The 225,135-nt window shown below is 69.3% G+C and carries 198 protein-coding genes (2 of these 198 only partly in view); 107 read left to right on the top strand and 91 right to left on the bottom strand.

From position 1 onward, the window contains the following. Positions 1 to 1,191, top strand: partial view of a class II fumarate hydratase gene (fumC, locus tag AC1RSK_RS04235; RefSeq protein ID WP_492905823.1) — the 3' portion only. Its footprint begins 198 nt before the window's first position; 1,191 of the gene's 1,389 nt are visible here — the last part of the coding sequence; the start codon falls outside the window, past its left edge; the stop codon is at positions 1,189 to 1,191. 202 nt (positions 1,192 to 1,393) lie between these two features. On the opposite strand, the gene AC1RSK_RS04230 is transcribed toward fumC, so the two are convergent. Further along, on the bottom strand, positions 1,394 to 1,792 hold the full coding sequence (locus tag AC1RSK_RS04230; protein WP_492905821.1) for a YccF domain-containing protein: 399 nt from the start codon (positions 1,790 to 1,792) through the stop codon (positions 1,394 to 1,396). Positions 1,793 to 1,828: 36 nt separating this feature from the next. Here AC1RSK_RS04230 and AC1RSK_RS04225 point away from each other — a divergent pair, with 36 nt between their 5' ends. After that, on the top strand, positions 1,829 to 2,254 hold the full coding sequence (locus tag AC1RSK_RS04225) for a GNAT family N-acetyltransferase (protein WP_492905820.1): 426 nt from the start codon (positions 1,829 to 1,831) through the stop codon (positions 2,252 to 2,254). 14 nt (positions 2,255 to 2,268) lie between these two features. Here AC1RSK_RS04225 and AC1RSK_RS04220 read toward each other — a convergent pair whose 3' ends face one another. From AC1RSK_RS04220 to AC1RSK_RS04210, 3 genes are read right to left on the bottom strand one after another with little or no spacing between them, the layout of a single operon-like run. Next, positions 2,269 to 3,207 (bottom strand): glycosyltransferase family 9 protein, encoded by a 939-nt coding sequence (locus tag AC1RSK_RS04220; protein ID WP_492905819.1) that lies wholly within the window; start codon positions 3,205 to 3,207, stop codon positions 2,269 to 2,271. Then, positions 3,204 to 4,349 (bottom strand): sensor histidine kinase, encoded by a 1,146-nt coding sequence (locus AC1RSK_RS04215; protein WP_492905817.1) that lies wholly within the window; start codon positions 4,347 to 4,349, stop codon positions 3,204 to 3,206. Before AC1RSK_RS04215 ends, AC1RSK_RS04220 begins: the two co-directional genes overlap by 4 nt. Positions 4,350 to 4,352: 3 nt before the next feature. Next, positions 4,353 to 5,288 (bottom strand): polyprenyl synthetase family protein, encoded by a 936-nt coding sequence (locus tag AC1RSK_RS04210; protein ID WP_492906457.1) that lies wholly within the window; start codon positions 5,286 to 5,288, stop codon positions 4,353 to 4,355. A gap of 171 nt (positions 5,289 to 5,459) precedes the next feature. Between AC1RSK_RS04210 and AC1RSK_RS04205 the strand changes: the two genes are divergently transcribed. Further along, complete coding sequence (locus tag AC1RSK_RS04205; protein ID WP_492905816.1) at positions 5,460 to 6,194, top strand: methyltransferase domain-containing protein; 735 nt, start codon at positions 5,460 to 5,462, stop codon at positions 6,192 to 6,194. Positions 6,195 to 6,239: 45 nt separating this feature from the next. Here the strand turns inward: AC1RSK_RS04205 and AC1RSK_RS04200 are convergent, their stop codons facing one another. The 6 genes from AC1RSK_RS04200 to AC1RSK_RS04175 all read right to left on the bottom strand — a co-directional run bounded on the left by AC1RSK_RS04200 (position 6,240) and on the right by AC1RSK_RS04175 (position 10,779). Continuing rightward, the gene (locus tag AC1RSK_RS04200; protein WP_492905814.1) at positions 6,240 to 6,803 is read right to left on the bottom strand and encodes a nucleoside 2-deoxyribosyltransferase; all 564 of its coding nucleotides are present in this window, start codon (positions 6,801 to 6,803) and stop codon (positions 6,240 to 6,242) included. An 8-nt stretch (positions 6,804 to 6,811) separates the two neighbouring features. Further along, the gene (locus tag AC1RSK_RS04195) at positions 6,812 to 7,327 is read right to left on the bottom strand and encodes a hypothetical protein (RefSeq protein WP_492905812.1); all 516 of its coding nucleotides are present in this window, start codon (positions 7,325 to 7,327) and stop codon (positions 6,812 to 6,814) included. A gap of 43 nt (positions 7,328 to 7,370) precedes the next feature. Further along, positions 7,371 to 7,781 carry a hypothetical protein gene (locus AC1RSK_RS04190; RefSeq protein ID WP_492905810.1) on the bottom strand — a complete coding sequence of 137 codons (411 nt, stop codon included), beginning with the start codon at positions 7,779 to 7,781 and terminating at the stop codon, positions 7,371 to 7,373. Between the two features lie 58 nt (positions 7,782 to 7,839). Beyond that, entirely contained in the window at positions 7,840 to 8,859 is a 1,020-nt protein-coding gene (gene ilvC, locus AC1RSK_RS04185; RefSeq protein ID WP_492905809.1) for a ketol-acid reductoisomerase, read from the bottom strand. A gap of 141 nt (positions 8,860 to 9,000) precedes the next feature. Then, complete coding sequence (locus AC1RSK_RS04180; protein ID WP_492905807.1) at positions 9,001 to 9,636, bottom strand: hypothetical protein; 636 nt, start codon at positions 9,634 to 9,636, stop codon at positions 9,001 to 9,003. 69 nt (positions 9,637 to 9,705) lie between these two features. Further along, on the bottom strand, positions 9,706 to 10,779 hold the full coding sequence (locus tag AC1RSK_RS04175) for an RcnB family protein (protein WP_492905806.1): 1,074 nt from the start codon (positions 10,777 to 10,779) through the stop codon (positions 9,706 to 9,708). A 121-nt stretch (positions 10,780 to 10,900) separates the two neighbouring features. On the opposite strand from AC1RSK_RS04175, the gene AC1RSK_RS04170 reads away from it, so the two are divergent. Then, positions 10,901 to 11,455, top strand: coding sequence for a DUF924 family protein (locus AC1RSK_RS04170; RefSeq protein ID WP_492905804.1), 555 nt, complete (start codon positions 10,901 to 10,903; stop codon positions 11,453 to 11,455). 313 nt (positions 11,456 to 11,768) lie between these two features. On the opposite strand, the gene AC1RSK_RS04165 is transcribed toward AC1RSK_RS04170, so the two are convergent. Then, positions 11,769 to 12,677, bottom strand: a complete 909-nt coding sequence (locus tag AC1RSK_RS04165) for a hypothetical protein (protein WP_492905802.1) — start codon at positions 12,675 to 12,677, stop codon at positions 11,769 to 11,771. A 140-nt stretch (positions 12,678 to 12,817) separates the two neighbouring features. Between AC1RSK_RS04165 and AC1RSK_RS04160 the strand changes: the two genes are divergently transcribed. The 10 genes from AC1RSK_RS04160 (at position 12,818) to AC1RSK_RS04115 (ending at position 23,459) form a co-directional block, all read left to right on the top strand. Continuing rightward, positions 12,818 to 15,244 (top strand): hypothetical protein, encoded by a 2,427-nt coding sequence (locus tag AC1RSK_RS04160; RefSeq protein WP_492905801.1) that lies wholly within the window; start codon positions 12,818 to 12,820, stop codon positions 15,242 to 15,244. A 119-nt stretch (positions 15,245 to 15,363) separates the two neighbouring features. Beyond that, positions 15,364 to 17,820, top strand: a complete 2,457-nt coding sequence (locus AC1RSK_RS04155; protein ID WP_492905799.1) for a calcium-binding protein — start codon at positions 15,364 to 15,366, stop codon at positions 17,818 to 17,820. 103 nt (positions 17,821 to 17,923) lie between these two features. Beyond that, positions 17,924 to 18,775: a thymidylate synthase gene (locus AC1RSK_RS04150; RefSeq protein ID WP_492905798.1), complete on the top strand. Its 852-nt coding sequence runs from the start codon at positions 17,924 to 17,926 to the stop codon at positions 18,773 to 18,775. A 219-nt stretch (positions 18,776 to 18,994) separates the two neighbouring features. After that, positions 18,995 to 19,465 carry a hypothetical protein gene (locus AC1RSK_RS04145; protein ID WP_492905796.1) on the top strand — a complete coding sequence of 157 codons (471 nt, stop codon included), beginning with the start codon at positions 18,995 to 18,997 and terminating at the stop codon, positions 19,463 to 19,465. Positions 19,466 to 19,722: 257 nt separating this feature from the next. Next, positions 19,723 to 20,241, top strand: a complete 519-nt coding sequence (locus AC1RSK_RS04140) for a hypothetical protein (protein WP_492905794.1) — start codon at positions 19,723 to 19,725, stop codon at positions 20,239 to 20,241. A gap of 56 nt (positions 20,242 to 20,297) precedes the next feature. Then, the gene (locus tag AC1RSK_RS04135; RefSeq protein ID WP_492905792.1) at positions 20,298 to 20,795 is read left to right on the top strand and encodes a hypothetical protein; all 498 of its coding nucleotides are present in this window, start codon (positions 20,298 to 20,300) and stop codon (positions 20,793 to 20,795) included. Positions 20,796 to 20,837: 42 nt separating this feature from the next. Then, a complete protein-coding gene (locus AC1RSK_RS04130) occupies positions 20,838 to 21,548 on the top strand; it encodes a ribonuclease T2 family protein (RefSeq protein WP_492905790.1) in 711 nt (236 codons plus the stop codon). A 39-nt stretch (positions 21,549 to 21,587) separates the two neighbouring features. Next, the gene (locus AC1RSK_RS04125; RefSeq protein WP_492905789.1) at positions 21,588 to 22,103 is read left to right on the top strand and encodes a dihydrofolate reductase; all 516 of its coding nucleotides are present in this window, start codon (positions 21,588 to 21,590) and stop codon (positions 22,101 to 22,103) included. Beyond that, entirely contained in the window at positions 22,100 to 22,480 is a 381-nt protein-coding gene (locus AC1RSK_RS04120; protein WP_492905787.1) for a hypothetical protein, read from the top strand. Before AC1RSK_RS04125 ends, AC1RSK_RS04120 begins: the two co-directional genes overlap by 4 nt. Before the next feature lie 67 nt (positions 22,481 to 22,547). Further along, positions 22,548 to 23,459 (top strand): SMP-30/gluconolactonase/LRE family protein, encoded by a 912-nt coding sequence (locus AC1RSK_RS04115; RefSeq protein ID WP_492905786.1) that lies wholly within the window; start codon positions 22,548 to 22,550, stop codon positions 23,457 to 23,459. A gap of 141 nt (positions 23,460 to 23,600) precedes the next feature. On the opposite strand, the gene AC1RSK_RS04110 is transcribed toward AC1RSK_RS04115, so the two are convergent. Next, positions 23,601 to 24,701, bottom strand: a complete 1,101-nt coding sequence (locus tag AC1RSK_RS04110; RefSeq protein ID WP_492905784.1) for an NADH:flavin oxidoreductase — start codon at positions 24,699 to 24,701, stop codon at positions 23,601 to 23,603. A 156-nt stretch (positions 24,702 to 24,857) separates the two neighbouring features. Here AC1RSK_RS04110 and AC1RSK_RS04105 point away from each other — a divergent pair, with 156 nt between their 5' ends. Next, positions 24,858 to 26,702: an alpha/beta fold hydrolase gene (locus tag AC1RSK_RS04105; protein ID WP_492905783.1), complete on the top strand. Its 1,845-nt coding sequence runs from the start codon at positions 24,858 to 24,860 to the stop codon at positions 26,700 to 26,702. A 52-nt stretch (positions 26,703 to 26,754) separates the two neighbouring features. Here AC1RSK_RS04105 and AC1RSK_RS04100 read toward each other — a convergent pair whose 3' ends face one another. The 5 genes from AC1RSK_RS04100 to hutI form a co-directional block, all read right to left on the bottom strand. Next, positions 26,755 to 27,546 (bottom strand): SDR family NAD(P)-dependent oxidoreductase, encoded by a 792-nt coding sequence (locus AC1RSK_RS04100; RefSeq protein WP_492905781.1) that lies wholly within the window; start codon positions 27,544 to 27,546, stop codon positions 26,755 to 26,757. A 202-nt stretch (positions 27,547 to 27,748) separates the two neighbouring features. Further along, a complete protein-coding gene (gene hutU / locus AC1RSK_RS04095; protein ID WP_492905780.1) occupies positions 27,749 to 29,410 on the bottom strand; it encodes a urocanate hydratase in 1,662 nt (553 codons plus the stop codon). Further along, on the bottom strand, positions 29,407 to 30,222 hold the full coding sequence (hutG, locus tag AC1RSK_RS04090) for an N-formylglutamate deformylase (protein ID WP_492905778.1): 816 nt from the start codon (positions 30,220 to 30,222) through the stop codon (positions 29,407 to 29,409). The genes hutU and hutG overlap by 4 nt, the downstream gene beginning before the upstream one ends. A gap of 211 nt (positions 30,223 to 30,433) precedes the next feature. Continuing rightward, positions 30,434 to 31,954, bottom strand: coding sequence for a histidine ammonia-lyase (hutH, locus tag AC1RSK_RS04085; RefSeq protein WP_492906456.1), 1,521 nt, complete (start codon positions 31,952 to 31,954; stop codon positions 30,434 to 30,436). Between the two features lie 2 nt (positions 31,955 to 31,956). After that, complete coding sequence (hutI, locus tag AC1RSK_RS04080; RefSeq protein ID WP_492905776.1) at positions 31,957 to 33,159, bottom strand: imidazolonepropionase; 1,203 nt, start codon at positions 33,157 to 33,159, stop codon at positions 31,957 to 31,959. Between the two features lie 66 nt (positions 33,160 to 33,225). Here hutI and AC1RSK_RS04075 point away from each other — a divergent pair, with 66 nt between their 5' ends. The 4 genes from AC1RSK_RS04075 (at position 33,226) to AC1RSK_RS04060 (ending at position 38,063) form a co-directional block, all read left to right on the top strand. Then, a complete protein-coding gene (locus tag AC1RSK_RS04075) occupies positions 33,226 to 34,569 on the top strand; it encodes a formimidoylglutamate deiminase (protein WP_492905774.1) in 1,344 nt (447 codons plus the stop codon). Next, on the top strand, positions 34,566 to 35,291 hold the full coding sequence (hutC, locus tag AC1RSK_RS04070; RefSeq protein ID WP_492905772.1) for a histidine utilization transcriptional repressor HutC: 726 nt from the start codon (positions 34,566 to 34,568) through the stop codon (positions 35,289 to 35,291). The genes AC1RSK_RS04075 and hutC overlap by 4 nt, the downstream gene beginning before the upstream one ends. A gap of 107 nt (positions 35,292 to 35,398) precedes the next feature. After that, the gene (locus AC1RSK_RS04065) at positions 35,399 to 36,667 is read left to right on the top strand and encodes a PQQ-dependent sugar dehydrogenase (protein WP_492906454.1); all 1,269 of its coding nucleotides are present in this window, start codon (positions 35,399 to 35,401) and stop codon (positions 36,665 to 36,667) included. A gap of 37 nt (positions 36,668 to 36,704) precedes the next feature. Then, on the top strand, positions 36,705 to 38,063 hold the full coding sequence (locus AC1RSK_RS04060) for a PQQ-dependent sugar dehydrogenase (protein ID WP_492905771.1): 1,359 nt from the start codon (positions 36,705 to 36,707) through the stop codon (positions 38,061 to 38,063). Positions 38,064 to 38,253: 190 nt separating this feature from the next. On the opposite strand, the gene AC1RSK_RS04055 is transcribed toward AC1RSK_RS04060, so the two are convergent. The 8 genes from AC1RSK_RS04055 to AC1RSK_RS04020 all read right to left on the bottom strand — a co-directional run bounded on the left by AC1RSK_RS04055 (position 38,254) and on the right by AC1RSK_RS04020 (position 44,387). Further along, a complete protein-coding gene (locus AC1RSK_RS04055; RefSeq protein WP_492905769.1) occupies positions 38,254 to 39,426 on the bottom strand; it encodes an acetyl-CoA C-acetyltransferase in 1,173 nt (390 codons plus the stop codon). A gap of 72 nt (positions 39,427 to 39,498) precedes the next feature. Further along, positions 39,499 to 39,984, bottom strand: coding sequence for a hypothetical protein (locus AC1RSK_RS04050; RefSeq protein WP_492905767.1), 486 nt, complete (start codon positions 39,982 to 39,984; stop codon positions 39,499 to 39,501). Between the two features lie 2 nt (positions 39,985 to 39,986). Then, complete coding sequence (locus AC1RSK_RS04045; protein WP_492905765.1) at positions 39,987 to 40,505, bottom strand: flavin reductase family protein; 519 nt, start codon at positions 40,503 to 40,505, stop codon at positions 39,987 to 39,989. 53 nt (positions 40,506 to 40,558) lie between these two features. After that, entirely contained in the window at positions 40,559 to 41,467 is a 909-nt protein-coding gene (locus AC1RSK_RS04040; RefSeq protein ID WP_492905763.1) for a glycosyltransferase, read from the bottom strand. A gap of 47 nt (positions 41,468 to 41,514) precedes the next feature. Continuing rightward, positions 41,515 to 42,318, bottom strand: a complete 804-nt coding sequence (locus tag AC1RSK_RS04035) for an SDR family NAD(P)-dependent oxidoreductase (protein ID WP_492905762.1) — start codon at positions 42,316 to 42,318, stop codon at positions 41,515 to 41,517. Positions 42,319 to 42,332: 14 nt separating this feature from the next. After that, entirely contained in the window at positions 42,333 to 42,761 is a 429-nt protein-coding gene (locus AC1RSK_RS04030) for a tautomerase family protein (protein ID WP_492905760.1), read from the bottom strand. A gap of 127 nt (positions 42,762 to 42,888) precedes the next feature. After that, positions 42,889 to 43,386: a GAF domain-containing protein gene (locus AC1RSK_RS04025; RefSeq protein WP_492905758.1), complete on the bottom strand. Its 498-nt coding sequence runs from the start codon at positions 43,384 to 43,386 to the stop codon at positions 42,889 to 42,891. A gap of 32 nt (positions 43,387 to 43,418) precedes the next feature. Next, complete coding sequence (locus AC1RSK_RS04020; protein ID WP_492905756.1) at positions 43,419 to 44,387, bottom strand: response regulator; 969 nt, start codon at positions 44,385 to 44,387, stop codon at positions 43,419 to 43,421. 218 nt (positions 44,388 to 44,605) lie between these two features. Between AC1RSK_RS04020 and AC1RSK_RS04015 the strand changes: the two genes are divergently transcribed. The 4 genes from AC1RSK_RS04015 to AC1RSK_RS04000 all read left to right on the top strand — a co-directional run bounded on the left by AC1RSK_RS04015 (position 44,606) and on the right by AC1RSK_RS04000 (position 47,586). Further along, positions 44,606 to 45,259 (top strand): PepSY-associated TM helix domain-containing protein, encoded by a 654-nt coding sequence (locus AC1RSK_RS04015; RefSeq protein ID WP_492905755.1) that lies wholly within the window; start codon positions 44,606 to 44,608, stop codon positions 45,257 to 45,259. Between the two features lie 10 nt (positions 45,260 to 45,269). Further along, a complete protein-coding gene (locus tag AC1RSK_RS04010; RefSeq protein WP_492905753.1) occupies positions 45,270 to 45,776 on the top strand; it encodes a DUF2271 domain-containing protein in 507 nt (168 codons plus the stop codon). A 14-nt stretch (positions 45,777 to 45,790) separates the two neighbouring features. Further along, positions 45,791 to 46,597 carry a DUF4198 domain-containing protein gene (locus AC1RSK_RS04005; protein ID WP_492905751.1) on the top strand — a complete coding sequence of 269 codons (807 nt, stop codon included), beginning with the start codon at positions 45,791 to 45,793 and terminating at the stop codon, positions 46,595 to 46,597. Positions 46,598 to 46,686: 89 nt separating this feature from the next. Next, positions 46,687 to 47,586 carry an FAD:protein FMN transferase gene (locus AC1RSK_RS04000; protein ID WP_492905749.1) on the top strand — a complete coding sequence of 300 codons (900 nt, stop codon included), beginning with the start codon at positions 46,687 to 46,689 and terminating at the stop codon, positions 47,584 to 47,586. A 74-nt stretch (positions 47,587 to 47,660) separates the two neighbouring features. Here AC1RSK_RS04000 and kynA read toward each other — a convergent pair whose 3' ends face one another. Next, positions 47,661 to 48,452 (bottom strand): tryptophan 2,3-dioxygenase, encoded by a 792-nt coding sequence (gene kynA, locus AC1RSK_RS03995; RefSeq protein ID WP_492906452.1) that lies wholly within the window; start codon positions 48,450 to 48,452, stop codon positions 47,661 to 47,663. Positions 48,453 to 48,575: 123 nt separating this feature from the next. On the opposite strand from kynA, the gene AC1RSK_RS03990 reads away from it, so the two are divergent. The 3 genes from AC1RSK_RS03990 to AC1RSK_RS03980 are packed head-to-tail and all read left to right on the top strand — an operon-like array spanning position 48,576 to position 51,386. Continuing rightward, on the top strand, positions 48,576 to 49,328 hold the full coding sequence (locus AC1RSK_RS03990; protein ID WP_492905747.1) for an enoyl-CoA hydratase/isomerase family protein: 753 nt from the start codon (positions 48,576 to 48,578) through the stop codon (positions 49,326 to 49,328). After that, entirely contained in the window at positions 49,328 to 50,341 is a 1,014-nt protein-coding gene (locus tag AC1RSK_RS03985; RefSeq protein WP_492905745.1) for a serine hydrolase domain-containing protein, read from the top strand. Before AC1RSK_RS03990 ends, AC1RSK_RS03985 begins: the two co-directional genes overlap by 1 nt. A gap of 43 nt (positions 50,342 to 50,384) precedes the next feature. Beyond that, positions 50,385 to 51,386 carry a glutathione S-transferase N-terminal domain-containing protein gene (locus AC1RSK_RS03980; RefSeq protein ID WP_492905743.1) on the top strand — a complete coding sequence of 334 codons (1,002 nt, stop codon included), beginning with the start codon at positions 50,385 to 50,387 and terminating at the stop codon, positions 51,384 to 51,386. A gap of 163 nt (positions 51,387 to 51,549) precedes the next feature. Here the strand turns inward: AC1RSK_RS03980 and AC1RSK_RS03975 are convergent, their stop codons facing one another. Beyond that, on the bottom strand, positions 51,550 to 52,698 hold the full coding sequence (locus AC1RSK_RS03975; protein ID WP_492905741.1) for an alpha/beta hydrolase family protein: 1,149 nt from the start codon (positions 52,696 to 52,698) through the stop codon (positions 51,550 to 51,552). Positions 52,699 to 52,829: 131 nt separating this feature from the next. Here AC1RSK_RS03975 and AC1RSK_RS03970 point away from each other — a divergent pair, with 131 nt between their 5' ends. After that, positions 52,830 to 53,510, top strand: a complete 681-nt coding sequence (locus AC1RSK_RS03970; protein WP_492905739.1) for a VOC family protein — start codon at positions 52,830 to 52,832, stop codon at positions 53,508 to 53,510. 179 nt (positions 53,511 to 53,689) lie between these two features. Beyond that, positions 53,690 to 54,103 (top strand): EVE domain-containing protein, encoded by a 414-nt coding sequence (locus AC1RSK_RS03965; protein WP_492905738.1) that lies wholly within the window; start codon positions 53,690 to 53,692, stop codon positions 54,101 to 54,103. A gap of 154 nt (positions 54,104 to 54,257) precedes the next feature. Here the strand turns inward: AC1RSK_RS03965 and AC1RSK_RS03960 are convergent, their stop codons facing one another. The 3 genes from AC1RSK_RS03960 to AC1RSK_RS03950 form a co-directional block, all read right to left on the bottom strand. Further along, complete coding sequence (locus AC1RSK_RS03960) at positions 54,258 to 55,628, bottom strand: spinster family MFS transporter (RefSeq protein WP_492905736.1); 1,371 nt, start codon at positions 55,626 to 55,628, stop codon at positions 54,258 to 54,260. A gap of 572 nt (positions 55,629 to 56,200) precedes the next feature. Next, a complete protein-coding gene (locus tag AC1RSK_RS03955) occupies positions 56,201 to 58,399 on the bottom strand; it encodes a TonB-dependent receptor (protein ID WP_492905734.1) in 2,199 nt (732 codons plus the stop codon). A gap of 201 nt (positions 58,400 to 58,600) precedes the next feature. Continuing rightward, positions 58,601 to 59,056 carry a MarR family winged helix-turn-helix transcriptional regulator gene (locus AC1RSK_RS03950; protein WP_492905732.1) on the bottom strand — a complete coding sequence of 152 codons (456 nt, stop codon included), beginning with the start codon at positions 59,054 to 59,056 and terminating at the stop codon, positions 58,601 to 58,603. A 192-nt stretch (positions 59,057 to 59,248) separates the two neighbouring features. Between AC1RSK_RS03950 and AC1RSK_RS03945 the strand changes: the two genes are divergently transcribed. Genes AC1RSK_RS03945 through AC1RSK_RS03935 form a run of 3 tightly spaced genes read left to right on the top strand, consistent with a single transcriptional unit; the run spans position 59,249 to position 61,528 of the window. Further along, complete coding sequence (locus AC1RSK_RS03945) at positions 59,249 to 59,770, top strand: VOC family protein (RefSeq protein ID WP_492905731.1); 522 nt, start codon at positions 59,249 to 59,251, stop codon at positions 59,768 to 59,770. Positions 59,771 to 59,773: 3 nt separating this feature from the next. Continuing rightward, positions 59,774 to 60,412: a carboxymuconolactone decarboxylase family protein gene (locus AC1RSK_RS03940; protein ID WP_492905729.1), complete on the top strand. Its 639-nt coding sequence runs from the start codon at positions 59,774 to 59,776 to the stop codon at positions 60,410 to 60,412. Between the two features lie 3 nt (positions 60,413 to 60,415). After that, positions 60,416 to 61,528: an oxidoreductase gene (locus AC1RSK_RS03935; RefSeq protein WP_492905727.1), complete on the top strand. Its 1,113-nt coding sequence runs from the start codon at positions 60,416 to 60,418 to the stop codon at positions 61,526 to 61,528. Here AC1RSK_RS03935 and AC1RSK_RS03930 read toward each other — a convergent pair. The 3 genes from AC1RSK_RS03930 to AC1RSK_RS03920 all read right to left on the bottom strand — a co-directional run bounded on the left by AC1RSK_RS03930 (position 61,525) and on the right by AC1RSK_RS03920 (position 65,596). Beyond that, positions 61,525 to 63,063, bottom strand: coding sequence for an acyl-CoA synthetase (locus AC1RSK_RS03930; RefSeq protein WP_492905725.1), 1,539 nt, complete (start codon positions 63,061 to 63,063; stop codon positions 61,525 to 61,527). The two genes, AC1RSK_RS03935 and AC1RSK_RS03930, sit on opposite strands and share 4 nt — an antisense overlap. An 11-nt stretch (positions 63,064 to 63,074) precedes the next feature. After that, entirely contained in the window at positions 63,075 to 64,262 is a 1,188-nt protein-coding gene (locus AC1RSK_RS03925; protein ID WP_492905723.1) for a CaiB/BaiF CoA transferase family protein, read from the bottom strand. 68 nt (positions 64,263 to 64,330) lie between these two features. Further along, entirely contained in the window at positions 64,331 to 65,596 is a 1,266-nt protein-coding gene (locus tag AC1RSK_RS03920) for an adenosylmethionine--8-amino-7-oxononanoate transaminase (protein ID WP_492905721.1), read from the bottom strand. Between the two features lie 73 nt (positions 65,597 to 65,669). On the opposite strand from AC1RSK_RS03920, the gene AC1RSK_RS03915 reads away from it, so the two are divergent. Next, the gene (locus AC1RSK_RS03915; RefSeq protein ID WP_492905719.1) at positions 65,670 to 66,830 is read left to right on the top strand and encodes an aminotransferase class I/II-fold pyridoxal phosphate-dependent enzyme; all 1,161 of its coding nucleotides are present in this window, start codon (positions 65,670 to 65,672) and stop codon (positions 66,828 to 66,830) included. Further along, positions 66,827 to 67,498, top strand: a complete 672-nt coding sequence (gene bioD, locus AC1RSK_RS03910) for a dethiobiotin synthase (RefSeq protein WP_492905718.1) — start codon at positions 66,827 to 66,829, stop codon at positions 67,496 to 67,498. Before AC1RSK_RS03915 ends, bioD begins: the two co-directional genes overlap by 4 nt. Before the next feature lie 7 nt (positions 67,499 to 67,505). Here bioD and AC1RSK_RS03905 read toward each other — a convergent pair whose 3' ends face one another. Then, the gene (locus tag AC1RSK_RS03905; RefSeq protein ID WP_492905716.1) at positions 67,506 to 67,913 is read right to left on the bottom strand and encodes a YbaN family protein; all 408 of its coding nucleotides are present in this window, start codon (positions 67,911 to 67,913) and stop codon (positions 67,506 to 67,508) included. Positions 67,914 to 68,129: 216 nt separating this feature from the next. Between AC1RSK_RS03905 and AC1RSK_RS03900 the strand changes: the two genes are divergently transcribed. The 7 genes from AC1RSK_RS03900 (at position 68,130) to AC1RSK_RS03870 (ending at position 76,935) form a co-directional block, all read left to right on the top strand. After that, positions 68,130 to 70,382 carry a TonB-dependent receptor gene (locus tag AC1RSK_RS03900; RefSeq protein ID WP_492905715.1) on the top strand — a complete coding sequence of 751 codons (2,253 nt, stop codon included), beginning with the start codon at positions 68,130 to 68,132 and terminating at the stop codon, positions 70,380 to 70,382. A 65-nt stretch (positions 70,383 to 70,447) separates the two neighbouring features. Then, positions 70,448 to 71,332 carry a hypothetical protein gene (locus AC1RSK_RS03895; RefSeq protein WP_492905713.1) on the top strand — a complete coding sequence of 295 codons (885 nt, stop codon included), beginning with the start codon at positions 70,448 to 70,450 and terminating at the stop codon, positions 71,330 to 71,332. Then, entirely contained in the window at positions 71,329 to 72,906 is a 1,578-nt protein-coding gene (locus AC1RSK_RS03890; RefSeq protein ID WP_492905712.1) for a carboxylesterase/lipase family protein, read from the top strand. Before AC1RSK_RS03895 ends, AC1RSK_RS03890 begins: the two co-directional genes overlap by 4 nt. 71 nt (positions 72,907 to 72,977) lie before the next feature. Further along, entirely contained in the window at positions 72,978 to 73,793 is an 816-nt protein-coding gene (locus AC1RSK_RS03885; protein WP_492905711.1) for an FCD domain-containing protein, read from the top strand. A 111-nt stretch (positions 73,794 to 73,904) separates the two neighbouring features. Further along, complete coding sequence (locus tag AC1RSK_RS03880) at positions 73,905 to 75,299, top strand: MFS transporter (protein WP_492905709.1); 1,395 nt, start codon at positions 73,905 to 73,907, stop codon at positions 75,297 to 75,299. Between the two features lie 8 nt (positions 75,300 to 75,307). Then, positions 75,308 to 76,258 (top strand): aldo/keto reductase, encoded by a 951-nt coding sequence (locus AC1RSK_RS03875; RefSeq protein ID WP_492905707.1) that lies wholly within the window; start codon positions 75,308 to 75,310, stop codon positions 76,256 to 76,258. Next, positions 76,255 to 76,935 (top strand): polysaccharide deacetylase family protein, encoded by a 681-nt coding sequence (locus AC1RSK_RS03870; protein WP_492905706.1) that lies wholly within the window; start codon positions 76,255 to 76,257, stop codon positions 76,933 to 76,935. Before AC1RSK_RS03875 ends, AC1RSK_RS03870 begins: the two co-directional genes overlap by 4 nt. Here the strand turns inward: AC1RSK_RS03870 and AC1RSK_RS03865 are convergent. The 5 genes from AC1RSK_RS03865 to AC1RSK_RS03845 all read right to left on the bottom strand — a co-directional run bounded on the left by AC1RSK_RS03865 (position 76,932) and on the right by AC1RSK_RS03845 (position 82,550). Further along, entirely contained in the window at positions 76,932 to 77,894 is a 963-nt protein-coding gene (locus AC1RSK_RS03865; RefSeq protein ID WP_492905704.1) for a Gfo/Idh/MocA family protein, read from the bottom strand. The genes AC1RSK_RS03870 and AC1RSK_RS03865 overlap by 4 nt on opposite strands. After that, positions 77,891 to 79,861 (bottom strand): glycoside hydrolase family 5 protein, encoded by a 1,971-nt coding sequence (locus AC1RSK_RS03860; RefSeq protein WP_492905703.1) that lies wholly within the window; start codon positions 79,859 to 79,861, stop codon positions 77,891 to 77,893. The genes AC1RSK_RS03865 and AC1RSK_RS03860 overlap by 4 nt, the downstream gene beginning before the upstream one ends. A gap of 31 nt (positions 79,862 to 79,892) precedes the next feature. Continuing rightward, positions 79,893 to 80,762: a phytanoyl-CoA dioxygenase family protein gene (locus AC1RSK_RS03855; protein WP_492905701.1), complete on the bottom strand. Its 870-nt coding sequence runs from the start codon at positions 80,760 to 80,762 to the stop codon at positions 79,893 to 79,895. 83 nt (positions 80,763 to 80,845) lie between these two features. Beyond that, positions 80,846 to 81,679, bottom strand: a complete 834-nt coding sequence (locus AC1RSK_RS03850; protein ID WP_492905699.1) for a phytanoyl-CoA dioxygenase family protein — start codon at positions 81,677 to 81,679, stop codon at positions 80,846 to 80,848. Positions 81,680 to 81,752: 73 nt separating this feature from the next. After that, positions 81,753 to 82,550, bottom strand: coding sequence for a phytanoyl-CoA dioxygenase family protein (locus AC1RSK_RS03845; RefSeq protein ID WP_492905698.1), 798 nt, complete (start codon positions 82,548 to 82,550; stop codon positions 81,753 to 81,755). Between the two features lie 499 nt (positions 82,551 to 83,049). On the opposite strand from AC1RSK_RS03845, the gene AC1RSK_RS03840 reads away from it, so the two are divergent. From AC1RSK_RS03840 to AC1RSK_RS03830, 3 genes are all read left to right on the top strand, one after another. Further along, positions 83,050 to 84,591 carry an acyl-CoA synthetase gene (locus AC1RSK_RS03840; protein ID WP_492905696.1) on the top strand — a complete coding sequence of 514 codons (1,542 nt, stop codon included), beginning with the start codon at positions 83,050 to 83,052 and terminating at the stop codon, positions 84,589 to 84,591. A gap of 1 nt (position 84,592) precedes the next feature. After that, a complete protein-coding gene (locus AC1RSK_RS03835; RefSeq protein WP_492905695.1) occupies positions 84,593 to 86,110 on the top strand; it encodes an AMP-binding protein in 1,518 nt (505 codons plus the stop codon). 88 nt (positions 86,111 to 86,198) lie between these two features. Next, positions 86,199 to 87,761, top strand: a complete 1,563-nt coding sequence (locus AC1RSK_RS03830) for an acyl-CoA carboxylase subunit beta (protein ID WP_492905693.1) — start codon at positions 86,199 to 86,201, stop codon at positions 87,759 to 87,761. A 351-nt stretch (positions 87,762 to 88,112) separates the two neighbouring features. On the opposite strand, the gene AC1RSK_RS03825 is transcribed toward AC1RSK_RS03830, so the two are convergent. Both AC1RSK_RS03825 and AC1RSK_RS03820 read right to left on the bottom strand, forming a co-directional pair. Then, positions 88,113 to 88,943 carry a rhamnogalacturonan acetylesterase gene (locus AC1RSK_RS03825; RefSeq protein ID WP_492905691.1) on the bottom strand — a complete coding sequence of 277 codons (831 nt, stop codon included), beginning with the start codon at positions 88,941 to 88,943 and terminating at the stop codon, positions 88,113 to 88,115. Position 88,944: 1 nt separating this feature from the next. Next, a complete protein-coding gene (locus AC1RSK_RS03820; protein WP_492905689.1) occupies positions 88,945 to 92,352 on the bottom strand; it encodes a TonB-dependent receptor in 3,408 nt (1,135 codons plus the stop codon). 322 nt (positions 92,353 to 92,674) lie between these two features. Between AC1RSK_RS03820 and AC1RSK_RS03815 the strand changes: the two genes are divergently transcribed. After that, complete coding sequence (locus tag AC1RSK_RS03815) at positions 92,675 to 94,213, top strand: family 43 glycosylhydrolase (RefSeq protein WP_492906451.1); 1,539 nt, start codon at positions 92,675 to 92,677, stop codon at positions 94,211 to 94,213. A 140-nt stretch (positions 94,214 to 94,353) separates the two neighbouring features. Here AC1RSK_RS03815 and AC1RSK_RS03810 read toward each other — a convergent pair whose 3' ends face one another. From AC1RSK_RS03810 to AC1RSK_RS03775, 8 genes are all read right to left on the bottom strand, one after another. After that, positions 94,354 to 95,094, bottom strand: coding sequence for a FadR/GntR family transcriptional regulator (locus AC1RSK_RS03810; protein WP_492905688.1), 741 nt, complete (start codon positions 95,092 to 95,094; stop codon positions 94,354 to 94,356). A gap of 125 nt (positions 95,095 to 95,219) precedes the next feature. Beyond that, the gene (locus AC1RSK_RS03805; RefSeq protein WP_492905687.1) at positions 95,220 to 96,656 is read right to left on the bottom strand and encodes an NAD-dependent succinate-semialdehyde dehydrogenase; all 1,437 of its coding nucleotides are present in this window, start codon (positions 96,654 to 96,656) and stop codon (positions 95,220 to 95,222) included. Between the two features lie 10 nt (positions 96,657 to 96,666). Next, on the bottom strand, positions 96,667 to 98,280 hold the full coding sequence (locus tag AC1RSK_RS03800; protein WP_492905685.1) for a GMC family oxidoreductase: 1,614 nt from the start codon (positions 98,278 to 98,280) through the stop codon (positions 96,667 to 96,669). Continuing rightward, positions 98,280 to 99,386, bottom strand: a complete 1,107-nt coding sequence (locus AC1RSK_RS03795) for an NAD(P)/FAD-dependent oxidoreductase (RefSeq protein ID WP_492905684.1) — start codon at positions 99,384 to 99,386, stop codon at positions 98,280 to 98,282. Before AC1RSK_RS03795 ends, AC1RSK_RS03800 begins: the two co-directional genes overlap by 1 nt. Positions 99,387 to 99,396: 10 nt before the next feature. Beyond that, positions 99,397 to 100,524: an acyl-CoA dehydrogenase family protein gene (locus AC1RSK_RS03790; RefSeq protein WP_492905682.1), complete on the bottom strand. Its 1,128-nt coding sequence runs from the start codon at positions 100,522 to 100,524 to the stop codon at positions 99,397 to 99,399. Between the two features lie 10 nt (positions 100,525 to 100,534). Continuing rightward, on the bottom strand, positions 100,535 to 101,698 hold the full coding sequence (locus AC1RSK_RS03785; protein ID WP_492905681.1) for an acyl-CoA dehydrogenase family protein: 1,164 nt from the start codon (positions 101,696 to 101,698) through the stop codon (positions 100,535 to 100,537). A gap of 4 nt (positions 101,699 to 101,702) precedes the next feature. Next, on the bottom strand, positions 101,703 to 102,113 hold the full coding sequence (locus AC1RSK_RS03780; RefSeq protein WP_492905679.1) for a MaoC/PaaZ C-terminal domain-containing protein: 411 nt from the start codon (positions 102,111 to 102,113) through the stop codon (positions 101,703 to 101,705). An 8-nt stretch (positions 102,114 to 102,121) separates the two neighbouring features. After that, positions 102,122 to 102,565, bottom strand: a complete 444-nt coding sequence (locus tag AC1RSK_RS03775; protein WP_492905677.1) for a MaoC family dehydratase N-terminal domain-containing protein — start codon at positions 102,563 to 102,565, stop codon at positions 102,122 to 102,124. A 202-nt stretch (positions 102,566 to 102,767) separates the two neighbouring features. Here AC1RSK_RS03775 and AC1RSK_RS03770 point away from each other — a divergent pair, with 202 nt between their 5' ends. Further along, positions 102,768 to 103,496, top strand: coding sequence for an IclR family transcriptional regulator (locus tag AC1RSK_RS03770; protein WP_492905676.1), 729 nt, complete (start codon positions 102,768 to 102,770; stop codon positions 103,494 to 103,496). Positions 103,497 to 103,509: 13 nt separating this feature from the next. Here AC1RSK_RS03770 and AC1RSK_RS03765 read toward each other — a convergent pair whose 3' ends face one another. Further along, on the bottom strand, positions 103,510 to 104,091 hold the full coding sequence (locus AC1RSK_RS03765) for a TetR/AcrR family transcriptional regulator (RefSeq protein WP_492905674.1): 582 nt from the start codon (positions 104,089 to 104,091) through the stop codon (positions 103,510 to 103,512). Between the two features lie 161 nt (positions 104,092 to 104,252). Between AC1RSK_RS03765 and AC1RSK_RS03760 the strand changes: the two genes are divergently transcribed. Further along, positions 104,253 to 105,281 carry a hypothetical protein gene (locus AC1RSK_RS03760; protein ID WP_492905672.1) on the top strand — a complete coding sequence of 343 codons (1,029 nt, stop codon included), beginning with the start codon at positions 104,253 to 104,255 and terminating at the stop codon, positions 105,279 to 105,281. Between the two features lie 80 nt (positions 105,282 to 105,361). Here the strand turns inward: AC1RSK_RS03760 and AC1RSK_RS03755 are convergent, their stop codons facing one another. From AC1RSK_RS03755 to AC1RSK_RS03735, 5 genes are all read right to left on the bottom strand, one after another. Continuing rightward, a complete protein-coding gene (locus AC1RSK_RS03755; protein ID WP_492905671.1) occupies positions 105,362 to 106,594 on the bottom strand; it encodes an amidohydrolase family protein in 1,233 nt (410 codons plus the stop codon). Positions 106,595 to 106,684: 90 nt separating this feature from the next. Then, positions 106,685 to 107,128 carry an acyl-CoA thioesterase gene (locus AC1RSK_RS03750; protein WP_492905669.1) on the bottom strand — a complete coding sequence of 148 codons (444 nt, stop codon included), beginning with the start codon at positions 107,126 to 107,128 and terminating at the stop codon, positions 106,685 to 106,687. A gap of 2 nt (positions 107,129 to 107,130) precedes the next feature. Continuing rightward, positions 107,131 to 108,267, bottom strand: coding sequence for a thiolase C-terminal domain-containing protein (locus AC1RSK_RS03745; protein WP_492905667.1), 1,137 nt, complete (start codon positions 108,265 to 108,267; stop codon positions 107,131 to 107,133). 10 nt (positions 108,268 to 108,277) lie between these two features. Continuing rightward, a complete protein-coding gene (locus AC1RSK_RS03740) occupies positions 108,278 to 108,703 on the bottom strand; it encodes a Zn-ribbon domain-containing OB-fold protein (RefSeq protein ID WP_492905665.1) in 426 nt (141 codons plus the stop codon). Between the two features lie 5 nt (positions 108,704 to 108,708). After that, the gene (locus tag AC1RSK_RS03735) at positions 108,709 to 109,515 is read right to left on the bottom strand and encodes a crotonase/enoyl-CoA hydratase family protein (protein WP_492905663.1); all 807 of its coding nucleotides are present in this window, start codon (positions 109,513 to 109,515) and stop codon (positions 108,709 to 108,711) included. Positions 109,516 to 109,692: 177 nt separating this feature from the next. Between AC1RSK_RS03735 and AC1RSK_RS03730 the strand changes: the two genes are divergently transcribed. The 4 genes from AC1RSK_RS03730 to AC1RSK_RS03715 all read left to right on the top strand — a co-directional run bounded on the left by AC1RSK_RS03730 (position 109,693) and on the right by AC1RSK_RS03715 (position 113,491). After that, positions 109,693 to 110,958 (top strand): CaiB/BaiF CoA transferase family protein, encoded by a 1,266-nt coding sequence (locus AC1RSK_RS03730; RefSeq protein ID WP_492905662.1) that lies wholly within the window; start codon positions 109,693 to 109,695, stop codon positions 110,956 to 110,958. Between the two features lie 47 nt (positions 110,959 to 111,005). Continuing rightward, entirely contained in the window at positions 111,006 to 111,794 is a 789-nt protein-coding gene (locus tag AC1RSK_RS03725) for an enoyl-CoA hydratase (RefSeq protein ID WP_492905660.1), read from the top strand. Between the two features lie 25 nt (positions 111,795 to 111,819). Beyond that, complete coding sequence (locus AC1RSK_RS03720; protein WP_492905658.1) at positions 111,820 to 112,512, top strand: SDR family NAD(P)-dependent oxidoreductase; 693 nt, start codon at positions 111,820 to 111,822, stop codon at positions 112,510 to 112,512. Between the two features lie 67 nt (positions 112,513 to 112,579). Continuing rightward, a complete protein-coding gene (locus AC1RSK_RS03715) occupies positions 112,580 to 113,491 on the top strand; it encodes a crotonase/enoyl-CoA hydratase family protein (RefSeq protein ID WP_492905656.1) in 912 nt (303 codons plus the stop codon). Between the two features lie 241 nt (positions 113,492 to 113,732). Here the strand turns inward: AC1RSK_RS03715 and AC1RSK_RS03710 are convergent, their stop codons facing one another. After that, complete coding sequence (locus tag AC1RSK_RS03710; protein WP_492905655.1) at positions 113,733 to 115,256, bottom strand: AMP-binding protein; 1,524 nt, start codon at positions 115,254 to 115,256, stop codon at positions 113,733 to 113,735. A 197-nt stretch (positions 115,257 to 115,453) separates the two neighbouring features. Here AC1RSK_RS03710 and AC1RSK_RS03705 point away from each other — a divergent pair, with 197 nt between their 5' ends. Next, positions 115,454 to 116,197, top strand: a complete 744-nt coding sequence (locus AC1RSK_RS03705) for a GntR family transcriptional regulator (RefSeq protein ID WP_492905653.1) — start codon at positions 115,454 to 115,456, stop codon at positions 116,195 to 116,197. A 166-nt stretch (positions 116,198 to 116,363) separates the two neighbouring features. Next, positions 116,364 to 117,170: an IclR family transcriptional regulator gene (locus AC1RSK_RS03700; RefSeq protein ID WP_492905651.1), complete on the top strand. Its 807-nt coding sequence runs from the start codon at positions 116,364 to 116,366 to the stop codon at positions 117,168 to 117,170. A 399-nt stretch (positions 117,171 to 117,569) separates the two neighbouring features. Here the strand turns inward: AC1RSK_RS03700 and AC1RSK_RS03695 are convergent, their stop codons facing one another. The 3 genes from AC1RSK_RS03695 to AC1RSK_RS03685 are packed head-to-tail and all read right to left on the bottom strand — an operon-like array spanning position 117,570 to position 119,868. Then, complete coding sequence (locus AC1RSK_RS03695) at positions 117,570 to 118,724, bottom strand: acetyl-CoA acetyltransferase (RefSeq protein ID WP_492905649.1); 1,155 nt, start codon at positions 118,722 to 118,724, stop codon at positions 117,570 to 117,572. Next, on the bottom strand, positions 118,721 to 119,095 hold the full coding sequence (locus AC1RSK_RS03690) for a Zn-ribbon domain-containing OB-fold protein (RefSeq protein ID WP_492905647.1): 375 nt from the start codon (positions 119,093 to 119,095) through the stop codon (positions 118,721 to 118,723). The genes AC1RSK_RS03695 and AC1RSK_RS03690 overlap by 4 nt, the downstream gene beginning before the upstream one ends. A 2-nt stretch (positions 119,096 to 119,097) precedes the next feature. Next, complete coding sequence (locus AC1RSK_RS03685) at positions 119,098 to 119,868, bottom strand: enoyl-CoA hydratase/isomerase family protein (protein WP_492905645.1); 771 nt, start codon at positions 119,866 to 119,868, stop codon at positions 119,098 to 119,100. 150 nt (positions 119,869 to 120,018) lie between these two features. Between AC1RSK_RS03685 and AC1RSK_RS03680 the strand changes: the two genes are divergently transcribed. From AC1RSK_RS03680 to AC1RSK_RS03645, 8 genes are all read left to right on the top strand, one after another. Continuing rightward, positions 120,019 to 121,161 carry an acyl-CoA dehydrogenase family protein gene (locus AC1RSK_RS03680; RefSeq protein WP_492905643.1) on the top strand — a complete coding sequence of 381 codons (1,143 nt, stop codon included), beginning with the start codon at positions 120,019 to 120,021 and terminating at the stop codon, positions 121,159 to 121,161. After that, the gene (locus AC1RSK_RS03675) at positions 121,158 to 122,150 is read left to right on the top strand and encodes an acyl-CoA dehydrogenase family protein (protein ID WP_492905642.1); all 993 of its coding nucleotides are present in this window, start codon (positions 121,158 to 121,160) and stop codon (positions 122,148 to 122,150) included. Before AC1RSK_RS03680 ends, AC1RSK_RS03675 begins: the two co-directional genes overlap by 4 nt. Before the next feature lie 13 nt (positions 122,151 to 122,163). Continuing rightward, positions 122,164 to 123,345 carry an acetyl-CoA C-acyltransferase gene (locus AC1RSK_RS03670; RefSeq protein WP_492905640.1) on the top strand — a complete coding sequence of 394 codons (1,182 nt, stop codon included), beginning with the start codon at positions 122,164 to 122,166 and terminating at the stop codon, positions 123,343 to 123,345. Between the two features lie 78 nt (positions 123,346 to 123,423). After that, the gene (locus AC1RSK_RS03665) at positions 123,424 to 124,239 is read left to right on the top strand and encodes an enoyl-CoA hydratase/isomerase family protein (protein WP_492905638.1); all 816 of its coding nucleotides are present in this window, start codon (positions 123,424 to 123,426) and stop codon (positions 124,237 to 124,239) included. Between the two features lies 1 nt (position 124,240). Continuing rightward, entirely contained in the window at positions 124,241 to 125,344 is a 1,104-nt protein-coding gene (locus AC1RSK_RS03660; RefSeq protein ID WP_492905636.1) for an acyl-CoA dehydrogenase family protein, read from the top strand. Next, the gene (locus tag AC1RSK_RS03655) at positions 125,341 to 126,573 is read left to right on the top strand and encodes an acyl-CoA dehydrogenase family protein (RefSeq protein WP_492905634.1); all 1,233 of its coding nucleotides are present in this window, start codon (positions 125,341 to 125,343) and stop codon (positions 126,571 to 126,573) included. The genes AC1RSK_RS03660 and AC1RSK_RS03655 overlap by 4 nt, the downstream gene beginning before the upstream one ends. 344 nt (positions 126,574 to 126,917) lie before the next feature. Further along, positions 126,918 to 127,733 (top strand): enoyl-CoA hydratase-related protein, encoded by an 816-nt coding sequence (locus tag AC1RSK_RS03650; RefSeq protein ID WP_492905632.1) that lies wholly within the window; start codon positions 126,918 to 126,920, stop codon positions 127,731 to 127,733. Positions 127,734 to 127,764: 31 nt separating this feature from the next. Next, a complete protein-coding gene (locus AC1RSK_RS03645; protein ID WP_492905630.1) occupies positions 127,765 to 128,703 on the top strand; it encodes an SDR family NAD(P)-dependent oxidoreductase in 939 nt (312 codons plus the stop codon). Between the two features lie 206 nt (positions 128,704 to 128,909). On the opposite strand, the gene AC1RSK_RS03640 is transcribed toward AC1RSK_RS03645, so the two are convergent. Then, entirely contained in the window at positions 128,910 to 130,169 is a 1,260-nt protein-coding gene (locus AC1RSK_RS03640; RefSeq protein ID WP_492905628.1) for a hypothetical protein, read from the bottom strand. Positions 130,170 to 130,226: 57 nt separating this feature from the next. Next, positions 130,227 to 132,335, bottom strand: a complete 2,109-nt coding sequence (locus AC1RSK_RS03635) for a 3-hydroxyacyl-CoA dehydrogenase NAD-binding domain-containing protein (RefSeq protein ID WP_492905626.1) — start codon at positions 132,333 to 132,335, stop codon at positions 130,227 to 130,229. Between the two features lie 504 nt (positions 132,336 to 132,839). On the opposite strand from AC1RSK_RS03635, the gene AC1RSK_RS03630 reads away from it, so the two are divergent. The 5 genes from AC1RSK_RS03630 to AC1RSK_RS03610 are packed head-to-tail and all read left to right on the top strand — an operon-like array spanning position 132,840 to position 138,727. Beyond that, complete coding sequence (locus tag AC1RSK_RS03630) at positions 132,840 to 134,045, top strand: acyl-CoA dehydrogenase family protein (protein ID WP_492905624.1); 1,206 nt, start codon at positions 132,840 to 132,842, stop codon at positions 134,043 to 134,045. Further along, the gene (locus AC1RSK_RS03625) at positions 134,042 to 135,169 is read left to right on the top strand and encodes an acyl-CoA dehydrogenase family protein (protein WP_492905623.1); all 1,128 of its coding nucleotides are present in this window, start codon (positions 134,042 to 134,044) and stop codon (positions 135,167 to 135,169) included. Before AC1RSK_RS03630 ends, AC1RSK_RS03625 begins: the two co-directional genes overlap by 4 nt. A 3-nt stretch (positions 135,170 to 135,172) precedes the next feature. Further along, entirely contained in the window at positions 135,173 to 136,714 is a 1,542-nt protein-coding gene (locus tag AC1RSK_RS03620) for a class I adenylate-forming enzyme family protein (protein WP_492905621.1), read from the top strand. Beyond that, entirely contained in the window at positions 136,711 to 137,853 is a 1,143-nt protein-coding gene (locus tag AC1RSK_RS03615; RefSeq protein ID WP_492905619.1) for an epoxide hydrolase family protein, read from the top strand. Before AC1RSK_RS03620 ends, AC1RSK_RS03615 begins: the two co-directional genes overlap by 4 nt. Positions 137,854 to 137,899: 46 nt before the next feature. Further along, positions 137,900 to 138,727, top strand: coding sequence for a metal-dependent hydrolase (locus AC1RSK_RS03610; protein WP_492905617.1), 828 nt, complete (start codon positions 137,900 to 137,902; stop codon positions 138,725 to 138,727). 369 nt (positions 138,728 to 139,096) lie between these two features. On the opposite strand, the gene AC1RSK_RS03605 is transcribed toward AC1RSK_RS03610, so the two are convergent. The 4 genes from AC1RSK_RS03605 to AC1RSK_RS03590 form a co-directional block, all read right to left on the bottom strand. Beyond that, the gene (locus tag AC1RSK_RS03605) at positions 139,097 to 139,873 is read right to left on the bottom strand and encodes an SDR family NAD(P)-dependent oxidoreductase (RefSeq protein WP_492905615.1); all 777 of its coding nucleotides are present in this window, start codon (positions 139,871 to 139,873) and stop codon (positions 139,097 to 139,099) included. Positions 139,874 to 139,901: 28 nt separating this feature from the next. Beyond that, positions 139,902 to 140,696: an SDR family NAD(P)-dependent oxidoreductase gene (locus AC1RSK_RS03600; RefSeq protein ID WP_492905613.1), complete on the bottom strand. Its 795-nt coding sequence runs from the start codon at positions 140,694 to 140,696 to the stop codon at positions 139,902 to 139,904. A 103-nt stretch (positions 140,697 to 140,799) separates the two neighbouring features. After that, complete coding sequence (locus AC1RSK_RS03595) at positions 140,800 to 141,963, bottom strand: thiolase family protein (protein WP_492905611.1); 1,164 nt, start codon at positions 141,961 to 141,963, stop codon at positions 140,800 to 140,802. After that, positions 141,960 to 143,048 (bottom strand): amidohydrolase family protein, encoded by a 1,089-nt coding sequence (locus tag AC1RSK_RS03590; RefSeq protein ID WP_492905610.1) that lies wholly within the window; start codon positions 143,046 to 143,048, stop codon positions 141,960 to 141,962. Before AC1RSK_RS03590 ends, AC1RSK_RS03595 begins: the two co-directional genes overlap by 4 nt. Positions 143,049 to 143,158: 110 nt before the next feature. Between AC1RSK_RS03590 and AC1RSK_RS03585 the strand changes: the two genes are divergently transcribed. The 5 genes from AC1RSK_RS03585 to AC1RSK_RS03565 all read left to right on the top strand — a co-directional run bounded on the left by AC1RSK_RS03585 (position 143,159) and on the right by AC1RSK_RS03565 (position 146,702). Further along, positions 143,159 to 143,947 (top strand): FadR/GntR family transcriptional regulator, encoded by a 789-nt coding sequence (locus tag AC1RSK_RS03585; RefSeq protein WP_492905608.1) that lies wholly within the window; start codon positions 143,159 to 143,161, stop codon positions 143,945 to 143,947. Continuing rightward, positions 143,947 to 144,408, top strand: coding sequence for a PaaI family thioesterase (locus AC1RSK_RS03580; protein WP_492905606.1), 462 nt, complete (start codon positions 143,947 to 143,949; stop codon positions 144,406 to 144,408). The genes AC1RSK_RS03585 and AC1RSK_RS03580 overlap by 1 nt, the downstream gene beginning before the upstream one ends. Before the next feature lie 300 nt (positions 144,409 to 144,708). Next, positions 144,709 to 145,467, top strand: a complete 759-nt coding sequence (locus AC1RSK_RS03575) for an SDR family oxidoreductase (RefSeq protein WP_492905604.1) — start codon at positions 144,709 to 144,711, stop codon at positions 145,465 to 145,467. Further along, entirely contained in the window at positions 145,464 to 146,258 is a 795-nt protein-coding gene (locus tag AC1RSK_RS03570; RefSeq protein WP_492905602.1) for an SDR family NAD(P)-dependent oxidoreductase, read from the top strand. Before AC1RSK_RS03575 ends, AC1RSK_RS03570 begins: the two co-directional genes overlap by 4 nt. Before the next feature lie 12 nt (positions 146,259 to 146,270). Next, on the top strand, positions 146,271 to 146,702 hold the full coding sequence (locus AC1RSK_RS03565) for a VOC family protein (RefSeq protein WP_492905600.1): 432 nt from the start codon (positions 146,271 to 146,273) through the stop codon (positions 146,700 to 146,702). Here the strand turns inward: AC1RSK_RS03565 and AC1RSK_RS03560 are convergent. Genes AC1RSK_RS03560 through AC1RSK_RS03540 form a run of 5 tightly spaced genes read right to left on the bottom strand, consistent with a single transcriptional unit; the run spans position 146,695 to position 151,124 of the window. Further along, a complete protein-coding gene (locus AC1RSK_RS03560) occupies positions 146,695 to 147,615 on the bottom strand; it encodes an SDR family NAD(P)-dependent oxidoreductase (RefSeq protein WP_492905598.1) in 921 nt (306 codons plus the stop codon). The two genes, AC1RSK_RS03565 and AC1RSK_RS03560, sit on opposite strands and share 8 nt — an antisense overlap. Then, positions 147,612 to 148,394: an SDR family NAD(P)-dependent oxidoreductase gene (locus AC1RSK_RS03555; RefSeq protein WP_492905597.1), complete on the bottom strand. Its 783-nt coding sequence runs from the start codon at positions 148,392 to 148,394 to the stop codon at positions 147,612 to 147,614. Before AC1RSK_RS03555 ends, AC1RSK_RS03560 begins: the two co-directional genes overlap by 4 nt. Beyond that, on the bottom strand, positions 148,391 to 149,191 hold the full coding sequence (locus AC1RSK_RS03550; protein ID WP_492905595.1) for an SDR family NAD(P)-dependent oxidoreductase: 801 nt from the start codon (positions 149,189 to 149,191) through the stop codon (positions 148,391 to 148,393). The genes AC1RSK_RS03555 and AC1RSK_RS03550 overlap by 4 nt, the downstream gene beginning before the upstream one ends. Next, positions 149,191 to 149,763: a nuclear transport factor 2 family protein gene (locus AC1RSK_RS03545; protein WP_492905593.1), complete on the bottom strand. Its 573-nt coding sequence runs from the start codon at positions 149,761 to 149,763 to the stop codon at positions 149,191 to 149,193. The genes AC1RSK_RS03550 and AC1RSK_RS03545 overlap by 1 nt, the downstream gene beginning before the upstream one ends. 11 nt (positions 149,764 to 149,774) lie before the next feature. Then, positions 149,775 to 151,124 (bottom strand): phenylacetate--CoA ligase family protein, encoded by a 1,350-nt coding sequence (locus AC1RSK_RS03540; RefSeq protein ID WP_492905592.1) that lies wholly within the window; start codon positions 151,122 to 151,124, stop codon positions 149,775 to 149,777. Positions 151,125 to 151,367: 243 nt separating this feature from the next. Between AC1RSK_RS03540 and cysQ the strand changes: the two genes are divergently transcribed. The 5 genes from cysQ (at position 151,368) to AC1RSK_RS03515 (ending at position 157,826) form a co-directional block, all read left to right on the top strand. After that, positions 151,368 to 152,174, top strand: coding sequence for a 3'(2'),5'-bisphosphate nucleotidase CysQ (gene cysQ / locus AC1RSK_RS03535; RefSeq protein WP_492905590.1), 807 nt, complete (start codon positions 151,368 to 151,370; stop codon positions 152,172 to 152,174). A gap of 11 nt (positions 152,175 to 152,185) precedes the next feature. Then, positions 152,186 to 153,127, top strand: coding sequence for a sulfate adenylyltransferase subunit CysD (gene cysD / locus AC1RSK_RS03530; RefSeq protein WP_492905588.1), 942 nt, complete (start codon positions 152,186 to 152,188; stop codon positions 153,125 to 153,127). 136 nt (positions 153,128 to 153,263) lie between these two features. After that, positions 153,264 to 155,168 carry a sulfate adenylyltransferase subunit CysN gene (cysN, locus tag AC1RSK_RS03525; protein WP_492905587.1) on the top strand — a complete coding sequence of 635 codons (1,905 nt, stop codon included), beginning with the start codon at positions 153,264 to 153,266 and terminating at the stop codon, positions 155,166 to 155,168. A 1-nt stretch (position 155,169) separates the two neighbouring features. After that, a complete protein-coding gene (locus AC1RSK_RS03520) occupies positions 155,170 to 156,462 on the top strand; it encodes a sulfotransferase family protein (protein ID WP_492905585.1) in 1,293 nt (430 codons plus the stop codon). Then, positions 156,459 to 157,826 carry a DUF1254 domain-containing protein gene (locus AC1RSK_RS03515; protein ID WP_492905583.1) on the top strand — a complete coding sequence of 456 codons (1,368 nt, stop codon included), beginning with the start codon at positions 156,459 to 156,461 and terminating at the stop codon, positions 157,824 to 157,826. Before AC1RSK_RS03520 ends, AC1RSK_RS03515 begins: the two co-directional genes overlap by 4 nt. Here AC1RSK_RS03515 and AC1RSK_RS03510 read toward each other — a convergent pair. Together AC1RSK_RS03510 and AC1RSK_RS03505 are read right to left on the bottom strand one after the other, a co-directional pair. Further along, the gene (locus AC1RSK_RS03510) at positions 157,823 to 158,668 is read right to left on the bottom strand and encodes an SDR family NAD(P)-dependent oxidoreductase (RefSeq protein ID WP_492905581.1); all 846 of its coding nucleotides are present in this window, start codon (positions 158,666 to 158,668) and stop codon (positions 157,823 to 157,825) included. The two genes, AC1RSK_RS03515 and AC1RSK_RS03510, sit on opposite strands and share 4 nt — an antisense overlap. Before the next feature lie 10 nt (positions 158,669 to 158,678). Continuing rightward, positions 158,679 to 159,839, bottom strand: a complete 1,161-nt coding sequence (locus AC1RSK_RS03505) for a sulfotransferase family protein (protein ID WP_492905580.1) — start codon at positions 159,837 to 159,839, stop codon at positions 158,679 to 158,681. A 222-nt stretch (positions 159,840 to 160,061) separates the two neighbouring features. Here AC1RSK_RS03505 and AC1RSK_RS03500 point away from each other — a divergent pair, with 222 nt between their 5' ends. From AC1RSK_RS03500 to AC1RSK_RS03485, 4 genes are all read left to right on the top strand, one after another. Then, complete coding sequence (locus AC1RSK_RS03500; RefSeq protein WP_492905578.1) at positions 160,062 to 161,162, top strand: acyl-CoA dehydrogenase family protein; 1,101 nt, start codon at positions 160,062 to 160,064, stop codon at positions 161,160 to 161,162. Then, positions 161,162 to 162,385 (top strand): acyl-CoA dehydrogenase family protein, encoded by a 1,224-nt coding sequence (locus AC1RSK_RS03495; protein WP_492905577.1) that lies wholly within the window; start codon positions 161,162 to 161,164, stop codon positions 162,383 to 162,385. The genes AC1RSK_RS03500 and AC1RSK_RS03495 overlap by 1 nt, the downstream gene beginning before the upstream one ends. A 20-nt stretch (positions 162,386 to 162,405) precedes the next feature. After that, positions 162,406 to 163,635, top strand: coding sequence for a cytochrome P450 (locus AC1RSK_RS03490; protein ID WP_492905575.1), 1,230 nt, complete (start codon positions 162,406 to 162,408; stop codon positions 163,633 to 163,635). A gap of 126 nt (positions 163,636 to 163,761) precedes the next feature. Continuing rightward, positions 163,762 to 164,877, top strand: a complete 1,116-nt coding sequence (locus AC1RSK_RS03485) for a Fic family protein (RefSeq protein WP_492905573.1) — start codon at positions 163,762 to 163,764, stop codon at positions 164,875 to 164,877. A 3-nt stretch (positions 164,878 to 164,880) separates the two neighbouring features. Here the strand turns inward: AC1RSK_RS03485 and AC1RSK_RS03480 are convergent, their stop codons facing one another. Both AC1RSK_RS03480 and AC1RSK_RS03475 read right to left on the bottom strand, forming a co-directional pair. Then, positions 164,881 to 165,288, bottom strand: a complete 408-nt coding sequence (locus AC1RSK_RS03480; RefSeq protein WP_492905572.1) for a Zn-ribbon domain-containing OB-fold protein — start codon at positions 165,286 to 165,288, stop codon at positions 164,881 to 164,883. Continuing rightward, positions 165,288 to 166,844: an AMP-binding protein gene (locus AC1RSK_RS03475; protein ID WP_492905571.1), complete on the bottom strand. Its 1,557-nt coding sequence runs from the start codon at positions 166,842 to 166,844 to the stop codon at positions 165,288 to 165,290. The genes AC1RSK_RS03480 and AC1RSK_RS03475 overlap by 1 nt, the downstream gene beginning before the upstream one ends. A gap of 244 nt (positions 166,845 to 167,088) precedes the next feature. On the opposite strand from AC1RSK_RS03475, the gene AC1RSK_RS03470 reads away from it, so the two are divergent. Genes AC1RSK_RS03470 through AC1RSK_RS03445 form a run of 6 tightly spaced genes read left to right on the top strand, consistent with a single transcriptional unit; the run spans position 167,089 to position 173,100 of the window. Further along, positions 167,089 to 168,396 (top strand): phenylacetate--CoA ligase family protein, encoded by a 1,308-nt coding sequence (locus AC1RSK_RS03470; RefSeq protein ID WP_492905569.1) that lies wholly within the window; start codon positions 167,089 to 167,091, stop codon positions 168,394 to 168,396. Between the two features lie 4 nt (positions 168,397 to 168,400). Then, entirely contained in the window at positions 168,401 to 169,165 is a 765-nt protein-coding gene (locus tag AC1RSK_RS03465) for a hypothetical protein (protein WP_492905567.1), read from the top strand. After that, positions 169,162 to 170,220: a phosphotransferase family protein gene (locus tag AC1RSK_RS03460; RefSeq protein ID WP_492905565.1), complete on the top strand. Its 1,059-nt coding sequence runs from the start codon at positions 169,162 to 169,164 to the stop codon at positions 170,218 to 170,220. Before AC1RSK_RS03465 ends, AC1RSK_RS03460 begins: the two co-directional genes overlap by 4 nt. A gap of 21 nt (positions 170,221 to 170,241) precedes the next feature. Next, positions 170,242 to 171,552 carry an acyl-CoA dehydrogenase family protein gene (locus AC1RSK_RS03455; protein ID WP_492905563.1) on the top strand — a complete coding sequence of 437 codons (1,311 nt, stop codon included), beginning with the start codon at positions 170,242 to 170,244 and terminating at the stop codon, positions 171,550 to 171,552. A 4-nt stretch (positions 171,553 to 171,556) separates the two neighbouring features. Continuing rightward, complete coding sequence (locus tag AC1RSK_RS03450; protein ID WP_492905561.1) at positions 171,557 to 172,330, top strand: SDR family NAD(P)-dependent oxidoreductase; 774 nt, start codon at positions 171,557 to 171,559, stop codon at positions 172,328 to 172,330. Next, entirely contained in the window at positions 172,327 to 173,100 is a 774-nt protein-coding gene (locus tag AC1RSK_RS03445; protein WP_492905559.1) for an SDR family NAD(P)-dependent oxidoreductase, read from the top strand. The genes AC1RSK_RS03450 and AC1RSK_RS03445 overlap by 4 nt, the downstream gene beginning before the upstream one ends. On the opposite strand, the gene AC1RSK_RS03440 is transcribed toward AC1RSK_RS03445, so the two are convergent. Next, positions 173,093 to 173,917, bottom strand: a complete 825-nt coding sequence (locus AC1RSK_RS03440) for an SDR family NAD(P)-dependent oxidoreductase (RefSeq protein WP_492905557.1) — start codon at positions 173,915 to 173,917, stop codon at positions 173,093 to 173,095. The genes AC1RSK_RS03445 and AC1RSK_RS03440 overlap by 8 nt on opposite strands. 147 nt (positions 173,918 to 174,064) lie before the next feature. Continuing rightward, positions 174,065 to 176,404, bottom strand: a complete 2,340-nt coding sequence (locus AC1RSK_RS03435) for a TonB-dependent receptor (RefSeq protein WP_492905555.1) — start codon at positions 176,402 to 176,404, stop codon at positions 174,065 to 174,067. Between the two features lie 328 nt (positions 176,405 to 176,732). On the opposite strand from AC1RSK_RS03435, the gene AC1RSK_RS03430 reads away from it, so the two are divergent. The 3 genes from AC1RSK_RS03430 to AC1RSK_RS03420 all read left to right on the top strand — a co-directional run bounded on the left by AC1RSK_RS03430 (position 176,733) and on the right by AC1RSK_RS03420 (position 180,900). After that, a complete protein-coding gene (locus tag AC1RSK_RS03430; RefSeq protein WP_492905553.1) occupies positions 176,733 to 178,037 on the top strand; it encodes an MFS transporter in 1,305 nt (434 codons plus the stop codon). Beyond that, a complete protein-coding gene (locus AC1RSK_RS03425; RefSeq protein WP_492905551.1) occupies positions 178,034 to 178,534 on the top strand; it encodes a PaaI family thioesterase in 501 nt (166 codons plus the stop codon). Before AC1RSK_RS03430 ends, AC1RSK_RS03425 begins: the two co-directional genes overlap by 4 nt. Before the next feature lie 89 nt (positions 178,535 to 178,623). Then, complete coding sequence (locus AC1RSK_RS03420; protein ID WP_492905549.1) at positions 178,624 to 180,900, top strand: arylsulfatase; 2,277 nt, start codon at positions 178,624 to 178,626, stop codon at positions 180,898 to 180,900. Here AC1RSK_RS03420 and AC1RSK_RS03415 read toward each other — a convergent pair. After that, complete coding sequence (locus tag AC1RSK_RS03415; RefSeq protein ID WP_492905547.1) at positions 180,887 to 181,819, bottom strand: TauD/TfdA dioxygenase family protein; 933 nt, start codon at positions 181,817 to 181,819, stop codon at positions 180,887 to 180,889. The genes AC1RSK_RS03420 and AC1RSK_RS03415 overlap by 14 nt on opposite strands. 274 nt (positions 181,820 to 182,093) lie before the next feature. Beyond that, a complete protein-coding gene (locus AC1RSK_RS03410; protein ID WP_492905545.1) occupies positions 182,094 to 183,479 on the bottom strand; it encodes an acyl-CoA reductase in 1,386 nt (461 codons plus the stop codon). Positions 183,480 to 183,631: 152 nt separating this feature from the next. Here AC1RSK_RS03410 and AC1RSK_RS03405 point away from each other — a divergent pair, with 152 nt between their 5' ends. The 3 genes from AC1RSK_RS03405 to AC1RSK_RS03395 all read left to right on the top strand — a co-directional run bounded on the left by AC1RSK_RS03405 (position 183,632) and on the right by AC1RSK_RS03395 (position 187,410). Beyond that, a complete protein-coding gene (locus AC1RSK_RS03405) occupies positions 183,632 to 184,660 on the top strand; it encodes a GlxA family transcriptional regulator (protein WP_492905544.1) in 1,029 nt (342 codons plus the stop codon). 81 nt (positions 184,661 to 184,741) lie between these two features. After that, positions 184,742 to 185,923, top strand: coding sequence for an NADH:flavin oxidoreductase (locus AC1RSK_RS03400; RefSeq protein ID WP_492905543.1), 1,182 nt, complete (start codon positions 184,742 to 184,744; stop codon positions 185,921 to 185,923). 137 nt (positions 185,924 to 186,060) lie between these two features. Then, positions 186,061 to 187,410, top strand: coding sequence for a hypothetical protein (locus AC1RSK_RS03395; RefSeq protein WP_492905542.1), 1,350 nt, complete (start codon positions 186,061 to 186,063; stop codon positions 187,408 to 187,410). Here the strand turns inward: AC1RSK_RS03395 and AC1RSK_RS03390 are convergent. Together AC1RSK_RS03390 and AC1RSK_RS03385 are read right to left on the bottom strand one after the other, a co-directional pair. Then, positions 187,407 to 188,753 carry a glycoside hydrolase family 27 protein gene (locus AC1RSK_RS03390; RefSeq protein ID WP_492905540.1) on the bottom strand — a complete coding sequence of 449 codons (1,347 nt, stop codon included), beginning with the start codon at positions 188,751 to 188,753 and terminating at the stop codon, positions 187,407 to 187,409. The two genes, AC1RSK_RS03395 and AC1RSK_RS03390, sit on opposite strands and share 4 nt — an antisense overlap. 2 nt (positions 188,754 to 188,755) lie before the next feature. Next, complete coding sequence (locus AC1RSK_RS03385; RefSeq protein WP_492905538.1) at positions 188,756 to 190,093, bottom strand: sugar MFS transporter; 1,338 nt, start codon at positions 190,091 to 190,093, stop codon at positions 188,756 to 188,758. 118 nt (positions 190,094 to 190,211) lie between these two features. Here AC1RSK_RS03385 and AC1RSK_RS03380 point away from each other — a divergent pair, with 118 nt between their 5' ends. After that, the gene (locus tag AC1RSK_RS03380; RefSeq protein WP_492905536.1) at positions 190,212 to 191,360 is read left to right on the top strand and encodes an aldose epimerase family protein; all 1,149 of its coding nucleotides are present in this window, start codon (positions 190,212 to 190,214) and stop codon (positions 191,358 to 191,360) included. On the opposite strand, the gene AC1RSK_RS03375 is transcribed toward AC1RSK_RS03380, so the two are convergent. Continuing rightward, positions 191,357 to 192,145, bottom strand: a complete 789-nt coding sequence (locus tag AC1RSK_RS03375) for a FadR/GntR family transcriptional regulator (protein ID WP_492905534.1) — start codon at positions 192,143 to 192,145, stop codon at positions 191,357 to 191,359. The two genes, AC1RSK_RS03380 and AC1RSK_RS03375, sit on opposite strands and share 4 nt — an antisense overlap. A 54-nt stretch (positions 192,146 to 192,199) precedes the next feature. Next, positions 192,200 to 193,192, bottom strand: coding sequence for an AraD1 family protein (araD1, locus tag AC1RSK_RS03370; RefSeq protein ID WP_492905532.1), 993 nt, complete (start codon positions 193,190 to 193,192; stop codon positions 192,200 to 192,202). A gap of 330 nt (positions 193,193 to 193,522) precedes the next feature. Here araD1 and AC1RSK_RS03365 point away from each other — a divergent pair, with 330 nt between their 5' ends. Both AC1RSK_RS03365 and AC1RSK_RS03360 read left to right on the top strand, forming a co-directional pair. Beyond that, a complete protein-coding gene (locus AC1RSK_RS03365; RefSeq protein WP_492905531.1) occupies positions 193,523 to 195,103 on the top strand; it encodes a GH39 family glycosyl hydrolase in 1,581 nt (526 codons plus the stop codon). Then, positions 195,100 to 196,719, top strand: coding sequence for a family 43 glycosylhydrolase (locus AC1RSK_RS03360; protein ID WP_492905529.1), 1,620 nt, complete (start codon positions 195,100 to 195,102; stop codon positions 196,717 to 196,719). The genes AC1RSK_RS03365 and AC1RSK_RS03360 overlap by 4 nt, the downstream gene beginning before the upstream one ends. 143 nt (positions 196,720 to 196,862) lie before the next feature. Here the strand turns inward: AC1RSK_RS03360 and AC1RSK_RS03355 are convergent, their stop codons facing one another. Genes AC1RSK_RS03355 through AC1RSK_RS03340 form a run of 4 tightly spaced genes read right to left on the bottom strand, consistent with a single transcriptional unit; the run spans position 196,863 to position 207,178 of the window. Next, on the bottom strand, positions 196,863 to 197,474 hold the full coding sequence (locus AC1RSK_RS03355; protein ID WP_492905527.1) for a hypothetical protein: 612 nt from the start codon (positions 197,472 to 197,474) through the stop codon (positions 196,863 to 196,865). Further along, positions 197,471 to 199,540: an RHS repeat-associated core domain-containing protein gene (locus AC1RSK_RS03350; protein WP_492905525.1), complete on the bottom strand. Its 2,070-nt coding sequence runs from the start codon at positions 199,538 to 199,540 to the stop codon at positions 197,471 to 197,473. Before AC1RSK_RS03350 ends, AC1RSK_RS03355 begins: the two co-directional genes overlap by 4 nt. Before the next feature lie 12 nt (positions 199,541 to 199,552). Next, positions 199,553 to 200,035, bottom strand: coding sequence for a hypothetical protein (locus tag AC1RSK_RS03345; protein WP_492905523.1), 483 nt, complete (start codon positions 200,033 to 200,035; stop codon positions 199,553 to 199,555). A 36-nt stretch (positions 200,036 to 200,071) separates the two neighbouring features. Further along, positions 200,072 to 207,178 carry an RHS repeat-associated core domain-containing protein gene (locus AC1RSK_RS03340; protein WP_492905522.1) on the bottom strand — a complete coding sequence of 2,369 codons (7,107 nt, stop codon included), beginning with the start codon at positions 207,176 to 207,178 and terminating at the stop codon, positions 200,072 to 200,074. Positions 207,179 to 207,405: 227 nt separating this feature from the next. On the opposite strand from AC1RSK_RS03340, the gene AC1RSK_RS03335 reads away from it, so the two are divergent. From AC1RSK_RS03335 to AC1RSK_RS03285, 11 genes are all read left to right on the top strand, one after another. Further along, the gene (locus AC1RSK_RS03335) at positions 207,406 to 207,780 is read left to right on the top strand and encodes a hypothetical protein (RefSeq protein WP_492905520.1); all 375 of its coding nucleotides are present in this window, start codon (positions 207,406 to 207,408) and stop codon (positions 207,778 to 207,780) included. Then, a complete protein-coding gene (locus AC1RSK_RS03330; protein WP_492905518.1) occupies positions 207,777 to 208,352 on the top strand; it encodes a prepilin-type N-terminal cleavage/methylation domain-containing protein in 576 nt (191 codons plus the stop codon). Before AC1RSK_RS03335 ends, AC1RSK_RS03330 begins: the two co-directional genes overlap by 4 nt. Then, entirely contained in the window at positions 208,349 to 209,107 is a 759-nt protein-coding gene (locus AC1RSK_RS03325; protein ID WP_492905517.1) for a hypothetical protein, read from the top strand. Before AC1RSK_RS03330 ends, AC1RSK_RS03325 begins: the two co-directional genes overlap by 4 nt. 38 nt (positions 209,108 to 209,145) lie before the next feature. Further along, positions 209,146 to 209,634 carry a hypothetical protein gene (locus AC1RSK_RS03320; protein ID WP_492905515.1) on the top strand — a complete coding sequence of 163 codons (489 nt, stop codon included), beginning with the start codon at positions 209,146 to 209,148 and terminating at the stop codon, positions 209,632 to 209,634. 630 nt (positions 209,635 to 210,264) lie between these two features. Then, positions 210,265 to 210,867, top strand: coding sequence for an RHS repeat domain-containing protein (locus tag AC1RSK_RS03315; RefSeq protein ID WP_492905513.1), 603 nt, complete (start codon positions 210,265 to 210,267; stop codon positions 210,865 to 210,867). A 106-nt stretch (positions 210,868 to 210,973) separates the two neighbouring features. Then, positions 210,974 to 212,767, top strand: coding sequence for a type II secretion system secretin GspD (gene gspD / locus AC1RSK_RS03310; protein WP_492905511.1), 1,794 nt, complete (start codon positions 210,974 to 210,976; stop codon positions 212,765 to 212,767). Next, on the top strand, positions 212,745 to 213,446 hold the full coding sequence (locus AC1RSK_RS03305; protein ID WP_492905509.1) for a hypothetical protein: 702 nt from the start codon (positions 212,745 to 212,747) through the stop codon (positions 213,444 to 213,446). The genes gspD and AC1RSK_RS03305 overlap by 23 nt, the downstream gene beginning before the upstream one ends. After that, positions 213,443 to 215,128, top strand: coding sequence for a GspE/PulE family protein (locus AC1RSK_RS03300; protein WP_492905508.1), 1,686 nt, complete (start codon positions 213,443 to 213,445; stop codon positions 215,126 to 215,128). The genes AC1RSK_RS03305 and AC1RSK_RS03300 overlap by 4 nt, the downstream gene beginning before the upstream one ends. Beyond that, positions 215,128 to 216,324 carry a type II secretion system F family protein gene (locus tag AC1RSK_RS03295; RefSeq protein ID WP_492905506.1) on the top strand — a complete coding sequence of 399 codons (1,197 nt, stop codon included), beginning with the start codon at positions 215,128 to 215,130 and terminating at the stop codon, positions 216,322 to 216,324. Before AC1RSK_RS03300 ends, AC1RSK_RS03295 begins: the two co-directional genes overlap by 1 nt. 46 nt (positions 216,325 to 216,370) lie before the next feature. Further along, on the top strand, positions 216,371 to 218,506 hold the full coding sequence (locus tag AC1RSK_RS03290) for a sodium-translocating pyrophosphatase (RefSeq protein ID WP_492905504.1): 2,136 nt from the start codon (positions 216,371 to 216,373) through the stop codon (positions 218,504 to 218,506). Positions 218,507 to 218,662: 156 nt separating this feature from the next. Then, positions 218,663 to 219,154, top strand: a complete 492-nt coding sequence (locus tag AC1RSK_RS03285; RefSeq protein ID WP_492905503.1) for a winged helix-turn-helix transcriptional regulator — start codon at positions 218,663 to 218,665, stop codon at positions 219,152 to 219,154. A gap of 24 nt (positions 219,155 to 219,178) precedes the next feature. Here the strand turns inward: AC1RSK_RS03285 and AC1RSK_RS03280 are convergent, their stop codons facing one another. Beyond that, the gene (locus tag AC1RSK_RS03280; RefSeq protein ID WP_492905501.1) at positions 219,179 to 221,002 is read right to left on the bottom strand and encodes a feruloyl-CoA synthase; all 1,824 of its coding nucleotides are present in this window, start codon (positions 221,000 to 221,002) and stop codon (positions 219,179 to 219,181) included. A 296-nt stretch (positions 221,003 to 221,298) separates the two neighbouring features. Between AC1RSK_RS03280 and AC1RSK_RS03275 the strand changes: the two genes are divergently transcribed. Both AC1RSK_RS03275 and AC1RSK_RS03270 read left to right on the top strand, forming a co-directional pair. Beyond that, a complete protein-coding gene (locus tag AC1RSK_RS03275) occupies positions 221,299 to 221,757 on the top strand; it encodes a MaoC family dehydratase (RefSeq protein WP_492905499.1) in 459 nt (152 codons plus the stop codon). A 28-nt stretch (positions 221,758 to 221,785) separates the two neighbouring features. Continuing rightward, the gene (locus tag AC1RSK_RS03270; RefSeq protein ID WP_492905497.1) at positions 221,786 to 222,766 is read left to right on the top strand and encodes an NAD(P)H-dependent flavin oxidoreductase; all 981 of its coding nucleotides are present in this window, start codon (positions 221,786 to 221,788) and stop codon (positions 222,764 to 222,766) included. Between the two features lie 83 nt (positions 222,767 to 222,849). Here the strand turns inward: AC1RSK_RS03270 and AC1RSK_RS03265 are convergent, their stop codons facing one another. The 4 genes from AC1RSK_RS03265 to AC1RSK_RS03250 all read right to left on the bottom strand — a co-directional run. After that, a complete protein-coding gene (locus AC1RSK_RS03265; RefSeq protein WP_492905495.1) occupies positions 222,850 to 223,146 on the bottom strand; it encodes a putative quinol monooxygenase in 297 nt (98 codons plus the stop codon). A 67-nt stretch (positions 223,147 to 223,213) separates the two neighbouring features. Next, positions 223,214 to 224,008: an enoyl-CoA hydratase/isomerase family protein gene (locus tag AC1RSK_RS03260; protein WP_492905493.1), complete on the bottom strand. Its 795-nt coding sequence runs from the start codon at positions 224,006 to 224,008 to the stop codon at positions 223,214 to 223,216. A 43-nt stretch (positions 224,009 to 224,051) separates the two neighbouring features. Further along, positions 224,052 to 224,819, bottom strand: coding sequence for an SDR family oxidoreductase (locus AC1RSK_RS03255; protein WP_492905491.1), 768 nt, complete (start codon positions 224,817 to 224,819; stop codon positions 224,052 to 224,054). A gap of 46 nt (positions 224,820 to 224,865) precedes the next feature. Continuing rightward, positions 224,866 to 225,135, bottom strand: partial view of an acyl-CoA dehydrogenase C-terminal domain-containing protein gene (locus AC1RSK_RS03250; RefSeq protein WP_492905490.1) — the 3' portion only. 1,566 nt of this gene lie beyond the right edge of the window; 270 of the gene's 1,836 nt are visible here — the last part of the coding sequence; its start codon lies beyond the right edge, outside the window — the gene reads right to left on this strand; it ends in the stop codon at positions 224,866 to 224,868.

Raw genomic sequence — 225,135 nt, 5'->3', positions numbered from 1 at the left:
GACCTGGAGAAGGTCATCGTCGCCGCCGCCACCGAGGTGATCGAGGGCAAGCTCAACGACCACTTCCCGCTGGTCGTCTGGCAGACCGGGTCGGGCACCCAGTCGAACATGAACGCCAACGAGGTGATCTCCAACCGCGCCATCGAGATGCTGGGCGGCGAGATGGGCTCCAAGAAGCCGGTCCACCCCAACGATCACGTCAACATGAGCCAGTCGTCGAACGACACCTACCCGACGGCCATGCACATCGCCGCCGCCGAACAGGTGGTCCACGACCTGATCCCGGCCCTCAAGCATCTGCACACCGCCCTCGACGCCAAGGCCAAGGCCTGGGCCCACATCATCAAGATCGGCCGCACCCACACCCAGGACGCCACCCCCCTGACCCTCGGCCAGGAGTTCGGCGGCTATGCCCAGCAGGTGGCCAACGGCATCGAGCGCATCGAGCTGACCCTGCCCAAGCTGATGGAACTGGCCCAGGGCGGCACGGCCGTCGGCACCGGCCTGAACGCCCCTATCGGGTTCGCCGAAAAGGTCGCCGAGCGGATCGCCGCCATCACCGGCCTCAACTTCACCACCGCCCCCAACAAGTTCGAGGCCCTGGCCGCCCACGACGCCATGGTCTTCACCCACGGCGCCATCAACACCGTCGCCGCCAGCCTGTTCAAGATCGCCAACGACATCCGCTTCCTGGGCAGCGGCCCCCGCGCCGGCCTTGGCGAACTGAACCTGCCCGAGAACGAACCCGGCAGCTCGATCATGCCCGGCAAGGTCAACCCGACCCAGTGCGAGGCCCTGACCATGGTCTGCGCCCAGGTGTTCGGCAACCAGGCGACCATGACCTTCGCCGGGGCCAGCGGCCACTTCGAGCTCAACGTCTTCAACCCGGTGATGGCCTACAACTTCCTGCAGTCGGTGCGCCTGGTCGCCGACGCCGCCATCAGCTTCACCGACAACTGCGTGGTCGGCATCGAGCCCCGCGAGGACAACATCAAGGCCGGCCTGGAGCGCAGCCTGATGCTGGTCACCGCCCTGAACGGCAAGCTGGGCTACGACATCTGCGCCAAGATCGCCAAGACCGCCCACAAGAACGGCACCACCCTGCGCGAGGAAGCTGTCGGCGGCGGCTATCTGACGGACGCGGAGTTCGACGAGTACATGCGGCCGGAACTGATGATCGGGCCGAACTGAAACCTCCCTCCCCGAATGGGGAGGGCAGGCCCCCCGGGTCCGACCGAAGGTCGGCCCGAGGACAGGCTACGGCCGGGTGGGGCAGTGGGTCACCGCTGCCCGCCAGCCAGGCTTCTCGGCGCTTGATCGCGAAGGACGCGTACCGACTTCCCCACCCGACGCGCGTAACCGCGCGTCTACCCTCCCCATTCGGGGAGGGAGGTCAGGGCTTTTCCACCACCGTCTTGCCGATGGGGGCCAGCGCCAGCACCGCCAGCTGCAGGTCCTTCAGGGCGAACGGAATGCCGATGATGCTGATGAACTCGGCGATGGCGATCAGCAGGTGGCTGAGCGCGATGTACCAGCCAGCGAAGATGAACCAGATGACGTTAAGCACCACACCCAGGCCGCCGGTGCCGATGTCGCTCATCCCCAGGCTCTCGCGGCTGACCACCTCCTTGCCGAACGGCCAGAAGGAGAAGCCGGCGATGCGCCAGGCGGCGGCGGTGTAAGGCAGGCCGACAATGGTGATGGCCAGGATCGCCCCGCCGAGCAGCCAGAGCAGGCCCGACAGCCAGCCGCCGAAGATGAACCACAGGATGTTGAGGATCAGGCGGATCATGGCAGGGTTCCTCAAAGGTCCGGAGACCTTGATGTGATGCAGATCGTACGGGTTGTCGAGGCGTTGCCCGAGGGTTTCGAGGCGCTGCGCTCGGCCGCCCGCGCCGAGGGCGTCCGCAACCTCGACCGGCTCGCCGAGCAATGGGCCGACGGCAGTCAACGGTTCGCCGAGCCCGGCGCCCTGTTCGCGGCCTTTATCGGCGGCGAACTGGCCGGCGTCGGCGGGGTGGCGCCACAGGCCGGGCTGGCGGCCATGCGCATGCGCCGCCTCTATGTGGCGCCGGCCTTCCGCCGGGCCGGCGTCGGCCAGGCCCTGGCCGGGGCGATGATCCAGCAGGGCCTGCACGCGGCGCACCTCCTAACCGCCCACGCCCGGGCCAGCGAGGCGGCGGCGCCATTCTGGGAGGCGATGGGGTTTGAACCGACGGATGGCGATGACTTCACCCATCAACTACGCGGCTGACCTCCGCAGCCTCGTCAGGCCCTGATCCGCGACACCGCGTCCAGCACGGCGGCCAGGTCGAGGTCGGCCAGGTCATCCCGGCGCAGGATTTCCACCGGCTGTCCCTCCCGGATCGGTCGCGGCGCGCTGAGGTCGGGGTTGCTCTCGGCCGAGAACAGCACCAGGCCCGGCGCGCCGGCGGCGATGGCGATGTGGGCCGGGCCGGTGTCGTTGCCGACCACCAGGGCGGCGCGGCGCGCCAGGTCGGCGATGTCGCCGAAGCTGGTCTGGCCGACCAGGATCTGGGCGCGAGGCTCGACGCCCTGGATGGTCGCCGCCAGCGCCGCCTCCTCCGGGCCGTGGCCCAGCACCAGCGGCGTGATCCCCTGCCCGGCCAGCGCCTTGGCCAGTTCACCGTAGCGCTCGGCCGGCCAGCGCTTGGCCGGCCGGTGCGGGGCGCCGCCGGGGACCAGCAGGGCGAAGGACTGCGGCGGGCGGAGATCAGCCTTGCCGGTCAGCCAGCCGATGTCCGGCGGCCCGACCTCGGCGATGCCGGCGATGCGCAGCTGCTCCCGCTGGCTGTCCTGGACATGCAGCCGGTCGCGCTCGGGCCCGCCATACTCGAAGGCCGCCCCCGGGGCGTTGCCGGACCACGGCGGCCGCTTCGGCCACAGCAGCTGAAAGTAGCGAACCGTGCGGCCCTGGGTCTGCAGGTCGTAGACCCGGGCGAAGCCGGCCCTGCGGATGCGGCCGATCAGCCGCGCCACCGCTCCAAGGTCGCCCCAGCCGGGCCGGCCATCGGTCCAGACCTCGTCGAACCAGCCGGTCGCCCGGGCCATCGCCTCAAACGGCGGGGTGGTCAGCAGGGTGATCCGGGCCGCCGGATGATGCGCCCGGATCGCCTTCATCGGCCCGGTGGCCTGGATGAAGTCGCCGAGGGCCGAGAGCTTGATCACCAGGATCGTCTCGCTCACGCCCCCAGGACTCCCGAGACCAGGGCGCCCCGATCGAGCGGCGCGATGCGCGGCGAGATCGGCGCGCTCAGCTCATAGTCCAGCCCTTCGCTGCCGAACCGCACCTCCGCCTTGCCGCCCAGGTCACGGGCCAGACCCTTCTCGGCCAGCCGCAGGCCAAAGCCCTTGCGCCGGGGCGTCGCCGACGGCCCGCCGCGCTCGATCCAGCGCATGTGGAACCGGTCGCCCTCGAACGACAGGGTCAGGTCGACCGTCCCGTTGGCGCTGAGCGCCCCATGGCGGCGGGCGTTGTCGAGCAGCTCGTGCAGCGCCAGCACCAGGCTGACCGCCGTCTCGTTGGCCAGCACGCCGCCGTCGGCGGTCAGCCGCAGCCGCCCCTCCAGCACCTCCGGGGCCGAGCGGATCGCCCGATCCAGGCATTCGCCCAAGGTCGCCCCGGCCCAGTCGTGGTGGGCGAGGATCTCATGGGCCTGTGACAGGGCCATCAGCCGGCCGTTGAAGCCTTCGACGAAGGCCTCCGGCGAGGCCGCGCCCTTCAGGGTCTGGTTGGCGATCGAAAGGGTGGCGGCCAGGGTGTTCTTGACCCGATGGTCCAGCTCGCGGATCAGCGCCTCGCGCCGGGCCAGCGACTGTCCCAGGCTGGCGAGCAGGCTGACGTTCTCCAGCGCCGTGGCCGTGGCGCGGGCCACCATGGCCAAGCTCTCGACCTCTTCGTCGGTCGGCCGGCGCGGATGGTCCCAATAGGCGCCGATGGCGGCCAGCGGATCGCTGGGGCGCACCGGCGTCATCACCAGGCTGCGCACGAAGGTCGGGCGATAGGCGTCCTGCGGGATGCGGGCGTCGTCGCGGATTTCCGGGATGACTACCGTCTCGCGGTTCATCATCGCCCAGCCGCTGATGCAGGTCTCCATCGGAAACCGCTTGCCCTTCCACAGCGGGCCGATCGCGTCCTCGTCGAGGTAGTGGCAGAAGTCCCCGTCGCGCAGCACGAAGGTGACGCCGTGGGCGCCGCTCATCCGCCGGGCGCTGGTGCGCACCACATCGGCGACCGCCTGAACCGTCCGCGCGCCGCTGAGGTGCTCGATGGCGTCGACCAGCACGGAGATGGGGGATTCGCCGGCCAGAGGCTGCGCGGCGTCCATGCGCTAGGCGCTCCGGGTGACCGCGAAGTCGGCGAGGTCTTCCAGCGCCCGGCGCCAGTCGCCGGAGGGCATGCAGTTCAGGGCGTCCTTGGCCTCGGCCGCGAAATCGGCGGCAAGATCGAGCGTCGCCTGGCCGGCCCCGGTCAGCTTGATCAGCTCGCGGGCCCGCAGGAAGTCGCTGTCGTCCTGCTCGCGGCGGCCGATGGTGCGCTCCCAGAAGGCCGCCTCCTGGGCGCCGGTGGCGGCGATGGCCAGCAGCAGCGGCAGGGTGGCCTTGCCTTCGCGGAAATCGTCGCCGGCGTTCTTGCCCAGGGTCTCGGTCGCGCCGCCGTAGTCCAGCGCGTCGTCGGACAGCTGGAAAGCCAGACCCAGGTTCATGCCGTAGGTGCGCATGGCGCGTTGCTGGTCCTCGGAGGCCCCGGCGCTGACCGCGCCCGCCTCGGCGGCGGCGGCGAACAGCTCCGCAGTCTTGGCGCGGATGATCTCCAGATAGATTTCCTTGGAGAGGTTAAGATCGTGTGCCCGGGTAAGTTGCAGGACCTCGCCCTCGCTGATCACCCCGGCCGCCTTGGCCAGAATGTCGAGGGCCCTCAAGGAGCCGGCCTCGACCATCAGCTCGAAGGCGCGGGCGAACAGGTAGTCGCCGACCAGCACGCTGGAGGGCGCGCCCCAGATCAGATGGGCCGCCACCTTGCCCCGGCGCAGTTGGGATGAGTCGATGACGTCGTCATGCAGCAGGGTGGCGGTGTGGATGAACTCCACCGCCGCCGCCAGCTTCAGGCAGTTGTCCGTGGTCGAGCCGGCCAGCCGCGCGGCGGCCACCGTCAGCAGCGGCCGCAGCCGCTTGCCGCCGGCGTTGATCAGATGGTCGGCCAGGGCGGGAATCACCGCCACCGGGCTCTGCATCCGGGCCGATATCAGGGCGTTGACGCCGTCCATGTCGGCCGCGCCCAGGTCGACGAGCAGGTCGACGGACGCAGGCTGGCGTTCGACGTCGGCGTTCACTGCGACCAAGCGAGCGGCTCCTTGCAACACCTGCGGCCGCCGTTGCGGGGGCCGCAGGCTCGGGATAGGTCAGGACAGGGGCTCGCACAAGGCATAGCAGGCGGAATGGACCTTACCCGGGATCGGTTGCTGGGCGGACGGATCGAGATCGACCAGCCGGCCCGCGGATACCGGGCCGGCATGGACGCCGCCCTGCTGGCGGCGGCCTGCGACGCGCGAGGGTCGGAGCGGGTGCTGGAAGCCGGCTGCGGCGTCGGCGGAGCCCTGCTGGCGGCGGCGGCCAGGCGGCCGGGGACGCGCTTCGTCGGGGTCGAGCGCGACGGCGCGATGGCCGACCTGGCGCGGGCCAACGCAGCGGCCAACGGCATGGCCGAGCGGGTGGAGATCGTCACCGGCGAGGTCGAGGCGGGCTTCCGGGCGCTGGACCTGCCCCCCTTCGACCACGCCTTCAGCAACCCGCCCTTCTTCGACGACCCCGCCGCCCTGCGCGCGCCCGACCCGGCCAAGGCCGGCGCCTGGATGGCCGACGGCGGCCTGGCGGCGTGGACAGGGTTCCTGCTGAAGGCGGCGCGCGAGGGCGGCTCGATCACCATCATCCACCGCGCCGACCGACTGGCCGACATCCTGGCGCTGCTGGCGCCGAAGGCCGGCTCGTTCCGCATCCGCCCCATCCAACCGTTCGCCGACGAGCCCGCCAAGCGGGTGATGGTGCGGGCGATCAAGACCGGCAAAGCCCCGCTGGCGCTGCTCCCAGCCCTGGTGCTGCATGCGAGGGACGGGGCGAAGCATACCGCGGAAGTCGAGGCGATCCTGCGCGGCGAGGTGGCTCTGGGCTGGTGATCGAGGAGAACCTCCCTCCCCATGAACGGGAGGGATATCCGCGCCCTATTCCGCGTACATCCGCAACGCCTCCAGACACATCCCGAACCCCGTCAGGTCATGCATCGGATCGTCGGTGACGATCACGAACAGGCGCCGCAGTTCCGCCCACAGCATGGTCGCCTCCGGCAGGCCCAGGTCCTCGATCTCGCAGTCCTCGCCGTCGCGCCAGACGCCGGCGTCGTCCGGCCGGGCGCCCATCCAGGCCTCAACCCGCTCGCGGTACTCCGCCTCCAGCTCGTCGCTGAGGTTGATCCAACCGACCAGCGGTTTACCCAGCCCCGCCAGGAAACCCATCTCGAAGGTCGCCGCCGCGTCGGCCGCCGGGCCGCGAAACGGCGTCAGGTTGACGATCCCCGCATCGGCCCGCCGCAGCCGCGACACCCGCTCGGCGTACATGGCCCGCGCCGCCAACTCCCCGGCGTCGCGCACTTCGGCCGGCAACACCGCCGGCTCCAGCACCAGGAAGCCCGCCTGCTCGGCGACCAGCCGTTGGCGCTCCAGATGGGCGTCGGCGTCGGGGTACCAGAGGTCGGGCCCGGCCAGGAACAGGGATTGGATGCGGCGCATATCCCTACCTAAGCGGCCAAGGCCCCGCTTGAAAGGCGGGCGACTGCCGAACGCAGCAGGGCGCGGGCGTACAGCCGGTGAATCCCGGCCAGGGCCCGGAAGATCCCGGCGCTGACCTTGTCTCCCTCCCGCGGCGCCACCGCGGAGCCGAAATACAGGGTCGTGGCCGGAGCCCCGTCAGCCGTCCCCCGCGCCGTCATCAGCCAGGACCGCGTCAGACCCTGGTAGTCGCAGACCAGAAGCTGGTCGGCCGTCCGGTCCTCCACCGTCCAGGCGGCGAAGGCGGCGGTGTTCCCCGCGGCCAGCTCGCGAACCTGCAGGTCCGTCGAGGGGCGCCGCACGGTCCAGGCCAGGAACAGCCGCTCCAGCTTGAACAGGGCTGAGGTGTAGAAGGCCTCGACGTAGCGGGCCTGACTGACATGCCCCGCCACGGTGGTGACAAAGCAGTCCGTATAGGCGCCGGCGTCGCGGTAGCGGGCGAGCAGGGCGCCGGCGGGCAGGCTCTGGGCGGTGACAGGGGTCATGGCGGCGATGCTTGCGTGGTTGCGCCGCTCAGCGCCAGCTCTGTTACTGCGGCTGGCCTTTGAACACCGCCGATACGTTGGTCTCGTTCTCGGGATTGATGCGGCAGGCCGCCCCGTCCTGAAGCACCTCGCAGCCGGTCCAGGCCACCGACCAGTCGCGGCCATGGGCGCCCTTCATGCCTTTGGCGCTCAGCACCACCGGCTTGCTCCGGCGCACCCAGACCCAGCACTGCCGGTTTTCATGCTCGGTGTATTTGTAGAGGTCGGGCCCGCAGTTGACGCCGACCACGCCGTCGCTGACCACGACGGTCTTCGGCCCCATGTCACCGGACACGGTGACCCGCAGGATGACGGTGTTGTCGGCGCGGATCTCGAGGCCGGACACTTCGGTCTGGGCCAGCGCCGGCCCCGCGATCAGCGCGGCCAGGCCGACGCCGAAAAACATACGCTTCACGATCGAAAAACTCCCCCGTCCGGCCCCAAACAGCTGGGGCCGGGCGGGGGAACTTTCATCAGTTCCGGGCCTTGTCGACCAGTTTATTCTTCGTAATCCACGGCATCATGCCGCGCAGACGCTCGCCGACCTCCTCGATGGGATGTTCGGCGTTGCGGCGGCGGGTGGCCTTGAAGCTGGGCTGGCCGACGGTGTTCTCGGCCATGAAGTCGCGCACGAAGCGGCCCGACTGGATGTCCTCCAGCACCCGCTTCATCTCCGCCTTGGTGTCGGCGGTGACGATGCGCGGGCCGGTGACGTACTCGCCGTACTCGGCCGTGTTGCTGATCGAGTAGTTCATGTTGGCGATGCCGCCTTCATAGATCAGGTCGACGATCAGCTTCACCTCGTGCAGGCATTCGAAATAGGCCATTTCCGGCGCGTAGCCGGCTTCGACCAGAGTTTCGAACCCGGCGCGGATCAGTTCAACCAGGCCGCCGCACAGCACCACCTGCTCGCCGAACAGGTCGGTCTCGCATTCCTCGCGGAAGTTGGTCTCGATGATGCCCGAGCGGCCGCCACCGATGGCGCTGGCGTAGGCCAGGCCCAGGTCGAGGGCGTTGCCGGTGGCGTCCTGATGCACCGCGATCAGGCAGGGCACGCCGCCGCCCTTCTGGTACTCGCCGCGCACCGTATGGCCGGGACCCTTGGGGGCGACCATCAGCACGTCGACGCTGGCCTTCGGCTCGATCAGCCCGAAGTGGACGTTCAGGCCGTGGGCGAACAGCAAGGCCGCGCCGTCGCGGATGTTGGGGGCGATCTCGTTGGCGTAGATGCCGCGTTGCAGCTCGTCGGGGGCCAGGATCATCAGCATGTCGGCCCAGGCGGCGGCCTCGGCGACGGTCATCACCTTCAGGCCGTCGGCCTCGACCTTCTTGGCCGTCGAGGAGTCGGGACGAAGCGCCACCACCACGTTGGTCGCGCCGCTGTCCTTGAGGTTAAGCGCGTGGGCCCGACCCTGGCTGCCATAGCCTACGACGGCGATCTTGCGGTCCAGGATGCGGGCCAGATCAGCGTCGCGGTCGTAGTAGACGCGCATGATTTATTCTCCAAGGCAGCGATTTACGCCGCACCTGCGCAACGGCAGTGCAGCAAAGCGACGCTATCCAGCGGAATTTTGCGCGAACGTCAAGGTTGGCGTTCCTCGGCATGGGGAAAAACCGCCGCACGGCGCCGATGGCTACTCGGCCGGCGGCGGACGGATGGCGTGATAGAGGGCGACACGGACCTCTTCGGTGTAACCCCAGCCGTGGCACAGCTGGTAGGAACTGCGCCGCCGGCCGGCCGTCTCGATCTGCAGAACGGTCGAGGTTCCATCGAAGCACATTGGGGCGCTGCCATCTTTCATCGGAACAGCCTCGGGCATGTAGACCGGCTCGGCATAGAGACAGTCCTGGCCAAGCGCCGCCTCCAGCTCGGCCACGGCGGCCGGCAACATCGGCCCTTCCCGGTCGTCCTCCCGGCCAAACTTGTGACGGCTGCGCAGCCACCAGCGCCCGTCCTTCGAGCCGAAGGCGATCGTCACCGTGTCGGAAATCCAGCCGTGCTCGAGCTCCGTCCCAATCACCCGCCTAGCCTCGAAGCCGGGCGGCGGCGTCAGACTGACGTTGAGCTCCCGCGCCACCTCGGCGGCCCGCGCCAGCCGTCTGGGCAGTTGCGCCTCGTAGGCAGCCAGAGCGGCGCGATCCACAGCGTCGTAGCTGTGGCAGGAGGCCTGCTCTTCCGGCGCCGACGCCGGCGGGGCCTCCGGTGAGGGCGGCGTGCAGGCCGACAGCAGCAGGCAGGCCAACAGGGTCGAGGCAAGGGAGCGCTTCACTGGCCCAGCAATCATGAAACGGCCCCGGAGTCACCCCCGGGGCCGTCGTCATGGACAAGGCGGAAGGCCTTACCAGAACAGGTCGTAGTAGACGCTGAGCACCCGGCCGCTCCAGACGTCGACCAGGTAGGCGTCGTCGCCGACGCGGACCCACTCGCAGCCGATCGGCGGCATCGGCAGGCCGTAGCTCCACCAGTCGTTCAGGTAGTAGTTCGAGCCGTACCAGCCGTAGGGCAGGATATCGCCATAGCGCCAGCTGTTGCTGTACCAGCCGCGCGGGTAGATGTAGACGCCCAGCCGGAAGCGGCGCGAGGACCGGTATTCATGCCGCCAGTGGCGGCTGTCGTACCAGTGACGACCCCGGTCGCGGTTGCGGGCCTGGCGGCCCTCGCCCGGACGGCGGCCGTCCCAGCGGCCATCGTTGTTGCGATCCCAGCCGCCCCGGCCATCGCGGCCGTCACGACCGCCCTGCTGGCCGCCGCGATCGGGGCGGCCATCGTTGTTGCGGTCCCAGCCGCCCCGGCCATCGCGGCCGTCACGACCGCCTTGCCCGCCCCGGTCAGGACGGCCATCGTTGTTGCGGTCCCAGTCGCCCCGGCCGTCGCGGCCGTCACGACCGCCCTGCCCGCCCCGGTCAGGACGGCCATCGTTGTTGCGATCCCAGTCGTTGCCGCGGTTGGGCGGCACGACGCCGCCGTTGCCGGGGCCGCGTCCGCCGCGACCACCCCGGTCGCCGCCGCGATCGGGACGGCCGTCGTTGTTGCGATCCCAGTCGCCGCGCGGTTGCTGCGGCGGCTGGGCGCCGCCATTGCCGCCACGGTTCCAGTCGCCGCGCGGGCCGCGACCGTTGACGCCGGCCTTGCCGCTGCCGGGATTGCCGCGGTCAAAGCCGCTCTGACCGCCGCCGCCGGGCGGCTGGGCCGCCGGCGGGGCCGGATCCTGGCGCGGAGGCCGCGGGCCGCGTTCGCCGCGACCGCCACGCTCGCCGCCGCGCTCGCCGCGCGGCTCCCTGGCCGGCCTGGGCTGTTCCTGCTCCACCTCGGCCCGCGGTCCGCGACCGTCACGCTCCTCGCGCGGCGCTGCCAGGGCGGCGGTTCCCAACACCAGGGCCAGGGCGGCGCCGGCCGCTAAAACCTTCTTCATTCCCGATCTCCAGCCCTGGCCATGTTTTATGGCGGGCGCGAATGTCCATCGAGCCATCCAGATGCGACTTCCAACCTGAACGGCACTTGAACGAAAAGCCAGCCTCGTTAACCCTCGCCGCATGCCCGCCCATCCCAACGATGTCCTGACCTTCTGGACCACCGCCGGCCACCAGAAGTGGTTCGCCAAGGACGACCGCTTCGACGCCGCCATCCGCCTGAAGTTCGAACCCGTCCACTTCGCCGCCGCCCGCGGCGAGTACGACCACTGGATGGACAGCGCCGACGGCTGCCTGGCCCTGCTGATCCTGCTCGACCAGTTTCCCCGCAACCTGTTCCGCGGCAGCGCCCACTCCTACGCCACCGATCCCAAGGCCCGGGCCATCGCCCGCCACGCCATGTCGCGCGGCTTCGACACCAAGGTGGCCCCCGAGTTGCGCCCCTTCTTCTACCTGCCCTTCGAGCACAGCGAGGACCCGGCCGACCAGGACGTCTCCGTCGCCCTCTGCCAGGGCCTGGCCGACGAGCTGAACGACGCCGAGACGGTGAAGTACGCCCTGATCCACCGCGACATCATCCAGAAGTTCGGCCGCTTTCCCCACCGCAACAAGGCGCTGGGCCGGGAGACGACGCCGGCGGAGCAGGCGTTCCTCGACGAGGGCGGGTTCGCGGGCTGACTATCGAAGCGGCCAACCATTATACCGCGCGTCTCGCCCGGAAGGGGGCGATGCGGTTGATCGCGCTTGAAAACATTGGCGAAACTGTGCCCGCAGGGTTGGTCCAGGGGCTGTGGATGTGGCCTGGCGCGTGGGTCGGACGGTTGGTCGGCTGTCGCCGGATGTTGGCCCGATTGTCGTCGCCGGACCAACATCGGGCCGCCCGGTTTTGCGCAAATTGCTGTCGGTTTCGGGTCGCCAGAACGACCCCGTCGAGGGCCCCCAATATGAATATGTCTAGACATATTCATGCCGCCGGTGGGGTAATCGGCGCCTAGCCCGCCACCGCCGCGCCGGCTCGCCAGGCCAGGGTGCGCCAGTACATGGCCACCATCCGCGCCACGCGGCCCGGGAAGTCGTGGCCGAAAGCCATGGTCCCGTCGGCCTGGGGAATCAGGAAACCCTCCTGGCGGGCCAGCTTGATCAGATGGTTGACCTGGTGCCGCGGCGCCCCGCTGCGTCGGACCAGGTCCAGCACGTTCAGCCGCACCGGCCCGCGCGGCGGCCAGGCCTCGCCCGGATCGTCGGTCAGCAGGATCTGGCCGATCAGGGTCATGCCGGCGTTGCGCTCGGCCAACACGTCCAGCGAGATCGTATCGTCCGGCTTGTGGTGTATGGCGGCCAGGGTGATCGCCTCGCCGGCGGCCATGAACCGCTCGAACACCCCAGGCTCCTCCCAACGGGCCAGAAGTTGGCCGGCCAGCGGCTCGATCGGGACCATCTCCTCCAGATCGCGGCGGAAGCGGCCGTTGATGAAGGCCCGCAGCGCCTGTGTCGGCTGGTATCGGCGCTCGCCGGCCGGCCCGAGCTCGGCAATGGGCTCGATCAGCCGCAGGTATTGCAGATAGACCAGGGTCGCCCGCGCCCGCCCGCGGCTGGCCAGTTTCAGCTTGCGCAGCAGCCGCGCCAGGGTCGCCGATGTCAGCCCCTCCGGCTGGGCGGCCAGCACCATGGCCTTCTCGGCCGCCACCCAGTGGGCGATGTCGCGGATCGAGCCCTGCAGCGAGCTGCCGCGCCCGGGAATGACCAGCCAGTTGTTCAGGGTGGCCCGGGCCTGGGTCCCGCAGGCCGGGTGGCGCAGGTAGGGCGCGTAGCCCTCCGGCCCGCAATAGCGCCAGGCGGCCGCCGCCAGCGCCACCTCGGCGTCCGACGCGCCGCCGCTATGATCCTCACCCCAGGCCACGCACCGCAGACTGCACGATGTTTGGCGGACGGACCACGCATTTTGAGTTGTCCCGGGCGGTCCGGTGTCAAATTTGCACACTGCCGGAGCAGGGCCGATCGGCATACGCAGCTTGGATTTAGCGACCGCCGAGGCCCGCCATGAACTTTCCGTCTGTTCTCCAGCTCTTCCCCCACCTTACCCAGCCGGGCGTGACCGTCATCAGCGGCGCGACGCCGGGCGAGCAGTTCGGGGGCAGTGTCGCGAGCGCCGGCGACGTCAACGGCGACGGCTATCTGGACCTCATCGTCGGGGCGCCGCGCGCCGCGCCCAACGGGACGAATTCGGGAACCGCCTACGTCCTGTTCGGAACCGCCACCGGCCTGCCGAGCAGCGTCAACGTCGCCGCGCTCGACGGGACCAACGGTTTCCGCATCCATGGGCCGGCCGCCGAAGCGGTCGCCGGCTACGGAGTCGCCTCGGCCGGTGACTTCAACGGCGACGGCTACGGCGACCTGATCCTCGGCGCGCCTGGCGAGGCCGACGGCGCCGGCGGGGCCTATGTGGTGTTCGGCAAGGCTTCGGGTTTCGCGGTCGATCTTCAGGTCTCCGACCTCGACGGGACCAACGGGTTCCACTTCGGCCCCGGCATCGGTGTCTTCGACCTGACCGGCGGCAGGGTCCAGTCGGGTGACATCAACGGCGATGGCCTCTCGGACCTGATCGTCAACGCGCCGCTGAACGACGCCGCCTACGCCAGCGGCGGGGCGGTCTATGTGATCTTCGGCACGACGGACCCGATGGACGCGACCCTGGCGCCCGGCGATCTGGACGGCGCCAACGGTTTCCGCATCGTCGGCGCCGGCGCGCCGATCGAGTTTGGGTCAGCGATCGGGGTGGCCGACGTCAACGGCGACGGGTACGACGACATCCTCGCCACCGCCCCCGTCGAGGGCGTCGCCTATCAGGGCGCGGCCTATGTGGTCTATGGCAAGGCGGGCGGTTTCACAGCCGCCATGACACCCGATTTCGTCAATTCCAGCCACCTCCAGGGCGCTGAGCCGACCGATTACCTCGGCCGGTCCATCGCCTCGGCGGGCGATGTCAACGGCGACGGGGTCGAGGATCTGATCGTCAGCTCCGTCTGGCGGCCAAACGGCAGCCAGTACGGCGGCGCCTATGTGGTGTTCGGCAAGGCCGGGCTCGATCCCTACCTCTTCCCCGGCAACCTGGACGGCTCGGACGGCTTCCTCATTCCGGGATTTCTGTTGCAGACCCAGTTGGGCGTGTCCGTCGCCTCGGCCGGCGACATCGACGCCGACGGCTACGACGACCTGATCATCGGCGCCCCGGCCGTGGCCGCCCTGGGCAACGGCGAGGTCTATGTCCTCTACGGCAAGGCTGCGTTCGACAGCGGAGTCATCGATACGGCCGCGCTGGACGGCCAGGACGGCTTCCGCGTCCGCGGCGGCTCGATCTCGGCCTTCGGGGCGTCTGTATCCGGAGCCGGCGATCTCAACGGCGACGGCTTCGACGACCTGATTGTCGGCTCCTCGACGGGCGGCGTCTACACCCCGACCGGCCTGGCCTACATCATCTACGGCCAGGCCCGTGACCTGGTGAAGGTCGGGACGACGGGCGGCGATACGCTCACCGGGCACCTCGGCAAGGACCGCCTGGAAGGCGGCGACGGCGACGACATCCTCGACGGGGCGGCCAACACCGACCTGCTGTATGGCGGCGAAGGGGCCGACGACCTGATCGGCGGGCTGGGCGGCGACAGCCTGTTCGGCGACGCCGGCGCAGACGAGCTGTCGGGCGGCGACGGGGCGGACAAGCTTTATGGCGGTACAGGCGCCGATGTCCTGAACGGCGACGTCGGCAACGACCGCATGGACGGGGGGAGCGAGGCCGACACCCTGAACGGCGGCGACGGCAACGACTATCTCGACGGCGGCGCGGGCATCGACATCCTGGTCGGCGGCGCGGGCAACGACGTCTACATCATCGACACCTTCGGCGAGCAGATCGTCGAACAGGCGGGCGAAGGCTACGACATCGTCCGCGCCAACCGCGCCTGGGCCCTGGCCGCCAATGTCGAGGCCCTGGAACTGCAGGGCTCCGGCGGCTTCGACGGGGCCGGCAACGACCTGGCCAACAACCTGCAGGGCAACACCGGCGGCAACACCCTCGATGGCGGGGCCGGAGTCGACACCCTCAACGGCAACGACGGCGACGACTTCATCGTCGGCGGCCTCGGTAACGACCTGCTGCGTGGCGGGCTGGGGGCGGACACCTTCTCTGTCCTCCATGCCTTCGGCCCGGTGCTCGAGACCGACCAGATCTATGACTTCAGCGCCGCCGAGGGCGACATCATCGAGCTCTCCAGCATCGACGCCATCGCCGGCGGCGCCGACGACGCCTTCACGCTGGTCTCGGCCTTCAGCAAGGTCGCGGGCCAGATGACCCTGACCTTCGCGGGCGGCATCACGACCCTGAAGCTCGACGTCACAGGCGACGGCAAGGTCGACTACCAGGTGAAGATCAACGGCGACGTCACTGGCGAGAGTGGGGACTGGCTGCTGTAGAGCCGAGGGCCGCCCCCCCCCTGTCAAATTTGCACACTGCCGGGCGGGTCGCGATCGGCATACTTGAAACGGGCATAGCAGCCGCCCGCCCGGGCGGCCGTGAATAGACGAGGCCCGCCATGAACTTCCCCGCCGTTCTCAACGTCAGCACGCTCACCCCCGATGTCGGCATGGTCATCGGCGGCGTCACGGTGGGCGACCGCTTCGGCGCGGCCGTCGCCAGCGCCGGCGACGTCAATGGCGATGGCTATCTGGACATCATCGTCGGGGCGACGCACGCCGATCCCAACGGCGCCAACTCCGGAACCGCCTACGTCCTGTTCGGGACCGCCTCGGGCCTGCCCGCCAACCCCGACCTCGCGGCGCTGGACGGGACCAACGGCTTCCGCATCCATGGACCGAACGCCGACGCCTTCGCCGGCTACAGCGTCGCCTCGGCCGGCGACTTCAACGGCGACGGCTATGGCGACCTGATCGTCGGCGCCGTCGGCGACGCGGCCGGCAAGGGCGGGGCCTATGTGGTGTTCGGCAAGGCCACCGGCTTCGCGGCCGACCTGCAGGTCGCCGACCTCGATGGGACGAACGGCTTCCGCTTCAGCCCCGGGGCCTACGACCTGGCCGGGCAGACGGTGCGGTCGGGCGACATCAACGGCGACGGTCTTTCCGACCTGGTCGTCAGCGCGCCGCTCAACGATGACAACGGCCCCAACACCGGGGTCGTCTACGTCATCTTCGGCACAAGGGACCCGATGGCGGCGACGCTGGCGCCGGGCGACCTCGATGGTTCGAACGGCTTCCGCCTCTTCGGCCTGTCGTTGCCGGTCGAGTTCGGGTCGGCCGTCGGCGTGGCCAACGTCAACGGCGATGGCTACGACGACCTCCTGGTCACCACCCCCGGTACGAGCTTCGGCGGCCGGAACTATGGGGGCTCGACCTTCGTGATCTACGGCAAGGCGGGCGCCTTTTCGGCCACTGAGGTGCTCAGTCCCGCCGTCTCCGCCTCCAGCAACATCTTCGGCGCCCAGGCCTATGATTTCAGCGGTCGCTCCGTCGCCTCGGCGGGGGACGTCAACGGCGACGGGTTCGAGGACCTGATCATCGGTTCCGCCCGACGGCCGAACGGCAACCTGTATGGCGGCGCCTACGTCGTATTCGGCAAACCGGTCTTCGGCCCCTATCGCGACCTCGCCGCGCTGGACGGCTCGGACGGCTTCCTCATTCCGGGCGCCCTGTCCTTCAGCGAGACCGGGACTTCCGTCGCCTCGGCCGGCGACATCGACGGCGATGGCTATGACGACCTGATCATCGGCGCGCCGGCCGTCGCGGGCTTCGGCCGGGGTGAGGCCATTGTCCTGTACGGCAAGGCCAACTTCGGCAGCGGCGTTATCGATACGGCCGCGCTGGACGGGCATGCTGGTTTCCGAATCCGAGGCGCTTCGTACAACTCGGCCTTCGGCGTCTCGGTTTCGGGGGCGGGCGATCTCAACGGCGACGGCTTCGACGACCTGATCGTCGGCGCCCGGGGCCCGAGCGGATCAGCGGGCGCGGCCTACGTCATCTACGGCCGCATCCGTGACCAGCTGGATGTCGGCGGCGCGGGCGCCGACTTCCTGAGCGGCCATCTCGGCGAGGACCAGCTCAGCGGCATGGGCGGCAAGGACCGCCTCGATGGCGGCGAGGCCAACGACATCCTCGACGGCGGCGACGGCAACGATGTCCTGCTCGGCGGCGCCGGCGCCGACGACCTGATCGGCGGCCTGGGCGGCGACAGCCTGTTCGGCGACGACGGGACCGACGAGCTGGCGGGCGGCGACGGGGCGGACAAGCTCTACGGCGGCCTGGGCGCCGACACCCTGGGCGGCGACGGCGGCAACGATCGCCTGGAGGGCGAGGCCGACATCGACGCCCTGAACGGCGGCGATGGCAACGACTACCTCGACGGCGGCGCCGGCGCGGACATCCTGGTCGGCGGGCTCGGCAACGACGTCTTCATCGTCGACAATGGCGGCGACCAGACGGTCGAGGCGGCCGGCGAGGGCTACGACCTGGTCCGCGCGGCCTTCAGCTGGGAGCTGGCCGACAATATCGAGGCGCTGGAACTGCAGGGGACCAGTGACGTCAACGCGACCGGCAACGGCGAGGCCAACAACCTCCAAGGCAACAGCGGCGCCAATGTCCTCTCGGGCCTGGGCGGCGTCGACACCCTCAACGGCAATGACGGCGACGACGTGATCCGGGGCGGGGCCGGCAACGACCTGCTGCGCGGCGGGCTGGGGGCGGATCTGTTCCTCGTCGCCCACGCCTTCGGCCCAACCCTCGAGACCGACCAGCTGTACGACTTCTCGACGGCCGAGGGCGACGCCATCGACCTCTCCGGCATCGACGCCATAGCCGGCGGCGCCGACGACGCCTTCACCCTGGTCTCGGCCTTCACCAGGACCGCGGGCCAGATGACCCTGACCTTCTCTGGCGGGATCACCACGCTGAAGCTCGACGTCACCGGCGACGGCAGGGTCGACTACCAGATGAAGGTCAACGGCGACGTCACCGGCGATTCCGCCAACTGGTGGCTCTGACGACGCCCGCCGCCGGGTGTCCTGCGGATAAATCGTCGCGGCTGTGGATGTTCACGCCAACGCCACTTTGCAGGACGCTGATTCGCGGCGAGGCTGCCCGCCCATGGCCCTCGTCGCACCCGTTCTGTCCGCCTCGCCGCAACCGGCCCCCGCCGACCACGGGGAGCGCCAGTACCTCGGCCTGCTGGCCGACATCATGGCCAATGGCGTCCAGCGCGGCGACCGCACCGGCACCGGCACGCTTGGCGTCTTCGGCCGCCAGATGCGCTTCGACCTCAGCCAGGGGTTCCCCCTGCTGACCACCAAGAAGCTGCACCTGCGCTCGATCATCGTCGAACTGCTGTGGTTCCTGCGCGGCGAGACCAACATCCGCTACCTCAAGGACCATGGCGTCAGCATCTGGGACGAATGGGCCAACGCCGAGGGCGACCTGGGCCCCGTCTACGGCAAGCAGTGGCGCAGCTGGACCGCCCCCGACGGGCGGGTGATCGACCAGATCAGCGCGGTGGTCGAGGCCATCAGGACCAACCCCAACAGCCGCCGCCACATCGTCAGCGCCTGGAACCCGGCCGATGTCGAGGACATGGCCCTGCCGCCCTGCCACTGCCTGTTCCAGTTCTTCGTCGCCGACGGGCGCCTCAGCTGCCAGCTCTACCAGCGCAGCGCCGACGTCTTCCTGGGCGTGCCGTTCAACATCGCCAGCTACGCCCTGCTGACGATGATGGTCGCCAAGGTGACGGGGCTTGAGCCCGGCGAGTTCGTCCACACCTTCGGCGACGCCCACCTCTATCTGAACCATCTGGACCAGGCCAAACAGCAGCTGGCCCGCGAGCCCTACCTGTTCCCGACCATGACCCTGGCCGACAAGGACGACCTGTTCGCCTTCGAACTCGGCGACTTCCTGGTCGAGGGCTACCAGGCGCATCCGACGATCAAGGCGCCGATCGCGGTCTAGAACATTTGATTTTGTTTCCTTTTTGTTCTAGTTGGTTCCTAATGAACTAGGAAATCTGAAATGGCTGACAAGAATGGGGGACCAGTGCCTTTTCAAAAGGGCGCACCAAGCGTGGGCGTAAGCCCTGCGCCGAGCCCCAACGTAGGAACGCCGACTGTCGTGCCTGCGGCACCTTCACCGCCACCCCCGCCGCCGCCGCCTCCCTCGAAGTAAGCACAGATGGATGCCCCCAATTGGGCTGACGCAATCACGGCATTTGCCGCAGTGCTCGCTCTATTCTTCGTAGGATACCAAGTTAGTCTGGCCCGCCAGGCCACCAACATTTCGATTGGGCAGAACTTTCTCGCAATATCCAGAGAACTCTGGGATTGCTGCATGAGCGCTGCTGCGCTCACCGACGAGGAAGACCCCAGCCGTCATAGGTTTAATTTCTGCGTTGGCCAAATACTGGGCCACTTCGACTATTTTGTAATCACGATTAGCGACGGTGCCATAAAAGGAAAAACTGCCGATTTTATAGAAGAAACTATTTGCGACTATTTGGACGGCATGGCTGCAAATGAATATGCGCCGGCAATCAAGGCCCTAACCGCTAAGTCGCATGTTTGCAAGAATCTCAAGGACTTTTGCAAACAGCGGGCGCGGCGCTTTGATCACAGGGATATCGTCCTGGATATGTTGAAATTCTAGATTCGAAAGGCGCTCTATGGACAAGTTCTCCAAGCGACCAACCTTCGCTCAAGACGGTGCGCCAACGTTGGTGACGAGACCAACGACCAAGGGAGCTGGCACGCCGACAGTAATTCCTCGCGCGCCGGCTCTTCCGGCTTCACCGCCTAAGAAAGGCAAATGAACTCAAGTTTCGCGACCGAGAGCCTGTCGGCTGAAACCTATCTGCGGATCATCAGGGGCTGACCACGAGCGATCGGGCTTGCTACGGTGGCCGCATGGTCGCACTTCGCCCTCTCCTCGCCACGGTCGCCGCTCTCGCGCTGCTCGCCACTCCGGCCGTCGCCCAGACCCCCGTCACCGATCCGGCGACCAAGGTGCTGATCGCCATGCTGGACCACTGCCTGGCGACCATGAGCGGCAAGGCGGACTACGACAAGGACGCCAAGCGCAAGGGCTGGGGCCGCACCGGCAATGGCGGCTGGGGCAAGAAGGTCGGCAAGTCGATGATGGCGACGGAGCTGGCGATCACCAACCTGGCCAGCGGCTCGTTCAGGATCTGCGCCGTCAACATGTCGCCGGCCAGTGTCGACGTACCGGGCCTCAAGGCCGCTCTCGCCGAGCGGGCCGGCGCCTATCCCCTGAACCCCGTCGCCCCCAGGCCCGACAAGAACGGCGGCATCCAGAGCGGTTTCGAGAACCCGAAGGGCCCGCTGATCGGCCTGACCATTACCGAACGGCCGGCCATGGACGGCCTGCCGGCCAAGACCTTCCTGTCGGTGATCTGGCGGCAGTAGAACAGGCCCCGTTTTTGGGCATGCGGCCTGGCCTTGGGCAGGCCTAGGGTCGGAGCATGATCAGCCGTCGCCTCGCCCCCGCCCTCGCCGCCGTGTTGCTGCTGGCCGCGCCGGCCGCCGCCCAGTCCGGCGACCCCGTGACCGACGCCATGGTCTCCACCGTCGACCTCTGCCTGCGGGTCCTGCAGGGCCAGGCCAACTGGGAGAGCGGGCTGGACGCCCTCGGCTACCGCACCGTCTCCAGTGGCGGCCGCGTCAAGCCTGTGGGTTCGACGGTGATCGCCTCCGGCATGGGGAACAACACCATGGGCGGCGGCCCCGTCCGGCTGTGCGAGATCACCGCCTCGCCGGGCTTCCACGACAAGGCCGCCCTGCGCCGAGCCCTGGCCGCCCGCTCGCGGGGCCTGCCGGTGATGGCCGACGGTCCGATCAACGGCGGCGGCGTGATGGGGGGCTATGCCGACCTAGCCCGCCCCAACGGCCTGGTCGTCCTGGCCCTCACCGATCGGCCGGGCAGCCCGGCCACCACCTCGGTGTCGGTGATCTGGAAGTAGCCCTCGCCGCGGGCTAGAAGCGGTCCTCCGAAAGGCCGCCCCATGCGTCTAGCCCTGACCCTTGTCGCCTTCCTCGCCCTGACCGCCTGTGTGGCCCGCGAGGCCGAGGTCGCCGCCGGGCCCGCCGCCGAGTGCGCTGTTCCCGCCGACCTCGAAGCCGTCCCCGCCGAGGTCGGCCCCGCCGACAAGGTGGTCGCCGACTTCACCCCCGACACCTACCTGCTGGCCATCGCCTGGCAGCCGGAAGCCTGCCGCAGCCAGGCCGCCGACACCTCCGATGCCAGCGCCTGCGACAGCGGCCGGACCTGGACCCTGCACGGCCTGTGGCCCAACAGCGCCGACGGCAAGCACCCCCGTTACTGCCGGCCCTCCCAGGCCCTGAGCGCGGCAACGGTCGCCAGGAACTTCTGCATGATCCCCTCGGCCCGGCTGCAGCAGCATGAATACGCCGCCCACGGCGTCTGCGCCTGGGACAGCCCGGAGGCCTATTTCGACCAGTCCCGCAAGCTGTGGGACGGCCTGAAGAAACCGGCGCTGGCGGGCGACACCCTCACGGCCGGCGCCCTGCGCGACGCCTTCGCCGCCGCCAACCCGGGCCTGCCCCGCGAGGCCGTCGCCATCGCCACCAGCCAGGACAACCGCCTGCGCGAGGTGCGGCTGTGCCATGACCTGGCCTTCAGGCCCGCCGCCTGCGCCGCCAAGACGCTGGGGGCCCGCGACGATGTCCTGCTGACCATCACCCCACCAAACTGAGGATGACGGGCGAAGGCGACGCGGCGTAGGGTCCGCGCCATGGTTCTTCCCCTCGCAATCGTCGTCGCCCGCGCCCGCAACGGGGTCATCGGAAACAAGGGCGACCTGCCCTGGCGCATCCGCTCCGACATGGCCTGGTTCAAGGCCAACACGCTGGGCAAGCCGGTGATCATGGGCCGCAAGACCTGGGACAGCCTGCCGCTGCAGCCCCTGCCCGGCCGGCTGAACATCGTGCTCAGCCGCGACGGCAGCTTTGAGCCCAAGACCGCCGTCCACGTCGAGAACTTCAACGAGGCCGTCGAGATGGCCAGCGAGCAGGCCGAGGAGGACGGCGCCAAAGAGGTCTGCATCATCGGCGGCACGGCCCTGTTCGAACTGGCCATGCCACGCGCCAGGCGGCTCTACATCACCGAGGTCGAGGCCGAGCCCGAGGGCGACGCCTTCTTCCCAGCCTTCGACGAAGCCGCCTGGAGCGAGGTCCACCGCGAGGCCCACGCGCCCGGCGAAAAGGACGACCACCCCTTCGTCTTCCGCATCCTGGAGCGCAAACGATGAAGCCGCTTGTTCTCGCCCTGACCCTGGCCCTCACCGCCGGCGCCGCCCACGCCGCCCTGGCCCCGCAGTACTACCAGCAGGCCCGCGACGAGGCCCCCAACGTCATCGTCCTCGACATCGCCAAGGTCACCCCGCCGGCCCGCGACCACGGCCCGTGCCAGGTGGCCGGCAAGGTGCATCAGGTCGAGCGCGGCGCCCGCTACCGCAACGGCCAGGCCGTCACCCTGGCGGTCCCCTGCAAGACGCCCAAGGCCGTCATCCCGGCCGGCGGGACCGTCTGGCAGGATCGCGCCGCCCTGCAACGCGGCGGCCAGGCCCGCGCCTGGCTCGATAACGCCGGCGAACTGGCCCTCTACCAGTTCGAGCTCTTGCGCTGACGTCAGGTCACCGGGTTCTATCGGCGTAACGAAAAACGCCGTCAGAAAACGCTGAGAGGAACGCCAAGTGGACATTGAACTGGTCGCCGAGGGACTGCGCTTCCCCGAGGGTCCCATCGCCATGCACGACGGCTCGGTGATCCTCACCGAGATCGCCGCCCAGCGGCTGACCCGCATCACTCCCGACGGCGTGAAGACCACCGTCGCCGAGACCGGCGGCGGCCCCAACGGCGCGGCTATCGGCCCGGACGGCAAGATCTACGTCACCAACAACGGCGGCAGCTTCGAGTGGCTGGAGATGCAGGGCCTGCTGATCCCCGGCCCGACGCCCGCCAGCCACATCGGCGGCTCCATCCAGCGCGTCGACATCGCCACCGGCCAGGTCGAGACCGTCTACGAGGCCTGCGACGGCAAGCGGCTGGTCGGGCCCAACGACCTGGTCTTCGATCGCCAGGGCGGGATGTGGTTCACCGACCACGGCTGCTCGACGCCGGAGGGCCGCAAGTTCGGCGCCCTCTACTACGCCCGGCCGGACGGCTCGAAGATCACCCGCCTGCGCGACCACTTCGTCTCGCCCAACGGCGTCGGTCTCTCGCCGGACGAGGACGTGGTCTATATGGCCGACACCAACCTGGGGCGCCTCTGGGCCTTCGACATCACCGCCCCCGGCGAACTGGCCGAGCCGCCGCCGTTCCAGCCCGGCCGCGTGGTCTGCAACCTGCCGGGCTACCAGCTGCTCGACAGCCTGGCCGTCGAGGCCGGCGGCAAGGTCTGTGTCGCCACCATCATCAACGGCGGCATCACCGCCTTCGACCCGGACGGCACGACCGAGCACTACCCCTTCCCGGACATCCTCTGCACCAACATCTGCTTCGGCGGCCCGGACATGCGGACGGCGTGGATCACGGCCTCGGGGACGGGGAAGCTGTACAGGGCGACCTGGCCGCGGCCGGGGCTGAGGCTGAACTTCAACGCTTAGACTCCGTCCCTCCCCGAATGGGGAGGGTGGCGCGAAGCGCCGGGTGGGGAAGTGGGTTGGACTGTCACAGCAGCGCTCGCCACTTCCCCACCCGACGCGCTTGCGCGCGTCTGCCCTCCCCAAGTCGGGGAGGGAGGAGCGCTAGTACAGCACCCCCATCGCCGACCGCTCGAAGCTCTTCAGCTCGTCCTCGCGGCCGTCGCGGATCTTGATCACCCATTCGGGGTCCTGCAGCAGGGCGCGGCCGACCGCCACCAGGTCGAACTCGTCGCGCTCCAGCCGCTCGAGCAGGCCATCGAGGCTGGCCGGCTGGCTGGCCTCGCCGCCGTAGGCCGCGACGAACTCGCCCGACAGGCCGACCGAGCCGACGGTGATCGTCGGCTTGCCGGTCAGCTTGCCGGCCCAGCCGGCGAAGTTCAGGTCACTGCCCTCGAACTCCGGCTCCCAGAACCGCCGCTGGCTGCAGTGGAAGACGTCGGCGCCGGCGTCGGCCAGCGGTTGCAGCCAGGCCTCCATCTCGGTCGGCGTGGTCGCCAGCCGGGCGGTGAAGTCCTGCTGCTTCCACTGCGACAGGCGGATGATGACCGGATAGTCCTCGCCGACCTCGCGCCGCACGGCCCGCAGGATCTCGGCCGCGAACCGGGCCCGCTCCGGCAGGCTCTTGCCGCCCCAGCGGTCCTCGCGGACGTTGACGCCGTCCCAGAAGAACTGGTCGATCAGATAGCCGTGGGCCCCGTGCAGCTCGACGGCGTCGAAGCCCAGGGCCTTGGCGGCGCCGGCCGCCTTGGCAAAGGCGTCGATGGCGTCGGCCACCTCCGCGTCGGTCATCGGCTCACCGAACTGCTTGCCGGGCGAGGACAGGCCCGAGGGGCTGTCGTAGGGACCCGGCGGCTTCCATTCCGGATCGCGGGTGCGCACCGCGCCCACGTGCCACAGCTGCGGGGCCATCTTGCCGCCGGCCGCGTGCACCGCCTCGATGACGTCCTTCCAGGCGGCCAGCTCGGTCTCGCCATGGAAACGCGGAATGTTGGGATCGTTCAGCGAGGCCGGCCGCGCCACCCCCGTGCCCTCGGAGATGATCAGCCCGACGCCGTTCTCGGCCCGGCGGCGGTAGTAGTCGACGACCTCAGCCGTCGGCACGCCGCCCGGCGAGAAGCTGCGGGTCATCGGCGCCATGGCGATGCGGTTGGCCAGGGTCATCGACTTGACCTGGAAGGGACGGAACAGGGCCTGCGTGCTCACATTGGCTCTCCGGTGAGTGACATTGTGCGTTTAAACGATTGTTTGAGAGACGTCGCCAACCAGAAATTCTGACGCTCACCCTAGGTCACCCGATGATCCCCGAACGGCGTTCACGCCCTTGACCCGGCGCGCGAAATCCCCCTTCGATCCCCCGAAGTGAACGCCACGGCATCCCTGTCCGAGTCTCTGCGCGGCCGCCTGGCCGAGGGCCAGCCCGTGGATGCGGTGCTGGACGGCTGGGCGCTGCTCGATTCCACCCTCGTCCACGACCCCGCCGCCTTCGCCGAAGCGCTCGGCGAGGCGGCCAAGCTCGACACCGCCGCCGGCTTCGCGGCCGTCGCCCCAGAGGGCTCGCTCGGGGCGGCGGTGATCTCGCCCAGCGGGGCCCTGGCCCAGGCCGATCCGCAGTTCATCAAATGGTTCGGCGACCCCACCGACATCCCCGCCTTCCGCCGCCTGGTCCGCCTGGCCCAGAAGCAGGGCCAGGCCTCGGGCCTGGTCGAGACCGAGGACGGCGGCGTCATCGCCGCCTGCGCGGCGGTCGAGACCCTGGCCCTGCGCTGGCCGCTGTCCGACGCCAGCCGCGCCCAGCTGCTGCTGCCCGGCCGCCGCGTCGCTCTGCTCGGCTTCGCCCCCTCACGGGTCAGCGCCCTGGCCGTCCGCGCCGCCCAGGCCTTCGGTTTCACGCCGCTGGAGGCGCGCCTGGCCGAGGCCCTGCTCGACGCCCCCAACCTGGCCGAGGCGGCCGAACGCATCGGGGTGGGCCGCGAGACCGCCCGCGAGGCGCTGAAGAAGGCCATGCGCAAGGCCGGGGCCCGCCGCAGCCCCGACCTGGTCCGCCGGATGATGGACCTGATGAGCGGCGTCGGCGCCCCGATCGGCGACGTCGAGGCGGTGCTACGCGCCCTGTTCGGCGCCACGCCCGCGGAAGCCAAGGCCGCCGCCCGCTTCGCCGAGGGCCTGACCGCCCGCGAGGTGGCCGCCGCCCTCGGCGTCAAGGAGGCCACCGTCCGCGGCCAGCTGAAGGCGGTGTTCGCCAAGACCGGGGTCAACAAGGCCAAGGACCTGGTCCGCCTGACCGTCGAGGCCGGCGCCCTGACCGCCTTCACCGAAGCCTCCGAGACCGTCGTCGAGCCGATCGATCCCGAGGGCCGGCCCCGTATCCTCAGCCTGGAGTGCGGCCGCCGCGTCGCCTTCGTCGACTATGGCCCCAAGGGCGGCCGGCCGGTGGTGGTCTTCCACGGCTATTCGACGGGCCGCATCCTGCCGCTGGGCTTCGTCGCCCTGCTGCACCGCGCCGGCTACCGGCCGCTGGCCGTCCAGCGTCCGGGGTTCGGCCTCACCGACCCGGCCCCGACGCCGGAGAGCCATCTGGAGGTCCAGGCCGACGATCTGCTGGCGGTGCTGACGGCGCTGAAGCTGCGCAAGGTCGACGTCATGGTCCGCGACGGCTCGACCGCCGCCGGCCTGGCCTTCGCGGCCCGCCACGGCGACCGCATCGGCCGCGGCCTGCTGATGAACCCGCGCCCGCCGCGCGAGGTCGAGCGCACCCACCGATCCTTGATCGGGGCCATCTCCCGCAGCCTGCTCAAGCACCCCGAGTTGATCGCCCCGCTCGGCGAGATGCTGCGCCGTCAGACCCGCACCGACCTGTTGACCAAGACCATCCGCCGGTCCCTGGAGGTCGCGCCCGCCGACCGCGCCGTCATCGACGATCCGCTGGTCATGACCCGCATCCTGCGCGACTCGCGGGCGATGTCGGCCCGGACCAGCGCCGGCTGGGCGGCCGAGATGGCCGTCTACGCCCTCGGCTGGACCCTGCCGGCCAACATCGGCGGCGAGCACTGGAGCATCCTGCTGTGCGGCGGGCTCGACTGGCCGGTCCACATGGGATTCTGGCGCGACGCCCTGCCGGGGGTCCAGATCACCGAGCTGCCCGGGGCCGGCTTCCTGGCCTACTACACCCACCCGGCCGAGGTGATCGCGGCGTTTGAAGGGTAGGCAAACGGGGACACATTGAAATCGCTGATTTCAATGTGTCCCCTCTTCCATTTCAGCTCAGCGAGCCCGGCCGCGCCACCGGGTGCGAGCTCGACAGCCCGCCGTCGACCACCATCGCCTGGCCGTTCACATATGAGGCGTCGTCGCTGGCCAGGAACAGCGCCATCTGGGCGATCTCGATCGGCTGGCCGGCCCGGCGCAGCGGGTTCAGCTGGCCGATCTTGCCTTCCGAGCCCTTGGCCTTGGCGCCGTCGAAGATCGGCTTGGTCATCCCCGTCTCGATCAGCCCCGGGCAGATGGCGTTGACCCGGATGCCGGTGCCGCCCAGCTGCTGGGCCGTGGTCTGCACCATCGAGATGACGCCGGCCTTGGAGGCGCTGTAGGGCGTGCCGCCCGCCCCCGACCGCAGCGCCGCCACCGACGCGGTGCAGATGATCGAGCCCTTGCCCTTGGGGGCCATGACCCGCGAGGCGTGCTTGATCATCATCGCCGGGCCGACGACGTTGATCCGCAACAGGCCCATGAAGCTCTCTTCGGTCAGCTCCGGCAGGGTGATCCAGCCGCCCGAGACGCCGGCGTTGGCGAAGGCGATGTCGAGGCCGCCGTAGGTCTCCACCGCCTTGTCGACCAGGGCGCTGACCTCGGCCTCGGAGCCGGCGTCACCGGTGATGGCGATGGCCTTGCCGCCGTCGGCGACGATCTCGGCGACGGTGTCATTGACCGCCTCGGCCATGTCGAAGGCCACCACGCTGGCCCCCTCGGCGGCAAACAGCTTGGCGCTGGCCCGGCCAATGCCGCTGGCGGCTCCGGTAACGATGGCGACCTTGCCCGACAGACGACCCATGACGTGCTCCCTTGATTTGCGATTGACCTTAGGGAGGGCTGTCGCAAATTTCAAACGGATGTTTGAGGGGCGCATCCTACCGAGCAGCATATAATCCGGGGACACTATATAGATTTTCGCCTCAAACCGGCCTCTCCGCCACCCCCGGCGGGGCCGCGAAAAATCTATATAGTGTCCCCGGATTATATGCCCCCGCTGTCGGCTACCCCAGCGACGGCAGGTCCAGGCCCTTCTGGCGGGCCCAGTCGATCGCCTCGTCGTATCCGGCGTCGGCATGCCGCATCACCCCCGTCGCCGGGTCGTTCCACAGCACCCGGGCGATGCGCCGGGCGGCGTCCTGCGTGCCGTCGCAGACGATGACCATGCCGCTGTGCTGGGAAAAGCCCATGCCGACGCCGCCGCCGTGGTGCAGCGACACCCAGGTCGCGCCGCTGGCGGTGTTGAGCAGCGCGTTGAGCAGCGGCCAGTCGGACACCGCGTCCGATCCATCCTTCATCGCCTCGGTCTCGCGGTTCGGACTGGCCACCGAGCCGCTGTCGAGGTGATCGCGCCCGATCACCACCGGCCCGATCTCGCCGCGCGCCACCATCTCATTGAACGCCAGGCCCAGCTTGTCGCGGTCGCCCAGCCCCACCCAGCAGATCCGCGCCGGCAGCCCCTGGAACTGGATCTTCTCGGCCGCCATGTCGAGCCAGCGGTGCAGGTGTTTGTTGTCCGGCAGCAGCTCCTTCACCTTGGCGTCGGTCTTCGCGATATCCTCCGGATCGCCGCTCAGCGCCGCCCAGCGGAACGGCCCCACCCCCCGGCAGAACAACGGCCGGATATAGGCCGGCACGAAGCCCGGGAAGGCGAAGGCGTCGGCCACCCCCTCCTCCAGCGCCACCTGGCGGATGTTGTTGCCGTAGTCGACGGTCGGCACGCCGGCCTTGTGGAACTCCAGCATGGCCTCGACGTGCCGGGCCATCGAGCGCCGCGCCGCCTGCTCGACGGCCTTGGGATCGCGCTCGCGCCGCTCGTCCCACTCCATGACGCTCCAGCCGGCCGGCAGATAGCCGTTGACCGGGTCGTGGGCGCTGGTCTGGTCGGTGACCAGGTCCGGCCGCACGCCGCGCCGCACCATCTCCGGCAGCATCTCGGCGGCGTTGCCGACTACCCCGACGCTGACCGCCCGCTTCTCGGCGCAGGCCCGCTCGATGATGGTCAGGGCCTCGTCCAGGCCCGTGGCCTTCACGTCCAGGTAGCCGGTCTTCAGCCGCATCTCGATCCGGCTCTCGCGGCATTCGATGGCCAGGCAGGACGCCCCGGCCATCACCGCCGCCAGCGGCTGGGCCCCGCCCATGCCGCCCAGGCCCGCCGTCAGGATCCACCGCCCCGACAGGTCGCCGCCATAGTGCTGGCGGCCCGCCTCGACGAAGGTCTCATAGGTGCCCTGAACGATGCCCTGGCTGCCGATGTAGATCCACGAGCCGGCCGTCATCTGGCCGTACATCATCAGCCCCTTGCGATCGAGCTCGTGGAAGTGGTCCCAGGTCGCCCAGTGCGGCACCAGGTTGGAGTTGGCCAGCAGCACCCGCGGCGCGTCGGCATGGGTGCGGAACACCCCCACGGGCTTGCCCGACTGGATCAGCAGGGTCTCGTCCGCCTCCAGCCGCTTGAGGGTGGCGACGATGCGGTCATAGCTCTCCCAGTCCCGCGCTGCCCGGCCGATGCCGCCGTAGACCACCAGGTCCTCCGGCCGCTCGGCCACCTCCGGATCGAGGTTGTTCATCAGCATCCGCATCGGCGCCTCGGTCAGCCAGGACTTGGCTGAGAGTTCGAGGCCGCGCGGGCTGCGGATGCGGCGGGTGTTGTCGAGACGGGTCATTGTCCAGAGTCCTTCGAGGGGGCCCAGTCGATCAGGTCGGTCAGCATCGGTTCCAGCACGGCCTGCAGGGCGGCGGCGCGCTCAGGGTTCCAGGCGGGCAGGTCGAGGCCGGCGGGCTCGTCCATGTAGGCCCGCTGGGCGATCTCCATCTGCAGGGCGTGCACCCCCTGCTCGGGCCGACCGTAGTGGCGGGTGATCCAGCCGCCCTTGAAGCGGCCGTTGGTGACGGCGGTGAAGCCCGACGCCGCCATGTGCTTTTCGGCGATCGCCACCGCCCCGGCCTCGGCGCTGGCCCCGCTGTTGGTCCCCAGGTTCAGGGCCGGCAGCTCGCCCTCGAACAGCCGCGCGACGCAGGAGCGGATCGAATGGGCGTCGTACAGCACGATGCGCGGATGGATCAGCCGCAGCCGATCGATCTCACCTTCCAGGGCGTCGTGATAGGGCGCGAAATAGCTGATCCGCCGCCGGGCGATCTCGGCCTGGCGGGGCGTGTAGCCGGGCTTGTAGAGCGGCTCGCCGTCGAAGGTGGTGTCAGGACAGAGGCCGGTGGTCGCCTGGCCGGGATAGAGGCTCTGGCCCGACGGGTCGCGGTTGACGTCGATGGCGGTGCGGGAAATCTCGGTGCGCACGATGGTGGCGTCGAGGCTTTCGGCGAAGGCGTAGAGCTCGGGGATGAACCAGTCGGCGTCATGGATGGCGAGGTCATGCGAGACGAGATGCTCGGCGATCTCGCCCGGGATCACCGTCCCGGCGTGCGGGATGGAGATGACCAGCGGCGCCTGGCCCTGACGGACGTGGAGCCACTCCCTCATCGTGAGAGGGCTCCGAACACAACCCCCACCTCTCTCGTCATCCTAGGCCTTGTGCCTAGGACCCACGGTTCGGCCGCCGCGAGCGGTTGCCTTGGGATCGCGGCCGCGATCCCACCCTCTTGGTTCGTGCGAGCTGACAGGTGGGTCCTAGGCACAAGGCCTAGGATGACGGCGGTGGGGGTGGGAGCAACAGGGACAAACGGAAGAACCTTCATTCCACCATCCCCGGCAGCGCCGCCCCAACCGCCTTCACCAGCGCCCCGGACTTCACCAGCCCGGCCGCCGCCGCCATGTCCGGCGCGAAATAGCGGTCGTCCTCCAGATGCGGGACCTTGGCCCGAACCAGCGCCCGCGCCGCCTCCAGCCCCGGGCTCGACGCCAGCCCGGTGTGGAAGTCGCACCCCTGCACCGCCGCCAGGACCTCGATGGCCACCACCTGGGCGGCGTTCTCGGCCATGTCCAGCAGCCGCCGCGCCCCATGCGCCGCCATCGACACATGGTCCTCCTGGTTGGCGCTGGTCGGAATGCTGTCGACGCTGGCCGGATAGGCCCGCTGCTTGTTCTCGCTGACCAGCGCCGCCGCCGTCACCTGCGGGATCATGAAGCCGCTATTGATCCCCGGCCGCGGCGTCAGGAAGGCCGGCAGCCCCGACAGCGCCGGGTCGACCAGCATGGCCGTCCGCCGCTCGCTCATCGAGCCGATCTCGCAGACCGCCATGGCCAGCATGTCGGCCGCGAAGGCCACCGGCTCGGCATGGAAATTCCCGCCGCTGATCGCCTCGCCGGTCTTGGTGAAGATCAGCGGATTGTCGGTCACCCCGCCGGCCTCGATGCCCAGGGTGGTCGCCGCCTGCCGCCCGAGGTCCAGGATCGCCCCCATCACCTGCGGCTGGCAGCGCAGGCAGTAGGGGTCCTGCACCTTCTCGCAATGGGCATGGCTGACCTGGATAGCGCTGCCGGCCAGCAGGGTGCGGAACGAGGCCGCCACCTCGGCCTGGCCACGGTGGCCGCGCAGGGCGTGGATGCGCGGATCGAACGGCGCCACCGAGCCCTTGGCCGCCTCGACCGACAGGGCCCCGGCCACCATCGCCGCCTGGAACACCCGCTCGATGCGGAACAGCCCGGCCAGGGCGCAGGCCGTCGAGAACTGGGTGCCGTTGAGCAGCGCCAGCCCCTCCTTGGGCCCCAGCACCAGCGGCTGCAGCCCCACCTTGGCCAGCGCCTGCTTGGCGCTCATCCGCTTGCCGGCGACGAAGGCCTCGCCGACCCCGATCATCGCCGCCGCCATATGGGCCAGCGGCGCCAGGTCCCCCGACGCCCCGACGCTGCCCTGGCTGGGGATCGACGGCAGGCAGTCGCGGGCCAGCATGGCCAGCAGCATCTCCACCGTCGCCGGCGCCACCCCCGAGGCCCCGCGCCCGAGGCTCGCCGCCTTCAGCGCCAGCATCAGCCGCACCACCGGCGCCTCCAGCGGCGCCCCGACCCCGGCCGCGTGGCTGAGCACGATGTTGCGCTGCAGCCGCGCCAGGTCGGCAGTCTCGATGCGGATGTTGGCCAGCTTGCCGAAGCCGGTGTTGACGCCATAGACGGCCTCGCCCTTGCCGACGATCCGCTCCACCACCGCCGCGCTGGCGGCGATCGCCGGCCAGGCCTTCAGGCTCAGCGTCGGAACCCCGCCCTCGAACAGCTCGCGCCAGTCGGCGAGGCTCGCCTCGCCGGGGGTCAACAGCACCGTCACGACGGCTCTCCCTGAAAAACACGGCTGCGCAGCGGATTGCGCCCCAGCCAGTAGGCCAGCTCCACCGGCCGGGTCGCATCCCAGATCGCCAGGTTGCAGGCCTTGCCGACCGTGATCGAGCCCATCTCGTCCCACCGCCCGATGGCCCGCGCCGCCTCGCGGGTGACCCCGGCCAGCGCCTCGTCCACGGTCAGGCCGAACAGGATCACCGCCATGTTCACCGCCGTCAGCAGCGAGGTCAGCGGCGAACTGCCCGGATTGCAGTCGGTGGCCACCGCCATCCGCACCCCAGCCTCCCGGAACAGCGCCACCGGCGGCTTCTCCTCGTCGCGCAGGGCATAGAAGGCCCCCGGCAGCAGCACCGCCACCGTCCCCGCCGCCGCCAGCGCCCTGGCCCCCTCGGCGTCCGTCCGCTCCAGATGGTCGGCGCTCAAGGCCCCGTATTCCGCCGCCAGCTGCGCCCCGCCGCCGGCCGTCCGCTGGTCGGCGTGCAGCCGCACCGGCAGGCCGTGGGCCCTGGCCGCGTCGAACACCCGCCGCACCTCGTCCGGGGTGAAGGCGTTGCTCTCACAGAAGGCGTCGACCGCGTCGGCCAGGCCGACGGCGGCCGGAATGATCTGGTCCACGACCTTCGAGACATAGGCCTCGCGGCTGTCCCGATGCTCCGGCGGCAGGGTGTGGGCCGCCAGCAGGCTGGTCGCCACGGTGACCGCCCGCGCGCCTTCCAGCGCCCGCGCCGCCCGCAGCATCTTCAGTTCGCTGTCGAGATCGAGGCCATAGCCCGACTTGATCTCAATCGCCGTGACCCCCTCGGCCATCAGCCGATCGAGCCGTTCCAGCGCGCCGGCAGTCAGCTCGGCCTCGCTGGCCGCCCGGGTCTTGGCCACCGTCGAGACGATGCCGCCCCCGGCCGCCGCGATGGTCTCGTAGGTCTCGCCCCGCAGCCGCATCTCGAACTCGTCGGCCCGGTCGCCAGCGAACACCAGGTGGGTATGGCAGTCGATCAGCCCGGGGGTGACCAGCCGGCCATCGAGTTCGATCACCTCGCCGGCCGTCCAGCCTTCCGGCAGATCCGTGCCGACAAAGGCGATCCGCCCGCCCACACAGCCCACCGACCCGTCTTCGACCAGCCCCAGGCCCGCGACCGACTCGTCGAGAGTCGCCAGCCGTCCGCCACGCCAGAGCCGGTCGAAATGCATGAATCCTCCGCGAAGGTCGGCACAATATGTCTAGACATATTCATCTGGCAACCTGATCCTCCGCCCATGCAGACGACCCTGTTCCTCGACCGCGCCCTGCTGCCTGACGGCTGGGCGGCCGACGTCCGGATCACCAGCGAAGGCGGGCTGATCACCGCCATCGAGGCCGGCGCCGCGCCCCGTTCCGGCGAGGCCCGCGAGGCGCTTGGCGTCCCCGGCGTCCCCAACCTGCATAGCCACGCCTTCCAGCGCGCCATGGCTGGCCTGGCCGAACGCCGCGGCCCGGCCCAGGACAGTTTCTGGACCTGGCGCGAGGTCATGTACCGCTTCCTGGCGCGCCTCGGCCCGGACGACGTCGAGGCCATCGCGGCCTACGCCTTCGCCGACATGCTGGAGGCCGGCTTCACCGCCGTCGCCGAGTTCCACTACCTGCACCACAGCCCCGACGGCTCGCCGTACGCCGACGTCGCCGAACTGGCCCGCCGCCACCTGAAGGCCGCCGACGACACCGGCATCGGCATCACCATGCTGCCGGTCTTCTACGCCCACGCCACCTTCGGCGGCGAACCGCCGACGCCCGGTCAGCGCCGTTTCATCAACGATCCCGGCCGCTTCGCCCGCATTGTCGAAGCACTCCAGAAAGACGGCGCGATCGTTGGCGTCGCCCCCCACAGCCTGCGCGCCGCCACGCCGGACGAACTGAAGGCCATCCTGCCGCTCGCCTCCGGCCCGGTGCACATCCATGCAGCCGAACAGGTCAAGGAGGTCGAGGACTGCCTGGCCTGGTCCGGCCAGCGCCCGGTCGAATGGCTGCTGGACCACGCCGGCGTCGATGGGCGCTGGTGCCTGATCCACGCCACCCATCTGACCCCGGAGGAAACCCGGGGCCTCGCCAAATCCGGCGCTGTCGCCGGCCTCTGCCCGATCACCGAGGCCAACCTCGGCGACGGCATCTTCCCCTCCAGCGACTACCTGGCCGCCGGCGGCCGCTTCGGCGTCGGCACCGACAGCAACATCGCCATCGACGCGGCCGGCGAGCTGCGCCAGCTCGAATACGCCCAGCGCCTCCACCTTCGCGGCCGCAACCTGCTGTCCCAGACCGAGGGCGAAAGCACCGGCCGCGCCCTGCTCACCGGCGCCTGCAGGGGCGGCGCCCAGGCCCTCGGCCAGCCGCTCGGTACGATCGCCGCCGGCCATCGCGCCGATGTCGTCTGTCTCGACATGGCCCACCCCGACATGACCGGCCGCACCGACGACCTGGCCCTCGACACCTGGGTCTTCTCGCAAGGCCGCACCGCCATCGCATCCGTCTACGCCAGCGGTCGCCGCGTCGTCGAGAACGGCCGTCACCTTGGCCGCAGCACCATCAACGCCCGCTACAGCGCCGTCCTCAAAGGCCTCACCGCATGACCCAGCCGCTCCACGAATCCATCCGCGCCCGGCTCGAAGCCGACATCCTCGCCGGCATCTACAAGCCCGGCGAAAAGCTGCCCAACGAGACCGATCTGGCCGCCGAGTGGAACTGCGCCCGCATGACCGTGGGCAAGGCCATCACCGCCCTGGCCGAGGCCGGCATGGTCCAGCGCCGCAAGCGGGCCGGCACCTTCGTCGCCCGCCGCACGGTGCAGGAGACGGTGCTGGAGATCCGCGACGTCGCCGCCGAGGTTCGCGCCTCCGGCCGCGCCTACAGCTTCCGCCGCCTCGCCCGCCGCGAGGCCGGCGCCTCGGCGCAGGACGCCGCCGCCCTGGGGATCGCCGAGGGCGCCCCCGTCCTGCTGGTCATCGGCCTGCACCTGGCCGACGGCGAGCCCCACGCCCTGGAGGAGCGGCTGATCAGCCTGGACGCCGCTCCCGCCGCCGCCCGCGAGCGCTTCGAGGACCAGCCGCCCGGCGCCTGGCTCCTGACCCATGTCCCCTGGACCGAGGCCGAACACGCCATCACCGCCCTGGCCGCCGACGGCCAGACCGCCAAAAGACTAGGAATTTCCAGCGGTTCGGCCCTGCTTTGCCTGGAACGCAAGACTTGGCTGTCCGGCGACTGCGTCACCACCGCCCGCTTCCTCTACCCGGCCGGCGCCCAACGCTTCACCGCTCGGCTGCGCCAGCCTGGAGGCCGGCGGGAACAAGGCTAACAGCGGGACGCTTTGCTTTCGCCGGACCGCGTTCGTCCGGCCAACAAGGAAGCACAGTCGTGACCGCCCTCCCCCGCGCGCCCCTCGCCTTGTTGGGCGCCGCCTCGATGCTGGCCCTAGCCGCCTGCGCCGGCCAGACCAGCCTGCCCTCCTCCGCCACCTATGGCCCCAACCCGACCATCGTCGAACCGCAGAAGGCCCTGATCCCGACCATCAACGCCCGCAAGGCCGTCGGCTGGCCGGCCGGCGACAAGCCCGTCCCGGCCGCCGGCCTCAAGGTCGAGGCCTTCGCCAGCGGCCTGGACCACCCGCGCTGGCTCTATGTCCTGCCCAACGGCGACGTGCTGGTCGCCGAGACCAACGCCCCGCCCAAGCCCGAGGACGGCAAGGGCCTCAAGGGCGCGGTGATGAAGGCGGTGATGAAGGACGCCGGCGCCGCCGCCCCGACCGCCAACCGCATCAGCCTGCTGCGCGACACCGACGGCGACGGCGTGGCGGAGACCAAGACTGCCTTCCTGACCGGCCTCAACTCGCCGTTCGGCATGGCCCTGGTCGGCAACACCTTCTACGTCGCCAACAGCGATGCGGTGGTCAGCTTCCCCTACACGCCGGGCGCCACCTCGATTACCGCCCCGCCCACCAAGGTCACCGACCTGCCGGCCGGGCCGCTGAACCACCACTGGACCAAGAACATCGTCGCCAGCCCGGACGGGAGCAAGCTCTACGCAACCGTCGGCTCCAACAGCAACGTCGCCGAGCACGGCATGGGCAAGGAGGAAGGCCGCGCCGCCATCTGGGAGATCGACCTGGCGACCGGCCAGAAACGCCTGTTCGCCACGGGCCTGCGCAACCCCAACGGCATGGACTGGGAGCCGGTGTCGGGCATGCTGTGGACCGCCGTCAACGAGCGGGACGAGATTGGCCACGACCTCGTGCCCGACTACATGACCTCTGTCCGAGACGGCGGCTTCTACGGCTGGCCCTACAGCTACTGGGGCCGGGTCGATGATCGGGTCAAACCCCAGGACCCGGCCAAGGTCGCCGCCGCCCTGACCCCCGACTATGCCCTGGGCGCCCACACCGCCTCGCTGGGCCTGACCTTCTACCGCGCCGGCCTGATGCCGCAGTACCGCGGCGGCGTCTTCGTCGGCCAGCACGGGTCCTGGAACCGGGACCCGGTCAGCGGCTACAAGGTCATCTTCGTGCCCTTCAGCGGCGGCAAGCCCAGCGGCCCGGCCCAGGACGTGTTGACCGGCTTCCTCGACAAGGACGTCCACACCAAGGGCCGCCCTGTCGGCGTCGCCGTCGACAGGCGCGGCGCCCTGCTGGTGGCGGACGATGTCGGCAATGTCGTCTGGCGCGTGACGCCGGGCTAGGTTGCGGAGTAGCGTTCCTCCAAACGAGGGAACGCTCATGAACCGCCTGTTGCTGACCGGCCTTGCGCTGGCCGCCGTCTCGCTCGCCGCCTGCCAGAAGCCGACCACCTCCGACGGCTCCGAAGGCTACGGCCCCGATCCGAAGATGCCGGCCGCCAAGACCTCGCCGCTGCCGACGGTCAACGCCCGCCAGGCCGTCGGCTGGGCGCCCGGCGCCGCGCCGGCTCCCGCGCCGGGCCTGAAAGTCGCCCGTTTCGCCGAGGGCCTGGAACACCCCCGCTGGCTCTACGCCCTGCCGAACGGCGACATCCTGGTCTCCGAGAGCAACAGCCCGCCCCGTGAGGGCAAGGGCCTGGAGGCCATGGTCGCCAGGAACATGATGAAAAAGGCCGGGGCCGCCGTGCCCAGCCCCAACCGCATCACCCTGCTGCGCGATAGTGATGGGGATGGCGTCGCCGAACTGAAGGTCCCCTTCATCACCGGCCTCAACTCCCCCTCGGGCATGGTGCTGGTCGGCCAGCAGCTGTTCGTCGCCAACACCGACAGCATCGTGGTGTTCGATTACGTCGAGGGCGCCACGAAGATCGAAGGGTCCGGCAAGAAGATCGCCGACCTGCCGGCCACCGGCTCGAACGGCCACTGGGCCCGCAACATCATCGCCAAACCGGACGGGTCGAAGCTCTACGTCGGCGTCGGCTCATCCAGCAACATCGCCGACGAGGGCCTCGACGTCGAAAAGGAACGCGCCGCCATCCTGGAGATGAATCTCGACGGTTCCGGCCGCCGGGTGTTCGCCTCCGGCCTGCGCAATCCCAACGGCATGGAATTCTATCCCGGCTACCGCTATCCGGGCGACGGCGCGTTGTGGGTGGCGGTCAACGAGCGCGACATGATCGGCCACGACACCCCGCCCGACTACCTCACGGTGGTCCAGGACGGCGGCTTCTACGGCTGGCCCTGGAGCTATTGGGGCCAGAACGTCGACACCAGGGTCGAACCCGCCAACCCAGCCATGGTCGCCAAGGCCATCAAGCCGAGCTACGGCCTGGGCGCCCACACCGCCTCGCTGGGCATCCATTTCTATCGCGGCCAGCTGCTGCCCGCGCCGTTGCGCAACGGCGTCTACGTCGCCCAGCACGGCAGCTGGAACCGCGATCCGCCGAGCGGCTATCGGGTGATCTTCGTGAGAAACAGCGACGACACGACCTACGCGGCCGCGCCGGCCGGCGGCGTGGCTTTCCAGCCGGGCGGGGCGCCGGTGGTGATCCTCGACGGCTTCCTCAACGCGAAGAAGGAAGCGCAGGGGCGCCCCGTCGCCATCGTCGAGGACAAGGCCGGGGCGCTGCTGGTGTCGGACGACGTCGGCAACATCATCTGGCGGGTGACGGCGAAGTAGCCCCGCCGCCGGGGGGCCGATAATCCGGGGACACTATATAGATTTCCGTTCGACCAGGTTGCGGCCGGACCCAGGCGCCATGGGAAATCTATATAGTGTCCCCGGATTATCGGCTGCGCTGGCTGGGGACCACACATGAAAAAGGGCCGCCGGCGACTGCCGACAGCCCCCTTCAATTCAGTCGAGACGTCTACAGCCGCTCGATGATCGTCACGTTGGCCAGGCCGCCGCCTTCGCACATCGTCTGCAGCCCGTACTTGCCGCCGCGGTCCCGCAGCGCATGCACCAGCGTCGCCATCAGCTTGCTGCCCGACCCACCCAGCGGGTGGCCCAGGCTGATCGCGCCGCCGTTGACGTTCAGCCGGTCCGGGTCGGCGCCGGTGACCTGCAGCCAGGCGGCCGGCACCGAGGCGAAGGCTTCGTTGACCTCGAACAGGTCGATGTCGCCGATCTTCAGGCCGGTCTTCTCCAGCGCCCGCTGGGTGGCCGGGATCGGGGCCTCCAGCATGATCACCGGATCGGCGCCAATGACCGTCATATGGTGGATGCGAGCCAGCGGCTCGACGCCCAGCGACTTCAGACCCTTCTCGTTGACGATGACCACGCCCGAGGCGCCGTCGCAGATCTGGCTGGAGGTGGCGGCGGTCAGCGAACCGTCTTCCTGCAGCAGTTTGACGCCGCGCATGGCTTCCAGGCTGGCCTCGAAGCGGATGCCCTCATCGACGGTGTGGTCCTCTTCCACGCCCTCGGCGGTCTTGATCTTCACCGGTACGATCTCGCTGGCGAACTTGCCGGCCTTGGTCGCCTCGATGGCCTTGCGGTGGCTGTTGTAGCCGAACTCGTCGAGCAGGTCCTTCGACAGGCCGTACTTCTTGGCGATCATCTCGGCGCCGGCGAACTGGCTGAACTGGATGTCGGGATAGCGGGCCTGGATGTTGGGGCTCATGTAGCTGCCCATGCCGGCCTTCAGGGCCAGGATGGCCGGCGTACCCATCGGCACCCGGGTCATGCTCTCGACGCCGGACGCGATGACCACGTCCATGGCGCCGCTCATCACCGCCTGGGCGGCGAAGTGGATGGCCTGTTGCGAGGAGCCGCACTGGCGGTCGACGCTGGTCCCCGGCACGCTTTCCGGCAGGGAGGAGGCGAGGATGGCGTTGCGGGCGATGTTGACCGACTGCTCGCCGGCCTGGCCGACACAGCCCATGATGACGTCCTCGACCAGGGCCGGATCGGCGTCGATGTCCCGGATCAGGCCTTCCAGCACCTGGGCGGCGAGGTCGGCGGGGTGCCAGCCGGCGAGACGACCGCCCTTGCGGCCTCCGGCGGTGCGTTTGGCGGCGACGATATAGGCTTCGGCCATGGGGCTGCTCCCGAGGGTCTCGTTTACGTTCGCGGGAAGATAGGCGAACAGCTGTTCGGACGTAAGTATGACCTAAGGTGAGGCGAGCGACGACTTTTGTTGGGGGCCGCTTGAGCCCTTCTTCAAGGCCAGAGCGAGGTCTGTCAGTCGCTGGTCGGGAAACTCAAGACCAGATGCCCGCGAATAGGCCTGCCGATCCTCCGCAAGTGTCTTGCCTGCCGACAGCACCGCCCCGGCGAAGGTGCGCAGCCGGACCTCCAGGGCGCCGATCGGAACGCCAACCGCGCTCTGCAGAATTGGCCAGTCATGGTACTCGAGGAGCGTCAGTCCCAGCCGCTCACCCGACGGGTGGAGCATCAGGCGTTTCGCCAGTGGAAGGTCGGTGAACTCGACATATCCGGGCCGGGCCGCGAGGGCATCGACGACAGCGATGAGCAGTTCGCGGAAGCTGTCCCTGAAGCTGTCGGTCTGCCAGGCGAGGGCCACTGCGTCGACCTCGATCCGGTAGTCCATCCAGCGCAGCCTGTCATCGCAGGTGATGGCGACCGACAGCCCCATCCTCAGTCCGTATGCACTCGCCGGAAGCGGCCGCGCAGATAGACCAGCGGCTCGTGGTCGGCGTCGAACCGCACCTTCAGGATGCGGCCGATGAAGATGCGGTGGTCGCCGGCGTCGATGACCTGGGTGGTCTCGAGCTCGAAGTTGGCCATGCAGCCGGGCAGGATCGGCACGCCGTGGTCCCAGGTCTCGCAGGCCAGGCCCTCGAAGCGGTCGGCGCTCTTCACCGTGAAGCGGCGGGCCATGTCCTCCTGCTCGGCGTGCAGGACGTTGACCGAGAACTTCCCCGCCTGCTCCAGCACCGGCAGGCTGGAGGCCTTGCGGTCGACGCAGACCAGGGCCAGCGGCGGGTCGAGGCTGACCGAGGAGAAGGCGTTGACGGTGAAGCCGACCTGACGCCCGTCGGCGGCGCGGGTGGTGACCACGGTGACGCCGGTGGTGAAGCAGCCGAAAGCGTCCCGCAGCGCCCGGGCGTCGGCGATCAGGTCGCCGTCGAGGGTGATGGTGCGGGACGGGCTCATTGAGCCTTTGTGGGATGCTGCGGCAGGCGGTGCAAGGGTTTCAGCCAAATCCCCTAGGCGGCGCTGCCGTAAAACGTCTGGCTGAACGGCGGGAACCAGAAGGTCTTGCCCAGGCCCCGCATCAGCCGGTCCAGGGGCCTGGCGCGGTCTGGGGCGACGAGGGCCCATTTGACGGCGACGACGGGGGTCCAGAGGGCGGTCTGCACCAGGCCGGTCAGCATCCAACGCAGGATTCCGGGGACGTTCTTCTCGGCCGCGCAGTGCTCGCTCGGCCCCTGGCCGTAGGCGAAGGCGCGGCGCAATGCGTAGGCCAGGGTCAGGCGCGAGGGGACCGGATCTTCCCAGACGAAGGCGGCGTGGGCCCAGCCGAAGGTCGCGCCGGCGGCGGCCATCTGGGCGAACAGCAGGTCGTCCTCGCCGCCGCTGGCGTTGCGCGCCGGATCGAACGGGGCGGTGGGATGCGGCAGGGCCGACCGGCGGATCAGGCTGTTGCCGCAGCCGTACCAGCTGTCGAGGGCCCGCGTGTCGGCGGGGCCATGGCGGGAGAAGAAGTCTTCCAGGTAGGCGCGGTGCGGGACGTTCTCCGGCGCGCGGCCGCGCACCGGGCCGAAGACGGCGTCGGCGTTCAGCCCGGCCTGGGCGGCGAGCAGGTCGGCCAGCCAGGTCGGCGGGGCCTCCTCGTCGTCGTCGAGGAAGGCGATCAGCTCACCGGTCGCCACGGCCAGGGCGGCGTTGCGGACGTTGGCGACGCCGGGGCGGGGCTCGTGGACATAGCGGACGGGAAACGGGGCGGTCAGTCCCTCGACGAAGGCCTGAGCCGAGGGAACCGCGTCATTGTCGGCGACGATCAGCTCCAGCCGCGCGGGATCGACCCCCGCCTGGGCGACGAGGGAGCGCAGCGCCGTCGCCAGGCCGGCGGGGCGGCGCTGGGTCGGGACGATGAGGCTGACACGGGCGGTCATGGCGTTCTGATAGACGGAACGCGTTTAGAAACCCTCTCCCTGAGGGCTCAGGCGTCGGCCGGCAGCAGGTAGCGCGGCGCGACCTGGCCGGAAAGCACGGCGCCCATGAAGGCCTGGCGGCCGGCCTCCAGCCGTTCCCAGATGGCCGGGTCGCCCAGCGACGGGACGGTGACGGTCTCGCCGGCTTCGGCCCCGGCCAGGGCCGCGTCGACCAGCTGCTGCGGCGTCAGATAGGCGGTGTCGGGGAAGACCGCGTCGCTGAGGCCCTGCGAACTGAAGAACTCGGTGCGGATCGGGCCGGGCATGACCAGCTGGACCCGGACGGGACCCTCGGCGTGCTCCAGCTGCAGGGAGCGGGTGAAGTTGAGGACGAAGGCCTTCGAGCCGCTGTAGGCGGCGCCGCCGCCCGAGGGCGCGAAAGCCATGATCGAGCCGATGTTGACCAGCAGGCCGCCATCCCGGGCCCGGAAGGTCGCCAGGGCGGCGTGGGAAAGCCGGGCCAGGGCCAGGATGTTGAGGCGCAGGTTGCGCTCGATCTGGTCGGCGCTGACGGCGGCCGCGGGCCCCAGGCCGCCGGCCCCGGCGTTGTTGACCAGGATGGCGATATCGGGATCGGCCAGGCGGGCCTCGACGGCGGCGAGACCGGCGGCATCCTCAAGGTCGGCGACCAGGGTCTGAACATCGACGCCGTGGGCCTGGCGCAGGCTGGCGGCCAGCGCCTCCAGCCGGTCGGCGCGGCGGGCGACCAGCAGCAGCGGATGGCCCCTGGCGGCCAGGCGGTCGGCGTAGGTCGCGCCGATGCCCGACGAGGCGCCGGTGATCAGGGCGCGGCCCTGGGGAAGCGTGGGCATGGCGGCGTCTCCGATCAGGCGTGGGTGCGGGGCGAGGCGCGGTTCTCGGCCATCCAGCGTTTCTCGTCCTCGGTCCCCTCGGGCGGCGGGAAGTGGCCCTGGATGGTCCAGAGGTCGAAGGGGGTCTCGTCGACGTGCAGCTCCCAGTCGTAGCCGCGGTCGGCAATCCAGGGGGCGAGCAGCTGGTTGATCCGGTTGAAGAAGCCGACCTTCACCTCGTCGGATCGGAAGGTGCGGGCGATGTGGTCGACCCAGATGCGCACGAAACGGTCGGTCGGCTCGCCGCCGACATAGAAGTTGTCGGCCGCCACCTCCTGGAAGACGACGCCGACGTAGAAGCGCGGCATCACCCGGCCGTACAGGCCGGTGAGGGCCTGCGCGATGCCCTTCTTGTCCTCCGGCGTGAAGGCGTCGACCGGGGTGTAGATTTTCCAGAGGGGCATGGGGCGGCTCCGCGAGTCAGTTGTCTTTCAAAACTTACATCACAAAGACATGGCGGTTGGCAACCGTTCCTTGAGGGCGCGGCGGCTCAGATCGGTTGAATGGTCTGCGAGCTTTTCTGGCCGGCTATCAGCGGCTGAAGACGTCGCGCAGGATCGTCTCGATCCCCGCCTGGTCCACCGCGTCGAACGCCGCCGGCCTGTCGCTGTCGACGTCGAACACCGCCAGCAGCTTTCCCGCCGCGTCCTTCACGGGCACGACGATCTCGCTCTGGCTCTTCGCATCACAGGCGATGTGGCCCGGGAAGGCGTGGACGTCCTCGACCAGCTGAGTCTCGCCGGTCTCCGCCGCGGCGCCGCAGACGCCCCGGCCATAGGCGATGCGCAGGCAGCCCAGCGTGCCCTGGTAGGGGCCGACGACCAGCTCGCGGTCGCGCGTCGGATCGACGACGTAGAAGCCGGTCCAGAAGTAGTGGTCGAAGCTGCTGGCCAGCATCGAGGCCACCGTCGCCATGCGGGCGGTCAGGTTCGGCTCACCGTCGAGGACGGCGGCGATCTCCTGAGCCACCTCGGCGTAGCGGGCGGCCTTGTCGGCGGAGAGGGTCAGGTCGTTGAAGGCTTCGGCCATGGGTCCGCATATAGACCCTTCGCCGCGCGGCGCTAGGCGTCGAGCAACGCCAGCCTCCGGCCCGGCGCGGTGATCGGGCCGTAGTCCAGGGTCAGGGCCGCCAGATGGCTCTCGATGCGGCGCGAGACGGCGCGGTCGAGCTGACGGACAACCAGCGCGCAGCCCTTGAGGTCGCCGATCGGCAACAGGGCCAGGGCCCGCAGGGTGTCGAGGTGGATCTGCACCACCTCCGGGTCGGCCTTGCCGGCTCCGCCGACCGCCGAGACGTAGCGGGCCAGGCTGGCGGCGGCGCGGGTCAGCACCCGGTCGCCGACCTCGCTGGCCCGCTGGCGCAGGGCGTGCATCACCCGGCAGGCCATCTGGCGCAGCAGGTGGTCGAGACCGCCGCGGCCCTCGATCAGCCGCTGGAAGGTGGCCATTTCGTCGAGGATCTGGGCGCAGAGGGCGGCGCGGGCGGCGATGTCGACCTCCTGGGCCGCGTCGCCCCGGCGGCGCAGCGGACCGGCATAGCCCTCCTCGTCCTCCTCGCGGCCCTGGCGGCGGTCGGGGCCGACGTAGGCGGTGCTGATCACGAAGTCGATCTGGCGCTGGCGCACCGTCGCCACCCGCTCCAGCACCCGGGCCGGGGTGAAGGGCTTGACCAGGAAGGCGTCGGCCCCGGCGGCGCGGGCGATCTCGACGTCGCGGCGGGTGCGCTCGGTGGTCAGCATGACGATCGGCAGGCGCGGGTCGGGAATGCGCGGGTCTTCGGTGATGGCCGCCTGGCGCACGGCGCGCACGAAGGTCAGGCCATCCATGACCGGCATCAGCCAGTCGGTGATGATCACGTCGGGCCGCACGCCGGCCATCATTGCCAGCGCTTCGGAGCCACTCTCGGCGGTGACCACCCGCTCGACACCACCGGCCCGCAGCACATCGGCGACCAGCCGCCGGGTGCTGGCGTGGTCGTCGACGACCATCACGCAGAGGCCATCAAGGGGGTCAGGAAGGGCCGCGTCCATTCCGCCGTCTTAGCGACCAACGGTTGCAGTCCGGTTACTGACGGGTCTCATCGGCGAGGCCCCGGCGGCCTTGCAAAGGATTCTCACTTGCTCTGAGCCGCAGGTCTGGTATTTGCGAGCCGTTCTCAACATTTTCCGGTCCCGCGTTCCTTCATGCTGTTTCAACCGCCCGCTCCGACCCGCCAAGCGCGAGGCCGCGCCTGACCATGGACGCGCGGGTGGATGAGACGACACTGGCCATCAAGGCCAAGGCGAAGAAGAAGGCCCAGGCCCGGGCCGGCTTCCTGCGCGAGACGGTGCGCTGGCACTGGATCAGCGCCGCCATCTGCCTGGTCGGCATCATCCTGTTCGCGGTGACCGGCATCACCCTGAACCACGCCCGCCAGATCGAGGCCAAGCCGGTCGTCAAGACCCTGGAAGCCACGGCGCCGGCGCCGGTGATCGCCGCCATGAAGGCGGCGGAAAACGCCAAGGGAACTCTGCCCGAGGCGGTGCGGGCCTGGCTGGGCAAGGACCTCAAGGTCGAGGCGCCGAAGGCGGCGACGATCGAATGGTCGGACGGCGAGGCCTATATCGCCCTGCCCCGCCCGGGCGGCGACGGCTGGGTCACCATCGACACCGGGACCGGGGCCACCGAGGCGGAGCTCACCTCGCGCGGCTGGATCTCCTACTTCAACGACCTGCACAAGGGCCGCAACACCGGCTCAGTCTGGGCCTGGTTCCTCGACATCTTCGCCGCCGGCTGCATCGTCTTCTGCGTCACCGGCCTGATCCTGCTGTTCATGCACGCCCACGCCCGCAAGACCACCTGGTGGTACGTCGGCCTCGGGCTGTTCATCCCGCTCGTCCTCGCCCTGCATTTCATTCCCTGAACGGTAGCCCATGCGTATCGCCCTGCCCGCCGCCCTGCTGACCACCCTGGCGGCCTCCCCCGCCCTGGCCGCCGAGCTCAACGTCGGCATCGAGATCCCCCGGATGACGGTGGCCGAGTACCACCGTCCCTACGTCGCGATCTGGATCGAGACGCCGGACGAGACGGCGGTGAAGACCCTGGCCGTCTGGTACGACACCAAGAACGCCAAGGGCGAAGGCGCCACCTGGCTGAAGGACATGCGCCAGTGGTGGCGCCGCACCGGCCGGTCGATGACCATGCCGGCCAACGGCGTCAGCGGCCCGACCAAGGCTCCCGGCAAGCAGCAACTGGTGGTGCCCGCCGCCCGCCTGGCCGACCTGAAGCCCGGGTCCTACAATCTGGTCGTCGAGGCGGCCCGCGAGGTCGGCGGCCGCGAGGTGGTCAAGATCCCCTTCACCTGGTCCGGCAAAGCGGCGACCGGCAAGGCCGCCGGCGCCAGCGAACTGGGCGCCATCACCCTGACCGTCAAACCCTGAGCGAGAGCCAACCCATGAAGAAGACCCTGTTCGCCGTGGCCGCCTTCGCCGCCGCCCTCGCCGTGGCCGGCTCGGCCAGCGCCCACCGCCAGTGGATGCTGCCCTCGATGACGGTGCTGTCGGGGACCGATCCCTGGGTCAGCGTCGACGCGGCGGTGTCCAACGATCTGTTCGTCTTCGAGCATGTGCCGCTGCGCCTCGACGGCCTGGTCATCACTGGCCCCGACGGCGCACCGGTCGAGGCCCAGAACAAGTTCACCGGCAAGTACCGCAGCGTCTTCGACATCCAGCTGACCAAGCCCGGCACCTACCGCGTCGCCTCCGTCTCGGGCGGCATGCTGGTCTCCTACAAGCTGAACGGCGAGCAGAAGCGCTGGCGCGGTCCGGCCGCCGAACTGGCCACGGCGATTCCCGCCGGCGCGACCGAGATCAAGAAGACGGTCAGCGACCGCCGCGTCGAATTCTTCGTCACCTCCGGCGCCCCGACCGACACCGCCCTGAAGGCCACCGGCACGGGCCTGGAGCTGGTGCCGGTGACCCACCCCAACGACGTCTTCGCCGGCGAGAAGGCCACCTTCGGCCTGCTGCTGAACGGCAAGCCGGCCGCGGGTGTCGAGGTCGTGGTCGAGCCGGGCGGCACCCGCTACGCCAACGAGCGCGGCGAGATCAAGGCGACCACCGACGCCGAGGGCAAGTTCAGCGTCACCTGGCCCAAGGCCGGCTTCTACTGGCTGGAGGCCACCGTGAAGGGCCCGGCCGACGCCGAGGGCGTCGAGCACAACGCCGGCTATGTGGCGACCTTCGAAGTCCTGAAGGAATAGCGCTGAACCGCGTTGTCATTCCCCCGGCGCTGGACCCCGGCGCCGGTGATCCCCCGCCGGGTCCGATCCTCAAGCTGACCGGCCCGACGATGGGGGTCAGCTGGACGGCGCAGGCCTGCGCGCCGGCCGGGGTGGCGGCGGAGGATCTGCGCGCGGCGGTTCAGGCGGCGGTCAACGCCGTCGTCTTGCAAATGAGTAGTTGGGAACCGAGCTCCGACATCAGCCGCTTCAATCGCGCCGACCCCGACAGCTGGCATGAGCTGCCGACTGATTTCGCCGCCGTCATCGACCGCGCCCTGCATTGGGCCAGGGAGAGCGACGGCGCCTTCGACCCGACCCTGGGCCGCCTGACCGATCTCTGGGGCTTCGGCCCCGCCGGCCCGCGCGACCAGCCGCCGGCCGGCCAGGAGTTCGACGGCCTGTGGTCGCAGTCGGGCTGGACGCGGCTCGAACGTCGCGGCGCGGCCCTGCTGCAACCGGGCGGCCTGGAACTGGACCTGTCGGGCATCGCCAAGGGCTTCGGCGTCGATGCGGCGGTGCAGGCCTTGCAAGGTTTCGGCGTTCGTCACTGCCTGGTCGAGATCGGCGGCGAACTGCGCGGCGAGGGCGTGCGGCCCGACGGCCAGCCCTGGTGGGTGGAGATCGAAACGCCGCCCGGCCTGACCGTGGAGCAGCAGGTGCTTGTGGCCCTACACGGCCTCTCCCTGGCCACCAGCGGCGACTACCGCCGCTTCCGCATGGACGGTGGCCGGCGGCAGTCACACACGATCGACCCGCGCACCGGCCTGCCGGTCGAGGCCGCCGCCGCCTCGGTCAGCGTGCTGGCGGAGACCTGCATGGACGCCGACGCCCTGTGCACGGTGCTGACGGTGCTGGGACCGGATGCCGGGATGGATTGGGCGACGGAACGCGGCGTGGCGGCGTATTGGCAGCTGCGCGACGAGCCGGAACGGATGACGCCCGCGTTCGCGGCGATGCTCGACGATTGAGCTCGCGCCCCACCACCCCACCACCGTCATCCTAGGCCTTGTGCCTAGGATGACGGGGTTTGGAGAGGCCGGCGCTAGATCACCGTCCGTAAACTCAGCAGCTCCGGAAAGAACGGCCGCTCCAGCGCCTTCACCAGATACGCCACCCCGGCCGACCCACCCGTCCCGCGCTTGAACCCGATGATCCGCTCGACCGTCTTCATATGGGCGAACCGCCACTGCTGCAGGCGGTACTCGATGTCGACCAGCTTCTCGCCCAGCTCATAGAGGTCCCACCAGGTCTCGGCGTCGCGATAGACCGCCAGCCAGGCGGCCTCGACCTCAGCGTTGGCCTCGTAGGGCTGGGTCCAGTCCCGCTCCAGGTAGCCGGCCGGAATCGCGAACCCCCGCCGGGCCAACAGGGCCAGCGCCTCGTCGTACAGGCTCGGCGCCCCCAGCGCCTCGACCAGTTCGCCGTGAACCACCGGGTCGCTCTCGTGAACCTCCAAGGTCCGAGCGTTCTTCGCCCCGAGCAGGAACTCGATCTGCCGGTACTGGTGCGACTGGAATCCCGAACTGGTCCCCAGGGCGTCGCGGAAGCGGCTGTAGTCGAACGGCGTCATGGTGGCCAGGATTTCCCAGGCCTGGATCATCTGGGTCTGAATGCGGCCGACCCGGCTCAGCATCTTGAAGGCCGGCTCCAGATCATCGCCGCGGATATGGCCGACCGCCCCGCGCAGCTCATGCAGGCACAGCTTCATCCACAGCTCGCTCGACTGGTGGATGATGATGAACAAGAGCTCGTCATGCTCGCCCGAGCGCGGCGCCTGGGCGCCCAGCACCTTGTCCAGCTGCAGGTATTGGCCATAGCTCAGGGACTTCGACAGGTCCCAGGTCACGCCTTCGTAGGGGTCTTGTTCGCTCATGGGGGCGGTTTAACCCGGTTCGTGGGCGCTTGTCCTTCCCCGGCGTCGCCCTGCTAGTCTGCGCCGCAAAACAGGGAGGACCACATGAGCGATCTGGTGCTGCGCGAGGATCGCGACGGGGCGGTGACCCTGACGCTCAACCGGCCGGGCAAGCTGAACGCCCTCAATGTGCCGCTGTTCAAGGCGCTGTACGACCATGTCGCCGACATCGAGGCCGACCCATCCGCCCGCCTCGTCATCCTCCGCGGCGCCGGCAAGTGCTTCTCCGCCGGCCACGACCTCGGCGACATCGCCGCCGGCGAGAAGCTGCCACGGCCCAACTTCCAGGCCAGCGTCATCGAGCGCCTGGCCGACCTGCCCCTGCCGGTGGTCACCGCCGTGCACGGCCACTGCTACACCGGGGCGCTGGAGCTGGCCCTGGCCGGCGACATCATCTTCGCCAGCGAGGCCGCCAAATTCGGCGACACCCACGCCAAATGGGCCCTGACCCCGGTCTGGGGCCTGAGCCAGCGACTGCCGCGCCGGGTCGGGACCTACAGGGCCCGGGAGATGATGTTCACCTGCCGCACCTACGGCGGCCGCGAGGCGGCGGCCATCGGCCTGGCCAACATCTGCGTCGCCAACGAGGACTTCGAGACCGGCCTCGCCGCGCTCGCGGGCAGCATCCTCGCCAACAGCAGCTTCAGCCATGCGGCCAACAAGAAGCTGCTGCGCGACACCGACGGCCTGCCGCTGGAGGCCGGCCTGGCCCATGAGGTCTTCCGCGGCGAAGGCCGGGGCCCGGACATGGAAGAGCGGATCGCCGCCTTCCAGAACAAGACGGCGAAGGTCAGCTGATGGCCTTGCCGGCCCTCCCCGCCCAGCCCGTGGGCACGCCCTGGCCCACTGCCGACTGGCCGCTCGGCGCGCCCCTACCGCCGGCGCTTGCTGCCCGCCTGGACGCGGCCTTCGGGGACGAGAGCCTGGGCGTCACCGACGCGGTGCTGATCGTCCAGGGCGGGGCCGTCCGCTACGAGCGCTACGGCGAAAACCTCGACGCCCAGAGCCGCTTTCCCTCCTGGTCGAAGGCCAAGAGCATCACCCAGGCTCTGGTCGGGCTTGCCGTCGCCGAGGGCAAACTCGACATCCACGCCCCCGCCGACGTGCCGGCCTGGCGGGACGACGCCCGCGCCGCCATCACCCTCGACCAGCTGCTGCGCATGTCCAGCGGCCTGAAGTTCGTCGAGGACTATGTGCCGGGCAGCGTCTCCGACGTCATCGAGATGCTGTTCGGGACCGGCAAGGAAGACGTCGCCGCCTACGCCATCGCCCAGCCGCTGGCCCATGCGCCGGACACCGTCTGGTCCTACGCCAGCGGCACGACCAACATCGTCTGCGACATCCTGCAAAGGACCCTCGGCCTGAAGGGCGAAGCCTTCGAGGCCCACATGCGCCGCGTGCTGTTCGAACCGCTCGGCATGACCAGCCCGATCCCCAAGTTCGACGCCGCCGGGACCTTCATCGGCTCCTCCTACTGCTTCTGCACGGCGCGGGATTTCGCCCGGTTCGGCCTGCTCTACCTTCGCGGCGGGGTCTGGGAGGACTGGCCCCTGCTGCCGGCCGCCTGGGTCGACTACGCCCGCACCCCCACGCCCGTGCCGCGCACCGAGGAGCTGGGCTATGGCGCCCACTGGTGGCTGGGGCTGGGCGGCGAGGGCGCGTTCAGCGCCAACGGCTACGAGGGCCAGTACACCCTGCTGGTTCCGGACCTCGACCTGGTGATGGTCCGCCACGGCCGCACGCCGCTGGACAACAAGGACGCCCTGGCCGCCTGGATGCGCGGCGTCGTCGAGGCCTTGCGCGCGGGCTGAAGCAGGGTCATCGTGCGATCAAACAATTGGCACGGTAAATGTCATGACCTTGGAAACACCCCTTGAGCTATCCGGCGCGCCGGGCTCGCCCTACACTCGCAAGATGCTGGCTGTGCTGCGCTACCGGCGCATACCCTACCGGCTGTACCATCGCGGCCGCGAGCCGGCCGGCTATCCCACCGCCAAGGTGCCCCTGCTGCCGACCTTCTACATCGCCGGCGAGGCGGTGACCGACTCCACCCCGCTGATCCGCCGCTTCGACGCCGAGATTCCCGGCCGCCTGGTGCGCCCGGCCGACCCGGCGCTCGCCTTCCTCGACAGCCTGATCGAGGATTACGCCGACGAGTGGCTGACCAAATGCATGTTCCACTACCGCTGGGCGCATGAGGCCGACGCCGCCTTCTGCGGCCGGCTGCTGCCCAGCTGGGGCCCCGCCCCGCTCGACGAGCCGACCCTCGACGCCATGGCCAGGTTGATCAGCGACCGCCAGATCGGCCGCCTCGCCTACGTCGGCTCCAACCCGACGACCGGCCCGGTGATCGAGGACAGCTATGTCCGCCTGCTGGAAGCCCTTGAGGCCCACCTCGCTGCCTCGCCCTTCATGCTCGGCGCCGCGCCGGGGGCCGGCGACTTCGGCCTGTTCGGCCAGCTGACCCAGCTGGCCGGGGTCGACCCGACGCCGACGGCCATCGCCCAGGCGAAGGGCCACCGGGTCATGGGCTGGATCGGCATGGTCGAGGACCTGTCGGGCCTGGAGCCCGGCCCGATGATCGACCCGGCGGAAATCCCCGCGACCCTGAAGGCGCTGCTGGCGGAGATGGGCCGGGTCTACGCGCCGCTGCTGATCGCCAACGGCCAGGCGGTGATGGCCGGCGAGAAGATGGTCGAGACGCGGATCGACGGCCGCGCCTGGGTGCAGAACGCGTTTCCGTACCAGGCCAAATGCCTGGGCTGGCTGCGGGAGGAGTATGCGGCGTTGCCGACGACGGCGAAGGCGCAGGTCGATGCGGCCATTGCCGGAACAGGATGGGAAGCGCTGTTCTAACCTCCCTCCCCGAATGGGGAGGGCAGACGCGCGGTACGCGCGTCGGGTGGGGCTGTCGGTCACGGGCTTTGGGTGGGGTTGCCGACTTCCCCACCCGGCCTGTCGGCCTGCCCTCCCCATTCGGGGAGGGACGGAGCCTCAGCGCCCGGCGTCACGCGCGCCGTCAGAAATCGTGATCGTCCATCCAGCCCGTCACCGCCGCCGTCGCCTGGGGCAGCAGTTCCGGCTTCTCGATGTAGTAGTGGTCGGCCCCCGCGATATCGACGTAGCTCTTGTCGGCCGAGCCCAGCGCCTCGAACAGCCGCGCCGCATGACTGGGCGTGCAGGCCAGATCCGCGGTGTTGTTGATCACCAGGGCCGGGACGGTAATCCGCGGCGCGTTGACGAGGCCATTGGCGCGGCTCTCGTCATAGCTCCACTGCGACAGCCAGGACCGCAGGGTGGTGAAACGGCCCAGGCCGATCGGCCCGTCGTTGGCGATCTTGGGATCGCCCATGTAGCAGGTGAACGGCGCCCGGTCGGACGGATCCTGGGTCGGGTCGGTCCAGCGCACATCGGCCATGGTGCCCTGAACGATGAAACAGCGCTCGGCGTCAGGGTCGCCGGCCGCCTTCAGGGCCGCCAGCTGCTCCTTGGCCCAGGCCGTGATGCGGCGGTTGCGGGCGATCTGGCCGGCCCGGAACCGGGCGACGAACTCGTCCGAATAGGGCGGCTGGTCCGGGCAGTCGGGGTCGTAGATGTTGAGGGCCGGATCGCGCTCGAACGGGCGGCTCTCGTCGGTGATCGAGGGGTCGATCCACTCGGTCATGGTCACCGAGCGGCCGATGTGGGCGGCCAGCAGCATCACCCCGTCGGCCGGCTGCAGGTTCGCCCCGACCAGGTCGACCTCATCGCCGGCCGGGGTGTAGGTGATGGTCGGGCTGGTCGCCTGGTCCTGGTAGAACATCGACAGCGACCCGCCGCCGGACCAGCCGCCCAGCACCACCTTCTCATAGCCGAACCGCTTCTTCAGGTCGGCGACGCAGGCCCCCAGGTCGAGCACGCATTTTTCGAGGATGCAGGCGGTGTCGTTCCCCCGATAGCGCGGGTTGCAGTAGATGACGTGCTTGCCGGCCCGGGCCAGGGCCAGCACCAGCGGCAGGAAGGAGCCGCCGCCGATCGGGTGGCTGAACAGGACGACGGTCTTGGCCTCGGTCTGCGGCCGGATGCGCATGCACTCGATGAACACCCGCCCGGCGGCGCCGCCGTAGACCTCTTTCAGGCGCGACTGCTCCTTGTAGGAGAAGCCGTAGGGCTCGCGGATGATGTCCATGCTGTTCTCCCAAGGCTCTCGCGGCCCAATTGTCATCTAGATTGACAGGTCGACGTCGCGGCAGGCAAGCGTTTTGGGCTTGCGAGACGGCGTTTCCCGGCTCTCAATGGCCACAACGATACGAGGAAACCATGACCCAGCCGAGCGGCATCCACCACCTGGCCTTCATGGCCGGCGACATCAAGAAGCACATCGCCTTCTTCAGCGAGGTCATGGGCTGTCCGCTGGTCGCCCTGTTCGACATGCATGGGGTGCCCGGCGGCCTGCACGCCTTCCTGCGCATGAACGACCACGGCTACTTCTCGATCGTCCAGCTGCCGGGCGTCGGCGACATCCCCATCGAGCTCGGCAAGACCCACGCCGGCACCGGGGCCGGGTCCAGCGCGCCCGGCACGCTGCAGCACCTGGCCTTCCGCGCCGACAGCGACGAAGCCCTGATCGCCATGCGCGACCGCATCCGCAGCCACGGCGTCAACGTCATCGGCCCTATCGACCACGGCATGTGCCGCTCGATCTACTTCGCCGGCCCCGACCAGATGACCCTGGAGGTGGCCACCAGCCACGAGCCCATCGATCCCGCCCGCTGGATCGATCCCGCCGTGCTGGAAAAGGCCGGCATCAACCCCGAGGAGGCCGCCCGCTTCAAGGCCCCCGCCCCCTACGCCGGCCCCTCCCCGGCGCCGCAGCCGCCCTATGACCCGGACAAGCCGCACATGGCCTACCCGAGCGGCCTGTACCAGGCGATGCTGAAGGCCTCGGACGAAGCGATCGCCGCCGGGGCCTCCTACAGCGAGCCTCCTGTTCCGGCCTAGCATCTTCCCTTCTCCCGCTTGTCGGGAGAAGGTGGCCCCGAAGGGGTCGGATGAGGGCAGCGCCAGCGTCCGACGACCTGCCTGATTCCGGGTCACCCACAATCGACGGCGCTGCCCTCATCCGGCGGCTTCGCCGCCACCTTCTCCCGACAAGCGGGAGAAGGATGCAGGAGAGAACATTGAACCACTGGCTGGTGAAATCCGAACCGGACGTCTTTTCCTGGGACGACCTCGTCGCCGCCGGCAAGAAGGGCGAGCCCTGGACCGGGGTGCGCAACCACACCGCCAAGCTCAACATGATGGCCATGAAGCTGGGCGACGAGGTGTTCTTCTACCACTCCCAGGCCGGCAAGGAGATCGTCGGCGTCTGTACCGTGGTCAAGGAAGCCTACCTCGACCCGACCGATGCGACGGGCAAGTTCTACTGCGTCGACCTCGCCGCCAAGGCCCCCCTTCCCCGCCCCTTCGGCCTGGCCCAGGCCAAGGAGGACAAGGCCCTGGCGGCCATGAGCCTGGTCACCAGCTTCCGCCTGTCGGTCCAGCCGGTGACGGCGGCGGAGTGGAACCACATCCTGCAGGTGGCGGGGGGCTAACCCCCTCCCCTTCTTCCGATCATCCCGACGAAAGTCGGGACCCAGTGTCCACCAGCGGACCCGGACAAACTCTGACCAGCGCCAGCCCCTTCCGCGACTTGCCAGCTGGGTCCCGACTTTCGTCGGGATGATCGGAAGAGGGGACGAACCGGAGCTAGACCGCAGGCGCCACCGGCGCCCCCTCCGCACAGCTCCCCTCCAACTCCGCCTTGATCGACCGCGCGGCCAGGAAGAAGTGCAGCGCCGCCCACCAGAACAGCGAGACGATGATGATCAGCGCCGTCTTGATCCCCGAAGCCGAGGCGATGCGGCAGGCATCCGCCAGGGCGGTTCCAGCCCCCGGACACAGCACGCCATAGTCGCCGGCCTTGAAGGCCTCGGCCGCGAAGTGGTCGCTGAGCCAGCCGGTGATCACCGGGCCGGTGGTCATGCCGACGATGCTCATGATCAGCGACAGGATGGCCGTCGCCGAGGCCCGCATGCGCGGCTCGACCAGGTTGTGGGTGACCGCGAAGGTCGGCCCGAAATAGACGCCTGAGAACAGGCCCGGCAGGATCAGCACCAGGATGGCCGCCACCCACTCGGTCTGCAGGAAGCCGAGGATATAGGCCGGCCCGGCCAGCAGCATGCCGATGGCCGGGGCCCAGCCGTAGAAACGCACGTCCCGCTTCACCAGCCGGTCGGTGACGAAGCCGCCGATCAGATAGCCGCCGGCCAGGGAGATGCTGTTGACGACGACGAAGGCGAGGGCGGCGGTGGTGTAGTCGACGTTGAAGCTGCGCACCATGAAGGGGTGCAGGAAGCTCATGCCGCTGAAGCCGACGAAGTTGACGATGACCGCGGCGGTCAGCACGTGGCGGAAGCTCCGGCTGGCGAACAGGCGCTTCAGCACGGCCATCAAAGGCGGCGCGGCGCCGGTGTCATCGCGCCCTTCGGAGAAGCCGCGCGGCGGCTCCTTCAGGGTCAGCCAGGCGACCAGGGCCAGCACCAGCCCGGGCAGGCCGACGATCAGGAAGGCGGCGCGCCAGCCGAAGTGCTGGGCGACGATCGCCCCGCCCAGTCCGCCCAGGACGATGCCGAACGGGGTCGCCAGCCCCAGGATGCTGAACACCGAGGCGCGCTTTTCCGGCGGGTAGTAGTCGGACAGCAGCGACTGCGAAGGGGCCCCCGCCCCGGCCTCCCCGACCCCGACCCCGATGCGGGCCAGCAGCAGGTGGGTAAAGCCGCCGGCGAAACCGCTGAGCGCCGTCATCAGCGACCAGACGGCGACGGCGATGCTGATGATCGCCGCCCGGCTGCGCCGTTCGGCCAGCCGCGCGACCGGGATGCCCAGCACCCCGTAGAGGATGGCGAAGGCCGCGCCGCCGAGCAGGCCCAGCTGCAGGTCGCTGATCTTCAGGTCATCCTTGATGGCCTGGCCGACGGTGTTGAGGATCGAGCGGTCGATGAAGGCCACCGTCGAGATGGCGACCAGCAGGATCAGCGCCCAGCGGCGATCCGCTGGCGTGGGAGGCGTCTTGGTCACGGTCGGTTCTTCTTCCCAATGGGCCGTCTGCGGCGGTCTCGTCCCACTGTCCGACGACGTGGCAATAACGTCAATCTAATTGATGGTTATTGGCCGTCGCGATACCCTACGGAAAACCGGAGGACGCCTTCGGGTCGCCGGGATGTGCGGATCTAGAGGGAAGTGGCGAATGTCGACCAGCCTTGAGGATCACTGGAAAATCCTATATCTGTCAAAGACTTGATCAATATGTCTAGACATATTCAAGGGTCCCGGCAGGGCTCGCCGACGCCCGGGCCGAAGGCGTTGGTCGCGGCGGCGCGATTTTGACCAACAAACCCCGCGCATCGACCAACGGACCGACCAACGCCCAGGGCCACATCCGCTGCCCCTGAACCCACGCCAAAGCCAACGCAGCAAGGGGTTTGGCCCGATTTCCCGCAGTTTTCCGCGGCGCCGCCCTTTTTGTTGGTCCCCCGCCGCGCGGTATAATGGCCCGCCGCTTCGATAGACGCCGCCCAAAGCAAGACCCCCGGCGCCTTGCGACGCCGGGGGCTCCTGGTCCCGCTCGGGAGGAAGGAGGAGAGCGGGGCCTAGAATTTGTAGCCGACCTCCAGGCCGAAGGTCCGCGGCGCCTGATAGATGCGCAGGTTGCCAAGCGCGCCCAGGCCGAAGGTGTTGTTGATCACCGTCTCGTCCGTCAGGTTCTTGCCCCACAGGGCGACGCGCCAGCCGGCGTCGCCTTCCAGGCTCAGGGTGGCGTCGTAGAGGGTGTTGGCCGGCCGCACCTGGACATCGGACGTGCGGTTGAGCACCCCGCCGCTGGTGTAGATGTCGTCCATGTAGACGGCGTTGGCGTTGAAGGTCAGGTCGCCGATGCCGACGTGGCGCTCGTAGGTGACGCCGAAGCTGCCCGACCATTCCGGTGCGTAGGCCAGCGGCAGGTCGCTGTTGTCGGTGGGGTTGTTGACGCCGTCGCTGGTGAAGTCGGTGAAGTTGTCCTCGAAGCGGGCGTCGAGGTAGGCGATGTTGCCGTTGATCCGCAGGCCGCCGCCGACGATCCACAGCGCCTCCAGTTCGGCCCCGTCGATCTTGGCCTTGCCGGCGTTGGTGACGATGGACTCGTAGATGCCGCCGCTGGTCAGGCCCTGGCTGCCGACCTGCATGTCCGAGTAGGTGCTGGAGAACACCGCCCCGTTCAGGCGCAGGCGACGCTCGAAAAGCTCGGCCTTGAGGCCGGCCTCGTAGCTTTCGACGATCTCGGCGTCGTAGGGACCGGCCGAGGTGAAGGAGGCGGCGCGGCCGTTGTAGCCGCCGCTGCGGAAGCCCTTCGACCAGGTGGCGTAGGCCATCAGGTCATCGGTGAAGCGGTAGTTGGCGCCGAGCTTGGGCGAGAAGTTGTCCCAGTCGTTCTTGTAGGTCATCGAGGCCGGGAAGAAGAGCGGCTGGTTGGTGAATTCCTTCTCCTCGTAGCTGTAGCGGCCGCCGGCGGTCAGGGTCAGTTTGTCGGTGACTTCCCAGTCGAGCTGGCCGAACAGGGCCCAGGCCTGGTTCTCCTGGCTGGCGATCTGCGGGACCTGGGCGCCGCCGTAGATGAGGCCGCCCTGGGTGTTGGTGATGTCGTAGCTCTGATCCATGAAGTAGAGGCCGGCGACGTAGGTCACCGGGCCGACCTCGCCGCCCAGCCGCAGTTCCTGGCTGAACTGCTGATGGGTCTGGTCGCGCAGCGCGTAGAAGAAGTTGACCGGGCTGGCGTCGTAGTCGCTCTGCACCCTGTCGTCGAACTCGCGATAGCCGGTGATCGAGGTCAGGGTCCCGAAGCCGACATCCAGGTTCATGGTCAGGGCCAGGCCCCAGGTGTCGATCTCGGCGAAGGTCGGGGTGTTGCCATAGACGTTGCGCACGTCCCTGGCCTTCTTGAGGGCGGCGGCCGAGAAGACGGGCGAGCCGGTGTCGGGGCCGAAGTTGTAGTAGACGTTGCCGGGCCGGGAGGCGTTGCGGAACGAAGCGCCGGAGCCGCGCTCCTGATCGAAGTCGGCCACCAGGGTGGCGTCGAAGACCTCGCTGGGCTTGAAGACCAGGCTCAGACGGCCCGACCAGACCTCGTTGTCGCCTTCGTCCTGGCCGGTGGTGACGTTGTGATTGTAGCCGTCGTAGCTCTTGTACAGGCCCGAGACCCGCATGGCGAAGCTGTCGCCGAGCGGGATGTTGAGGGCGGCGCGGGCTTCCTGGCGGCCGTGGTCGCCGACCGTGCCCTGCACCGCGCCGCCGAACGCGTCGCCCGGCTGGGCCGTCTTGGTGCGGACGCTGACGACGCCGCCGATGGTGTTGCGGCCGTACAGGGTGCCCTGCGGCCCGCGCAGGATCTCCACCGAGGCGATGTCGAAGAAGTCCTGCAGGGCGCCGCTGTTGCGGGCCAGGTAGACGCCGTTCATCTCGACGCCGACCGAGGGCTCGAAGGTGCTTTCGACGTCGGCGAAACCCAGGCCCCGGATGAAGAAGGCCGAGGCGTAGGGATAGGCGCCGACCGGAGCCAGCACGACGTTGGGGACCTTGGAGGAAAGGTCGGTCAGGTTCTGGGTCGCCTGGGCTTCCAGCTGCTGCTCGCCGAAGGCCGAGACGGCGGCCGGCACCTCCTGCAGGTTCTGCTCGCGCTTCTGGGCGGTGACCACCACCTCCTCGACCTGGTCGGCCGCGGTTGCATCCTGGGCCAGGGCCGGCGCGGCCATGGCGACACCGAAAGCCGCAACGGCGGCGGACGCGAATAGTCGAATGCTCGCCGGCTGGCGCATGATGACTCCTCCCCTTCTGTTATCGATCAGCCTCATGGGCCGTTGGTCGGGAGGATGGCGCGTCGTTGATCTATGTCAATCTATATGACGATATTTGGCGCATTTTTGTCAGTTTGAATGACGTTAAAACCACGCACCCCGGCAGCGTGCCGAGCAGGAGATAGGGGCTTTCCTCAATGATTTCCGCCTTGTCGGAGCAGATCAGGTCCGCTTCTCGACCTGCGGCCACTCGGTCATCGCCTGACCCCAGTCGGCGCTGAACGCCTTGATCAGGTTGTCGACGTTCTTGGTCCCGATCCGCTTGCGCAGCTCGGCGCTCATCGCCGCCATGGCCAGGTCGGCGTCACGCCCCATCTCCCGGCCCATCTCGCTGATGGCGACGATCTTGGCGCGGCGGTCGTTGATGTCGTCGCGCAGCTCCAGCATGCCCATCTCGACCATCTGGTTGATCGTCGTGTGGACGGCCTGGCGGCTGATCCCCAGGTTGCGGGCGATATCGGAGGGCTTGTGCACGCCGATGACCACATTGGCCATGATCATCGACTGCGGGCGCGTCACCTCATGCCAGCCGCGCGCCTGCAGAAAACTCTGCAGCCCGTCGTCGAACCAGACGAAGGCCTGGAGCAGGGGAACAATAAAGCTTTCGGCGGCTTGCATGTCGGGTTCGCTGACGGATGGGAGTCAGGAGAGTAGGGCCAATCGCGGCCGGGTCAACGCGGCGCGGCGCCCGCCGGGCCGTTCGGTCGCGGAACGATTTTTTATCAGTTTAGTTGACGAATTGAAGCAAGCCCCTAAGTTGCACACCCTGAAGACCGCCCCGCGAGCAATCGGGCGGCGAGGGGAGAAACGATGCGCACCACCGGGATCAATCATGTGGCCCTGGTCTGCCGGGACATGCAGGAGACGGTGAAGTTCTACACCGAGGTCCTGGACATGCCGCTGGTCAAGACCGTCGCCCTGCCCGATGGCGGCCAGCATTTCTTCTTCGACTGCGGCGGCACGGCGGTGGCCTTCTTCTGGTGGCCGGAAACCCCGGCGGCGGCGCCGGGCATCGCCTCGGTGCGCAGGTTCCCCGAGGACTCCAAGACCGCCATCGGCTCGATGAACCACATGGCCTTCGACGTCGCCCAGGGCGAGCTGTCGGCCTGCCTCAGGCGCCTGGAGGAGGCCGGGGTCGAGCACATCCCGGTGGTCATCAATCACGACGATAGCGAGCGCGGCGTCGCCGCCGAACTGCATGACGGGGTCTTCGTCCAGTCGGTCTATTTCACCGACCCCAACGGGATCATGATGGAGTTCGCCGCCAGCACGAAACCCTTCGTCGCCGAGGACGTCCGTCACGCGCCGCAAGGCGCCACCGTCGAGGTCTGACCCATGCCCCGCCTACGCCAGGTTCCCCGCGCCGAGGTCGATCAGGGCACGGGGCTTCGCATGTACGACCTGCTGTTCGGGGACCGCGACCCGGTCGCCCAGCCCGGCACCGCCACCGGCACGCCGGGCAACTGGTGGACCGTCTGGGCCGGGTCGCCGGACGCCCTGCACCACGCCTGCCAGGGCTTCGCCTACTACCGCAACCCGGCCCGCAAGCTGGACCCGGTGCTGCGCGAACTGGGCCAGACCCGCGTCAGTTGGACGATGGAAAGCCAGTTCGGCTACTCGCAGCACTGCAAGTCCCTGCGTGGCCTGGGCGTCTCCGAAGAGCGGATCGAGGCGATTGCCCACTGGCAGGTCGCCGACTGCTACAGCGAGAACGAGCGGGCCGTGCTGGCCTACGCCGACTGCCTGAGCAGCCAGCACGGGCGGACGCCCGAGCCGGTGATGGACGCCCTCAAAGGCTTCCTGTCGGACGAGGAGATCCTCGAGCTGACCTACATCACCACCCTCTATGTGATGCACGCCATCATGAACCGGGCCCTGCGCCTGGAGTACGACGACATCGACGAGCGCATCGTCGAGATCGCCGCCCCGCAAGGCGCCGAGGCCGGCCGCGACTTCCTGGATACCGGCCGCTAGCGCATGGGCGTCGAGGCCCTGTTCCAGCCGTTCGCGCACAAGAGCCTGCGGCTGCCCAACCGGATCGCCATGGCCCCGATGGCCCGTTGGGCGACGCCCGGCGGCGACCCGGCCCCGCTGGCCGATTTCTATCGCCGGCGTGTCGAGGGCGGGACCGGCCTGATCCTCACCGAGGGCGCCAATCCGGATCGCCCGGCGGCCGGCAACGATCCTCATTCGCTGAAGCTGCACGGCCCTGCGCTGGACCGCTGGCCGGCGGTGATCGAGGCCGTGCATCGGGCCGGCGGGGCTATCCTCCCACAGCTCTGGCATTGCGGCGCCACCGCCAAGCCCGGCCAGAAATGGACGCCGCCCGCCCCGTTCGAGAGCCCGTCCGGCCGTCAGGCGCCGGGTCTGGAGCGGGGCGTGGTCATGGACGAGATCGCCATCCTGGAGACCATCGCCGCCTTCGCCGAGGCCGCCGACGCGGCCAGGGCCATCGGCTTCGACGGGGTCGAGATCCATGCCGGCCACGGCTACCTGCTCGACCAGTTCCTGTGGGCGGCGACGAACGACCGGACCGACCGCTGGGGCGGGACGAGCCTGGCCGAGCGGTCGCGGTTTCCGCTGGCGGTGGTCAAGGCGGTGCGGGCGGCGGTGGGGCCGGACTTCGCCATCCTGCTGCGCATCTCGCAGTGGAAGTCGGCCGACCTGACGGCGCGGCTGGTCGAGACGCCCCAGGCCCTGGAGGCCTGGCTCGCGCCGTTCGTCGAGGCCGGGGTCGACATCGTCAACGTCTCACAGCTGCGCTGGGACAGGCCCGAGTTCGAGGGCTCGCCGCTCAGCCTGGCCGGCTGGGTGAAGAAGACGCTCGGCGTCCCGACCATCGTCGCCGGCGGCGTCGGCATGGGCGGCGACTTCATCGCCGGCTTCATGGGCGAGACCGCCCGCCCCGAACCGCTGGAGGCCGTCGCCGCCCGGCTGGAGGCCGGGGAGTTCGACCTGGTCGCCGTCGGCCGCGGCCTGCTGGCCGATCCCGACTGGGCCCGCCGGGTCCGGGACGGCCAGCCCCGCTCCGACTGCCCGCCGGCCCGGCTGCTGGCCGGCCTGACCCCCTCCGACAGTGAGCGGGACTAGACCCGCTTCTCCTGCCCCTCCCACCAGGGCGCCCGCAGCTGCGTCTTCAGCACCTTCCCCGCCGCGCTGCGCGGCAGCGGTTCGTCCAGGACCTGAAGGCTGCGCGGGGTCTTGTAGCCGGCGATCTCGGCCCGGCAGTGGTCGGACAGGGCTTCCAGGGTCAGCGTCTCGCCGGCCTTCAGCACCACCACCGCATGCACCCGCTCGCCCCACTTGGGGTCGGGCACGCCGATGATGGCGCATTCGGCCACCGCCGGGTGGCGCGAGACGACGTTCTCGACCTCGATCGAGTAGACGTTCTCGCCGCCGCTGACGATCATGTCCTTGAAGCGGTCGGTGATATAGACGAAGCCCGCCTCGTCCATGAAGCCGGCGTCGCCCGACCACATCCAGCCGCCCTTCAGCGCCGCCGCCGTCTCTTCCGGCCGGTTCCAGTAGCCCAGCATCAGGTTGTCGCCCCGGCCGATGATCTCGCCCAGGGTCCGGCGCGGGACCTCATTGCCTTCGGGATCGACGATCCTGATCTCGTAACCATAGGCCGGCTGGCCGACCGATTTCATCTTCTCAGGGTCGGCGCCGGGGCGGTGGTGCTCGGCCTCCAGGAAGGTATGGGCGCCCATCTCGGTCATGCCGAAGCCCTGCACGAAGTCGACATTCGGGAAGCGGGCGCGGGCGACGTCGTAGGTTCCCAGCGGCATCGGGGCGCCGCCGTAGCCGAGGACCTTCAGCGCATTGGCGGCATCGCCCTTGGGGTGGCGGGCCAGGCGGTCGATCATGGCCGGGACGGTGAAGATGTGGGTGATGCCGTGGCGGTCGATCAGGTCCAGCATGACGGTCTCGTCGAGTTTTCGGACGAAGACGTGCGTGCCGCCGACCATGGTGGCCATGAAGGTGCCGATGTCGGCCAGGTGGAACATCGGCGCCGAGTGCAGGTTGACGATTCGGTGGTCGACCTTCAGCGACATGGTCAGGTTGACCGCCATGGCGCTCAAGCCCCGGTGGCTGAGCATCACCCCCTTGGGCAGGCCGGTGGTGCCGCCGGTGTAGAAGATGCCGGCCAGGTCGTCGGCGCGGCGCTCGATCTCGGGGACCGGATGGCCGGTCGTGGCGAGGTCTTCCAGGGTGTGATCGGCGGAGGGGTCGGCGCCGTCCATGGCCACCCAGACGCCGATGTCCGGCAGCTGGGGTTTGAGGAGGGCGATGGTTTCAGCGAACTCCTCGCCGAACAGCATGGCGCCGGCGCCGGCGTCCTGCAGCTGGAAGCAGGTTTCGGCGGGGGCGAGGCGGGTGTTGAGCGGCACGATGACCGCCCCGCTCCACAGGATGGCGAAGTAGGCCTCGAAATAGGCGTCGCAGTTGTTGGCCAGCACGGCCACCCGGTCGCCGGGCTTCACCCCGAGCGCGCGCAGGGCGCCAGAGATGCGTTGCACGCGGTCATGCACCTGGCGCCAGGTGCGGATGCGGTCGCCGTCGATGGTGGCGACGGCGTCCGGGCGGACCAGGACGGCGCGGCCGAGGGTTTGGGTGAGACGCATGGCTTCGTTCCCTAGATGACGCCCGCGGCCTCGAGCCGCGTGAGGTCCGCCGCATTCAATCCCAGTCGCTCGCCGAGCACCTCGGCATTGTGCTCGCCCACGCTCTGAGGCGCGATGCTGCGCACCGAGCCGGGCGTCGCCGACAGCCGAGGGAAGACGTTCTGCATGGTCAGTCCCGGCCAGCGCGGATGGTCCGGCATCTCGACCAGCGCCTGGCGGGCGACGAAGTGCGGATCGGTCAGCATGTCGGCCGGCCGGTAGATCCGCCCGGCCGGCACCCCATGCCGGAGCATCAGCGCCTCCAGCGCCTCGACCGACAGGGTACGGGTCCAGTCGGCGATCAGCGCGTCGAGCTCCGCCTGGTTCGCCCCGCGCGCCGCATGGCTGTCGTAGCGCGGATCGTCGGCCAGCCCGGGCCGGCCCATGGCCTCGCACAGCCGCCGGAACACCCCCTCGCCGTTGGCCCCGATCAGGTATTCGCCGTCGCTGCAGGGATAGACGTTGGACGGCGCGATGCCCGGCAGGATGGCCCCCGACCGCTGGCGGCTGACCCCGGTGGCGGTGTACTCCGGCACCAGGCTTTCCATGACCTGCAGCACCGCCTCATAGAGGGCCGAATCGACCACCTGCCCCTGGCCCGTCGCGTCGCGATGGCGCAGCGCCGCCAGGGCGCCGAGGCAGCCGTAGGTGGCGGCCAGGGCGTCGCCGATCGACACCCCCATGCGCGACGGCGGCCGGTCCGGCTCGCCGACGATGTTGCGCCAGCCGCCCATGGCCTCGCCGATGCCGCCGAAGCCTGCCCGGTCGGAATAGGGCCCGGTCTGGCCATAGCCGCTCATCCGCACCACGATCAGGCCCGGATTGCTCTGGTGCAGCCGCTCGGGCCCCAGGCCCCAGCCCTCCAGGGTGCCCGGCCGGAAATTCTCGATCAGCACATCGGCCCCGTCGATCAGCCGCCGGGCCAGGTCCTGGCCCTCGGGCTGGCGCAGGTCGATGGACACCGACTTCTTGTTGCGGGCGATGACCTCCCACCAGACCGGCGCCCCCTGCCCCCAGGCCCGCATCGGGTCGCCGACCCTCGGGGGTTCGATCTTGATGACGGTGGCGCCCATGTCGCCCAGCAGCTGGCCGCAGAAGGGCCCCGCGATCAGCTGGCCGGTCTCGACCACGACCAGCCCCGTCAACGGCCCATCCGACATCGCGCTTTCCCCTTATCCGTTTTGGGAAGGCGTAATCCGTCGGGTATTTTTGTCAACTAGATTGATGTTTAGCCGCGCGAACGCACCACCGCCCTGACCGCCGCCGTCAGCGTCGCCAGGTCCTCGTCGGGGATGGTGAAGGCCGGGGTCAGGTAGACCACCCGTCCCAGCGGCCGGACCCAGACGCCATGGGCCAGGAAGGCGGCGCGCAGGGCCTCCAGGTCGTCGACCCGCGCCAGCTCAACCACCCCGATGGCGCCCAGCACCCGGACATCGACGACGCCGGCCATGTCGCGGCAGGGGGCGAGACCGGCCTCCAGGCCTGCCGAGACCCGCGCCAGGTCGGCCTTCCAGCCGCCGTCCTCGAACAGGTCCAGCGAGGCGTTGGCGGCGGCGCAGGCCAGGGCGTGGGCCATGTAGGTCGGGCCGTGCATCAGGGCGGCGCCCGCATCGTCGCTCCAGAAGGCCTCGAACACATGCCGCCGCGCCACCGCCGCCGACAGCGGCATGGTCCCGCCGGTCAGGGCCTTGGACAGGGTGACGACATCGGGAACGATGCCGGCCTGCTCCATGGCGAACAGCGTGCCGGTGCGGCCAAAGCCGGTGAAGATCTCATCGAGGATCAGCAGCAGGCCGTGGTCGTCGGCGATCCGGCGCAGGGTCGCCAGCACCTCCGGACCGTGGAACAGCATGCCGCCGGCCCCCTGCACCAGCGGCTCCACGACGATGGCGGCCAGCTCGTGGGCATGGGCGGCGACCAGCGCCTCCAGCGCCGCGGTGGAGGCCTCATCGCGCGGCAGGTCGCCGATCACCTGCCGCGGCATCACCCCGTCGAACAGGCTGTGCATGCCCTCGTCCGGATCGCAGACGGTCATCGTCGCCAGGGTGTCGCCATGGTAGCCGCCGCGGAAGGCGAGAAACCGGGTCCGGCCCTGGACGCCGCGGTTGATGTGGAACTGCAGCGCCATCTTCATGGCGATCTCGACCGAGACCGAGCCGGACTCGGCCAGGAACACATGGTCCAGGTCGCCCGGCAGAAGTTTCGCCAGGCGCGCGGCAAGACGGTTGGCGGGCTCGTGCGTCAAGCCGCCGAACATCACATGCGGCATGGTCGCCAGCTGATCGCGGACGGCGGCGGCGATGTGGGGGTGGTTGTAGCCGTGGCAGGCGGTCCACCAGCTGGCCAGGCCGTCGACCAGCTCCCGCCCGTCGGCCAGCACCAGCCGGGCGCCGCGCGTGGCGACGACGGGCAGCGCCGGGTTGGCGGTCTTCATCTGGCAATAGGGCCGCCACAGGTGCGGGCGGCCCTCGGCGAGCCAGGCGGGGTCCGACATAGCTGATGGCCTTTTGGTTTGCCCCAGGCGGCGCGCATGCCTATGCCGGGGCCGCTTAAGGGAGACAAGCGGCATGGACAGTCTGGACGCCTTCGCGGGCGGCAAGCTCGCGGGCCTCGAAGCGCTCAGTCTGAAGCGGACCCTGGCGCCGACCGGACGGGTCGACGGCGTCCACGTCGAGCGCGGCGGCCGCACGCTGATCAGCTTTTCCTGCAACGATTACCTGGGTTTGTCTCACCATCCGGCCGTCAAGGACGCGGCCGCCGAGGCCGTGGCGCGCTGGGGGACGGGCTCGGGCGCCTCACGGTTGATCACCGGCGACAACCCGCTGATCGAGGCGCTGGAGGCGCGGCTGGCGCGACTGAAGGGGACCGAAGCGGCCTGCGTTTTCGGCTCCGGCTACCTGGCCAACACAGGTATCGTCCCCACGATCACCGGCAAGGACGACCTGATCCTCATCGACGAACTGGCCCACGCCTGCCTGTGGGCCGGCTCGCAGCTGTCGCCGGCCCGGGCGCTGCTGTTCCGCCACAACGACATGGATCATCTGGAAGCCCTGCTGGCCGAGCACCGCGCCGCGCACCGGCATGTGCTGGTGCTGACCGACGGCGTCTTCTCGATGGACGGCGACCTGGCGCCGCTCGATCGGATGATCCCGCACTGCGCCGCGCACGACGCCTGGCTGATGACCGACGACGCCCATGGCGTCGGCGTGGTCGGCGGCGGGCGGGGCTCATCCTTCGCCTTCGAGGGAACGGCCAAGCCGCCGCTGCAGATGGGCACCCTATCCAAGGCCATCGGCGGCTACGGCGGCTATCTGTGCGCCAGCCGCGCCGTGATCGACCTGATCAAGACCCGGGCCCGGACGGTGATCTATTCGACCGGCCTGCCGCCGGCCAACGCCGCCGCCGCCATCGCCGCGTTGGACGTCATCGAGGCCGACCCGGCCCTCTGCGCCGAGCCGATCCGCAAGGCGCGGCTGTTCACCGCCGCCCTGGGCCTGACGCCGGCCGAGAGCCCCATCGTGCCGGTGCTGTTCGGCCCGGCCGAAGCGGCGCTGGCGGCGCAGCGGAGCCTGGAGGCCATGGGCTTCCTGGCCGTGGCCATCCGCCAGCCGACGGTGCCCGAGGGCACGGCCCGGCTGCGGTTCACCTTCAGCGCCCTGCATGCCGACGCCGACGTCCTGCGGCTGGCCGGGGCGGTGGCCGACCTGCGCACGGCCAAGGCCGCGTGAGGACGCTGTTCGTCGCCGGGGCCGGCACCGATGTCGGCAAGACCTGGGTCACCGCCGCCCTGGCCCGCGCCCTGCTGGCCGCCGGGGCGAGCGTCGCCGTCTTCAAGCCGGTCGCCAGCGGCTATGACCCCGACCACCCCGAGGAGAGCGACGCCGGCCGGCTGCTCGCCGCGCTGGAACGCGACGTGACGCCGGAAGCCATTGACGAGATTTGCCCCCTCCGCTTCGCCGCCCCACTGGCGCCGCCTGCCGCCGCCCGCCGCGAGGGCGTGACCCTGTCGCTCGAGGGGCTTGTGGACAGCTGCCGCGCCAGGATCGCCGCCGCCGAGGCCGACGTCCTGCTGATCGAAGGGGTCGGCGGGCTGATGTCGCCGCTGACCGAGGAGGCGACCGGCCTGGACCTGATGGCGGCGCTGGGGGTCCCGGCGGTGCTGGTCGGCGGAACCTACCTGGGCGGCATCAGCCATCTGCTGACCGCCGTCGAGGTGATGAAGGCGCGCAAACTGCCGCTGCTGGCCGCCATCGCCAGCGAAAGCCCGCCCCCGGCCCCGGACTTCGCCGAGACGGTTAGCGACATGCGCCGGTTTCTGGGAACCACGCCCCTGCTGGCCGCCCGGCGGGATGACCCGGCCTTCGCCAGCGACCTCGTCGGACTGGTCCGGCGCTAGCGGTCGGTCAGCTTGAGGGCCGGGTGACGACGTAGGCGAACACCGCCACGAACAGCGCGCCCGTGCCGGCCACCACCCAGAGATTGTGATAGGTCAGGGCCAGGCCGGTCCAGCTGGCGCCCATGGCCGCGCCCGCCGCCACCTTGGCCGGCCGGGGGATGGCGCGGCGGTCCTCCCAGGCGATCAGCAACGGACCGAACTTCGGGTGCTGGCGCAGCCGCTCGGCCCACTCCGGCGCGCTGGCGGTGAAGGCCCACAGGGCGACCAGCAGGAAGGGCGTTGTCGGCAGCAGCGGCAGGAAAACCCCCGCCGTGGCCAGCAACACCATGACCACGCCGAGGGCGCGCAGCAGATAGCGCTTCACGCCTCGGGCAGGCGGCTTCTCCGGCGGCGTGGGCGTCCCGGGGTCGGTCATCCGGCCTGTCGTCTCGTGATCGGCGCCATCGCCGCACCCTAGCGCGAACCCGCCGAACGCCAAGCGCCGCATCTCACGCCCAGCGTATTGAGCCCAGCGCTCTCAATTTTACCACCCCGCCGAAAATTCAAATCGGTTCCTTGACATAAATCTAAAAATCGATCGAATACGTGCAATTCACAAATGGCGGATCGAAAACCGTCGGAGGGGAAACAGATGATTCAGAAATCGAAGAGCCGCGTCGGGCGTACGGGGCTGATGGCGTCGGCCGCCCTGGGGCTGCTGCTCGTGGCCGCCGGCTCGGCCGCCGCGCAGGACCAGGCCGCTGAGCCGGAGGCGGTGTCGGAAGTCACCGTCACCGCCCAGAAGCGGGAAGAACGGCTGCAGGACGTGCCGTTGTCGGTGGCCGTTGTGCAGGCTGAGACGCTCGACGCCTTCAAGTTCAACCAGGTGACCGACATCGAGCGGCTGGTCCCGGCGGTCACCCTGACCAACGCCGCCGGCCCGCGCAATTTCGGCTTCTTCGTGCGCGGCATCGGCACCAGCTCCTTCTCCTCGGAGTCCATCGAGGGCAGCACCGCCTATGTGCTGGACGGGGTGGTTCTGGGCCAGTCGGGTTCGGCGCTCAGCGACCTGCCCGACGTCGAGCGGGTCGAGGTGCTGCGCGGACCGCAGGGCACGCTGTTTGGCAAGAACGCCTCGGCCGGGGTGATCAACGTCACCACCGTCGCCCCCTCCTCGCAGTTCGGGGCCCGCATTGGGGCTAGCTGGGCCATGCCGGAAAACGACCGGCGCCTGAGCGGCCTGATCACCGGCCCGATCGGCGACAATGTCCGCTTCCTGCTGTCGGCCCGGACCAACCAGCGCGACGGCTATGTGAAGAACGTCTTCGATGGCCGCGAGCTGAACGACCGCAACGACTGGGGGGTGCGCGGCAAGCTGCAGTTCCTGCCCAATGACAAGCTGGATGTGACGGTGATCGCCGACTACTGGAAGCGCGACGCCGAGTGCTGCATCTGGACCCTCTACAAGGTCGGCCCGGCCCCCTCGCTGGCCCCTGAACTGCAGAGCATCGCCGCCGGCATCAAGCCGGGGCCGAACAATCTCAAGCAGAACATCAACGGCGACGTCTTCTCGGACGCCGAAAGCTACGGCCTCTCGGCCCAGGCCAACTACGAGATCGGCGGCGGCTTCACCCTGACCTCGATCACCGCCTGGCGCGAGTTCAAGACCCACGACGGCCTCGACTCCGACTCCAGCCCGCTGAACCTGCTGGACGTCAACTTCGCCGACTTCGCTCAAGAGCAGTTCACCCAGGAACTGCGGCTGACCTCGCCGCAGGGTGGGTTCATCGACTATGTGGCCGGGCTGTTCTACTTCAACGGCGAGGTGGAATCGACGTCCACTCAGCTGTTCCCGTCGCTGTTCTTCATCCCCTTCGCCAACAAGGTGGTGGTCAACAAGGCGGAGACCACCAACCTGGCTCTCTTCGGCCAGGCCAACCTGAATTTCACTGACGACTTCCGGCTGATCGTCGGCGGCCGGGTGCTGCAGGAGAAGGCCTCGGCCCGCAAGGATCGGCTCGATCCGATCTCGCACGCCACCACCACGGCCAGCGAGTCCAAGACCGACACCGCCGTGGTCTGGCGCCTGGGCGCGCAGTACGACTTCAGCGACGACATCATGGCCTTCGTCACCGCCACCCGCGGCTACAAGGGCGGCGGCTATGACACCAACATCACCCTCTCGGCCCTGCCCGAGGTCGAGCCGGAGGAGCCGACCAGCTTCGAGGTCGGCCTGCGGACCAGCTGGCCGGCGGCGCGGCTGATCTTCAACGTCACCGCCTTCCACACCGAGGTCGACGGTTACCAGGTCGGGGCCCGCGACCCTGGCCCGCCACCCTTCACCCGCATCTTCAACGGTGAGGCCACCACCAAGGGCGTCGAGCTTGATTTCGTCTGGCGGCCGGTGGCCGGGACGAACTGGACGGTGATGGGCGGGGCGGCCTATGTCGACGCCCGCTGGGGCGACTTCAAGAACGGCCCCTGCTACTCGGGCCAGACGGTGGCGCAGGGCTGTGTCGCCGGCAATCAGGACCTCAGCGACGAGCCGCTGCCGTTCACGCCCAAATGGACCGGCAACCTCTCGACCCACTACGAGACGCCGGTCGGGGCCGGCATGGATCTGTCGCTGGACCTGGGGGTCAGCTTCCGCACCAAGACCCTGTACGGCTTCCCCAACGATCCCAACCTCGAGCAGGACGGCTACAGCCTGGTCAACGGGGCGATCGGGCTGGCGGGCTCGGAAGGGCGCTGGAAGCTCTCGCTGTTCGGCAAGAACCTGACCGACGAGCGCTACAGCCTGGTCTACTTCTCGACACCGTTCGGCGCCGCGCCGGGGGCCTACAGCCAGTTCATCCCCTACGAGGCCCAGCGCGTGGTCGGCGTCGCCCTGGACCTGGACTTCTAACGCTCCTCCTTGCGTGAACTTCGGGGCGCGGGAGACCGCGCCCCGGCTTCTTTTTGGGAACGCTGATGACGGCGGTGCGCAACACCAACGATGGCGGCGATGGCGCGCCCCGGCTGTTGATCGGCCTTAACGCCCTGACCCTGATGGGCCTGCCTGAAGATTCCAGCGGGCCGAAGGGCTCGCCGCGCGAGGTGCTGGATCAGGTCAAGGCCGCCGGCTACGAGGCCATCCAGACCCGCGATCCCGGACTGGCCCGAGACGCCGGGCTGATCCCCGCCGCCCTGGCCCGGGTCGACCGCGTTTCCGACGCCCGCGCCGTCGCCGTTCGCGACAAGAGCGCCGGCTACCAGTGCACCACCCTGCATGTCGGGACCGGCTTCGAGAGCGACGACGAGGCCGCCGCCCTGGGCGAGGCGATCCTCGAGGCCTCGCTGGCGCAGGACTACCCACTTTACGTCGAGACCCACCGCGCCACCGTCACCCAGGACATGCGCCGCACCCTGGACCTCCTCGCCCGCATCCCGGACCTGCGGTTCAACGGCGACTTCTCCCACTGGTACACCGGCGCCGAGATGACCTATGGCGACCTGCCGGCCAAGATCGATCGGCTGGCCCCGGTGCTGGCCCGAACCCGCTTCCTGCATGGGCGGGTTTCAGACCCCGGCTGCGCCCAGGTGGCGATCGGCGGCGGGGCCAACGCCCAGCATCTGGCGGTGTTCGCCGACCTGTGGACCCGCGCCTTCCGCGGCTTCCTGGCCGAGGCCGCGCCCGGCGACGTCATCGGCTTCTATCCCGAGCTGCTGCCGCCCGCCTTCCACTACGCCCGCCAGATCCCCGACGGCCGCGGCGGCCTGCGCGAGGAGACCGACCGCTGGGCAGAGGCCCTGGACCTGGTCGCCGTCGCCCGCGACTGTTGGCGCCAAGCCCTCCAACCGGAGACCGCCCCATGACCCGCTCGCCCCTGTGGACCGCCTTGCTGTCCGTCCTGTGCCTGGCCGCCTGCGGCGCGGCCCCCGCCCCGCCCGGCCAGGCGGCCCAGGTCCGCGTCGACACCGGCGCGCTGGCCGGCGAGGCGCGGGACGGGGTGATGGTCTTCAAGGGCGTGCCCTACGCCGCCGCGCCGGTCGGGGCCCTGCGCTGGCGACCGCCGCAGCCGGCGGCGGCCTGGGACGGGGTGCGGCCGGCGGCGGCCTTCTCCGCCGACTGCCTGCAGAACCGGCTGCCCAAGTTCATCGACCCCACCGCCTCAGACGGGCCGATGGCCGAGGACTGCCTCTATCTCAACGTCTGGGCCCCGGCGGCGAAGCCGGCCAAGCCGGCGCCGGTGATGGTCTGGATCCATGGCGGCGGCTTCGTGGTCGGGTCGGGCGCCTCGGCCGCCTATGATGGCGCGAACCTGGTGCGCCAAGGCGTGGTGGTGGTCAGCTTCAACTATCGCCTGGGCCGCTTCGGCTTCTTCGCCCATCCCAGCCTGGCGGCCAGCCAGCCGGACGAGCCGGCCGGCAACTACGCCATCATGGACCAGGTCGCCGCCCTGGCCTGGGTCAAACGCAACATCGCCGCCTTCGGGGGCGACCCGGACAACGTCACCATCTTCGGGGAGTCGGCCGGCGGCGGATCGGTGCACGTGCTGATGGGCTCGCCCGCCGCCCGGGGCCTGTTCCACAAGGCCATCGTGCAGTCCGGCGGCGGCCGCGACCGCCTGCCCCGCCTGGACCGCGACGGCAGCGACGCCCCGGCCGCGCTGAAGGCCGGCCTGGCCTTCTCCGAACGCACCGGCGCGACCGATCCGGCCGCCCTGCGCGCCGTGCCGGCCAAGGTCGTGCTGGGCGACCTTGGCATGCTCAACAACCGGGGTCGCCCCGACTACGCCGGGCTGATGATCGACGGCCGGGTGGTGGTCGACGATCCGGAGGCCGTCTACGCCCAGGGCGGGCAGGCCCCCGTGCCGCTGCTGATCGGCTTCACCAGCAATGAGTTCGGCTCGATGCAGTCGTTCACCGGCGACTGGACCAAACAGGCCGCCGCCAGGTTCGGCGACCGCGAGGCCGGCCTGCGCCGCCTCTACGACCCTGACGGGAGCGAGCGCCAGCTCAAGGCCCGCTTCATCAGCGACGTGATCTTCGTCGAGCCGGCCCGCCACCTCGCCGGCCTGCACGCCGGCGCCGGCCAGCGGGTGTGGATGTATCGCTTCGCCTATGTGCCGCTCGCCAAGCGCCCGGGGCAGACCGACGCCTACCACGCCTCCGACGTGCCCTATGTGTTCGACACCGTCGGCGTGGCGGTCAAGGACGCCGCCGAACCCGACCTGGCCATGGGCCGGTCGACGAGCGCCTACTGGGCCGCCTTTGCCCGGAGCGGCGATCCGAACGGCGCCGGCCGCCCGACCTGGCCGGCTTACGACCCGGCCTCCGACCGCCTGATGGAGTTCGCCGGCGACGGCCCCCGGCCGATCACCATGCCTGGCCGGGACCGGCTGGACTACATCGCTCAGAGTTGGGCCCAGGGGGCGTCCAAGCCTTGATCCGCATCATTTCCCTTGCGCGTGACGGCGTTCTATCTTTGCGCGGCTGATTCAAGGAACGCTCCACCACCGTGCCGACGCAAATCCCCTCAGTCGCCACCTTCACCGCCCCGGGCGCCCTGGCCCCGGTCGATCCGGCGAAGAACCCGACCCGCGCCGCCGCCTACTGGCTGGGCCGCGACATCGCGCGCGGCGTCTTCCTGCCCGGCGAGCGGCTGAAGGTCGAACAGCTGACCAAGTTCTATGACATCGGCCACAGCCCGATCCGCGAGGCCATCCTGCTGCAGTCGGCGAGCGGCCTGGTGGTCCATGAACACCAGAAGGGCCACCGCGTCGCGCCCGTCTCCCTGGCCGACTACGACGACGTGCTGCTGGTCTACCAGCGGCTGCACCGCATGATCCTCGACATGGCCATGGAGCGCGGCGACGACGCCTGGGAGGAGCGGGTGGTCATCCAGCTGCACCGCTCGGCCAAGGTGCAGAAGGTGCTCAACGACGGCTCCGAGAGCAGGGAACTGTGGCAGCGAGCCTATGGCGACTTCCACCAGACCCTGCTGTGGGGCTGCGGCTCGCCGCTGCTGATGAAGATCTACGGCGACATGGGGGCCAGGCTGGAGCGCTACGTCAACCTGTTCGCCGACCTGGAAAGCGACCGCCACCGCGACCACCACGCCGAGCACCGCCAGATCGTCGACGCCCTGGTCGAACGCGACACCGACCGGGTGCACAAGCTGGTCGACCACTACTTCTCCGTCGCCCGCCCGATCCGCGACTCGATCATCGAGACGCTCAAGCGCAAGGAAGCCGGCGGCCGGCGCGGGCCAGCCACACCCTCGGCCGACGCGCCGCCGAGGCGGCGTGGCCGGCCCCCGAAGGCGGCGGCGTGATCGGCGTAAAAATAATTCGCCATTTGCGATCTATTTTTTGATCTTTATTCAAGATTCAATATATTTCCCCGGACGCCGGCCGCAGAGCCCGCGCCCACGGGGAGAGTCCATTTGTCAGCCGTCCGCCCGCAGCCCGACCGGCTGAGTTTCGCCCGCAAGCTGGGGTTCACGGTCGGCGACTACGCCTGCAACCTCTATTGGCAGAGCCTGTCGATCTTCCTGCTGTTCTTCTACACCGACGCCGTCGGCCTGCCGGCCGCCACGGCCGGGCTGATCTACATGGTGGCCTCGATCTGGGACGGGATGATCGACCCGGTGATCGGGGCGCTGGCCGACCGCACCCGCAGCCGCTGGGGCCGCTACCGGCCTTACGTGCTGCTGGCCGCCGCGCCGCTGGGCCTGGCCTTCTGCCTGCTCTACTTCCACCCGCCGCTTAAGGGTTGGGGGCTGGGTGTCTGGCTGCTGGCCGCCCATATGATCTTCCGGACCAGCTATGCGGTGCTGTCGATCCCCTACACCTCGCTCAACGCCCGCATCACCTCCAGCACCAGCGAGCGCTCGACCCTGGCCGGGATGCGGATGATCTTCGCCACCCTGGCCGGCTTCACCGTCGCCTTCTGCACCCAGCCGCTGGTCGCGGCCCTGGGCGGCGGCGACGCCAGCCGCGGCTTCCTGCTGACCGCGGCGGTGTTCGGCCTGGTCGCCACGGCCATCTTCCCGGTCGTCTTCTTCTCGACCCAGGAGCCGGTCGGGGCCGGAGACGACGACCCGCCGCTGAAGGTCGCCGACTACTGGCGGGCGGTGCGGGCCAACCGCGCCTTCTGGGTGGTGATGGTCGGTATCATCACGGCGGTGATCTGTTCGACGGCGCTCGGCAAGTCGGTGCTCTACTATTTCAAATACTACCTGCAGGACGAGGCGGCCTCGCGCATGGCCCTGTCGATCCCGGCCCTGGCCGGACTGGTGGTGATCCCGGCCTGGCTGCTGGCCACCCGGATCGTGGGCAAGCGCAACGCCTGGTTCCTGGCCAGCGGCTGGGGCCTGGTCGGGCTGGCGGCCTTCGCCCTGGTCGACGTTCGCGATCCGGGCCTAATGATCGGCTTCCTGCTCTACATGAGCGTCTGCTCCCTGGGCCTGGCCCTGACCTTCTGGTCGATGCTGCCCGACACGGTGGAGTACGGCGAATGGGCCAGCGGCCTGCGGGCCGAATCCTTCGTCTTCGGGCTGGGCCAGTTCTTCCTGAAGGTGGCCATGGGCCTTGGCGCCGGCCTGTTCGGCCTGGCCCTGGACCTGGTCGGCTATGTTCCCAACGTCGCCCAGACGCCGGAGACCTTGCACGGCATGAAGACCATCATGGTCGTCATGCCGGCCGCCGGCCTGACCCTGGGCGCCCTGGCCATGCTGTTCCATCCGCTGAAGCGCGGGGTGCATGAGAGCATCGTCGAGCAGCTGGCCGAACGCCGCGCCGCCGCCCCCGAGACCCTGGCCATCCAACCCGCCGAGTGAGCCTACCCATGCAACAGCGTCCCTATGGCGCCTCGGGCCTGACCGTCAGCGCGGTGGCCTACGGGGCCATGACCATCGGCCTGGATCCGGGCTTGAAGGACGGCGTCGCCCCGTCCCTGCTGGCGGCCCTGGAGGGCGGCATCACCCTGGTCGACACGGCCAGGGTCTATCCGGGGTCGGAAGCCATCGTCGCCGCCACCCTCAAGGCCTGGCCGGGCCCACGGCCTGTGATCTCCACCAAGCTGGCGCCGATGGGCCGTGAGACCTGGCGGTCGCACCGGCCGTTGGCCCAGGCCTATACGCCCGACAGCATCCGCGCCTCGGTGGAGGGCAGCCTGCAGGCGCTGGGCATCGAGACGCTGGACATCGTCCACCTGCACCAATGGCACTATCTGTGGACCCATGAGCCGGCCTGGCTGGAGACCCTGCTGGCCCTGCGGGCCGAGGGCAAGCTGCGCTGCATCGCCGTCAGCGCCCAGGACCATGAGCACGACGCGGTGCTCGAACTGGTCAGCCAGGGCCGCGTCGACGGCGTACAGGCCATCGTCAACCTGTTCGAGAGCCGCCCGGCCGCCGGCCTGCTGCCCCTGGCCGCCGAGCGCGGCGTCGGGGTCATTGCCCGCTGCGTCTATGACAGCGGCGGCCTGACCGGCCTGACCCGCGAGCAGTTCGCCGCCCGGCCGTTCCTCAAAGACGCCCCCTACGGCGAATACCAAGCCCGCTTGAGGGGGTTGAAGGCTCGCTTCATTCCGGAGACGGCGGCCGACCTGCCCGAGCTGGCGCTGCGCTTCGTGCTGTCGCTGCCGGGCGTCAGCTCGGCGACCCTGGGCATGAGCGAGGTGAGCCTCGTCGAGACCGCCCTCGCCGCCGCCGCCAAGGGGCCGCTGCCGGCCGAGGCGGTCGAGACCCTCCGCCGCGAACACGTCTGGACCAAGAATTTCTACGAGCGCCTGCCATGAGGACCGTCAGCTTCTGTTTCGATGACGGCTTCCGCGCCAGCGCCGGCAAGGTGTGGTCGGCCTTCGCGGCCCGGAATCTGGCCGCCAGCTTCTGCGTCCTGGCCGCCCCGGAACTGACCCGCGACCCCTTCATCCGCGCCGCCCAGGTCGCCGACTGGGGCTTCTGGCGCGAGGCCCGCGCCGCCGGCCATGAGGTCGCGCCGCACGGCTGGGCTCACGAACACCTCGGCCAGGTCCCCTTCGACGAGGCCCGCGCCGGCCTCGAACGGACCCTGGAGGACTTCGCCCGAGAGTTGCCCGGCTTCGAGGCAACGGAAAGCCTGTTCCACCTGGCCTACCTGGCCGCGCCCGAGCCGGTCGTGGACTTCATCGGCGGCCAAACTCTGGGCGTGCGCCGGGCGCTGGGCCGGGCCGGGCTCAATCCGCCGGGCCGCTTGAAGCGCGGCGGCGGCGTCGACTGCATCACCTTCGGCGACGGCGCCGACGCCCTGGCGACAGCTCGCGTCGAGCGGTTCCTGGCCAAGGAGCAGGGCTGGCTGGTGCTGGTCTTCCACGGCCTCGACGGCGAAGGCTGGGGCACGCTGGCGTCAGCGACGCTCGAAGCCCTGCTCGACCGGCTTGGCGAAGCCGGCGTTCGCATCGCCCCGGCCAACCAGGTGATGCTGGAACACCTCTAGCGGCCCGACGCCGCCCGCACGGCCTCGATCAGCGCCATGTTGGCGACCGCGTCCTCGCCGCCGGCCAGGGGCGTCGCGCCATCCTTCAGCACGGCGATGACGTGGTCGAGCTGGGCCCCAAAGGTGGTGTCGCCCACCGTCGCTTCCTCGCGCTTCACCCCATCGGTCTCGACAGTGAAGCGGCAGCCCAGCTGCGGGGCCACGAAGTTGATGATGTCCAGCGTCCCCCGCTCGCCCCGCACCGTCAGCCGGGCGCCCGGCGCGGCCGGGTTCATCGCGCAGCTGACCCGCGCCTCCACGCCGCCGGGGAATTCCAGCCTGGCCCGGGTGGCGACGTCGACGCCGCGCTCGACCTCGGCCTGGGCGGTAACCACCTGGGGCTCCTCGCCGACCAGGGTGCGCAGGGCGTGCAGGCCATAGCAGCCCAGGTCCATCAGCGCCCCGCCGCCCAGCTCGTCGCGCCAGCGCAGCTCGTCCGGCCTGTAGGCGATCGGAACCTCGAAGGTCGCCGACAGCGACAGCAGCGGGCCCAGCTCCCCGCTCCGCACGATCTCCACCGCCCGGTGCATGACCGCGTGGTGGCGGTAGTGGAAGGCCTCGATCAGCGGCCGGCCATTGGCCAGCGCCGCGTCCGTCATGGCCCGGGCCTCGGCGGCGGTGCGGGCGAACGGCTTCTCGCAGAGCACCGCCTTGCCGGCCTCCAGGGCGGCGATGGTCCATTGCGCATGGTCCCTGGCCGGCAGGGCGACGTAGATGAGGTCCAGGTCGTCGCGGGCGATCAGCGCCTCATAGCTCTCCGCCGTCGCCGCGATGCCGTGCTCGGCGGCGAAGGCGGCGGCGCGGGCCGGATCGCGGGCGGCGACACAGGCGACCTCGATCGCCGGCCGCTCGCGGGCCGGGCCGATCAGGGCGGTGGGGGCGATCTTCGCCGCCCCGAGGATGCCGACCCGAATGCTCATGGCGCCGTCACGATGACGCGGGCGGTCCCGGCGTCCTGGCTGTCGATGGTCACGCTCTGGCCCTCCGCATCGATCTGGAGATCGGCGGCGACCCCCTCCACCCGCACGGTGAAGCCGTCCGGGAATTGAATCTTCGGTACGTAGAGCTCCGTCGCCCCAACGACGGCCGGATCGGCCTCATAATCCATCTCGAACCGCCGGCCCTCGCGGTCGAACCGCATGCGGCTGAGCCGGCCCTGGGTGCGGCGGGCGTAGGGGCGGCAGAAGCCCTCGATGGCCCGGCCGCCCGAGTTGGGGTCGGCCGCATCGTCCTGCTGGTCCGTTGAGAAGATCGACAGGTCCTCCTGGTTCCAGCGGTCGCCGATCCGCAGGTCGTTGCGGTTGGAGGCCGTGTAGTTCCACTGCGCCGAATGCAGCTGCAGCACGTCCATGGCGTCATACATCAGACTGAGCGCCTGGACATGGGGTCCCCAGACATCGCGCTCCCCCCGCGCCCAGGCCTCGTAGGCCGCGCCCTCGTCCAGGTCGTAGGGAATGCCGAACTCCCCGACCAGGCAGGGCGCGCCGCCGGCGATGCCGTCGCCCGCCGCCTTGCGCGCCGCCAGATGGCGCACGTAGCGGTCGCGGATCTCATCCGGTCCGCGCTCCGGCCGGCCGCTGAGGAAATCGAAGTGGTTCTGGGGATCGAAGCGCTTCAGGTAGAGGATGCCGGCGTCGTACCAGTGGCCGGCGTTGACCGAATTGTCCGGCATGTCGGCCGGGAAGCTGCGCCCCGAGGCCAGGCCCCAGGGATCGATCTCGGCAAACACCGCCCAGCTGGGATCGTATCGGCGGATGGTCTCGGCCACCCGGTGGAACAGGGGCCCAAAGCCGTCGTCGCAGATGCTCAGCGGCTTGCCGTCCGCGACGCGGAAGAAGTCCTCGTTCAAAGCCTCGGCCCGGCCGTCCACGACGCGATAGGCGCCGGCCGCCTCGAAGGGGCAGGTCCGGCCGGGCAGCCAGATGGACACCCCGTCCGGATTGACCGTCCGCTCGCCGGCCGGCTCGGCGAGGCCGGTCGCGGGGTTGCGCCTGAGCACCGGCACGGTGGTGGGCAGCCCCTGGGCGACGGCCAGGGCGTCCAGCGGCGACAGCACCACGCCAGGCCGGGGCCCCACCGGATTCTGGTTGCTGGCGGCCAGATGCCGGTAGCTCAGCCCCTCGCCGGTCCAGCCGACCATCGGCTCGTTCAGGGTGTCGAAACCCAGCACGTTTGGAAACTCGGCCACCCGCCGGGCGATCTGTTCGATGCAGCCCAGGTAATGGTCCTGCAGATAGTCCTGGACATTGCGCCCGTCGATCTCGAAGCCCGGGGTCAGCCGGCGGCCGAGCCAGAACAGGCTCCACATGATCCCGTTGGCCGGCAGCCGGCCGTTGGAGCCCCAGCTCATCTGCGGATAGGCCGCCTGGCGCCCGCCGGTGTCGCTGTAGTCGAACTTGCGCTGCATGACATGGGCGGCGCCGGCGGCATGGAACCTGGTGAAATCCAGCCCGACCGCCTCGAGGGTCCAGCCCGGAGCCCCGTCGCCGCCGGTCATCCGGCTCCAGACGTCCTGGTGGAAGTCGATGAAGACATAGAGCCCGTGCTCGCCGCAGCGCCGGCAGACCTCGGCCAGGTAGTCGAGGTAGGCCTCGTCATACTGGCCGGGCCCGGCGTGTTCCACCGCCTCCCAGGTGGTCAGCAGGCGGACCAGGTTGAAGCCCCAGTGCTTCAGCCGGCCCAGGTGCTCGTCGGCCTCTTCCAGCGGGAAGGGGCGGCCGATGAAGGAGACCTCGCGATGGTCGGAGAAATCGCTCGGGACCTCGGTGCCGCCGTCCGGCCAGGGGACCTTGCAGTCGCCGCCCAGATTGACGCCGCGCAGGATCACCTGCCGGCCCTCGGCATCGGTGAACAGCTCGCCGTCGCGGCGCACTTTGGAAAGGATCATGACGGCTCGCGAGGTTGGAGGAGGAGGAAGGTCAGGCCTGGCCCGGGATGACGCCCAGCTGCCGGGCCACGCGGCCGCGCTGGTCAGGGGTCTCCGGCCAGGGGGCGGGCTCGGGCAGGACTCCGCCCGGCAGGGGCCAGGCCAGGGGCGTCGCCGCCCCGGCGATGGTCCCGCCGTCGGCAATGGCGTGGCGGTCGACGGAGGGATGCGGCCGCGGGCCGCCCCGGGTGCAGCCGTCGCGGAAATAGATGGCGGTGTAGGCCCGCCGCGTGGCGTCGGAGCCGTTGGGCATGGCCATGTGCACCGTACTGCCGTGATGGAAGATCACGTCGCCCGGCTGGCAGGGGACGAAAACCGGCGGGGTCCCGGCATAGCGATCCAGCAGGTCCTGGCCGGCCCCCGGGCTGGAGAAGATGTCGACGAACCGCGCCTCGTCCCGGTGGCTGCCCGGGACATAGCCCATGCAGCCGGACCGGGCGTCGACAGCCGCCAGCGGGATCCAGACGGTCAGGGTGTCCCGCTCGGCGATCGGCCAGTAGGGGTGGTCGGTGTGGGCCTCGGTCTCGCGGCCGCCGGCTTCCTTGTAGAGGGCCTGGTCGTGCCACAGGCGCACAGCGGGCGCCCCGATCAGGGCCGCCGCCACCTCGCCGATGGCCGGATGGAAAGTCAGCGGCCGCACGGCCGGGAAGTCCTCCCACAGGTACTGGCACTGGATGAAGGACTGCTCGTAGAGCGATTTCTCGTCCAGCCGCCGGGTGTCCAGCCGCTTGCGGCTCGCCACCGCCGCGTCCAGTTCCGCGCCGAAACGAGCGATCTCCTCAGGCGTCAGCAGGCCCTCGACATGGACGAAGCCGTCACGGTCGAAGCGCCCGGCCAGCGCCGCCAGCCGGTTTCCATCCATGGTCTTCCCTCCCCTCGATTCAAACGTTTGGAGCATGTCCGGGCGGCCGAACCGCGCACACTTCGGCCTGACATGCTCCGGCTCTAGCGGCCTTGTTCGAGGATCTTAAACTGACGGCCCGGATCGTCCTGCGGCGTCGCCGGGCCGCCGGCGACATGGGCCATGGCGCCGTCGGGCGCGTACTGCAGGATGTAGGCCTTGCGGATGTCGCCGGCCTTCAGGTTCGGTCCGGTGCGATGCGGCGCCAGGGACGAGAAGACGATGATGTCCCCCGCCTTGGCCGGCGTGCTGACCGCGCCCGGCGCCTCTTCCAGGCACTTCAGCCCGATCGGGGTCGGCCAGTGGTTGAAGGTCCCCAGGCGATGCAGGCCGGGGGCGATCCAGGGGCAGCCGTTCTCCTCGTCGACGTCGACCAGCGGCACCCAGCAGGTCACATACTGCTGCGGCTCGATGAAGGTGTAGCCGTTGTCCTGGTGCCAGGGGAATTCCTGCGGCTTGCCCGACTTCTTGTAGACCGACTGGTCCCAGTAGAGCCGCACCTCGTCGCCGATCAGGTCGTGGCAGATGTCCTTGAACACCGGGTGGGCGGCGAAGTCCTTCAGGACCGGCGAGCGGCCGACGATGTGGGTGGTGAAGGTGATGGCGTCGATCGAGGACAGGTGGAAGCTGGCGCCCTGGCCGCGGATTTCCTCCTCGCGCGCCGCCTCCAGCGGATCGATGGCGGCGATCACCGCCGCGACCTCCTCGGCCGTGAAGGCCTTCTCCAGCCGGAAGAAGCCCAGGTCGTTGAAGTCACGGATCTGCTCAGCGGTCAGCCGGCGACGGCCCTGCGTCGGCGCATCCTGCCAGGCAAACTGATGATTGAGGGGATGCAGCTGCGTCCCGGCCGGGGCGACAGCCAGCGCCGTGGTGGTCATGGGGTGTTCCTCACATTGTTGCCCCCATTAAATTCGATCGAATTTATGTGTCAATTTTTATTTTCGACCAATTTTAGGCAACCGTATGTCGCCGCACGGGAATCCACCGGTTGACCCGCGACAGCCCGGCCTCGGCCTCCGGCGGCGCGGCCTTCGTGCCGGCCCGGCCGTAGTGGTAGACCATCGCCGAGCGGCGCTCGTCGGCGACGTTGTCGGTCGACATGTGCAGCAGGTAGCTGTGGAAGAACAGCACGTCGCCCGGCTCCATCAGCGACGGCGCCCGGGCCGAAAAATCCTGATCGACGACCTCCAGATAGCCGCGGTTGGCGGCCGGCCGGCGGTCGGGGACATGGGCATGGATCGGCCCGGTGTGCGAGCCGGGCAGCACCCACAGGCAGCCGTTGTCCAGGGTCGCCCGGCTCAGCGCCACCCAGACGCCGATCTGCGGCTGGCGATCGAAGCGGAAGTAGAAGCTGTCCTGGTGCCAGGGCTGGCCGATCACCCCCGGGTTCTTGAAGATGAACTGGCTCTGGAAACAGTCGATGTCGGGCCCCAGCAGGCCTGCCACCACCTCGACGATCTGCGCCCGCTCGGCGACCCGCCGCGCCAGGCCTTCGGCGTGGCAGTTGAACACCTTGGAGATGCGGTCCTCAGGGTTCACCGCGCCGGGGCTAGGTTCGGTCTCCGGATAGATCAGATAGTTGGGCCCCGACATGTAGACCGGCTCGCCAGGGTGCTTCTCCGGCGGATCGGCCCGGATGCGGCCGACCACCTCGGCCTCCATCGCCTGGACCTCCTCGGCCGGCAGCAGGCCTCGCAGGACGAAGAAACCCTGGCTGTTCCAGTCCTGCCTGCAGGTTGCGGGGATCATCACTTGGCCTCCCATGCTTTTTTTACAAAATATCGATTTGTGTAAAATTTCCAACTCTCGATCTAATTTGTCGACAAATTATCCGGGACGCCTTCCCCCGACAGGCAGGGGAATCGCAGATGAAAGCAGCTGGCCAAGACAGGGTCAGCCGCCGTGAGAGGTCCCTTCTCCCCTTGTGGGAGAAGGTGGCGCGAAGCGCCGGATGAGGGGTCGATAGGTCTTCAAGCTGCGCAGAGGCGGCGGCGACAGGCTGTGTCGGATGGCGGGGAGCCCCCTCATCCGGCCCTTCGGGCCACCTTCTCCCACGAGGGGAGAAGGGAGCCCCGAGGCGAACTCACAAACATCCCGGCGCGGCCATATGCGATAGCCCTTCCCCCGACAGCGAGCATGGCCGGTCGGATCACGGATGCGATAAGACCCTGGCCTGCGTTCACCTCGCCCCGCCGATGCGGGAGGCTGGGCGCGGCGGCCGTCCGCTCTTGTCCCGCAGGCCTTCCCCATGCACCCGCGTACCTTCGCCAGATCCCAGCCCGACCGTCCCGCGGTGATCTGCGCCGAGACTGGCGAGGTGCTGACCTACGGCCGGCTGGAGGCCGAGGCCAACCGGGCGGCGCGGCTGCTGCGGGCGCTGGGGCTGACGCGGGGCGATGTGGTGGCGGCCTTCCTCGACAACACGCCCTGGTACTTTGTCCTGGCCTGGGCCACCCAGCGGGCGGGCCTCTATCTGACGACCATCTCCTCGCGCCTGACCGCCGGCGAGGCCGGCTACATCGTCGCCGACAGCGGCGCCAAGGTGCTGCTGGCCTCCGGCTCCCTGGCGCAGGTCGCGGCGGAGGTGGGCGCGGCGACCGGCCTGCGGGGCCGCTTCGCCGTCGACGGACCGATCCTGGGTTTCGAGGCCTGGGAGATCGCCCTCGCCGGCCAGTCCGACCAGCCGATCGCCGACGAGTCGCCCGGGACCTTCATGTTCTATTCCTCGGGCACCACCGGAAAGCCCAAGGGCGTGCCCTATCCCCTGCCGGAGGGGCCGGTCGAGGCCGTGGATTTCGGGACGGAGATGCGCCGGGAGGCCTACGGCTTCGACGAGGCCATGGTCTACCTGCACCCCTCGCCGCTCTATCATGCCGCCCCGCTCGGCTTCGGCTGCATGATCCAGCGCTGCGGCGGCGCCGTCCTGTTGACGCGGAAGTTCGAGCCGGAAGAGGCGCTGGCGCTGATCGCGCGCTACCGGGTGACCCATTCGCAATGGGTGCCGACCATGTTCGTGCGCATGCTGAAACTGCCGGCCGAGGTCCGCTCCCGCCACGACCTTTCCAGCCTGAAGGTCGCCATCCACGCCGCCGCGCCCTGCCCCAGGTCGGTCAAGCAGCAGATGATGGACTGGTGGGGGCCGATCCTGCACGAGTTCTACAGCGGCACCGAGGCGCATGGCGTCACCATGATCACGCCGCGGGAATGGCTGCGCAAACCGGGATCGGTCGGCCAGGCCAGGCTGGGGGTGATTCACATCGTCGGCGACGACGGCCGGGAGGCGGGACCGGGCGAAGAGGGGCTGGTCTATTTCGAGGGCGGGCTGGATTTCCGCTACCACAACGACACGGCCAAGACCGCCGGCGCCCGCCTGGCCGACACCGGCTGGGCGACGATTGGCGACGTCGGCTACGTCGACGCGGACGGCTATCTGTTCCTCACCGACCGCAAGGCCTTCATGATCATCACCGGCGGGGTGAACGTCTATCCGCAGGAGGTGGAGGACGCCCTGATCGATCATCCCCAGGTCGCCGACGTCGCCGTCTTCGGCGTGCCGGACGAGGCGTTCGGCGAGGCGGTGAAGGCGGTGGTCCAGCCGGCCGAAGGGGTTGTCGCCGGGCCGGCCCTGGCCGCCGAGCTGGACGCCTGGTGCCGGGCGCGGCTGTCGTCGATCAAATGCCCCCGCTCGTTCGACTTCATGGAAGCCCTGCCCCGCGAGCCGACCGGCAAGCTGCTCAAACGGCTGCTGCGCGAGCCCTACTGGGCCGGGCGCGACTCGCGGCTGGTCTAGGGTGGCGTCCGTCCTAAGCGCCTTCTCCGAAGTCGCCGCGCGGCATGGCGCCCGGGTGGCGGTCAGCGACGGCGAGCGGCAGCTGACCTTCGCGGCGTTAGACAGTGCGCGGCGCGAGGCGGCGCGGGGCCTGATGGCCCTGGGCGTGGGACAAGGCGACCGTGTCGCCCTGTGGGCCGCCAACAGTCTGGAGTGGATCGTCGCCGCCCTGGCCGTGCAGTCGGCCGGCGGGGTGCTGGTTCCGGTTTCCGTCCGCTTCAAGGGGGCGGAGACGGCGGCGGTGATGGCGCGGGCCGGCGCCCGGCTGCTGATCTGCGATCCCTCGGCCGGCGACCTCGACCTGCCGCAAGCGCTGCTGCGGGCCGGAGGCGCGCCCGACCGGATCGTCGTGCTGGATGGGCGCACCGACGACGGCCGGCTGATCGGCTGGCAAGCCCTTCTGGCCCTGGCCGGGAGCGTGCCAACCGAGGCCTGCGGGGCGCGGGCCGCCAGCGTCGATGGCGACGACCTGGCCGACATCATCTTCACCTCGGGCACGACCGGCCTGCCCAAGGGCGTGCCGATGACCCATGCCCAGAGCCTGGCCTCCTGCGCCGCCTATGCCGATGTCCTGGACCTGACGCCGGACGACGTCTTCGCGGTGGTCTATCCCTTCGCCCACAACGCCGGCTACCGCAGCGGCTGGCTGACCGCCCTGCTGCGCGGGGCCCGGGCCGTGGTCGTGACCAGCACGGCGCCCGAGGCGATCCTGCCGCTCGTCCAGGCCGAGGACGTGACCTACCTGCCCGGCGTGCCGACCTTTCATCAGGCGGTGCTCGATCATCCGGGCTTGGCCGAATTCGACCTCTCCAGCCTTCGGGCCGCCTCGACCGGCGCGACGGTCATCCCCGTCCCGCTCATCGGCCGCATGCGCCAGGCCTACGGCTGCCCCATCCTCACCGGCTACGGCCTGACCGAGGCGGCCGGGACCGTCACCCACTGCGGCTTCGAGGACGACGACGAGACCATCGCCACCACCGTCGGCCGGCCGATCCCCGGTATGGAGGTGATGCTGGTCGAAGCCGGCGAAATCGCCATCCGCGGCCCGATGGTGATGAGCGGCTACTACCAGGACCCGGCGGCCACCGCCCAGGCGATGACGGCGGACGGCTTCCTGCGCACCGGCGACGTCGGCGCCTTCGATGCGCGCGGCAACCTGAAAATCACCGACCGGCTGAAGGACATGTACATCGTCGGCGGCTTCAACTGCTATCCGGCCGAGGTCGAGCAGCAGCTCTGCGCCATGCCCGGCGTCGCCATGGCCGCCGTCGTCGGGATCGACGACGCCAGGCTGGGCCAGGTCGGCCGCGCCTTCGTCGTGCCCGCGCCCGGCGCGGCGCTGAGCGAGGCGCAGGTCATCGCCTGGGCCCGCGAGCGGATGGCCAACTACAAGGCGCCGCGCGAGGTGGTCTTTCTGGAGGCCCTGCCGCTCAACGCCACCGGCAAGGTGGCCAAGGACGAGCTGCGCCGGCGGCCGTGACCATCGGCCGGACGATGCCTGGGGCGGGCGCCCTGTCGCCGCCCGGGCCGGGAGCGCATCATGGCCGCCCGGAACGAGCGGTGGCGCCATGAGCTGGAAACCTGAACTCGACGAGCTGGAACAGCGCAAGGCCCTGGCCCGGCGGATGGGCGGCCCCGAGCGCGTCGCCCGCCAGCACGACGCCGGCCGCCTGACCGTCCGCGAGCGGATCGACCGGCTGCTGGACGCCAGGTCCTTCCAGGAGATCGGCGCGATCACCGGCCAGGCCAGCTATGGCGAGGACGGTGCGCTGGAGGCCTTCACCCCGGCCAACTGCGTGATGGGCCGCGGAAGGATCGACAGGCGGCCGGTGGTGGTCAGCGGCGACGACTTCACCATCCGCGGCGGCTCGGCCGACGCCTCCATCTGGGAGAAGTTCAAGCTCGCTGAGCGGATGGCCTTCGAATACCGGCTGCCGCTGGTGCGGCTGATCGAGGGCTCGGGCGGCGGCGGCTCGGTGCGCACCATCGAGACCCGCGGCCGCGCCAACCTGCCCGGCGGCCTGGGCGGCCAGTCCGGGGGGCTGCACCTGTGCGCCGCCAACCTGGGCGAGGTTCCGGTCGTCGCCCTGGCGCTGGGCTCGGTGGCGGGCCTGGGCGCGGCGCGGCTGTGCATGAGCCACTATTCGGTGATGGTCAGGGACGTCTCGGCGGTGTTCGTGGCCGGGCCGCCAGTCGTCGAGCGGCTGGGCGAAAGCGTCAGCAAACAGGACCTGGGCGGCCACGCCCGGCAGCTGGCGGCCGGCGCGGTCGATGACGTGGCCGCCAGTGAGGAAGAGGCCTTCGAGCGCGCGCGGCGCTTCCTCTCCTACCTGCCCAGCTCCGTCCACGAGCTGCCGCCGCGCGCCAAGTCGAAGGATCCCGTCGCTCGCCGCGAGGAGACGCTGCTGTCGATCGTGCCGCGCAGCCGCCGCGAGGTCTACATGATGCGCCGCGTCATCGAGGCGGTGGTCGATGCGGGCAGCTTCTTCGAGATGGGGGCCGGTTTCGGCCGCTCGATCATCACGGGCCTGGCCCGCCTCGACGGCTGGCCGGTGGCGCTGATGGCCGGCGATCCCCTGCATTTCGGCGGGGCCTGGACGGCCGAGACGGCCCAGAAGATCACCCGCTTCATCGACCTGGCCGAGACCTTCCACCTGCCCATCGTCCATCTGGTCGACTGTCCCGGCCTGCGGGTCGGGGCCGAGGCGGAGACGGCCGGCACCCTGCGCCAGGGCTGCCGGGCGATCAGCGCCATCAGCCAGTCGACCGTGCCCTGGTGCTCGGTGATCGTGCGCAACGTCTTCGGCGTCGGCGGCGGGGCGCACCAGCCGCAGAACCGCCTGGCCCTGCGCTACGCCTGGCCCTCGGCCCGCTGGGGGTCGCTGCCGCTCGAGGGCGGGGTGGAGGCGGCCTATCGGGCCGAGCTGGACGCCGCCGAGGACCCCGCCGCCCGCCTGGCCGAGATCGAGGCGCGGCTGGAGGCCCTGCAGTCGCCGTTCCGCACGGCCGAGGCCTTCGGCGTCGAGGACATCATCGACCCGCGCGACACCCGTCCCCTGCTGTGCGACTTCGCCAACCTCTCCGCGCCGCTGCGCACGGCCGGTCGGGTCGCGTTTCCAATGCGGCCTTAGGGCTCCAAAAACGCGCTCATCGGCGCGCGCCAGGGCCGAAAACGCCCGCCCGCTAAGGGTTTCACCAATATGTCTAGACATATTCACCGGCCCCGACGGCCGCCGCCGGGGCGCCGGTCGGAGGCGTTGGTCGCGGCGGCGCGCTTTCGACCAACCGGCCCTGCGCATCGACCAACCCACCGACCAACGCCCCGGGCTACGGCCTCGCGACTTGAACCCACGCAAAAGCCAACAGGACGCGGGGTTTGGCCGGTTGTCCGCGACTTTCGAGCGGCGCCGGCTTTTTTCGTTGGTCCGGCGATCGCGGTATGATGGTCGCCGCTTCGATAATCAGCTTTGGAGGGCAGGCATCTAGCGGCGGAAATAGGCCGCCAGTTCGGCCGGCAGGGCCGCCTCGACCATGCGGGCGAACAGCGCCGCGCCCTTGGGGCCGATGTGGGTGTAGTCGAAGGCCGTCTTCGGCCGGCCCTGGGGCTCGACCTTTGCCGGATCGGGCGGAGCCGAGGGCGAGTCCACCACGCGGTTGACCTCGACGGTCGTGCCGCCGGCGGCCGCGTCGCGAACCTCGGCGGGCGGAGCCTCCATGGCCAGGTCCATGGCCGCGACCGGGCCCATGGCCTGGACGGCGATGACGCTGTCGCCATGCAGGTCGATCAACGGCGCGCCGGTCTCGGCGGCCACCTTGCGGGTCTTGGCCGCCCAGCCAGCCAGGCCGTCTTGCAGCAGGCCGTTGCGGAACTGGCGGCGGGTGAGCGGCGTGACCAGCACCGGCCTGGCCCCGGCGGCGCGGACGTCGGCGACGTAGCCGGCCAGGTTGGGTGAGAATTCGGTGGCGAAGTCAGTCGAGCGGCCAGGCTTGCCCGGCTGGTCGTTGTGGCCGAACTGGATGAAGACGTAGGTGGCCGTCCAGGGACCCGGCTGGGCCAGCTGGTCCATGACCTTCTTCCAGGAGCCCTCGGCCCGGAAACTGCCCGAACTGCGCCCGCCCCTGGCGACGTTGATACAGGTCACCTGCGGCGCGGCGTCGGCGCAGAAGGCGTCGCCCCAGCCGCTCTTGGAGGCGACCGTGGAGTCGCCGACCAGGATGATGCGCACCGGCGCCGGCTGGGCCCGGGCGGCGGCCGGGAAGGCCGCCGCCGAGACCGTCAGGATGCAGGCCAGGGCCTGGAGGGTCCGCCGCATGCTAGAAGCTGTAGCGGAAGCCGAGGAAGAACTGGCGACCGGTCGAGCCATAGCTGGTGACCACCGGATCGTCGGCATAGGCGAACCGCTCGCTGGGCTGGTCGGTCAGGTTCAGGGCCTCGATGTTGAACACCAGGTTGTCGCCGAAGTGGTAGGTGAAGGCGGCGTCGACATTGGTGGTCGCCTTGCTGCCCACGAAGTCGTTGACCAGCGGCGAGTCGCAGAAGCCCGGATCGCAGGTGCCCGAGGCGATCGGATACTGGGTGTAGTACTCCGCCCGATAAGCCGTGGAGATCCGCGCCGACCACTTTTCGGTGTCGTAGTAGATCGTGAAGTTGAAGGCGTCCGGCGAGGCGGCGGTCCAGGGGCCCGGCGCGATGACACGGGGGACCGCCGCGGCGGTGGCGGTGGCCGGGGTGCCCGGGTCGATGATGTACTGAAGCTCGGTCTCCAGGTGGGTGTAGTTGGCCTGGATGCCGAACTTGTCGAGCCAGCCCGGCAGGAAGGTCAGGTTCTGCTGGTAGGTCAGCTCGAAGCCGCGGATGTAGCCGCCGGGGGCGTCGCGGAACTGGCGGATGTTGAAGGAGTTGTCGGCGTCGATATAGGCCAGCGCGTTGACGTTGGTCTGGGAGTCCCGCAGCTGCTGGATGCCCTCGGCGTCGAGGATGCTGGTCAGCGGACCGGTGCTGACGATGGTCTGCGGGAAGCTCTCGATCTCCTTGTCGAACACGGCGATCGAGAACAGGGCGCCCTCGGTGAAGTACCACTCGAAGCTGAGGTCGAAGTTGTCGGCCCGGAAGGGCTTCAGCTGCGGGTTGCCCAGGGTGATGGTGCCGCCCTCGACGGCGCCGGCGGTGGTCGGCACGGTGAAGGCGGTGATGCTGGGAGCCAGGTTGCCGAGCAGCGGTCGGGCCATGACCTTGGCCGCCGCGAAGCGCAGCAGCATGTTGTCCCAGACCTCGTAGGTGACGTTCACGGCCGGCAGGACGTCGGTGTAGTCGTTACTGGCGGAGACCGGCCGCGAGGTGTTGGTCAGGCCCGAGGACTCCAGGTCGGTGACGGCGTAGCGGACGCCGGCGTTGCCGCTGAGCCGGCGGCCGAACACCTCGGTGCGGAAGTCCAGCTGCACGAAGGCCCCGGTGTCCTTTTCCTCGACGCCGTAGGTGTTGGCGGCGCTGGTCAGGTTGGAGGTCCGCCAGTCACCCCACTTGTTGATGCAGTTGCAGTCGAAGTCGAACAGCTTGAGCATCTTCTTGTTGTCGGGAGCCAGGAAGGTGGTGGCCATGCCGCTGGGCACGTCCAGGCCCTGGCCCCAGTGGATCAGCCGGCTGGTCTCGGCGACCGAGCTGCCCGCTTCCCGGAAGCTCGGGTTGAGGGTCTCGTTGACCACCCGCCGGCTTTCGCTGGTGAAGAAGCTGTACTTGCGCTGGCTGACGCCGAACTTGAGGGTCAGTTCGTCCGTCATGTCGAAGGCGAAGTCGACCCGGCCGCCTTCGTAGCGGTTGTCGGCCACGCGGTGGAAGATGCGCAGGGCCGAGTAGTTCTTGACGAAGTCCCAGTTGGCCGGATTGGCCGGGTCGAAGCCCAGGTCGAGCAGCGGCATCGAGCCGCCGACGCGGGCGTCGTAGACGATGTAGTCGTTGCCGGCCACGCCCTGGCCGGAGTCCAGCCGGATGTAGTCCGACAGCAGGCCGGTGCTCTTGTTGTAGGAGCGCGACTGGCCGTAGAGGGCGACCATCCGCAGGCGGTCGCTGAACTCATGCTCGATGTTGATCGAGCCCTGCTGGAAGAAGGTGGTGTAGTACTGCTGGTCGTCGGCGGCCCGCACGTCGACATTGCCCAGCTTCAGGTAGTCGGCGTTTGCCCCGTTGGCGCTGAGCGCCGCATCGATCAGGCGCACGCTGGGCCGGCCGATCATGGCGTCGCGCAGCGCCAGGCCGCGGCCGCTCGGATCGTTGACGAACCCGACCGACAGCGGGTTGTTGTAGTACTCGTAGGGGTCGAGGTTGTTGGGGTTGTAGCTGAACCGATAGCCGGCCAGCGGCGAGGCGCCGTTCATCGACTGGCCGCAGTCGATGGCCGGCAGGATTTCAGTGGCGTCGCGCGCCGTGCAGGTGTTGTACAGGTTGCGCCGGGTGGCGGCGTTGGCGTCGGTGACGGGGCCGGCCGCGGCGGTGTTGTAGCCGGCGTTGGTGTTGTTGCGGTTCAGCCCGACCAGCTGCACCTGGTAGTTGTTGGAGTTGTTGTAGAAGCGCGAATAGACCCCGTCGATCGAGATGAGGGTCCGGTCGCTGGGCCGCCACTGGAAGGATCCGGTGAGGCCGAGGCGCTCCTGCTCCAGCTGCTGCTGGTTGATGGTCGGCAGGGCCGGGATGCGGATCAGCGAGCCAGGGGCGGTGGTGGTGGTGCGGCCGCCGACGTTGGTCAGGGTCGAACCGACCGGGCTGTTGATCAGGGCGTAGGCCGTCGGGTCGGAGCCGGCCATGGCGGCGCAGGCCGCCGGGTTGGAGATGTTGACACTGACAATGATGCCGTTGTTGCAGGCGGTGCCGGTCGGGGCGGCGAAGCCCTGGCGGGTCAGGCGCGAGCTGCCGGCGGCGGGGTTGGGCGTGGTCGCGAAGGTGGCGCCGCGATAGGTGTAGTCCGACTGGCCCGGCTGGCGGCCGTAGCTGTCGGTGATGGTCTCACGCTCGTTGTAGGCGAAGGAGAACAGGGCCCCGATCTCGCCAATCGGGGTGTCCCAGCGGTCGGAAACCAGGCCGGCGAGGCGCGGGTTGTGGTTGCCGCCGTTCTCGTAATAGGCGTCCTGGAACGACAAGGCCATGCGCAGGTCCTTGAAGTTGAAGGGCCGGCTGGTGATCAGGTCGACGGTGGCGCCCAGCGCCCCTTCGTCGGTCTCGGCCGAGGAGCTCTTCTGGACCTTGAGGGAGTTGAACAGCTCCGAGGCGAAGGTGTTGAAGTCGAAGCCGCGGCCGCGGTTGGGGCTGGTCCCCGAGTCGTTCGAGCCGCTGGTCGACAGGGCCTCCAGGCCGTTCAGCCGCACCCGGGTGAAGTCGCTGCCCAGGCCGCGGACCGAGATCGTCCGGCCCTCGCCATTGTCGCGGTCGATGGAGACACCAGGCAGGCGCTGCAGCGACTCCGCCAGGTTGGCGTCCGGGAAGTCGGCGATGTCCTCGGCGTTGATCGCGTCGACCATCACGTCGGCCTGGCGCTTGACGCCGATGGCCGATTTCAGGCTGGCGCGGAAGCCGGTGACGATGACCTCTTCGACGTCGGAAACCGGGGCCGGATCGGCGGCCGGAACCGTCTCCTGCGCCCAGGCGGCCGAAGCCATGCCGGCGGAAACCGCCAGGACCGAAGCCGTGCTCAGAATGGTGCGCCGCAGGCGACCTTGTTTGAAAGCAGTCATGCCTTCCCCCTCTCGTTTCCAGCGCCGCGGCGGTCCGTTGACCGGTGTTTTCCTGCCGAGGCGATCCCAGTGCCCACCGACGCCATCTGCTGATGACACCGGTTACCTTCCTTGGTATCAGTGAGCCCGGAGAATTTCAAATATAATCGTACGATTGACACAAACCGGCCTCAAACGCTTGCGTCGCCGGGAAAAAGGCCGCTTCGAAACGGCCATGGGAGGAGTACAGATGACGGTCTCATTCTCACGCCGGGGCGCGCTGGCCTCGCTGCTGGGCGGCGCCGGACTGGCGGCCGCGACCGGCGAGTCGGCGCAAGCCAGGATGGCGGCCAAGGCCTGCTCGCCGGGGCCGGCTGGGGCGACGCAACGTTGGGGAACGACCTTCGAGGGCCAGCGCAAGGCCGACCTCGGGAACGGCCGTTTCCTCAATCCGATCATGGCCGGCGACCACCCCGACCCGTCGATCCTCAAGGACGGCGACGACTACTACATGACCTTCTCGTCCTTCGACGCCTATCCGGGGCTGGTCATCTGGCACTCGCGGGACCTGGTGAACTGGCGGCCGGTCACCGCCGCCCTGAAGAGCCACATCGGCTCGGTCTGGGCGCCGGAGCTGTGCAAGCATGGCGGCCGCTTCTACCTCTACATCCCGGCCCGCACCCCGACCTACCGCTCCAGCTACGTGATCTGGGCCGACAGGATCGAAGGCCCGTGGAGCGAGCCGATCGACCTGAAGCTGCCGGCCCACATCGATCCGGGCCACGCGGTCGGCGAGGACGGCTCACGCTGGCTGTTCCTGAGCGGCGGCGACCGGGTGCGGCTGGCGGACGACGGCCTGTCGACGGTCGGGGCGGTCGAGCATGTCTACGATCCCTGGCGCTATCCGGACGACTGGGATGTCGAAGGCTTCGCGCCCGAGGGCCCCAAGGTCATGCGGCACGGCGACTGGTTCTACATGATCACCGCCGTCGGCGGCACGGCCGGCCCGCCGACCGGCCATATGGTCATCGCCGCCCGCTCGCGCTCGATCAACGGCCCCTGGGAGAACTGCCCGGCCAACCCGCTGGTGCGCACCAAAAGCGCCTCGGAGAAGTGGTGGTCACGTGGTCACGCCACCCTGGTCGAGGGACCGGACGGTGGTTGGTGGATGGTCTATCACGGCTATGAGAACGGCTTCTGGACCCTGGGCCGCCAGACCCTGCTGGATCCGATCCGCTGGACCGCCGACGGCTGGTTCGAGGCCCGCGGCGGCGACCTGTCGGCCCCGATCCGCAAGCCCGCCAAAGGACCCGCCACAGCCCACGGCATGGCCCTGTCCGACGACTTCTCGGCCGACAAGTACGGCCTGCAGTGGCACTTCTTCGACCCGGCCAAGGACGAGGCCGGCCGCATCCGCCGGGGCGGCGACGGCCTGTCCCTGGCGGCTGCCGGCCTCTCGCCCAAGGACTCCTCGCCGCTGATCTTCGTGGCCGGCGATCAGGGCTACGAGATCGAATGCGACATCGAGGTCGACGCCGGGGCGACCGGCGGCCTGATCCTGTTCTACGACCGCAGCCTCTATTGCGGCCTGGGCTTCAACGAGAAGGGCTTCGTCACCCACCAGTACGGCATCGAGCGCGGCCGGCCGGCCAATCCTCATGGCCGGCGGATGCGGATGCGGCTGCGCAACGACCGCCATATCGTCAGCTTCCACACCAGCGGCGACGGCGGCGCGACCTGGAAGAAGTTCGACCGCCAGATGGAGGTCTCCGGCTACCACCACAACGTCCGCGGCGGCTTCCTGATGCTCAAGCCGGGCCTCTACGCCGGCGGCAAGGGCCAGGTGCGGTTCCGCGACTTCCGCTATCGCGCCCTGCCGTGAGATTGGTCATTGCGTCGATATAATCATACTATATGATCTAGAAAGCTGGCGAACGCGGTGCGATCGCCTTCTTGCGCATTTCCTGGAGCTCCCCTCCGGGATACCTGGGCGCCGGCTTCACAGCCGGCGCCCGATTTGTTTCAGGCTTTCGAGAGGTCGCGCTCGATCCGGTCGAAGCCGGAATCGATGACCTCGAGCATGGCCGCCGAAGCGGCCGCCTCATCGCCGGCGGCGATGGCCTCGACGATGGCGGCATGGCTCCTGACCACCTCGGCGTGGAGTTCGTCAGTGGCCACCGGCGTGCTCAGCGTGAAGGAGGCGATCAGGGCGGTCTCGATCACCGCCGCCATTGAGCGCATCAGCGGATTGCCGGACGCCGCCGCCACCGCCAAGTGGAACTGCAGGTCGGCCTCGGCGAAGCTGCGGTCGGTCTGGCCGGGCTGGGCCATCTGGTCGATGCAGCGGCGCAGTTCCGCGATATCCGCCTCGCGTCGCCGGCGGGCGGCCAGGGCGGCGGCGCGCGGCTCCACGGCCCGGCGCACCTCGACCAGGTGCAGGCGGAAGGGCTCGTCCAGCCCCTGCCCCACGGTCCAGGCCAGGATGTCGGCGTCGAAGAAGTTCCAGTTGACCGGGTCGAGCACCCGGGTGCCGACCCGCGTGCGAGACACCACCAGCCCCTTGGCCGCCAGGGTCTTGATCACCTCGCGCAGCACCGTGCGCGAAATCTGGAAGCGGGTCAGCAGATCGGATTCGACCGGCAGGACGGAGCCCGGCGGATAGACGCCTTCGAGGATCTCGCTGCCCAGGGTGCGGACGATCTGGTCATGGCTCGACCGGGGCCGCTCGGTCGCCAGCCGACTCACATGCAGATTGTTGCTCATACGCCGGCCACCCTGTGGGCCGCGAATCGGACGGCGACGTCCGCACTCGGCCCTGTATTTCGTATGATAATACGAGCAGGAACCGACCTTCCAAGCGGTATTCCACAGGCGGCCGTGAGCCGGTGTTACAGCGCCCGGGCCTGGGCCAGCAGCTTGACGTCGAAATAGGCCGACAGGCCCTCCGCCCCGCCCTCCTGGCCATGGCCGCTGTCGCGCACCCCGCCGAAGGGAGTCTCCGGGCTCGAAACGGCCAGGGTATTGACCCCGACCATGCCGGCTTTCAGGCCATCGCCGACCGCCATGGCCGTCTCGTTGGAGCCGGTGAACGCATAGGCGGCCAGCCCGAAGGGCAGGCTGTTGGCGCGGGCCATGACCTCGTCAAAGCCCTGGAAGCGCACGATGGGAGCGATCGGGCCGAACGGCTCCTCGGTCATCAGCAGGCTGTCGTCGGGGACATCCGTGATCACCGTCGGCTCGAAGAACCAGCCGGCGTTGCCGATCCGCTGGCCGCCGGTCCGCACGGTCGCGCCGCGAGCCTGGGCGTCGGCGACAAGGCGCTCCATGGTCTCGACGCGGCGCTGGTTGACCAGCGGACCCATGCCGACGCCCTCCCCCGTCCCGTCGCCGACCTGGATGGCCTTGGCGGCGGCCACGAAGCGGTCGGTGAAGCGGTCGAACACCGAGTCATGGACATAGAAGCGGGTCGGCGAGATGCAGACCTGACCGGCGTTGCGGAACTTGCCGGCGGCCAGCAGGGTGGCGGCGGCCTCCGGGTCGGTGTCGCCGAACACCAGCACCGGGCCGTGGCCGCCCAGCTCCATGGTCGTGCGCTTCATGCCATCGGCGGCCTGTTTCATCAACAGCTTGCCGACCCCGACCGAGCCGGTGAACGAGACCTTGCGGCTGACCGGCGAGGCGATCAGCCGGGCCGAGACCGCCGCCGGATCGCCGAACACCAGGTTCAGCACGCCCGGCGGCAGGCCGGCGTCGTGTAGGGCCCGGACGATGGCGACGGCCGTCCCCGGCGTCTCCTCGGCGGCCTTCAGCACCAGGCTGCAGCCGGCGGCCAGCGCCCCGCCGATCTTGCGGCAGGGGGTCAGGGCCGGGAAGTTCCAGGGGGTGAAGGCCACCGCCACCCCGACCGGCTCCAGCATCACCAGCTGGCGCAGGTCCGGCGAGCGCGAAGGGATGACCCGGCCATAGGCCCGGCGGCCCTCCTCGGCGTACCACTCGATGACGTCGGCCCCGTAGAGGATCTCGCCCCGGGATTCAGTCAGGGGCTTGCCCTGTTCGAGGGTCATGATCAGGGCGATGGCTTCCAGCCGTTCGCGGATCAGGTCGGCGCCGCGCTTGAGGATCCGGCCCCGTTCCAGGGGCGAGACCCACCGCCAGCTCTCGAAGGCCCGCTCGGCCGCCGCCAGGGCGCGGTCGAGGTCGGCGGCCGTGGCGTGCGGCAGCTGGGTCAGCACCGCGCCGGTGGCCGGGTTGAACACCGGCTCGCCGGGCCGCGCATCGGCGCCGAGGGCCTCACCGTCGATGATCAGGGTCAGGTCGGGGTACATGGGGAATTCCTCAGGCCGGGCGGGCGGCGTCTTCCAGGATCATGGCGGAGGCCTTTTCGCCGATCATGACGATGGCCGCATGGCTGTTGCCGGAGACGACGGCCGGCATCACCGAGCCATCGACGACGCGCAGGCCGGCGAGGCCCCGCAGGCGAAGGCGGGAGTCGACGACGGCGCCGTCGTCCTCGCCCATCCGGGTCGTGCAGGTCGGGTGATAGATGGTCGAGCCGGTGGCGCGGCAGTAGGCCAGCAGGGCCTCGTCGTCGAGCACCGCCAGCCCGGGCTCGCGCTCGGCGACAATGTGCGGGGCCATGGCCGGCGAGGCCATGATCCCGCGCAGCAGCTTCAGGCCCTCGACATTGGCCTGGCGGTCGGTCTCGGTGGCCAGGTAGTTGGGGTCGATGGCCGGGGCGACGAAGGGGTCGGGGCTGACGATGCGGACGCTGCCGCGGCTCTCGGGCCGCAGCTGGCAGCTGGAGGCGGTGAAGCCAGAGTAGTCGTGCAGCTTGTCGCCCATCTTGGTGGTCGAGAAGGTGATGAAGTGGACCTGGATGTCGGGGCTGGCCAGGCGCGGGTCGGTGCGGAAGAAGCCGCCCGCATAGCCGGCGCTGACGGTCAGCGGGCCCTTGCGCTGGAGCAGGAACTTCAGACCGACGCCGGCCGTGCGCCAGGGGCTGGCCAGGTCGTCGTTGACGGTGATCGGCCGGGTGGCCTGCAGCACCATGCGGACCTGCAGGTGGTCCTGCAGGTTCTCGCCGATGCCGGCGAGGTCGTGGACCACGTCGATACCGTGCTCGCGCAGCAGGGCGCCGGGTCCGATGCCGGACAGCTGCAGGATCTGCGGCGTGCCAATGGCGCCGGCCGACATGATCACCTCGCCGTCGGCGCGGGCGCTCTGGGGGACGCCCTGGCGGGACCACTCAACCCCGACGGCGCGGCCGTTCTCGACCTGGACACGGGTGACATGGGCGCGGGTGACGATGGTCAGGTTGGGCCGGCGCTTGGCCGGATTGAGATAGGCGACCGCCGCCGACACGCGCAGGCCCCGCCGCGAGGTGGTCTGGTAGTAGCCGCCGCCTTCCTGGGTTTCACCGTTGAAGTCGGGGTTGCGCGGATGGCCGGCCTGTTCGGCGGCGTCAATGAAGGCGTCGCAGAGGGCGTGCGGCTCGCCCTGGTCGGACACCGCCAGAGGGCCACCGACCCCATGGTAGTCGTCGGCGCCGCGCGCCTGGTCCTCGGCCTTGCGGAACCAGGGCAGGACATCGTCGAAGCCCCAGCCGACGGCGCCCAGCTGGCGCCAGTGGTCGAAGTCCTCGCGCTGGCCGCGGACATAGACCAGGCCGTTGATCGAGCTGGAGCCGCCCAGCACCTTGCCGCGCGGCTGGCGGATGCGGCGGCCATTGAGGCCGGGCTGCGGCGTGGTCTCGTACAGCCAGTTGACCGTCGGGTCGTTGAACAGCTTGCCGTAGCCGAGCGGGATATGGATCCAGGGGTTGAGGTCGGCCCCGCCGGCCTCAAGCAGCAGCACCCTGTGGCGGCCCGATTCCGTCAGCCGGTTGGCCAGCACGCAGCCGGCCGAGCCGGCCCCGACAATGATGTAGTCGAAGGTTCCGATCTGGCCCATCAGCCGGCCTCGAGCTGAAGAGCGACGACCCGCTCGGCGATGGCCAGGGAGGCGGTGAGTCCCGGCGACTCGATGCCGAACAGGTTGACCAGGCCCGCCTGGCCATGGTTGGCGGGGCCGCTGATCATGAAGTCGGCGGCCGGCTGGCCCGGTCCCGACAGTTTGGGCCGCACCCCGGCGTAGCCCGGCGACAGGCGCGTCGCGTCAAGGCCCGGCCAGAAGCGGCGGACGGAGGTTTCGAACTTGCCCTGGCGGGCCGGGTCGACGTCGTAGTCGATGTCCTTGACCCATTCGACGTCGGGGCCGAACCGGGCCTGGCCGGCCATGTCGAGGGTCAGGTGAGCGCCAAGGCCACCGGGCTCGGGCGTCGGATAGACCAGGTGCTCGAACGGGGCGCGGCCGGCGTAAGTGAAGTAGACGCCTTTGGCGAGGTGCAGGGCCGGGATGTCGTCGGCGGCCAGGCCCTCCGTGCGCCAGGCCAGGGCCTGGGCGGCCAGGCCGGCGGAATTGACCACGCTGCGGGCCAGCAGCGGCTCGTCGCCGCCGGCGTACCAGACCTCCCAAAGATCGCCCCGGCGACCGATCCGCTGAACCTGCGTGTCCAGCACCAACTGGGCGCCGTGCGCCTCGGCCTCGCCCAGCAGGGCCAGCATGTAGGCGTGGGAATCGATGATGCCGGTCGAGGGCGACAGCAGGGCGGCGACACAGGCGACCTCCGGCTCCAGGGCCCGGGCTTCGTCGCCGGTCAGCTGGACCAGGTCATCGACGCCGTTGGCGCGGGCGGCGGCCTCGATGGCGGTGAGGTCGGCCAGCTGGCTCTCGTCGGCAGCGACGATCAGCTTCCCGCAGCGGCGGTGCGGCACGCCGCGCTCGGCGCAGAAGGCGTAGAGCCGATCGCGGCCCTCGACGCAGAGCACCGCCTTCAGCGAGCCCTTGGGATAGTAGATGCCGGCATGGATCACCTCGCTGTTGCGCGAGCTGGTCCAGGAGCCGAAGTGCCGCTCGCCCTCCAAGATCATCACCTCGCGGCCGGCCAGGGCCAGGGCGCGGCCCACGGCCAGGCCGACCACCCCGGCCCCGACGACCACGCAGTCCACGCTGTCCACGGCGCGCCCCTCAGGCGGGCTCGACGAAGCCGCCGAGACGGCCCAGTTCGCCGGCCCAGGTCTCGGCGTCGCCGAACGTCATGTCGATCATGTTGAGCCGGCGCAGGCCCCAGCCGGCCCGGTGCTCCTCGGTGACGCCCAGGCCGCCGTGCAGCTGCACCGCGTTCTGGCCGACGAAGACGGCCGCCGTCCCCAGCACCGATTTCACCGCCGCGAAGGCCTTGCGGCGTTCGCCGGCATCCGGCTCGTCGACCATCATGGCGGCGTAGAGGGCCATGCTGCGGGCCTGTTCGAGGGCGACCAGCATCTCGGCGCAGCGGTGCTTGAGGGCCTGGAAGCTGGAGAGGACCTCGCCGAACTGGCGGCGGGTCTTGAGGTGTTCGACGGTGACCTCCAGCAGCATGGCCATCAGCCCGAGCGCCTCGGCGGCCATGAAGGCGATGGCGTGCTGGCGGGTGCGCTCGATGAGGGTGTCGGCCTCGGCGCCAAGGGCCAGGACCTGTGTGGTCTTCACCCCAGCCAGGGTGACCTCGGCCGCCCGCAGGCCGTCGAAGGTGCGGTAGCCGCGGCAGGCGACGCCCGCCGTCGCGGCGTCGACCAGGAAGACGCCGAGGCCGTCGTCCGTCCGGGCGGTGACGACGATGCGGTCGGCGGCATCGCCGTGCAGGACGTCGGCCTTGACGCCGTCGAGGACCCAGCCGTCACCGTCACAGCGGGCGCGGGTCCGCGAACCACCCCGGCCCGAGCGGGCGCCCGGTTCGTCGTCGGCGAAGGCCAGCACCAGTTCCCCGGCGGCGACCAGCGGCACGAGCTCGGCCCGCAGCGCCGAATCGCCCGACAGCCGGATCGCCGTCCCGGCCAGGACCACGGTGGCCAGATAGGGTTCGGCCACCAGCCGGGCGCCGAAGGCCTCGGCGATCACCAGCGTCTCGATCGGCCCGCCGCCCAGACCGCCGTCGTCCTCGGCGAAGGGGGCGGCCAGAAGGCCCTGGTCGGCGAAGCGGGCCCAGAGCTCGCGGCTCCAGCCCAGCGGTTCGCGGCCCAGCCGGCGGCGGTCCTCGAAACCGTAGCGGTCGGCGAGCAGCCGCTCGACCGCATCCTTCAGCATCGCCTGTTCGTCGTTGAGGTCGAAGTTCATCGCCTGTCCCTCAAAGCCCGAGCACGCTGGAGGCGATGATGTTCTTCTGGACCTCGCTGGCCCCGCCGTAGATGGAGGCGGCGCGCAGGGTCAGGTAGTTGGAAGCGGCCTCCAGAGGGGCCAGGCCCTCGCCTTCGTAGGCGAATTCGAAGGCCAGCCGGCCGGCGGTCTTCAGCAGCAGTTCGGAGGCGGCCTGGCGCAGTTCGACGCCCTTGATCTTGAGGATCGAGGAGCGCGGATCGGGGACGCCGGGCTTCTGGGCCGCCAGTACGCGAAGCTGGGTGATCTCCAGGGCCTTGAGTTCGGCCTCGATGGCGGCGGTCTTGGTCAGCGTCCTCGCCTGCTCGGCCGGCGACAGGCCAGTGGCAGGATCGTTCGCCAGGCCCTTGGCGCGGGCGATCAGCCGCTTGGTCATGCCGATGCGGGCGATGCCGGTCCGCTCGTTCGACAGCAGATACTTGGCCACCGTCCAGCCGTCGTTCTCCTCGCCGACGCGCAGGGACACCGGCACCCGCACCTCGTCGAGGAAGACCTCGTTGACCTCGTGGCGGCCGTCGGCGGTGATGATCGGGCGGATGGTGACGCCGGGGCTCTTCAGGTCGATCAGCAGGAAGGTGATGCCGGCCTGCTTCTTCGGGGCGTCCGGATTGGTCCGCACCAGGGTGAACATCCAGTCGGCCCAATGGGCCATGCCCTGCCACATCTTCTGGCCGTTGACGACGTAGTGGTCGCCCTCGCGCCGGCCCGCCGTGCGGACGTTGGCGAGGTCGGAGCCGGCCTCCGGCTCGGAGAAGCCCTGGGCCCACCAGTCGTCGAGATTGGCCGCGCGCTCCAGGAAGCGGGCCTTCTGCTCGTCGGTCCCGTAGGCGATCAGCACCGGGCCGATCATCGAGGAATTGAAGGACAGGGGCTCCGGCGCCGGCGCCTGATGGATCTCGTCCATGAAGATGTGGCGGCGCACGGCCGACCAGCCCGGACCGCCAGCCTCGGCCGGCCAGCTGGGGGTCGCCCAACCCTTGGTGTTCAGGCGCCGCTGCCAGTCGACGATCTCGGCCTTGTCGAGGGCCCGGCCCTGTTCGAGCTTGCGGCGCACCGCTGCCGGCAGTTCGCGGGCGATGAAGGCGCGGACCTCCTCGCGGAAGGCGATGTCCTCAGGGGTGAAGTCGAGGTCCATGGCTCTAATCCAGCGCCACGGCGGCGTCGCCGATCAGGGTGATCGTGCCGTCCGCGAGGGCGGTGGTCAGTTCGAGTTTGGCGATCCGCCGGCCGCCGTCCTCGACGATCTCGGTAACCTTGCCGCTGCAGGTCACCGCCGCCTTCAAGGGCGTGATGGCGGCGAAGCGGACGCCGTAGCTGACCAGGCGCTCAGGCGGCGCCCAGGCGGTCAGCAGCCGGCCGAGATAGGCCATCGACAGCATGCCGTGGGCGAAGACGGTGGGAAAACCGTTGGCCTGGGCGAACTCGGGATCGACGTGGATGGGATTGTGATCGCCCGAGCCGCCGGCGAAGAGCGCCAGGGTCAGGGCCGAGATCGGCGGGGTGGTGAAGCTGGGCAGGGCGTCGCCCACCTGGACGGTGTCGAGGGTCATCGCTGGGCTCAATGTCGCAGCACCGCGACGGTGCGCATGGTGGCGCACAGCTCGTCGCGCTGGTTGTGGAGGGTGGTGTCGAGGACCACGAACTCGAGGGCCCCGCCCTTCTTGTCGTAGATGTCGACGATCCTGGTCAGCAGCCGGATGCGGTCGCCGACGTAGATCGGCCGCTGGTACTCGTAGCGCTGCTCGCCGTGCAGCAGCTTGCCGAGGTCGGCCTGCAACACGTCGATGACCAGGTCCTCGCCCTGCGGGGCCAGGTAGTTGAGGGTCTGGGCGAAGGTCGGCGGGACGGGGATGGCCGGATGGCCGGCGGCCCTGGCGGCTTCGTCGTCGAGGAAGATCGGATCAGTCTCGCCGATCGCCTTGCAAAACAGGCGCAGCTGGCCGCGCTCCACATCGATGAAGCGTTCTCCGTTGTCGCGGCCGATCTGGCTGCGGTCGAGCATCATGGACTCCAGTCTGGCGTGGAAGGAACCCTAGGCGCCACGCCGGGGCGGTTCAAACATCCTGTGGCGGCACGGGCGCTTCACCGCGTCTGCGATAAGGGGTGGGGCCCTTGCGCTAGCCGGCGGGCGCGGCTCAATTGCCACCATGGCCGCGCGCGACGACACCGACTCCCCTGATCGAGAAAGCGGAGGCCCGCGCGCCATGTCGCGGGTGCTGAGTCTGCTGGAGTGTCTGGCCAAGGCGCCGGAGGGCCTGTCGCTGGCCGACCTCAGCCCGGCCTTGAGCACGCCCAAAAGCACCCTGCTGGGTTCCCTCAAGCCCTTGGTGACCGAGGGCTTCCTGGTCGCCGAAGGCAACCTCTATCGGCTGGGCCCCAAGGCCTTCCGGCTGGCGGCGGACATCGGTTCGGCCTGGTCGTTGCCGCGCATCGTGCGCGGCTACATGCGGGAAATCTCCGAGGCGACCCACGAGTCGGTGGCCCTGGCGGTGCTGGACGTGGAGATGCGCCGGTTCGTCTACATCGACTCGATCGAGAGCCCGCAGCCGGTCCGCTACGCCACCCGCATCGGCATGAGCGGACCGCTCTACGCCACGGCGGCCGGCCGGGTGCTGCTGGCCTATCAGCCGCAGGCCTATCAGGACGCCTACATCAAGACAGCGAAGTTCGTCGCCCTCACCCCGCGCACCAACACCGATCCGGAAGTGCTGCGTCGCCAGCTCGCCGAAGCGCGGGCCGGCGGCTTCTGGGCCAGTTCGGGGGAGTCGGTGCCGGACTCGGCGGCCGTCGCCGCGCCGGTGTTCGGGCCGGACGGCCAGATCCTGGCCGCCCTGTCGCTGGGCGCCCCGTCCGAGCGGATGGACGCCAACCGCGACCGCTACACCCAGGCGGTGGTGCGGTCGGCGGCGCGGGCCTCGGGGACGGCTGCGTAGGCCGAGCTAAAGATCACTGCCCATTCGGTTGGGCCGGTGTTCCGATGTCGGGTCGGCTCGCCAGCAGGAAATCGACCACCGTCGCGACATCAGGACCTTGCGAGGCGTCATCGACGTTACGGTCTCGCATCGGGGCAATGACGAGCAGGGCATAGAAGGCCTGGCTGGCCAGGGAGGGGTCGCTCACCCCGGCTTCCTCCATCAAAATCTGAACAAGCGCGTCCGCCCGCGCTTTCCCCGCGGCGTGGAGGCTCTTGACCAGATTGGGAAAATTCCTGGCTTCCGCCATCACGATCCGATCGACCGCCCGGCTCTCCGCATCTTGCGCGGCGCGCAAAAACCGCTCGCCGATGGCGATCAGCCGTTCCCTTGGCGCGATGTCGCCGTGCCTGTGGTCCTGCTGTTCGATCGGCGCAAACTGCTTGGCCAGATGGCGGCCCACGGCCGCCTCGAACAGCGCCGCCTTGCTCGGAAACCGCGAATAGACCGTTCGTTTGGAAACCCGGGCCGCGGTGACGATGGCGTCGATGGTCGCCGCCGCATAGCCATTCGCCAGGAAGACCTCCAGAGCGCAGTCAAGCAGCCGCCCCTGCAAGAGCCCAGCCTCACCCTGTGTGGGCCTGCCTCGCCGCGCAGTCTCCGCACCCACGATGATCCCTCCTTCAGACAAGAATCTTCTTGTCAGGATTCCCGGCCGAAAACCATAAAGGTAATGCGTCGTACCTTTATGGCGCAGAACCTTTGGAGAGCAAGGCTATGACGACGCCCCTGCGATGGCCGCCCCGTGGCAATTTCGGCTACCGACCTCTGGTTGGGCCCTACCTGTTCGAGCCGAAGCGGATGATCGAAGACCGTGGGTACTTCGGCCTTCAGCTCGAGGCGGCATTCCAATACGGCACGCTGCGAGATGGCGACGGCGAAATCTATTCGATCACCCGCCGGTTCACGGTCGACCCCAGCAAGGGCGGACGAGACACCCTGCTCGCCCAATCCACGCGAAACGGCGAAGGCTGCCTGAGGTTCGACCCGGCCCTGTTCGCGGGCGCGGCGTCGGGGAAGGGCGTGGAGTTCGGCCTGTCGTCGGACGGCGCCTACAGGCGCAGCCCCAAGGATGCCGACGGTCGGGCCTACAGCATCACCTACGGCCCGGATGCCTATAGCTGGGAAGAGGAAGGCGTTCTGGAACTGAGGGGGCGGCTCTGCGGACCGGGACTGCAATGGTATCTGCCACAACCTGACGCCGGCCTGTTCTATGTCTCCGCGATGTTCCAGGTGGAAGGCGTCATCGCCGGGCGAAAGGTCAGGGGCTTCGTCGCCGCCGATAAGGTCTTCATGGGAGAGGGCGCCGTCCAATATGGGGCCGGCGATCCCCTCGCCGGGGATCATACCCATGTGACCTGGTACACCTGGGGCACACGCTACAAGGACGGCACCTTCGAAGGCGGGCACTTCAGCGCCGGTCACGACAAGTGGGGCTTCGCCCTCACCACGACCGACAAGGAAGTCGTCACCGCGACGACGGACGTCGAGGCGCTGGTGAAATCCGGGCCGGACCGGAACTTTCCCGAAACCATCATCCTGCGCGTCGAGGACCAGCTTTGGGAGTTTCTCCCCGACCCGCGCGGGAAGATGCCCGACTTTCTGGGGAAGTCCCAACCGTCCACGCCGCAAAACGAAGGACGTTGGCGCCGGGTCGGCGATACGCGGGAACCGGACGTCTACTGGGCCTGGGGTGAGATCAATCCAGGCTACGGATCCGAGAAGCGGCTCCGGTATCGCTTCTGAGGACATCCGGGCGCCGCGTCGTATCACGACGACCGGCGCCCGATTTCCCCGCTCGGCTCATCAACCGCGAACGGCGGCCCTCAGTACGGCAGGCCCATGAAGCGCATGCCGTTCTCGTACATCACCTTGCGGGTCGCCTCGTCCGACAGCTCGGCGCAGGCCTCGTCGGCGAAGTCGCGCGGTTCCGGCACGCCTTCGGAGTGGGGATAGTCCGAGCCCATCATCATCCAGTCGGCCGAGCCGGTCTGCTCGACCAGGGCCTTCAGATCGTCCTCGGGATAGGCGACGACGCCGACGTGGCGCAGGAAGATCTTGCTGGGCCGCTCCTTGAGCTGGCCGCCCGGCCAGTAGCCCATCTTGGCCATGCCCCGGCTCTTGTCCATCTTGACCAGGGTCGAGGGCACCCACTCGGCGCCGTTCTCGGCCGACAGCAGCTTGATGTTGGGGAAGCGCTCGAAGAAGTTCCAGAAGATGAAGCTGGACAGGGTCTCGATGACCGGCCGCTCGCTGTAGCCATGCATCCAGACGAAGGCGCTCTGGCGCAGCCGCGACTTCTGCATCGGCTCGCCCCAGACGGCCATGTGGTCCTTCAGATAGATGGCCTCGGAGACGTGGAAGACGACGCTGATGCCGGCCTCGTTGAGGATGGCCCAGAAGCGGTCGTGGTCGGGGTGGGCGGGGGCCTTGCCGTTGAACGGACCCATCGGCATGAGCACCAGCTTGGCGCCGTTCTTCACCACCCATTCGGCCTGCTCGCAGGCCTTGTCGACGTCGGCCAGGGTCAGCACCGGGCAGGAGAAGATGCGGTCCTGGTAGTTGAACCGCCACTGGTCGAGCATCCAGCGGTTATAGGCGTCGAACACCGCATGGGCGGCGGCCGGGTCGTCGAAGTAGCTGATCGCGCTGACGAAATTGCCGCAGTACATGATCGAGGAACGGACGTCCCAGCGGTCGAGGAACTTCACCCGTTCGGCCGGGTCGGTCATCTCGCTGGTGATCGGCACCCGCATGTCGACCTCGGCCTTGCCCTCCTTCTGGGCCCGCAGCCACTCGTGCAGCTTGCCGGGCGGCGGGATGCGGAAGTCCTCGGTCATGTAGTCGGCGCTGATCTCGACCTTGCGCGGGCCGACGTAGAGGGCGAACTGGCCGTCGTCGCCGACCTTGTAGTGCAGGCCCCACTTCTCCTCGAAGGCCTTGGGCATGTAGCGGCTGAAGGCGTCGGCCGTCTCGTAGAGGTGGGTGTCGGCGTCGAACATCGGGCCGGTGTAGCGGCGGGCCTTGGTGGCCTCGGGAGCGGTGAGCACGGCGTCCATGGCGTTTCCCCTTCGTCGAGCCTCAGGCCCGGATGAGACGGATGTTGTTTTTTCGAATGGTGTTCAGTTTTTCGTATTCATCCGCTTCTGTCAAGCCGGGGCCACGACCAGATCAGCGATCGCCGTCTTCTGCCCGGGCGTCAGCGAGGTCGCCGCGCGGGTGACGCGGTCGACGAAGACGTGGATGAAATGGCCGGCCGCCGCCGGCTCCTCGCGGCCTTCGAGGAACAGCCCGACCTCATAGCGCAGGCTCTTGTCGCCCATCCGGCCGATGCGCACCCGGGCCTCGACGGTCTGGGGGAACTCGACCGGGGCGAGGAAGGCGCACTGGCTTTCGACGCAGAGGCCGATCGAGGGGGTGTCGTGCAGCGACAGGGCCCCGCGCTCGTACATCATCCGGGTCACGGCGGTGTCGAACCAGCTGTAGTAGATGACGTTGTTGACGTGGCCGTAAGGGTCGCCGTCGGCCCAGCGGGTGGGGATGTCGATCCGGTAGGGATAGTTCTCCCGGCGTTCGTCCTTCGGGGCGGCCATCGTCAGGCGCGCTCGAACAGGTGGACGGCGCTGGCGGTGCCCAGGCCCACCACATGGGTCATGGCGACCTTGGCCCCCTGGACCTGCCGCGCCCCGGCCTCGCCGCGCAGGTGCAGGGCCGCCTCGTACATGTTGGCGATGCCGGTGGCGCCGAGCGGATGGCCCTTGGAGAGCAGGCCGCCGGAGACGTTGACCGGCACCCGGCCGCCGAGCGCCGTCTCGCCGGCGTCGATCATCGCCCCGGCCTCGCCCTCGCCGCAGAGCCCGAGGTTCTCGTAGTGCAGCAGTTCGGCGGTGGCGAAACAGTCGTGCAGCTCGACCAGGCTGACGTCCTTCGGACCGATGCCGGCCTGCTCGTAAGCCTGGCTGGCGGCCAGCCGGGTGACCGAATTGACGTCCGGCATGATCGGGTTGCGCGGGTTCCAGGGGTCCGACGCCAGGGCCGAGGCCAGCACCCGGATGGCGCGGCTCTTGCCCATCTCGCGGGCGACCTTTTCGGAGACCAGCACGGCGGCGGCGGCGCCGTCGACATTCACCGAACACATCAGCTTGGTGTTGGGATAGGCGATCATCTCCGAGCCCATCACCTCCTCCAGCGGTGTCTCCTTCTGGTAGACGGCCTTGGGGTTCATGGTCGAATGGTGGTGGTTCTTGACCGAGACCTGGGCGAACTGGGCGAAGGTGGTGCCGTACTTGCGGGCGTGTTCCATGCCGGACTCGGCGAACACCGCCGGCATGCTGGCCGAACCGAACAGGCCCTCCAGCGGGATGCCGGTCTCGGCCCCGCCGCCGAGCATGCCGCGCGGCATCTTCTCGACCCCGACCGCCAGCACCACGTCGTAGAGGCCCGACTTGATGGCGATCCAGGCCTCGCGGAAGGCCGAGGCGCCGGTGGCGCAGGCGTTGGAGACGTTGGTCACCGGGATGCCCGACTGGCCGATCTCGCGCATCACGGCCTGGCCGGTCATGTCGTAGGCCCCGAACACCGAGCCGCAGTACATGGCCTGCACGCGGGGCGAGGTCAGGCCGGCGTCGTCGAGGGCCAGCAGGGCCGCCTCGCCGCCGAGCTGGGCGAAGGTGCGGTCCGGGTAGCGGCCGAACCGGATCATGTCGATGCCGAGGATGTAGACGTCAGACACGGGCGGTCTCCTAGGCTTCAGGTTCGAAGAAGAAGGCGACGTACGAGGCGCCGTCCTTGTCGGTGCGGCCCAGCGCGTCGCCGAACACCAGCCTGACCCGCAGGCCGGCCGGCAGGGCTTCGGGCTCGGCCTCGACGCCGATCAGGTTGCCCTTGATCGTCAGGCCGTCGTCGAGGTCGACGATGGCTGAGACGAACGGGGTCGGGATGCCCGGATAGGAGCGGCGGACGATCGACCAGGCGTGCAGGGCGCCGGCCTCGGCGGCCTCGAAGGTGTCGAAGCCGTCGCGGGCGGCGCAGGCCGGGCAGGCCAGCCGCTCCTCGACCATGACGGCGGCGCAGGCGCGGCAGCGGCGGCCTTCGACGAAGGGGCGGCCGTCGGCGGCCCGCTTGATGTAGGGCAGCGCGCTCTTGGCCTCGAGACTTGCAGGGGTCATGGGGCTCAGGCTCCGGTGAAGACGGGGGTGCGCTTTTCCAGGAAGGCGTCGACAGCCTCCTGGTGGTCAGCGGTTTCGTGGGCCAGGGCCTGGAAGGCGGCCGAGAGCTCGAGGATGTCGGAGAACCGCGCGTGCTGGCCCTCGCGCAGCAGCCGCTTGGCCAGCCGCACCGAGCGATGCGGGTTGACGGCGATGCGCGTCGCCAGGGCGCGGGCCTCGTCCATCACCTGGTCGGCCGGGACCACCTTGTTGACCAGGCCGGCGGCCAGGGCGTCGGCGGCGGTGAAGGTGTCGCCGGTCAGGATCATCTCGGCGGCGCGGGCGTAACCGACCACCCGGGGCAGGATCCAGGCCCCGCCGTCGCCGGGCACGATGCCCATCTTGACGAAGCTGGAGGCCAGCTTGGCGTTCTCGGCGCAGACCCGCAGGTCGCAGAGGCAGGCCAGGTCCAGCCCCAGGCCAATGGCGTGGCCGTTCATCGCCGCCACGGTGGCGATCTCCAGCTCGGCCAGGGCGCGGGCGACGCGCTGCACGCCCTTCTTGTAGTTGGCCCGGGTGTCGGCGGGCGTGGCCAGCGGGCCGATGCCGTTGCGAAGTTTCATGGCCTTGAGGTCGCCGCCGGCCGAGAAGGCCGAGCCGGCCCCGGTCAGGATCAGCACGCTGACCTCCGGATCGGCGTCGGCCGCCTGCAGGGCCGCGACCAGGGCGTCGCAGTCGGCGTGGGCGGCCAGGGCGTTGCGGGTGTCGGGACGGTTCAGGGTCAGGGTGACCACCCGGCCCGTCTTCTCGTAAAGGACGAAGGGATCGCTCATCGAATGGGGCCTCGCGCTTGGGGCGAGGAGCCCCCTTGCAGGCCTCAGACCTCTCGACAAAGCGCCCCCGGAGCAAGTGATCGGGCCCTGGGCGGGGGACATATCGGCCACGCGATAAAGCCCCCCTGCGCCCCGTCGCCGCCTTGTCAGAACGACGGGTATGGGGACCTTGGAGCCATGCTGGCAGGATCAGATTCAGTTCGAAGCGCGACGACCACGACCCCGGGGGCCCTGGCGGGCATCCGGGTATTGGACCTGAGCCGGGTGCTGGCCGCCCCCCTGGCGACCCAGTGCCTGGGCGACATGGGCGCGCAGGTGATCAAGGTCGAACGGCCCGGAAAGGGCGACGAGTCCCGCGAATACGGCCCCCCCTTCGTCAAGGACCTGGACGGCCAGCCGACCACCGACGCGGCCTTCTACCTGAGCTGCAACCGCAACAAACAGTCGGTGACCGTCGATCTTGCTTCGCCCGAGGGCCAGCGGATCATCCGCCAACTGGCGGCCCAGTCGGACGTCGTCATCGAGAACTTCAAGGCCGGGGCCCTGGCCAGGTACGGCCTCGACTACGCCAGCCTGAAAGCGGTCAACCCCGAGCTGATCTACTGCTCGATCACCGGCTTCGGCCAGACCGGCCCCCTGTCCCACAAGCCGGGCTACGACGGCGTCTTCCAGGCCATGAGCGGCATGATGAGCGTCTCGGGCCTGCCCGACAGCGTCCCGGGCGGCGGGCCGATGAAGGTCGGCATCTCGATGGTCGACATCCTGACCAGCCTCTACGCCGTCAACGCCATCCTGGCGGCCCTGCATCACCGCAATTCGAATGGTGGGTCCGGACAGTACATCGACCTGGCCCTGCTCGACTGCGGCCTGGCCTCGCTGTCCCATTTCGCCATGAACTACCTGGTCTCCGGCGTGGTGCCCGAGCGGCGCGGCAACGGCGGCTATGGCGGCGTGCCCTCGCAGACCTTCGCCTGTTCCGACCGCGACATCTTCCTGGTGGCCGGCAACAACGTCCAGTTCGGCCGCCTGTGCGACGCCATCGAACGGCCAGAGCTGGCCAAGGACCCGCGCTTCGCCAACACCGCCGGCCGCATCCAGAATCGCGACGCCCTGCTGGCCATCCTCGATGCGGTGTTCGCCACCCGCACGGCCGACGACTGGCTGGCCCGGCTGGACGTCGCCGACGTCCCCTCCTCGGCCGTCAACGACCTGCCCCAGGCCCTGGCCAATCCGCAGATCCAGCATCGCGAGATGATCCAGACCATCCAGCGCCCGGGCAATGGCGACATCCAGATCCTGCGCAATCCGATCCGCTTCTCAGAGACGCCGATCGAGTCCTACACCCCGCCGCCTGGCGTGGGCGAGCAGACCGAAGCCGTGCTCACGGGCCTGGGCTACGACGCCAAGACCCTCGAAGACCTGCGCGCCCGCCGCGTGATCTGAGCGACGGCCGCCGGCCGCGCTCGAACCTGACAAACCGGAGACTCCCCATGACCGACAAGATCATCATTCAGAAAGACGGGGCGATTGGTCGGCTCATCTTCAACAACCCCGACAAGCTCAACGCCATCTCCCTGGAGATGTGGGAGGGCCTCGGCGAGGGGATGAAGCAGTTCGAGTCCGATCCGGAAATCCGCGTCATCGTGGTCTCCGGCGCGGGCGACAAGTCGTTCGTGGCCGGCGCCGACGTCTCCAAGTACGAGGAAGAGCGGATGGGCGAGAACGCCCAGGAACACTACGCCCAGACCGGCGAGCGCGGCCTGACCGCCCTCTACAATTCCGAGAAGGTGACCATCGCCGCCATCGACGGCTGGTGCATCGGCGGCGGCATCTCCGTCGCCGTCTCCTGCGACCTGCGCTACTGTTCCTCCAAGTCGAAGTTCGGCCAGCCGGCCATGCGCTACGGCATCGGCTACCGCTACAAGAGCCTGCGCCGGCTGGTCGACATCATCGGCGCCCCGGCGACCAAGGACATGCTGCTGGGCGGCCTGCAGTTCGACGCCGCCGAGGCCTACAACAAGGGCCTGGTCGGCCGGGTGATCCCCGAGGGCGAGGAGTTCACCGCCTTCATCGAAAAGACCGCCGCCTCGATCGCCGGCGGCGCGCCGCTGACCGCCAAGATGGTCAAGTTCGCCCTGGCCACCGTCGCCCAGGATCCGGTCGACCGCGACCTGGATCGTTGCGAGGAACTGTTCCAGGTCTGCTATGCCTCCGACGACTACAAGGAAGGCATCCGGGCCTTCGCCGAAAAGCGCCGCCCGGTCTTCCACGGCCGCTGATCCGGCCGGCACGAGGGAGCGACAGATGGACGGCAAGGTGGTGGTGGTCACGGGTGGCTTCGGCGTGCTCGGACAGGCCGTGGCGATCGCCGCGGCGGGTCAGGGCGCGAGCGTGGCCGTGCTCGACTATGTGGCAACACCACCGGCCGGCCTGGCCGGGCAACTGGGCGACAAGGCCCTGCTGCTCGGCGGCGTCGACCTGACCGCTCCCGAGGGCGCCGCCAAGGCCATGGAGGCCGTCACGGCCCGCTTCGGCCGCATCGACGCCCTCCTCAACATCGCCGGCGGCTTTGTCTGGCAGACGACCGCGGACGGCGATCCGGCCATCTGGGACCGATTGTTTGCGATGAACGTCAAGACCACGCTCAACGCCTCGCGCGCCGCCCTGCCCCAGCTGCTGGCCAGCAATGGCCGGATCGTCAACGTCGGGGCCAACGCCGCCCAGAAGGCCGCCGCCGGCATGGGCGCCTACGCCGCCTCCAAGGCCGGGGTTCATCGCCTGACCGAGGGCCTGGCCGAGGAGCTGAAGGGCAAGGTGGCGGTCAACGCCGTGCTGCCCTCGATCCTCGACACCCCCGCCAACCGCGCCGACATGCCGGACGCCGACTGGAGCCAGTGGGTGACGCCGGAGGATCTGGCCGCCGTCATCCTGTTCCTCGCCTCGGACAAGGCGCGGGCCGTGACCGGGGCGCTGGTTCCGGTCACCGGCGGCGTCTGACCCCACCGCCCTTGCGCCGGGCCCGCCTCGGGCCGCAGGATCGCTCGCCACCGCATCGGAGTTTCCCATGACCTACGTCGGCAAATGGCTGAAGTCGCCGGAACACCTGCTGTTTGCGGTGGAGGAGCGGGTCGCCCGCATCACCCTCAACCGCCCCGACAAGCGCAACGCCCTGCTGCCCTCGACCCTGCAGGAGCTGCACGACGCCATGCTGGAGGCCGACGACCGCACCGACGTCAACGTCATCCTGCTGGAGGGCGCCGGCCGCGACTTCTGCGCCGGCTACGACCTCGGCGGCGTCTATGCCGGCCGCAAGGCCGAGGACGCGGCCCGCGAGGCAAGCGAGCCCGAGGTGGTCTACCGCAGCTCGATCAACAGCCTGGACGACGACGCCTGGTTCCTGGAGCGGCAGCAGGCCCTGACCACCATCATCTTCGACCTGCACAAGCCGGTGGTCGCCAAGGTGCAGGGCAACTGCATGGCCGGCGGCACGGACCTGGCCCTGATGTGCGACTTCGTCATCGTCGCCGACGAGGCGAAGATCGGCTTCCCGGCCACCCGCGCCAACGGCTCGCCGCCCAACCATATGTGGGTCTACCACTGCGGGCCGCAGTGGGCGAAGCGGCTGTTGATGACCGGCGACTGCGTCTCCGGCCGCGACGCCGCCAAGCTGGGCCTGGCGCTGGAGTCGGTCCCGGCCGAGGAGCTGGACGCCGCCGCCGGCGAACTGGCCCGCCGGCTGGCCGCCGTCGACGCCGAGCTGCTCGCCGCCCAGAAGCGCATCGTCAACCTGGCCCTCGAAGGCGTCGGCTCCCGAACCCTGCAGCGGCTGGCCGCCGAGAACGACGCCCGCGCTCACCTGTCCAAGGGTCCCCGCCGCACCCGCTTCAAGGCCGACATGGCCGAGCATGGCCTGAAGGAAGCGCTGAAGAACCGCGACGCACCGTTCGGCGATGGGATGGTCAGGCTGCGGGATTAGGACTCACGCTCCCCCTAAATTCCGCTCATCCCGGCGAATGCCGGGACCCATTTCATAGGGCGCGATGTTGGGGGTTTGCCCCCATTGAGGGGCTTGGAGCGCGAGGAGCAAGTGGGCGTGCTGGCAAGCGGTCTGGCAGCTTCAGGCCAACCAATCCCAAGTATCGAGCCCTACGAAATGGGTCCCGGCATTCGCCGGGATGAGCGGGGAATTGGGGGCGGAGCTTGAATCTCGATTGCTCCTAGCCCGCCCGCCGGGCGATCGCCTCCTCGCGCCAGGCCGAGCGGCGGATCTTGCCGGCGTCGTCGCGGATCGACCGGGTGGTGAACTCGACGCTCCGCGGGTGTTTGGTGATGGTCAGCTGGCCGGCCAAACCGTCCAGGATGTCGGCCTGGGTGATCTGGCCCATCCGCTCCGGATCGACCTGGACGATGGCGTGCGCCGTCTGGCCCAGATCATCGTCCGGCAGGCCCACAACCACGCTGCCTAGCACGCCAGGACAGCTGTCGATGGCCGCCTCGATCTCGGCCGGATAGAGGTTGGCCCCGCCGCAGACGATCATGTCGGTGCGCCGGTCGGCGATATAGAGGTAGCCGTCCTCGTCCAGCCGCCCGAGATCGCCGAACGAGGCCCAGTCGCCGCGCCGCCGCGCATCGGCGCCCACGTAGCGGAAGGTCGAGTCGGGGCCGCCGGCGCGGCGGAAATAGATCTCGCCGACCTCGCCGGGCGGCAGGGCCTGGCCGTCCTCGCCGACGATCATCGCCTCGATGCCGGTCCTCGGACGGCCGACCGAGCCCGGCCGCTGCAGCCATTCGGCCCCGCCGATCATGGTCGAGCCGAAGCGCTCGGTGCCGCCGTAGATCTCCCAGACCGCGTCCGGGCCGATGTAGTCGATCCAGAAGGCCTTGACCCAGTCGGGACAGGGGGCGGCCATATGGACCAGGGTCTTCAGCGAAGAGATGTCGTAGCGGTCCCGCACGGCCAGCGGCAGGCGGGCGATGCGGGCCATCATGGTCGGCACCAGATAGGCCCAGTCGGCGCGGTGCCGCTCGACCAGCGCCAGCCAGCGCTCGGCGTCGAAGCGGCCCATCTCGATGACATGGCCGCCCTGGCAGAGGGCCGGGATCATCTGGCCGAAGGGGGCGCTGTGGTAGAGGGGGCCGGGATTGACCACGGTCGGGTTCGGCCCCCGGCGCAGGGCGATCTTCTCCTCGCCCCAGACGGCCGGATTGGGATCGACCACCAGCTTGGGCCGGCCGGTGCTGCCACCGCTGGTCGACACCTTCCAGGCCTTGGCGGCCCTGGGCGGCATGGCCTCGGCCGATGTGCCGGGCTCAGGGGCCTCGTCGGCCGGCAGGAAGACCGCGCCGGCCGCCCGGGCCGGGGCCGCCGTGCCGCCGACCACCAGCCGCGGCTGGGCCAGCTCGAGGATGGCGGCGAACTCCTGCTCGGTCAGCCGGTGGGAGACATGGGCCGGCGTCGCCCCCAGTTTCCAGACCGCCAGCACCGTCTCGTAGAACTCCCGCCCGTTGGCCAGGGCGACGACGACGACGTCCTCCTCACCGACGCCAAGGTCCCGCAGTTGCCGGGCCCGGCGGTTGGCGGCCGCTTCCAGTTCGGCGCGGCTCAGGGTGACCCCGTCGGCGGTCAGGGCCGGCCGATCCGGGTCCATCTGGGCATAGGCCGTCAGCAGCATCCCCAGGGGCGCGCCGAGCCGCGGGCCGCCGTCGGCCTCGAGGTAGTCAAAGGGATTGATAATCGTCATCCCGCCCAACATTGGTGATCATCGTTCAGGCACTGTCCCACGATTTTGCCGCCACTCCACACGCCGGGGGCGAGCATCGCCGACGCGATCCCTGGACACCGGTGGCCTATGCTTCTCTAAAGTGTGGTTGTCTTGCGCGATCGACGGTGCAGGCTGTGGACGCATTCTGGTGATACGGACGTTGTTATGAGGCGCGCGTGAGGCTCGATCCGGGACCCATCCCGCTCTACCACCAGCTGGAACGCGCCCTGCGCGCGCGAATTCATGCCGACGAATTCGAGCCCGGCGCGCCGCTGCCGACCGAGGAACGGCTCTGCGAAGCCTATGGCGTCAGCCGAATCACCGTCCGGCGGGCCCTCGACGCGCTGATCTCCCAGGGCCTGATCATCCGCCGCCGCGGCGTCGGCTCCTTCGTCGCCGAGCGGCGCGATGGGGTGCGGTCGGTGCGTCTGGTCGGGTCGCTGGACGAATTCCTGGCCACCGCCGGCTCTCTGGACACCCGCTTCCTGACCATGGAGACAGTCGATCCGCCGGCCCTGGCCGCCGAGGCTCTGCGGCTCGCCCCGAACGAGGAAGCCGTTCGCCTGGAGCTTGCCGCCTTCCTCGACGGTCGGGCGGTCGGCTATTTCGAGCTCTTCTTCCCGATGGCCATCGGCAAGGCGGTCAGCCGCGAGGGCGTCGAGTCCGGCACCCCGACCATCCGGATGATCGAGCGCGAACTCAACCTGCGCATCGTCCGCGCCGAGCAGCTGATCGAGGCCGGCGTCGCCGGCGAGGCGGCCGCCCGCCAGCTGGGCTTGGCGCCCACCGACCCGGTGCTGCGCGTCACCCGCATCTACTATGCGGCCGACGGACGGCCGGTCGAGGCGGTGTTCGTGCGCTACCATTCCGACCGCTACCGCTACGCCATCGAGTTCCAGGCGGGCCGCTCGCACAGCTGACGATTCTGCCGCGCCGCCCCGGCCGGACCCTCCGCACACCCCGCAAAGCCAAGCCACGCTTGGGATTCCGCGCCCTCCCGGTGCGGACAAAAAATGCCGTTGCGAAAACCTCTGATCCATGTTGTTATAACAACATAACGACATAATAAGACGTAGGGAGGTTGGAATGGCACGAGCTCTGGATCCCAAGAAAATCAAGTCCGCCCAGCGCGTCCTCGAGGTCCTCGAGTACTTCAACAGCGACCGCGAAGAGGCGACCGTCATGGATATCGCCCGCTCCATGGGCTATCCGCAGTCGAGCACCTCGGAGCTGCTCAGCTGCCTTGTCGCCCTGGGCTACCTGCACCGCGACCGCTTCGCCCGCACCTATCGGCCCTCGGCCCGCGTCGCCCTGATCGGCGCCTGGGTGCAGCCCTCCTTCTTCCGCCAGGGCTGCCTGCTGCCGATGATGGACGATCTGGCCGAGCAGTCGGACGCCCCCATCGTCCTGGCCACCAAGGTCGGGCTGGAGGTGCAGTACATCCACGCCGTCGCGCCGCAGGGCGACGCCTCGCGCTGGACGCCCGGCGCCAAGGCCCCCCTGCTCCATTCGGCGGCCGGCAAGGCCCTGATCTCGACCATGGACACCGACCTGGTCCGCAAGATCGTTCACCGGCTCAACGCCGAGGCCGAGGCCGAGATGCGGGTCTCCGCCGACGCCCTGGTCGATGACCTGCGCGCCATCCGCGCCCAGGGCTATTCGGTCGGCGCCCAGGAGGCCGGCGGCGGCATGGTCGCCGTGCTGCTGCCCCAGGCCACCGCCGAGGAGCAACTGGTGCTCGGCATCTGCGGCCCCTCCGCCGACGTCGTCGAGCGCACCGAGGACTATGTCCGCCTGCTGCGCGCCGCGGTCGCCCGTCACCTTGGCCCGGTCGCCATCATGCCGCCGCCGGTCCAGGCGCCGATGGCCGAACCGATGCGCCGCTTCGCTTAAAGAGACCCACCCTGAGGGTTTACTTGGGGCGCGCGACCACGGTCGCGCGTCCTCTTCTTTTCTGGGCGCCAAAATACGCGCCTGATCAATGACTTAACAAATATGTCTAGACATATTCACGGGCCTTCCAGGCCCTCGCCGACCTCCCGGCCGGCGCCGTAGGTCGCCGCGGCGCGCCTTTGACCCACAAACCCCGCGCATCGACCAACGCGGCGACCTACGCCCCGGGCTACATTCGTATGTCCCGGGCCAACACAAAAGCCCACGGCGCCGGGGGTTTGAACCGCATTTCGCGCGCTTCGACCGGCGCCCGCTTTTTTTGTGGGTCGGGCGCGGGGCGGTATAATGGTCGCCGCTTCGATAAACGGCCTTGAGGAAGCGTCAGAAGCAGACTGGGCGCTAGGCGGTCGCGGCGGTTCCCAGGATGAGCGTGGCCTGGCTGGACAGCACCCCGCCGTTGCCATGGGCCAAGCCCACTTCAGCTCCGGCCACCTGGCGCTCGCCGCATTCGCCCCGCAGTTGCCGCACCGCCTCGACGATGCCGAACAGGCCGTTCATGCCGGGATGGACGCAGGACAGGCCGCCGCCATTGGTGTTGACCGGCAGAGCGCCGCCGGGCGCGATCCGGCCGCCCTCGACGAACCGGCCGCCCTCGCCCTTGGGACAGAAGCCCAGGTCCTCAAGGAACAGGATCGTGTTGATGGTGAAGGCGTCATAGACCTGGACGACATCGACGTCGGCCGCCGCCAACCCCGCCTGGGCGTAGGCCCGGGCGCCGGATCGGGCCGCGCCGGTGACGGTCAGGTCCGGCATCCAGGCGATCTCGCGGTGGGTGGTCTCCGAGGCCGCGCCCAGCACATGCACCGGCTTGGCCGCCAGGTCGCGGGCCCGGTCGGCGCGGGTCATGACCACGGCCGCGCCACCGTCGGTGACCAGGCAGCAGTCGAGGACGCTCAAGGGATCCGACACCAGCCGCGAGGCCAGGTAGTCGTCCAGGCTCAGGGGGTCGCGCTTGAAGGCCTCGGGATTGAGCCCGGCCCAGGCGCGGGCGGCCACGGCGACCTCGCCGAGCTGGGCCTTGCTGGTCCCGAACTCATGCATGTGGCGCGAGGCGGCCAGGGCGTAGGAGCTGACCGGGTTGAGCGGCCGGTAGGGCGCCTCATAGGGCATCGGCCGCACGGTGTTGACCAGCTTGCCGGCGGCGGTGGCCTGGTTGCTGCCATAGGCGATCAGGGCGACCTCGATCATGCCGGCGTCGAGCAGCCAGGCGGCCATTTCGACATAGGCCTGGAAGGCCGAGCCGCCGAGCCGGTTGTTGTCGACGAGTTTGGGCTGGATGCCGAGGTACTGGGCGAAGGACAGGCCGCCGAGGGTGTCGGTCCCGTGGCAGAAGAACAGCCCGTCGACGTCAGCCGGCGTCAGCCCGGCCTCGGCCAGCGCGGCGATGCTGGCGGCGGCGGCGAGGTCGGAGGCTTCGTAGCCGGGCGCGCGGCCCTGGCCGAAGGTGGCCGCGCCGACGATGGCCGTCCGGCCCCGGGGGAATCGGTCGCTCATGGCCGGGACTCTTGCGGGGTGAAGACCAGGACCGGCTCGCCGTCCTGGTCAACGATGCGGGCCTGGACGGCCATGCCGATGGTCACCTTGTCGGGCTCAACGCCCTCGACCCGGCTCATCAGCCGCGGCCCTTCGGCCAGGTCGATCAGGGCGACGTTGTAGCTGGGCTCGGGCGGCTTCTTGCGCACGACGGTGGTGGCATACACGACGCCCCGGCCGGAAGCCTCCACCCACTCGAGCGGCGCCCCCGTGCCGGGCTCGGCGACGCGCGGGAAGAAGACATGCCGGCCGCTGGCGGCCGAACGCTGGATCATGAAGCGGCCTTCCGCCAGGAAGCGGCGGAAGTCCTCGTCGGGATGCACTTGCGTCATCGCTAGTTGCCGGTGAAGGCGGCCTTGCGCTTCTCCTTGAAGGAGGTGGTGCCCTCCTTGAAGTCCTGCGTCTGGGTCATCAGCGGCTGGATGTTGGCCTCGAAGTCGAGGGCCTGGTCGAAGGTCTGGCCGGGGGCGGCGTCGAACATCCGCTTGGCCATCGACAGGGCCAGGGTCGGGGCTCCCGCGAAGGCGCGGGCCATCTCCATGGCCTTGGGCATGACCTCTTCGGGCGGCAGGGCGTGCAGCGCCAGGCCAAGGTCGCGGGCCTCGGCGCCGCTGACGAAGCGGCCCGAATACATGATCTCCTTGGCCCGCTGCAGCGGCACGTAGCGGGTCAGCAGGAAGGCCGAGCCGCCGTCGGGGGCCAGGCCGATGTGGCGGAAGGCGAACTGGAAGCGGGCGTTCTCGGCCGCCACCACCACGTCGCAGGCGAGAGCCAGCGCCCAGGACATGCCGATGCAGACGCCCTGCACGGCGGCGATCACCGGCTTGTTGGTCCCGGCCACGCTGCGGGCCATGCGGTGCAGGTGGCGCATGCGGTAGAGCGAGCCGCGCACCCCGTCGCCGCCCATCTCGCCGACGTCGGCCCCGGCGCTGAAGTCGCCGCCGGCGCCGGTGAGGACGATGGCGCGGACGGAGTCGTCATCCTGCGCCTTCAGGAAGGCGTGCTCGATGTCCGTGCGCATGGCCAGGGTGATGGCGTTCTTGCGCTCGGGCCGGTTGATCGTGATGACCGCCACGCCATCGTCAATGGCCAGTTCGACCAACATGGGTTCTCTCCGCTCAGGTTTCGTACCGCGACTTAACATCCGCCATCGGCCGGTGACGACCAAGGGCCTCGCCACGCCCGGCCATATCGCGGCTGCGATAGCGCCGCGCCGCCGGTTGCCGGGGCCGTCGGCCTGCGCAATCTGCCCGGCGTGCAGACCTTCAGCATCCGCCCCTTCGACCCGCCGCCCGGCCTGCCGCAACTGCGCGAGCAGCTGCGCGGCTTCCTGCGCGAGCGCACGCCGCCGGCGCCGGCGGAAAGCCGCGCCAACTGCTGGGCGGTGGCCGACGCCGGCTTCAGCCGGGCGCTGGGCGAGGCCGGCTACATCGGCATGACCTGGCCCAAACGCTATGGCGGGCACGAGCGCCATCCCCTGGAACGCTACGCCGTCATCGAGGAACTGCTGGCGGCCGGGGCGCCGGTCGGCATGCACTGGATCGCCGACCGCCAGAGCGGCCCCCTGCTGCTGCGCTACGGCAGCGAAGAGCAACGCCAGCGCTTCCTGCCGGCCATGGCTAGGGGCGAACTCTACACCTGCATCGGCATGAGCGAGCCGGGGGCCGGCTCCGACCTGGCCTCGGTGCGCACCAAGGGCGTGAAGACGGCCGAGGGCTGGCGCATTTCCGGCCAGAAGGTCTGGACCACCAACGCCCACAACGCCCACGTCATGCTGACCCTGGTCCGCACCCAGGAGGGATCCGAGCGCCAGGAGGGGCTGACCCAGTTCCTCATCGACCTGAAATCGCCGGGCGTGACGGTGCGGCCCATCCCCGACCTGGTCGGCGGCCACGACTTCAACGAGGTCTTCCTCGACGACGTGCTCGTCCCCGACGACATGCTGGTCGGCGAGGAAGGGGCGGGCTGGAAACAGGTCACCGCCGAGCTGTCCCTCGAGCGGTCGGGACCGGAGCGCTACCTCTCCAGCTTCGCCCTGTTCCTGGAACTGGTGCGCCGGGCTGGGCCCGATCCCGGGCCGGTCGCCGCCGCCCTGATCGGCCGCCTGGCGGCCGAGGTCTGGACGTTGCGGCAGATGTCGATGTCCACCGCCGCCAAGCTGGCGGCCGGCGAGGACCCGGCCCTGGAGGCGGCCATCGTCAAGGACCTGGGCAACTGTTTCGAGCAGGAGATGCCCCGGGCCGTGCTGGCGGCCATCGAGGACATCGACCTCTCCGAAGACACCGATTTTGCCCGCATCCTGGCCCTGCTGCTGCAGGTGTCGCCGTCCTTTTCCCTGCGCGGCGGCACGCGGGAGATTCTGCGCGGGATCATCGCCCGGGGGCTGGGACTGCGATGAGCGAGAGCCTTGGCCTGCTGACCGAAACCGCCGAGCGCCTGTTCGCCGACCTGGCCGCGCGCCGGTCCGAACCGTTCGAGACCCTCTGGCCCCTGGTCGACGAGACCGGCTTCCCGGCCCTGCTGGTCCCCGAGGCGGCCGGCGGCTTCGGCGGCGACTGGCAGGACGCCTTCGCCATCGCCCGCCTGGCCGGCGTCCACGCCGTGCCGCTGCCGATCGTCGAAGCCATTGTCGCCGGGGCCCTGGTCGCGGCCGCCGACTGGGAGCCTGCCGAGGGCCTGACCGTCGTCGCCCCGGTCTGCGAGGGCCGGCTGGACGGGGACCGCTTCAGCGGACGTCTGGCCTCTGTGCCGTGGGGCGGCAAGGCTGGCGTCGTGCTGGCGGTCTGTGACGGACAGCTGCTGCGCCTGACGCCAGCGACCGTCGTCGGGCGCAAGAATACGGCTGGCGAACCGCGCGATACCCTGACCTTCGAGAACGCCGCCGTGGAGGTTGCCGTAGCGCCCACCGACGCCTTCGCGCTCGGCGCCTTGCTGCGCACGGCCCAGATCGCCGGGGCCCTCGACGCGGCCCTGGCCCTGTCGATCGACTACGTCAACCAGCGGGTCCAGTTCGGCAAGCCGTTGGCCAAGTTCCAGGCCATGCAGCAGAATCTGGCCGTCTTCGCCGAGGAGGCCGCCGCCGTGAACAGCGCTGGCCAGGCCGCCGCCCGCGCCGCCGACCGGGGCGAGGCCGGCTTCGAGATCGCCGCCGCCAAGCTGCGCGCCAACCTGGCCAGCGGCGTCGGGGCCTCCATCGCCCATCAGGCGCATGGGGCCATCGGCTTCACGGCCGAATGCGAGCTGCACCACCTGACCGGCCGGCTGGTCGCCTGGCGGTCCGAGTACGGCGGCGACCGCTTCTGGGCCGAGCGTCTCGGGGCCCAGGTCGCGGCGCTGGGCGCCGACGCCTTCTGGCCGGAGCTGACGCGCCGCGCCGACATCGCCTGAACAAGGAAGTCCCATGTCCGCCGCCGTTATCGTCTCCACCGCCCGCACGCCGATCGGCAAGGCCTTCCGCGGCGCCCTCAACAACGTCCACGGCGCCACCTTGGGCGGCCATGTGATCGCCGCAGCCGCCGCCCGGGCGAGCCTCGACCTGGCCGAGATCGAGGACGTGCTGATCGGCTGCGCCACGCCGGAAGGCGCGACGGGCAGCAACATCGCCCGCCAGGCCGCCCTGGCCGCCGGCGCCCCCGCCAGCGTTCCCGGCTTCACCCTGGACCGCAAATGCTCCTCCGGCCTGCAGACCATCGCCCTGGCCGCTCAGCGGATCATCGCCGGCGAAGGCAGGGTCTATGTGGCCGGCGGGCTGGAGAGCGTCTCCCTGACCCAGCCGCACATGAACGGCCACCGCAAGCAGGACGCCGCCATCCTGGAGATCAAGCCCGAACTCTACTGGTCGATGATCCAGACGGCCGACAACGTCGCCCGCCGCTACGGTGTCAGCCGCGAGGCGCAGGACGCCTATGCCCTGGAGAGCCAGGCCCGCACGGCCGCCGCCCAGCAGGCCGGACGCTTCGACGCCGAGATCGTGCCGATCACCGCCCGCCAGCTGGTCACCGACAAGGCGACGCAGGTCACCACCGAGGTCGAGGTCACCCTCAGCCAGGACGAGGGCAACCGCCCCGACACCAACCTCGAGAGCCTAGCCAAGCTCAAGCCCGTCCAGGGCGAGGACGCCTTCATCACCGCCGGCAACGCCAGCCAGCTGTCGGACGGGGCCAGCGTCTGCGTGGTCATGCATGAGGATGAGGCCGCCAGCCGGGGGCTCAGCCCCCTCGGCCGCTTCGTCGGCTTCGCGGTGGCCGGCTGCGAGCCCGACGAGATGGGCATCGGCCCGGTGTTCGCCATCCCCAAGCTGCTGGCCCGCCATGGCCTCAGCGTCGACGACATCGACCTGTGGGAACTCAACGAGGCCTTCGCCGTGCAGGTGGTCTACTGCCGCGACCGGCTGGGCATCCCGGCCGAGCGGCTGAACGTCGACGGCGGGGCCATCGCCATCGGCCACCCCTACGGCATGAGCGGCTCGCGCCTGACCGGCCACGCCCTGATCGAGGGCCGGCGCCGGGGCGTCAAGCGGGCGGTGGTGACCATGTGCATTGGCGGCGGCATGGGCGCGGCGGCCCTGTTCGAGATCGCCTGATCGCCCTGGCGATCTCACCGGTCCCCCGGGGCCTTTTCGAGGTGCTCCCACGAGCCATTGGGTGTCTACTGCCAAGCCATGACCGACCTTTACGCCGCCTTTGACCGCCTGCTGTTCGACCGCCCCGCGCCGCATGTGCTGCGGGTGACGATCAACAATCCCGACAAGATGAACGCACTCGACGGCGTCGCCCATCGCCAGCTGGAAACGCTGTGGGCGGTGATCGACGAGGACCCCGAGACGCGGGTGTCGATCATCACCGGGGCCGGGCGCGCCTTCAGCTCGGGCGGGGCGCTGGACGACATGCCGGTCGACACCCCGCTCGACCCGGCCCAGAGTTTCGCCAAGGGCTTCAGCGGCGCCAGCCGGCTGGTCTCCGGCATCATCAACGCCCGCAAGCCGATCGTCTCGGCGATCAACGGCCCGGCGGTCGGCGCGGGCCTGGCCATCGCCCTGCTGGCCGACGTGCCGATCGCCGCCAAACAGGCCAAGCTGCTCGACGGCCACCTGCGGATCGGGGTCGCGCCCGGCGACCATGCGGCGATGATCTGGCCGCTGCTGTGCGGCATGGCCAAGGCCAAGTATTTCCTGATGACCAACGCGCCGATGACCGGCGAAGAGGCCGAGCGCAACAACCTGGTGGCCCTGGCCGTCGACGCCGCCGAGCTGCAGGACAAGGCCGTCGAGGTCGCCGTCCAGCTGGCCGCCGTGGCCCCCACGGCCCTGCGGATGACCAAGTATGTGCTGAACCACTGGCTGCGCCAGGCCCAGCCGATCTTCGACCTCTCCCTGGCCTTCGAGATGGCCAACTTCAGCGGCGGCGAGGCGGCCAATGCCGTGGCCGCCATGGTCGGCAAGACCACGCCCAAGTTCGACGACGAGGTCTATTTCTGAGATGAGCGACGGCGGCATCGACTTGGCGGCCCTGCGCGAAGGCGTCCGCGACGTTCTCGTCAGCGAGGCCTCGAGCGCGCGGGTCCACCGCCTGTTCGACGACGGCGCCCTGATCGACCAGCCGCTGTGGGAGAAGGCCGCCGAGCTCGGCTGGCCAGCCCTGAGCGTTCCCGAGGCGCAGGGCGGCCTTGGCCTGGGCGTCGCCGAGACCGCCGTGGTCTTCAAGGAACTGGGCCGCTGCCTGGCCCCCCTGCCCTATCTCGGCGCCGTGTTGGCGGCCCGCGCCATCGCCCTGGCGGGCAGCGAGGCCCAGCAGGACCGCTGGCTGCCGGCCATCGCCGAGGGCGCCGCGATCTGCGCCGTCTCGGCGCCTCGGCCCGGTTCCGTCCCAGGCCCGACACTGCGCCGCGACGGCAGCGACATCCTCCTCACCGGCGAGGCCGCCGAACTGTTGCAGGGCATGAACGCCGACCTGCTGGTCATCGAGGCCCGCGACGCCTCCGGCGAACCGGCCTACGTCATCGTCGAGCCCAAGGCCGACGGCGTCGATCTCGTCCTCGAACGCACCGTCGACCAGACCCGGCACCTGGCCCGCGCCAGCTTCGCGGGCCTGCGCCTGCCGGCCGACCGGCTGCTGGCCGGATCCGCCGCAGCCCAACCCGTCCTGCTGGCCGAGGCCGCCCTGGCCCTGGCCTGCGACGCGGTCGGCGGGGCCGAGGCGATCTTCGAGCGCACCCTCGACTACCTCAAGACCCGCGAGCAGTTCGGCAAGCCGATCGGCTCCTTCCAGGCCCTCAAGCACCGCTGCGCCGACCATAAGGTGGCGATGAGCGCCTCCGCCGCCGTCGTCGCCGAGGCGGTCCGCCTGCAGGCCGATGGCGACCCCACCGCCCCGCTGATGGCCTCGGTGGCCAAGGCCTACGCCTGCGAGGTCTACGCCAAGGTGGCCGAGGACGCCGTCCAGCTGCATGGCGGCATCGGCTACACCTGGGAACACGACTGCCACCTGTTCCTCAAACGGGCCAAGCTGGACCAGGCGCTGTACGGCGGGACCGCCGCCCATCTGGACCGAGCCGCCGCCCTGCTGGTCGCGGCCTCAGGATGACCATGCTCGCCGCCGCCCCGCCCCGCGCCTTCGATCCGCTGTCCAAGCTGGACGACCTCACCGTCTTCCGCGCCGAGGTCCGCGCCTGGCTGGAAGCCACCGTGCCGGCCGACTGGGCCGAGCGGATGGCCGGGGCCAACGAGGAGGCCTTCGTCGACTATCAGCGCAAATGGTTCGCCGAGATGCGCAAGGTCGGGCTGGCCACGCCCCACTGGCCGCGCGACTGGGGCGGCGCCGACCTGTCGCTGCGCCACCAGACGGTGATCTTCGAGGAGATCGCCCGCATCAACGCTCCCAACCCCGACCTCTTCACCATCTCCCTCTACCACCTGCCCGCCACCCTGTTCGGCCACGGCACGGCCGAACAGCGGAACCGCTACCTGACGGGGGTCAAGGAACGGGGCGAAATCTGGTGCCAGGGCTTCTCCGAGCCGGGGGCCGGGTCGGACCTGGCCTCGCTGCGGACCCGCGCCGAGCGCAAGGGCGACGTCTACGTCGTCAACGGCCAGAAGGTCTGGTCGTCCTACGGCATGTTCGCCGACTACTGCCTGCTGCTGGCCCGGACCAATCCCGACGCCCCCAAGAAGCACGCCGGCATCTCCTACTTCATCCTCGACATGAAGAGCCCCGGCGTCACCGTCCGGCCGATCCGCCAGCCGACCGGCCAGGCGGAATTCAGCGAAATCTTCCTCGACAACGTCGAGATCCCGGTCGGCAACCTGATCGGCGAGGAGAACCAGGGCTGGCTGATCGCCCAGTCGACCCTGTCGGCCGAGCGCGGCCTGATCATCTTCGAACTGTCCGAACGCATGGCCCGCGCCTTCGACCGTGACCTGGCCGAGGTCCGCGAGGGCCGGGCCGACTGGTTCAAGGACGACGCGCTGCGCCGCGACTACATGAGCGCCTACGGCCAGATGACCGGCCTGCGCCTCTTGATCCGGCGAATGATGAACGACATCGAGGCCGACGGCGAGATCGCCTCCTCCTCCATGCCCTCGCTGATCAAGGTGCAGTTCTCCGAACTGCTGCGCCGCTACACCGACCTGCGCCTGCGCATCGACGGCCTGGACGCCCAGCTGCTGCGCCCCGGCCTGCCCGGCGGCGGCCACCAGACCGGCAACCGCATGTACGACTTCCTGCTGAGCTACGCCTGGACCATCGCCGGCGGGGCCAACGAGATCATCAAGACGGTCATCGCCGAACGCATGCTGGGACTGCCCAGAGCTTAGGCAATCGGACCTTGAAGGTCCGGCGACAGGCCTCAATCCATCGCAGATGCGCGCACGGCGGGCCCTCGGCGTAATCGCCCTTCCCGCCGGCGGGGCGGCTGGGTATCGGTCATGACGCTTCTATTGGAGCGTTTCCTCCCTGGATAAACTTGGCCGCGCCGGCAATGGCGCGGCCCTTTCCACTTTAAGGGCGGATCGCAGCCGCGATGGACGCGCCGTCGGCGTTCCAGAGGCTCGCGCAAGCCCGCCAGTTGTGGTGTTTCCAAGGGCCGGTTGACCGCCCCCGGGGGTGTGTCACGGTCGGCGCGGCGCGGGTTTTCGCGACCGTATTGGAGGCCAAACCCATGTCCGACGACGCCAAGCCGGTCCTGATCGACGAGCCGGCCCCCGGGGTGAAGCGGCTGACCCTTAACCGGCCGGAGGCGCTGAACGCCTTCACCTTCGACATGTACCAGGCCTTCATCGCCTCCCTGGAATCTCTGCGCCACGATCCCGACACCCGGGTCATCATCGTCACCGGGGCCGGGCGCGGCTTCTGCGCCGGGCACGACACCCGGGCCGGCGGAACCGCCGCCTGGGTCAAGCCGGGGCTGGGGCGCATCCAGTCGGGCAAGTACAATCTGGCGGTCCTCGGCCAGATTCCGCCGCTGATGCGGGCCATGCCCCAGCCGATCATCGCCGCCGTCAACGGCGCCGCCGCCGGCATCGGCTACGCCGTCGCCCTGGCCGCCGACCTCTGCATCGCCGGGGCCTCGGCCAAGTTCGTCAACGTCATCCACAACGCCGGCACCGGCACGGAGCTGGGCATGAGCTACATGCTGCCCCGCGCCGTGGGGACCCAGCGGGCGGCGGAGATCCTGCTGACCGCCCGGCCGGTGCTGGCCGAGGAAGCCGAGCGCATCGGCCTCGCTCTGCGGGTCGTGCCCGACGAGGCCCTGATGGACGAGGCCCTGGCCCTGGCCGACGCCATCGCCGTCAACAGCCCGATCGGCATCTGGCTGACCAAGGAAGCCCTGTGGCGCAACCTCGAGGGCGGAAGCCTGGAGGCGGCCATCGACTTTGAGGCCCGGGGCGTGCTGGCCAGCCAGGCCACCGCCGACGCCGCCGAGAAACGCACCGCCTCGATCGAGAAGCGGCGGCCGAAGTTTACCCAGACCTGAGCGGGCGCGCTGCCGCCCTTGGAGAGATGAGATGACTGAACCCATGTCGTTCGAGGGCAAGGTGGTGGTGGTGACCGGCGCGGGCGGGGGCCTGGGCCGCACCTACGTCCGCCAGATCGCCCGGCGCGGCGGCAAGGTGGTGGTCAACGACCTCGGCGGCGCCGCCGACGGCCAGGGCAGCGACCAGGCCGCCGCCCAGAAGGTGGTCGAGGAGATTCGCGCCGCCGGCGGCGAGGCGGTCGCCAACTTCGATTCCGTGGCCACCCAGGAAGGCGGCCAGAACATCCTGAGGACCGCCCTGGACGCCTACGGCCGCGTCGACGCGGTGATCGCCAACGCCGGCATCCTGCGCGACCGCAGCTTCGCCAAGATGAGCCTGGAGGAGCTGGACCTGCTGCTCGACGTCCATCTGCGGGGGACGGTGTTCACGGTGCAGCCGGCCTTCAACTGGATGCGCGAGAACGGCGGCGGCAATCTGGTGGTCACCACCTCGCCGTCGGGCCTGTTCGGCAGCTTTGGCCAGGCGGCCTATTGCGCGGCCAAGATGGGCATCGTCGGGCTGATGCGGGTGCTGGCCATCGAGGGGGCCAAGGGCGGCGTCAGGATCAACGCCGTCTCCCCGACCGCCGCCACCCGCCTGACCGCCCTGGCGGCCGGCCCGGCCGCCGCCGCCGTGGCCGACAGCCCGGCCAGCGACCCGATGTCGACCGAGCGCGTTTCACCGTTGGTGCTGGCTCTGGCCCACGAGAGCTGCCCGGCCTCGGGCGAGGTGTTCAACGCCGGCTGCGGCTGGATCAGCCGCAGCGTCATGGCGGTGACCGACGGGGTGACGCTGGAGGACTATTCGCCGGAGGCGGTGGCGAAGGCCTGGGGGGCGATCCGGGATACGAGCCGGCTGCGTGTGCCGCGTGATGGCGGGGATTATTGGGACATCGTGCAGGCGGCGATCGGGGCGACGGAGGCGGCTTAGTTTCCATCCCGCGTTCAACCCTTTCTCTCTTGTCATCCTTCGGTCGCGCAGCGATCCGGAGGACCCACCTGTCTGCCAGGCTGCTGGCGTGAATAGGCTCGCGCGGCCGTCAGTGGCGGCCTGCCGGGTCCAGGCGGTTCCGCCCTAGCGGTGGGTCCTCCGGATCGCTGCGCGACCGAAGGATGACAGAAAAAAAGAGGGGGGCCCTAAGGCGGCGACAACCGGCGCAGGTAGGAGGCGTGGCGGGCGGTGAGTTGCGCCTCGCGCCCCTTCTCGTCCAGCCAGACGGTCTCCGCGGGCAGCTCCGCCTTCAGGTCGGCCAGCTTCACGACCTTCCCCCCGCTGATCGCGTCCGGCAGTTCCATCACCTCGGCCGGCGTCCCCTGCCAACGCACCTGGATGATGCCGCCGTGCAGGCCGCCGGTGTCGAGCCAGTTGGCGGCGCCGGGGTCCTTCATCGCGACGACATAGGTGATGGTCCCGTCGCGGTTGGCCGTCGCCTGCGAGGTGTTGAAGGCCCCTGAGCGGCGGTCGGCGTCCAGGGCGATCCACCAGTGATTGCCGATCAGCACGGCATGGTAGGGCGCGGCCTTGGGGTCGGCGGTGAAGACGAAGGCTTCGTCCTCGGCGATCTCGAAATGGCTGTTGGCGATGAAGCCCCAGCCGCCGGTGCGGCGGGCCGGCGGGTCGAAGGCGTTGGTCTTGAAGGCCAGCTGCTTGCGGAAGCGCTTGGGCAGGTCGTGCCAGAAGGCGGCGTAGGCCGGGATCAGCCGGGCGGCCTCGGCGGCGAGGTCGTCCTCGCTACGCGGCGGGGTCTGGGGCCCGGCGGTCCGGACGATGGTCAGGCTGTCGGCCGCCTGGGTGGTCCAGTCTGACAGGGTGTCGCGGATGAACAGGCAGCGGACTTCGGGGGTCAGCTGGATGTGGTTGGGCCGACCATTGGCGGGGTCGGAATCCAGCGTGATGACGAAGGACCCATCGACGGCGACGACCATGTCGCGGTCCATCAACAGGCCCAGCTGCTCGCCGATGCCGCGCACGCCCGGGATGGAGTCCATCAGCTCATAGGTGACCTGGGCCGGGGCCGGGCTGTGCCGCACGCCGCGCAGTTCGTAGCGGCTGTCCGAGGAGATCGGGATGGCGCGGTAGACGTTGTCGGGGTTCTCCAGCCCGCCGTGCAGGGCGGCCGGGTATTCCTGGCCGTCGATCGTGTGGCGGTAGAGGAACAGCGGCATGATCCGCGGGTGGTGCGGGTCGGTGTTCATGGCCAGCAGCAGGGCGCCGTAGAAGTGCTGGTCGGCGGCGTCCTCGACTGACGCGGCGCCGTCCGGCGTCCGGGCGTCCGGGTCGTCGAGGAACAGTCGCCGCGCCTGGGCCCGGGCCGCCTGGATCTCCGGCCGCAGGCTGAGCCTCAGGGCCAGCCCCTCCAGCGCCTTCTGCTCAAGGACCGCGTCTGGTGAGGGCATGACCGCTCCTGCCGGTTGGTGGATCGCCGCTGGCTCGGCCCAGGGCACGGGCGGCCCCTAAGCCGGCTCGCGGACGAGGAACGCCTGGGCCGAGGCGAAGCCCTTGCCGGCCGCGGCCAGCCGCTCCAGCAGCGGCGAAGGCCGCCAGCGCTGGCCGTTCTTGGCTCCCAGCATGCGGGCGGTGGCGACGACCCGGTCAAGGCCGCTGGCCTCGCCCCAGAACATCGGCCCGCCGCGATGGGCCGGGAAGCCGTAGCCGTTGACCCAGACCACGTCGATGTCGCTGGCCCGCAGCGCGATGGCCTCCTCCAGCTCCTTGGCCCCCTCGTTGACCAGGGGGTGGAACAGGCGGTCGCGGACCTCCTCGTCGGTGAACGGGCGGCGGGTGATGCCCAGCTCCTTGGACACCGCCTCGATGATGGCGACGGCCTCGGGGTCGGGGATGCGGGTGCGGCCTTCGTAGCGGTAGTAGCCCTTGCCGTTCTTCTGGCCGATGCGGCCGGCCTCGACCAGGCGCTCGACGATGGGCGGCAGGCGCTCGTCCGCCGGCAGGGTCAGGCGGCGGGCGGCGCGGACCAGGACGCTGGTGTCCATGCCGGCCATGTCGCGCATGGCCAGCGGGCCCATGGCCATGCCGAAGCCCTCGGCGACGCGGTCGATCTGCTCGGGCGTCGCGCCCTCTTCCAGCATGAACTCGGCCTCGCCGGTGTAGTACTGCAGCATGCGGTTGCCGATGAAGCCGTCGCAGTTGCCGGCCAGGACCGGCACCTTGCCCAGCTGTTTGCCCAGCGCCATGACCGTGGCGATGGTCTCATGCGAGCTGGCCGCGCCGCGCACGTTCTCCAGCAGTTTCATGACGTTGGCGGGGCTGAAGAAGTGCACCCCGATCACCTTGTCCGGCCGGCTGGTGGCCGAGGCGATCTCGTCGATGTTCAGCGAAGAGGTGTTGGAGCCGAGGATGGCGTGGCGGGGCGTGGTCTGGTCGAGGCGGGCGAAGATCTCCTTCTTCAGCTCCATCTTCTCGAACACCGCCTCGACGACCAGGTCGACGTCGCCCAGGTCGGCGTAGTCGGTGGTCGTGGCGATCAGCGACAGGGCGCGGTCCATCCGCTCCTGGCTCAGCGAGCCGCGGGCGACGGAGGTGGTGTAGTTCTTCTCGATGATGCCCCGGCCCTTGGCGAGGGCCTCGGGATTGACGTCGACCAGGGTCACCGGGATGCCGGCGTTGGCGAAGACCATGGCGATGCCGCCGCCCATCAGGCCCGAGCCGATGACGGCCGCCTTGCGGATCGGCAGCGGCGCGACGCTGGCGGGCACGTCGGGGATCTTGCGGGCCTCGCGCTCGGCGAAGAAGTAGTGGATCAGCGCCTTGCGCTGGTCGCCATCCAGCAGTTCGGCGAAGGCGGCGCGTTCGAAGGCGATGGCGTCGGCCGCCGGCCGCGTGCAGGCGGTCTCGACGCAGTCGATGATCTTGAAGGGGGCGACCTGGCCGCGGGCCTTCTTGGCGATCGACTTGCGGAAGGCTTCGAAGACGCCCGGATCGACGCCGGCGACCTTGTCCTCGCGGGCGATGACCGGCGGCGGGGCGCCCTGCTCGGCGAGCTTGCGGGCATAGGCGACGGCGTCGGGGCGCAGGTCACCGACGATGGCGTCGAGGATGCCGAGCTCCAGGCCCTTGGCGGCCGAGGCGTGCTCGCCGGAGGTGATCAGCTCCAGCGCCGCCTGCGGCCCGACCAGGCGCGGCAGCCGCACGGTGCCGCCGGCCCCCGGCAGCAGGCCAAGCTTGACCTCCGGCAGGCCGACCTTGGCCGAGGCGACGGCGACGCGGGCGTGGCAGGTCAAGGCCAGTTCCAGCCCGCCGCCCAGGGCCGTGCCATGGATGGCGGCCACCGTCGGCTTGGGGCTCTGTTCCAGCGCCTGCTGCACGTCCTGCAGCCGGGGCGCCGCCGTGGACTTGGGCGTGCCGAACTCGGTGATGTCGGCCCCGGCGATGAAGGTCGTGCCGCCGCCGAGGATGACGATGGCCTTTACCGCCGCGTCGGCCAGCGCCTGCTGCAGCCCGTCCATCAGCCCGGTCCGCACGGCGTGGCTCAGGGCGTTCACCGGCGGATAGTTGACGGTCAGGACGGCGACATCCGTCTCCAGGCTGTAATCCACCGGGGTCATGGGAGCTCCTTGCGCGACGTCTGCTCGTCTTTGTGGACTTCGGCGTACGGACGCGGGGGCCGGCCCGTCAACGCGTGGGCCCGCCTGGCGGGACTTGATCGTCCACGCGATAGCCGTCCACGGACCTGACGGCCGGCCCATCGCTCATGGGAACCGAGGCCCAAGACAGGGTCAGCCGCCGTGAGGGTTCCCTTCTCCCCTTGTGGGAGAAGGTGGCCCGAAGGGCCGGATGAGGGGTCGATAGGTCTTCAAGCTGCGCAGAGGTGGGCGGCGACAGGCTGTGTCGGAGGCCGGGGAGCCCCCTCATCCGTCGGCTTCGCCGACACCTTCTCCCACGAGGGGAGAAGGGAACTCTCACGGCGGCTCATTCTGTCTTGGCCGTCTTCGGCGATGGCTCATGCCGCAAGCTGGTCATCGGTCGTCCAGGGATCGTCCATACGATTTGACCGCCGGCTTTCGCAAAGCGCACTCTGGACTTGGGCGCGGAGCCCTTATCACTGGCTCATGGACTTCAACCTCACCCCCGCCGACGAGGCCTTCCGCCAGGAGGTGCGCGCCTTCATCGGCGAGGCGCTGCCGGCCGATCTCGCCCGGCGTGGGCGCCAGGGCTACCACTCGCGGCCGGATGACGTCCGCCGCTGGACCAAGATCCTCAACGCCAAGGGCTGGGCCGCCTTCCACTGGCCGGCCGAGCATGGCGGCGTCGACTGGACGGCCCTGCAGCGCTACCTGTTCGACGTCGAGCTGCGGGCGGCCGGGGCGCCGCTGTTGCAGCAGACCGGCTTCGAGCTGGTCGGGCCGGTGCTCTACACCTTCGGCGACGAGGCCCAGAAGAGCCGCTACCTGCCGGCCATCCGCGATGGCGACACCTTCTGGTGCCAGGGCTTCTCCGAGCCCAACTCCGGATCGGACCTCGCCTCCCTGAAGACCCGGGCCGTGCGCGACGGCGACCACTACATCGTCTCGGGCCAGAAGACCTGGACCTCCGAGGGGCACAAGGCCGACATGATGTTCGCCCTGGTGCGGACCGACGCCGAGAGCCGGCCGCAGGCGGGTATCTCCTTCCTGCTGATCGACATGAAGTCGCCCGGCGTCACCGTGCGGCCGATCTACACCCTGGACGAGGGGCTGAGCGTCAACGAGGTCTTCCTCGACGAGGTCCGGGTGCCGGTCGAGAACCTGGTCGGCGACGAGAACCGCGGCTGGTCCTACGCCAAGTTCCTGCTGACCAACGAGCGGGCGATGAGCGCCGAGACGCCCCACACCCGCGCCGACCTGGAGGCCTTGAAGGCCCTGGCCGAGGTGGAGCGGCGGGACGGCCGGCCGATCGCCGACGATCCGCTGTTCGCCGCCAAGCTGGCCCGGTTCGAGGTCGACCTGATGGCCCTGGAATACGCCGTGCTGCGCGTGCTGCACATGGAGGCCGACGACCCGGCCATGACCTCGGTGGCCTCGGTGCTGAAGCTGCGCGGGGCGGAGCTGCGCCAGCGGGTGGCCGACCTGGGGGTCGAGGCGCTGGGTGACCATGGGCTGGCGGTCTATCCGGACGAGGGGGCGCCGCGCATCGATGCGGCCACCCCGATCCCGCCGGCCGCCGACCACGCGGCCGGCTGGCTGGCCCGGGCGATGTTCCGCCGGGCGACGACCATCTATGGCGGCACCAACGAGATTCAACGGAACATCATCGCCAAGGCGGTCCTCGGGCTATGAACTTCACCCCGACATCCGAACAGCAGGCCCTGCGGGAAAGCGTCCGTCGCTTCTGCGAGCGCGACTACGGCTTCGAGCACCGCACCACCTTGCTGCGTAGCGAGGACGGCTTCTCGCGGGCCCATTGGGCGACCTTCGCCGAGCTGGGCTGGCTGGGGGCGGGGCTGTCGGAGGAGCTCGGCGGTTACGGCGGCGGGCCGGTGGAGACCGCCATCCTGCTGGAGGAGATGGGCCGGGCCCTGGTGCTGGAGCCCTTCCTGGCCTGCGTCGGCGCCATCCAGGCGATCGCGGCCCTGGCGCCGGCGGAGCAGCGCGACGCCTTGCTGGAGCCGATCATCGGCGGCGAAACCATCGCCGTCCTGGCCCATGGCGAGGCCGACGACACCCGGGCGGTGCGCACCGCCGACGGCTGGAGCCTGACCGGGACCAAGCGCTTCGTGCTCGGCGGGCCGGCGGCGGACCTGCTGCTGGTCCCGGCCAGGACCTCCGGCGACGACGGCGACCGGGCGGGTGTCAGCCTGTTCCAGGTCAGGGCCGACCAGCCGGGCGTGGAGCGTCGGGATTACCGCGCCGTCGACGGGCGACGGGTGGCCGACTTCACCTTCCAGACGAACCTGACCGCCGAAGCTCTGATCGGCCCGGCCGGCGGGGCGACCGAAGCCATCGGACTGGCCATCGACCACGCCACGGTCGGCCTCTGCGCCGAGGCGCTGGGGGCGATGGAGGCGGCGCTGTGGATGACCCGCGACTACCTGAAGACCCGCCAGCAGTTCGGCGTCACCCTCAACACCTTCCAGGCCCTGCAGCACCGCATGGCCGACATGCTGGTCGAGACCGAGCTGGCCCGGTCGATGCTCTACCGGGGCCTGGCGGCGCTGGCTGAGACGGACCCCGACGAACGGCGCAAGGGCGTCTCGGCGGCCAAGGCGCAGATCGGCGAGGCCGGCTATTTCGTCGGCGGCCAGGCGGTGCAGCTGCACGGCGGCATCGGGGTCACCGAGGAGTATGCGGTGGGCCACTACTTCAAGCGCCTGACCCTGGCCCGCGGCCTCTACGGCTCGACCGACATGCATCTGGCCCGCTTCGCCAGGCTGTCCCGGCCGACCAACCTGGCGGCGGAGTAGCCGATGAAAACCCTGGGAGAGCTGGTCGAGCGCAACGCCCGTTTCTTCGCCGATGACACCTGCCTGGTCTACGGCCAGCACCGCTTCACCAACCGCCAGCATGTCGGCCGCGCCCACCGGCTGGCCGCCGCCCTCCACGACGCCGGCTGCCGGCAGCAGGACCGGGTGGCCATCCTGGCGATGAACACCTTCGAGTATGTCGAGGTGTTCTCGGCCTGCTGGCTGGCCGGCTACATCGTCTCGACCGTCAACTTCCGGCTGGCGGCGCCGGAGTTCCGCTATGTGCTGGGCGACACCGCCCCCCGGGTGCTGATCTTCGAAGCCCAGTACGCCGAGGTGGTCGCCGGCCTGCGCGGCGAGTTGCCGGACATCGAGACCTACGTCTGCATCGGCGCGGCGCCGGACTGGGCAATCGCCTATGAGGATTTCCTCAGCGCGGGCGACGCGGCCGGGGCGCCGATCAAGGCCGAGCCCGGCGACATCGCCCACATCATCTACACCAGCGGCACCACCGGCCGGCCCAAGGGCGTCATGCGCAGCCATGCCTGCGAGCTGGCCTGCGCCGAGAGCATGGCCTGCATCATGGACGTGCGGCCGCGCGGCAAGATGCTGGAGGTCATGCCCTTCTTCCACGCCGGCGCCCAGTCGAGCGCCCTGGCCCAGCTGTGGCGCGGCGGCGAGATCCACATCCACCGGGCCTTCGACCCGGCCGCCGTGCTGGCGGCGGTGCAGGCCGAGCGCATCACCCACCTGCACCTGGTGCCGCTGATGGTCCAGGCCCTGGTCGAGCTGCCGCAGTTCGAGACCTTCGACCTCTCCAGCGTCGAGACCCTGCTCTATGCCGCCGCCCCGATGCCGGTGCCGGTGCTGACGCGGGCGATGGCCCGGTTCGGGCCGGTGTTCGTCAACTCCTGGGGCATGACCGAGGGCTCCGGCACCTGCCTGCCGAAACACATGCATTCGGTCGAGGGCCCGGACGCCGCCCTGCTGGGCTCCATCGGCCAGGCCTATCAGAAGGCCGAGATCCGTATCGTCGGCGAGGACGGCGCGGACTGCGCCACTGGCGTCAGCGGCGAGATCTGGCTGCGGTCCGAGGCGATGATGACCGGCTACTGGAACAACACCGCCGCCACCGTCGAGACCCTGCGCGACGGTTGGCTGCGCACCGGCGACATGGGCTATTTCGACGAGGCGGGCCGGATCTTCCTGGTCGATCGCAAGAAGGACATGATCATCTCCGGCGGGGAGAACATCTATTCCCTGGAGGTCGAGCGGGCCCTGGCGGAACACCCGGCGGTGTCGCAGGTGGCGGTGATCGGCCGGCCGGACGAGAAGTGGGGCGAGGCGGTGGTGGCGGTGGTGATCGCTCGCCCCGGCGCGGCGGCCTCGGCCGAGGAACTGATCGCCTGGTGCGCCAGCCGCATCGCCAGCTACAAGAAGCCCAAGGACATCGTCTTCGTCGCCGAGTTCCCGGTGCTGCCCAGCGGCAAGGTCAACAAGGTGGCCCTGCGCAACCTTCATGGCCGCCCCCAGGCGGCCGCATGAGCCCTCGCCCGTTCCAGATCGCGGTCCCGCAGGACAAGCTCGACCGCATCCGCGCCGCCGTGGCCGCCGCCGAGCTGCCGCCCGCGCCCGTCGATGACGCCGACTGGCGCTATGGGGTCGATGTCGCATGGCTGCGGAGCTTCCTCGACTATTGGGCCACCGAGCACGACTGGCGGGCCGAGGAGGCGCGGCTCAACCGCTTCCCGCAGTTTTTGGCTGAGGTCGATGGCCTCGACATTCACTTCTTCCATGTGAAGGGCTCGGCCTCGCGGCCCCGGCCGCTGATCCTGACCCATGGTTGGCCGGGCTCGGCTTACGAGTTCGCGGCGCTGATCGAGCCCCTGTGTCATCCCGAGCGGTTCGGCGGCGACGCCGAGGACGGTTTCGACCTCGTCATCCCCTCCCTGCCCGGCGTCGGCTTTTCCCAGACCCCGCCCCGGCCGATGGGCCCGCGCGCCATCGCCGGGCTGTGGCGCAGGCTGATGACCGATGTGCTCGGCTACCAGCGCTTCGCCGCCCAGGGCGGGGATCTGGGCAGCGCCATCTCGACCTGGCTGGGGGTCGATCACGCCGATGTCGTGGCGGCCATTCACCTGAACCTCTGCATCCCGCCGCTGACCGATCCGACCGACGATCCGGACGAGTTGAAGTGGCGGGCCGACTTCATGGCCGTGCAGCAGCGCGAGAGCGCCTACATGGTCCAGCACATGACCAAGCCGCAGACGGTGGCCGTGGCGCTGGCCGCCAGTCCCGTGGCCCTGGCCGCCTGGGTGCTGGAGAAGTTCCAGGGCTGGGGCGACACCGGCGGCGATATCGAAAGCCGGTTCTCCAAGGATGCGCTGATCGCAAACCTGATGTTTTACCTGGCGGCCGATAAGGCCGGCACGGCGATCTGGCTGTATCGGGGCGCCGCCGAGGAGCGGGCGACGGGCCGTTTCGAGGGCCAGAACGTGACGGTTCCGACCGCCATCGCCTTGTTTCCAAAGGAATTCCTGCCCCCTCCGCCTCGCCAGACCGTCGAGCGCTACTACGATGTGCAGCGGTGGTCCCAGATGCCGGCGGGGGGCCATTTCGCGGCCCTGGAAGAGCCCGAGGCGCTGACCCGGGACGTTCGCGAATTCCTGCGGGATCATCTATAATCCCAACGCTGTTCGAAAAACGGAACGGCGACAGGGAGAGACCCGGATGAAGGTGCGCTATCCGAAACTCGATTTCTCCAAGGGCCGGGCCCATTGGGCGCCGCACATCGAGTTCGCCCAGCGGGCCAACGGCAGCGGCCTGATCCCGACCTATGTCGAGCCCTACCTGGTCAAGGTGATGCTGACGGCCAAGCCGCACATCGATCCTGAGAACAAGAAGCTGCACGGCGAGGTGGCCATCTTCTGCAAGCAGGAGGCCCAGCACTGCAAGCAGCACAACCTCTTCAACGAGCGCCTGCGGGCCGAGGGCTACGAGGGCCTGGCGGCGATCGAGAAGGAACTGGCCGACGATCTGGAAGGCTTCCGCGCCACCAAATCGTTGAAGTTCAACCTCGCCTATTCCGACGGCTTCGAGGCCATGGGCGCGCTGGGCGCCCAGCTTTGGTTCGACTGCTACACCGAATACCTCGAGGGCGCCGATCCCGAGACCGTCGCCCTGTGGAAGTGGCACATGGCCGAGGAATACGAGCACCGCGAGGTGGCCTTCGACGTCTATCACCAGCTCTTTGGCCGCAAGAGCCTGTTCGACGGCTGGATCTACCGGGTCTATGGCTTCCTCTACGCCGCCAGACACCTGATGGGCTTCGGCAACCGGGCCGCCGCCTACCTGCTGGAGCAGGATCGGGCGACGATGACCCCGGCCGAACGCGAGGCGTCGGTGGCGCGCGAGGCGGCCTTCAAGAAGAAGATGGCCAAGGTGGCCATCCCCGAACTGCTGAAGGTGCTGTCGCCATTCTACAGCCCCGCCAAGCGCAAGGCGCCCGAGGGCCTGGCCGACTACCTCAAGGGGTTTGAGGCGCCGGCGGCGGCCTAGCAGGCTGTCGCCGCTGCCCGCGATCTGTCTCCTCCTTGCTGACCCCGCCTATCGAAGCGGTCAACGATTATACCGCGTCCTGGACCTGGGAAGAGGATGGCTTTCCATAAGCCTCTGATCTGATGTGACATTTCAGGTGATACCGAGGCGGTCAACGTTGGCGCCGGCGTTGACATGGCGTGGGCGCCGGGGCGGGAAATGTTGACGGCGCGGTGAGGCGGACAGGTCTACGCAGAGGGGACACATTGAATTGCCGCGCACCGCTGGAGCGAGCCTTGGCGCGCAGCTTGCGGCAATTCAACGTGTCCCCGCTTCCTTCGATGAATATGTCTAGACATATTGTCCTGCCCCGCGGGGAAGGCGGCAGCCCTAAGCCTGTGACTGCGCCTCGTCGGCCGCGAAGACGCCGCCGCTGAGCGAGGCGGAGGCGTCGCTGGACAGGAAGAGGATCAGGGAGTCGAGGTCCTTGGGCGACATGGTCCGGCGGCGGGGGAAGCCCTTGACCAGCTTCTGGCCGGCGTCGGTCGCCAGCCATTCCTCGTTCAGCTCGGTGGCGATCCAGCCGGGGCAGACGGTGTTGACGTTGATGCCCCAGCGGGCCCACTCGCGGGCGAAACCCTTGCCCATCATGGCCACCGCCGCCTTCGACAGGCTGTAGGCGGTCAGACCCGCCAGCGGCCGGAACGAGCCGACCGAGCCCAGCAGGATGATGCGGCCACGGTCCGGGGCCTGCGAGGCGATCAGCCGGCGAGCCCCCTCGCGGGCCGTCAGGTAGACGCCCTGGATGTTGACCCGCAGCAGCTGGCCCAGCTCCTCGGCCGGCAGGTCGACCGAGGCGCCCTGGGAGTTGATGCCGGCGTTGGCGATCACCGTGTCGACGGTCCCGAAGGCGCGTTCGGCGGCGTCGTAGGCGGCCTGGATGGAGGCCTCGTCCTCGACGTCCAGCTCGACGGCCTCGACCTGGCCGCCGGCGGCGCGGATGCGGCTGGCGAGGGTCTGCAGGCGATCGAGGCGGCGGGCGCCGACCACGACCTTGGCCCCGGCCGCGGCCAGGGCCAGGGCGAACTGGGTCCCCAGGCCCGAGGAGGCGCCGGTGACCAGGGCCACGCGGCCGGAAAGGTCGAAGGTCGCGGAACGGTCAGTCATTGGTAACTCCAGGTCGAGGTTGGGGCGGCTAGAACAGGCTTTTGGTGTAGCCGCCGTCGATGCGGATGGTCTCGCCGGTCAGGAAGCCGGCGCGGGTCGAGCAGAGGAAGGCGACCAGGGCGCCCATCTCTTCAGGCCGGCCCCAGCGGCCGACGGGCAGCATGGCGCGGTACCATTCGGCCGTCTTCACGCCCGTGCCCGAGGCCCGGTATTCCTGCGACAGCTCGCTGTCGAAGGGTCCGGTGGCGATGGTGTTGGCGGTGACGCCGTCCGGACCGTACTCCTGGGCCAGGCTCTTCATCAGGGCGGCGACGGCGACGCGGGTGTTGACCGCCGGCATCGGGTCTTCGAGGTGCGGCGTCTTCATGGCGATCGAGCCGATATTGACCAGCCGGCCCCAGCCCTTGGCCTTCATGGCCGGCAACGCGGCGCGGCTCAGCCAGACCTGGCTCATGACGAAGTTGCGGTGCACCTCCTCGAAGAGGTCGTCGGCGCAACTTTCGAACCCCCGGCCGCGATGGGTGACGGGGTCGGGGAAGGGTCCGGGGGAATTGACCACCAGGATGTCGGGGTCGCCGTAGGCCTGGCGGGCCGCGTCGATGATGATCGCGCAGCCGGCCTCGGTGGTCATGTCAGCGGCGATGCCGGTCGCCTCGCCGCCGCTCGCGCGGATGGCGGCGGCGGTCTCCTCGACCCGGTCGGGCAGGCGGCCGGAGAGCACGACCTTGGCCCCCTCGCGCGCCAGTTCCTCGGCGACGCCCCGGCCGCAGCCGCGGCTGCCGCCGGCGACGACGGCGATCTTTCCGGTGAGACCAAGGTCCATGGGCGCTCCCTTTGCGGCCGGCACCATGCCGCAGCGAGGCGCGGCGGGCGACGCCGCGCGGGGCAGGATCGCAAGGGCGATCCTGCTTCCAGCGGAAAGGGATCTACCCCCGCGCCAGCAGGGCCATCTCGATGTGGCGGGCGCCGGAGCCGGCGTTGGTGGCCAGGGCCAGTTCGGCGCCGGAGACCTGGCGATCGCCGCAGGTCCCGCGCAGCTGGCGGACGCATTCGATGACCTTCAGGGTCAGCTGGCCGGTCATGATCCAGCTGTGCGACTGCAGGCCGCCGTCGAGGTTGGTCGGGGCCGAGCCGGTGCGGGTCAGCCGGTCGCCGGCCGCGAAGTCGGCCCCCTCGCCTTCGCCGCAAAGGCCGAGCATCTCGAACTGGCGCACCACCTCGAAGGCGACAGCGTCATAGAGGGAGAAGACATCGACGTCGGAGGGACGCACGCCGGCCTTGCCGAACGCGCGGGCCACGGCCGCCTTGCCGACGGCCTTCATCTCCTCATAGCGCGGCGGGTTGGCGTAGGCGGCGCCCCAGAACTCCATGCCGCCGCCGATCACCGACACCGGCTGCTGACGCAGGTCGCGGGCCCGCTCGGCCGTGGTCACCACGATGGCGCAGGCGCCCTCCGAGACCAGGCTGCATTCCAGCCTATGCAGCGGCGAGGCGATCATCGGCGAGGCCAGGATGTCGGCCACTGTGTAGGGCCCCTGGCCGAACATCACCGCTTCCGGATTGACGTGGCCATGGTTGCGGATGGTGGCGGCGACGTGGGCGATCTTCTCGGGGGCGACGCCGAACTCATGCATGTAGCGCTGCGCCACCAGGGCGAACTGGACCATGGCCGTGGAGCCGTAGGGGTCGGCGAACTCGTTGCCGTCGCCGGCCCCGACCGCGTCGCCGCCCGGCTCATAGGCGCCGACCGAGCCGGAGCCGATGACGACGGTGTCGCAGAGGCCGGCCTCGATGGCGGCGGAGGCCTTGAGCAGGGCGCGGGCCCCCGCCAGGTCGCTCCAATGCTCTTGCGTGAAGGACAGCGGGTTCTTGAAGAACCGCGCCCAGCTGCCGACCTCGTTCGGAACCCCGCCCGGACCCGGCCAGAGGATGGCGGCGCCGTCGACGTCGCGCGGCGACAGGCCGGCGTCGGCGCAGGCGCCGTTGGCCGCCTCCATCATCAGCTCGAGCGGCTTGCGGTCCGGCAGCCGCCGCGCCTGCTTGGTGACATACAGGCCGGCGACGGTGGCCCGGCGGGCGCCCGCGGTCATGCCGCGAGCAGGGCTTTGGGCATGGTGACGCCGAACAGCTCCTCGAAGGCGCCCAGGGTGATGCGGTTGCGCACATCGACCGGCACGCCCTCGAACAGGTGGTGCAGCACCTCCTGGGTCTTGGGGAAGGTGCCTTCCAGGTGCGGGTAGTCGGAGCCCCAGAGGACGTTGTTGTAGCCGAAGTGCTGCAGGGCCGGGACGGCCGAGACGTCATGCTGGAAGGAGGAATAGACCTGGTCGTAGATGGCCTGGCCGGGGCGGCGCTCGAGCGGCGGACGCACCCAGCGCTGGTGCTGGCGGAAGGCCTCGTCGAGGCGGTCGGCCAAGGCCGGGATCCAGGCGCAGCCGGCTTCGGCGGTCAGCACCTTCATGTTGCGGAAGCGGTCGAGGGCGCCGCTGGAGACCAGGTGGACGACGCAGCGCTGGGCCGGGATCGTCGTCTCCCAATAGTTGATCAGCGCCCCGCCGGGGCCGCGGGTGACCACCAGTTCGGCGGTGCCGGTGCCGACGTGGAAACAGACCACCATGCCGGTGTCGTTGGCGACGGCCCACAGGGCGTCCCATTCGGTCATGTTGTATTCGAGGTGCTTGGGCAGGGTGGTCGGCAGGCAGATGGCCTTGAAGCCCAGCTTGGCGCAGCGCTTGGCCTCTTCCACCGCATCGTCGATGTTGACCGACGACAGCATGGCGGCGGGCAGGTAGCGCTCGGAACGCTTGATCAGCTCGGCATGGGCCCAGTCGTTGTAGACGCGGGCGCATTCGCGGGCCAGTTCACGGTCCTCGATGACCGTCATCCACAGGCCGGTGGAGGCGAACACCACCTCGGCCCAGATGCCCTGCTCGTCGAGGTCGGCCATGCGCAGGTCGAGGTTCAGCATGCCGGGCGGGGAGATGGCGTCCAGCATGTCGGGCTTGGCGAAATACACCGACTTGTTGTCGACGATGTAGACGTCGTTCTTCTCTTCGCGGGAGATGCGCGGGCCCCGGCTCTTCAGGTGGGCGGGCAGGTTGTCCTCCCACAGGGTCGGCGGTTCCCAGACGTGGCTGTCCGCCGAATTCACCCAGATCTTGCCCGTCTCGGCCATGGTCGCATCTCCTCAGGTCGACGTTGATTTTGCGCCCCGACGTGGGTTATAGTCAATTATATAACTCATTGCATACGCGATGCTGTGTCGCAGCGATGTTGGGAGAGGCGATGACGGCGCCGCAACGAGATCGTTCCCCCGCACGTCGGGCGCGCGGCCGGGGTTTCCGGGTCCCCAAGACCTCGGAGGTCATCGCCCGCTGGATGCGCAAGGACATGCATGACCAGCGGCTGAGCCCCGGCGACGCCCTGCCCTCCGAGGTCGAGCTGCGCAACCAGTTCGAGGTCTCGCGCCCGACCCTGCGCGAGGCCCTGCGGATCCTGGAATCGCAGCAGCTGGTGCGCATCGCCCGCGGCGCCACCGGCGGGGCCCGCTACAACCTGCCCGGCATCGGCATGGTGGCCGAGCACACCGGCATCTATCTGGAGGCCCACCGCACCACCCACGGGGATTTCACGCAGGCGCGGCTAAACATCGAGCCCTGCGTCGTCGGCTTCATCGCCGAGCACGCCAGGCTTGAGGACCTGGGCCCCCTGCGGGCCTCGGTGGCGGCGCACCGCGAGGCGATGGGCGACATCGTCCGCTTCAGCCGCGAGCATGAGCATTTCTACGAACTGCTGGCCGGGCTCTGCACCAACCAGACCCTGAGCCTGTTCCTGATGATCCTGCGCGGCATCATGGCCGCCCAGACCGACCTGATGAGCGACGAGTTGCTGGTCCGAGGCGAGCGGTCGGAGGAGACCCTGGCCGCCCACGTCCGCGCCAAGGAGACCCTGCTGACCCTGATCGAGGCCCGCGACCGGGCCGGGGCCGAGGACCTCTGGCGCCGCCACCTGGCCGCGCAGCTCAAGCAGCTGACCGAGGGCGGCCGGGGCGAACTTTTGGTCAAGACCTACTGATGGAAGATTCCGCGATCCGGCTATGCGCCAGCTGCACCCGCACCGGTGTCTGCCGGCTGGGCCTCACCGAAGAACGGCTGGTCGAGCCGAGCGTCTCGGTGACGAAACTGGTCTGCGGCGCCGAGCACGAGGGCGGCCCGGGCGTCGCCCACGGCGGCTGGACGGCGGCGGCGATGGACGAGGTGCTGGGCCACCTCAACCTCCTGATGGGCCAGATGGCGGTGACCGGCTCGCTGACGGTCGACTTCCTCAAGCCCGTGCCGATCGAGCGGCCGCTGGAACTGCGCGCCTGGTGCGAGGGCGTCGAGAACGGCCGGCGGCGCAACCACGGCGAACTGACCCTGGCGGCGACGGGGGCGGTGCTGGCGCGGGCGCATGGGGTGTTCGTCGAGCGCGACCAGAGCCATTTCGAACGCTACCGACGCTGGATCGCCGAGCAGGATGCGCGGGCGGGGGGTTAGGCCCCCTCACCGTCGTCATCCTCGGGCTTGTCCCGAGGACCCATGGCTCAGCCGCCGCGAACTTTTGCATTGGAGGCGCGGCCGCGCCTCCACCCCACCGTGAGTGCGGCGGACACATGGGTCCTCGGGACAAGCCCGAGGATGACGAGTGTTGGGGGCGATGATGAGTGTGAGGGGTGGCGATGTGGCGCCGAAGGAGCACCGCATGGACGATATGTCCAACACGCTCGCCCCGGCCGCGCCAAGGCCGGATAGTGTCGGCGTCGACCGCCTCAAACCCTGGGGCCAAGGGAGCGATGGATGAGCGCGAGCGGCTTGCCGGCGGATGGGGGATGGCTGAGGGACCGGCGGGTCTGGGTCCTCTCCAGCGGCCACGACATCCTGTCGGGCCTGACCGCCGGCCTGGCCGACAACGGCGCGCGAGTGGGCCTGGCCAGCGACGATGACGCCACCCCGGCCCCGGACGGCGCGGCCCGCACCCACGGCGCGTTCGACAGCCAAGCCGCCGCCGACGCAACGGTCGGACGGCTGGCCAAGGCGGCCGGCGAGCCCGAACTGGTGGTGCTCAGCGTCCTGCCGGCCGAGGCCATGCGCCTGGCCCCCCTCAGCGGCCTCGACGGCGCCCAATGGCAGGCCGGGGCCTGTGACGGCCTGCGCGACACCCTCTACCTGCTGCGGGCCCTGGGGCCGCGGATCAAGGATCGCGGCGTCGCCGTGGTCATGGTCGGTCCCTCCCTGTCCCTGGTCGGCTGCGCCAGCCTGGTGGCGCTGACCACCCTGCTGGAGGGCCAGCGCGGGCTGATGAAGTCGGTTGCCCGCCAGTGGGGCGGGTCCGGCGTCAGCCTCAACTGGATCGCCGCCGCGCCGCGCGCCCTGTCGCCCGTCTTCGACGCCGCCCCGCTGGCGGCCAAGCCGGACGCGGTCAGCGTGGCGCTCGGCCGTCCGCTCGACCCGCGCCGCGACATCGCGCCGATCGTCGGCTTCCTCGGCAGCCCCGCCGGCCGAGCGATCACGGGCATGACCCTGACGCTCGACGGCGGCGAATGGATGGTGCCATGACTCCCATGGATTGGACACGGGCCCCGGACCTGCTCAAGGGCCGCACGGCCATCGTCACCGGGGCCGGCGGCGGCATCGGCCGGGGCCTGGCCTGCGCGCTGGGCCTGGCCGGGGCCAATGTGGTCATCGCCGCCCGCCGCGCCGCCACCGGCGAGGAGACCGCCGCCCTGGTCCGCGAGGCCGGCGGCATCGCCCTGGCCGCCGAGACCGATGTCGCCGACCGCGCCGCCGTCGACCGCATGGTCGCCGCCGCCGCCCAGGCCTTCGGCGGCGTCGACATCGCCATCCACAACGCCTCCAGCGGCCTGTCGGGCAAGAGCTTCAAGCTGGAGGAGGTCACCGACGCCGACTGGGACGAGCAGTGCGGCGTCGCCCTGGGCGCCGCCTTCCACCTGGCCCAGGCGACCTTCCCCTATCTGAAGGACACCGGACGGGGACGGTTCATTGTCTTCAACTCGTCTCAGGGCCTGCACGGCGGGGCGATGAACCCGGTCTACGCAGCGACCAAGAGCGCCCAGCGCGGCTTCGTCAAAGCCCTGGCCCGCGAGTGGGGCCCCTACGACATCGTCGTCAACGCTGTCGCCCCGGCCGCCCTCACCGACGCCGCCAAGACCTATCTGGAGAGCGATCCCGAGCGCAGCGCCAAGGCCATGGCCAGCTTCCCGCTCGGCCGCATGGGCGACATGCGCGACGACATCGGCGGGGCGGTGGTGGCCCTGTGCAGCGACTACTGGCGCTATGTCACCGGCCTCACCGTGCCGGTCGACGGCGGCTACTACACGGCGCTCTGAAGGAGGCCCCGCATGAAGTTCCTGCACTTCGGCTTCAAGGTCCACGACATCGAGAAGACCAGCGCCGCCTATCGCGAGCTGTTCGGCCTCGACTGGGAGCCGATCAAGGAATTCGCCATGGCCACCCGCGTCGGCGACACGGTCGGCGAGGTGCGCAGCAAGGTCACCCACGCCTGGACCGACGACGGGGTCGAGATCGAGCTGGTGCAGACGGTGGCGGGACACTCGGCCGACGACGCGCTGCTGGGCGAGCGCGAGGGCATGTCGCACCTGGCCTTCGAGGTCGAGGACCTGGCGGCCGAGCGGGCCAGGGCCGAGGCGCGCGGAGCCAACATCCTCAGCGAGGGGACGGCGACGCGGGCGTCCTGGTTCTTCCTCCACGACGAGCGGCTGGGTGGGGCGCTGGTGCAGCTGGTGCAACTCCACCAGCAGCCTGCTACCTGATCAGGCCGAGCTCGGTCAGCCGCTGGAGGATCTCGGCCTTCTGGGCCAGGTCGCCGGTCTCCGAGACGTTGCGCGGGACGCGGTAGCCGGTCTCGTCGCGGATGTCGTCCCAGCGGGCCAGCAGAGTCTCGGCCGTGAAGTCGGCCGGGGCCAGGGTCACCCCTTGGGTCTCGGCGATGAAGGCGCGGGCCGCGTGGGCGCCGCCGGAGAGGAAGATCTCGCCGGTCACCGGACAGTCGTCGCTCATCAGAACCACCGCCAGCGGGGCCACCAGGTCGGGCGGCTGCAGGGCGCGCAGCAGGTCGAGGGCCTGCGGGTCAGCGACCGTCTCCTCGGTCATGCGGGTGGCCGCCGCCGGGGCGATGGCGTTGACCTTGACGCCAAGGCGGTCGCCTTCGAGGGCCAGGGCGCGGGTCAGGCCGAGCAGGGCGCCCTTGGCCAGGGCGTATTCGGTGAATTGCGGCATGCCGTAGAGGGCCGCCTGCGAGGTCGTCAGCAGCACCCGGCCCCGGCCCGAGGCGGCGAGATGCGGCCAGGCGGCCTGCAGCAGACGCCAGGGGCCGAAGACGTTGACCGACAGCATGGCGCCCAGGTCGTCCTCGGAGAGCTCGGTGAAGGCCTTTCGCTTGGCATTGATCGAGGCGTTGATGATCACCCCGTCCAGGGATCCGAAGCGGGCCATCGTGCTGGAGACGATGGCGGCCGCCGCCTCGGGCGCGGCGGCGTCGCCGGGGGCGGCCAGGGCCGAGCCGCCGGCGGCGACGATCTCTTCGACCACGGCCTCGGCCGCCGCTGCGTCGATATCGTTGACGACGACCTGGGCGCCACGCTCGGCGAAGGCGCGGGCGTAGCCGCGGCCGATGCCGTGGCCGGCCCCGGTGATGACCAGCGTGCGCCCTTCGAAGCTGATCATGGCGCCGCTCGCGGCGCGGCGAACCTGACCGGGTTGAGCACCGGCCCGGCCACATGCTGGCCGCCGTCGGCGTGGATGGTCTGGCCGGTGACGAAGGCGCTGTCGTCCGACGCCAGGAACAGGGCCGCCGCGCCGACGTCCTCAACCGGATCGCCGACCCGGCGAAGGGGCAGCTGGCCGGTCCAGAGGTCGATGATGCGCGGTCGCTGCTCATGAGCGGCGCGGTACTCGGGCGTCTCGGCCAGGGGCAGCAGCAGGTTGACCGCGATCTGATGGCGGCCCCAGTCGAGGGCGGCGCTGCGGGTCAGCCCGACCAGGGCCCAGGCGGCGGCGTTGTAGGGGCCGATCGCTTCGTTGACGGTCTCGCCGTAGCGGTGGCCGACGGTGATGATGCGGCCCCAGCGCTGGGCCGAGAGGGTCGGGAACACCGCCCGCATCGCCGTGGCGGCCAGGCCGACGGCGGCCAGGGCGCGCTCGAAAGCGGCGGCGTCCTGGTCCTCCAGGCTCGCCGGATCGGGACCCGGCAGGGTGTTGCAGACCAGGATGTGCGCCCCGCCCAGGCGTCCGATCAGCGCCTCAATGGCGGCCTTGAGGTCGCCGGCGGCGAAGCCCTGTCCGACCGCCCCGGCGCCGATCTCTCCGGCGACGGCCTCGGCCGTGGCGGCGTCCGCGTCCAGGACCCCCACCCTCGCGCCCTCGCGGGCCAGCCGCAGGGCGATGCCGCGTCCGATGCTGTCGGCGCCCAGGACCAGGGCGATCTTTCCGGTCAGTTGGGTCACGAAGCTTGCTCCGCCAGGCCATGCAGCTGCGGCAGCCCCGACAGGAACTGCCCGCCGTCGACGAACAGGGTCTCGCCGGTGATGAAGCGGCCGGACTCCGAGACCAGCCCGAGCACCGCCGCGCCGATGTCCTCCTCGGGACGCCCGTGCCGGCGCATCGGAATGGATTTGGCCGAAGCCTCGGCCCGCGCCGGGTCATCCTTGAAGAAGGCCTCGTAGGACGGGCTGAGGCCCGACGGCATGATGGCGTTGACGGTGATGCCGTGCTCGCCAAGCTCGTTGGCCAGCGTGCGGGTCAGCCCGCGGATGGCTTCCTTGGTGGCGTTGTAGGCGGCGCCGTAGCGGGAGCCGAACACCGCGTTGATCGAGCCGAAGTTGATGATCCGGCCGCCGCCCCGGGCCCGCATGAACGGAAAGGCCGCCCGCGCCGTCGCCAGCGAGGCGTAGAGGCCGGACCGCAGGACCATGTCGAACCAGGCGTCGTTGGCCGGGTCGAGCGTCTCGACCGCCGGGGCCAGGGCCTGGGCGTTGTTGACCAGGATGTCGACGCCGCCGAGCCGCGCCGCCGCCTCCTCGATCAGCCCCTCGGCCGCCGCGCTGTCGGACAGGTCAGCCGGCAGGAAGATGGCCCGGGCGCCCAGAGCTGTCAGCCGCTCCAGCACCCGCTGGCCGCGCTCCAGCGAGCGCCCGTTGACGACAATCGCCGCCCCCTCCCGCGCCAGGCGCATTGCGATGCCCTCGCCCAGTCCCTGGGTGGAGCCGGTGACGACGGCGACCTTGCCTGCCAGGCGCTGCATCAGGACCTCGCCGGCAGGCGGGTGATCGCGGCCAGGTCCTCGTCGCTGGTCTTGGCCCAGAACGACAGCCAGCTGGGCCGATTGACCATCATGCCGGGCGAATGCTTCGGCGCCGGGCCGGGCCAGCGCTGGAAGTCGGCGTCCTGCGGATGCTCCAGCACGTCGCAGGTGTAGAAGAAATCCTCGGCCCGGCGGGCGAAGTACCAGCGGCCGTCTCGGCGTTCGTAGGCATCCACATAGACCGCCGCCTGGACGATCCACTGGTCACCGTACTCATGCTCGCAGCGGCAGTAGACGCGGCCCTGCGCGTGGTCGCCGTCGATGACGTCGACGACATGGCCGCAGACCTGATGCACCGAGCGGTAGAAGGTGCTGATGGCCGGTTCGATGAAGGTCCGCAGCGCCTCGCGGCCCCTGCCCCGCCGGCCGCAGTCGACGTCGTCGACGAACAGGGTGAGCCAGGTGTCGATGTCGCGCTCGTCGACGGCCATGGCGTAGCGCACGGCCAGGGCCTGGATTTCCTGGATCGATTCCATGCGGTCCAGGCGGGCGAGAAGGGCGGCGTCGGTCATGGGGAGTTCCTTCAGGCAGTCGCCAGAGCGCCGCGAACGTAGGACTCGATGGTCCCGGCGCAGCCGATGTGGTCGTCGGCTCCGGGCTCGGCCCAACGGGTGATGCTGTCAAGCAGGGTCGGGCCATGGCGGCCGCACGGACAGGGGCGGAAGTCGACCCTGACCTTGTCGCCGGAGATCATGCCGCCCCAGCGACCCTCGAGGCTGAGGTCGAGGAAGGCGAAGCGGCCGACGACCTTGCCGTCGACGGCGTCGGCCTGCGTCAGCAGCCGCTCGCCCGGCTGGTCGAGGATCAGCATGATCAGGCCGGGCGCGCGGTGGTAGCGGCCGGCCTCGCAGCGGACCATGGTCTGGGCCATCTCGGTCATGCCGTAGCCGGACGGGCGGACGACATCGCCGTAGAAGCGGTCAACCTGCTGGCGGTAGTCCGGCGGCAGGGCAATCCCCTTCACCCCGCCGCCGGCCCCGATGACGGTCTCTCTGTGGAAATCGCCGTCGGGGATGCCGAGCTCGCGGGCCCGCTCGATGATCATCATGTGCTGCGACCACAGGCCGGTCAGGGCCATGGGCTCGTGGCGGCGGGCCAGGACCTGGTCGGCGAAGGCGCGGACCGCCTCGTCCATGCGCCGGCCGCGCTCGTTGGCGGCGGCCTCGAAGGCGGCGATCTCGCCGGGCGTCGCCGTGCCGTCGGCCATGCGCTTGCGCATCGCCTGGCCCTCGGCGATCTGGGCCATGCGCAGGGGCTCGTCGGTGAGGAAGTGGGCGTCGCCGGGCGGGGCCCACAGCTGGGCAGCGATCTGGGCCGCCTCGATGACGCTGCTCGCCCCGGCGGTCGGGCCAAGCGAGAAGAAGGGCCGGTCGCCGGCGGCCTTGACCCAGGGCCAGCCGAGCATCTTCTTCCAGTGGCGCAGCTTGCGGTCCATGTCGTCGGGCGCATGGTTGAGGAAGGAGCAGCGGCCGGTGGTGCCGCTGGTGGCCAGGATGTGGTGGCCGGCGGCCTCCAGCCGGGCGATCCAGTCGTCGGCGTCGGCGACGCCGGTGACATCGACATCGGTGGTCCTGCGCACCGACAGGGTCTGCAGCCAGACCAGCATGCGGTCCCAGCGGCCGGTCTCGACGAAGCTCTGCGGGTAGGACTTGTAGACGGTGTGGGAGAACAGCAGCGGCACGAGGTCGGCCAGGGTGGCGATCTCAGTCACGCCCGCCTCCTCGGCCCGACGACGCAGGACGGCGATCTGCTCGCGCCGTTCCGTGAACAGCTCGCGGGCGGCCTCCAGCTGCAGGGCCTCGACCTGGGCGGGGTCCTGGTCAAAGGGGTCTGGCGCATCGATCAGGTCGAGCAGGCGCTGGCGGGCGGTCATGGCGTTGTCTTCCTCCGCGAGCGCGTGCGTTGGCGCCCGGCGGACCGTCGAATTGTCCCTGTCCGACCGTCGAGGGTCGATCCGGCCAACGATAGTCGACGATAGCGCCATGGCGACCGCCGGCTGGCCTGGCCGCCCTGTGATCGCGTCAGCGATCAGACCACCGGCGCGGGCGGCCTCCGATTGACTTGCGGTCGGCCGGCCCGATGAGGTGGCGGACTTCAAGCGCTGTCCGGAGGCCCCATGCTGAACGATCTGGTGAACGCCGCCGTCGAGGCGGGGGCCTCGATCCTGAAGGTCTATGCCGAACCGGACTTCGCCTCGCGGGTGAAGCTGGACGGTTCGCCGGTCACCGAGGCCGACGCCGCCGCCGAGGCCATCATTCTGACGCGGCTGGCCGAGATCGCGCCGGAGACGCCGGTGGTCGCCGAGGAAGAGGCCGCCGAAGGCCGCGTGCCGCTCACCGGCCGCCGCTTCTTCCTCGTCGACCCGCTGGACGGCACCAAGGAGTTCCTGAACCGCAACGGCGACTTCACCGTCAACATCGCCCTGATCGAGGACGGTCGGCCGGTGCTGGGCGTCGTCTATGCCCCGGCGCTTGGCGAGATCTTCGTTGGCGAAGACGGCGTTGGGGCCCAGCGGGCCGAGGTGGTCGATGGCGTCGTCGGGCCCTGGCGGCCGATGGCGGTGCGCGAGACGCCCGAAGCGGGCCTCGACGTGGTGGCCAGCCGCTCGCACCTGTCCGAAGAGACCCGCGAATTCGTCGCCCGCTTCAAGGTCGCCGACATGGTCTCGGCCGGCTCTTCGCTGAAGTTCTGCCGGGTGGCGGCGGGTGACGCCGACCTCTATCCGCGCCTGGGCCGCACGATGGAATGGGACACGGCGGCCGGCGACGCCGTCGTCCGCGCGGCCGGCGGATCGGTGCGCACCATGGACGGCCAGCTGTTGGCCTACGGCAAGCGCGACCAGGCCGATGACAGCGACTTCGCCAATCCCTGGTTCGTGGCCTGCGGTCCCTTCGACCCCTTCGCCGTCGCCGAATTCGCCTGAAGGACCCCAGCTTGATCCAGACAACCGAACGCACGACGGCCGGGCTGACGCCGCAGCGGCTGACCCACCTGCAGCGGCTGGAAGCCGAGAGCATCCACATCATGCGCGAGGTGGCCGCCGAGGCCGAACGCCCCGTGATGCTCTACTCGATCGGCAAGGACAGCGCCGTCATGCTGCACCTCGCCGCCAAGGCCTTCTATCCAAGCAAGCCGCCCTTCCCGCTGCTGCACGTCGATACGACCTGGAAGTTCCAGGCCATGTACGAGATGCGCGAACGCATGGCCAAATCGCTCGGCTTCGAGCTGTTGGTCCACAAGAACCCGGAAGCCGTCGAGAAAGGCATCAACCCCTTCGACCATGGCAGTGCGGTGCATACCGACGTTTGGAAAACCGAGGGGCTGAAGCAGGCGCTCGACAAACACGGCTTTGACGCCGCCTTCGGCGGGGCCCGCCGCGACGAGGAGAAGTCCCGCGCCAAGGAGCGCATCTTCTCCTTCCGCTCGGCCCAGCACCGCTGGGATCCCAAGAACCAGCGGCCCGAACTGTGGAAGCTCTACAACGCCCGCAAGAGTCCCGGCGAGAGCGTGCGGGTCTTCCCGATCTCCAACTGGACCGAGCTCGACATTTGGCAATACATCCACCTGGAGAACATCCCCATCGTGCCGCTCTACTTCTCGGATGTCCGTCCGGTGGTCGAGCGCGACGGCGCCCTGATCATGGTCGATGACGACCGCATGCCGCTGCGCGACGGCGAGACACCGATGATGAAGTCGGTCCGCTTCCGCACCCTCGGCTGCTACCCGCTGACCGGCGCGGTGGAGAGCACCGCCGCCACCCTCCCCGAGATCATCCAGGAGATGCTGCTGACCACCACCAGCGAGCGCCAGGGCCGAATGATCGACCACGATCAGGCGGCGTCCATGGAGAAGAAGAAACAGGAAGGGTATTTCTGATGCTTGCCTCCTCCACCGACCATGCTCGCGAAGGCGGGCATCCATGCATAGCCAACCTCATGCGCCGCCACCCGAAGGCCGCCCGCGTATGGATGCCCGCCTTCGCGAGCATGATCGGTGTTGAGGTGAACGCCTGATGGCCCACGTTTCAGACCTTATCGAGACCGACATCGACGCCTACCTGCTGGCCCACCAGCACAAGAGCCTGCTGCGGTTCCTGACCTGCGGCTCGGTGGACGACGGCAAGTCGACCCTGATCGGCCGCCTGCTCTACGACTCCAAGATGATCTTCGAGGACCAGATGGCCGCCCTGGAGGCCGACTCCAAGCGGGTCGGCACCCAGGGCGGCGACATCGACTTCGCCCTCCTCGTCGATGGCCTGGCCGCCGAGCGCGAGCAGGGCATCACCATCGACGTCGCCTACCGCTTCTTCTCGACCGACAAGCGCAAGTTCATCGTCGCCGACACCCCCGGCCACGAGCAGTACACTCGCAACATGGTCACCGGCGCCTCGACCGCCGACGCCGCCGTCATCCTGATCGACGCCCGCAAGGGCATCCTCACCCAGACCCGCCGCCACAGCTTTCTGGTCAGCCTGCTGGGCATCCGCCACGTCATCCTGGCGGTCAACAAGATGGACCTGATCGGCTGGTCGAGGGAGGGCTTCGAGCAGATCGTCGACGACTACCGCGACTTCGCCGCCCAGATCGGCCTGACCGACGTCACCGCCATCCCGATCTCCGGCCTGAAGGGCGACAACATCGCCACCCGCGGCGCCAAGAGCCCCTGGTACGCCGGCCCCACCCTGCTGGAGCACCTGGAGACCGTCGAACTTGACGAAGACCGGCTGCGCGCGGGCCCGTTCCGCATGCCGGTGCAGTGGGTCAACCGCCCGGACCTCGACTTCCGGGGTTTCAGCGGCTTCATCGCCGGCGGGACCGTGCGTCCCGGCGACAAGGTGCGGGTGCTGCCGTCCGGCCGCACCTCCAGCGTCAGCCGCATCGTCACCCTCGACGGCGACCTGGCCGAGGCCGCCGCCGGCCAGTCGGTGACCCTGACCCTGGCCGACGAGATCGACGTTTCCCGAGGTGACGTCCTGGCCGCCGCCGACCAGCCGCCGGAGGTCGCCGACCAGTTCGAGACCACCCTGGTGTGGATGGCCGACGAGCCGCTGCTGCCGGGCCGTCCCTACTGGCTGAAACTGGGCGCCAAGCTGGTCTCGGCCCAGGTCACCGAGATCAAGCACAAGGTCAACGTCAACACCCTTGAGCACCTGGCCGGCAAGACGCTGGAGCTCAACGAGATCGCCGTCTGCAACCTGTCGCTCGACCAGCCGATCGCCTTCGACCCCTACCAGGACAACAAGGACCTCGGCGGCTACATCCTGATCGACCGGATGAGCAACGCCACGGTCGCCGCCGGGATGATCCACTTCGCCCTGCGCCGCAGCCACAACATCCATTGGCAGGCCCTGGACGTCTCGCGCCAGTCCCGCGCCGAGGCCAAGCGCCAGAAGCCGGCCGTGCTGTGGTTCACCGGCCTGTCGGGGGCGGGCAAGTCGACCATCGGCAACATCCTGGAAAAGAAGCTTCACGCCGAGGGCCGCCACACCTATCTGCTGGACGGCGACAATGTCCGCCACGGCCTCAACCGCGACCTCGGCTTCACCGACGCCGACCGGGTCGAGAACATCCGCCGGGTCGCCGAGGTGGCCAAGCTGATGGCCGACGCCGGGCTGATCGTCATCGTCTCCTTCATCTCGCCCTTCCAGGCCGAGCGGGCAATGGCGCGGGCCCTGATGCCCGAAGGCGAGTTCATCGAGGTGTTCGTCGACACCGCCCTGGCCGTGGCCGAGAGCCGGGACGTCAAGGGCCTCTACAAAAAGGCCCGGGCCGGCGAGCTGAAGCATTTCACCGGCGTCGACAGCGCCTATGAGCCGCCCGAGCACCCGGAGATCCACCTCGACACCAGCACCGCGCCGCCGGAGGACTCCGCCGACGTCATCCTGGCCGAGCTGCGGGTCCGGGGGGTGATCCTCTGACATGCTGAAGTCGACACCCCTGCCGCCCCGCGAGACCCTGACCGAGAGGGCGCGGGCCTATGCCGACCCACAGCTGACCGACGCCGCCCGCGAGGCCATCGCGGCGGCAGCCGGGGCGGAAACCCTATCGCTGGAGCCGCAGGCCCTGATCGCCGAGGCCCGCCGCCGCACCGGCCTGAGCGACTTCGGCGACGCCCCGCTCGAAGCGCCGCTGACGGCCCTCTGCCGCTCGCTGATCGACGAGCTGGAGTTCCACGCCCTGGGACGGCGCTACCTCTATGAACAGCTGGTCGGGGTGCTGTCGACCCGCCTGCGTCTCGAGGCCCTGTGGAAGGCCCATCCCGAAATCCTCGACCTGCCCGTCGAGCGGCCCGTGGTGGTCATCGGCCTGCCGCGCAGCGGCACCACCATCCTGCACCGTCTGCTGTCGCGCGACCCGGCCCGCCGCTGCTCGCCCTTCTGGGAGCAGGTGATGCCCCTGCCGCTCGGCGACCCAGAGGCGACGCAGCCCGATCCCGACCCGCGCATCGCCCTGATCCAGGGCTCGATCGACACCCTCTACACCCTGGCCCCGGACCTTCGGCAGATGCACGAGGTGCTGGTCGACGAGCCGGACGAAGACCTGTCGCTGATGCCCTTCGCCTTCGCCTCGCTGCAGTTCGAATGGAGCTACCGCGTCCCCGGCTACAGCCGCTTCTACCAGGCCGCCGACCACACCGAGGGCTACCGCTACTTCCGCAAGGTGCTGCAGACCCTGCAGTGGCTGCGCGGCGGAACGCGCTGGGTGCTCAAGGCGCCGCAGCATCTCGAACAGCTCGGCCCCCTGCTGACGGTGTTCCCCGACGCCACCCTGGTGCAGACCCATCGCGACCCGGTCTCGGCCATCGTCTCGCTGTCTAGCCTGACCACCTACGGCTGCCGCCGCTATTTCGACCATCCCAACCCCCACGCCATCGGCGCCCACATCGCCTCCATCGTCGAGCGCCTGCTGCGCAAGGGCGTCGAGGACCGGCCCGCCAACGATCCCCGCTTCGTCGACATCCAGTTCCCCGACCTGATCGCCGACCCCATCGGCTGCGTGCAGCGCATCTACGCCGCCTCGGGCGACGACCTTTCGGCCGAGGCCCAGGCGCGGATGCAGGCCTGGATCGCCGACAACCGCCAGGAAAAGCACGGCAAGCACGCTTACGCCGCCGAGGACTTCGGCCTCGACCCGGCCGATCTGCGCCGGCGGCTGGCCTTCTACACGGAGCGGTTCGCCATTCCCGCCGGCCGGGAGCTGGCGGCGTCATGAGCGGCCTCGACCCCGACCTGACGCCGGACGCCATCGCCGCCTTCGCGCAGGAGGCCTACGTCTACGCCTACCCGATGCTGGTGGCCTACGCCTTCTTCCACCGCCAGGTGCTGGGCCCCGACGCGCCGGAGAAGCAGGCGGTCAACCGCTTCACCCACTTCCGCACCCTGTCGAGCCCGACGCTCAACAACACCATCCCCTGGGTCAACACCGACACCCTCTACTCGGCCGTCTGGCTGGACCTGCGGGCCGAACCGATGGTGCTGTCGACCCCGCAGTTCGAGCCGCACCGGTTCCACGATATCCAGGCCTGTGACTGGTACACCATGGCCTTCGTGACCCGCGGCACGCGGGACCGAGGCAACGGCGCGGCCACCTATCTGCTGACCGGCCCCGACTGGACCGGCCAGACCCCGCCCGGCGTCGACGAGGTGATCCGCGCCGAGAGCTGGTTCGTGAAGCTGTTCGCCCGGGTGGTCGTCGAAGGCCCAGGCGACGAGACCGCCATCCACGCCCTGCAGGACCGCTACCAGCTGTGGCCGCTCAGCGAATTCCTCGGCACGGAAGCGCCGCCGGCCCCGGCCGAGGTCGCCTTCCCCGCCCCCGATCCCGAGGGCTTCCGCGACCGCGCCTTCTTCGAACAGCCGACCCCGGCCTTCATCCCCTATCTCAACGTCCTGCTGACCCTGGCCGCCATCCATCCCAGCGAGGCGGCGCTGTTCGAACGGTTCGGCATGATCGGCATCGGGCCCGGCCGCGCCTTCGATCCCGCCACCCTGACGCCCGAGCAGAGCGCCGCCATCCAGAGCGGCATCGACGCCGGCCTGGCCAGGATCAAGGCCCGGCTGGCCCATCTGGACGACCCGGTCAACGGCTGGGTCTATCCGCTCGACCTGCGCGGCGGCCGCGACGTGCTGGCCGGAAGTTTCGACGCCCACCTGCGCCGCGCCGTCCTTGCCCGCTTCGCCATCTGGGGACCGCCGGCCGAAGAGGTGGTCTACATGAGCGTCGAGGTCGACGGCGACGGCCGGCCGCTCGACGGCGCCAAGGCCTACGCCCTGCGCTTCGACCGCCCGCCGCCGGCTCGCGGCTTCTGGTCGTTCACCGTCTATGACGCGGCCAGCCGGCTGCTCGTCGCCCATCCGTCTGGCCGCTACAAGCTGGGCGACCGCGACCGCGACATGGTCCGCGGCGAGGACGGCTCCCTGACCCTCTACTTCCAGGGCGAGGCCCCGGCCGACGCCCCGCTGGCCAACTGGCTGCCGACGCCGCCAGGCCGCTTCCAGGTCGTCGGCCGCCTCTACTGGCCAGACGCCGAGCTGCTCGACAAGCGCTACCTGCCACCGCCCTTGACGGTTCGCTAGCCGATCCAGGCGGTGTCCGAGGCCATTTCGCGGAAGGCGGCGTACTCGTCCTGCCGGCTCTGCAGCGCCCCGGTGATCATCGAATAACCGTCCGCCCCCAGCGCCACATGCACCGGCGGCTCAGCCATCTCGACCAGCGCCGCAATCACCGCCGCGCCGCGTTTGGGATCATTGGCCGCCTCGCCGCCGAAGCCGGCCATGCGGGCCCGGGTCGCCTCGATGTTGGCCGCATAGGGCTCGGACACCTGCTCGGTCACCACCATGCTGGCCCCGCCGAAGTTGGTGCGGAAACCGCCCGGCTCGACCGAGGTCACCCGCACCCCGAACCGCTTGACCTCCCGGGCGAACCCCTCGGTGAAGCCGGCCACCGCGTGCTTCGACGCCGCATAGAGGGTGTAGAGCGGGAAGCTCATCACCGCCGCCACCGAGGCGATGTTGAGGATGCGGCCGTGGCCCTGGGCCCGGAAGTGGGGCAGCACCGCCTGGCAGGTCTTCAGCACGGCGATGAAGTTGGTCTCCATCTGCTGGCGGGCCTCGGCCAGGGCCATGTCCTCGGCCGCCCCGACCAGGGCGTAGCCGGCGTTGTTGACCAGCACGTCCAGCCCCCCGGCCAGCGCGATGGCCTCGGCCACGGCCGGCCCGACCGCCGCGTCATCGGTGACGTCCAGCTGCAAGGGAAACGCCCGGCCCGGCGCCAGGGCGGCGAAGGCCGCCATCTGGGCCGGCTGGCGCAGGGTGCCGACGACGATGTCGCCGCGTTCCAGGGCGTATTCGGCGATGGCGCGGCCCAGGCCGCTGGAGACGCCGGTGATCAGCCAGCGGCGGGGAGTGTCTGTGGTCATGATGTCTGGCCTAGCGTTCGAGATGCACGTCGTAGCGGCGGATGTAGTCGCCCATCACCTGGTCGACCGCCCCGTAATCGAGGCCGTAGTCGTCGAGGCTGTAGGTGTGGCGCGGGCCCTTGCCGTGGCTGTCGCGGTCGGCGGCCAGCCAGGCGCGGACGGTGGCCTCGCGGGTGGGGGCGAAGCCGATCCCGAGCTGGTCGTAGAGCCGTTGCAGCTCACCCACAGGGTCGGCCTGGACGGCGACATAGTGGGCGTCGAAAAAGCGGTCCTTGAGGCCCGGCTGCTCGCGGAACTTGGCCATCTTCTCCAGGCTGGCGGCCTGCAGCTCCAGCATGCCGAAGGCGCCGGGCGTCACATGGTCGGAGAACACCTTGCGCCAGATGGCCAGGTTCTTGGACAGCGAGGCCAGGATCTTGGCCGGGTCGCGGTGGCACTGCACCACGCAGGCGTCTGGAAACACCGAGAACAGCTCGGCCAGCCAGGGATTGTGGGCCGGGGTCTTGAGCACCCAACGGTCGCGGCGGAAGCGGTGCTGCAGATGCTGCAGGACCTTCTTTTCCTCCTCATAGATGGCCTTCGGATCGGTCTTGTAGAAGGCCGCCGTGTAGTTGGGCACGTTCCACCAGGCCGAATAGTTGACCGTCAGGAAGCTCAGCTCCCAGATGAAGTTGCACTCTTCCGGCCGGCGGGCGTCGAAGGGGTGCACCGCCTGCAGCGCCGGCTCCATGAAGCCTTCGAAGGCCAGGGCCTCGTCGGCCTGGGCGATGCGCGGATCGGTCTCGTAGGTCGCTTCCTGCGGCGGCGGCGAGGGATACATGATCTCCCAGGTGGCCGGCGAGCGGTTGGCCGGGTCGGCCGACAACAGGTTGTGGAAGAAGGTGGTGCCCGAGCGCGGCAGGCCGGCGACGATGATCGGGGCGACGATCCGCTCCTCGGCGATGGCCGGAAAACGCTTGCGGTCGTCCACCACCTTCAGCCGCTGGCGCAGGGTGTCGGCCAGCCGCCGATGGGCCCGCGCCGCGCCCAGCTCGGTCAACTGGGCCTCGCTGTTGAGGTCGCTGATCAACAGGTCGAAGGGCCGCCTGAACAGCTCGCCGCCCCAGTCGGAAAGGCCCGTCGCCGCCTCGGCGGCTCGCATCATGTCCTGCGGTGACGGAAGCTGCGCCATCATCCTGCGGTCCTCGCGTTTCTTGTCCCGGCCTCATGAGACACGCCCCCGCCCGGCCGGGCGAGGCCTCAGGGGCGGTCCCTCGCCAGTCACCGCATCCGCGATCAGAACGGCCGCCCCGGGGCCCGCCGCAATCGCCCCACCCCAATCGCATGGACGATCAAGTCCGCTCGCGCGGATCGGCGCCCTAGCCGGGCCCGCCCGTTCGTCGGAAAACGCCCCATGCCCTACCTCCTCACCGACGAGCAGCAGCAGATCAGCGCCGAGGCGCGGCGGCTGTTGACCGACACCTACTCTGCCGACCGCCTGCGGAACCTGCTGGAGACGCCGGGCGGCCACGACCAGGCCTTCTGGGCCGCCTGCCAGGAGATGGGCTGGACCGGCGCCACCGTGCCGGAGGAATACGGCGGCCTGGCCCTGAGCGCCGTCGACCTCTGCCTGATCGCCCTGGAGTGCGGCCGGGTCGTCTGCGGCGCCCCCTATCTGGCCACCTCCTATGCGCTGGGCGAAGCCCTGCGGCTGTGGGGCGACGAGGACCTCAAGAGCCAGTGGCTGCCCGGCATCGCCGCCGGCGAGGTGAAGGGCGCCATCGCCCTGGCCGAAGGGACCGGCGAGGCCCTCACTGAACGCCCCGCGACGCGTTTCCGGGACGGCGCCCTCACCGGGACCAAGTCCTGCGTGGTCGGCGGGGCGGCGGCGGACCTGGCCATCGTGCTGGCCGCTGACGAGGCCGGCGCGCCCTGCCTGGTGGTCGCCCCCCTGGCCGGCGTGCGGCGCACGCCCATCGCCAGCCTCGACAACACCCGCTGCACGGCCGACCTGACCTTCGACGCCGCCCCCGCCGTCCGCCTGGACACTCCGGACGCCCTGGCCGCCGCCGCCGACCTCCTGCAGCGGCTGGCCGTCATCACCGCCTTCGAACAGCTGGGCGGGGCCGAGACCTGCCTGGAGAAGGCCCGCGACTACGCCCTGCAGCGCTTCGCCTTCGGCCAGCCGATCGGCAAGTTCCAGGCCATCAAGCACAAGATCGCCGAGATGTACGTCCTCAACGAAGTGGCCCGCGGCTCGGCCTTGCAGGCCGCCCTCAGCCTGGCCGACGCGGCCGCCGACCTGCCCCTGCGGGCGGCCAGCGCCCGTCTGACCGCCACCGCCGCCTACGACTACGCCGCCGCCGAGGCCATCCAGGTGCACGGCGCCCTGGGCGTCACCTGGGAGCATGACCTGCACCTGCACTACCGGCGCTCCCGCGCCACCGCCCTGGAGCTGGGATCGATGGCCGACTGGGAAGACCTGATCGTCGACGCCCTGGCGGAGGCCGCCTGATGGATGCCGCCCTCTCCCCCGAGCTGGAAGCCTACCGCGCCGCCGCCCGCGCCTTCATCGCCCAGCATGCGCCGACCTATGGCCGGGCCGCCCGCAAGGGCCTGACCGAGGCCCAGGACCTGGCCCTCGGCCGCCAGTGGCTGGCCCTGAAAGCCGCCAACGGCTACGCCTGCATCACCCTGCCGAAGGAATTTGGCGGTGGCGGCGGCACGGACCTGGAGCAGATCCTGTTCGTGCAGGAGGAGGCCCCGCACGGCTTCCCGACCGAATACTTCGCCATTGGCCTGGGCATGCCCATCCCCATGCTGCTGCGCTACGGAACCGAGGCGCAGAAGCAGGCCCTGGTCCCGCCGGCCATCCGCGGCGAGACCATCTGGTGCCAGATCTTCTCCGAGCCCGGCGGCGGCTCCGACGTCGGCGCCTTCCGCTTCAAGGCCCGGCGCGACGGCGACGACTGGATCCTCTCCGGCCAGAAGGTGTGGATCAGCTGGGCCCAGCACAGCGACTACGGCGTCATCGTCACCCGCAGCGACACCACCGTCGCCAAGCACAAGGGCCTGACCTACTTCTTCGTCGACCTGAAGGCCCCCGGCGTCACCGTCCGTCCGATCCGCCAGCTGCACGGCCGCACCGATTTCAACGAGATCTTCTTCGACGAGGTGCGGGTCGCCGACTCCTGCCGCCTGGGCCCGGTGGGCGAGGGCTTCCGGCTGGCGGTCGAGACCCTGATGATCGAGCGCTACACCGCCGCCGCCGACGAGACCGGCGGCGGTCCGCCCCTGGAGGCCTTCACCGCCCTGGCCAAGTCGGCGACGCATCGCGGCCGGCCGGCCATCGAGGACGGCCGGGTGCGCAGCGGCCTGGCCCGGGCCCATGCGGTGCAGCAGGCCCTGATCGCCATCCATCAGAAGTCGCTGCTGGAACTGGCCGCCGGCCGCACGCCGGGTCCGGAAGGCTCGATCCACAAGTACGCGGGCGCGCGCGAGCGCAAGCGGCTGGCGGTGCTGGCCCTCGACCTCATGGGCCCGGCCGGCGTCGCCTTCGACCCGGCCGCCGGCATGAAGGAAGACTTCGCCATGTCCTGGATGGATGTCGCCACCCTGCGCATCGCCGGCGGCTCGGACGAGATGCTGCTCAACACCGTGGCCGAGAAGATTCTCGGCCTGCCGCAGGACTACCGGCCCGACAAGGGCGTACCCTTCGACCAGGTGCCGGTCGGATGAGTGAGTCTGGAGCCAAGCCGATGTCCGTTCCCACCTTCGATCCCTTCGACCCGGACGTGGTCGCCGACCCGGGCCCGGCCTACTCGGCCCTGCGCTCGACTTGCCCGTTCGCCCGCCACGACGGCGAGCGCCAGACCTTCTGGATCACCAGCGACTTTGCCGAGATCAAGGGCGAGGTCCTGCAGGACAGCCCGATCTGGTCGTTCCGCTGGGGCAACGCCCAGAAGGACACCATCAGCGACGTCGGCTTCAAGACCGACCAGCCCTTCCACATGCTGTTCCGCAACGAGTTCGCCCGCGGCTTCGCCCCCAAGCCCCTGGCGCGCTACACCGCCGACATCGAGCGGATCGTCGACGAGCTGATCGGCAAGATGCTGGCCCGGCCGGAAGCCGAGGGCGACTTCCACGACCTGTTCGCCTTCCCCCTGCCGGCCCGGATGATGTGCGTCATGCTGGGGGCCGAGGAGTCCGAGTACGCCAACTACAAGCGCTGGGCCGACACCCTGCAGCACCTGCTGTTCACCGACCCGGAGCCTGGCTCCTTCGAGACGGTGCTCAAGGAGCTCTACCCGCATTTCACCGGCAAGATCGCCGAGCGCCAGCAGGCCCTGGCCGACGCCGGCATCGATGATCCCAAGCCTGAGCATCTCGGCGTCATCATCCCCGACGACTTCATGTCGCGCAGCCTGACCGCCCGGGTCGAGGGCCGGCCCCTGACGGCCGACGAGCGGATGAACCTTTGCCTGGCCTTCCTGACCGGCGGCCAGGAGACGACCATCAGCATGCTGACGAACCTGATGTGGCGGCTGCTGCAGCGGCCGGAGCTGTGGGAACAGGTCAAGGCCGACCCGTCGCTGATCGAGGCGGCGGTGGAGGAGAGCCTGCGCTTTGACCCGCCGGTCATCGCCCACTTCCGCACCAGCCTCTGCCCCGTCGAGATGCACGGCGAGCAGCTGCCCGAACGCGCCAAGCTGATGTTCTCAATCATCGGCGCCAACCGCGACCCGGTGATGTTCCCCGACCCCGACACCTTCCGCCTCGACCGGCCGGTGTCCGGCGTTCGCAAGCACCTGTCCTTCGGCAGCGGCATCCACTCCTGCATCGGCGCCCCGGTGGCGAGGATGGAGGGCCAGATCGCCTTGGCGAGGCTGATCGAACGGTTGCCGAACCTGCGGCTGCTCGGCGACGGCGAGCGCCTCGACAGCTGGATGCACTGGGGCCGGGTGAAGCTGCCGGTGGCCTGGGGGTAGAGCGGGCCGATCGTCAGCCGCTCCGTGCGGTGAATGGAAGGACTATTCACCGCAGTAGTTGCGGCGAATAGTCTTGCCTTTGCGGCGATTGATAGACATATTCACCGCACAATATGCGGAGATTATGTGGTCACCTATATCCACGACCTGGAAGACTGGCCCAAATTCCGGTGGGATCAGGATGAGCTTGTCACACGGCTGGGCGCCGTGCGGCACCGGCAGGGGCGTCTGTTCGGCCGGATGGAGGCGCTAGGCTTCGAACTGCGCGCCGAAGCGCTGCTCGAAACGCTCACCGAGGACGTTCTCAAATCCAGTGAGATCGAGGGCGAGATTCTCGACAAGGACCAGGTTCGCTCGTCCATCGCCAGGCGACTCGGCATGGATGTCGGTGGAGCCGTCGAGGCCGACCGCAACGTCGATGGCATCGTCGAGATGATGCTCGACGCCACCCAGCATTTTGCACGACCCCTGACGTCGGAGCGGCTGTTCGGCTGGCATGCCGGCCTCTTCCCCACCGGCCACAGCGGCATCAGCAAGATCACCGTCGCGGCTTGGCGCCCCGCCGCCGCCGATCCGATGCAGGTCGTGTCCGGCGCTTATGGACGGCAGAAGGTGCACTACGAAGCGCCGAAGGGCGATCGCCTGGACGCCGAGATGACCCGCTTTCTCGACTGGTTCAATGGCAAGGATCAGCAGGACCCCGTGCTGAGGGCCGCGATCGCGCATCTGTGGTTCGTCACCATCCACCCGTTCGAGGACGGCAATGGCCGGATCGCCCGGGCCATTGCCGACATGGCGCTGGCGCGGTCAGAGGGTAGTCCACAGCGTTTCTACAGCATGTCCGCGCAAATCCGCCTTGAACGGAAGCGGTACTACGACATCCTGGAATCCACGCAGAAGGGCGATCTTGATATCAGCGACTGGCTGGCTTGGTTCCTCGACTGCCTTGAGCGCGCCTTTGATGGCGCCGAAGCCACCCTCGGCGTGGTCCTTGCCAAAGCCCGGTTCTGGGAAGCCCATGCCGGGCAGCCGCTCAACGAGCGCCAACGCAAGGTCATCAACCGCCTGCTCGACGGGTTCGAGGGCAAGCTGACCAATTCCAAGTGGGCGATCCTGGCCAAGACATCGCCCGACACGGCGCTACGCGACATCACCGACCTTGTGGGTCGCGGGATCCTCGTGAAGGATCCGGGCGGCGGTCGCAGCACCAGCTACGCGATTGTCGTGCCGCCCGCGCCCTGAAGCTCAAGCTGGCCCAAACAACGGCAGCGCCTCGCCAGACACCTCCTGGAACGTCACCTTCAGCCGCATGCCGATCTTCGCCTCATCGGGCGCGATCCCGACAACGTTCGAAAACATCGACCAGCCCTCGTCCAGATCGATCGCCGCGAAGATAAACGGCGCCTTGAACGCCGGCGTGGGCGCCCGGTGTGAAACCGTGAAGCTGTAGAGGGTCCCGAGGCCCGCGCTGTCTTCCCAGGCCCAGTCCTGCGACAGGCAGTGGGGACAGGCGATTTCCGGCCGGAAGAAGGGCTTTTCGCAGGCTTTGCAGCGCTGGAAGGTCAGCCGACCTTGCTTGGCGGCGTCCCAGAACGGCCGCGTCAAAGGGCTGGCCTGCAGGTCGAGGACGGAGAGCGGCGGTTCGAGGATCATCAGCTGCCGCGCAGAGCGCCCCCCGGGTAGTTGCCGCCGCCATAGGCCGCGTCGAGGGCCCGGTAGTCCACCGCCCCGACCGAGGTCCTCGGCAGGGCCTCGGCGAACTCGACGAACCGCGGCTTCTTGTAGGAGGCCAGCCGGCTGCGGCAATGGTCGACCAGTTCCTCGGCCCCGACGCTGGCGCCGGGTTTCAGCTGGATGATGGCCTTGACGCTCTGGATGAAGCGGGGGTCGGGCACGCCGATGATGGCCGCGTCGGCCACGGCCGGATGGCCGCGCAGGCAGCCCTCGACCTCGGCCGGGTAGATGTTCTCGGCCCCCGATTTGATCATCTGGGTCTTGGGTCCGATGAAGGTCACCGTGCCGTCGGCCTCGCGACGGCCGAGGTCATTGGTGTGGTGCCAGCCGCCGCGCTGGCGCTGGGCGTTGAGCTCGGGCCGGTTCCAGTAGCCGCTCATCACCGTCGGGCCGCGCAGGATGATCTCGCCGACCTCGCCGTCGGGCACGTCGGTGTCGTCATTGTCGACAATGCGCAGCTGGGTGACCGGGCCGACGGCGCCGTGGGTGCCGGTCCCGCGGTTGTCGCAATAGTAGATCCAGACCACGATCCCCATCACCTCGGTCTGGCCGTAGCCGTAGGGGGTGTCGCGGAAGTCGCGCGGGTTGATGGTCACCATGGCGTCCCAGCCGGGCCCATAGGACGGCGAGCGCAGGCAGGTCAGGTCGTAGCGGCCGTCGCGGTTGACCTCGACCATGTCGGCGCAGGTCTTGCCGACCAGGAAAGCCAGGGTGCAGCGGTGGTCGTGGATCAGCCGGCACAGCTCCTCGGCCTCGGTGCGCCGCACGAAGACGTTGGTGCCGCCGGCGTGGAAGGTGGCGAAGGTGAACATCAGGGTGCCGACGTGGAACATCGGGCCCGAGTTGAGGAAGACGGTGTCGCGCGAAATGCCCTGCGTCTGCTGGACGCTGAGGTCCTGCCACAGCAGGGCGTTCTGGCTCAGCATCGCCCCGTTCGGCCGGCCGAAGAAGGCGGCGGTGTAGACCACCAGCACCGGGGTCTCGGCGGGGATTTTCCGGTCGCGGTCCTGGCTGGAGCCGCTGGCCAGGAAGGCCTCGTACTGGCTGTCCGCCTCATCCTCGGCCTTGACCCAGATGGCCCCCTGGCTGGCCGTGGCGGCCCGCGCCTCGGCGACGGCGGGGCCGATCTCGGCCTCCTGCCAGAGGATGACCTTCGGCTGGAAGTCCTCGATGGTCTGGGCGAACTCATGGCCCGTCTGGCGCCAGTTGACCGGGCAGAACATCGCCCCGATCCGCGCGCAGGCCAGGACGCCCTCCAGGATGCGGTGCGAGTTCTGGCCCAGCCACAGCACCCGCTCGCCCTTGGTCACCCCGGCGGCCTCGAAGGCGTTGGCCAGCTTGATCACCCGGCCGCGCAGCTCGCGGTAGCTGTGACGGTTCTCGCCGCAGACCACGGCCGTGTGGTTGGCGCGTGAACGGGCCAGCTCGTCGAGCAGGGAGGAGAGCGAAAACTCGTTAATCGATGGTCCGGTCAAGCCAATGCCTCGGCGGTCAGGAAGTCGTCGGTCGACGCGGGCGTCGATCAAACGATGGAGTGGGTGCGTTGTCGATATTTGCGGCCGTCCGATGTCGAAAGTCACCCGCCGCTCGCAAGAGATCGGCAGTCCGATGGATCGCCATTCGCCCTACCCTCCCCTGCCCATTCGGACCAAAGTCGAGAAAACCCCCGCCCCCGCCGGGCCGGGCGACCGACGTTCAGGGATGGCGATGCCAACGCAATTGAAAGCCCGACCGGCCGGCGAGAGCCGCTACTTCGACCCGCTCGAGACCGCCCCCCGCGCCGAGCTGCTGGCGCTGCAGGAACAGCGGCTGCTCAAGCAGCTGGCCTTCGTCTGCGAACGCTCGCCGCTGATCCGCAAGACCTGGGCCGAGGCCGGGGTCGGCGCCGCCGACATCACCTCGACCGAGGACTTCCTGGCCAAGGCCCCCTTCATCGACAAGGACTCCCTGCGCGCCTGGCGCGACGCCAACGGCGACGCCTTTGGCGGCGTGCTCTGCGTCGACCCCACCGACGTCCATCTGATCGGCACCAGCTCGGGCACCACGGGCGATCCGACCTTCTTCGCCGAATCCTGGACCCACCCGGGCGACTGGGTGTGGTCGCCTCGGGAAATGTGGGAGCTGGGCCTGCGGCCGGGCGACTACATCGCCGAGTTCAACCACGTGCTGCGCAGCGTCGGCCGGCTGTTCTTCCATGACACGGGCGCCATCCCGATCATGATCAACCACGACGCCAGCGACCTGCAGCGCTTCGTCGAGACCACCCGCAAATACCGCCCGACCTGGCTGTTCCACCTCTCCTCGCCGCTGATCTACGGCCTGGCCCGGCTGGAGGCCGAGACCGGCGTCGACCTGCGCGAGGTGTTCTCCAGCTTCACCGCCGTGATCTACGGCGGCGAGCCGATGGGCAAGCAGGCCCGCGAGCTGGTCGAGCGCTGGCAGGTGCCGATCTATGAGTTCACCAGCCTGGGCGACAGCGGCACCACCTGGGAATGCCGCGCCAAGAACGGCTTCCACTGCTGGGAAGACATGGTGCTGCTCGAGGTCATCGACCCCGAGACGCTTGAGCCGGTTCCCTCGGGCGGTCGCGGCGAGATGGTCATCACCAACCTCGTCGACGGGGTCGATCCCCTGATCCGCTTCCGCTCGGGCGATCTTGTGCAGTGGACCAACGACCCCTGCAGCTGTGGCCGCACCCACGCCCGCATCTGGCCGATCGGCCGGACCGGCGACGAGATCCTGGTGGCCGGCCAGAGCGTGCTGCCGCGCGATGTCTGGAGCGCCATCGAGTCGGTGCCGGAGACAGCCTCGGGCCTGTTCCAGATCATCCGGCCGCAGCGCGAGGTCGAGGTCCTCAAGCTGCGGGTCGGCTACGAGGGCGACCCGGACCTGGCTCTGCTGGCCGAGGCGGTGGCCGACTCCGTCGAACAGACGATCGGCGTGCGACCCGAGATCGAGCTCGTGCCCAACCTCGAGATCGTCAAGCTCGGCCCGCCCCACAAGATTCCGCGCACGGCCAAGAAATAGAGGCATGAGCATGATCCACTATGGCCTCTTCGGCGGCGTGCCGGCGACGGAAGACCCCAAGCTGCTGGCCCCGCTGGCCGGCTACGGCCGGGGCCTGAGCAAGCCGCCGATCGCCGGCGCCTCCGACCTCTGGGCCATCGGCCGGGTCGACCTGGCCGACGGCGAGGTCGTCGACCTGCCGATCACCTGGCCGGAGATGGACCAGGACATCGCCTGGGCCGCCGCCATGCAGGACGAGATGGGCCTCGGGGCCGAGGACTTCTGCTTCTATTCGTTCCTGTACGGCCAGTCGGCGCAGTTCTGGCCCTGGATGAAGGCGGGCTTCGATCGCGGCGCGCGGGCCGGCAGCGGCATGCCGACCGCCTGGGATTCCTACCGCCTGGAGACCTTCCTGCGCCTCTTCAAGCTGAAGCTGGTGTTCGGCATCTCGCCCCAGACCCTCGACGGCCTGGAGGCCGCCGGCCACGACATCGGCAAGGTGTTCGCCACCTCCGAACTGCTGGCCGCCCTGCCCGGCGCCCATGAGCGGCTGGTCGCCAAGGGCTTCAAGCCCTGGCGCATCACCTGGCTGGGCCCGATCCTGGCGGTCGATCCCTGCGACGGAACCGGCGGCCGCTTCGACGCCAGCCAGTGGACCCTGGAAGCCGAGAACGGCGAGATCCTGATCTCCAGCAAGCCCGGCCGCACCGCCCGCTTCGACCGCGCCCGCACCGGTACGAGAGGCCGCATCGAGATGGTCGACGGCCAGCCGAGGCTGTTCGGCGAATGACCGGGGCGCCGGCCTCCAGCGTCATCGAGGCCGGCCCCTTCGAGGCCTGGGCGAGCGCCGCCCTGCCGGACCTCGGCGCCGGCCCGCTGCGCCAGCAGGTCCTGGCCGGCGGCTCCAGCAACATCGTCATCAAGGTCGACCGCGGCGGCGCCCCGATGATCGTCCGCCGCCCGCCCCTGGCCCTGCGTCCCGACAGCCTCAAGGTCATCGCCCGCGAGGCCCGCGTCCTGGAGGCCCTGCGCGGCTCGCCCGTCCCCTGCCCCGCCTTCCAGGCCTACTGCCAGGACGCCGCCGTCATCGGCGCCCCCTTCTATGTGATGTCCAATGTCGACGGCTTCGTCGGCTACCCCTTCGACCAGCTGCCCGCCCCCTACGACCGGCCGGGCGAGCCCAAGCGCCAGATGGCCTTTGCCCTGGTCGACGCCCTCGCCGACCTGGCGAAAGTCGACCACCGCGCCGTCGGCCTTGAGGACTTCGGCAAGCCCGAGGGCTTCCTCGAACGCCAGGTTTCCCGCTGGCTGTCGCAGCTGGAGTCCTACACCGAGACGGAAAACTACCAACAGCGAGATTTGCCCGGCCTGACCTATGTGGTCGACTGGCTAAAAGCCAATACGCCCCCCATGTCGCCCCCAGGAATCCTCCATGGCGACTACAGCTTCGCCAACGCCATCTTCGCCCATGGCGAGCCGGCCAGGGTGGCGGCGATGATCGACTGGGAACTGGCCACCATCGGCGATCCCCTGCTCGACCTCGGCCTCGTCCTCTACCCCTTCAACGGCCGCGACGAGCGCACCCCGCCGGCCGGCTATTTCGACCCGACCGACTTCCCCTTCCGCGAAGAGCTGCGCGACCGCTGGGCTGAACGCAGCGGCCGGAAGGTCGAAAACCTCAATTATTACATGGTGTTGATCCAATTCAAGATGGCCGTGATCCTCGAGCGGCAACACGCCCGGGTGCTGAACGGCAAACAGCCGAAAGAGCTTGGCGGCTTCGCCGAAGCCTTCGTCCCCGGCCTGATCGCCAAGGCCGAGGCGATGGCCAAGGGGATCGCCTGACCGGTCTGGGAGGACCCTTAAGTGATTGATTTCGCGCCCGATCCCGAGTTCCAGCAGAAGGTCGACTGGGCCCGCGCCTTCGTCCGCGACAAGGTCGAGCCCCTCGACGCCCTCTGGCCCGAACCCACCGCCCCCTACGACCGCTCGATCACCCAGGCCCGCCGCATCCTCAAACCCCTGCAGGAAGAGGTCCGCCGCCAGGGCCTGTGGGGCTGCCACCTCGACCGCGACCTCGGCGGGCCGGGCTACGGCCAGGTCCGCTTCACCTTCATCAACGAGATCCTCGGCCGCACCAACTGGGGCCCGGTGGTGTTCGGCTGCCAGGGGCCCGACAGCGGCAACTCCGAGATCCTCGCCCGCTTCGGCACCCCCGAACAGAAGACCCGCTGGCTGACCCCGCTATTGGCCGGCGAGATGTACAGCTGCTTCTCGATGACCGAGCCCAAGGGCGGCTCCGACCCCACCCTGTTCACCTGCACGGCTACGCCGGACGGCGACGACTGGGTGATCGACGGCGAGAAATGGTACTCCTCGCACGCCAACTTCGCCGATTTCCTCATCGTCATGGCGGTCACCGATCCGGAGGCCCCGCCGCATGAGCGGGCCACCATGTTCATCCTGCCGGCCGACTCGCCCGGCATCGGTTTCGTCCGCGAGACCGGGGTGTTCACCGAGCCGCCGGAGGCCAAGGGCGGCCATCCCTACGTCCGCTACGACAAGGTCCGCGTGCCCGACAGCGCCCGGCTGGGGCCACGCGGCCTGGGCTTCGCGGTGGCCCAGTCGCGGCTGGGCGGCGGCCGCATCCACCACGCCATGCGCACCATCGGCCTGGTCCAGAAATGCCTCGACATGATGGGCGAGCGGGCCCTGAGCCGCGAGCTGCGCGACGGGCCGCTGGCCCGCAAGCAGGCGGTGCAGTTCGACATCGCCGACACCCACATCGCCCTTCGCCAGTTCCGCCTGCAGGTGCTGCACTGCGCCTGGCTGGCCGACCAGGAGCACGGCGGCCACGGCGACCCGGCTGAACTGCGCGAAGCCATCTCCTCCCTGAAGGTGGCCACCGCCAACATCGGCAAGGACGTCGTCTGGCGGGCCATGCATCTGCACGGCTCGCTGGGCGTCTCCAACGAGATGCCCTTCGCCCACATGCTGATGACCGCCGCCATGCTGGGCCTGGCCGACGGCCCGACCGAGATCCATCGCTCGTCCGTCGCCCGCAGCGTGCTGAAGGGCTACCGGCCTGCCCCTGGCCCCGACCCCAGCGACCACCTGCCGACCCGCAGGATTCAGGCCCGCGCCCTGTTCGCCGACCTCCTCGAAGCGGCGGAATAGCGCCATGACCATGACCGTCGATCTGTCGGGCAAGGTCGCCCTGGTGACCGGCGGCAGCCGGGGCCTGGGGCGGGAGATCGTGCTGGGCCTGGCGCGCAGCGGCTGCGACGTGGTGATCTCCAGCCGCAAGCAGGAGGCCTGCGAAACCGTGGCCCGCGAGGTCGAGGCGCTGGGCCGCCGGGCCCTGCCGGTCGCCGCCCATGTCGGCCGCTGGGAAGACCTGGAACAGCTGACGCAGGCGGCCTACGCGGCCTTCGGCAAGGTCGACATCCTGGTCAACAACGCCGGCATGTCACCGCTGGCTCCCTCCACCCTGGAGACCAGCGAGGACCTGTTCGACAAGGTGGTCGGGGTCAACTTCAAGGGGCCGTTCCGCCTGAGCGCCCTGATCGGCGCGCGGATGGTCGCCGGCGACGGCGGCAGCATCATCAACATCTCCAGCATCGGCGCCCAGCGGCCCTCGCCCTGGATCGCCCCCTACGCCGGGGCGAAGGCGGCGCTGAACGCCATCTCGATCGCCTTCGCCCAGGAGCTGGCGCCCAAGGTGCGGGTCAACGTCATCTCGCCGGGCGGCTTCCTGACCGACGTCGCCGGCGCCTGGGCGACCGAGGAGGAGGCGCATCGGAGCGTGGCGCTGAACCGCTGGGGCGAGGCGCGGGAGATCGTGCCGACCGTCCTCTACCTGGCCAGCGACGCCGCCAGCTTCACCACCGGCGCCAACATCCGCGTCGACGGCGGGGCCTTCTGGGAGCGGCGCCCTGCGCCGGCGGCGACATGAGCCTGAACGGAAAGATCGCCGTCATCACCGGCGCGGCCGGCGGCATCGGCCTGGCCATCGCCCAGCGCTACGCCGCCGACGGGGCCCGGGTGGTGCTGACCGACGTCCAGACGGAACTGGGTGAGGCCGAGGCCCAGGCTCTCGCCGCCCAGGGCCTCGACGCCCATTTCCGCCCCCTGGACGCCAGCGACGAGGGCCAGATCGAAGCCCTGATCGAGGACATCGAGGCGACCCTTGGGCCGGTCGACATCGCCGTCTGCTCGGCCGGCATGGCCCGGGCCACCGGCGTCTTCTACGAGGCCGAGACGGCCGATTTCGAGGCCGTGCTGAGGCTCAACCTGGTCGGCCCCTTCCTGATGGGCAAGGCGGTGGCCCGGCGCATGGTGGCGGCGGGCCGCAAGGGCTCGATCATCCACATCTCCTCGGTCGGGGCGGTGCTGGGGGTGGCGGAGTCCTACGCCTACTGCGTCAGCAAGGCGGGTCTGGGCATGCTGACCAAGACCATGGCCCTGGCGCTGGCCCCGCATGGGGTGCGGGTCAACGCCATCGGCCCGGGGCCGACCCAGTCGCCGATGACCGAACATCTGAGCGAGACCGCCCGGGCGATGATGCTGTCGCGCACCCCGCTGGGGCGGTTCGGCGAGGCCTCGGAGATGGCCGGCGTCGCCGCCTTCCTGGCCAGCGAGGACGCCAGCTACGTCACCGGCCAGACCATCTATGCCGACGGCGGCCGGCTGGCCCTCAACTATGTGGTGGCGCCGCTCAGCTGACCGACTGACCGCGCCGCATCCGCGCGCCGTCGGCGAACTGCGGAGAGTGGGCCAGGGCGCCGCCGTCGACGTGCAGGATCTGGCCGTTGATGAAGCCGGCGTCGTCCGAGGCCAGGAAGGCGACGGCCTGGGCGATGTCCATCGGCGTCCCCGACCGGGCGGCCAGCTCATGGTCTCGCATCATGTCGCGGAAAGCCTCGCGCTGGGGCGTGCTCTTCTCGGCGATGTGGATCAGGCCCGGCGAGACGGCGTTGCAGCGGATGCCCTCCTGGCCATGCTGGGCAGCCAGGTATTTGGTCAGCACCGCCAGGCCGCCCTTTGAGGTGGCGTAGGCGGTGGGAACGACGTCGGCCCCGAAAGCCGAGTTGGAGAGGATGTTGATGATCGCCCCGCCGCCGGCCCGGCGCATATGCGGGATGGCCGCCTGGGCCGCCAGCATGGGGCCGCGCAGGTTGACCCGCATCGTCTCGTCCCAGATGTCCGGATCCATGCCCTCGGTCCCGCCATCCTTCTGAGCCAGGTTGGTGGCGGCGGCGTTGTTGTCCAGGATGTGCAGCCCGCCAAAGGCGTCGACGGCCGCCTCGACCATGGCCCGGATCGAGGCCGGATCGCCGAGGTCGAGCTCGAAGGCTACGGCGTCGAGCCCGGCGTCGCGCAGCCCCTTCGCCTGGGCCTCGACGGCGTCCAGCCGGATGTCGGCCAGCAGCACCCGGGCGCCCTCGCGACAGAACAGCTCCGCCGTGGCCGCGCCGATGCCGCCGCCGGCCCCGGTGATGATCGCCGCCTTGCCTTCCAGCCGTCCTGTCCGCTCGCCCATGCGTCCTGCTCCTTCTCTCGCCCCATTGTCGGCGGTGGCGGGCCCCGGCTCAACAGCCGCCCATCGGACTATCGACGCTGCGATATCCCATAAGAAAAGGCCGCCGGGCTTGCGCCCGGCGGCCTCTTTAGATGCGCGGTCGGTGGCTTAGCCGCCGAAGCGATAGGTCAGCCGCAGGCCGTAGGTCCGCGGCGGCATCGCGCTGCGCGAGTCGAAGCCCAGGCTGGTGACGATGTTGAGTTCAGGAACCTCGACGTATTCGTCGGTGGCGTTGTTGACGAAGAAGGACAGATCGACCGGCGTGCCGGCCACCCGCTTCCACTGGACGTCGAGATTGACCAGCTTGTAGGCCGGCAGGTGGCCGGTCTCACGGAAGCCGCTGGCCGCCGAGTTGGTGTCGTCGTTGATCCACCAGTCGTCGTGGCTGTAGTAGCTCACCCCGGCGCTGAGATCGCCCATGGTTTCCGGCGTCGGGAAATTCACCCGGGCCGAGATGCTCCAGATATTGTCCGGGGCCCGGGCGAAGGGGGCGTTGGACAGGTCGACGCCCGCCGGGGTGATGAACTCCTCGAAGGCGGCGTCGGTGTAGGAGTAGAAGCCCGACACCTCGAACCACTCGTTGGCCCGCACCAGGAATTCGAACTCGGCGCCGGTGATCTTCGCCGAGGCGGCGTTCACCGCCACGGTGGTCACCGGGATGGTGGTCGGATCGGTCAGCAGCCGCTGGATGTTCTCATACTCGGCCGTGAAGATCGCGAGGTTGGTGCGCAGGAACGAGTCCCCGACGCGCCAATCGCGCTTGATGCCGATCTCGTAGTCATCGACCGTCTCCGGCTCGAAGGTGCGCCGCAGGCCAGCTTCGGTCGAGGCGCGGGCCGCGAAGCCACCGGTCCGGTAACCGTGCCGGTGGGCCGCGTAGATCAGGGTGTCCTCGTCGATTTTCCAGTCCAGCGAGATGCCGTAGGTCGGCTCGTCGAACTTGGCCGACAAAGGCAGGGCGCAGTTGGCCAGGGGAGTCGCGGTCTCCGGCGTCGCCGGGTTGTTGTCGGCGTCGGTCGAGAAACGGCAGGCCGACTGGGTGCGGTTCATGATGGTGGCTTCGCGCTTGTCCCAGTTCTGGCGAACGCCGGCGGTGAGCGACAGCCCGTCGATGATCTTCCAGGTGCCCTGGGCGAAGACGGCGTAGCTGGTGTTCTCGACTTTCGACCAGGTGTTCGCCCAGGCCGCGTAGCCCTTGACCGACTTGGGATGGATGGCCCCCGGATCGACACCACCGGTGACGCTGATGCCTTGGTCGTCAGCCTCTTCCTTGAAGTAGTAGGCGCCGACGATCCAGTTGACGGGGCCGGTGTCGCCGAAGACCTGGAACTCTTCGCTGAACTGGTCGTCCTCGAAGTGACGCTCGATCTCCAGCAGCGGGATCGGCAGGCCGTCGGTGTCCTCCATCATGTCGAGCTGCACCGAGCGGACGCCGATGATGTTGCGGATGCTGATGTTCTCGTTGATGTCGAAGGTCGTGGTGTTGGCCAGGTCCCAGGTCTCGACCTGGGTGTACATCGGCGTGCCGCTGGCCGTGTGGTACTTGTTGCGGTTCTGCTGGTCGGCGAACATCTGCTGCAGCGTGGGATAGTTACGCGGCGCCCGCGCCGGCGCCGAGTTGAAAGCGCCGTTCGGATTGATGGTGGCGATGAAGCTGCCCTGGCCGCCGTCGTCCTCGTTGAAGGTGTTGAACACGGTCAGGGACTCGATCGCGTCCGTCGGCTGCCAGGCGAACGAGGCGCGGAAGGCCCAGGTGTCGGTGTAGTTGATGTCATCGCCGGTGACGTCATCGATGATGAAGCCGTCACGCTGCTGCATGGTGGCGGCCAGGCGCAGCTGGGCCTTATCGCCGAGCGGCACGTTGACCATGCCTTCGAGCTGGCGAAGGTTGTAGTTGCCGATGCCGCCCTGGATGTAGGCGTCGAAGGCGTCGACCGGCTTGTTCGGCTTGATCAGGATGGCGCCGCCGGTGGCGTTGCGGCCGAACAGGGTGCCCTGCGGCCCCTTCAGCACTTCGACCGAGGCGATATCGAACAGGGTCTGGTTCAGGCCCTGGGCCCGGGCGGCGACGATGTCGCCGACGTAGACGGTGACCGAACCGTCGGCGAGCGGGGTCTGTTCCTGCTGGCTGAGGCCGCGGATCGAGAAGTTCGGCGTCGCCTTGCTGGAGCCCAGGCCCGGCGACATCGTCAGGCTGGGCGACTTGCGGATCAGGTCCGCCGTCTCGACGATATTCTCACGCTCCAGCGCCTGGCCGTTCACCGCCGTCATCGACAGCGGCACGTCCTGCAGGCGCTCGTCGCGCTTGCGGGGGCTGACGATGACCTCGTCGACGGTGGCCGCCTCCGACTGCGGCGTCTCCTCGGCGGCCCAGGCCGCCATCGGCAGCAGCGCCGCCATGACTGTGGTCGCCATCAGCGACTTGCGCAGTCCATTTCCAAATTTCACGTCCATCCCTCCCGTTTGTTTCCTTGGTGAGCGCGCCGGCAGCGGTTCTTTCGCCGCGTGGCCGTCCTGACTTCCAGGAACGGTCCCGCCGTCGTCTCGTGAGGCTGAAACTCTCCCTTCCCGTGGGGAAAAGCCATCGGTCCGAACCAGTCATCGCGAGCGCGATGGAATGGGCCAGAGCCGCTCACAAGCCAAGCCGGCCGGGCCTGATCGCGGGCGCGATGACTCCCCCGGCGGCCGAGATTAGCGCTGACGAGGGCTTGGCGCGGGGCCCATAACTGGCGGCAAGGCAATTTCCGGGGCGAACACCGGCGCGGAGGAATGAGTAGTGGACGACAAGTCGAAGGTTACGGCCCCGGCGCGTGATCTCTATCGCTGGGGCGTGCTGGCCATTCTGGTCTGCGTCTACATGCTGCATCACCTCGACCGCATGGTCCTGACCCTGCTGCAGGAGCCCATCAAGCACGAGTTCAACCTCACCGACGGCCAGCTGGGCCTGATCTCCGGCACGGCCTACGCCCTGGCCTTCGGGATCGCCGGCCTGCCGCTCGGCATGCTGGTCGACCGCACCCACCGCGTCCGGCTGCTGGCCGTGCTGCTGACCGTCTGGAGCGGCCTGACCGCGCTCGGCGCCACCGTCACCGGCTACCTGGGCCTGTTCCTGGTCCGTGTCGGCGTCGGAGCCGCGGAATCGGGGGGCACGCCAACCAACCTGTCGCTGATCTCCGACTACTTCCACAAGGACAAGCGCTCGACCGCCATCGGCATCTACCTGGTCGGGTCCCAGATCGGCACCTTGGTCGGCTTCGCGCTCACCGGCATCGTGGCGGCCAAGTACGGCTGGCGCCCCGCCCTGCTGGTGGCCGGCATCCCCGGCCTGCTGCTGATGGTCCTGCTGCTGCTCGTCGTTCGCGAGCCCAAGCGCCAGGAGACCCAGCGGATATCGCCCATGGCGGCCTTCAAGACCATTGGCTCCAACCCGCTGCTGCTGCACCTGATCATTGCCCTGACCCTGGCCAACACCGTGGCCCCGGGCCTGTCGTCCTGGCTGGCCTCCTTCCTGATCCGCACCCACGGGCTCGACATCGGCTCGGCCGGGATCACCATTGCGTTGACCATCTCCCCCTTCGCGACCCTGGCCAGCATCCTGGCCGGCATGGCCACCGACAGGTTCGCCGCCAAGCGGGCGACGGCGATGTTCCGCATCATGGCGGCGGCGGCCTTCTTCATGGTGCCGGTGGTGGTGGTCGGTGTAATGGCCGGCAGTCTGTGGATGGCCCTGGCGGCCTTCGCGCTGCAGCATGTGTTGCACATGTTCATCAGCACCCCCGGCTACGCCCTGGCCATAGAGTTCGTCCCCTCCCCCATGCGCGGCACCACAGCGGCCCTGTTGCAGGTGCTGTCCAATCTGATCGGCTTCGGGCTGGGGCCGACGGTCTGCGGCAAGCTGAGCGACCTGCTGCAGCCCTACTTCGGCGACCAGTCGCTGCGCTACGCCCTGGCCATCTTCGTCTTCCTCAGCCTGTGGCCCTGCGCCCACCTGCTGCGGGCCTCGGTGCTGGCCAAGCGGGCCCGCAAGGCCAAGGCGGCCCTCGAAGCCGGCGAATTGGCGGCGGCTTCGACCACCGCATGAGCGAACCAGGCTCGCTCGACGCCGGCGCCGCCCAGTTCCTCAAGCCCGGCGAGGTGATGGTCTGCTACGCCTGTCGCAGGACCGGCGTCTGCCAGCTGGGCCTGCGGTCGGTGTCGCCGGCCGGAGAGCGGACGATCCTCGCGCGCCTGGTCTGTCCGCCGGGCTGGGAGGGCGGGCCGGGAGTCGCCCACGGCGGCTGGACGGCGGCCTCCTTCGATGAGGTCCTCGGCCACCTGGGCCCCCTGAACGGAGCCCTCACCGTCACCGGCGGGCTCAGCGTCGACTACCTCAAGCCCGTGCCGATCGCGCGCGACGTCGAGGTGCGAGCCTGGGTCGACCGGGTCGAGGGCCGCCGCTGGTATCTGGAAGCGGAGATGACCCTGGCCACGGGCGGGGCCCTGCTCGGCCGGGCGCGCGGCGTCTTCATCGAGCGCCGGCCGACGCATTTCGAGAGCCATCTGCGCTGGCTGGAAGCACAGGACCAGCGTCCCAGCTAACCTGAGTGAAGGGAACGGCCATGGCCGCGAAGAGCCCGAGGGGCGCTGACAATCAGGCCCGCGTCTCTCGCAGAGGCGCACTGGCGGGCATGGCGGCCATCGGCGCGGCGGCGGGCGCCAGCGACGCCAGCGCCGAGGCGTTCGCCGGCAGGATCGGGCCGACGCTGCAACAGTCGAGGCCGGACCATCGGTCCCGGCCCGCGGCCAAGGCCGGCAGCCCCAATGTCGTGGTCATCCTTCTGGACGACGTCGGTTTCGCCGACCTGGGATGCTACGGCGGCGAGATCGACACCCCGGCGGCCGACGCGCTCGCGGCGAGGGGCCTGCGCTACGTCAACTTCCGCACCACCGCCGTCTGCGCGGCGACGCGCGCCTCGCTGCTGACCGGCCTGAACCCGCACAGCGCCGGCATCGGCTGGCTGACCGAGCTGGACGCCGGCTTCCCGGGCTACCGGGGCGATCTCACCCACGACGCGGCCACCCTGCCCGAGACCCTGCGCGCCCACGGCTACTCGACCTACCACTGCGGCAAGTGGCATCTGAACTTCGCCGAGACCAGCGCCGCGACCGGCCCGATGGACAACTGGCCGCTGCAGCGTGGGTTCGACCGCGCCTACTGGTTCCAGGGCCATTCGACCGACTATTTCCGGCCGGCCAGCCTGTTCGAGGGCAACCAGCACGTCCGCGTCGACCCGGCCCCGGACTACTACGCCACCGACGACCTTACCGACCGCGCCATCACCTATCTGCGGGAACATCGCGCCCAGGCGCCGGACCGGCCGTTCCTGCTCTACCTGGCCCATGCGGCGGCCCACTCGCCCCTGCAGGCCCGGCGCGAGGACATGGAGGCGGTGCGCGGCCGCTACGACCTGGGCTGGGACGCGGTCCGCGAGCAGCGGCTGAAACGCCAGCAGGCGCTCGGCGTCACGCCCGCTGGCACGCGGTTGCCGCCGCCCAACCCCGGCGTCGGCCGGTGGGCGGCCCTCCCCGAGGGCGAACGCCGGCTCAACGCCCGCTACATGGAGGCCTATGCCGCCTGCCTGCGCCGCGTCGACTGGAACATCGGCCGGCTGGTCGAGGTGCTCACCGCGCTGGGCGTGCTGGACAACACCCTGCTGATTCTCGCCTCCGACAACGGCGGTTCGCCGGACGGCGGCCTCAAGGGCACGACCAACCTGTTCGCCGGCCTCAACGGCGGCGTCGCCGTCGACCAGGCATTGGCGCAGCTCGACGAGATCGGCGGTCCGGACAGCTACGCGGCCTACCCGGCCGGCTGGGCGATGGCCTCAAACACCCCCTACCGACTGTACAAGCACGACACCCACCTGGGCGGGGTGGCCGATCCGCTGATCGTCCATTGGCCGTCGTCCGTGCCGGCGGGCGGCGAGCTGCGCTCGCAATATGTGCATGTGATGGACCTGCTTCCGACCATCCTCGACTGCGTGGGGGTCGCGCCGCTTCGCGAATATCAAGGCCGCAGGATGCGCCCCATCCAGGGCGTCAGCTTCAAGGCCTCCCTGACCGCCAGGGACGCGCCCGAGAGCCGGCTCGAGCAGCATTTCGAGATGAATGGCCAACGCGCCATGTATGCCGAGGGTTGGCGGCTCGTGTCCACCGGCCGGTTCATGGAGCCCGGCGATCGCTGGGAACTGTTCGACCTCGCCGCCGAGTGCAACGAGATCACCGACCTGGCCGCCCAACGGCCCGATCTCGTCGCCGCGCTGGAGGCCAAATGGCTCAAGGCCGCGCGGCGCTACGACGTCTTCCCTGTCGACACCCGCACCCAGCGGCAAAAATCCCTGGTGTCCTTCTTCGAGGGCGGCGGGCGGGCCGAATGGGACCTGATCCCGCCGCTGGACATGATCCCCGAGCAGACAGCCCCGATGTTCTTTGGCCGCTCGCACCGGATCGAGGTCGAGCTTGCGCCGATCGGGCCTGGCGACGAGGGCGTGCTTGTCGCCTATGGCAACCAGTTCCTGGGGTTCGTTCTCTATGTGAAGGACGGCCGGCTCCACTATGAGGCCACCGCGCGACCGCGGCGTCACAGCTTCAGCGCGCCTCTGCCGCGCGGAGCGGCCCGGATCGCCTATGAGCAGACCATGACCGAACGGCCCTGGCGCGGCCGGGGCGTCCTGCTTATCGATGGCGGGCCGGTCGCCGATCTCGCCTACGACCGCGCCATCTTTGGCAGACCGCCGCAGGGTCTGGAGATCGGCGCCAACGGCGCCGGCCCGGTCAGCCGCCTCTACGCCCAGCCGTTCGGCTTCAGCGGGACGATCCGGCGGGCCAGGATCCAGGTGGACCCGTCACCCTACTCAGAGGCGGAAATCCGCCGCTTCGCCGAAGGCCTGGTCAGCCGAACTTGATCGTCTTCAGCTCGGGATCGACCACGAAGGCCGGTTCGCGGCTGGCCGCGTAGATCGGCGGCAGGCCGTTGGTGCTGATGCGCAGCAGGACGCGGCGCTTGCCGTCCTCGGCGCTGTATTCGATCGGGGTGGCCCGGTGCAGGGTGCACATGTTGTCCCAGATGAGCACGTCGCCGGCCCCGGCCTTGACCCGGATCTGGAAGCGCTCCTGCAGGGCGTGGACCTTGAGCTCCTCGAGCAGCGCTTCGCCCTCGGCCTCGTCCATGCCCTCGATGGCGAAGCCGGTGCCGCCCAGGGCGTAGAAGCCCTTGCGGCCGGTGACCGGGTGGGTCAGCACCAGGGGATGCACCGGCTGTTCGGCGGCGCGCTTGCGGGCCCGCACGCCGCCGTCGCGGTCCGGCGCGTCGGGGTCCAGCGACAGGGGGGTCTCGTCGGGCCCGCGCTTGCCGCCGACCAGCTTGTGGCGGACCTTCAGGCCATCGAGGCGCTCGCGGGTCTCGGCCGGCAGGGCCTCGTAGGCGGCGGTCAGGTCGGCGAACAGGGTCTCGCCCCCGACCAGCGGCGCCTCCACCCCATAGAGCATGGTGAAGCTGGCCGGCAGGTACTCGTAGGAGCCGTCGGTGTGCCAGAAGGAGGCCCCGTCGCGGCGGCCGACGTCGAGGTCCGGCGAGTTGGAGATGCGGATCAGGGCCGGGAATTCGGGGTCGAGGTCCGGGGTGAAGAAGAAGTCGATCGGCGCGCCCCACAGGCGGCCGAAGCGGTCGTAGTCGGCCTTCGACAGGTCCTGGCCGCGGAACACCGCCACATGGTTTTCGGCCACCAGGTCGACGACCTCCTTGGCGGTCGCCGCCGAGAGATCATCGCGCAGGTCGAAGCCGGTGACCTCGATGCCGAAGGCGCCGAGCGAGCTGAATTCCATGGCGTTGTCTCCCGTTTTCTTGACGCCACTCTGCGCCCCTGACGCCGGACCACCAGAGGCGGAACGGACAGTTTGGGTGAGGATTCGGACGTTCCGGGCCTGACGCGGACGCGCCGCCCCGGCATCGCATATGCGTAGCGGACGAGGGATGAATCGTCCGTGCGCACGGGTTGGCGGGTGGAAAAAGGGGCTTCGGGCAGGCGTCGACGCCCCATCCATCGCAACCGCGATGGGGGGTCTCGTTCTGTTCGCCCAACGTTCGCGTCGGACGTCTTTAGCCCTCGTCGTTCACCCAACGGGCGAAGCGTTGCAGGGGATAGAAGCCGTCGTGCGGCAGGCCGATCTCCGGACCGGCCCCGCCCAGGGCCACGACCCGTTGGGCCCCGGCCGAGGCCAGCCGGTCGCGCAGCTGCGTCTTCCGCTGCGGCGGGTAGACGCCGACGGTGGAGGTGGCGACGGTGACGTGCTTGACCGCGTCGTTCAGGTCGCCGACCCGCACGACGTTGACCACCTTGCCGTCGGGATAGAAGTCGACCGGCTCGTCCGAGCGGACGACCAGGCCGCGACCCTCATAGCCGCCCCAGACGCGGTAGAAGTCGGGCAGGTCGCGCAGGCCGCCGATCTCCTCGCGAAGATTGGCCGGAATCGGTTGCGGCTCGGCCGAGGCGGTGCGGCGCTCCAGGCCCAGGCGCGCCTGCAGCAGCTCACAATACCGGTCGACCTCGGCTTGCGTCCCCTCGATGAACTGGAAGCGGCTGGAGGTACAGGCCTGCTGGTTCATCAGGGTGGCGTCCTGGGCGGCGCTCTCGGCCACCTCGGCCAGCACCTCGTCGGAAGCGAAGGCCTCGCGGCCGATCAGGGAGATGGAGGTCTTGGGATCGAACGACACCAGCTCGAAGCCCGGCCCGACGTATTTGACCGCCCCGCGGATGGTGCTCTCGCCGCCCCAGGCGACCAGCTTGTCGAAGAACTGCGGACGGAACAGCATGCCCTCGACCTTGTCGTCGCCCCCCCGCCAGTAGGCGGCCGAGAAGCAGCGGGTCAGGGGGTGGCCGGGGGCGGCAGCCGCCATGGCGGTGAGGATGGCCGGGGCGCTGAACAGCTCGTTGGACGGCAGCTTGAGCAGGTGCACGCCCTTGACCAGGGCTCCGCGGATGATGGTCTGGGCGGCGACGCCGGGCGAGTTGCCGGCGATGATGTGGACGATGCGCGGCGGGAAGGCCCGGATCCGCGCCGGCCGGCCGGAGGGCCGCTCGACCTTGCGCCAGCCGTCGACCACGTCCTTGCCGCCCAGTTCCTGCTCCAGCATGAACTCCATGGAGGCGCGGTTGAACATCTGGCCAAGGCCGGCGAAGGACCGCTCCACCAGGTCGCGCGGATAGGGGCTGGTCGCCAGGCCGCGCTCCATGGCCTCGGCCAGGGCGCCGTCCGGATCGCGGGTCAGCCGCTCGCCGGTGGCGACCAGGACATCGATGATCTCGTCGACCGGGATGTCGGCGGCCGGCGGCGGCTCGGCGCGCGACCAGACCAGCTCATCGAGATTGAGCGCCGGGGTCGAGAAGCGGGCATGGCTGGGGCCGTATTCGAGCGCGGCGCCCTCGATCACCCGCCCCTGGACGACGTGGCGGACCGCGGTGGGAATCTGCCTGATGGCGTTCATGGACGAGCCTCCGTGGTCCGGCGGTTCCCGGACCTGTGACGGCGAGTGTGACGCAGCAGCCCTTGCCGACCAGAGACGGATCGGACATCTTCAAGGGTGAAACGGACATCCGTGGACGCCTCGCGCGCCCGTGACCCTTGGGAGCTTCATCGATGGCGCGCATCGCCGTGCTGGGTCTGGACGGCGCGCAGCTGGCGGGGCTGGCGACGGTCCTGGACATCTTCGACCTCGTCAACCGCTACAGCGCCCAGCAGTACGCCGACCGCGAGGTCCTGCCGGCGATGGTCGAAACCCGCGTCCTGTCGCCGACCGGCCGGCCCCTGCACCTGCAGTGCGGCCGCAGTTTCGCCGTCGACGAGTCGGTGGCCTCGCCGGAACCCTACGACCTCGTCTATGTCGCCCCCTTCGCGGTTGGCGCCGACCTCGACCTGGCGGCCCGGCTGGCCGGGACGGAAAGCGTCTGCGCCTGGCTGCGGCATCAACAGGCCGCCGGAGCCGTGCTGGCGGCCAGCGGGGCCGGGGTGCTGCTGCTGGCCGAGGCGGGCCTGTTGGCCGACGGCGTCGCCACCGTCCCCTGGTGGCTGGAGCGCCGGTTCCGCCGCCGCTATCCCGACATCGAGCTCGATATCGCCCAGGTGATCTCCCAGGCCGGCGACGTCTACTGCGGTGGCTCGATGCGGGCCGAGCCGGCGCTGGCCCATCGGCTGGTCGAGCGCATCGCCTCGCCCAACGTCGCCAACTGGGTGGCCAAGATCACCCTGGTCGACCCCTATCCCGACGGCCCCCAGCCCTGGACGGTGTTCTCGCCGCAGGTGCTGCGCGAGGACGGCCTGGTCGGCCGCGCCCAGCACTGGCTGCAGCTGCGCTTCTCCCAGAAGCCGAGGCTGCGCGACCTGGCCGAGGTGCTGGCGGTCAGCGAGCGCACCCTGGCCCGGCGCTTCGAGGCCAGCCTCGGCATGACCCCGCTCGACTACCTGCAGACCCTGAGGATCGAGGCGGCCAAGCAGATGCTGACCCGCTCCAGCCGCCGCATCGACCGCATCGGCTACCTGGTCGGCTACTCCGATCCCGGCTTCTTCAAGAAGATGTTCCGGGCCCGCACCGGCATGACGCCCAGCGAGTACCGCCGCGGCGCCGGCGGCGAGGCCGTCCACCCGCCAAACGGATCGGAAATGCGATGATCGCCGCCGCCCCTGTAAGACCCGCCCGCGAGCGCGCTTATAGGACCCCGACCGCCGCTTCCTGGCGCACCGGGTGAGGACATGACGGACCAGCTCAATCTTTCGGAGGCGACCGCCGCCGACCGCGACAGCCCGCTGTTCCGGCCCTTCACCGTCGGGCCGCTGACCCTGCCCAACCGCATCGTCATGGCCCCGATGTCGCGCTACCTCTGCCCCGACGAGGTTCCGCATCAGGCCATGGCCGACTACTACGCCCGCCGGGCCCGGTTCGGCGTCGGGCTGGTGGTCAGCGAAGCTACCTACATCCCCCACCCCTCCGCCCACAGCTACGAGGCGGTGCCCCGGTTCTATGGCGAGGACGCCCTGGCCGGCTGGAAGACCGTCATCGACGCCGTCCACGCCGCCGGCGGCCACATGTTCCCGCAGCTTTGGCACACCGGCAGCTTCCGTGAGCTCGGCATGTCGCCCGATCCGGCGGTCCCGGGCTTTGGCCCGTCGGAGAATCTCAACGCCTTCGAGAACACCACCCATGTGACCAAGCCGATGACCGAAGAGGACATCGCCGACGTCATCGCCGCCTATGCGCAGGGCGCCGCCTCGGCCCAGCGGCTGGGCTTCGACGGGGTCGAGCTGCACGGCGCCCACGGCTACCTGATCGACAGTTTCTTCTGGTCGGAGACCAACCGGCGGACCGACCGCTGGGGCGGCGACCTGGTGGCGCGGATGCGGTTCGGCGTCGAGATCGTCAAGGCCATCCGCCAGGCGGTGGGTCCGGACTTCCCCCTCTCCTTCCGCTGGTCGCAGTTCAAGCAGCAGGACTATCGCGCCCGGCTGGTTGAGACGCCGCAGGACCTGGAGAAGATTCTTGCCCCCCTGGCCGACGCCGGCGTCAGCATCTTCCACGCCTCGGCCCGGCGCTATTGGGAGGCGGGCTTCCGCGAGCTGTCGGAGATGACCCTGGCCGGCTGGACCAGGAAGGTCACCGGCAAGCCGGTGATCGCCGTCGGCAGCGTCGGCCTGGGCGGCGTCGCCTCCACCGCCAAGCGGGCCCCCGGCGACACCAGCAGCGACAGCATCAGCTTCGCCGACGCCGCCCTGGACGGCGTCGAAAAGGTCGAGGAGCTGCTCGATCGTGGGGAGTTCGACCTGATCGCCGTCGGCCGCGCCGTGCTGGCCGACCCCGAATGGGCCCACAAGGTGCGCGAAGGCCGCCTCGACGAGCGCCGCGCCTTCGAAAAGGCGCATCTGCAGAGCCTCGACTAGATCGCGCCGGCGATGGGGCCGGCCCGGCCGGCGCCGCTGTCCGGATCGCCCCGTCTTCTGTCCTGACCGCCCCTCGTGGGCCCGTCAGCGTCGCTCCACCGTCGTCCGGTAACTTGAGCGCCCGGGAGGCAGTGGACATGTCGGTTCGCCAGGACCTTCTCGACGAATTGACCGCGCCGGGGGTCTTCGACCGCGGCGTCGCCGATATCGAGGCCAAGCAGCTGGCCGCCGCCCGGGAGCTGTTCGCCGAACGCCGCGAGCAGATCGCCGTCGTCCGCCGCAGGGCCGAAGAGGCCGGCATCGATCAAATCGACTCCCTCGCCGACCTCGTGCCGCTGCTGTTCGCCCACACCAGCTACAAATCCTATCCGCCCTCCTTCGTCGAAAACGGCCGCTGGGACCGCATGCTGCAATGGCTGCAGACCCTGTCGGTGCGGGACGTCACCGGCGTCGATGTCGAGGGCGTGCAGGACGTCGATGACTGGATCGAGCGACTGCGGGCCGATGGCCACATGGTACAGGCGACCAGCGGCACGACCGGCAAGGTCTCCTTCCTGAACCACACGCAAGGCGACGCCGAACTCAAGCGCCGGCACGCCGGGGCCATCTCCGGCTGGCCCTACCTGAAGGCAGACAAGAGCCGGCCGGTGTTCATCGTCGGCCCCAGCGTCGGCTACAACAGCGCCGTCGAGGCCTATCACAACAACGTCGCCGCCTGGGCCCGCCCCGGCGCCGCCCACTTCCTGACCGACGAGCCGATCCGCATCGGCGACATCAGCCGCATGGCCTCCCTCCGGCACCGGATGGCCCAGGGCACGGCCAGCCCGGGCGAGATCGAGGCGGCCGAGCAGGAGGGCGCCGCCAAGCGCGAGCGCATGCGGCTGGCGACCGAAGAGCTGGCCGAGAAGATCGTCGCCCACCGCCATGAGCCGATCATGATGAGCGCCCAGTGGGCCCAGCACCTGATGATCATCGAGCGGGCCTGGCGCATGGGCGTCGGCGACGGCGAGTTCCACCCGCAGAGCCTGATCAACGCCGGCGGCGGGGTGAAGGGCGTTGTGCTGCCGCCGACCTACAAGGAAGACGTCTACCGCTTCTACGGCAACGTCGTGCGCGGCGGGGCCTATGGCATGACCGAGCTGGCCTCGATCATGCCGCGCTGCCAGCACATGCGCTACCACCGTCCGCCCAGCCTGATCTGGCTGCTGCTCGACGAGGCCGGCGAGCGTCTGCTGGGACCGGAGGACGGCCGGGACGGCGTCGTCACCGGCCGCTTCGCCTTCCTCGACCTGGTCTACGAGGGCCGCTGGGGCGGGCTGATCTCCGGCGACAAGGTGCAGGTCGATTTCACCGGGACCTGCGCCTGCGGGCGGCCCGGCCCAACCATCCTCGACACCATCCACCGCTTCAGCGAAGGCGGCCAGGACGACCACATCGGCTGCGCCGGAACCATCGATTCCTACATCCGCGGCGCGATGGCCGGCTAGGCCGGGACCAGGCGGTACAGGCCCGCCCCATGGGCCGGCAGCGGCCGTGAGAGTTCGCGGTGTGTCATGCCCAGGCTTTCGCCGGTCCAGAGATCTTGAACGACCGCCCCCTTGGCGAGTCCCAGATCGGCGAGCGCGACACCGACCGTCGCCTCGGCCGGGCCCGTATTGAACAGCGCGACATAGGCGTCCGGCCCGGACTGTGGCCGCGCGGTCCACACCCGCGCGTGCGCCGGTGACGGCAACGGGCGATTATCCCGCGACGACTGGTTGACGGCCAGGACCGAGGGATTGGTCAACAGCGCCAGAGTCGCCTCGTCCAGATGCCGCAGATCGCCGCCCATGATCAGCGGCGAGCGCGCGATCGACCACAGGGTCATCAGGGTCTGTTGTTCGGCGTGCGTGAATTTGCTGTCCCGCTCGCCGAGCGCCAGCCGGCCCAGCGGCAGCATGTCGGCGTCGGGCCAGGCTCCGGGCCGGCGATGGGGGTTCCAGTTGGCCAGGCGGTCGAACTGGGCCTCGAGCAGATCCCAGCTATCCCAGAAATCGTCGCTGATCCGCCACATCTGGGCATGGCGCGCGACATGGTCGGCCTGGGCCAGCGGCGTCTCGCCCGGCGACAGGCTGAGGATGATCGGCCGGCCGGTCTTGGCGATCGCCCGGTGCGCGGCCTCGATCTCCAGCCGTTGGACGGCGTCATAGGGCCGGCTCATGTCGTCCATCTTGATGAAGTCGACGCCCCAGGACGCATAGAGGGCGAAGACGCTGTCGTAGTAGGCCTGGGCGCCCGGCCGGCGCATGTCGACGCCGTACATGTCCGGGTTCCAGGGGCAGATGCTGGCGGTGTCGGCGATGTCGCGGGCATGCTGCGCCGTGCCGAGCACCGGCAGGTTCCGCTCCACCGCCAGGCGCGGGATGCCGCGCATCAGGTGGAGGCCGAACTTCAGCCCCATGGCGTGGACCTCGGCGGCCAGGGGCGCGAACCCGGCGCCGCCGCGGCTGGAGGGGAAGCGATTGGGGGCCGGCAGCAGGCGTCCGAAGCCGTCCATCTCCGGCACGGGGTTGCTGTTGTAGTTGTAGCTGGACGCCTGCGGCTCGTACCACTGGATGTCGATGGTGAAGACGTCGTAGCCCGAGGGCAGCAGCCGGTCCCGCATGATCGTGGCGATCTCGCGGGCCTGGGCCTCGTTGATGGTGGTGGCGAAGCTGTTCCAGCTGTTCCAGCCCATCGGCGGACGCGGCGCCAACAGGCGCGCGGCGGCCCCGGAAGCGTCCGTCGCAAGCGCGAGCGCGCCGGCCATCCCCAGCGTGACGGCGCCGCGTCGGGTCAGAGGATGGCTCATGGTCAATGCCCGGAGACGATGGCTTCCGCCGCCGGCTCCGGGTCAGGCAGGGCGTGCGTCGGCTTGCTCCCCCAGAGGGCGTAGAACAGCACATAGAGCTCGCACACCGCCGTCAGCAGGAAGGACAGCTGCAGGCCGACCGTATCGGCCAGCCAGCCCTGGACGATGACCAGGGCGCCGCCGGCGATGGCCATGATCAGCAGGCCCGACCCCTCCTCGGTCAGCGGGCCCAGCCCGCGGATGCCCAGGGTGAAGATGGTCGGGAACATGATCGAGTGGAAGAAACCGACGGCGATCAGGGCCCACATGGCCACCGGCCCGCTCGCGAAGCTGGCCACCAGCATGACGAGGAAGGCCCCGACCGCGAACACCGCCAGCACATGCTCGGCCCGCACCCGCCGCATGCAGAAGCTGCCGATGAACCGGCCCACCATCATCCCGCCCCAGAGGATGGCGAGATAGCGGGACGCCTGCTCATGGGTGATGTCGGCGATGTCCGGCTGCGACACGAAGTTGATGAACAGGTTGGCCACCCCGATCTCGGCGATCAGGTAGATGAAGATGGCCGGCACGCCCCAGACCAGGTTGCGGTGCTGCCAGAGCGACAGCCCCTTGCGGGCCTCGCGCGAGGCGCGGTGGGTCGCCTGGCCGATGACCGGCAGCGGGAAGCGGGCGATGACCACCGCCAGCACGATCAGCACGGCGGCGACGATCGCATAGGGCAGGATCACCGACTGGGCGTCGGCATGGCGCTCGGCCGCCGTCAGGATGGTCGCCGCGTCCGAGGTGCCGCCCTTGGACCGGCCGAGGATGAGATAGCCGGCGAACAGCGGCGCCAGGGTGGTGCCCAGCGAGTTGAAGGCCTGGACCAGGTTCAGGCGCGAGGAGCTGGTCTCCGGCGGCCCGATCACCGCGACATAGGGGTTGGCCGCCACCTGCAAGAGGGTGATGCCGCTGGCGATGACGAACAGGGCGGTCAGCACCAGGAGGTAGGAGGCGAAGCGCGCCGCCGGGATCATCATCAGCGCCCCGACTGCCATGGCGACCAGGCCGACGACGATGGCGCGCTGGTAGCCGATGCGCTCGATCAGCTTGGCCGACGGGATCGAGGCCACGAAGTAGGCGATGAACCAGACCGATTCGATCAGCGTCGTGCGGGTGTAGTCGAGCACGAACACGCTGCGCAGGTGCGGCAGCAGGGTGTTGTTGATGACGGTGATGAAGCCCCACATGAAGAAGAGGCTGGCCAGCAGGATCAGGGCCGACAGATAGGCTGGGCGGCCCTTTGAAGCGGTCCCTGGCGCGGGCGACGGCGCGGCTGTCGAAGGCAAGGCGGGCATAGGGTTTCCTCTCGACGTCCGCCGCGTTCCTGGCGCCGGTTGCTCATCGGTTATTTGTCAGAGTATATTCGAGGCAGAGACGGGTCAACGACGCTCGCTTTGATGGGGAGACCGGGCCATGGCCGGGATGAAGTTCGGCGGATTGGTGGCGCTGGTCGCCTTGCTGGCGGTGTCGCCGGCCGCGGCGGCGGAGGCGCGGCGCGAAGCCGCCGGGGCGCTGAAGGACGGACGGGCGGTCGAGGCGATCGTGCTCACCAATGCTGGCGGCGTGTCGGCCCGGATTCTGACCTATGGCGCGACCCTGCAGTCGATGACCGCGCCGGACCGCAAGGGCGTCCTGGCCGATATCGTGCTCGGTCATGACGCGGTGGCCGACTACGAGGCCCGCCCCAACTTCTTCGGGGTCACCGTCGGGCGCTACGCCAACCGCATCGCCGGCGGCCGCTTCACCCTGGACGGCCAGGCCTACCAGCTGCCGCTGAACAACGGCCCCAATTCGCTGCATGGCGGCGGCAAGGGGTTCGACGTCCAGCTGTGGCGGGTGGTGTCGGTCGACAGCGGCAAGCGGGCGCGGGTGACCCTGGCGCTGACCAGTCCGGACGGCGACGCCGGCTATCCCGGCCGGTTCGAGACCACCGTCACCTATTCGCTGGGCGATGACGGCGCGCTGGAGATCGCCTTCGAGGGTCGCACCGACCGGCCGACGGTGGTCAACATGACCAACCACGCCATCTTCAACCTGGCCGGCGAGGGCTCTCCGGAGGGCGCGATGCTGCATCGCCTGACCATCCCGGCCGGCGCCTATACGCCGGTGGACGCCACCCTGATCCCGACCGGCGAACGTCGGGCCGTCGCCGGCACGGTGTTCGATTTCCGCAGCTCGCGCCTCATCGCCGAGAGCCTGCGCGACGGACGCGACGAGCAGATCCGCATCGGGCGTGGCTACGACCACAACTTCGCCCTGGACAAGGGCCTGACCTCCAAGCCCGAGCTGGCCGCACGCCTCGAGGACCCTGCGTCTGGCCGGGTGCTGGAGGTGTTCACCACCGAGCCGGGCCTGCAGCTCTACACCGGCAACTTCCTCGACGGGACCCTGGCCGGCAAGGCGGGCCACGTCTATCGCATGGGGGACGGCATCGCCCTGGAGCCTCAGAAGTTCCCCAACGCGCCCAATGAGCCGAGCTTCGTCTCCGCCCGGGTCGACCCCAAGCATCCCTATCGCCACGTGATGATCTATCGCGTGTCGGTCGCCCCGGCGGCCCCCTAGTCTTCCGAGGCGCGCCCGGCCGCGGCCTCGACGTCCATCGCCAGCCGCGTATCGTCCGCCGCCAGGGCGACCAGGTCACGCATGGCGCTCTCGGCCGCGTCCAGATCCTGCGCCAGAATCGCGTCGTAGACCCGCGCGTGATCCGGGATCGGATTGCGCGGCAGGGCCCGGGTGCGCTGCTTGAACTGGGTGGTCCAGGCCACCGCCGCGCCGATGCTGGCGCTCAAGGTGACCAGGGCGTCGTTCTGGGTGGCCTGCAGGATGGCGTTGTGGAAGTCGCGGTCCGCCGCCCGGCCCGCCTCGGTCGCCAGGGTGTGGTGGCGCATGCCGTTCAGCGCCTCCTTCATCGCCTTGAGGTCGGCCTTGTCGCGGCGCTCGGCCGCCATGCGGGCGGCGGCCGGTTCGATCACCGCCCGCAGCTCGAACAGGCTGCGGATCAGCCGCAGGTCCGGCTGGCCGGAAAACGCCCAGCCCAGAACCGCCGGGTCGAGCAGGTTCCAGCGGTTCCTCGGCAGCACCTTGGTGCCGGTCTTGGGCCGGCTCTCCACCAGGCCCTTGGCGGCCAGCACCTGGATCGCCTCGCGGTAGGCGTTGCGGGACACATCGAGCGCTTCGGAGAAGGCGACCTCGCCCGACAGCGTATCGCCTGGCGCATGCTCGCCGGCCAGGATGGCCGAGCCCAGCATGTTGGCGATGGCCCCGTGCAGCCGGCGTCCAGGCTCCTTGGCGCTGCGGCGCGGATCGGCCGGGGCTTCACGCTCTTCGAGATCTGACGGCTCGTCCATGGGGTTTGGTCCTGCGGCGCAACTTGTCACAGTAAAGCCCCGCGCCGGTTGCCGCTACAGGGCCGTGACACGCAGATCCTCCGGCGCGGCGACCTCGAGGCTGTTGCGCAGCGGCATGCGGAAGGGATCGGCCTCGATCTCGAACCGGTCGCCGGCCCGGGTCTGGACGCCATCGGCGAACGACAAGGTCGCCGTGCCGTAGAAATGGATGTGCACATCGCCCGGCCGGCGGAACAGGCCGTACTTGAAGTGGTGATGCTCCAGATTGGCCAGGCTGTGGGACATGTTGGCCTCGCCGGACAGGAAGGGCTTCTCCCAGAGCACGGCGCCGTCGCGCAGGATACGGCTGACGCCCCTCACCTCCTGCGGCAACGGCCCCAGCCGCAGTTCCGGGCCGACGGCGGCGGCGCGCAGTTTGGAATGGGCCAGCCACAGGTAGTTGCCGCGCTCGGTCACATGGTCGGAGAACTCGTTGGCCAGCGCGAAGCCCAGCCGCCTGGGCGCGCCGGCGCCATCGATGATGTAGAGGCCGGCGATCTCGGGCTCCTCGCCGCCATCGAGGGCGAAGACCGGGGAGACCAGCGGGTGGCCCGGCGCCGTCAGGCCTGACCCATCGCCCTTGTAGAACCACTCAGGCTGGGCGCCGACCTGGCCCACGGCCGGCTTGCCGCCCTCCAGCCCCATCCGGAACATGCGCATGGAGTCCGTCTCCGCCCCGGCCGCGGCGGCCTTGTGCATCCGGTCCCGCCCTTCCGCCGAACCGAGATGGGTCAGGCCGGTGCCGGTCAGCTTCAGGTGCGCCGGATCGGGGTGGTCGATCGGAGCCAGCAGCCGCCCCTGCGCCTCGGCGGCCTCCAGGTCGACGATCTCGCCGGTCATCCGGGTTTCGGCGAGATTGGACAGGGCGCTTCCGGCGTCCAACGCCTCCAGGGCCAGGGCATAGACGCTGTCGACCCCGACCAGCCGCCGGGCCGGCCCGACGTCCGCCATCGCGGCCACGGCGCGGCCGCCGGCCTCCAGGCGATACTGGACCAGGCGAAGGGGCATGTCGGAACTCCAGGCGCGACGATGAGGCCATTACTCTGACATATGTCAATCGATTTTTGGCAGTCCCCGCCCGATGGTAGCGCTAACAGAAATTGCTTTTCAATGCCCACAAGTCGTGCAACCTAACTGCGCCGACCCCTGCCTCCGACCGTGTGGGAAGGTCGGTCCACGTCGCGAAACAAGCGACGGGCATGGCAATTCCATGGGGGAAACATAGGTGTTTCAAGCCAATCGCATGCGGACGGCGCCCCAATACCCTTCATCACGGGACGCTGTTTTCAGGCAGCCGGATGGGAGCGCCGAAACATGAAGCCCGCCCAGGAGAAGACGATGAGACTGCTGCGCTCGTGGACCGCTCTGGCCTGCTCGGCCATCCTCGCCGCCACCGCCGGCTGCGCGCACGCCGCCGAGGTCGGCAAGACCGGAACCCGCACCATCGTCGTCCAGGCCGACGGCCCGACCACGCCGCGCAACCGCATGGCCCAGTTCTCGGTTGGGTCGGACTATCCGGGCACTCTGATCCGCGAGGACAGCCTGGCGCAGCTGAAGACGGTGAGCGAGGAGCTCGGCTTCCGCTACATCCGCTTCCACGACATCTTCCACGACGACATGGGCGTCTACCGCGAGGTGGACGGCAAGCCGGTCTACGACTTCAGCCGCATCGACCATCTCTACGACCGGCTGCTGGCCATGAAGATCAAGCCGTTCATCGAGCTGGGATTCACCCCCGATGCGATGAAGACCTCCAACCAGACCCTCTTCTACTGGAAGGGCAACACCTCCCATCCGCAGCCGGAGAAGTGGACGGGCCTGATCGACGCCTTCGTGCGCCATCTGATCGCCCGCTACGGGGCCGAGGAAGTGCGGACCTGGTATTTCGAGTTCTGGAATGAACCCGACCTCGCCGGCTTCTGGGAGGGGGCCGACCAGGCCGCCTATTTCGACTATTACGGCCGCACCGCGCGAGCCATCAAGGCCGTCGACCCCAAGCTGCGGGTCGGCGGTCCGTCGGCGGCCAGCTCGCTCTGGACGCCGGACTTCCTGGCCTACGCCGACAAGCACGGCCTGCCCGTCGACTTCGTCAGCGCCCACACCTACGGCGTCGATGGCGGCTTCCTGGACGAAAAGGGCGAGGGCGACAACAAGCTGTCGCGCAACCCCGACGCCATCAGCGGCGGCGTGCGCCGGATGCGCGGCGAAATCGAGGCCTCCACACGCCCCGGTCTGCCGCTCTACTACACCGAATGGAGCACCAGCTATAATCCGCGCGACCCGGTCCACGACGACTACTTCGGCGCCGCCTACATCCTCTCCAAGCTGCGCCAGAGCGAGCCGAATGCGCAGGGGATGAGCTACTGGGCCTTCAGCGACCTGTTCGAGGAGCCGGGCCCGCAGACCCGCCCCTTCGACGGCGGCTTCGGCCTGATGACCCCGGACGGCATCCGCAAGGCGACCTGGTTCGCCTTCAAATACCTCAATGAGCTGGGCGACCGCGAGCTGGCGACCGGCGACGACCAGGCCATCGCCGCCCTGAAGGGCAGGACGGTGCAGGTCCTGGCCTGGCGCGACCTGCTGCCCGACCAGCCGGTCAGCAACCGGCCCTTCTTCCGCCAGGTGCGCCCGGCCGCCGAAGGCCCGCCCCTGGCCCTGACCGTCAAGGGCCTGAAGCCCGGGCGCTACGAGGCGCGCATCCGGCGGACCGGCTTCAAGCAGAACGACGCCTACACCGCCTATCTGGAGATGGGCCGGCCGGAGAAGCTGACCCCTGACCAGCTGGCCCAGCTGCAGGCGCTGACCACCGACACGCCGGTTCGCCAGACCGTCGAGGTCGGCGCCGACGGCAAGGCCTCGCTCAAACTGCCGATGCGCGACCATGACGTGGTGATGATCGAGCTGGACCGGCGTCCATGACCCTGCCCCGGCGCAGCCTGTTCAAGGCCGCCCTGGCCGGAGCCCTGGCGGCGCCATCGATAGCCGCCGCCCAGCCGCAGCCCCCACGGCCCGCGCCGCAGGGGCCTCGCTGGGGCGCCGGGGCCGAGGGCCAGCGCAAGGCCGACCTGGGCAACGGCTTCTTCCAGAACCCCATCGTCGCCGGCGACCACCCGGACCCGACCATCCTCAAGGATGGCGACGACTACTACATGACCTTCTCGTCCTTCCTGTCCTATCCGGGACTGGTCATCTGGCATTCGACCGACCTGGTGAACTGGGCGCCGATCGGCCCGGCCCTGCGCAGCTATCTCGGCGTCATCTGGGCCGTCGACCTGATCAAGCACGAGGGCCGCTACTACATCTACATCCCGGCCGACCCGAAGCATGAGGGCTGGTCGATCTTCGTCATCTGGGCCGACGACATCCGAGGCCCCTGGAGCGAGCCGGTCGACCTGAAGATCGAGGGCTGCATCGATCCCGGCCATGTGGTCGGCGAGGACGGCCGGCGCTACCTGTTCACCAACGGCATCCGCAAGATCCGCCTGACCGACGACGGCCTGGCCACCGACGGCCAGCTCGAACAGGCCTATGCGCCATGGATCTACCCGGACGACTGGATCGTCGAGGGCTTCGCGCCGGAGGGGCCCAAGCTGCTCAGGAAGGACGGCTGGTTCTACCTGGTCACCGCCATCGGCGGCACGGCCGGGCCGCCGACCGGCCATATGGTCATCGCCGCCCGCTCGCGCTCGGTCCATGGGCCGTGGGAGCACTGCCCGCACAATCCGCTGGTGCGCACGACCGACGCGGCCGAGCCCTGGTGGTCGCGCGGCCACGCCACCCTGGTCGAAGGCCCCGGCGGCGACTGGTGGCTGGTCTACCACGGCTATGAGAACGGCTACCGGACGCTGGGCCGCCAGACCCTGCTCGACCCGGTGGAATGGACGGCCGACGGCTGGTTCCACGCCCGCGGCGGCGACCTCTCCCGGCCCCTGCCTATCCCCCGCGGCGGCCGCAAGGGCCCCTCGGCCCCGGCCCTCTCCGACGACTTCTCCACGAACCGGCTGGGCGTCCAATGGGCCTTCCACACGGAGGATCCGAACAGCGCCCGACGCGCCAGCTACAAGCCGGCCGGCCTGGTGCTGCGGGGCCAGGGAACCTCACCGGCCGACTCGGCCCCGCTGGCCTGCCTGGTCGGGGACCGCCGCTATGAGGCCGAAATCACCCTCGAGCTGGAGGGCGAGGCCGAGGCCGGCCTGCTGCTGTTCTACAACCCCAAGGCCTTCGTCGGCATCGGCTTCACCGGGACCACGCTGAAGACCTTCCAGCACGCCGAGGAGCTGACCTGGATGCGCATCGCCCACAAGCCGCGCCGCCTTCGCCTGAAGGTCGCCAACATCGACAACGTCGTGACCTGGTCCACCTCCTCGGACGATGGCGCGACCTGGACCCGCAACGGCATGCGCATGGAGGTCTCCGGCCTGCACCACAACGTCTTCGGCGGCTTCCTCAGCCTCAAGCTCGGCGTCTACGCCGCGGGAACCGGCCGGGCGGTGCTGAGCGACTTCCGCTACCGGGCGCTGCCGGGATCGGCGTGAGGGGGACCTCGGGGCGGAGCGAGGCCGTCGTCGGATAGGCGACGCTGGTCAGGTTGCCGGCCACAGCCACCTTGACGCCCGCCGTCGTCATGCCGTCAGCCCGTCGGAGCCCCCCTTTGTGAAGCCGGCAGCAGGTTTCAAACCTACTCCACCTCGAACACCACCCCTTGCCCGTCCGGAAGGTGCTTTATCTGCCGATACAAATTCAGCCTAAATTGGCATACTTCAATAGTTTTTCCCAAAAATAGATTATCGAGGGAATATTCACCACCTAGAACAAAGGGAATCTTCGGCGATAGGCGCCTACCAACACCTATAGTGCCGTTCTTCTCTTGCCAATCTCGGGCGAAATTCCATCCCGTAGATAAATTCACATTGGAAAATATGTACTCAGCCCACCCCTCAAGATCTTCAGAAACAAATTCACTAACACCAGATTCTGTATCTAGATATGATACACGACCGCCCTCGCTGATAATATACTGAAATCCAAAAACATCTTCAGCAAATACCGTTCCCTCCAACTTGTAGCAACTCAACGGCGTAAACGCCGTATTTCTTTTAAAAATATCATCAAAATCCGCCTCTGCACCAAGCGCGAATACATGAAGAGCTGATTCAAAGGCCAAGAAGCCATTCTTGATTTCGAGGAGAAGACTCAATGTACGCCCTCCCTCCAAGCCGATCGGCAAACCAGAAAACGCCGACAGCGCCGGGCCGCCCAACATGCAGAGCCTTTCTAGCGCTTTGTTCATTTGGGAACTATTTCCACTTTGGTCCCATCGGGCAAGCCCCTGCATTGCGCGCCCATGCAAGCACCCGCCCCACGGTTATCAGAGGGGCGAATTGGCCGCACGCTTGATCCGGTACCGCCCTCCTCAAACATGGCAGGCGGATATTCATCCCGATCCGATCCTGGTCTCCGAGGCTGCCCAGCCATCGCCTCTCTACGCCTAGCAGCCGCGCCTGCTCTATCGATCGTAAGGGTGGAGGGCCGTCCGGCCGCCTGCGCGTCCTCAATGTGTGCGGCCGACTCCGGATACTTGCTCCTGGGAACGGAAATTTTATGCGGCCGGGGCTTTTTCTCAAATCCCAAGAACCGTGCAACACCCTTAAAAGCTCTCTGCCACCAAGGCGTCGTCGCCTTGAGCGTAATATTCGCGGATATCATCCGACCACCAGTCAGATATATACCCATCGCCTCACCGTATACTTTGCTTTGGGCATACTGAGGCGAATTCGTATACTCCTTTTCACCACAGGCCATTGGATTCTCTGCGCTGCCGCAGGTTTGCCCGATTTGCACGCCCTGGAAGATAGCCCCTACTGCGGTTTGCTGGAGGCCAAAGGAATCAATTCTGTTAAGCGGATCATTCTGCACATACGCATACAGGTTCGGCCCATCCCCATACCCAATCGGGTCCGGCTGCAGGAACCGCCCGACGGCCGGTGAATAGGCCCGCGCCTTGAAGTGGTAGAGCCCCGTCCAGCCGTTCAGCCGCTGGCCGGTGAACCGCCAGGCGTAGCCGGCCGGGCTGTCGGCGCTTTCGCCGAACGGGCCGTACTTGAACTTGACCTCCGCCGCCCCGTCCTTGCTCAGCGCGATGGTGTCGCCCCGGCGGTTGGTGTGCGGGTAGCGGGCCTTCAGCGTGGCTTCCGCGCCGTTGATCCAGATCAGCCGCTCGTCCGGGTTTGGGCCCAGGACATAGTAGCTGGCCCCGGCCACCACCGGGGTCGAGCTGCCCTCGGCCGTGGTGCTGTTCAGCTCCCAGGCCACCTCGGGCCGCAGGCCGTCGGTCAGCTCGATGCGGTGCGGATCGGACGCCGCCGGCACGCTGCGGTAGCTGAACCAGCGCACCCCCAGGGCGTCGAAGTAGTCCTGGTCGAAGCTGTTGGCGCTATCCAGCCCCTGGCGCGCCTTCGTCAGGTTGCCCTTCTCGTCATAGAAGAAGGCCAGCACCCCGTCGTGGGTCACCGACCCCGACGGCAGCAGGGCCGCGTCGTTGGGCGTGTAGCTGTAGGTCGTCGATCCCACCGTCGGATACTGGTTCAGCGATGTGGCCGCCCCATAGGCCCCGGTGGCCAGCGGCGGGTCGTACAGGTAGGCGGCGTTCGACGTCGTCTCGCTGACCTGCCGGCCCAGCCTGTCGTTGCCGTAGGTCAGGGTGACGTTGTGGGTGGTCGGGGCGGTGGCGAAGGTGTGGGCGATCGAGGAGAGGTCGTCGTCGGCCTCGTAGTCATAGGCCTGGGCGCTGCCGTCCCCGAAGGTGACCGACTTGCGCCGCGACAGGGTGTCGTAGGTCAGGCTGGCCGAGGCGACTTTGATCCCCGCCGTCGTCACCCCGGTCATCCGGCCAAGCGCGTCGTAGGCGTAGGTCGCCGTCAGCGCCCCGGCGTTGAGCATCCCCGTCGTCGTCGGATAGGCGACGCTGGTCAGGTTGCCGGCCACGTCCCAGGTGTAGGTGAAGGTGTAGCTGGCCGCGTTGGGGGCCGGCGTCGAGGCCACATGGGTCAGCGGACGGCCGGCGGTGTCGTAGGTCCAGGCCTTGGTCACCTGGTTGGTCGCCGCCGAGATCATCCGGCCGGAGGGCCAGTAGTCGAAGCTGGCGTCCCGCATCCGCCAGCTGCGGCTGGACGCATGGCCCGCCGTCACCCCGTCGGTCCACAGGCCCTTTTCCGTCAGGCGACGGTCGAGGGCGTCGTAGGTGCGGACGAGGAAGGCGCCCTCGCGGTTGCGGAACCGGATGATGGCCCGTGTGGTTTGCCAGAGCGCATTTCGCCCAAGCCACTGCGGCCTTTCCGCCTCTGGACCGCTTAACAAGACACTCCAATTTCAAATGGAGATGTCTCGATCCCGATTCATCATCAGGTCTGAGGTCAGGCGATATCCGTCGCTGGCGAGTTGAGCCGCCTTGGAAGAAATTCTGATAGGACCTTTTTTGCGCCAGCCGCGCGTCCACCGCCCCGCCGCTTTGAGTACATTTCCCGCGTGGATAGAATTGTGTAGATACGAAAATTCACTTGGAAGAAGAACCCCCTCAGAATGAACACCACCCAGCTTCACATCTATTGCGCCTTTACAAGTAGATGAATCGATATTTCCAAAATCATCAGGCTCCACATCCTCAAGATTCTCCAGTAGCGCATATCGATGCTGAATACTGTTATTTCTTTCAGTTATAATTCCAAAATTCGGCACATCATCGATGCCATTATATGTTACTATGTTAGCCCCCTTAGATATCGATTGAAAAGGAACATACAACAACCTGCCGCGCTCCTCCAACGTTCTTAAGAAACTGCGCAATTCATCCATTGTTGAATAGAAAATTATTCTGTTCATTGTTCGTGCCTATTTAGGCTTTGGTATAGCAACAATGCGGTCATTTGGAAACGCACTAGCAATCCTATCCAGTGCATCCTGCTCGCGTTTCGTCGGAGTAACTCCGTCAGCTCGCGTGTCAACAGTTTGGATTCTAGTGGTTACGCCATTTTTCGTCACCGTGATATCAACATTGGTCGACCCAAAAATTCCGCCCCCCGGGCCTGGAATGTACTCCTCCTTAAGATAGTCACCGCCACCAGTGACCTTCCAGCCATCTCGCTTCATTTCGTCAGCCAGCACACGATTCAGCGCTTGAGTACCTGGCGAGCCTAGGCGTCCAGTCGTGCGGCCTACGCTGGCAGCGAGTGCAGCAACAGGAATTCCTACAGGAACGCCCGTCGAGGTTTCCGTTACGATTACGGCACCCTGATAGAGAAGTGGGAAATGTGAGCCGGCGGCCGTCAGAACTAACGGGCCAGCGACCCACACCGTTGCTCCGCCCATCATTGCTAGAGGTACGAAACAAATGACATTGCACCGAGCGCCCAGCTCCATGCCCATGCGACCCCACGCAAGATCTTGCTGAGTTCCATTCGGCAGCAAGCCCAATGGATCGCTTAGATTGAACGGATCGTCCTCCACGTACCCATACAGGTTGATCCCGCCCTCATACCCAATCGGATCCGGCTGCAGGAACCGCCCGACGGCCGGTGAGTAGGCCCGGGCCTTGAAGTGGTAGAGGCCCGTCCAGCCGTTCAGCCGCTGGCCGGTGAAGCGCCAGGCGTAGCCGGCCGGGCTGTCGGCGCTCTCGCCGAACGGGCCGTAGGTGAACTTGACCTCTGCCGCCCCGTCCTTGCTCAGCGCGATGGTGTCGCCCCGGCGGTTGGTGTGCGGGTAGCGGGCCTTCAGGGTGGCTTCCGCGCCGTTGATCCAGATCAGCCGCTCGTCCGGGTTGGGACCCAGGACATAGTAGCTGGCCCCGGCCACCACCGGGGTCGAGCTGCCCTCGGCCGTGGTGCTGTTCAGCTCCCAGGCCACCTCCGGCCGCAGGCCGTCGGTCAGCTCGATGCGGTGCGGGTCGGACGCCGCCGGCACGCTGCGGTAGCTGAACCAGCGCACTCCCAGGGCGTCGAAATAGTCCTGGTCGAAGCTGTTGGCGCTATCCAGCCCCTGGCGCGCCTTCGTCAGGTTGCCCTTCTCGTCGTAGAAGAAGGCCAGCACCCCGTCGTGGGTCACCGACCCCGACGGCAGCAGGGCCGCGTCGTTGGGCGTGTAGCTGTAGGTCGTCGATCCCACCGTCGGATACTGGTTCAGCGATGTGGCCGCGCCATAGGCCCCGGTGGACAGTGGCGGGTCGTACAGGTAGGCGGCGTTCGACGTCGTCTCGCTGACCTGCCGGCCCAGCCTGTCGTTGCCGTAGGTCAGGGTGACGTTGTGGGTGGTCGGGGCGGTGGCGAAGGTGTGGGCGATCGAGGAGAGGTCGTCGTCGGCCTCGTAGTCATAGGCCTGGGCGCTGCCGTCCCCGAACGTCACCGACTTGCGCCGCGACAGGGTGTCGTAGGTCAGGCTGGCCGAGGCGACCTTGATGCCCGCCGTCGTCACCCCGGTCATCCGGCCAAGCGCGTCGTAGGCGTAGGTCGCCGTCAGCGCCCCGGCGTTGAGCATCCCCGTCGTCGTCGGATAGGCGACGCTGGTCAGGTTGCCGGCCACGTCCCAGCCGTAGGTGAAGGTATAGCTGGCCGCGTTGGGGGCCGGGGTCGAGGCCACATGGGTCAGCGGCCGGCCGGCGGTGTCGTAGGTCCAGGCCTTGGTCACCTGGTTGGTGGCCGCCGAGATCATCCGCCCAGACGGCCAGTAGGTGAAGCTGGCGTCCCGCATCCGCCAGCTGCGGCTGGACGCATGGCCCGCCGTCACCCCGTCGGTCCACAGGCCCTTTTCCGTCAGGCGACGGTCCAGGGCGTCGTAGGTGCGGACGAGGAAGGCGCCCTCGCGGTTGCGGAACCGCAGGACGTTGCCGGCCTTGTCGTACTGGCCCGGGTCTTCCGACAGCATCGCCGTCGTCTTGGTTGTCGAACAGCGGGGCGGCTCGCCAGCCACTATCATCCGGGCCGGCAAGGCCACCCCGGAGCCCTCCTTGCTGAGGTCGGGGTATTCCGTGGCCAGCATCCGGTCGTGGCCGTCGTAGTAGAAGCAGGTTCGGTTGTTCCGTGCGTCCCTCAGGCTCTCCTTCTGGCCGTTGGGCGTGTAGCTCCAGGTCTCGCGGGCCTGCTCGCAGGCCACGCCCGCGGTGCAGCTGATACCGACCCCCTCGAGGACCTGCAGCAGCTGGCCGGCGGCATCGTAGGTCCAGGCGCTGATGTCGCCGGTCGGCGCCGTGGCCTTCACCTTGCGGTCGAGGCCGTCGTATTCGAACGTCGCCAGGTCGTTGCCGGGGTCCAGGGTCCAGGCGGTCTGGCCCGTGGCGGTGTAGCCGGTTTTCCAGACCTGCCAGGTCACCATCCCGGCCTGGTCCAGGCGCTTCTGCACCTCCGTCGGCCGGCCATCGAGGTCGTAGACGGTCTTGGTCACCACCCCCAGCGGCGCGCTGACCTGGGTGGGCCGGCGCATCAGGTCGTAGGTCGTGGTGACCTTGGTCAGCGCCTCGCCGCGGGCGTCCCAGGCCTCGGTGGTGTTGCCGACCGCGTCGCAGGCGAAGGACTTGCTCAGGCCCGAGCCGGTGGGACCCAGCCGCGTGCTGGTCAGGCAGCCCGCCGCGCTCCAGCTATTTTCCGTCAGGTAGCCGTCGGCGTCCGTCGTCTTCCACAAGAGGCCGACGGCGTTGTACCAGAAGCTGTAGGTCGGCTGCGACGCGCCGCCGTCCGGAGACGGCCGCACCGCCGTCTTGAGCAGAGACTTGCCGTCGCCGCTTTCCCAGTAGCTGAAGGTGGTGACCCGCCCCATGGCGTCGGTGATCTGGGTCGGCTTGTTCCAGTCGGCGTGCCACAGGGCGCTGACCTTCATGTCCAGCGCCGTACCGCAGCCGGATTTGGGACATTTGGTCAGGCTGGCGGGATTGTCCTTGGCGTCATAGGTGAACTTGACCTTGTCGCCTTCCGGGAAGGTCCGTTCGATCACCCGGCCGCGGCCGTCGGTGCGCGTGATCACCGGAGGACGAATCGTCCGACCTGCCGCCGGTGGGGCGAAGTACAGCTCGTCGTAGTGCCGGGTCTCCCGGCCACCGCGCAGCGTCTCGACGGCGTAGCGCCCGTCGAGCGGGTCCTGCCGTTCTCCTCGGTAGCCTTCGGCGACATAGAATCTGTGCGATCCACGTGACGCGGGCTCGCGGATGGCGACCGCATCGCGCGCCTCTTTCACGCGGCCAAGGGTGTCGTAGCCGTAGCTTAGCGAGGGGACCGCCTGATCACCTGGGGCGAACACCTCCAGAGGCCGGCAATAGGCGTCCGGCCTCTGCGTGAGGCTGCGCGGTTGCCAGGCACGCAAGACGAGCTTGGTGGTTTCGCTCGCCAAGTTGGTGGCTTCGAGCGTGCCGCAACCGGCGAGGACGTTCGCGGGCGTCGCGGTCAGGGTTCCGCTGATCTCCGGGATGTCGAGCCCGAAACCCAGGCTGGAATTGACGCGACTGGGGATGCTGCTCTGCACGCCGACGAGGTCGCCACTGATGACCTGGGTCTGATACTCCATGGTCAGGCTCACGCCCTGCGGGAACGTCCAACTCTTCAGTCGCCAGCCGTGGTCGGCGTCCAGATACCCCCAGGCCGGCGAACCGGCCGGCGGCAGAACCGGCTTGCCGCCCGTCCAGAATTCGAACTCCTGCTTGTCGCCGCCGGGATTGGTCAAGACGATCTTGACGACGTCCGAGTACTTCCAGCCGCGCAGGGTGGATTCGGTCTGGGTCGCGCTTCGGACCTGCTTTCGCTGGATGTCCGGCCGCAGGACCTGGCGCGTGCCGGTAACCTCCAGCTTTGCCGCACCGCCAGCCGCGGGGACAAAGCTGTCATCGATGAGGCGCACAAACTGCTGAGCGTTGGCCCCCTGCAGCACCGAGACAACATTGAAGAGCAGTCGATCGGACCACCATTTGGCGGTCATGACGCCCATGATGTCGCGCCGGGCGCCTTTGTTCGCGGCGCCCCAGATGTCTTGCATGGCGATGAAGGCGACAATGGTCGGCACAGCGGCCTCCGGCCGGCTTTGCCCCATCGTCTCGTAGGCCGAGTTGGAAAATTCGGCCCGGATGTCCCAGTTGGTCACGGCCCCGTCCACCGGCCTGGTCGGGTGAGGGCCGGAAGCTTCATAGAAGGGCAGCAGTTTGACCGCGCCGCCGCGAAGCTCGATGCGGCGGTCCAGCCGGTAGGGGAACTCGCCCGAACCAACGGAGGCGAGGACGGGGCTGACGAAGCCGGCCTGGCCGGTTCCCAGGTCGACACCCAGGGCGTCGGATCGATCGACGAAGCGGTCCTTCAAGGACTGCGCCGCCTCGTTGGGCTTGAAATGTTCGGCCTGGGTGACGGTTGCGCCACCCCCACCCTTGGTATTGGCGCCATAGCGGGTCAGCACATGGGCGATGGCCACCGGTTCGTCGTTGGCCGCGTACTTGGTGGCGATCAGGGCGCCGCCACGTTGGAGCGTGGGGAAGCGGGCGAAGATGCTGCCGGTCCGGGTGACCCGATCTGAGGGTAATATCCCCGCCCCCGTGCCATTGAGCGCGACTTCTACGGTCCCGGATATTCCGTTTTCCATACAATCAGCGCCCAGGGAACTGCTCGAAAGATCGCCAAACCAAGCCGAACCGATGGTCGTGGTGTCAGAGGGCGGTGGTCTCGAAGGCGTCGACGTATCCCTGAATTTCTCCTTGCAAAACGTCAGATAGGTGCCGCTGGAGGGCCCCCCAACCGTTTGAGAGAAAGAATAGATCGCTCTGACGTACTCCGAGCCGATGCGATGGCCCGGGCCCAGCGACGCTTCGGATGACGCCGTGATATCCCACCCGTCTGCAGCATAGGCGGCGACCGTCCCGCTGAGCCGACTGCGGAAGAGATCCACCGTGCCCTGCGCGATCACCGGCACCTTCCGATAGGCCGCGACCGGTCCCGTGCCGTTGTCGTAGGTGGTCAGGCTGGCGAAGGCATTCGCCACGTCGACACGGGTCCCGGTCGACGGGGCCGTGAGGAAATAGACCTCGCGTGCGCTGGCGTCCGGCGTTTCCGTCGATTCGGGATTGTTGCCCCAGGCCAACCGGGTCGCGGTCGACGCAGTGTCGGGCGCGTCGAACAGCTGGGCGATCACGCTGCCCTCGAGCGTGGCGGCCGTCGCTGCGATTGCATGCAGCGCGCCGTTTCGGCGAGCGACATTCGAGTCGCGGGTCACCAGCCCGAAGCTGGTTTCCAGATCGACGACCGTGGTCTGGTCATAGGTCTCGAAGCCGCGCTCATCGTCGGCCGTTAATTGCTCAGGCGCCCAGGGCTGCTGCGGAATCCCGAAGACCATTCGGTCATCGCTGATTACGCCCAGGGTGTGCAGCATCACGGGCCGGGCGTCGGCCAGCTCCGCATGGATGTCGGTGCTCCAGCTGAACTGGGCCAGCCAGGTCCCCGCCACCCGGGCCCGGCCCGTGTCGCCGGCGGCGTGGGGCTCCGGCTGGTCGCCGAGCGGAGAATAGACCGAATAGTAGGCGGGCCGGTCGTTGGCGTACTCGCGGTCCCACTTGGCGGTGAGCGCCGTGGACGTCGAGCCCCATGAAATCACCAAGGTGGCGGTGCTATAGATGTCTGCCCGTTTCGTAACCGTGGCGTCGCCATAGGTTCCATCGGCGGCGTTGCCTGCGTCATTGGCCGCCGCGAACGGATGGTTGGCAGTCATCTGAAGATTGATCTTCTGGGGCAGCGGACCCAGTTGAGCCTCCCCAATCGCGAGACCGACGCCATCGAGCAGCAGTTCCGGCCTCCAGATCTCGGCAGCTCCGGCATCGCCCTCGGGGACGGTCACAATCTCCGTGCGCCGGCCGTAGATTTCATCGCCGAAGAACTCTGCATCGACATAGACAATCGGCGGCTGGCCGCTCGGGGTGACCGCCGAGTAGAGCTTCACCTTGGCCCGCCAGGGATCAAGGATGTTGGCCCAAGTGCTCAGGCCCTGATGGCTCGCCGGCGTGCTCAGAAGCCAGCCGCCGGATGGCCGGATGGCCGGCTCGATCAACCGACCGCCGATCACCTCGCGCAAACTGGCGCCCTGCATGTCCGCCTGCTTCAGCCGGGTCAACAGGCCGGCGCCGTAGGAGCCCAGGAGATTCGAGATGCCGCTCTGGCTCACCGAGCTCACGGTCGACAGGCCCGGCGTGCCGGAGACGTTGGTCTCGCCGCCGCCCGCGGCGCTGGCCAACTCCCCGGAATCGAAGCCCATGGCGGTCTTGATGTTGCCTGTCAGCGCGGTGCCGACCAGCGCTGGATCGTTGATGCCCTTGGTGTGCTCGTAGGGCTTGAACGACGGGTCGAAGAACCGCCAGGCGCCACCGATCTCCGCCTCGACCCACACATGCGACAGGGTAACACTGGAGACCGTGCCGCCCGCGTCGCAGCTGTTGACGGTCGCGGGAATGCCGCCTGTGGCCAGGAAGTCGCAGGCGGCCTTGGCATTGGTGAGCCCCGTCCAGGCCTTGAACTGGTCCCCATCCAGGGTGAGGGTCCCGTAGCGGAAGCGGGCGTTGGTCCCGGTTGTGCCGCCTTCGGGAATTTCCCGCAGCAGGTCGACCATCAGCTGGGCCTGATCGAAGGCGGTGCCCGACTTCTCGATGATGACGCCGAGCGAGCCCTTGTGGGTCCCGAACAGGAACTCGGTGTCGACGCTGTTGCGGACGTATTCGTAGATCAGGTCGGGGTCATGCCGCAGCGCGCGGGCCAGTTCCCGAATCTCCGGAGCCCGGGGCCGGCCGCCCGTGGGGCAGATTTCAGCATTGCCCTCGTACCGATCGCACAGCCCATCGGTCGAAACCTGCGCTTGGATCGCGTACCAGGCGTTGGCCGCCGTCGGCGAAATCAAGGTTCCCTTGGCAATGGTCACCGATGGCAGGGCCGGCAGCGGCGTGGCCGTCGTGCCGCCGGACTGCGCGAAGGCCCAGGGGACCTGCAGCGTCGCCACGATTGCGAGACCGACAAGGCCAGCGCCCATGCCGGCAAACAGACGCCAGCGGCGCGCAACGGCGCTTTGAAGTTGCGAGTATCTCATGGTCCCCCGACCTGACAGCCCTGCGATGTCCCGCGAGGAGACCTGCGATCTACCGTCAATCGAACGCAAGTTTTGCATGTCGTCAAGGTTGACCTTTGGGCCAAATCCCACTTCTGTCGAAGTTTGCGGCGGGGGCGCATTTGAGCGGCGACTGTGACCGAAACGAGCGATCGGGCTACGCGCTGACCGACATGCTTGTCGGCCTGACTCTGCTCGGCCTGGGCCTCGGCCTTGCGCTGCACGCGGGCGCCCAGGCGCTTCGGGCGGCCAACAGCGCCGCGGCGTTCGACCAGAGCCGCCGGCTGCTTGAGTGGCGTCTCGCCGCCGAGTGGCGCAACGCGCTCAGCGAGGGCGGCGTCCGTCGGGGCGACGGCTGGGTTGTCACGGCGACGCCGATCGCAGCGGTCGAGCGCGGAAACGATCCGGTCATTTGTCGGGTTGAGGCCGCGACGCGCGGACGCCGGGGCGCGCCGTCAATCAAGACCCACCGCTTCTGTCAGCCGAGGCCGCAATGAGCGCGACCCGGTCCCCGAATGGCTACACGCTGGTCGAGATGTTGGCCGCGCTTCTGGTGCTGGGCCTGGCCATGACGGCCCTGACCCAGGCGACCCGGACCTTTGCCCAGACGGGACAGCGGGCGTCGCTGGCGATCTCCAGGGTCGCCTCGGCGAGGGCCGTCGAGACCTTCCTGCGTCGCCAGTTGGGCCCCGGCCCGTTTGCCTCGGCGACCGACGCATCCGAGCCGGTTCTGGAGGGCGACGAGCGGAGCATCCGATACGACTGCGGCGCGCCGCGTTCCTGCGAACTGACGGTCCGGGACGGACCGTCGGCCAGGCTTGAAGACGAAGGCGGCGCATTCGTCCCCCTGCCGGCGCCGGGCTTGCGCTTCCGCTACATCTCCGCCGATGGGGCAGGTCCCAGGTTTCCCGTCGGCGAGGCCGAGGGCCGATTGAGCGCGGTCGCCCTCGTCGACGCCCGCGGCGCCGCTTTCGTGCTCTGGCGCACCGCCGCCCAGCAGTCGGCCGCCTGTGCCTTCGATGGCGTGAACCATCGTTGCTTTCCCACCTCTGTTCAGAGTCCCCCATGAGTTCCGAAGCCTTGCTGGACGTTGGCGATGGCGAGGCGCCTAAGGCGCGCCCGTTCGTGCTGACCTTCACGGCGCCTGCGGCCATGCCTTGGGATCAATGGCGGCTGGTCAGGCTGGAGGCGGGCCATGCCGCGCCGCTACCGGAGGACCAGGTCCACCTGTCCCTGCGCCGCCTCGCGCCCTGGCGTCCCGGCCGCGAGGGGCGATTTGCCGCCGCCTACTTCCGACGCGAAGAGGTGGTCGGCGATGTCCGCCACACCGAGATGTTCGATGGCGAACCGATCGAATTTCAGATTCAGGACCATCGCTCGGCTCAACGCGCCCTCTGGCAGAGGCCTCTTCCCGTCGTCGGCGTCGCGGCGGCGGTCGCGATTGCGACCGGGGCGTCTCTTGTCGCGCTGGGAGACCGGGAGCGGACGGACATGGCGCTGAATGAGCAGTACCAATCGGCGGTCCGATCGCGAGCGCTGGGCGAAAGGACACAACGCCGAATCGAAGAGCAACGCGCCCTGGTCATGGCGGGAGCCGAAGGGACCCTGCTTGCCGACGCATTGCAGGACATCGGCTGGCTTTCGCGCGCCCGGGACCCGAATGCTGCGCTGACCAAGGTCGAGTGGCGGCCCGGCGGGCTGGTCATTGAGGCGGTCGGCACGGGAAGGCCTATCGCTTCGCAGGATCGGGAGATCGCGTTGGTCTCGGCCTCCGGCGGAAAAACCCGGTGGCAGGCGACCACGGCCAGGGTCTCAGCCCCGTGAGCCAACGTCCTGCCCTTGTGTCTTGGCGCGCCGTCGCGATGCTCGCCGCCGGAGCGGTTGTCGCGCTCGCCGCAGCCAGCCTGCTATGGGCCCTCGCCCTGGCTCCCGACCAGATCGGACGGCAGGAAACCATCGCGCGGCAGATGGCGGCCGCCAAGGCGCTGCCCAGCCCGGCGTCGGCGCCAAGCCTGTTTCCCCAAGGCGCTGTCTGCGACCATGGACTGGAGCCGGCCTCCGTTCTGTTGTCGGTGCGCCTGACCGACGCCGCCGCCGCCGCCGGCGTCGCCATCACTCGTCGCGAGATCACGACCGCCCCGACGCGGGGAGGTTCGCACGGTCTGTCCAGCCTGCTGGTCGAAGCCACGGTCGACGGCTCCTACGCCTCTGGCCTCAACTTCCTGAAGATCCTCGCCGACGCCACGCCGACCGTCTTTGTCGAGGAGCTGGACGGCGTTCCCGCCGACGGCGGACGGGCGCAATGGCGCCTGAAGGGGCGGATCTATTGTGCGATAAGGCTCGGCGAATGAGGGCGCCCCTCCTGGCGCTGTGCGCGGGCTGCGTCCTCGGCTGCGCGGCTTGGCTGCTTTTCGGGCGATGGGATGTCGATGGGCCGTCCGGCGCGCAGGCGCCCCGCGGCCGGCCGGAGCCGCCAGGCCAGGTCTCGGTTGCCGACGCCCTCTCCATGCCCCTGTTCAACGTCCCGCAGGCGGCGGTTCAACCGGCAGCGGCGCCGGTCGCCAATAGCGATCTGCGGCTCATTGGCATCAGTTTCACGCCCAGGCGTCGCGCGGCCTTCTTCTCCTCTGGTGGCCAGGGCTTCTGGCTCGCGGTGGGCCAGAGCAGGGATGGTGTCACGGTGACCAGGCTTGAGCGGGCCGCCGTCGAGCTCCAGGCCGCGGGAGAAGTTCGGCGGATGGAACTGTTCAAGACGCCCAGAGCGCCAGCCTCACCAGCGCCCACGGACCCCGAACAGCCCAAAACCCGGGCAAGGGAGCCTGCTTCTGCACCCGCGCCAGCCGCGCCCCAACCCGGCCCCAAGAGCGCCCCGGCCCCGCAGCCGAAGGTCGCGCGCGAGTGATTGTATTGGCGCGTGTTCCCGCTTAGGCTTTTTTTGAAAGGTCGGGGGGATTATCGAAATGCTACGAGGATTGCTGGGCTTGGCGGCCCTTGTGATGGTGTGCCTGCCCGTGAGCGCCGTGGCCCAGGCGACGATGGGCTACGACGCCCACGGCCGTTTGCTGTGCGTCTATCATCCGACCGCGACCCCCAAGATAACCAAATACAGCTACGACGCGGCCGGAAACAGAACCTCAAAGACCGTGGCCGCGGCCGCTGGCCAGACTTGCGGATCGCAGGCCGTCGGTCCGGCGCCGTCTCCTCCGGTCCAGCTCACCGCCCACAACCCGTTGGCCTCCCTGACCTCGGAAGACGCCACGACCTTCGCCATGAGCGCGCTTGGAGAGGCGAGCGATTCCGCGACCGTGAGCCTCATCTCCGCGACCACCTCCGGCGGCGCTGGCGCCTGTGGCGCGGCGTCAACCACCACGTCGGTGCTCAGCTATACCGCGCCGACGGTCACGCCGGCGAGCGCCAGCCTGACCTGCTACGCCGACTACGTCTTCAGCCACCCCAACGGTCAGCAGAAGTCCGGCCGTGTCACCCTGACCATCGCGGGTGAGGATCCGCCGGGTGGTGGCGACCCCGGCGGGGGAGAGCCCTGCGTTCCCAATCCACAGACGGGTCTCTGTGAAATTGAGTGATCCGTCCCGGCCGCGCCGCCTTTCAAGTCCCGAGTTCCGCGTGAAAATCCTTCCTCTCGTACTTCGCGTGACGGCCCTTCTCGCCGTGGCGCCCCTTGCGTCGGCGATGACGCCGAGCGCCATCGCGGCGGAGGCGTCGCGCAGCTGGTCGATCGCCTTTGACGAGGCGGACGTGCGGGATGTCGTCAACGAGGTCCTCGGCAACAGTCTTGGGATATCCTTCACGGTCGATCCAGAAGTCCGTGGTCAGATCTCCTTTCGGGTTCAGGGGCGCATGAGTCGCGAACAGCTGCTGGCGGCCCTCGAAACGACCTTGGCGGCCCATGACATCGCGCTGGTCCGGACGGCTGGCGGATACCTCGTCACCCCGCGCGCCAAGGCCAAGGCGGCGGCCGGAGCGCCCGGCGAAGCGCCGTCAAAGGCGGTCGCCGGATATCGCATCGAGGCCGTGAATGTCGCATACGCCACACCTTCGGAAGTGGTGAAGGCGATCTCCGTTCTGATGCCGGCCGGGGTCGTGGTTCATATCGATGACAAGCTCGGCTTCATCCTGATCGGCGGCACGCCCCGCGAACTCATCGCCGTGCGGGATATCATCACCATCTTCGACCGCAGCGAACTGCAGGGTTCGCGCATCCGTTACTACGAACTGAAGAACGCGCCGGCCGAAACCGTCGCCGCCGAGGTGCAGAAGATCGTCCAGGGCTCAGGCGCGACAGGTCTGGTGATCGTGCCCCTGAAGCGGATGAACAGCCTGGTTGTCATGGCCCGCTCCTCGGCCAACCTCGACGCGGCATTTGGCTGGATCGAGCGCCTCGATGCGCCATCGCGCGAGGAACGCAACTCCCTCTGGCTCTACAAGGCCAGGAACACCTCGGTGGAGAAACTGGCCAAAAGCCTGGGGGCGGCGCTCGATTCCGGAGCGACGGAGATCGGCGCGCCCGCCACGCCGGCGGCCAGCGGCGAAGCGGCGGTGGCTGCGCCGGCAAGCAATGGTGCGGCCGGCGAGGTGAAGGTCAGCGTCGATGTCGACAGCAACACCCTGATCATCGCCGCGCCGGCGTCGCGGTGGCTGCAGATGCAGCGGATCCTCAACGAGCTCGACGCCCAGCCTGATCAGATTCTCATCGAGGCAACGATCCTTGAGGTGACCCTCAACAACGACTTCCGCTTTGGGGTGGACTGGTCATTGATCGCCAGCGGCGGGGGACTGACCATCACCTCGAGCTCCTCCGCAAACGGTTCCGTGACGGGGACCTTCCCCGGGTTGTCGATCACCTACATGACCGATGACGCGAGGGCCGCGATCACCGCCCTCAGTTCCCGGACCAACGTCGAGGTGATCTCCTCACCCAAGGTGCTGGCGCTCAACAACCGCCCGGCGACCCTGCAAGTCGGCGATCAAGTGCCGGTGGCGTCCCAGACCAGCCAAAGCACCGCCTCCAGCGGCGCGCCCCTCGTCGTCAACACCGAGTACAAGGACACCGGCGTCATCCTGAAGGTGACCCCGCGCATCAGCGGAACCGACACGGTCCTGATCGAAGTCTCCCAGGAAGTCAGCGCCGTCGCGCGGACCACCTCCTCGGGCATCGACTCGCCGACCATCCAGCAGCGCCGGATCGACAGCAACCTCATCGTCCAGGAGGGGCAGACGGTCGCGTTGGGCGGCCTCATTTCAACCTCCAAGACGGCCGGGTCCTCGGGACCGCCCCTGTTGCAGGACGTCCCTTTGCTTGGCGAGCTGTTCAAGCGCACCACCAAGGATGGCCGGCGCACCGAACTCATCATCCTGATCAGCGCCAAGATCATCCGCTCGCCAAGCGACGCGGATCAGCTGCTGCTGGACCTGACATCGGGCATGGCGGAGATAAGGGCCCGTGGCCTCCTCGACGCGCGATGAGAGAGGCTACGCCACGGCGGCCTTCGGGGCGATCGCCCTGTCGCTGGCGATCATCGCCACCGGCCTGCTCGCCTTCTCCAACTTTCAACTGCGCACCGCCCGCGACGCCCTGCAGCATGCCCAACAGGACGCCCTCCTCGACGGGGCGCTCGTCTTGGCGGCCAAGGCCGTCATGCAGGACGGCCGAACGAGGCCTCTGGTCTGGACCCGCGACATTGATGGCGAGGCGGTGACCCTTTTGGCCGAACCCGAAGCGATCAAGGCATCGGCCCGGAGCCCCGACGCCTTGGGCGCTGCGGCGCTGATGGCGCTTTCGGCCGGAGAGCCGTTGGCCCCTCCCGCGCCGACCTCGGCCCTCGGCCCAGATCGCCGGGCGCTCGTCGGTCGCGCCTCCAGCTCAATCTGGCGCACCTGTGCGCAGAGCTTTCTGTCGCCCCTCACCGCCTCCCGGACCGTGACGCTGACACAGCCATCCGCGCCGATTGAGGGCGAACCTTCCTGGCGGGTCGGGGAGGTCTGGCGTCTGGCCGCCTTTGTCGAGGGGCGTGGGGCCGACGCGATCGTACGCTTCACCGGCGACCCGGCGATGCCGATCGCAGTGCTCGACATGTGGCGAGGTCCGTTCGTGGCCCCCGATCCTGTCCGCTGCCACGACTTGGTTCAGAGGGCTCGTCAGTGAGCAGCGATCCGGCCGCCAAGAAGCGCGAGGCGCTGCTGCGCGATCTGCTCGATCGGTCACTGGTCTCCGCCGCCGAGATGGCCCGCGCCGAACTCATGGCCGAGCGTAACCGCCTGCCGGTAGAGCATGTGCTCAATCAGATGGGCGTGCTTTCGGACGAACAGCTCGTCGAGGCCTGCGCCCGGGCGGCCAGTTGCGGGGTGTGGGACAGCACGCTCACTCCGCCACTCGACACGGTCAGCGAGCTGGCGGTCTCCAAAGACTTCCTCAAGCGCCACCGGATCCTGCCGCTCGACCTGCAGAACGGCCGGCTGACCGTCGCGGCCTGTGACCCCCTCGACGACCGGGGATTGGCCGGCCTGGTGTTCGCCACGGGCCATGCCGTGGACGTTCTGGCTGCGGCGCCCTCCGAATGGCGCCGGGTGTTCGCCGAGCGGTACGCGATCGTGGTCGAGGCTCCGCTTGATGCCGCTTCCCGGAGCGTGGAGCGAGAGCTTGACCGCTTGGCCGACGCGACGTCGGACAGTTCCGGCGCGCGCGCCGTCGCCTCGGCGATCGAAGCGGCGGTCGACCGCGGCGCCTCCGACATCCATTTCGAACCGCGCCGCCATGACGCGCGCATCCGTCTTCGGTTGGACGGCCGCCTGGTTCCATTCGGCTCGGTGAGCCTTGACCTCGCCGCCGCCGCCATCGCACGGATCAAGGTGCTCGCGGATCTGGATCTTGGGGAAAAACGTCTGCCCCAGGATGGTCGCGCGACCTTCGTGATCGAAGGGCGCCCGGTCGAGGTGCGGGTTTCCGTGGTCCCGTCGGTGTTCGGGGAAGGCGCGGTCCTGCGCCTGCTCGACCGCAACCACATGCAGCTCGATCTGGCGAGCCTCGGCTTCTCGGCAGACCACGCGACCCAGATGCGTCGGGCGTCGCAGTCTCATCACGGGATGTTCCTGGTGACGGGACCGACGGGCAGCGGCAAGACCACGACCCTCTACGCGCTGCTCAACGGCCTTGCGGACTCCGAGCGCAAGATTCTCAGCATCGAAGACCCGGTCGAGTACCACTTCGATCACGTCGTGCAGACCCAGGTCGCTCCGGCTATCGGCCTCACCTTCGCCTCCACCCTCCGGGCCTTTCTGCGCCAGGATCCCGATGTCCTCCTGGTGGGGGAAATTCGCGACGCCGAGACAGCCGCGGTAGCGGTCCAGGCGGCCATGACTGGCCACCTTGTCCTGGCGTCGGTCCATGCCAACGACGCGCTTCGTGTCGTGCCCCGTCTCATCGACATGGGCGTCGAGCCCTATCAGCTGGCCGCCGCCCTGCTTGGCGCGGCCGCCCAGAGACTGGCGCGCCGCCTCTGCCAAGGCTGCAAGACGCCGACCGAGCTGACCGACGCAGAGCGTGGCTTCCTGGAGCGACACGTCGCCTCGACCGACGGCCCCTTCTTCGCCGCCAAGGGCTGCAAGGCCTGTGACGGCCGCGGCACGAAGGGCCGACTGGCGCTGTCGGAAGTGTTCCTCGCCGACGAGGCCTTCCTGCGGACGGTTGCGCGCGGCGCCGACACAGGCGCACTCGTCGACCAAGCTACCGTGCTGGGTCTGACCTCGATGGCCGCCGACGGCATTGAAAAGGCCCGGGCGGGCCTGGTCTCGGTCGCCGAGCTGCTCTCGGTCCTGGGCGATTCCTGATGGTCCGGTTCACCTACACCGCTGCAGCCCCCAGTGGCGTCCGGGTCACCGGCTCGGTTGAAGCGGAGGATGAACGCGACGCCTTCACCCGGCTGCAACGCGACAACCTTCGCCCCATCCGGCTCACGCCCGCCTCCAGCAGGGACCAACGTGGACGGATCACGCTGTCGGCCGAGGCCGTCGCGGAACTCGCCTCTGACCTGGCGGAGCTGTTGCTGGCGGGCGCCTCGATGAAGAACGCCTTGGGAGTCATGGCAAGCGCGTCGGGCGACACCAGCGCGGGGCCTGCGGCCCAGGCCCTGTCCCAGGAAATCAGCAAGGGCGTGCCGCTCGACGAGGCGTTTCGCACGGTGCTCGGATCGCGCTACCCGTTCCTGCCGGCGCTGATCGCCGCCGGGGAAGCCGCCGGTAGCCTGCCTGCGGCGCTGACCACCATCGCCGAGACCATCGAGCGCGACATGGAGATCGCCGAGCAGGTGGTCGGCGCGCTCAGCTACCCGGGATTCGTGTTGTCCATGACCCTGGGCAGCATCCTGCTGATCGTGCTGTTCGTGGTCCCTGCCCTGGCGCCGATCATCGATGAGGCCGGTGGCGAAACCTCTTTGATCATGGCCGGCTTGCTAGCGGTCAGCCGGCTCCTGACGGAGCACCCGCTCCTCTGGACGGGCACGCTGGCGACCACGGCGATCGCACTCCTGGCGTCCTGGCGGTTCGGCGCGCTCAACCGGCTTCTACAGACCTTTCTCTTGGATGGCCCCCTGCGCTCGATGGCGCGCGGCATTGTCTATGGCGGATTCGCCCGCGCGCTCGGACAGCTGCTGGCCGCCCGAGCGCCGGCCCCCGAAGCCATCCGGCTCGCTTCCGGATCGATCCGCCTGACCGAAGCCCGCAAGCGGCTGGAAGGGTTGGCGACGGCGGTAGGTGGTGGCGCGAGCGTCTCCGAGGCCTTGGCCGGCGTTCCGTCCCTGCCGCCGGCCCTGAGCCAAATGGCTCGCATCGGCGAAGAGACCGGCGCGCTGGGCCGGATGCTCGACCGTGCCGGCCGCCAGGAACAGTCTCGGGCGCTGCGCAGGATAAAGAGCCGCACCAAGTGGCTGGGGCCGGCGCTGATCATTGTGCTCGGCGTCATGATCGGCATCTTGATGTCCGGACTGCTGGCCGGTGTTTCCGGGCTCGGCGATCCGGGTCTTCAATAGGCGTGCGAAGCGAGGGGCCAGGCTGGTCCTCAAAGGGGGAATGCAGGTGAAGTTCGATTTTCTGCTGCTCGCGATCGCGGCCGGTGTCGTCGCCATCGTCTATGGCGTCGTCCAGACAATGGCGTTGCTGCGTCTGTCGCCCGGCACGGCCAGGATGCAGGCGATCGCGGAGGCGATCCAGGAAGGCGCACAGGCCTATCTGCGCCGGCAATACCTGACCATCGCCGCGGTCGGCGCCGTCCTCTTTCTGGCGCTCGGCCTTCTGCTCGGCTGGCTGGCGGCAGCCGGCTTCGCGATCGGCGCCATTCTGTCGGGCGCGGCGGGGTTCGCAGGCATGCTGATTTCCGTCCGCGCCAACGTGCGCACCGCCCGGGCGGCGTCCGAGTCCCTGGCCAAGGGCCTCCACGTCGCCTTCACCTCGGGCGCCATCACCGGCATGCTGGTGGCCGGCCTCGCCCTGCTGGGCGTCGCGGGCTATTTCTGGGTTCTCACCGGTCCGTTCGGCCTCGCCTTCGGCGACCGCAAGGTCATCGACGCCCTCGTCGCCCTCGGGTTCGGGGCCTCGCTGATCTCCATCTTCGCCCGTCTCGGCGGCGGCATCTTCACCAAGGGCGCCGACGTCGGCGGCGACATGGTGGGCAAGGTCGAAGCCGGCATTCCGGAAGACGACCCCCGCAACGCCGCCACCATCGCCGACAACGTCGGCGACAATGTCGGCGACTGCGCCGGCATGGCCGCCGATCTGTTTGAGACCTATGCGGTCACCACCGTCGCCACCATGGTGCTCGGCGCGGTCCTCTTCCGGGGTACGACCTTCGTGGAAGGGATCATGCTGCTGCCGCTGGGCATCTGCGGCGTCTGTATCCTGACCTCTATCGTCGGCGCCTTCTTCGTCCGGCTCGGGAAATCACAGAACATCATGCGCGCCCTCTATCAGGGCCTCGCCGTCACCGGCCTCCTCTCGATCCCGGGGATCTGGTGGGTGACCCAGGCCTCGCTGCGTGCACCGGTCACCATCTATGGCGTCACCTTCGACGCCACCGATCTCTTCTATTGCGGCATGGTGGGACTGGCCGTCACCGCCCTGATCGTGATGATCACCGAATACTACACCGGCACCGGCTTCCGCCCGGTCCGCTCGGTCGCTCAGGCTTCGGTGTCCGGTCACGGCACCAACGTCATCCAGGGCCTGGCCATGAGCCTGGAGTCCACGGCCCTGCCGGCCCTGACCATCATCGTCGGCATCGTCGTCACCTACCAGCTGGGCGGCATCTTCGGCATCGCGGTGGCCACCACCACCATGCTGTCGCTGGCCGGCTTCATCGTCGCCCTGGACGCCTTTGGTCCGGTCACCGACAACGCCGGCGGCATCGCCGAAATGGCCGGCCTTCCCCCGGAAGTCCGCGTCACCACCGACGCCCTGGACGCCGTCGGCAACACCACCAAGGCCGTCACCAAGGGCTATGCGATCGGCTCCGCCGGTCTCGGCGCCCTGGTGCTGTTCGCCGCCTATACCCAGGACCTGAAGTTCTTCACCGCCAACGCGGAGGTCGGGACCTTCTTCCACGGGCTGGGCGACATCGCCTTCGACCTCTCCAACCCCTTCGTCGTCGTCGGCCTGCTGTTCGGGGGGCTGCTGCCCTTCCTGTTCGGCGGCATGTCGATGACCGCCGTGGGCCGCGCCGCCGAAGCGGTGGTGCATGAGGTCCGCCGTCAGTTCCGGGAAAACCCCGGCATCATGACCGGCGAGGTGAAGCCCGAGTACGGCCGCGCCGTCGACATCCTGACCAAGGCCGCGATCCGCGAGATGATCGTGCCCTCGCTGCTGCCGGTCGTGTCGCCCATCGCCCTGTTCTTCATCCTCGACGCCATCACCACCCGCCAGAACGCCTTCGCCGGCCTTGGCGCGATGCTGATGGGGGTGATCGTCACCGGCCTGTTCGTCGCCATCTCGATGACCAGCGGCGGCGGCGCCTGGGACAACGCCAAGAAGATCATCGAAGAGGGCTTCAAGGACAAGGATGGCGTCGTCCATGGAAAGGGTTCGGAGGCTCACAAGGCCGCCGTCACCGGCGACACCGTCGGCGACCCCTACAAGGACACCTCCGGTCCCGCCGTGAACCCGATGATCAAGATCACCAACATCGTCGCCCTGCTGCTCCTGGCTATCCTGGCGCACTAAGGCGGAGGGGATTGGCAGGCGTGGGAGGTACCATGGGCTCAGCGTCCGCCTCGGCCCAGGGCATTGGCTAAATGCGTTCCAATATGAAACCCAACTTGGTTGATCTACAAAAACAACCCTCTTGTTATTCCCTGGCGGAAACCACATTCTGATGCGATGGGCAGGACGGCAAACTATTCCCGGCAGGTCTGCGGCATCGCCGGGGCGCTGGAGATCGTGGGTGATCCCTGGACGATCCTGATCCTGCGGGAAGCCTTCCGCGGCGTGCGTCGTTTCGAACAGTGGCAGGAGCGCCTCGGCCTCGCTCGCAACGTACTGGCCGCGCGGCTGAAGGCCCTGGTCGCCCACGACATCCTGGAGACACGCCCCTATTCCGAGCATCCGCCGCGGCACGAATACCTGCTGACCGGCAAGGGGCTGGAACTGACGCCGGTGCTGGTGACCCTGGGCGACTGGGGCAATCGCCACGTCTATGGCGGCAAGGGCCCGGGGCGGTTTGTGCATGAGCGCTGTGGCCAGCCGGCCAAGGCGGTCATCACCTGCCAGCATTGCGGTGAAGGCCTGATCCCCGGCGATCTGCGGCTGCACCGGCACACCGAAGGCGCCCCGACGGTGGGGGAGATGCTGGCGGCCCCTGAAAAGGCCTGACGCGACCTCCGCGGCCGCGATCGTCTACAGGACGACGACCCGTCCGGACGGCTGGGACGAATACACGTCCGTGACAAGGTCGGCCTGGCTGGCGAGGACCGCGCGCTGGTTCACGGAGCCCTTGTCCGTCAGTTCTCCGGTCGCCAGCGAGGGCGCCTGCCGAAGGACGGCGAAAGCCGCGATGCGGCGCGTGGCGCCGGGGTTGTCGGCATTGTAGGCCCGCAGCTCTTCGGCGATGCGCGCTTCAAGCGCCGCCTCCAGGTCCCTCCCCTCCAGGCCGCCGCGCGCCAGGTCGGCGCGCGCCGCGGGAAACGTCCAGACAAGGAGGCGCACATCGGCCCGATCATGTCCGGCGACGACCGCTTCCGAGATCGTCGGCGCGGCGGCCAGCACCGTGGACCGCAGCTCGCCCGTGAGGACCCAGGACCCATTGGACAGCTTGAAGTTCTCGCTCAGCCGGCCGGCGAACCGCAGGCCCTGGCGAGGGTCCGACGGGTCCATGAACTTGACCGCGTCCCCGACCTTGTAGAAGCCCTCTTCGTCGAAGGCGGCCTCGCTGAGGTCAGGCCGGCCAAGGTAGCCGACCATGACGTTGGGACCGCGGGCGCGGACCTCGTATCGGTCCCCTGCCGGCACCAGCTTCAACTCGACGCCGGGGTGAGGCAGCCCGATCTCCCCCTGGCCTTCGCAGGGCCAGTGCGTGCTGCAGAGTCCTGGCGCGGTCTCGGTCGCGCCGTAGCCCGAGGTGATGGCCACGGCCCGCCCCCTCGCCGCCATGGACAGCGCCTGCAGCCGTTCCCAGGTGTCTCGCGGCAGGGCCGCGCCCGCGTAGAGCAGCCTCTCGACGCGCCGGAAAAAGCTGGCCCGCAGGTCCGTGTCGCGCTCCATCGCCTCGACCAGCATCTGAAAGCCGGCCGGGACATTCTGTACGAAGGTGGTCGACACCTCCTTCAGGTTCCGGATGGTCTTGCCGATGAGCTCGGCCGTCGGGCGGCCATCATCGATATAGAGGGTCCCACCGGCCCGCAGCGTGCCGTGCAGGGTGTTGTTGCCGCCCATGGTGTGGTGCCAGGGCATCCAGTCGACCATCACCGGCGGCTCGTCGGCCGGCGCAAGCAGGCTGGCGCTATGGATGGCGCTGCACAGCATCCGCTGGGTCTGGGGCACCCCCTTCGGCGTCCCGGTGGATCCGGAGGTGAACAGGATCTTGGCCACGTCGTCGTAGCTCGCCGTCGCGAAGGCGGCGTCAATGGCCGGGCCAGGCTCAACCGCTTCGAGCGCTGCGAAGCTGGTGGCGGTGGGATCCGCCTCGACGGTCACCCATTCGGCGTTCGCCAGGCCCGGAACCGTCCGCAGCCGATGCAGGGCCTTGGCGTCCTGGGCGAAGACCATGCCCGGCTGGAGACTATCGATGATTTCCGACAGCCGCCCGACGCCGTCAGGCAACAGGCTATAGGCCGGCGAGATCGGCGCGACAGGCACGCGCGCGATCATTCCGGCGAAGGTGATCAGGGCATGCTCGATGGAATTGCCGCTCAACACCGCGATGGGCCGATCCTGGCCCATTCCCCGGTCCACCAGGGCCTGTCCGATCCGTCGGACGCGGCGCCAGGCCTCCAGGTAGGACAGCCGCCGCCAATCGCCGTCAACGCCGCGCTCGGCCAGGAAGGTTCGGCTGGGCGCCTCCTGGGCCCAGCGATGCAGATAGTCGCAAAGATGCCGCTCGCTGCCGCTCAGCACGATCGGCGACCTGAGGATCAGGCAGCCGTCGGCGCGATAGCTGATCTCCACCGCCTGCGGCGCGAACGCCGTCTCGGCCGCCGTGTCTGTGTCCAGGGTCTGGCTCATGACTGCTCACCTCATCGCTCGCCACCCCCCGCATCCAGGCGGGAGTCAGCAGAGACCTGATTGGTCGGATCCCGCGGCCATGAGTGAGTACTTTTTTCACACTCGTCAACATGGCGCGTCACGCGATTGACTTTCAGGATGTTGCTCGACATGTTGTTTTGTGGATGTCATTCATCCTCCTGAACCTCTGCCATGGCCACGGCCGGACGCAGGCCTCGGCAAGACAACAGAAAGGCCGGCGGCGCCGCGCGGAGACACCCCGCGGACTCCGCCAAGGCCGCCAAAGGGACGCCCGAATGTCTGAAATCACCCTCGACGCCTACAAGGCGATGATCGGCCAGGAGGTCGGCGTCTCGCGATGGTTCGACATCGGTCAGGACCGCATCGACAAGTTCGCCGACGTCACCGAGGACCACCAGTTCATCCATGTGGATCCCGAGCGCGCCAAGGCCACGCCGTTTGGCGGAACCGTCGCCCACGGCTTCCTGACCCTGTCCCTGCTGGCGCCGATGATGTTCGACGCCCAGCCGCGCCTCGCCGGGACGGTGATGGCGGTGAACTACGGTTTCGACCGGGTCCGCCTCATGGCCCCGGTCCGGGCGGGAAGCCGGGTCCGTGGCCGCTTCGTGCTGACGGAGGTGGTCGATCGCGGGCCCGGCGAGGTCCTGATCAAGAGCCAGGTGACCGTCGAGATCGAGGGCGGCGACAAGCCGGCCCTCGTCGCCGAGTCGCTCGGCCTGACCCGCTTCGCCTGACCCTTTCCCATCGCGCCCGGAGGCTCGAATGAAGACCCGCATCACTGAACTCCTCGGCATCGAACGGCCGATCATCCAAGGCGGCATGCACTATGTCGGCTTCGCTGAGCTGGCGGCCGCGGTGGCCAACGCCGGCGGACTTGGCCTGATCACCGCCCTCACCCAGCCCTCGCCGCAGCATCTGGCCGACGAGATCCGCAAATGCCGCGGGCTGACCAGCAAGCCGTTCGGCGTGAACCTGACCTTCCTGCCCTCGGTCACGCCGCCGGACTATCCCGGCTACATCCAGGCGATCATCGACGGCGGCATCAAGATCGTCGAGACCGCCGGCAACAACCCGCAGAAGTGGATGCCGGTCCTCAAGGAGGCCGGGATCAAGGTGATCCACAAATGCACCTCGGTGCGCCACGCGCTGAAGGCCGAGGCGATCGGCGTCGACGCGCTCAGCATCGACGGCTTCGAATGTGGCGGCCACCCGGGCGAGGACGACGTGCCCAACTTCATCCTGCTGCCGCGGGCCGCGGAGGAGCTGAAAATCCCGTTCGTCGCGTCCGGCGGCATGGCCGATGGCCGCAGCCTCGTGGCGGCGCTGGCGCTGGGCGCCGAGGGCATGAACATGGGCACCCGTTTCATCGCCACGAAGGAGGCGCCCGTCCACGCGCACGTAAAGGAAGCGATCCTGGCCGCCAACGAACTGGACACCCGTCTGGTCATGCGCCCCCTGCGCAACACCGAGCGGGTGCTCACCAACGCCGGCGTCGAACGCCTGCTCGACAAGGAGCGCACCCTGGGCGCCGCCATCAAGTTCGAGGACATCGCCCCCGAGGTCGCCGGTGTCTATCCGCGGGTGATGCTGAACGGCGACATGGATGCCGGCGCCTGGAGCTGCGGCATGGTCGCCGGCCTGATCAACGACATTCCGACGGTCAAGGAGCTCCTGGACCGCATCATGGCGGAAGCGGAGGCGCTGATCCGCGAACGCCTCGGGAGGACGATGGAAGCCGCCTAGCGGCCGGCGGCGTCAGCGGCCAGTGAACCGGCGCGCGCTTTTCGAGGAAGGCGCGCCGGGCCTCCTGGCCGACGTCGGCCGGTCTAGGCGATCCGCCGCAGTCGCGTCACCGCCAGCGGTTCGGCCAGCCACGCCTCGAACTGCTTCGACAAGGCGCTCGTGTGCGGCTGGGCGAAGTGGCTCTTGAGCGCGGCTTCGTCGTCCCAAACCTCATAGAGGCAGAGATCGCCCTCCTGGTCGAGATCGCTGTGGACGATGTACTCACGACATCCCGGTTCCGCGCGGGAGTCCGCGACGATGGCGGCGAGCGCGGCCTGCGCCGCCTCCCGGTGCTCAGGCTTAGGGCGCATCCGGACAAAGAGCACGATGGGGGTGGTCATGGGAGTACTCCTTCCGAAGGCGGGCGGCGGCCGGCGGAAAACCGGACGCGTCGGCGGGGGATGGGGCTCATCGGCCCGAGAACTGGGGGGCGCGCTTTTCGAGGAAGGCGCGACGCGCCTCCTGCCCGTCCTGGCTCGCGAAGGCCCGGTGGATGTTGGCCACCTCGAAGCGGAGCTGGTGCTCCATGTCGATGGAGTCGGTCGCCGCGACGATGCCGCGCTTGAGGAGGCGAAGGGTGATCGGCGACCAGGCGCAGAGCTCGTCGCAATAGGCCTGCAGCCGGTCAGCGAACGCGGCGTCGTCCACGGCTTCTCCCGCCAGGCCCCAGGCGACGGCTTCGTCACCCACCAGCATGCGGTTCTCCATCATGAACCGCATCGCGCGCTCGTAGCCGATCGCCTGCGGCAGGGTTATGGTCAGCCCGGCGTCGGGCGAGCCGCCGATGCGGGTATAGCCCGCCATGAGCCGGGCGCTGCGGCTGACCAGGCGGACATCCGCCGCCATCGCAAGCCCTAGCCCCGCCCCCACCGCGACGCCGTTGACGCCGGCGACCACCGGCTTGTCGCAGCGCTTGCGGATGGACAGCAGGAAATGACCGACCCAGCCGATGTCGTCGAGCTGGGCCGTCTGTGGCGTGAAGGGCGAATCCGGCGCGTCGTCGGACAGGTCGAGCCCGGCGCAGAAGGCGTCGCCCGAGCCGGTGATGGTCACCACCCAGACGTTGTCGTCCTTGGCCGCCTCGTCCACGGCGCCGATCACCGACCAGGCCAGGGCCTGGCTGAGGGCGTTCTTCTTTTCCGGCCGGTTCAAGGTGATCGTACGGACGTGGCCGCGGTCACGGATCTGCAGAATTTCGCCCATGGACTGTTCCCTGTCGCTCCGGCGTGGCCGGTTGGTGACGCCTTCAGATCGCGGTCACGCCGCCATCAATGGCGAGTGTCTGGCCGGTGATGTGCTTGCCGGCGTCGGACGCAAACAGAAGCGCGGCGCCCTTGAGGTCCTCGCCGTCGCCGACCCGCCGCAGCGGCGCGGCGTTGGCGAAATGGTCGACGCCCTTTTCCTTGAAGACGCCCGCCGTCATCTTCGAGGGGAACATGCCCGGGGCCAGGGCATTGACGGTGATTCCATGCGGGCCCCAGTCCGCCGCCAGGCCACGGGTGAAGTTCACCACCGCGCCCTTGGAGGTGTGGTAGGCGATCACCCCGGCGCCACCGCGCAGGCCGGCGATCGAGGCCAGGTTCAGGATGCGGCCATAGCGGTTGGGGATCATCGAGCGCTTGGCGATCTGCTGCGACAGGATGAAGAGCGAGCGGACATTGAGGTTCATCACCTTGTCCCAGGCCTCGATCGGGTGATCCTCGGCCGGCGCGCCCCAGGTGGCGCCGGCGTTGTTGACCAGGATGTCGACCCGGCCGAGCTTGGCAATGGCCTCGTCGGCCAGCCGCAGGATGTCTTCGTCCTTGTTGTTGTCGGCGACGATGTAGTCGACGGTGACGCCACGGGCTTCCAGATGCGCCTTCGCCGTTTCCAGGTCGGCGGCCTTGCGCGAGGAAATCACCAGCCGGGCGCCGGCGTCGCCGAGCGCCTCGGCGATCTGCAGGCCCAGGCCCCGCGAGCCGCCGGTGATGAGAGCGGTCTTGCCCGAGAGGTCGAAGAGGTTCGGCGCGGTCATGCTGCTTGTCCTGAAGGGTTTGCTGAAACGAATGGGCGAGGCTGGGTCAGAAGGCTTCGGCCGCCAGGGCCATGAGCCCGTCGGCGCCGGACTGGGACCGGCGCAGCAGAGTCTCCACGGCCGGCATCTCGCGCTCGAACCAGTAGCGGGCGAGCACCAGCTTGCGCCGCAGGAAGGTCGGATCACCTTCGCCGGCCTCAAGCTGCCGCTCGGCGACGACAGCCATGCGGAGCCACATGGCGCCCAGCAGGACGACGCCAAACAGGTTGAGCACGTCATAGGAGGCCGCGCCGAGAGTCTCGCCCCGCTCCGGCCC

The sequence above is a fragment of the Caulobacter sp. GW821-FHT11A05 genome, assembly GCF_058809015.1.
The sequence above is the reverse complement of the archived record's forward strand: the minus strand, read 5'-3'. Positions and strand labels throughout refer to the sequence as shown.

Excerpts from the sequence above, each read along its gene's own strand:
- AC1RSK_RS04230 (WP_492905821.1), bottom strand. The coding sequence starts at position 1,792 with ATGATCCGCCTGATCCTCAACATCCTGTGGTTCATCTTCGGCGGCTGG.
- AC1RSK_RS04225 (WP_492905820.1), top strand. The coding sequence starts at position 1,829 with ATGCAGATCGTACGGGTTGTCGAGGCGTTGCCCGAGGGTTTCGAGGCG.
- AC1RSK_RS04215 (WP_492905817.1), bottom strand. The coding sequence starts at position 4,349 with ATGGACGCCGCGCAGCCTCTGGCCGGCGAATCCCCCATCTCCGTGCTG.
- AC1RSK_RS04210 (WP_492906457.1), bottom strand. The coding sequence starts at position 5,288 with ATGGACGGCGTCAACGCCCTGATATCGGCCCGGATGCAGAGCCCGGTG.
- AC1RSK_RS04205 (WP_492905816.1), top strand. The coding sequence starts at position 5,460 with ATGGACCTTACCCGGGATCGGTTGCTGGGCGGACGGATCGAGATCGAC.
- AC1RSK_RS04200 (WP_492905814.1), bottom strand. The coding sequence starts at position 6,803 with ATGCGCCGCATCCAATCCCTGTTCCTGGCCGGGCCCGACCTCTGGTAC.
- AC1RSK_RS04195 (WP_492905812.1), bottom strand. The coding sequence starts at position 7,327 with ATGACCCCTGTCACCGCCCAGAGCCTGCCCGCCGGCGCCCTGCTCGCC.
- ilvC (WP_492905809.1), bottom strand. The coding sequence starts at position 8,859 with ATGCGCGTCTACTACGACCGCGACGCTGATCTGGCCCGCATCCTGGAC.
- AC1RSK_RS04175 (WP_492905806.1), bottom strand. The coding sequence starts at position 10,779 with ATGAAGAAGGTTTTAGCGGCCGGCGCCGCCCTGGCCCTGGTGTTGGGA.
- AC1RSK_RS04170 (WP_492905804.1), top strand. The coding sequence starts at position 10,901 with ATGCCCGCCCATCCCAACGATGTCCTGACCTTCTGGACCACCGCCGGC.
- AC1RSK_RS04160 (WP_492905801.1), top strand. The coding sequence starts at position 12,818 with ATGAACTTTCCGTCTGTTCTCCAGCTCTTCCCCCACCTTACCCAGCCG.
- AC1RSK_RS04155 (WP_492905799.1), top strand. The coding sequence starts at position 15,364 with ATGAACTTCCCCGCCGTTCTCAACGTCAGCACGCTCACCCCCGATGTC.
- AC1RSK_RS04150 (WP_492905798.1), top strand. The coding sequence starts at position 17,924 with ATGGCCCTCGTCGCACCCGTTCTGTCCGCCTCGCCGCAACCGGCCCCC.
- AC1RSK_RS04145 (WP_492905796.1), top strand. The coding sequence starts at position 18,995 with ATGGATGCCCCCAATTGGGCTGACGCAATCACGGCATTTGCCGCAGTG.
- AC1RSK_RS04140 (WP_492905794.1), top strand. The coding sequence starts at position 19,723 with ATGGTCGCACTTCGCCCTCTCCTCGCCACGGTCGCCGCTCTCGCGCTG.
- AC1RSK_RS04135 (WP_492905792.1), top strand. The coding sequence starts at position 20,298 with ATGATCAGCCGTCGCCTCGCCCCCGCCCTCGCCGCCGTGTTGCTGCTG.
- AC1RSK_RS04130 (WP_492905790.1), top strand. The coding sequence starts at position 20,838 with ATGCGTCTAGCCCTGACCCTTGTCGCCTTCCTCGCCCTGACCGCCTGT.
- AC1RSK_RS04125 (WP_492905789.1), top strand. The coding sequence starts at position 21,588 with ATGGTTCTTCCCCTCGCAATCGTCGTCGCCCGCGCCCGCAACGGGGTC.
- AC1RSK_RS04120 (WP_492905787.1), top strand. The coding sequence starts at position 22,100 with ATGAAGCCGCTTGTTCTCGCCCTGACCCTGGCCCTCACCGCCGGCGCC.
- AC1RSK_RS04100 (WP_492905781.1), bottom strand. The coding sequence starts at position 27,546 with ATGGGTCGTCTGTCGGGCAAGGTCGCCATCGTTACCGGAGCCGCCAGC.
- hutU (WP_492905780.1), bottom strand. The coding sequence starts at position 29,410 with ATGACCCGTCTCGACAACACCCGCCGCATCCGCAGCCCGCGCGGCCTC.
- hutG (WP_492905778.1), bottom strand. The coding sequence starts at position 30,222 with ATGAGGGAGTGGCTCCACGTCCGTCAGGGCCAGGCGCCGCTGGTCATC.
- hutI (WP_492905776.1), bottom strand. The coding sequence starts at position 33,159 with ATGCATTTCGACCGGCTCTGGCGTGGCGGACGGCTGGCGACTCTCGAC.
- AC1RSK_RS04075 (WP_492905774.1), top strand. The coding sequence starts at position 33,226 with ATGCAGACGACCCTGTTCCTCGACCGCGCCCTGCTGCCTGACGGCTGG.
- hutC (WP_492905772.1), top strand. The coding sequence starts at position 34,566 with ATGACCCAGCCGCTCCACGAATCCATCCGCGCCCGGCTCGAAGCCGAC.
- AC1RSK_RS04065 (WP_492906454.1), top strand. The coding sequence starts at position 35,399 with ATGCTGGCCCTAGCCGCCTGCGCCGGCCAGACCAGCCTGCCCTCCTCC.
- AC1RSK_RS04060 (WP_492905771.1), top strand. The coding sequence starts at position 36,705 with ATGAACCGCCTGTTGCTGACCGGCCTTGCGCTGGCCGCCGTCTCGCTC.
- AC1RSK_RS04055 (WP_492905769.1), bottom strand. The coding sequence starts at position 39,426 with ATGGCCGAAGCCTATATCGTCGCCGCCAAACGCACCGCCGGAGGCCGC.
- AC1RSK_RS04050 (WP_492905767.1), bottom strand. The coding sequence starts at position 39,984 with ATGGGGCTGTCGGTCGCCATCACCTGCGATGACAGGCTGCGCTGGATG.
- AC1RSK_RS04045 (WP_492905765.1), bottom strand. The coding sequence starts at position 40,505 with ATGAGCCCGTCCCGCACCATCACCCTCGACGGCGACCTGATCGCCGAC.
- AC1RSK_RS04040 (WP_492905763.1), bottom strand. The coding sequence starts at position 41,467 with ATGACCGCCCGTGTCAGCCTCATCGTCCCGACCCAGCGCCGCCCCGCC.
- AC1RSK_RS04035 (WP_492905762.1), bottom strand. The coding sequence starts at position 42,318 with ATGCCCACGCTTCCCCAGGGCCGCGCCCTGATCACCGGCGCCTCGTCG.
- AC1RSK_RS04030 (WP_492905760.1), bottom strand. The coding sequence starts at position 42,761 with ATGCCCCTCTGGAAAATCTACACCCCGGTCGACGCCTTCACGCCGGAG.
- AC1RSK_RS04025 (WP_492905758.1), bottom strand. The coding sequence starts at position 43,386 with ATGGCCGAAGCCTTCAACGACCTGACCCTCTCCGCCGACAAGGCCGCC.
- AC1RSK_RS04020 (WP_492905756.1), bottom strand. The coding sequence starts at position 44,387 with ATGGACGCGGCCCTTCCTGACCCCCTTGATGGCCTCTGCGTGATGGTC.
- AC1RSK_RS04010 (WP_492905753.1), top strand. The coding sequence starts at position 45,270 with ATGCGTATCGCCCTGCCCGCCGCCCTGCTGACCACCCTGGCGGCCTCC.
- AC1RSK_RS04005 (WP_492905751.1), top strand. The coding sequence starts at position 45,791 with ATGAAGAAGACCCTGTTCGCCGTGGCCGCCTTCGCCGCCGCCCTCGCC.
- AC1RSK_RS04000 (WP_492905749.1), top strand. The coding sequence starts at position 46,687 with ATGGGGGTCAGCTGGACGGCGCAGGCCTGCGCGCCGGCCGGGGTGGCG.
- AC1RSK_RS03990 (WP_492905747.1), top strand. The coding sequence starts at position 48,576 with ATGAGCGATCTGGTGCTGCGCGAGGATCGCGACGGGGCGGTGACCCTG.
- AC1RSK_RS03985 (WP_492905745.1), top strand. The coding sequence starts at position 49,328 with ATGGCCTTGCCGGCCCTCCCCGCCCAGCCCGTGGGCACGCCCTGGCCC.
- AC1RSK_RS03980 (WP_492905743.1), top strand. The coding sequence starts at position 50,385 with ATGACCTTGGAAACACCCCTTGAGCTATCCGGCGCGCCGGGCTCGCCC.
- AC1RSK_RS03975 (WP_492905741.1), bottom strand. The coding sequence starts at position 52,698 with ATGGACATCATCCGCGAGCCCTACGGCTTCTCCTACAAGGAGCAGTCG.
- AC1RSK_RS03970 (WP_492905739.1), top strand. The coding sequence starts at position 52,830 with ATGACCCAGCCGAGCGGCATCCACCACCTGGCCTTCATGGCCGGCGAC.
- AC1RSK_RS03955 (WP_492905734.1), bottom strand. The coding sequence starts at position 58,399 with ATGCGCCAGCCGGCGAGCATTCGACTATTCGCGTCCGCCGCCGTTGCG.
- AC1RSK_RS03950 (WP_492905732.1), bottom strand. The coding sequence starts at position 59,056 with ATGCAAGCCGCCGAAAGCTTTATTGTTCCCCTGCTCCAGGCCTTCGTC.
- AC1RSK_RS03945 (WP_492905731.1), top strand. The coding sequence starts at position 59,249 with ATGCGCACCACCGGGATCAATCATGTGGCCCTGGTCTGCCGGGACATG.
- AC1RSK_RS03940 (WP_492905729.1), top strand. The coding sequence starts at position 59,774 with ATGCCCCGCCTACGCCAGGTTCCCCGCGCCGAGGTCGATCAGGGCACG.
- AC1RSK_RS03935 (WP_492905727.1), top strand. The coding sequence starts at position 60,416 with ATGGGCGTCGAGGCCCTGTTCCAGCCGTTCGCGCACAAGAGCCTGCGG.
- AC1RSK_RS03930 (WP_492905725.1), bottom strand. The coding sequence starts at position 63,063 with ATGCGTCTCACCCAAACCCTCGGCCGCGCCGTCCTGGTCCGCCCGGAC.
- AC1RSK_RS03925 (WP_492905723.1), bottom strand. The coding sequence starts at position 64,262 with ATGTCGGATGGGCCGTTGACGGGGCTGGTCGTGGTCGAGACCGGCCAG.
- AC1RSK_RS03920 (WP_492905721.1), bottom strand. The coding sequence starts at position 65,596 with ATGTCGGACCCCGCCTGGCTCGCCGAGGGCCGCCCGCACCTGTGGCGG.
- AC1RSK_RS03915 (WP_492905719.1), top strand. The coding sequence starts at position 65,670 with ATGGACAGTCTGGACGCCTTCGCGGGCGGCAAGCTCGCGGGCCTCGAA.
- AC1RSK_RS03905 (WP_492905716.1), bottom strand. The coding sequence starts at position 67,913 with ATGACCGACCCCGGGACGCCCACGCCGCCGGAGAAGCCGCCTGCCCGA.
- AC1RSK_RS03900 (WP_492905715.1), top strand. The coding sequence starts at position 68,130 with ATGATTCAGAAATCGAAGAGCCGCGTCGGGCGTACGGGGCTGATGGCG.
- AC1RSK_RS03895 (WP_492905713.1), top strand. The coding sequence starts at position 70,448 with ATGACGGCGGTGCGCAACACCAACGATGGCGGCGATGGCGCGCCCCGG.
- AC1RSK_RS03890 (WP_492905712.1), top strand. The coding sequence starts at position 71,329 with ATGACCCGCTCGCCCCTGTGGACCGCCTTGCTGTCCGTCCTGTGCCTG.
- AC1RSK_RS03875 (WP_492905707.1), top strand. The coding sequence starts at position 75,308 with ATGCAACAGCGTCCCTATGGCGCCTCGGGCCTGACCGTCAGCGCGGTG.
- AC1RSK_RS03870 (WP_492905706.1), top strand. The coding sequence starts at position 76,255 with ATGAGGACCGTCAGCTTCTGTTTCGATGACGGCTTCCGCGCCAGCGCC.
- AC1RSK_RS03865 (WP_492905704.1), bottom strand. The coding sequence starts at position 77,894 with ATGAGCATTCGGGTCGGCATCCTCGGGGCGGCGAAGATCGCCCCCACC.
- AC1RSK_RS03860 (WP_492905703.1), bottom strand. The coding sequence starts at position 79,861 with ATGATCCTTTCCAAAGTGCGCCGCGACGGCGAGCTGTTCACCGATGCC.
- AC1RSK_RS03855 (WP_492905701.1), bottom strand. The coding sequence starts at position 80,762 with ATGGATGGAAACCGGCTGGCGGCGCTGGCCGGGCGCTTCGACCGTGAC.
- AC1RSK_RS03850 (WP_492905699.1), bottom strand. The coding sequence starts at position 81,679 with ATGACCACCACGGCGCTGGCTGTCGCCCCGGCCGGGACGCAGCTGCAT.
- AC1RSK_RS03845 (WP_492905698.1), bottom strand. The coding sequence starts at position 82,550 with ATGATCCCCGCAACCTGCAGGCAGGACTGGAACAGCCAGGGTTTCTTC.
- AC1RSK_RS03840 (WP_492905696.1), top strand. The coding sequence starts at position 83,050 with ATGCACCCGCGTACCTTCGCCAGATCCCAGCCCGACCGTCCCGCGGTG.
- AC1RSK_RS03830 (WP_492905693.1), top strand. The coding sequence starts at position 86,199 with ATGAGCTGGAAACCTGAACTCGACGAGCTGGAACAGCGCAAGGCCCTG.
- AC1RSK_RS03825 (WP_492905691.1), bottom strand. The coding sequence starts at position 88,943 with ATGCGGCGGACCCTCCAGGCCCTGGCCTGCATCCTGACGGTCTCGGCG.
- AC1RSK_RS03820 (WP_492905689.1), bottom strand. The coding sequence starts at position 92,352 with ATGACTGCTTTCAAACAAGGTCGCCTGCGGCGCACCATTCTGAGCACG.
- AC1RSK_RS03815 (WP_492906451.1), top strand. The coding sequence starts at position 92,675 with ATGGCGGCCAAGGCCTGCTCGCCGGGGCCGGCTGGGGCGACGCAACGT.
- AC1RSK_RS03810 (WP_492905688.1), bottom strand. The coding sequence starts at position 95,094 with ATGAGCAACAATCTGCATGTGAGTCGGCTGGCGACCGAGCGGCCCCGG.
- AC1RSK_RS03805 (WP_492905687.1), bottom strand. The coding sequence starts at position 96,656 with ATGTACCCCGACCTGACCCTGATCATCGACGGTGAGGCCCTCGGCGCC.
- AC1RSK_RS03800 (WP_492905685.1), bottom strand. The coding sequence starts at position 98,280 with ATGGGCCAGATCGGAACCTTCGACTACATCATTGTCGGGGCCGGCTCG.
- AC1RSK_RS03790 (WP_492905682.1), bottom strand. The coding sequence starts at position 100,524 with ATGAACTTCGACCTCAACGACGAACAGGCGATGCTGAAGGATGCGGTC.
- AC1RSK_RS03785 (WP_492905681.1), bottom strand. The coding sequence starts at position 101,698 with ATGGACCTCGACTTCACCCCTGAGGACATCGCCTTCCGCGAGGAGGTC.
- AC1RSK_RS03780 (WP_492905679.1), bottom strand. The coding sequence starts at position 102,113 with ATGACCCTCGACACCGTCCAGGTGGGCGACGCCCTGCCCAGCTTCACC.
- AC1RSK_RS03775 (WP_492905677.1), bottom strand. The coding sequence starts at position 102,565 with ATGCTCGACCGCAGCCAGATCGGCCGCGACAACGGAGAACGCTTCATC.
- AC1RSK_RS03770 (WP_492905676.1), top strand. The coding sequence starts at position 102,768 with ATGTCGCGGGTGCTGAGTCTGCTGGAGTGTCTGGCCAAGGCGCCGGAG.
- AC1RSK_RS03760 (WP_492905672.1), top strand. The coding sequence starts at position 104,253 with ATGACGACGCCCCTGCGATGGCCGCCCCGTGGCAATTTCGGCTACCGA.
- AC1RSK_RS03755 (WP_492905671.1), bottom strand. The coding sequence starts at position 106,594 with ATGGACGCCGTGCTCACCGCTCCCGAGGCCACCAAGGCCCGCCGCTAC.
- AC1RSK_RS03750 (WP_492905669.1), bottom strand. The coding sequence starts at position 107,128 with ATGGCCGCCCCGAAGGACGAACGCCGGGAGAACTATCCCTACCGGATC.
- AC1RSK_RS03740 (WP_492905665.1), bottom strand. The coding sequence starts at position 108,703 with ATGACCCCTGCAAGTCTCGAGGCCAAGAGCGCGCTGCCCTACATCAAG.
- AC1RSK_RS03735 (WP_492905663.1), bottom strand. The coding sequence starts at position 109,515 with ATGAGCGATCCCTTCGTCCTTTACGAGAAGACGGGCCGGGTGGTCACC.
- AC1RSK_RS03730 (WP_492905662.1), top strand. The coding sequence starts at position 109,693 with ATGCTGGCAGGATCAGATTCAGTTCGAAGCGCGACGACCACGACCCCG.
- AC1RSK_RS03725 (WP_492905660.1), top strand. The coding sequence starts at position 111,006 with ATGACCGACAAGATCATCATTCAGAAAGACGGGGCGATTGGTCGGCTC.
- AC1RSK_RS03720 (WP_492905658.1), top strand. The coding sequence starts at position 111,820 with ATGGACGGCAAGGTGGTGGTGGTCACGGGTGGCTTCGGCGTGCTCGGA.
- AC1RSK_RS03715 (WP_492905656.1), top strand. The coding sequence starts at position 112,580 with ATGACCTACGTCGGCAAATGGCTGAAGTCGCCGGAACACCTGCTGTTT.
- AC1RSK_RS03710 (WP_492905655.1), bottom strand. The coding sequence starts at position 115,256 with ATGACGATTATCAATCCCTTTGACTACCTCGAGGCCGACGGCGGCCCG.
- AC1RSK_RS03700 (WP_492905651.1), top strand. The coding sequence starts at position 116,364 with ATGGCACGAGCTCTGGATCCCAAGAAAATCAAGTCCGCCCAGCGCGTC.
- AC1RSK_RS03695 (WP_492905649.1), bottom strand. The coding sequence starts at position 118,724 with ATGAGCGACCGATTCCCCCGGGGCCGGACGGCCATCGTCGGCGCGGCC.
- AC1RSK_RS03690 (WP_492905647.1), bottom strand. The coding sequence starts at position 119,095 with ATGACGCAAGTGCATCCCGACGAGGACTTCCGCCGCTTCCTGGCGGAA.
- AC1RSK_RS03685 (WP_492905645.1), bottom strand. The coding sequence starts at position 119,868 with ATGTTGGTCGAACTGGCCATTGACGATGGCGTGGCGGTCATCACGATC.
- AC1RSK_RS03675 (WP_492905642.1), top strand. The coding sequence starts at position 121,158 with ATGAGCGAGAGCCTTGGCCTGCTGACCGAAACCGCCGAGCGCCTGTTC.
- AC1RSK_RS03670 (WP_492905640.1), top strand. The coding sequence starts at position 122,164 with ATGTCCGCCGCCGTTATCGTCTCCACCGCCCGCACGCCGATCGGCAAG.
- AC1RSK_RS03665 (WP_492905638.1), top strand. The coding sequence starts at position 123,424 with ATGACCGACCTTTACGCCGCCTTTGACCGCCTGCTGTTCGACCGCCCC.
- AC1RSK_RS03660 (WP_492905636.1), top strand. The coding sequence starts at position 124,241 with ATGAGCGACGGCGGCATCGACTTGGCGGCCCTGCGCGAAGGCGTCCGC.
- AC1RSK_RS03655 (WP_492905634.1), top strand. The coding sequence starts at position 125,341 with ATGACCATGCTCGCCGCCGCCCCGCCCCGCGCCTTCGATCCGCTGTCC.
- AC1RSK_RS03650 (WP_492905632.1), top strand. The coding sequence starts at position 126,918 with ATGTCCGACGACGCCAAGCCGGTCCTGATCGACGAGCCGGCCCCCGGG.
- AC1RSK_RS03645 (WP_492905630.1), top strand. The coding sequence starts at position 127,765 with ATGACTGAACCCATGTCGTTCGAGGGCAAGGTGGTGGTGGTGACCGGC.
- AC1RSK_RS03640 (WP_492905628.1), bottom strand. The coding sequence starts at position 130,169 with ATGCCCTCACCAGACGCGGTCCTTGAGCAGAAGGCGCTGGAGGGGCTG.
- AC1RSK_RS03635 (WP_492905626.1), bottom strand. The coding sequence starts at position 132,335 with ATGACCCCGGTGGATTACAGCCTGGAGACGGATGTCGCCGTCCTGACC.
- AC1RSK_RS03630 (WP_492905624.1), top strand. The coding sequence starts at position 132,840 with ATGGACTTCAACCTCACCCCCGCCGACGAGGCCTTCCGCCAGGAGGTG.
- AC1RSK_RS03625 (WP_492905623.1), top strand. The coding sequence starts at position 134,042 with ATGAACTTCACCCCGACATCCGAACAGCAGGCCCTGCGGGAAAGCGTC.
- AC1RSK_RS03620 (WP_492905621.1), top strand. The coding sequence starts at position 135,173 with ATGAAAACCCTGGGAGAGCTGGTCGAGCGCAACGCCCGTTTCTTCGCC.
- AC1RSK_RS03615 (WP_492905619.1), top strand. The coding sequence starts at position 136,711 with ATGAGCCCTCGCCCGTTCCAGATCGCGGTCCCGCAGGACAAGCTCGAC.
- AC1RSK_RS03610 (WP_492905617.1), top strand. The coding sequence starts at position 137,900 with ATGAAGGTGCGCTATCCGAAACTCGATTTCTCCAAGGGCCGGGCCCAT.
- AC1RSK_RS03605 (WP_492905615.1), bottom strand. The coding sequence starts at position 139,873 with ATGACTGACCGTTCCGCGACCTTCGACCTTTCCGGCCGCGTGGCCCTG.
- AC1RSK_RS03600 (WP_492905613.1), bottom strand. The coding sequence starts at position 140,696 with ATGGACCTTGGTCTCACCGGAAAGATCGCCGTCGTCGCCGGCGGCAGC.
- AC1RSK_RS03595 (WP_492905611.1), bottom strand. The coding sequence starts at position 141,963 with ATGACCGCGGGCGCCCGCCGGGCCACCGTCGCCGGCCTGTATGTCACC.
- AC1RSK_RS03590 (WP_492905610.1), bottom strand. The coding sequence starts at position 143,048 with ATGGCCGAGACGGGCAAGATCTGGGTGAATTCGGCGGACAGCCACGTC.
- AC1RSK_RS03585 (WP_492905608.1), top strand. The coding sequence starts at position 143,159 with ATGACGGCGCCGCAACGAGATCGTTCCCCCGCACGTCGGGCGCGCGGC.
- AC1RSK_RS03580 (WP_492905606.1), top strand. The coding sequence starts at position 143,947 with ATGGAAGATTCCGCGATCCGGCTATGCGCCAGCTGCACCCGCACCGGT.
- AC1RSK_RS03575 (WP_492905604.1), top strand. The coding sequence starts at position 144,709 with ATGAGCGCGAGCGGCTTGCCGGCGGATGGGGGATGGCTGAGGGACCGG.
- AC1RSK_RS03570 (WP_492905602.1), top strand. The coding sequence starts at position 145,464 with ATGACTCCCATGGATTGGACACGGGCCCCGGACCTGCTCAAGGGCCGC.
- AC1RSK_RS03565 (WP_492905600.1), top strand. The coding sequence starts at position 146,271 with ATGAAGTTCCTGCACTTCGGCTTCAAGGTCCACGACATCGAGAAGACC.
- AC1RSK_RS03560 (WP_492905598.1), bottom strand. The coding sequence starts at position 147,615 with ATGATCAGCTTCGAAGGGCGCACGCTGGTCATCACCGGGGCCGGCCAC.
- AC1RSK_RS03550 (WP_492905595.1), bottom strand. The coding sequence starts at position 149,191 with ATGCAGCGCCTGGCAGGCAAGGTCGCCGTCGTCACCGGCTCCACCCAG.
- AC1RSK_RS03545 (WP_492905593.1), bottom strand. The coding sequence starts at position 149,763 with ATGACCGACGCCGCCCTTCTCGCCCGCCTGGACCGCATGGAATCGATC.
- AC1RSK_RS03540 (WP_492905592.1), bottom strand. The coding sequence starts at position 151,124 with ATGACCGCCCGCCAGCGCCTGCTCGACCTGATCGATGCGCCAGACCCC.
- cysQ (WP_492905590.1), top strand. The coding sequence starts at position 151,368 with ATGCTGAACGATCTGGTGAACGCCGCCGTCGAGGCGGGGGCCTCGATC.
- cysN (WP_492905587.1), top strand. The coding sequence starts at position 153,264 with ATGGCCCACGTTTCAGACCTTATCGAGACCGACATCGACGCCTACCTG.
- AC1RSK_RS03520 (WP_492905585.1), top strand. The coding sequence starts at position 155,170 with ATGCTGAAGTCGACACCCCTGCCGCCCCGCGAGACCCTGACCGAGAGG.
- AC1RSK_RS03515 (WP_492905583.1), top strand. The coding sequence starts at position 156,459 with ATGAGCGGCCTCGACCCCGACCTGACGCCGGACGCCATCGCCGCCTTC.
- AC1RSK_RS03510 (WP_492905581.1), bottom strand. The coding sequence starts at position 158,668 with ATGACCACAGACACTCCCCGCCGCTGGCTGATCACCGGCGTCTCCAGC.
- AC1RSK_RS03505 (WP_492905580.1), bottom strand. The coding sequence starts at position 159,839 with ATGGCGCAGCTTCCGTCACCGCAGGACATGATGCGAGCCGCCGAGGCG.
- AC1RSK_RS03500 (WP_492905578.1), top strand. The coding sequence starts at position 160,062 with ATGCCCTACCTCCTCACCGACGAGCAGCAGCAGATCAGCGCCGAGGCG.
- AC1RSK_RS03495 (WP_492905577.1), top strand. The coding sequence starts at position 161,162 with ATGGATGCCGCCCTCTCCCCCGAGCTGGAAGCCTACCGCGCCGCCGCC.
- AC1RSK_RS03490 (WP_492905575.1), top strand. The coding sequence starts at position 162,406 with ATGTCCGTTCCCACCTTCGATCCCTTCGACCCGGACGTGGTCGCCGAC.
- AC1RSK_RS03480 (WP_492905572.1), bottom strand. The coding sequence starts at position 165,288 with ATGATCCTCGAACCGCCGCTCTCCGTCCTCGACCTGCAGGCCAGCCCT.
- AC1RSK_RS03465 (WP_492905567.1), top strand. The coding sequence starts at position 168,401 with ATGAGCATGATCCACTATGGCCTCTTCGGCGGCGTGCCGGCGACGGAA.
- AC1RSK_RS03460 (WP_492905565.1), top strand. The coding sequence starts at position 169,162 with ATGACCGGGGCGCCGGCCTCCAGCGTCATCGAGGCCGGCCCCTTCGAG.
- AC1RSK_RS03450 (WP_492905561.1), top strand. The coding sequence starts at position 171,557 with ATGACCATGACCGTCGATCTGTCGGGCAAGGTCGCCCTGGTGACCGGC.
- AC1RSK_RS03445 (WP_492905559.1), top strand. The coding sequence starts at position 172,327 with ATGAGCCTGAACGGAAAGATCGCCGTCATCACCGGCGCGGCCGGCGGC.
- AC1RSK_RS03440 (WP_492905557.1), bottom strand. The coding sequence starts at position 173,917 with ATGGGCGAGCGGACAGGACGGCTGGAAGGCAAGGCGGCGATCATCACC.
- AC1RSK_RS03425 (WP_492905551.1), top strand. The coding sequence starts at position 178,034 with ATGAGCGAACCAGGCTCGCTCGACGCCGGCGCCGCCCAGTTCCTCAAG.
- AC1RSK_RS03420 (WP_492905549.1), top strand. The coding sequence starts at position 178,624 with ATGGCGGCCATCGGCGCGGCGGCGGGCGCCAGCGACGCCAGCGCCGAG.
- AC1RSK_RS03415 (WP_492905547.1), bottom strand. The coding sequence starts at position 181,819 with ATGGAATTCAGCTCGCTCGGCGCCTTCGGCATCGAGGTCACCGGCTTC.
- AC1RSK_RS03410 (WP_492905545.1), bottom strand. The coding sequence starts at position 183,479 with ATGAACGCCATCAGGCAGATTCCCACCGCGGTCCGCCACGTCGTCCAG.
- AC1RSK_RS03405 (WP_492905544.1), top strand. The coding sequence starts at position 183,632 with ATGGCGCGCATCGCCGTGCTGGGTCTGGACGGCGCGCAGCTGGCGGGG.
- AC1RSK_RS03400 (WP_492905543.1), top strand. The coding sequence starts at position 184,742 with ATGACGGACCAGCTCAATCTTTCGGAGGCGACCGCCGCCGACCGCGAC.
- AC1RSK_RS03395 (WP_492905542.1), top strand. The coding sequence starts at position 186,061 with ATGTCGGTTCGCCAGGACCTTCTCGACGAATTGACCGCGCCGGGGGTC.
- AC1RSK_RS03390 (WP_492905540.1), bottom strand. The coding sequence starts at position 188,753 with ATGAGCCATCCTCTGACCCGACGCGGCGCCGTCACGCTGGGGATGGCC.
- AC1RSK_RS03385 (WP_492905538.1), bottom strand. The coding sequence starts at position 190,093 with ATGCCCGCCTTGCCTTCGACAGCCGCGCCGTCGCCCGCGCCAGGGACC.
- AC1RSK_RS03380 (WP_492905536.1), top strand. The coding sequence starts at position 190,212 with ATGGCCGGGATGAAGTTCGGCGGATTGGTGGCGCTGGTCGCCTTGCTG.
- AC1RSK_RS03375 (WP_492905534.1), bottom strand. The coding sequence starts at position 192,145 with ATGGACGAGCCGTCAGATCTCGAAGAGCGTGAAGCCCCGGCCGATCCG.
- araD1 (WP_492905532.1), bottom strand. The coding sequence starts at position 193,192 with ATGCCCCTTCGCCTGGTCCAGTATCGCCTGGAGGCCGGCGGCCGCGCC.
- AC1RSK_RS03365 (WP_492905531.1), top strand. The coding sequence starts at position 193,523 with ATGAGACTGCTGCGCTCGTGGACCGCTCTGGCCTGCTCGGCCATCCTC.
- AC1RSK_RS03360 (WP_492905529.1), top strand. The coding sequence starts at position 195,100 with ATGACCCTGCCCCGGCGCAGCCTGTTCAAGGCCGCCCTGGCCGGAGCC.
- AC1RSK_RS03355 (WP_492905527.1), bottom strand. The coding sequence starts at position 197,474 with ATGAACAAAGCGCTAGAAAGGCTCTGCATGTTGGGCGGCCCGGCGCTG.
- AC1RSK_RS03345 (WP_492905523.1), bottom strand. The coding sequence starts at position 200,035 with ATGGATGAATTGCGCAGTTTCTTAAGAACGTTGGAGGAGCGCGGCAGG.
- AC1RSK_RS03330 (WP_492905518.1), top strand. The coding sequence starts at position 207,777 with ATGAGCGCGACCCGGTCCCCGAATGGCTACACGCTGGTCGAGATGTTG.
- AC1RSK_RS03325 (WP_492905517.1), top strand. The coding sequence starts at position 208,349 with ATGAGTTCCGAAGCCTTGCTGGACGTTGGCGATGGCGAGGCGCCTAAG.
- AC1RSK_RS03320 (WP_492905515.1), top strand. The coding sequence starts at position 209,146 with ATGCTCGCCGCCGGAGCGGTTGTCGCGCTCGCCGCAGCCAGCCTGCTA.
- gspD (WP_492905511.1), top strand. The coding sequence starts at position 210,974 with ATGACGCCGAGCGCCATCGCGGCGGAGGCGTCGCGCAGCTGGTCGATC.
- AC1RSK_RS03295 (WP_492905506.1), top strand. The coding sequence starts at position 215,128 with ATGGTCCGGTTCACCTACACCGCTGCAGCCCCCAGTGGCGTCCGGGTC.
- AC1RSK_RS03285 (WP_492905503.1), top strand. The coding sequence starts at position 218,663 with ATGGGCAGGACGGCAAACTATTCCCGGCAGGTCTGCGGCATCGCCGGG.
- AC1RSK_RS03280 (WP_492905501.1), bottom strand. The coding sequence starts at position 221,002 with ATGAGCCAGACCCTGGACACAGACACGGCGGCCGAGACGGCGTTCGCG.
- AC1RSK_RS03275 (WP_492905499.1), top strand. The coding sequence starts at position 221,299 with ATGTCTGAAATCACCCTCGACGCCTACAAGGCGATGATCGGCCAGGAG.
- AC1RSK_RS03270 (WP_492905497.1), top strand. The coding sequence starts at position 221,786 with ATGAAGACCCGCATCACTGAACTCCTCGGCATCGAACGGCCGATCATC.
- AC1RSK_RS03265 (WP_492905495.1), bottom strand. The coding sequence starts at position 223,146 with ATGACCACCCCCATCGTGCTCTTTGTCCGGATGCGCCCTAAGCCTGAG.
- AC1RSK_RS03260 (WP_492905493.1), bottom strand. The coding sequence starts at position 224,008 with ATGGGCGAAATTCTGCAGATCCGTGACCGCGGCCACGTCCGTACGATC.
- AC1RSK_RS03255 (WP_492905491.1), bottom strand. The coding sequence starts at position 224,819 with ATGACCGCGCCGAACCTCTTCGACCTCTCGGGCAAGACCGCTCTCATC.